Raw genomic sequence first — 180,842 nt, forward strand, 5'->3', positions numbered from 1 at the left:
GTGTTCCAGGTAGAACTGAAGAATCTGCTTAAGACTCAGGATCTTCGGCGCCCCATTGACGATCGCCAGCATATTAAAGTTGAAGGTTGTCTGCATCAGAGTCATCTTGTAAAGGTTGTTCAAGATGACCTCAGCGCTGGCATCCCGGCGAACATCAATCACGATCCGCATCCCATCCCGGTCGGTTTCATCATTGATGTCGGTGATCCCTTCGATCTCCTTGTTCCGGGCCAGCTCAGCGATTCGCTCGATCAGTTTGGCCTTATTGACCATATATGGAATCTCATGAACAATGATTTGCTGTTTGCCATTCTTCTGTTCCTCGATGTCGACTTTGGCCCGCACGATGATCGTACCTCGACCAGTCTCATAAGCCTTCCGAATTCCGGACTTGCCCATGACAACCCCACCGGTTGGGAAGTCTGGTCCTGGTAGCACCTTCATCAGGTCCTCCGTGGTGGCGTCAGGATTATCCATCAGCATATGAATAGCCGAGATGACCTCACCCAGGTTATGGGTTGGAATGTTCGTCGCCATCCCAACGGCAATCCCAGAGGCCCCATTGACCAGCAGGTTCGGGAAACGAGCCGGCAGGACGTCTGGCTCCTTCTCCGTGCCATCGTAGTTCGGGTGGAAGTCCACGGTATCCTTGTTAATGTCGCGTAGCATCTCCACCGCGATCTTGCTCATTTTCGCCTCGGTATAACGCATGGCGGCGGCGCTATCACCGTCGACCGATCCAAAGTTACCATGGCCGTCAACCAGCATATAACGGTAACTAAAATCCTGCGCCATCCGAACCAGTCCTTCATAGATTGAGGAGTCACCATGGGGGTGGAACTTCCCCATGACATCCCCGACAATCCGGGCTGACTTCTTATACGGCTTGTCCGGGGTTACCCCCAGTTCGTTCATCCCATATAGGATCCGCCGCTGAACCGGCTTTAATCCATCACGTACGTCCGGTAAGGCCCGGGAGACGATGACACTCATGGCATAGTCCAAAAATGAATTCTTCATTTGGCTCGTTAGTTTGACGTCCGTAATCCGGTTTGACATATTTTCTTCAGCCAATTCCGCTCCTCCTTTTTAATTTTTGGTGTTATTTACAGGTCCAGGTTTTCAACAAACTTGGCATTTTGCTCAATAAAGTCCCGCCGTGGACCAACCTTGGTTCCCATCAGCATTGGAAAAATCTCATCCGCCTGCTTAGCATCGTCCAGCTGGACTCGAAGCAGGTGCCGATTCTCGGGGTCCATCGTGGTCTCCCACAGCTGTTCAGCATCCATTTCACCAAGCCCCTTGTATCGTTGAATAACCGGCTTCGGACTCGGCTGCAGGGAATTGACAACCCGTTCTAGCTCCTCGTCGGATTCAATGTACTTGACGAACTTGCCTTGGCGAACCTGATACAACGGTGGCTGAGCGATATAGACGTAGCCGTGAGTAATCATCGGTTTCATGAACCGGTAGAACAGAGTCAAAAGCAGTGTCCGAATGTGGGCACCGTCGACATCGGCATCGGTCATGATTATCAGCTTGTGGTAATTGGCCTTGGTAATGTCAAAGTCATCACCGAAACCGGTACCCAGTGCCGTGAAGAGGGAACGAATTTCATCATTGGCCAGAACCCGGTCCAGGGTAGCCTTCTCAACATTTAAAATCTTCCCCCGAATCGGCAGAATCGCCTGGGTCAGTCGTGACCGTCCCTGCTTGGCAGAACCACCGGCAGAATCCCCCTCGACGATGAATAATTCGGAAATATTCGGATCCTTGCTGGTATTATCTGCCAATTTCCCAGGCAGGTTAGAGATTTCTAGGCCGCTCTTCTTCCGGGTAACCTCCCGGGCACGCTTGGCAGCAACTCGAGCCTTAGAGGCTAACTGCCCCTTCTCGATAATCTGCTTAGCCTCATCCGGGTGCTCCATCAAGAAGCGATTGAAAGTTTCAGCGAAGATGTGATCGGTAGCTGTCCGGGCATCGGAGTTCCCCAATTTGGTCTTCGTCTGGCCCTCAAACTGTGGATCGGGGTGCTTAATGGAAACCACCGCAATCAGCCCTTCACGAACATCATCCCCAGACAGGGTTTCGTTGCTTTTAAGAGCCCCGCTCTTGTGACCGTAGTCGTTGATAACCCGGGTCAGGGCCATCTTAAACCCTGTCTCATGGGTCCCACCTTCGTAGGTGTGGATGTTGTTGGTAAAGGTCAACAGCTCGCTGCGGTAGCCGTTAATGTATTGAAGAGAAACCTCTACCGTAATGTTGTTCTCTTTTCCCTCGACGTAGATTGGTGGATCAAAAAGGACTTCCCGACCATGGTTAAGGTATTCAACGTAGTGGCGAATCCCACCCTCATAGTGGAATTCCTGACGCTTGGAGTCTTCGTCCCGCTTATCCTCAATGGTGATCTTCAAGCCCTTGTTTAAGAAGGCCAATTCACGCAAGCGATCGGTCAGTGTCTTGATGTTGTAGGTCGTGGTCTCGCGGAAAATATCCGGGTCCGGCTTAAAGTGAACCGTAGTCCCATGAACTTCCTCGGGCAGCCCCTCGTCGATTACCTTCATCGGCGTCTTTACGTGACCATGATCGAAGTCCATGTAGTAACGTTTGCCTTGCCGAGCAACTTTGACATCCAGCTCGGTAGACAGGGCATTAACGACGGAGGCCCCTACACCGTGCAGACCACCGGAGACCTTGTAGCCGCCACCGCCAAACTTACCACCAGCGTGGAGAACCGTAAAAACCGTTTCCAGGGCGGGCTTGCCAGTTTCCTTCTGAGTATCAACTGGGATCCCCCGTCCGTTATCACGGACAGTGATGCTGTTATCGGGTTCAACTTCGACATTGATCTCAGTACAGAAGCCTGCCAGGGCTTCATCAATCCCGTTATCGACAATTTCCCAAACAAGGTGGTGTAATCCTTGTGCAGATGTCGACCCAATGTACATCCCGGGACGCTTACGAACCGCATCTAGTCCCTTTAGAACCTGAATCTGACTGGCATCGTATTCGCTTGCCAACTCCGCCTTTGTTTCCTTGTGCTCGTCGCTCACTATGCTTCCTCCTTGTTCAAAGTGCCATGCTTAATCTCAAAAATCGTTGGTTCCTTAATCAGCTGCCGTGCTACATCACTCAGGCTGGTGGTGGTCAAAAAGGTCTGAACCTTATCCTGAATCGCCGTCAGCAGGTGGGTCTGGCGGACCGGATCAAGTTCCGATAAGACGTCATCTAAGAGTAGCAGCGGGTACTCGCCCGTTTGCTCCTTCATCAAGTCGATCTCCGCCAGTTTGACTGACAAGGCAGTCGTGCGTTGTTGCCCCTGGGAACCAAAGGCCTGAATATTCTTGCCGTTAACCATGAAACGAATATCGTCGCGCTGGGGGCCATACATTGTAGTCCCCTGATCGATCTCACGGTCTTGGTTGGCTTGATAGAGGCCCAACAGCTCTTGATAGGCCTGGTCAACCGTTGTCTTGTCACCCACCTTTACCTGAGTCACGTAAGCCAGGTGAAGTTTTTCCTGGTTGAGTGAGATCTGGTAGTGCAGATCGGCTGCCCACTTCTCCAAATGCTGCAAAAAATGATGCCGAGCAACGATTACCTCGGCACCATATGCTGCCAGCTGATCTGACAGAACCGTGAGCAGCACCCGATCATGCTGCTGACCGTACTTCAGCTGTTTCAAGTACTTATTGCGTTGACGCAGGAGTGTACGGAACTGGCTTGCGTCGTACAGGTACTTACTGCTCATCTGGCTGAATTCCATATCCATGAAACGGCGCCGAATCGCTGGCGCCCCTTTTACTAACGAGAGATCCTCGGGGGCAAAGAGAATAGTATTCAGCTGACCAATATATTGGCCAAGGCGTGCCTGCTCAAGATGGTTGACCTTGGCCTTCTTACCGTTCTTGGTAAATTGCAACTCCAGTGGAACCTTGCCCGTCGCTTTTTGCACCACCCCGCTGATAGCGGCCGATTGCTGCTGCCAATTGATCAGCTCCCGGTCGTTGCTGGTCCGATGACTTCGCGTCAACGACAGGGCATAAATAGCCTCCAGCATATTGGTCTTTCCCTGAGCGTTACGCCCAATCAAAACGTTAATCCCGGGAGCAAAGTTAACGGTCAGATCCTGATAGTTTCTGAAGTTATGTAACCGTAGTTCCGTCAGAATCATCGCTGACGCCTACTTACCCTTAATAACCAGAGTCGGATAATCCGGTAAGACAACTTGATCGTCAGGATAAAGTTTACGGCCCCGCCGATCATCTGACTCACCATTGACGAGGACCCGATTTTCCTTCAAGTACCACTTAGCAGCGCCACCGGTGGGAATAATTCCTTCTTCTTTCAGTAATTGACCGAGCGTGATGAACGGTCGATCAATCATTATTTGCTTGTCTTCCACACTAATTCACCTACTTTACTTATTTTATTATACCACAATTGGTCATTAAATAGGCGTTAACAGCCAATCTCAGCCCGTTAGTACCCTTTGAGGCATTTTTATCAAAAACACTTTTGAAATGATTAGCGGACCAATCAAGCCACTTTTCGTCACTTTTACCCTCTTAAAAATTACTCGACGTGACAAACAAAAAAGGTGCCGACCACAGATTCGATTGTGGTTGGCACCAAGTAACTTCATGATTTGGATAGATTTAGAACGTCCGTACCGGCGTGATCAGGTGAACAAAGTTTTCGCCATCCTCTGTTGGAACCAGGGTAAACGGCCGCAATGGAGAGGTGAAGGAGATCTTAACGGTAGTCTGACCGAATGACCGTAAGGCATCCTTCATGTAATTCGGGTTGAATGAGATCTCGAGGTCGTTACCATCCAGACTGCTAGTGGCTACTTCTTCCTCCACGGTTCCGATATCAGGGGAGTTGCTACTAATCCGTACAAGGTTCTCATCCGGTTTTAGGGTGAGTTTGACTACATCATTGCGACTCTCATGAGACAAGAGTGAGGCCCGCTCGATGGAGGCCAGGAAGGTACCAGCATCCAGCTCGACCGTGGTGTCAGCTGTGTCTGGAATTAACTGACTAGTCTCTGGGTAATTCCCTTCTAATAGCCGAGAGTAGAAGTGGGTGTTGCCAAAGATAAAGAGGATTTGGTTTTCAGTAACCTGAACTTGGACATCCTGGTCAACGTCGCTAATCATCCCAGACAGTTCATTCATGCTCTTTCCTGGAATAATGACGTCAAAGTCGATCCCATTATCCACATTGGCTAAGGCAACCTTCCGTTGAGCAAGGCGATGACTATCCGTGGCCACCGCTGTCAGCAACCCGTCGTGTAGGGTAATGTGAATTCCTGCAAGAATCGGCCGACTTTCCTGCTTGGAGACAGCAATAACAGTCTGACGGATGACTTCTTTTAAGACATCATTGGGCAGGGTAATCGTCTTGTCGGTTTCAACTTCAGGCAGGTGTGGAAAGTTCTCCGCGTCCTGACCGTTGATTTGGAACTTGGCTGTTCCAGATGTAATATCCGCCTGAAATCCATTTGTAACTTCAATAGTTACCTGCTTATCAGGCAGTTTCTTAACAATCTCACTAAAGAAACGAGCAGGCAACACTATGGCACCTGGATCCTCGACAGTCAGGTCATAATCAGAATTGCTGGCCTCAAGAACACTTTCAATCGTGATATCGGAATTACTACCAGTCAAGACGATTCTTTCCTTATCAACGACCATTTTGAGTCCTGTTAAAATCGGAATAGTGGTTTTAGATGAAATAGCACGTAATACATTGTTAAGTTGACTAATAAATGCAGGTCGATTGATTGTGAACTTCATTAATGATCGCTCCTTAATATAAATATATTTTATAGTTTAAAAAGTCGTAGTAGTAGGGGATGTTAATACTGTGGATAAGTATGTTGATCCCTTGATAGCAGAAGAAATAGGCTGTTGATAACCTGTGGATAAAATTATGGATAACCCGTTATGTTGTTCACAGGCTATGAATGCAAACGCTCCTTCAGACTGCTGATGTCCTTCTGTAGATCGGTGTCCTTCTTGAGGGCGGATTCAATTTTGTCAATGGCATGGAGGACGGTGGTATGGTCCTTGCCACCAAATTCATTACCGATCTTTGGCAGGGAGAAGTCAGTCAGCTCACGAGAGAGGTACATGGCAATCTGACGAGGAACTACGATCTGCTTAACCCGTTTCTTACCAAGAATATCGCTTTGGGTAATATTGTAGAAACTAGCCACCTGCTTTTGGATTGTCGCAATTGAGATAGTAGTCTGCTGCTTCTGTCGCAGCCCTTTTAGCGCCTGAGATGCCAGGTGAGGGGTAATCGGCTCACCGCTGAGGTTGGCGAAGGCCTGAACCTGATTAAGGGCCCCCTCAAGTTCACGAATATTGGTATCAATTTGGCCCGCAATATAGTTGAGGGTGTCATTACCGATCTGGATATGGTCTTCTTCAACCTTGCTGCGCAGAATGGCAATTCGAGTCTCCAGGTCTGGTGGGGTGATCTCAACTGGCAGCCCCCAGCGAAAGCGGGAAACCAGGCGGTCCTGAAGTTCGGGAATCTCGTTAGGAATCCGATCAGAGGTCATCACAATCTGTTTTTTTCGGTCGTGAAGGGCGTTGAAGGTGTAAAAGAACTCCAGCTGGGTTCCCTCTTTGGTAGCGAGAAATTGGATATCGTCGATTAAAAGCAGGTCGAGGTTTCGATACTCTTCACGGAATTTCTCCATTGAGTTACTCTGAATCGAATTAATAAAATCGTTAGTAAATTCTTCGCTGGTGATGTACTTGACCTTGGCTTTCGGATTGGCTTGGAGCATGTGGTTACCGATGGCCTCCATCAGGTGAGTTTTACCCAGACCTACCCCTCCGTAGATGAAGAGCGGGTTGTAGAGGCCGCCGGGACTTTCCGCAACGGCATACGCGGCGGCGTGTGCCATTTTGTTGCCTTCCCCAACGACAAAGGTGCTGAAGTTGTAATGGGGATTTAGCGGGGTATCCATCTCGAAGGTCGGTTTGGTTGCCGGGTTATCATCGGATGTTGGTGTAATCTCGCTCTCTAAAACATAACGTGGCTCAATGTCATGACCCAGTTCGATCCGGGCGTAATCCTTGAGTTTGGCATCCAGGTTTTTACGCCAGAAGTCCCGGTGAATTGGCGTTGGTGTCAGGACGGTTAGTTGGTTTTGGGAGAGAGAAATTGCTTTTGCCGGAGCAATCAAAGTGTCAAAAGTGACCTTAGTGGTATTTTGACGAAATGAATTTTGGATCGCTTCCCACAGAGAATCGAGCTCAGTCAAAATAATTCCTCCTAAATATTAAATTCCAAACGGTATTTTATCATTACATTAAAAAGTTTTCCACAGGGTGGATAAGTAATAAAATTCTTTACACAACACTGTGTGGTATTTTTGGTATGTGTTGTTGATTTTGTTTACTTTAGGTAAAATAATACGGCAATCCACAATCTCTGTGGATAAATAGATGCGGCAATGGCGGGATTTCTAACAGTTATGAACAGGAATTTGCTGCCTTGTGGATAACTCTACTCACAGGGTGTGATTTGTGAATAACTACAAGATATTGTGGTGGATAGTTTTCCACAGCAGAACATCTTGCACATGCCTGTGTATAGTTTTTATCGTTCTGTGGATAAATAAAAAAGTCAAAATAATTTTTAGCCATTTATTAATCACGAAAAGTATGGTATACTTCCAAAGTATGTTTGAAGAGAACGTCTTTTTAGACTAGAAGCAAACCCATTCAATTGAATAGGAGGTGCAATTGTATGAAGCGCACGTTTCAACCAAAGAAGCGTCACCGTGCACGTGTCCATGGCTTCCGTAAGCGCATGAGCACCAGTAACGGCCGTAAGGTATTAGCACGTCGGCGTCAAAAGGGCAGAAAAGTATTATCTGCATAACCACACGGCCACTTTTACAGTGGCTTTTTTTATTGTGTTAGGGCAGGGCAGGCCGCTTTGTTTAGTCAGCGGTCGTTTGCCTGGCCCTTTTTTCATATCTAATGTAAGGCTAGGGATTATACATAATGAGAAAATCATACCGAGTTAAGAAGGAAAATGAGTTTCAACGGGTCTTTGAAACCCATAATTCCGTCGCCAACCGTAAATTCATCATTTACCAGATGGCCAAGCCAGGCCAGAAACATTTTCGCGTAGGGATCTCAGTCGGCAAGAAGATTGGTAACGCCGTGCACCGAAACTGGGTGAAGCGGCGGATTCGGCAGACGCTGTTGGAAGTCAAGCCCCAGATTAAACCGGACGTCGACTTCCTGGTGATTGCCCGACCTGCAGCAGACGGCCTTGAGATGCCAGAAGTGAAGAAGAACCTTGTCCATGCTTTGAAGCGGGCAAACCTATTGAATGAAAAGTGAGGAACACGTTTTGACAAAAAAGCGAAAAAAGATCTTAAGTTTGTCGGCAGTTATGAGTCTGACCCTGTTGCTGGCAGCATGTTCCAACGCGCCAGTTACTAAGCACAGTACCGGCTTGTGGGATCACTACATTATTTACAACTTCTCGCAGTTTATCATCTGGCTCTCTAATCATATCGGCGGTTATGGGATGGGTATTATCGTCTTCACGCTGATTATCCGGGTCTTGCTATTGCCGTTAATGTTCTACCAGACCAAGATGATGTTGAAGACGCAGGAGCTGACGCCAAAGCTGAAGGCCCTGCAAAAAAAGTACTCATCACGGGACCGGGAATCGATGCTGAAGATGCAGGAGGAATCTCGGAAGCTCTATAAGGAGGCTGGAGTGAACCCAATGGCCTCCATGCTGCCGTTGATTATCCAATTGCCAATTATGTGGGCTCTTTATCAGGCGATCTGGCGGACACCAGAGCTGAAGCAGGGAACCTTCCTCTGGATGCAGCTGGGGCATACTGATCCGTACTACGTCATGCCAATCCTGGCCGGCTTGTTTACATTTATCAGTTCCTGGCTGTCAATGGCCTCGATGCCAGAACGAAATGGGATGACGACGGCGATGACCTGGTTCATGCCAGTTATGGTCTTTGTGATGGCCCTGGGCTTCTCCTCTGCCATCACCCTCTACTGGGTGGTTTCCAACGCATTCCAGGTGGTTCAGACCTTGCTGATCCAGAACCCATTTAAGATCCGTCGCGAACGGGAAGAAAAGCAACGAGCGGAACGTCATCGTAAGCGGAAACTGGAAAAGGCCAAGCGTCGTGCCTACCAAAGCCGTCGTAAGTAGTTAAATTGATGTTAAAGCCGGGTACGCCGATCGTGGTACCCGGTTTTTATTTCGCCCATCCTTGAGGAAAAGGGTACAATACTTTATAGAAGAATGTAATTTAAAGGAATGAATAAAATGCCAATCTATACCGGTAAAACAATTACAGATGCCAAACAGGCAGCCGTTGCAGACCTCGGAGTGGGCGCAGATCAACTGACGGTCAAGGTCCTTCAGGAACCCCGTAATGGCTTCTTTGGAATCGGACGACGGGCAGCTAAGATTAGTGCCAACTTGGTAGCCAAGCTACAGCCAGCCGAATCATCAGCACCGGCTTCATCTGCTGCGGCTACTGAGTTGGCCAAACATCCAACTAGTGGCCAGGCAACTGTACCCGTTACGCCTCGGTCGACCACGTCACCAGCTGCCATCACAGCCGAAAATGAGCTGGACCCGGCCGTAATCAAGGCTCGACACGCTGCTAACCTAGCGAAGGTACGAACTGCTGGGGACCAGTTGGTGGAATATCTGCGGGGAATTTTTAAGACATTAGGCGTCGGAACGGTCCCAGCTATCACTCAGGTAGAGGCCCATGCGATCACGATTAACATCAAGACGCCGAAACCAGGCCGGGTCATCGGGCGTCATGGGCAACGGATTAACGCCTTGGAACAGCTGAGCAATGTCTTTATGAACTATCACGGTGCCCCGAAAACGGTGGTTATGCTCGATACCGCTGACTACCGGGAACGCCGCCGTCAGGCTCTCCGTGAGCTGGCCCAGCGTGCAGAGACCGAGGTAGTCGCTAGTGGCCAGGCCGTTTTTCTCGATCCAATGCCAGCCCGGGAGCGCAAGCAGCTGCATAAGGAACTCGAGGGGAACCCTCATGTCAAGACTTATTCGCATGGTCGTGAGCCCTACCGAAGTGTGGTGGTTGCCCCGCAAAACTAGCCTGGCAGTCTTTGGTTGACATTTACCATCGATGATTTTAGAATATTGACGGTTATTCAAATTAAACTCGTTAAAGTAGTGAAAGTGCTTTGACCATGATGACGGCAGGAATGCCCTCAGACGTGGACTGGGCGCTTTTTTTATTAGAAAGGAGCGAATATCATGGCAAACAGTGAGGCAGATACGATTGCGGCCATTTCAACCCCAGTGGGCGAGGGTGGTATCTCGATTATCCGGATCAGTGGGGATGATGCGGTCAAGGTGGCCCAGCAAATTTACAAAGGCAAGGACCTGAGCAAGGTGGCTAGCCATACGATCAACTATGGTCATATCATCGACCCTGAAACCAAAGAGGAAGTCGATGAAGTGATGGTCTCGGTTATGCGGGCGCCGCACACCTATACCAAGGAAGATGTAATTGAGATCAATTGCCACGGGGGCCTGCTTGCCACCAACCGGATCCTCCAGCTGGTATTGAGCTACGGGGCCCGGATGGCCGAACCGGGTGAGTTTACCAAGCGGGCCTTCCTGAATGGCCGGATTGACCTCTCCCAATCCGAGGCGGTGATGGATCTGATTCGCGCTAAAACGGACAAGTCGATGAAGGTGGCCTTGAATCAATTGGACGGGGACCTTTCTCGCCTGATTCGCCACCTGCGTAAGGATATCCTGGATGTGCTGGCCCAGGTTGAGGTCAACATCGACTATCCTGAATACGATGATGTCGAGGAGATGACCACCAAGATGCTTAAGGAGAAGGCTACCGATATCCAGCAACGGATTCAGGCCCTCCTTAAGACGGCCAAGCAGGGAAAAGTCCTGCGTGAGGGGTTAGCAACGGCAATCATTGGTCGGCCCAACGTCGGCAAGTCCAGCCTGTTGAACGCGTTGCTTCATGAGGATAAGGCGATTGTCACCAACGTTGCTGGGACAACCCGAGATGTGATTGAGGAGTACGTCAACGTCAATGGAGTACCACTGAAGCTGATCGACACCGCCGGAATCCGCGATACCGCCGACACGGTTGAGAAAATTGGGGTTGAGCGGAGCCGCAAAGCCTTGGATGCAGCTGACTTGGTTCTGTTGCTGATTGATAATTCAGAACCGTTGACGCTCGAGGATGAAAAGCTGCTGAAGGCGACTAAGGACAAACAGCGGATTGTCATCTTGAACAAGACCGACCTGCCGAGTCAGTTAGACTTGGATCATTTGAAGAAGCTGGTCGGTGACGATGCCTTGATTGAAACCTCAATCGTCAAGCATGAGGGGATGGACCAGCTGGGTACCCAGATCAGTCACATGTTCTTTGACCAGGGGATCGAGAGCAGCCAGAATAATGTCATGGTTACCAACGCCCGTCATATTGGTCTCCTTCACCAGGCTAACGATGCCTTAAGCGATGTCTTAAAGGGGATTGCGGATGGGATGCCGGTCGACTTGGTACAGATTGACATGACCCGTTGTTGGGACCTGCTCGGTGAGATCACCGGGGACAGTTACCAAGACGAACTGCTCGATCAATTGTTTAGTCAATTCTGCCTAGGAAAGTAGGGAATGTTTTATGAAGTCTGCAGAATCATTGAAAACCTCGGACGCCGTTCAGTATGAGGGCGGCGACTATGATGTCATTGTTGTTGGTGCTGGTCATGCCGGGAGTGAGGCAGCCCTGGCCGCTGCCCGGATGGGTAACAAGACCCTGCTGGTGACGATTAGTCTGGAAATGGTGGCATTTATGCCATGCAACCCGTCTGTCGGGGGCCCAGCCAAGGGGATCGTGGTCCGTGAGATCGACGCCCTCGGTGGTGAAATGGGGCATAACATCGATAAGACCTATGTTCAGATGCGAATGCTTAACACCGGAAAGGGCCCAGCTGTTCGCGCACTGCGGGCCCAGGCTGACAAGCATGCCTACCACCGTCAAATGAAGCTGACAATTGAGCGCGAGCCAAATCTGACGTTACGTCAAGCAACGGTTGACCAACTAATCGTCGAGGATGGCGTTTGCAAGGGGGTTATCACCAATACTGGGGCCCGTTACCACGCCAAGACAGTCGTTCTGACCGTTGGTACCGCCGCTCGGGGCAAGATTATCATTGGTGAACTCCAGTACCAGTCTGGTCCGAACAACTCTAAGTCGGCGGTCAAGCTATCAGAGAACTTGGAGGCTCTGGGCTTCGACCTGGAACGGTTCAAGACAGGGACGCCGCCGCGGGTTAACGGGAATACGATTAACTTTGATGAGACCGACATCCAGCCTGGCGACGAGGAGCCGCACCATTTCAGCTTTGACACCCCAGACAGTCAATACATTTCTGTTTCCGATCAGTTAGCTTGTTGGTTGACCTACACTAACCCGACTACCCACGGAATTATCCGGGATAACCTGGATCGCGCCCCAATGTTCTCCGGAATGATTAAGGGGGTTGGTCCCCGCTATTGCCCATCGATTGAGGATAAGATTGTCCGGTTTGCCGATAAGTCTCGCCACCAGGTCTTCCTGGAACCTGAGGGACGTGATACCGACGAGTACTACCTCGACGGGGTTTCAACTTCGATGCCAGAGGAGATCCAAAACAAGATTGTTCACTCGATCAAGGGGTTGGAAAACGCCCAACTGATGCGGCCAGGCTACGCCATTGAGTACGACGTGGTGGCGCCTTACCAGCTTCACCCGACTCTGGAGACCAAGATCGTTAAAAACCTCTATACCGCGGGGCAGACCAACGGTTCCTCCGGTTATGAAGAGGCGGCCGGTCAGGGACTGATTGCCGGGATCAACGCGGGACTCCGGGCTCAGGGGAAGAAGCCGTTTGTCCTCAAGCGGTCTGATGCTTATATTGGTGTGATGATCGATGACCTGGTTACCAAGGGGACCAAGGAACCCTACCGCCTGCTGACTAGCCGTGCTGAATATCGGTTGATCCTCCGCCATGATAACGCCGACTTCCGTTTGATGGAGAAGGGACACGCCGTTGGCTTGGTCAGCGATGAGCGCCTGGCTAAGATGGAGGCGAAGAAGGCTAAGGTAGCCGCCGAGATTAAGCGTCTAAAGTCGATCAAGCTTAAGCCAAGTGATGATAAGATCAATACCTTCATCGAGCAGCATGGTGATAATCGATTAAAGGATGCGGTAGCTGCCGCCGATCTGCTGAAGCGACCGTACTTTGACTACCAGACCCTGCTGAACTTTATTCCGGCTCCACAGGGAACTCTGGATCGGCACGTGATCGAACAAGTAGAGATTCAGCTCAAGTACGCGGGCTATATCAAGAAAGAAGAGGTCAAGGTTGAGCGGATGAAGCGGATGGAGGCCAAGCGGATTCCAGATGATATTGACTATGAGGACATCGACGGTCTGGCAACGGAGGGCCGGCAGAAGCTTGAGAAGATTCGTCCTGAAACCCTGGCCCAGGCTTCTCGGATCTCCGGGGTTAACCCAGCCGATATTGCCATCTTGAGCGTCTATGTTCGTCAGGGGAAGTTTTCTAAGAAGAGCGAACAGTAAATCACGAATAATACAGAAGTGAGGAGCAATTACTCGATGAGCAACTACTCCTCGCTTTTATAAAATTGTGATGGCAAATAAGTGTCCGCTAAAATTAATCATTTTTTGCTGTTTACATATTAAAGATGGTTCATAAAGGGTCGTGGCGAAGAGTTATTTGTTGCCACAGCCTTTTACTTTCTGGACTTTTGAAATTAGGCATTCATATTTACAAACATTATTAGAATAGTTATACTAAAGTTTGATTTAAATTTAGTAAATGAGGCAATTGAGAGATGAAAAAGATGTCAAGCAAAGAAAAGCGGACTGACTTCCAACCAATTCTGTTGGGAACCGACTTTAACTGCTACGGAATGGCGCGTTCCTTTTACTCACAATACGGAATCAAGAGCATTGCCTATGGGGTGATGCACATGGCACCGACGCGTTACACCAAGCTGGTCGATGTCCACGTTATCGAAGGTTTCAATGAGGACCCGGTATTCATTGAAACGATGCGTAAAATTGCTGCTAACCTCGACCCTAACAAAAAGTATCTCTTACTGTCGTGTGGGGATGGTTACACCGAGCTGATTGCCAAGCACCTGGACGAATTGAAGAAGAATTTCATTTGTCCCTATGTCGACGCAGATCTTTTTAATCGGTTGGGCACCAAGGAAACTTTCTATGAAGCTGCTGAAAAGTACGGCCTTCCCTATCCGAAGACGAAGATTATCACGAAAGAGGAGGTCGAATCCGGGAAGGCGATTGACCTGCCATTTGATTTTCCAATCGCCCTAAAGCCATCTGATAGTGTGGAATGGCTGGACGTGCATTTTGAGGGTCGTAAGAAGGCCTATGTTTTGGACAAGCGGGAACAGTTCGACGAGCTAATGCCCAAAATCTATCAGGCGGGTTACACTGGCAAGATGATCGCTCAGGACTTTATTCCTGGTGATGACTCCAACATGCGGACGGTCAACGCCTACGTTGATTCTGACCACCGCGTTCGAATGATCAGTCTGGCCCACCCGCTTTTGGAAGATCCATCACCAGTTGCCGTTGGTAACTACATGGTGATCCTCCCTGAGAAGGACATGGCTATTTACAAGACCATCCAGAAGTTCTTAGAGGAGGTCAAGTATGTCGGCTTTGCAGACTTCGATATGAAGTATGATCGTCGCGATAAGCAGTTTAAGATCTTCGAGATCAACCTGCGGCAGGGCCGGAGCAGCTTTTACTGCACCCTGAATGGTTACAACCTGGCCAAGTATGTGGTTGACGACGTGATCGACCACCAACCTTTCACTGGTACCGACTACGCTGAGGGAGACATGCTCTGGATGAATGGCCCGAAGAAGGTCTTCTACAAGTATGCCAAGGAAAACAAGTACAAGGATAAGGCTAAACAGCTACTTGCTGCTGGCAAGTGGGGAACTACAGCCTTTGACAAGCATGATACGCTCAAGCAACGGTTGTTGATGCACTACTCGTTCTGGATCATTAACAAGAATTACCAGAAGTACTTCGTTCAACGCTAATATAGATAGGAGAAAAATATGTGTGGAATTGTTGCGTTTGTGGATAATGAAAAGCCACAAATCAAGGATAAGCTGATCAAAAAAATGAAGAACCGGATCATCCACCGAGGTCCCGACTCAGAGGGCCAATACGTGGATGAGAACGTGGCACTGGGGTTCCGCCGGTTGAGCTTTATCGACGTGAAGAGCGGTAACCAGCCGATCTTCAACGAAAATAAGTCGATGGCTATTGAGTTCAACGGTGAGATCTACAACTTCCAGGAACTACGCGAGGAACTGATTAAGCGTGGCCACACCTTCTCAACTCATGCGGACACTGAGGTTATCCTGCATGGTTACGAAGAATGGGGCGATGATGTCTTGAAGCGGCTGCGGGGGATGTTTGCCTTCATCATTTGGGATTTCAAGAGCCAGGAGATGTTTGGGGCCCGGGATCACTTCGGTATCAAGCCGCTATACTACGGTAAGATGAACGGGACCTTCTTCGTTGGCTCCGAAATTAAAGCCTTCCTGGATCACCCGAACTTCGACAAGCAGTTAAACAAAGAGGCCCTGAAGCCTTACATGACCTTCCAGTACTCAGGCACCCAGGAAACCTTCTTCAAGGGCATCTACAAGCTGCCAGAGGGCCACTGTTTCCACTATAAGGATGGTCAGTTTAGCATGAAGGAATACTGGGACGCCGATTTTGACCCCCAGGATGAGACCTTCGACCAGGCCGTTGATAACATTGAAAATATCGTTACCAACTCAGTCAAGGCCCATTCCTTCGCTGATAAGGGGATCAAGGTTGGTTCCTTCCTGTCTGCCGGGGTTGATTCCAGCTACGTAACAGCAATGATGCGGCCGGACAACACCTTCTCCATCGGCTTTGACAGTACTTATGACGAGACCAAGCAGGCTCGGGAGCTGGCGGCCAAGTTGAAGTTAAAGAACACTGACGCCAAGCTGACCGATGAGGAGGCCTTCCACACCTTCCCACTGATCCAGTACTACTTGGACGAACCAGATTCCAACCCGTCCGTCATTCCCTTGTACTTTTTGACCCGGTTGGCCAAGGAGAATGGCTACAAAGCGATGCTGTCTGGGGAAGGGGCTGACGAGCTGTTTGCCGGTTACATTGATTACGGATTTAACTCCAACTCCATGCTGATTCGCTGGTTTACCGATAAGTTGCGAGAACTTCCGCAAGCCAAGCGATACAAGATTGCTAAGTGGCTAGATGGTAAACACTTCCATGGTCAGCTGCATATGTTCCGTGCTCTGGCCCCTGTGCGGGAATCCAAGTTCATTGGTCAGGCCTACATCTTTTCACCAGATGAGGCAGCCGACATCCTACAGGACAAGTACAACTGTGGGCCAACCATTGACGACATCATCGATCCGATCCTGAAGAATGTTGAGGACAAGGATATTGATGAGGTGGCTAAGAAGCAGTATCTCGATATCCACAAGTTCATGCCGGGCGACATCTGTCTGAAGGCCGATAAGATGAGTATGGCCAACTCCCTGGAGCTTCGGGTCCCACTGCTGGATAAAGAAGTTATGCGGGTTGCGGGCCACACGCCGACCAAGTACCTCTTCAACCGCCACGGTACCAAGTGGGCCTTTCGGATGGCTGCTAACCGGCACTTGCCAGAGGAATGGGCAACCCGGCCAAAGATGGGCTTCCCAGTTCCGGTGCGGGCATGGTTGCGTGAGAAAAAGTACTATGCGGAGGTCCGTGAGCTCTTTGAACAGGACTTCGTCAAGGAATTCTTCGACCAGGATAAGATTCTTCAGCTGCTGGATGACAATTACAACGACAAGGTTGATGGTCGGCGGAAGATCTGGACGATCTACACCTTCTTGGTATGGTACAAGCAGTACTTTATTGATGACTTTATTCCTGAAGAAGTAAAGAAGTTAGACGAGGTGGCAGAATAGGGATGCTTTCACTAAAGGAAATGACGGACCTTCTGAAGGCAGAGGGTCTGTACAAGGAAACAATTGTTAACGGTCACTGGTCTTATACCCTGCCGTCCGTTGCAGCCAAAGTGGTACCGCAGTCTCTTGCCTACGATTCCCGTAAAGTGGCGGATGGTACCCTCTTCTTCTGCAAGGGAAACAACTTCAATCCGAAGTATCTGGAGAATGCCATTGCAGCTGGGGCCAGTGCTTTTATGTCTGAACTGGTTTACCACGATGAGCTCAGCACTGCGGCTCAGGCGGTTCCTCAGATCATTGTGACTGACATCCAAAAGGCGATGGCCACGGTAGCTCGGTATTTCTATGGTTGTCCGGAGAAGGAACTGCAATTGGTTGGTTTTACTGGAACGAAGGGGAAGACGACTTCGGTTTACTTCACTCGTCATATTCTTCGTCACGTCTACGGACCAATTGTCGGCCAGTTCTCCTCAATCGATGAGTGCCTTGATGGAGAGCATTTTATTGAATCCCACCTGACAACTCCCGAATCCCTGGACCTTTTCCGGATGATGCGCGAGGCGGTCGATAACGGGATGAAATACCTGGTAATGGAGGTTTCCAGCCAGGCTTACAAGAAGTCGCGGGTCTATGGCCTTCATTTCAATATTGGGGTCTTTCTTAACATCTCACCAGACCACATCAGCCCGGTTGAGCACCCAACCTTCGATGATTACCTGTACTGCAAGAGTCAGATCATCGTCAACAGCGACACCGTTATTTTGAACCGGGATATGGACTACTATGACCTGTTGTCACAAAAGGCTCGTGAGCTGGGGAAGAAACTGATCACCTTTGGTAGCGACCAGGGCGATGCCGACTATCGTTACCACGGTGGACAGCACGGCCATTTCAGTGTTTCCACCCATAACGCAGACCTGCCTCAGGTGGATGGCGACTTTCGGATTATGATTCCGGGTCACTTTAACTACAGCAACGCTTTAGCGGCCATCGCGGTCAGTGCCCAGCTAAAGGATGATAGCGATGACTTTGCGGCTGGTTTGAAGGAAACCAAGGTTCCTGGCCGGATGGAGTTCTTGAAGAATAAGCAGGGACTGGTGGCTTGTGTTGATTATGCTCATAACTATCTGAGTCTCAAGGAGAGCTTCAGCTTTATGAAACACGAGTACCCAGATGGCCGCTTGATCGTGGTGATCGGGGCCGCAGGTGGTAAGGCTGAGTCCCGTCGTAAGGACATTGGACGGGCCCTCTCCGAATTTGCGGATGTGGCGATTCTGACAAGTGAGGATAACTTCTTTGAAGATCCCCACCATATTGATGAGGCGATCAAGGAGCACATCACCAACCCGAACGTTCAAGTGATCATCAATGTTGACCGGGTAGCTGCAATCAAGGAGGCCTTTGCCATGGCTAAGCCGGGTGACGCTATGTTTATGGCTGCTAAGGGCAGGGAACAGTTCATGCACGAGCGTGGGCACGATGTTCCTTACGTTGGTGATTATCAGCTGTCCAAACAACTCATGGAAGAGTATGATAAGAAGTAAATAAGTTTGGTATTGTGAGGCAAAGTTAATGAAAACATTTCGGCAAGTGATGAGCTGGGTGATCCCGATTGTGATCGGGCTGTTGATTGCCCTGCTGATTAAACAGTTTCTGTTTCAAGTTGTCCGGGTCGACGGGCCGTCGATGCAGCCAAACCTGCAGAACAACGAGCGGGTCTTCTGCTTGAAGCGGTCACAGATCCACCATGGGAGCGTTGTGATCTTTGATGCCAACGGTGTTGATCCCCAGGTGGCTGTTAAGACCGACTATGTCAAGCGGGTTATTGGTCTGCCGGGGGACACGGTCCGGTCCAAGAATGGTAACATTTATGTCAACGGTAAGAAGATTAACCAGGACTATATCAGCATGAAGCAGCGGGATGAAGGGACTGGTAACTGGACCCTGAAGAGTATTTCCGTACAGAACAGCTGGCTGAAGCACAACGGGGCCACCAAGGTGCCGCAGGGCGAATACTTCGTCTTGGGGGACCACCGGAGTGTTTCCAATGATGGTCGCTACTGGGGCTTTGTACCGAAGGATAAGATTGACGGAGTTGTCAAGGTGCCATCGTGGGCTGGAACGAAGACCACCCGTCAAAATATCAATAAGGAGTGGCAACACTTCTACGATAAGTAAAGAAAAAATCTGGGAGAACATTGTTCTTCCAGATTTTTTAGTTTAGGTACGATTGTTTATCGTGAAACACGCTGACCGGTGCCGCCTTTCATTATGGCGATGACGTCTTCCTTGGTTGAGATGTTGAGGTCACCGAGGATGAGGACATTTGCCGCGATGGTTTCCCAGTTTCTGCTTGGTTATTCAATAATAAGTACAACAAAAGAGCCAACCGAAAGTCGGTTGGCTCTTTGGCTAATTATGTTTAATTACTTAACCTCAAAATAGTGCATGATTCTGTGGGAGAGAAACATCTAGGAGATTAAGCAATTCCCATTAATTTCCAAACGGGAACACAGAGCAGTAGGCCGATAATGTTGATAAACATGTAGCCGAGCGAAGATTTAGCCAACGCGGCTCGCGTCGCCATTTTATCGTTAACAGCAGCCATCCCGGTTAGGAATGGGGCATCCATGTATGACAGCATCCAGATATTGACACTAGTCGTGACAACTAGGGCAATGATGGCCGGACTGAAACTCATCGTGGAGAAGAATGGTAACAGAGCGATGATGATCAACGTCCCAGTGGAAATCAGTGAAACAACGACAAACTTGCACAGGTAGATGATAATTGGCAGTGCAATAACTGTAATGTAGATATTGCCAAGAATAGGACTGATAACTGGCTTAAGGATGATCCGCAACCAGGTGGTCAGCTTAACAACCTGCATTACATTTCCCAGAGCCATAACGGTCCCGATGAAGATGATCGTGTTCCAACTCAGCCGTTTACTAATATCTTGTGGTGTCAGGACTCCGGTAACGACAAGGATACTTACGCCGCACAGGGCGGTGACAGCAGCTGGAATCTGCAGGGTAGTTTCGAGAATCCAGAAGATGATAGCGATTAGAATAACGGCCGCCGTGATCTTCTCGTTCCTGGACATTGGGCCCAATTTGCGCAGTTGCTCAGAGATGAATTCCTTGGAAGCTGGCTTGTCGTTCTTGGGTGCGAAGAGGAACTTCAGCAAGAAGAAGCCAAATACCAAGGTGATTACTGTCCAAGGCAGCATCATTAAGAACCAATTGCCCCAGCTCATCGTTGCCTGGGCCTTTTGGGGCAGCAGTCCCTTGAAGGCATAGTTTTGAGCGGTAGCACTAAGGAAGCTGGCTTCCATTACCAAGAAGCCCCAGATGGCAGCTAGGAAGATCCCGGAGCTTTCCTTTGTCTTATTCTTATAACCTAGTGATTCGCTGATCCCTAGGGCCAATGGGGTACTCATTGCAGTCTTAGGGTGAGCACTCGGGATCATTGGTGAAATGATTGTTCCGGCGGTAAACAGTGCCAGCGTCTGCCCACTAAAGTTAGCAGGGAAGAGTTTCATAATGTTTAGGGCAATCCGGTTGATCAGACCGGACTTAGTGGCAGCAGCCCCTAAGCCCAGGCCGCCAATGATAATCCACATAGTAGTTGAGGAGAAAATATTGAAGGCAGTCGGGAAGTCAACGGCCCGCAGGATGACCCACGAGGAGAGCATTAACAGCCCAGTGACAAAACTCGGGATGACGTTGAAGATCCAGAAGATGTTGGCGGTCACTAACGAAGCCAGTACAACCATCCCAGCGTGGGAAAGACCAGCCGGTGCTGGAATGAAGAATGCAATGATGATCCCGAGAACAATCCCAATAATTCCACTGATTAGTTTAGTGTGTTTCATGGTGATTAGTCCTCCTTGGAAATCCCAACTTCAGGATTAACTGGGAACTGCGGCATCTTGCCGTTAGCGTAGTCGATGATAGCTTGTGCTGCCCCCAGGCCAAGCCGTTTGTTGGCTTCTTTGGTAGTTCCGGCGACGTGGCTCGTTACAATTGTGTTCTTACTGGTGAATAGCGGGTTATCCGGACTTGGTGGCTCAGGATTGAAGGAGTCGATGGCTGCTCCGGCAATGATGCCGCTGTTCAGTGCAACGGCTAAATCAGCTTCGTTGACGATACCGCCTCGAGCTGAGTTAATGAGGAAAGCAGTCTTCTTCATCATCTTGAGTTCCTTGGCCGTGATCGTATCCTTGGTTTCCGGCGTCAATGGCATATTAATGGAAATAAAGTCGGCAACTGGGTAGATATCCGTTAGATTGTCGTACAGCTTGATGTCGGCGTTTTTAGCATATGGGTCGTAGCCGATAACATTCATGTTAAAAGCTTGTGCTAGCTTGGCCAACTGCTGGCCGATCTTACCATAGCCCAGGATGGCGAGGGTTTTACCAGCGAGTTCATTCCCATTTAATTGATACTTGGTTGAGAAGCCTGGTAATGACATGCCGCTCAGCTCATCCTTTTTTTCGTGCAAGAGTTGGTCGGTCTGCATCAACTTGCGGCTGAGTATCAGCATAGTTGTAATAACATATTCGGCAACTGAGAAGGCGTTGGCTCCATTAACCTTGGCAACCAGGATATTCTTCTTGGTTGCGGCGTCAACGTCGACGTTGTTGATTCCCGTACCATTCCGGGAGATAATCTTCAGCTGTTGACCAGCGTTGATTACCTCGGCTGGCAGTTCGGATGACCGCATGATAACTGCGTATGCATCCTTGATGTCATCCTTCATTGATGCAACATCAGTACCAGAAGCGATTGTGACGGAAAAACCATTATCCTTTAATAGTTGAATTCCCGCATCGTCAATTTTTTCGCTTAACAATACTTTCTTCATGGATGTATACCTCCTAAATAAATTGGTATCAAAATGATTGCTATGCTTTTATCGTAGGTTAATTGTGCATTATTTCACAGTGACTAGAAAGTATCTCAGGTGAATATTTAGTTCCTGTTAATGTGTGAATAAAATCACTAAGATAAGGATGTAAGGACAAGAAAACGTTTTCGCCTGATTAACCAATATAGCAAAAGTTGGAGGTTAACTCTTATGAAGATTACTAGTGTTGATGTAATGAAGATTCCATCTCCTGACGTCAGCTTCAGCGGGAATGGTGGCGGATCGACCGAAGAATGGTCACCGATTATTGTCCGTATAAATACGGATGAGGGTATTTCCGGATTTGGTGAAGCTGGTTTGGCCTACGGTAAGGGCTGGCGTGCTGGCTTCGGCATGGTTCAGGACTTTGCCCACACCATTATTGGCGATGACCCGATGAATATTGAAAAGATCTGGGATAAGTTGCAACGAACAACCTACTGGGGAATTGCGGGTGGCGTTGTGCCAAATGCCGCAATCAGTGCCATCGACATTGCCCTTTGGGACATCAAGGGTAAGTATTACCGGTCACCGGTTTACCAACTACTAGGGGGGAAGACCAACCAACACCTGCGTGCCTATGCTAGTCAGCTGCAGTACAACTGGGGGACCGCACCGGATCCGGCCCACCCGAAGCTTTCGACACCGGCCGAGTATGCTGACGTGGCGCGGCGCGTAAAGGCAGCTGGTTTTACCGCATTGAAGTTTGACCCCATCATGTGGGGCGATGATCCGCAAAAGCCGTGGCATACCAAGGGTCCGTTGAACCATCATGAGATCAAGGTTGCCTACGATCGGGTCAAGGCTATTCGGGACGCTGTTGGTCCAGACTTTGACATCATCATCGACATGCATGCCAACACGGATACCACCTCGGCGATTGAATATGCTCACGCCTTTGAACCGCTGAACATCCTTTATTACGAGGAACCAGTTGATCCAATGAATCCAGACTTCTATAAGATTGTCCGTGATAAGATGCCAGCCAAGATGGCAATTGCTGGTGGGGAACGGACCTTTACCCGTTGGGGATTCCGGCAGATGTTGGAGGATCGGTCGATCGACATTGTCCAGCCTGACTTGACGTTGGCTGGTGGAATCACCGAAACCAAGAAGATCTGTGACATGGCTTACACCTATGACATTAATGCTCAGGTCCACGTCTGCGGTTCACCAATTGCCATTGCGGCGGCCCTGCAGGTTGAAGCGGTTATTCCGAACTTCTATATCCACGAGGTTTACCAGCGTGCAATGTATATCAAGGACCGGAATGCGGCCGTTTATGACGATTTGATTCCCCAAAATGGTTACGTTGATGTTCCTGACCGTCCCGGGATTGGTCAAGAGTTGAAGCCGGAGATTATCAAGCAGAGTCTGATTGAAACAATAGATTAGAAAGGAAGGTATCAACATGGAAGACAAATTTTTACTTGGTGGCTATACCGCTGACAGTTACACGAATGGTAAGCACAACAGCTCAGAAGGAATTTACACCGCTACCCTGGACACAGATAAGGGTGCGATAACCGCCATTGAGCCCGTTGTTAAGTTAGAGAACCCGGCATTTTTCAATTATTCAATCAAGGATCACAAAATTGCCGTGGTAATGACCAAGGATGACAAGACCGGTGGGGTTGGTATCATTGATGTTGATCCGCAGACGGGGAAGGGTAAGCTGATTTCTGAATCAATGCTCGACCAGTCCGTCAAGGGCAGCTACGAGGCTTATAACTACTTCGACCACCTCTACTATTGGAACAATCTGAAGTATACCGTGCCTTCTTACGTTTACCTTGATGACAAACGAAAGATGGTCTTCGCCGCTAACTACAACACCAACGCCATCCACACGTGGAAGCTTGATAATAACTACCAGTTTGTCGAATCACACCGTTACCCAATCGAAGGCCGGGGGCCAAAGGCGGTTCAAGATGCTGCCCACATCCACTTTACCCGCTTGTTGCCAGACGGCCGGCTGATCGTTTGCGCCCTAGGGGCAGATCGGTTGTTTGTCTACGACGTCAACGATGATGCCAGCTTGACGAAGGTATTTGAATATGAAGTTGAACCAGGCTTTGGTCCACGGCAACTGGCATTCAATGAGAATACGAATAACTACATTTACGTCTTGAACGAGGTTGGTAGCCGGACTGCGGTTGTTAAGTATGATCCGGCCACTGGTCACCTGAGTCGGATTGCGAGTTATTCCAACATTCCAGAAGGCTATGCTGGGCACAATCAATCAGCTGGAATTCGGGTTTCCGCTGACGGCAAGTTTGTCTACTCGTCTAATCGTGGACACAACTCCCTGGCTGTCTACCGGGTAATTGACGGTGGTAAACATCTGGAAAAGATTCAGACGATCAAGACCAACGGGGTTTCCCCACGTGATTTTGACCTTAGTAAGAATGGTGACTTCTTGCTCTGTGCTAACCAAATGTCACATGAACTGATCCTCTTCAAGCGTGACCCGGAGACTGGTTATTTGACGGTTGCACAAGAAGGAATTAAGCATGATGCCTGTGTTCGGGTGCTGGAAGCAACTGACTTTTTGGCATAATTAATACAAAAACGACTCGCCGTAAATGTAGCGAGTCGTTTTATGCTTGCGGGGCAGAGCTTACTGGCGGTTATTAAATTTATCGACCAGTTTTTTCAATACTGGGTTGGTATTTTGCCGGTTATACCAGAAAGCAGATGAGTAGAAGTCGTTGCAGTCATCGCGGATCGGTAAGAAATTAATCAGCGGGTTCTGCAACTCCTCTTCATCGACGAGGACACTTGGAAAAAGCCCAAAGCCCTTGTTGACAGCGACCATCAGGTTACGCTGTTCCAAGGTGGTGATCAGTTCCACCTGTTCCTCGCGCAGTAAGCCGGCAAACTTCTTAAGGAAGATCTTTTTGAGGTGAATCGAACTGAATGGTGTGTAATAGAGCAGTTTTAGATTCTGTAATTGAGTGAAGCTGATCGAATCCTGCTTGCTTAGCGGGTTAAGCTTACTGATTCCAATATAGAAGGTCCCAATATACAGGTCCACCCGCTGGAGGTTGGGAAAGGTTTTGTCTATTTCATGGGTGCCATAGTAGGGAGAAATACAAAAGTCGAGGGCCATGCTATCAACAAGGGAAAGCAGCCGCTGGCCGGTTTCCTGCTGGATCTCGATGTTAATATCAGGATTCTTGCTTAAGAAGTCCGTTAGGGCAGTCTGCCAAATGGTGGATTGACTTGGAGATGAGATCCCAGACTTCAGGCGCTTCTCTTGGATTGCGTTCCGGGTTTTAATCTTGGTAACCGCGGTTTTGTATGAATTTACGATGTCCTGGGCCGTTACAATGAAGTCGCTCCCGTAGGAAGTCAGTTTTGTTCGATTCTTCTCCCGTTCGAATAGTTTGACGCCAAGTTCAGCTTCAATCTGGTTCATTTGCTTGGAGACCGCTCGTGGTGACAGGAACTGTTTCTGTGCTGCGGCCCGGAAACTGCCAAATTTGGCAACCATTAGGAATGTTTCTAGCTTATCAATATCCATGAGTAACCCCTTATTTAATTCTTCACGAATAACTATTTAACATTACTAATTTTAACCGGGTTTAGTCACAAGAACAACTAGTTCGCCTCCTATATTAACAGTACCTGTTCAATGCTGAACATTTCAATATAATGAAAATTAGAGAGCTTGATAAATTTATCCAAGTTGAAAAAATCAATTGGTTAGGAGATTATAATATGTCAATTCCAAAGATTGCCAAAATGGAAGTTTACCCGGTTGCCGGTTATGATAGTATGCTGCTCAACCTCAGTGGGGCGCACGGACCATTCTTTACCCGGAACATTGTTATCTTAACAACCGATGAAGGTCAAGTCGGAGTAGGTGAAGTCCCTGGTGGTGAAAAGATTACGGACACTCTGGAGAAAGCCAAGGATATCGTGGTTGGCTCCTCCATCGGTGAATACAAGGCTGTGCTACAGAAGATTCAAAAGGAATTTGCCTACCTTGACAAGGGTGGTCGTGGTAAGCAAACATTTGACCTGCGGATCATGGTTCATGCCCTGACAGCAGTTGAAACGGCTTTCCTGGACCTGCTAGGGAAGCACCTGCACGTTCCTGTTGCGGCTCTCTTGGGTGACGGTCAACAACGCGAAAAGGTCGGGGTCCTTGGCTACCTCTTCTGGGTAGGGGATGCCTCTAAGACTGATCTCCCGTACATTCAAGATGATGATGATTCTAGTGAGTGGGGTCGCCTGCGTCGGAAGCCAGCGATGGACATTGACTCTCTGGTAAAACTTGCTCAAGCCGCTTACGACAAGTACGGCTTCAAGACTTTCAAGCTCAAGGGAGGTGTCTTCGATGGTGAAAAGGAAGTTGCCGCAATGAAGGCTCTTCACGAGGCCTTTCCGAATGCCAAACTGGATCTTGATCCTAATGGTGGTTGGAGCCTTAAGCAGGCCCTTCACTATGCTGATGAATTGAAGGACGTGCTTCATTACATCGAAGACCCAGCTGGTGCAGAGAATGGCTTCTCCGGTCGTGAGATCCTGGCACGTTTCCAGAAGTTAACCCACATGCCGGTAGCCACCAACATGGTTGATACCGACTGGCGGCAGATGTCTGCTGCCCTGGCCCTGAATGCTATCTCCATTCCATTGGCAGATCCACACTTCTGGACCATGGAGGGTGCCGTTCGGGTTGCACAACTGTGCGATGAATTTGACCTGAACTGGGGTGTTCACTCCAACAACCACTTCGATATTTCCCTGGCAATGGTTGCTAATGCCGCTGCCGCTGCTCCTGGCCGGCTTTACGATGTTGATACCCACTGGATCTGGCAGGATGGTCAGAACCTGACGAAGAACCCATACAAGATTGAAAATGGACAACTGACGGTTCCACGGACCAACGAAGGCCTTGGCGTTGAAATTGACATGGATGCCGTCAAGAAGGCCCACCAACTCTATGTCGATAACCACCTGGGTGCTCGTGATGATGCTGCGGCAATGCAGTACTTGATTCCAGGTTGGAAGTTCGATCCAAAGCGTCCAGCATTAGTACGCTAATTTAGCATAGTAGGATAATCACCCACCGGTGAACGATACTTGATAGTTGACCACAGCTGTTTAGTATCGCTGCCGGTGGGCTTTTTTATAGTGGGGGATCAGAATGGATATTTGGTACGAATTATTGCGGATCATTGCAAACGCGAAGGTTATTGGAATCATCGCATCGGTTGTCTTGATAACGGGATTAGGCTATGTTTTGACATCCCGGCATGTTTTCTCAGCCCGGTTTGCCGACGAGCTTTCCCAGCTGGTCCTGGTTATTGCGGTGCCCGCCCTGGCTTTTAACTCGTTTATGCAGCCGCTCGCCGCTGGAACGTTGAAACAGGGAGTGGTCCTGGTTGTCTGGGGAATTGTTCTTTATGCTGTCTTATTGGTGATCAGTCCCTTTGCTTACTGGTGGGTGTCCTCGGCCAATCAGCGAGAAATTCTGGGGATTATTACCACCTTTGGCTCAACTACAGTCTTTGGCATCCCAATTGTTGGAGCGCTCGCTGGCGCCCACGGTGTTGTCTATGCGTCCTTATTTAACATTGCCTATCGGGATTCTACTTTATACTTATGTTTACATTCGAATGTCTAAGCAACCGGTGACACTGCGACAAATGGTTAAAATTATTGCCAACCCGATTGTAGTGGCGACCCTTCTTGGCCTATTGTGCTGGCTTTGTCAACCGTTGGCGCCCCACGTGCTTATCGGACATCATGAGGTTGCGTTTTACCGAATTGATCAGACAGCTCCGTGGCTTTATTATCCACTCCAATATCTTGCTAATCTTGCCGCACCACTCTCATGGCTCTTGGTGGGATGCACTCTGGGCAGTTATCTTTCCTTGGGGAAGATCCTTACCGATCGGCTGGCTTGGTACTACGGTCTTATAAAGTCGTTGCTAGTTCCAGCCATTTGCTTGGGGAGTGTCCTGGCCAGTCAGGCAATGGGGGTTAGACCGGTTTCGGTGACTGGAATAATGGCTATCACTCTGTTAATGGCCTCCCCAACCTCAACAATTCCGGTAGTTTATTCGGTAAACTACCATCAATACCCACTTATGACGGCTAAGTGTTCTATAGTTTCAAACATCACCTCAATTATTTTTCTACCGATTTGGTTGATTATTCTAGACTTAATTTAGAGGGGGATTCAATAAATTGTTATGTGATTTACAAATGCTGTTTTGCTTTAAAGAGTCCTTAGTGAAACAACAAAGGCGATTATAACAATTGTTTGGCGTTGGATGGGTTTAATCTGTTCAGCTCAGGAACATTTAGTGACTGCGATATTGCTCATTTATTCACTATAATTAACACAAAGAATAATAGTGAAAGTGGGGAATTAAGATGTCGATCCTGATAATGCTATTGGGTGTGCTATTACTGTTTTTTCTAATCATCAAACTTAAGCTCAATACTTTTGTCTCTCTGTTACTCGTTTCGATATTTGTTGGTCTCCTCCTGGGGATTCCTTGGACTAAGGTGCCGACAGTGGTTGAACAGGGGATTGGAGACCAGGTTGGCCACCTCGCAATCATCTTTGGCTTGGGAGCGATGCTAGGTCAACTTATTTCAGATTCGGGAGCTGGCTTTCAAATTGCCAACACCTTTACGGCCAGGTTTGGTCGTAAATATATTGAATTGGCTGTTGTACTGACCTCGTTTATTATCGGCCTGGCGATGTTCTTTGAGGTGGGCCTGGTCATTTTACTACCGATCATCTACGCAATCGCCGTTGAACTTGATGTCGCCTTTCTATATCTAGCATTGCCAATGGCAGTTGCATTAAACGTGGCACATGCATTTTTGCCACCACATCCATCACCGGTTGCCGTGGCGGGAATCCTGCATGCACCGTTGGGTCAAGTTTTGTTGGTGGGTATCCTCTGCGCAATTCCGGTCGTCCTGATTGCCGGTCCGCTTTACAACCACTTCTTGATGAAGGTTTACCCGCAAGTTTATCGTAAGAATGTTCAAATTGCGGTGCTTGGTGACATTCATCAGCCCCACTCTAACAAAGATCTGCCTAGTTTTGGAATCAGCATCATCACGGCGACACTACCGCTAGTCTTAATCATTATTGCCACTATTGCCAAGTATATTTTGCCAGCGCATAGCCTTTTTTCAGCAATCATTCAATTTATTGGGAATCCAGACTTAGCGATGGTAATTTCATTGATTTTTGCCGTGATTGCTTTAGGTATTTACCGGGGAACGGCGATGAAGAAGATTGGTCAGTCAATGGAGAATGCCATTAAGCAGATTGCAATGATGCTGCTTATTATCGGTGGCGCCGGGGCATTTAAACAGGTGCTGGTTACCGGTGGGGTGGCCAATGACATCTCTGCATTATTCCTACACTCGAGTATCTCACCATTGGTAGCTGCATGGTTGATCCCGGCTCTCCTCCATTTCTGCCTCGGTTCAACAACGGTGGCCGCACTGACAGGTGCTGGTTTGGTCGCGCCGCTAACTGCTGGCACAACGGTTGACCCGGTTTTGATGGTGCTCGCCGTGGGGGCTGGTTCGACATTTGACGATCATGTTAATGGGGCTGGCTTCTGGATGGTCAAGGAGTACTTTGGCTTGAGTCTCAAGGAAGCCCTGGCCACTTGGTCGGTACTGACCTGCGTGACCTCTGTGATCGGACTCGGCGTTGTTCTTCTAGTTTCGCTGTTCGTCTAAACTTTTGTTAAGCTGTTCTATGATAATTAAACTATTAAAAATAAAAATTGGGAGCCATTATAAGAGTGGTTCCCAATTTTTTAGTATAGATCATGATATTCCTGGACGAATTCTGCAAAGTCGGGAAGAATAAAGGTGAGTTTATCCCGAACAGGAGATTTAATGGTTCTGAGAAAATAATAGAAAACAAAGAGCTGGCCCTCCGATGGGGGAGTCAGCTCTTTATTTGCTAATAACCACTGCCGGGAACGTTATAACGTGCTCCATTAGGAAGGGTAAAGTTAATCCGGTTATAGCCGTTCCAGGTAGTCTGCTGGTGATACATCATTGTTTCATTGTTATGGATAGGACCTACTGGTGAGCGGCCAAGCGCGCAATTAATATTGTTAGATACCCGTGTAATTTCTTTAGGTGTTGCAATTTGAAAATCAGTTCCGTCGATTTTGGCATCCTTACCTTGCAGGTGATCTTTGTGAACATGATTCATTGCGGTGTGGTAGTTTAGGTAAAGGGTGGTAACGTTATTAACGGGAAGGTTGGTTCGTACACCATCGGAAATTGCTTCCATGATCTGATTAGCATCGGCAAGGGACCCCTTTTTCTTAAAGGTCGTAATTGCCGATTCAATTACTTGCTGGCCTCGTTTTTGCCGGCCATAGTCATTATTAGGGTCATCATAACGCATTCGTGAGTACTTCAAAGCCTCGTCGCCGTTGAGGTGCTGGCGACCCTTCTTGAAATGGTGCCCCTCGTAGGTAAAGGCGAATGGATTATCGACCGTAACACCGCCTACCGCATTGACAACCTTCTTCAGCGTCCCCATGTTCAGCAGGGCATAGTAGTCGACGGGAACGTCGAGCAGTTCATGGACTTGATGTTGCGCCAGTTTGGCGCCACCGATTGCATAGGCAGCGTTGATCTTAACGTAATCGGCCCCGCGCTTAGTATTGACTTTAACTAAGGTATCACGAGGAATTGCCGTCATGGTGATCGCCTGACGCTTGGGGTTAACGGTTACCAGTTCCATTGTGTCAGTGTTACCAGCGTAACTGGTCCCCCGTCCCAGGGCCCCGACATCAGTTCCCATGATCAGGACGGTGAAGGGGCGTTTATTTTTTAATTGGGTAGGCAGTTTCTTACTACCCACTACCATCTTATTTGATGCCGTTTTTAAGGAGTGATATTCGTGAACTCCTACAATAACGACACCTAAAATAATTATTAATAGTAGCCATAGCCACCCCTTGCGAGAATGGTGACTGACTTGCTCTTCTTCACGCATATTATTGGCTCCTTTGTTAAATCCTAATAATATTTTAACGAGGGAGCGATATTAAATAAAATACTGATTTATGATAGCATGTATTAAAAAATTAGATATCTAGGGGCGATTAAATGAATATCAAACAACTTCGGGCGTTTCTGGTTGTGGCCCAGGAACGTCAAATCACGGCCGCAGCCAAGCGGCTCTATACCTCCCAACCGCCACTATCTTATCAGATGAAGCAATTGGAGAAGGAACTGGGCGTTAAGCTGTTTGTCCGCAGTGCCTACGGGATTCGATTGACTGAAGCCGGGAAGACCTTTCAGCACTATGCCCAGAAGATTGTTAGTCTTGAGCGTCAGGCTCATGATGAACTGAATCAGGAGGAAAACGGTGAGGCTGGACAGATCAACTTGGGATTGATCTCGTCAGCGGGTGAACTGATTCCCAATACCGCCATGCGGGTACTGACAGCGAATTATCCCCGGATTACCTTCAATATCATTGAGGGTAACACTTTTGACCTGCTAGACCAGCTCAACGATGACTTGCTTGACCTGGCAATCGTTCGAACACCGTTAAATATGCGGGGATTAGCTAAGAAGGTTTTGAATACGGACCGGATGGTGGCGGCCTATGATCCAGCTCGGATGAAACTCCCGGCTCAACTAAAGTTAGCTGATTTAGCTGGGCAGCCATTGATTCTCTACCGTCGTTTTGAGGGGATCTTTAACCGTGACTTTGCCCAGCAGGGAATAGCACCCTTTTATGCGGTCAAGTGTGATGATGCGCGAACAGCTATCCGGTGGGCTGATGGCGGGATGGGCGTGGCCCTGGTACCAGAATCGATTGCCCGCTGTGTTGCCCACCACACTATCGTCCCAGTTGACTATCCATCCTGGAATACCCATGTCCAGGTAATATGGAAGAAGAGTGGGACGGTGCGCCCAGTGATCAAGCGCCTGATTGAGCTGCTATAGAAAAATGCCTGCCAACGTGGACAGGCATTATATAAAGAGCACCAAAGATTCGCTTTTTTTAGTTGCTCAAGCCGGTTAGCTTAGTTATTACCGGGTTCAATTAAAGATGGGAACGATTTATTTTTATGACTTGACTATAACGTTAGTGGACAGTTTATTGTAACTATTAACGGTAGTTTTCTTTTAGAAAGCTCCTCATGTCTTGCGGTGCATGGCCAGTGATGTGGCGGAAGTCATCTGTGACCCTATTCATTAATCCCATTGCAGCTGCATGATACATTGAGGCTAGTTCATCCCCATCTCCCTCGGTCCGGTAGATATCAGCAAATTCCTGAAGAGAAATCGGGGCGTAACCGATCTGATGGTTGGTGGTCATAGTCATCAAGTGCGCTAGTTCTACCATGTTGTAGTTTTGCTCCATAGTCAGCAGGTAATTTTGTCCATGATTACGCAGGTAAGGCCTGACGGCGACATTGGCGATTGCCTCGGCACTGTCCTCTCGACTAATAAAGCTCATTGCCTGGTCACCGATTGGATAGATCACATTTTGCCGCTTAATCAGCTCGGGGAGGTAGGGAATCAGAGGATCGGCGTAAAGGGCGTTCTTGAGGACCGCATACTGAAGTCCAGAAGATGCTAGCCGGGCAGGTAAGTAGGCATAGTAGCCAGCCATCTGGAAGGGGTTATTGGCTTGATCAGCAATAAAGCTAACGTCCACCAGGTTTTTAACGCCAGCCCGTTTCATGGCGGTCAGGGAATTCTCAAATTCGTTGATTCGTTCCTGGACGTTGTAAGTCAAACTGGGGATATAGATAAGAACATCAACCCCTGTAAAGGCAGGAACCATCTGATCAACGTTTTGATAGTTAATTGTTGTGATTTCATAGCCCGCTTCCTTAAATCGGGCTGCCTTGGCTGGGGTGTGGACCCCGAGGCGAATGTTCTGCTTAGTAATCAGTTTGTTGAGCTGGGCTACTACCTTTTGGCCGAGATGGCCGGTAGCACCGGTAATCATGTATTTCATATTTATTATTCCTTCCTTTGTCGAGCGGCTTTTTGGGCTTGTTTAACCTGAATGTTATCGATGATGTCTTGGAGACTGGTTCGGGCCAGCTTGGCTTCGGCCGCAACCTCAGCTTGATGATAGACTTCACTTAAAGCTTCCTGAATGTTGCCGCCAACGATACATTGAGGGTTCGTCTTGCGATCAATCGTGAAGAGGTGGGCATCGTCTTCCACGGCGAGGTAGATGTCATACAGTGAGATTTCAACCGGGTCCTTGGTAAGGGTCGGCTCGGCGGCCCCGTGAACAGTATTGAGCAGGCCAGCCTTGCGTAATTGGCTCATCAGTCGCCGAACCACCACCGGAGAAGTTTCGATGCTGGAAGCAATGTTGTTACTGGTCAGAGGAAGTTTTCCTTGGTAGATGTTGATGAAAGCAAGAATATGGATACTGTCGCTGAAACGTGTTGCGGCTTTCATACTGATCACTCCTTTAATTTATATTGTAATTTGTAAAGTTACAAATTACAAGGGAGAAGTTAGTTGACAAATGATTATTTATAAACTACCATATGGCATAAATGAAACTTAAAAAGTTACAAAAAGGAGACGGAAGATGAGAGTTAAAAAGTTAATGGTGACGGCCCTATTTGCTACCGCAACCCTGCTAATTGGTGCAATTATGCCAGCAACAATCAGTGCCGCCAGCAACAAGCCAATTATTGTCGGTTCTAAGAGTGTCCCAGAGAGTAAGACGGTCAGTGAGATCTACGCCATCGCTCTTGAACACGCAGGTTACAAAGTGACTCGGAAGCAGAATATTTCTAATTCAGTTGTCTATAAGGCTGTTAAAACTGGTCAGGTAGACGTCTACCCCGAATACACGGGGACGATCGTGACGGCTTATCTGAAGAAAAATGGTCAGGGTAAGTCTGCGGCTCAGATGGCCAGCCTTGCCCAGAAGGGGGTGGCCAAAGACGGTCTGACAACCTTCAAGTATGCACCCGATGATAATCGACAGGGAATTGGCATTCGGACAAGTGTGGCCAAAAAGTATGGCATTAAGAACTTAAGTGATCTCCAGAAGAAGGCCGACAAGATTCGCTTTGCCTCCCAGGGTGAATTTGAGAAGCGCCCCGATGCCCTGCCACTGATGGATAAGACCTATGGTAAGTTCCACTTCAAGTCAATCAAGGATTACGATGCTAACCTCCTCTACAAAATCATGGAACAGGGGAAGGCCGATGCGGCGCCGGTCTCCACGACGGATGGTCAGCTGGCCACCAATAAGTTTCAATTGGTCAAGGACAACAAGAACATCTGGCCACCGTACAATCTGGTACCGTTAGCTAATAAGCAGGCTGTTAAGCGCTATCCAAAGATGGAGAAAACCTTGAACAAGGTTGACGCTAAGTTAACAACCAAGGCTGTGACCCAGCTGAATAAGCAGGTTGGGGTCGATGGGCAAAACTACCGGACCGTTGCCCAGAACTGGTATAATAAAAATATGAAATAAGCGTTACTGGGCTGTGATAATAATTTAATCACAGCTTTCTTTATATTAGGAGGCAGCCTTTGTTAGCACAGATTATTCATTATTTTCAGACTGACAGTGGCCAATACTGGCAGTATGTCGGTCAACATATCCTACTAAGCGCCAGTACCCTGGCAATTGCGATGGTGATTGCTTTGCCGCTGGGCTATTTGGGGTCGCGGATTAAGGTGGTCGCCAGCTTTTGCACCGCCTTTGCCCAGGTGTTGCGGATTATTCCTAGCTTGGCCCTGCTCTTCTTGTTGATTCCGTTCATCGGGACAGGGGTGGTGCCGGCCCTGATCGCCCTGGTCGTTCTAGCCCTGCCACCGTTAATGATTAATACCATTCTTGGCTTTAACGAGGTCAGCCCCACCTATAAGGAGGTTGGCTTGGCGCTCGGGATGAACCAGCGCCAATTGCGGCGGCAGATCGAAATCCCCTTAGCGATGCCTTATATCTTAAACGGGATCAAACTGGCCTTGGTCGAAATTATCGCTAGTGCGACCCTGGCGACCTATATCGGTGCTGGGGGCCTGGGTACGTTAATCTTTACCGGCTTGGGTTTGTACGATATGTCCTACGTCGTGATTGGTGGAATCAGTGTAGCCTTTCTTTCGCTGTTGTCGATGCTTGGCTTTGACGTTTTGATTAGGAGGATCCAGAAAAATGACCAAGACGAGTATTCAATTTAAACATGTCCAGAAGAGTTTTGGGAATAACCTGGTCATTCCGGACCTCTCTTTTACCGTTAAGACAGGAGAATTCGTTACTATTCTCGGTTCCTCTGGGAGTGGGAAGACGACCGTCCTCAAGATGATCAATGGCCTGCTCAAACCCAGCGCTGGCGAGATTCTGATTGGTGGCGAGCGGTTGGGCGACCAGGACCTGGTGAACCTCCGTCGTCATATCGGCTACGTAGTCCAACAGATTGGCCTTTTTCCTCACATGACGATTGCCGAGAACATCGGAGTAGTACCTAGGATGCTTAATTGGTCTCAAGAGAGGGTTGTTTCACGTGTAACAGAACTGCTTAAACTAGTCCAGCTTGATCCGACTAGCTTTGCGGACCGCTATCCCAGCCAGCTATCAGGTGGTCAGCAGCAACGGGTTGGTGTGGCCCGGGCGCTTGCGACCAACCCGCCATACGTCCTCTTTGATGAGCCGTTTGGTGCCTTGGATGCCTTGACTCGACTGGAACTGCAGCGTGAGGTCAAACGGATCCACGACAGTCTAGGGGACAAGACCTTTCTCTTTGTGACCCACGATATCAATGAGGCCCTCTTTCTTGGCCAGCGGGTAATGGTGATGCATAAAGGGCAGGTTGAACAGTTTGCTACGCCTCAGGAAATCGTTGCTCACCCGGCGACAGCCTTCGTTAGGAAATTGCTGGGTACTGTTCAGCAGAACCAGGAGCTATGGGGGCGAGAACATGATTGAATATTGGCAGATGAATTCTAGCGAGATGTTACAAGAGGCGGTTCAGCACGCTCAGATGGTACTGCTGTCTTTGGTTATCGCCGTGCTGGCGGCGATGGCAATCGTGCTTATTTTCCTGCGTCGGCAGAACTGGCTGAATGGTCTGGTCTACTTTTTCTCCCTCCTGTATTCGATTCCAAGCTTTGCTTTCTTTGCTCTTCTTCTACCGGTTTCGGGCTTGGGCATGCGGACGGCAGTGATCGTCTTGACGGTCTACTGTGAGTATATCCTGTTACGGTCCTTTATCACCGGGATCCGGGGTGTTGATCCCAGCCTGATTGAGGTAGCTCATGGGATGGGTATGACTCAGTGGCAAACTTTTTATAAGGTACAGCTGCCCTTGGCCCTGCCGGCAATCTTCAGCGGGATCCAGGTGGCGTTAGCATCAACAATGGCAATGGCAACGATTGCTGCAACAATCAACGCCGGTGGCCTTGGCCAGCTGCTTTTTGACGGCCTACAAAACCAGCAGGTAATCCCAATTCTCTGGGGGACTCTGCTGACGATGGCATTAACCCTGGGTTGTGCTGGGCTGATTTGGTTGTTTCAGTGGGCAGTGACTCACCGCTGGCTAAAAATGGTGAAAAGCTAAAATTTAGACAAACAAACGCGGTCCCTTTCACGGCACCGCGTTTGTTTTTAGCTAGTTTTGTGCTGTTTGTTGAATCTTAGCGAGCGCTCTGTACTGGTTAGTCATCCACTGGGTATACGTCTTACCCTTGGGCTTGGTTTCAGTAACATTGAGTACTGGGACATTATTCTGGTGGGCCAACTTGACGAGGTTCTTGACAACACTGTCACTGGCCTGGGAGTTATTGACGAAGAAGGCAATCTGATGGTTCTTGATGGCCTGTTGAATTTCGTTGATATCCTTAGGGGAGGGGTCGCTACCGTCCTCGATTGCTTTTTCAAAATGCTTATCCATCACCTGGTAGCCGAGGTTGCTGAGGGCATAATCAAAAACGGGTTCGCTGACTGCTACCTGGTTGTTAGCGGGATTAACCTGCCGTTTTACCTTAGCAATCTCGCGGTCAAGGGGTTTTAGGGAAGCCAGGTAACGGTGGGCATTCTTCTGGTAATCAGCTTTGTGCTGGGGGTCAATCTTACCAAACTGGGTGGCAAGATCCGTTGCCAGTTTCTTGACGGTTGCGGGCTGGTACCAGATATGTTCGTTATCGCCATCCTTTTTACCAACGAGGTGGCTGACATTGACTACCCGGGCTTTACTATTGCCACTTGACTTAATGAGTTTATTCATCCAGCTATCGTAGCCAACGCCATTTTCAATGATAATGTTGGCGCGACCGAGCTCCTGGGCCTGTTTGGTTCCTGGTTGGTAATCATGTGGATCAACAGATGGGTTGTTTATAAATGAGGTCACCTTTCCATGATTGCCAGCAACCTGCTGGGCAACCTCTCCATAGAAATTCATACCAGTAACGACCTGAATGGGTTTCTGCTGGTGATTGAGATTCTTCCACGGGATCATGGCGATTGCTATGATGACGATGAGACCAGCAATAAGACTGGTGATACCGATGGTAAATTTTTTCATGATGGTAAAGCTCCATTATATTAATCGTAATAATTACTATTTAGAAATCGATTAATATATTACCTGCCCAAAGAGGAAAAGGCAAGTCTTAAATTAAAAAAATGGTCGAGCGAGTTAGAAACCTGAGCAATTGAGGTTAATGGTGTGAGCTATTGATAAAGATAGGATGGGGTGCTTGGCTCGTTTCAAGTTAAATAAAACGACTCTCCAACATAGATAAAAATGCAATAACTGTAGTACACAAAGAGACCTTCAGCGTTTGAAAAATACGAACGCTGGAGGTCTTAATCAGATTTAAATTTAGTGCCACCAGAGCTTGATCAGAGCCTGGGTGCCGTCGTTACCAAGTCCTTGATCATCGATAAGTTTTTCATAGAGCTGCTTGGCCTGATTGGTAGCCGGAAGGTTGAGCTTCATTGCATCTGCCTCATCCAAGGCGATACGGAGATCTTTCAGAAAGTGCTTAGCGAAGAAACCAGGGGTATAGTCATCCCTAAGGATCCGCGGGCCATAGGAGCCAAGGCTGAAGTTCTCCGCGGCCCCGCCTTGTAAGGTCGTGATGACCTGCTTCAGGTCAAGGTGGGCGGCCTTGGCGTAGACTAGGGCTTCGGTCAGGCCAGTCATTGTGCCGGCGATCATAATCTGATTGGCCATCTTGGCATGCTGACCGCTACCGGCAGGGCCATAATAGCTGACCGTCTTGCTGAACTGGTCAAAGAGAGGTCGCAGTTGGTCGAGATCGGTAGCGTTCCCGCCAACCATCACTGTCAACTTTCCGTTTTTAGCACCAATGTCACCGCCGGAAACTGGGGCGTCAAGGACGTGAATGCCGCGATTGGTCCCAGTGGCACTGATCCGTTGGGCGAGGGATGGTTTACTGGTAGTCATGTCGACTAGGTATTGGCCGGCTGTGGCGTTGACAAGGATACCGTCATCACCGAAATAGACCTCTTCAACATCTTGGGGGAAACCAACCATTGTGAAGATAACATCGGTCTGCTGAGTAACCGCCGCTGGGGACGCAGCCCATTGGGCACCGTTGTCACAGACTGCCTGAGCATGGGCCCTAGTTCGGTTGTAGACCACGACCGGGTTGCCGTGCTGCAGAAGATTATTGATGATCCCGGTTCCCATGACACCAGTACCGATAAAACCAATTTTAGTCATAACACATCGCTCCTTTGCTTCCATTATAGCGGGAATCCCGTGGTAGCGATAAAGGGTCCTTATGGTATAAGCAACGGTAAATTCGGGAAAGAAAGCAAGATTTGTGAAACGCTTTTTCAAAAACCAACGGCTAGTGGGAGGCGTGGCCTTGCTGGTCTGTGCGGTCGTGTTAACAATCTTGTTGGGTCTGGAAGGGTACAAGAATCATCAATGAGAATAGTGGCTCCTAGCTACCAGGGTGGTAGTTAGGAGCCATTTTTACATTAATCGAGGGTAACTTCACCTGCTATGTCGGTTGCAAAAAACTTGGCAATGGCTTGAACATCCATTCCTTGACCCAGGCCCCACATCAACTTAGTAATTGCGCTCTCTGACGTCATATCGTGGGCACTGATCGCTCCCTCTACCAAAGCCTGGCGTCCAACCTCGTACTTGGTTAGGTCACTACGTTCGTATAGACACTGACTGGTGGCGATAACTGGGATTCCCTGTTTGATCAGCTCACCGACTGCAGCGGCGATGTTGCGGCGAATATAGGTCATACCGCCGAGCCCATAGGCTTCAATGACGATGCCGTGGCAGTTGTGCTTGGCCAGGGCCCTAAGCAGGCGGGGGTCAAACCCGGGAAAGAGCTTGAACAGGAAGACGTTAGTATCGATTTTGGTATTCAACACGCATTGCTCATTAGTCCGCGGGCGCTTTGTCTGAATGGTAAAACCGTCGGAGGTCACTGCGGCCACAGGAGGGACATTGACACTTTCGAAGGCATCAAAGGCGGTCGTCCGTACCTTGACGCATCGGCAGCCACGCATGATCTTGCGGTTGAAGGCCAGATAAACACTGGGCTGGAGACTGGCTGCCGCTGTGAAGGCCAGCTGGAGATTGTCAGGGGCATCACTCAAGAGCACGTTCATTGGTACCTGACTCCCGGTGAAAACAACAGGAATGTTGAGATGCTGGAGCATGAAGGTCATCATTGAGGCGGTGTAGGCCATCGTATCTGTTCCATGTGAAACAACAATACCATCGTAGTCATTTCGGTTGCGGTAGATGGTTTCAGCGATGACCTTCCATTCCTCGGGTTGAATATTTGAGGAGTCCAGCTGGAGGATATCTTTGACGGTGACGTCGTAGGGGAGATTGCCAAGAGATTGGACGAGTTGCTTGCCGCTTTCACCGGGGACAAGGCCCTGCTCAGAAACCACGGAGGCAATCGTTCCCCCGGTGGAGAGCAATAAAATTTTCTTTTGTGCCATATATAATCACCCGTTTTTGATAAATATTTTAAGTGGCGGGCTGGCTAAAGGCAAGCACTGCACCGTAAATTTTGCTTTGGTGTGTTGTCAATGGCTGTGCTAACCCCTTACAATTAATGTAAGCGATTAACCATATATAAAAGGAGTGATTAAGATGCCAATGGGAACGTATCAGCAGGTTAAGGACGAACTAAAGAAACTGGGGATCGATGATTATGACGTAGTCGATCATCCCGCGGCCCACACCACCGAGGAGGCCGACAAATACATTGCCGGTCGTGAGGGGGTTCGAACCAAGACAATGTTTCTAAAGGGAAAGAAAAAGAAGTTCTATATGGTCATCATGGATGACAAAAAGCGGATGGATTTCCACGAGTTTCAGGACCTAACTGGGGCCAAGCGGGTCTCAATGGCTCAACCCGAGGACTTGGCAAAACAACTGGGTCTGGCACCGGGGATCGTCTCTCCGTTTGGTCTAATGAATAACACCGACCATAACGTTCAGGTTTATTTCGATCAGGACATTGTTGATGAGTCAATTCAGACCTTCCATCCAAACGAGAACACTCACACAATCTTCATTAAGACATCAGACCTATTTAAGTTTCTGAAAGCGGAAGGCTATGAACCAGTAATTATTGACCTGTAAGTAAAAAATCACTCCTTCAGCCATCTGGCTGGGGGAGTGATTTTGCTACTTGTTTAGTGATCAACTTCACTGCTGATGATGTCTTGATTGAGGGCGTTGATCTTGACCTCAGTGGTCTGATTGCTGTCGACCACTTCAACCTCCCAGGTCTGCTTGCCTTCGTCGTTCTCCAGGGTCCACTTTTGCCCTTGTCCTTGCTTGGCTTCCTTCTCTGCCAGTTTGGTAGCTGTCTTCCGGCTAATGGTCTTGTTCAGGTCCAAGGCTGAGTTGGCGTCATCCTTGTCGAGTTTGCTGGAGTGACTCCAGGTGATTTTCCCAGTCTTAGCGTTAATTGCGGCGGTGTGTTCCTGGTTTTTATCAAATCCGTCGATCTGGTACTGATAGCGATTGCCCTTTGGCTCTAGAGTGATCTCTGAGATTTTGGCGTTCTTGAACTCTTTTTGGAACTTCTTAACTGCTTGTTTCTGGCTAATCTTGATATCCTGAGTTTTAGCTTGAGCGGCGTTGACGGTTGGACTCGTGGCTAGACTAATCCCACCGAGAGCACTGGTGGTTAAGGTGGCTACAGCCATTAAGTGCACAATGCGGGATTTCAATGAGTGTTGTTTCATTATATGCAAACCTCCTATAGATTGTCTGAACTGCTTTAATGTAATTATACCAGGTTTATAACAGATTTAATGCAGTAGAGTAGTTAACAATAGTATAAGAAAAATAGCACCCATTTAATAAACATATATATTTATTAAATGGGTAAAATGCACGCGACAATCATATTAGAATTGTCTATATAAATAGATACTTCAAACAAATTCTTATCAAAATGATTAAAATATTAAAAATATATGTTTTATGGAAAGAATAAAGTTTACCCCCGTAGAACCTCATTTTCGACGCTTTACGGGGGTAAACATGTTTATTGAAATTTATTGATTATGGGCGCAGACGGTTGAGCATCCGTGGGAACGGGATGTTTTCCCGGATGTGATCCTGTAGGGTAATCCAGGACAGGAACCGTTCCAGTCCCATTCCAAAGCCGGAGTGTGGTACGGAACCGAACTTGCGCAGGTCGTCGTACCAACCATAGTCCTTCTTGGACAGACCATTTTCTTCCAGCTTATTAGTGATGTAATCGTAGTCGTAGGAACGTTCGGAACCACCAATGATCTCACCATAGCCCTCCGGTGCTAGAAGGTCAGCACAGATGACTTCCCGATCATCCTCAGGGTTAGTTGGCATGTAGAAAGCCTTAATTGCCCGTGGGTAGTTCATGATGAAGACCGGCTTATTAAACTGGTCAGCCAGGTAGGTTTCTTCTGGCGAACCAAAGTCGTCACCGTACTTGGAGTCGAAGCCACCTTCTTGGAGCATTTCGATGGCCTTCTTGTAGGTAATCCGTGGATATGGCAGCTCAGTAAATGGTTTCAGGCTTTCCACGGACCGACCGACCATTTCAAGTTCAGTAGCGCAGTGGTCAATCAGGTCCTGAACCAGGTAAGCAACGTATTGTTCCTGAATCTTGAGACTTTCGTCCTGGTGCATCCAGGCCATTTCAGGTTCGATCATCCAGAACTCGGTCATGTGCCGACGAGTCTTGGATTTCTCTGCCCGGAAGGTTGGCCCCATCGTGTAGATCTTGCCGAGGGCCATGCATCCAGCTTCACCGTAGAGCTGACCAGATTGTGACAGGTAGGCGTCCTCATCAAAGTACTTTACGTCGAAGAGTTCCGTCGTCCCTTCTGGAGCACTGGCAGTCAGTTCAGGGGCGTCGAATTGGGTAAAACCGTGCTTGTCAAAGAACTCCATTGTGGCCAGCTTGACCCGACTACGGATCCGCATGAGTGCCCACGGTTTGCGGGACCGTAGCCAGAGGTGACGGTGATCAAGCAGGAAGTCGATCCCATGCTCTTTGTTACCAATCGGGTAGTCTTCGCTGGCGCCGACGATTTCGATTTCCTTAATGTGGATCTCGTAGCCGAACTTGGACCGCTTATCCTCAGCAATTTCACCGGTGACGTAGAAACTGGTCTCCTGGTGCAGGTCGTGCTTAGCCAGGTCGAATGTTGCTTCGTCAACGTCGTTTTTTCGGATGATCCCTTGGAAGAAGCCGGTACCGTCCCGCAGTTGCAGGAAGGCAATCTTACCGCTGGACCGCTTGTCTGTCAGCCACACACCGATCTTGACGGTTTCGCCAACGTGCTTAGGTGATTCACTAATCGTAATTGTTTCCACTGTTGAATACTCTCCCAACCTAATTTATTTTTATAGAATTTGAATATGTGCTGCTTCACACTTCTTCAGCATATCTTCTGGCCAAACACTGGCTTGAACTTCCCCGACGTGGGCCTTGCCCAACAGGAGCATACAGAGCCGAGATTGGCCAATTCCTCCACCAATTGTATATGGTAATTCGCCGTTGAGCAACATTTTATGGAATGGGAGTTTAGCCCGGTCCTCGGCACCAGCCTTTTTCAATTGTTCACGCATCGATTCTTCACTGACCCGGATTCCCATACTGGAGATTTCCAGCTTACACTGGAGTGGTTCGTACCAGAAGATGATGTCCCCGTTGAGCTGCCAGTCATCGTAGTCGGGTGCCCGGCCGTCGTGCGGCTTACCGGAGCGTTTGAGCTTGTCCCCGATCTTCATAATGAAGACGGCGCCCATTTCCTTAGCAATCTTGTCTTCACGCTCCATTGGCGTCAGGTCTGGCCAGCGGTCTTCCAACTCCTGGGTAGTAATAAAGTGGATATCATCCGGCAGCTGGTAAACGGCATCTGGGTAGAGTTCCCAGAGTTCACGTTCGATCCGCTTGATAACCTTGAAGATCTGACGAACGGTAGCCTTCAGCGTGGTTTCAGTCCGTTCCTCCTTGGCGATAATCTTCTCCCAGTCCCATTGATCGACGTAGATGGAATGGAAGTTATCGAGATCCTCATCCTTACGAATAGCGTTCATGTTGGTGTAGAGGCCTTCATGCATGCCGAAGCCGTACTTCTTGAGGGCCATTCGTTTCCACTTGGCGAGGGAGTGGACGACTTCAATTGTCTCACCGGGCATTCCCTGCATGGTGAAGGAGACTGGCTTCTCGACCCCGTTCAGGTTATCGTTGAGTCCAGTACCTTTTTCAACGAACATCGGTGCCGACATCCGTTGGAGATGCAGATCATGCCCGAATTCATCTTGGAAGTTTTCACGGATGAAACGAATTGCCGCTTCGGTATCACGAATTGATAACTTTGGATCGTAGTCCTTTGGAATAATTAAACTCATAAATAACACTCCTTTAGTCAGAATCGATATTTGAGAGCGAATAAAAAAGCCCTTCGTCCCCATCAACTAAGGGACGAAAGGCTTTATTCCGCGGTACCACCCAAGTTGTCCGAGTAAAACTCAGACCACTCTTTTCGAACACGAACATGTTCTACCGGCGAGGTAACGTACCGGGGACGGCTGAGCCTACTTTGGTCGGACCATTTGGGTCAGCGGCATTACGAGAAAGTGTTTTTCAATCGTCCAGGGTCGGTCAGCTTCCCACTACTGCTGACTCACTTAACGAATGCGGCGACTTACTCTTCTTTCTCATCGCTTTTGAAATCTTTAATGATATTCTAACTGGTTTTTAAATAATTGCAAGTACCTTTTAAAAATTTATTTATCTGGTTGTCCGCAAATTAATTTTGGCAACCTGACGTAGGATAATAAAGATGATCAGGGCCTCGATTGGCCAGGTAATAACTTCCTTAGGCAGCCGGATTGCCAGCAGAGCCATAAACGTTCGACCGGTACTTGATGAACTGAGGCTCATCAGGTAGATCCACAGGGTTGTGAATACAACGTTGGTCACGAGGATCTGGAAGAATTCGTAAATCAGGGCTCGCTGCCAGGTGATCTTCTGATTGTAGAGAAACATTCCGGCGATCACTCCGGAGACAAACGCTGACAGGGTGAAACCCGGAAAGAACAGGGTGCCTGAGCTGAGGATAGTGTTGGCGATCAGGTCATTAATGACCATCGCCAGGCCGCCGATCCAGGGCCCCAGAAAGTAGCCGATCAAGGCGGTGGCGATGAAACCGAGGCCAACCTTGACAACGGCCGGATCACCGACTGAGAGCTTACCGAGGACCACCTGTAGGGCGATCAGCATGGATGCCAGGGTCATCTGACGTGTAGTGAAGCGGGGACCAGAAAAAGATAGAATTGACATAGTCAAAACCTCCCTAAGATTATTTTGTTAGGGACGACATTGACGCATGTCCAATGTGGTGAATGCGGAAAAACCCAAGCGGCCAGTCTAGCCTCCTTTCAACGTTCACATTCCGTTCCGTTGAACAATGACTCGGGAGTTCCTACCCCAACAATCGGTAGTATACGATATATCCGGACATCATTCAACCTTTTTGCTTTTACGGCTAAATAAGAACAATAAGGATTGATTTACTTGATAAAGTTCACGTTGCAACAGGGACTTTTGCCTTTTGGGGGTAGGTTTCGTATGATAGGAACAGTAAGTTCTGAAAGGAGGATCCCTACCATGCAAAAGCGACAACTGAGTCTGATTATGGCCTGCGTGGCTACAGGGCTGGCAATTGTCCTGCTGGCAGTTTTGATGATTCCGGGACGTGGTGTTCATTACGTTTCTTCGTCGGTCCTCCAACGTCATTTCTACCTGCATAGCGGCTGGTACTATGATGGCCGTGACTGGGCCTTTGTCCAAGGCGGCCATAAGGTGACCGGAACTCGGCAGATCAACGGGGTTGCATACCACTTTGACCGAGATGGCAAGCAGATTTTACCATACCGGGTTAACTACCAGTACCAGCTCACTACAGGGCAGGGAACTAATCAGCCAGCCACTCCAAAATACATTATCCTGCATGATGTTGGTAGTCGTGCTAATGGGCAGCAGGCGGCCAGTTTCATGCAGCGGACGGCAAATAGTAACCAGGCCTACACGAACTTTGTGGTCGGTAATGGTGGGACGGTCTACCAGATGAAACGACCGGGGACCGTGGCCTGGGGTGCCGGAACGACCGCCAATCAGAATGCTCCCGTTCAGATCGAACTTGGTCACGCCGCCAATACAAATGAGTTTCGGGCCGATTACCAGGCCTACGTTGCCCTGGCTCGTGACATGGCTGGTAAGTACGGGATCCCGCTGACCCTGGATCAGGGAAATTCAGACACAAGCGGGGTTAAGAGCCACCGCTGGGTTAGCCAGCATATCTGGGGTGACCACCAGGACCCCTATGAATACCTTATTCGGTACGGTATTAGCAAGACCGAGTTGGCCAATGATTTGGCAGGCAGGTAAATATATGAAAGGGCCGCTAGCGTTCAAAACCGAACACTAGCGGCTCTTTTTATGCGTGATTACATTTGACTATCGATTAGCACATGTGGTGGCACTTGTGCGTGTGTGCTGCTAGGTAATCCTTGGTGTAGGAATCAACGGCCCTGAATGCCTGGGCAACGTCGTCTGGTTCGACGGCGAATGGTAGCCGGCTAATGGTGTCATTCTCGGAGCAGGCCGCCTTGGCAGCACTCAGCAGTTCCTCATCGGACGCATCGGCTAGGTGGAGATCGTCAAGGGTGGTTGGCAGGCCGAGGGAAAGGATCAGCTTGAAGTACTTGTTATAACGTTCTTCGCTGGCCCCTTCAAGCATCAGCTGGGTCAAGGTCCCGTAAGCAACCTTTTGCCCGTGGGTGAGGTCGTGGGTTTCCTCCAGCGTTGTCAGACCATCGTGAATGGCGTGGGCACCGGACAGGCCACCACTTTCAAAGCCTAGACCACTCATCAGAGTGTTGGCTTCGATGATTTTCTCAAGGGCGCTGGTAACGACGTGCTTCTTGACATCAGCCACGGCCAGGTGAGCGTACTTGAAGAGGGTGTCTTCACACTTCTGGGCAATTGCATTACCGACTAAGGTCTGCTTTTCGTTTAGCATTGTGTCGGCACCAGCCTGGGCAACCGCCTGGGCTTCAACGTTGGTGGCCAGGGCGTCGGCGATCCCGGCGATCAGCAGGTCAGCTGGGGCGCCAGCGATGACTTGGCTGTCAACCAGGACCAAGTCAGGGTTGTGGGAGTAGAAACGGTAGTGGTCGAAACTACCGTCGTCGGTGTAGATAACTGATAGCCGGGAACACGGAGCGTCCGTTGAGGCCAAGGTAGGCATAATGACAACCGGCAGGCCGAGATTGTCGGCTACCGCCTTGGCGGAGTCGCTGGTTTTACCGCCCCCGAGACCGTAGATGACCGTGACGCCGTCCTTCTTGCCAATTTCGCTGACCCGATTGATCTCATTGGTGGAAGATTCACCATTGAACTTGACCAGGTCTACGTCATAACCGTTGTCCTTCAGATAATTTTCAAACCGTTGACCAATAACTTTGTAAACTGTTTCTCCAGTTAGCAGCAGCGGTTTCTTACCGAAGCCCTTCAGATATGGGTCGCTCTTCAGCAGAACACCCTTACCTTGAACGTATGATGATGGCGAAGCAAATTCTTTAATCATAACAACGAACCTCCAATTTATTTATTTTGTAAGCGTTACCCTTACAACCTTGATTGTACTATAAGAGATCGGTTACTGATCAAGAATTTGTGATTAAATTGCCAAATTATATTAAACTTAAACCTTTGCCTTGCTGATTTGTTACATAGGCAGGGTGGGAGAGATGACGATTTGATTGATAAAATTAAATGTACACGTGATGCCGCCTGGCCATGGCACAACTTTATTTGCAGGAAGTTATAAAATAATTTGGGAGTTATAAAAAGTTACAAAAGAGATGGACCGTTATGGGAAATCCGTTTAATCCAAGCTTTGGGATGGTACCCAGCATTTTCCTAGATCGGGACTCACTGTCTAAGAGGGTTGTGAGTGAGTTGAATAATGCAGACTCGCCGTTTCAGACATCACTAATTTACGGGCAGCGTGGGGCTGGGAAGACAACACTGATGACTGCTGTTGCTAATGAACTTAGCGAGAATCCGCACTGGGAGGTAGTCAACCTGGTTCTGGACGATGACCTGCTTGAATCACTACTGGCCCAGCTTCGGGAAAAACTAGAGGAACTAAAACTCTTTAAGGACCTGGACCTCAAGGTTGCCTTCAAGGGGATTCAGGTCGATAAAAAGATGGGCCGACCGACCGTATCGGCCAACTTTCAGACGGCCTTTCATCAGCTACTTGAAAGGTTTACACAGGAGGAAATCAGGATCTTGATCACGATTGACGAGGTCAAGGTCACACCGCAATTGCGAAAGCTGATTTCATGTTACCAGATCATGCTCCGTGACAACCTGAGCGTATCCTTACTGATGGCGGGATTATCAGATAATGTTTCGGAGATCCAAAACGATGATGTACTGACCTTCCTGCTACGGGCTAATCGGATCACCCTTAACCCCCTTGATGCTGAGAGTATCAAGGCCAGTTATGCGCGAATCTTCCGTGACGCTGGTTATGAGATTGCGATTCCGACTCTGCTTTGCATGACCAAGCAGACGATGGGATTTGCCTACGCCTTTCAACTCCTTGGCTATCTAGTCTGGCAGGCAGCCGAAAGCCAGTCTACCAAGCAGGTCACGTTGAAGACGGTTAAGGAGATCCAAGACCAATATATTAGTGCCCTGTTCCGTAACGTCTATCATAAGGTTTACCATGAGATGTCAATGCGGGAGCGCGAATTTGTTCAGGCGATGGTTAAGACGGGTCAATTCCAGGTAAAGGCCCAGCAAATCGGTCAACTCATGGGGAAGCAACCGGGCTATATTTCTGTTTATCGGCGCAAGTTGATCGATGACCAAATTATTACGCCGACCGGCTATGTTACATCCGCTTTATGCTGCCTTACTTTGACCAGTACGTCGAGGAACAAATGTTAATGGACCAGTTTTAAACAAAAAAATCGCTTCCAGATCAGCACAGCTGCTGATTCGGGGCGATTTAATTTACTTATTAGTTAAGATTTTTAGTAACCATCGCATTGACAGCGGCCTGTTCTTTGTTGATCAGGGCTACCTTGCTCTCGATGATCTTGGTATCCATCTTGATCTCCCGGGTTAGGCCAGGCGTGTTGATCTTTGGTTCAAAGAAGGCTTTGAACTCAGCCAGCCGCTCCGGTGTGTGGAAGACTCCGGCCGTAACGGTGATGAAGGTGGCAAACTCCATATCACCACCGACCGTGTCGTTGAGCCACTGCCATTCGTTCCGCAGCCAGTCCCAAGCCGCCTGCTGACCAGCATTGTTAGCGAGGACGCCCCGGTACCAGGCCCGCAGATCCTGTGGCTTGATGACGCTAGCGTCTTCATAAAGGGTAATAAGCTTCTTGATCAGGTTTGGATCGGTGGTGTTTGGCAGTGCACCACGAATGTCCTGCTTAAAGCTAGCGTCAGCGGTGGCTTGGTAAGCTTTGATCAGCTTATCGAACAGGACTGAACTACCGTAGTTTTGGACCTCATTCTTAAGGACCAGGCCCCGGACGTCGGCAGATAGGCTTTCTAGCCGTTCCTGATAATCAATGAAAATCTGGTGGGCCGTTTTGATTGAATTAGCATTACGGGCGTACAGGGCAGCGTTCAGAACGTATGGCCGGGTCAGTTGGTCATCGTTGCTTTCGCCTGGCTTAGGCAACCAGCCAAGCCGGTTTACCTGCTGACTGCTCAGCTGGTCGAAGAATGCTCGTAGTTGCTGTTCTTCAGGACTGTCGGGCTGGACGAACATCTTCAAGCTGTTAGCAATATGGTAGAGTTCGGCGTTGACAATGGCTGATGGGCTAGTGGCAAACCGCTTCAACAACGGGACCAATTCGGCATAAGAGACCTGCTGCCCCTCAGCAAGCAGGCGGAGATCCTGGAGCAGCTGTCGCTGGCTGATTGGGTCTAGCTGGTCAGCGCTGTTAAGAATATCTTTCAACAGGGTATCGCCATACTTAACAATGAAGTGGGAGTTGTTACTGAGGTTAAGCCGGAAGGGCTGTCCGTTCTGCTGACGCAGGGTCTGGTAGTCACCGAGGACGACTTCACGATCAGACATAATCTGTGGTGCTGCATCGTAGTTGCTGTTCAACGGGATCTGCCAAGTCCGACCCTTGTCTTCACCGGCACCAATGAAGAACTGTTGCTGGTTGAGAACCAGCTGTCCTTGATTGTTGACTGTAGCCGAAACGACCGGGTAGCCGGGCTGTTCCAGCCAGGAGTTCATAATCTTACCAATATCAAGTCCGGATGCTTCACCGAGAGCCTGCCAGAGATCGCTCCCCTTGGCGTTGTGGTACTTGTGGGCAGCAAAGTAGTTTTTCAACCCCTTACGCAGGGCATCGTCACCGAGCAGGGCCCGAACCATGACCAGCATCCGCGATCCCTTGGCATAGACGATTGCTCCATCGAAAATCGAGTCAATCTCGGCCGGATCATTTACGTCTACGTGGACTGGCTGGACACCGTCCGTAGCATCTCGCTGCAGGGCCATTGGGGCCTCGGAAGTCTGGAAGAGTTCCCAGATCTTCCATTCGGGATGGATAGCGTCGACAGAGACGTATTCCATCATATTGGCGAAGCTCTCGTTAAGCCAGAGATCGTCCCACCAGTTCATCGTGACCAGGTCACCGAACCACTGGTGTGCCAATTCGTGGGTAATGACGGTAGCAACCAGCTGCTTCATGTCAAGCGAGGTGTTGTCTGGGTCGAGAAGGAGGTAGGCTTCCCGGTAGGTGACTAGCCCCCAGTTCTCCATAGCCCCGGCCGAGAAGTCTGGCAGGGCCAGCTGCCAGGAATGGGGCAGCGGGTAGGGGGTCTGGTAGAAGTCCTCGTAGAACTCGATGGCGCGCTTGGCAATATCAAGGGCGAAGTCGAGCTCCTTTGGCTGGTGGGCCTTGGTAGCAAAGACCCCTACCTTGACGCCGGACTTGGTTTCCGTCATCTTGCTCTGCATTTCTCCGAAGGCAAAGGCAACCAGGTATGTCGACATCCGGACTGTCTCTTGGAAGTAGTGGACCCCATTTTTCACGTGATCCTCTGGCATGTTGGCGATAATGGTTTCGCCAGGATGCTCATCGTACTTGATAGCAAGGCTAAAGGTTGCCTTGGCAGCAGGCTCGTCGACACTCGGGAATGCTTGGCGCGCCGCAGTGGTCTCAAATTGGGTCCCGATCAATTGCTTTCTTTCACCTTTAACTTCGTAGTAGGAGGGGTAGATTCCCATCATTGTATCGGTCAATGGTGCCGTATAGGCAATGGTCAGGGTTACTGCCCCGGCAGCAGGCAGGGTAATATTGATTGTCTCTGCCTGGTCGTCGGTGGTGAATGGGACATCTTGCCCGGCTACTTGGACGCTTTGAATTTGCAGATACTTTTGGTTAACCGCAATCTGGGATTGGCTAGCGTACCCAGTGATGGTCGTCTTCCCAGTGATGGTCTTTTGACCTCGGTCGATATCGAGGTAGAGGTCGTAATGTTGAGGTTGGAACGTATCCAACAAACGTTTTGTTTCTGTCATTAAAAAACTCACTTCTTATTTTTAGGATAGTTTAATTATACGGCGAAACCAGGGCAGGGCAAAGAAATTACTATGCGGTGGTCTGGTGTGTTGTAAAATAGTAGCATTAATAATTTTTCAAAGGGAAGTGGAAATAGATGTCAATCAGTCAGCTTTTCAACCAGGTGATTGTGATCTTCCTGTTAATGCTCTTGGGGGCGGTTATTCGCAAGCTCGGCTTCTTGCACCCGCAGTCGATCAACGATCTGACGAACATTGCCCTCTATTTCCTATCACCGATTGTGATCATCAAGGCATTTGAACAGCCATTCTCACGAGCCCGTTTCTACCAACTTCTGATCCTGGTTGTGGCCATTTTTCTAACCTATTTCGTATCGATCCTGCTCGCCAAGCTGTTATTCCACCGAGTACGTGACCGGAACGTGCGGCAAATTGCCATCTACGGGAGCACCTATTCCAACAACGGCTTTATGGGGATTCCCCTGGCCCAGGGGCTCTTTGGCAGCGTTGGGGTTTTCTATGCTGTAGCCTCAATGATTGGTTTTAATGTGATGTCATGGACCCAGGGGATCGGGATCTTCCGAGATCGGTCCCAGCGACACTTCGGTGAGCAGTTTAAGAAGATTATTCTGAATCCAAATATCATTGCCATTATCCTTGGCCTGGTCCTGTTCGTCAGTTCTTATCATCTACCACGTATTCTGGTCTCCTTCATTGACTACACCAGTCCGGCTTTCACTCCGTTATCGATGATTGTTATTGGCAGTAACCTGGCTAACCTGAACTTCCACGATGTCAAATTGCCAAGGGCTCTTTGGATCAGTCTTCTTGTCCGCAACCTGGTCTTTCCGCTGCTTGGCACCCTTATTCTGCTGGTGATGGGGATCAGCGGGGTACCATTGTTTACCACCGTAATTCTCAGCGCCTGTCCGGTAGCTGGGCTGGTTGTCCTCTTTACCCTGCAAGCGGGTGGAGATGCCAAGCCCGCAACGATTCTGATGAGTGTTTCGACCATTCTGAGCCTGGTGACGATCCCACTTGTCTATTGGGTAGCCAGTCAGTGGTGATTGTCCGGTTGATTCAGTATAATTGGGGGTGAGGTGAATTTATCATGGAAATTACGATCGAACGCGATGGCTTGAAGCTCCACGGCTTGCTAGAAGGTACGACAACCCTGGAGAATGACCGAGTGGCGATTCTGATGCATGGTTTCAAGGGCGACTTGGGCTATAACGAGCATAAGATCCTGCCGGTGGTAGCCCACGCTCTTAATCAGGCTGGGGTACCGACCCTGCGCTTTGATTTTGCCGGTTGTGGAAAGAGCGATGGCAAGTTTGAAGACATGACTGTCCTCAGTGAACTGCTCGACGGGATGAAGGTGATTGACTTTGTCCGGCAGACGGTTAAGGCTAAGCATATTTACTTATTCGGCCACTCCCAGGGTGGGGTGGTTGCTTCGATGCTGGCAGTCTATTACCGTGACGTGATCGAGAAGTTGGTTCTCCTTGCTCCGGCAGCGACGTTAAAGGATGATGCCCTCGTGGGGGAATGCCAGGGTAGTCATTACGATCCAAACCATATTCCCGACTTTGTGATGGTGGACGGCTTCAAGGTCGGCGGCGACTACTTTCGGACGGCCCAGCTGCTACCAATTTATGAGACCGCTCAGCACTTCGGCGGCTCCACCCTGCTGATTCACGGCACGGCTGATCAGGTCGTTTCCCCGGAGGCTAGCCGGAAGTACCACGTCATCATGCCGCAGAGTATTCTTCACCTGATTGACGGTGAGGGTCACATGTTTGACGGACCCTGTCGGCCAGAGGTGGTCAAGCTGGTGACAGACTTTCTGGTTAAGTAATAAAAAAGCTGCTCAAACGAGCAGCTTTTTTAGTTGACGCCCTTGACCCGGAAATTGTGAGTTAGACCGTGCCAGACATGACGATCGAAGAAGCCGATCAGGGGACCATTGGCCAGTAGGGCAAATAGTGTCCCAATATTGATTGCGTACAGGCGACCACTGATCAGGAAGGTGATCACCATGATGATGATTGGCGGGATGAAGTTGATCAGCTGGGCAATGACCACCCGGTTATGGCAATAGAGGAAGCGGAGAATGTTGGTTGTGTCGTCATTGGGATGCATGATCAGGTTGGCCCGCTGGTAGATTGAAATGGCACAACAAAAGGTGGCGACTCCGATAAAGCAGAGAACGGCCCGGAACAAAAATGATAGGTGTGGTACATCTAGCCAGGTGAACAGGGCCACGAAGATGTCGACAAAGTAGCTAAAGCAGGCGATAAAGCCGATCTCGCCGAAAAAACGCAACCGGTCCCATTGTCGGATCAGAAGCTGATTAATAACAGCAACTAGGGCTCCCACACAGAACATTGGCAGACCGACCTTGGTGCCAATCAATTGGGCAATGTTAACCTCAGAAGCGGTCCAAGGGCTAGTTCCGACATTGGTAGCGACGGTCAATCCGTTACCGAAGGCATTCATGACTAGGCCAGTGATCAAGGCCAAGATCCGGATTGACATGGGGTTATTATGCTTTTGAATGATGATTTCCTCTTTTCACAAAGTATTTGCTGATTATAATGCATCTTTTCAGTGCAAAATAAAAGTTATCGGTGCAAATTTTTTGATTTTGCGCCGATAACTTGTTTAAACATTGAGTTACTTAGCCTTGAAGTAGTGGATTTCGGACAGGTAGTCACCCTTATCCGTTGGGTCAGACAGCAGGCCGACGTTCATCAGCTCGTCGCCACCATAGGTCGTCTTGGTGACGTCATCCTGGTAATCTTTAGCGGAGTCGAGGGCCACCATCTTGGTATTGTAGATCTCGAAGCGGTTAGTGTGGTGGGTTCGGAAGGTAAAGAGCAGCGCCTCAGATTTGTCGGGACTGACAAACTCCCAGGCAACCTTGCTACCACCTTCAAACGGACTCTCAAGCCGGTAGAAGTCACCATATTGAATCAGGTGGCGATGAGCCTTGTAGAATTTGATTTGCTGTTTAACCAGCTCCTTCTCATTGGCGGTCAGGTCGGCCAGGTCGAGTTCGTAGCCGAAGACCCCGCTCATCGCTACGGCGCCCCGGGTTGCAAAACTGATATCCCGGCCGGTCTGCTGATTTGGTGACACGGAGACATGGGCGGTCATTGCCGAGGTTGGGTAGACTAGGGAGGTGCCGTATTGGATCTTCATCCGATCGGCCGCGTCTGTATCGTCGGACTGCCAACTTTGCGGCATGTAGTAGAGGATACCAGCGTCGAATCGGCCGCCACCACCAGAGCAGCCCTCAAAGAGAATTTGTGGGTAGCGCTTGGTCAGCCGGTCGAGCAGGTCGTAGAGACCAAGGATGTAACGGTGGCCAATCTCACCCTCGTGTTCCGGTGTGGTAGCCACAGAGAAAACCTCGGTCAGGTTTCGGTTGAAGTCCCACTTGATGTAGTCGATGTCGACCGTGTCCAGAATCTTGCACATCTGGTCGAAGATGTTGTCGACGACTTCCTTACGGCTGAAGTCCAGGACGAGCTGGTTTCGGGAGAGAGTCATTCCCCGGCCCGGTTCGTGGATCGCCCAGTCGGGGTGCTTCTTGTAGAGTTCAGAGTCTACGGAGATCATTTCCGGCTCGAACCAGAGACCAAATTTCATCCCAGCAGCGTGGGTCTGATCAGCTACCTGTTTGAGGTTTACTTTTTTAGTGTTGACGAACCAGTCTCCCAATGAGGAGTTATCGTCATTTCGGTGACCGAACCAGCCGTCATCGAGAACAAACATCTCGATTCCCAACGGCTTGGCTTCCTTGACGACCTCGTCGAGCTTCTTGTCATCGAAGTCGAAGAAGGTGGCCTCCCAGTTGTTGATGACAATTGGCCGGTCGGCGTATTGGTACTTACCACGGGCTACCCGGTTGGTCAGCAGGTGGTGGAAAGCCTGGGACATTCCGTTGAGGCCCTTTGTGGAAAAAACGGTAATCGCCTCAGGTGTTTGGAACTCTTCCCCGGCTTCCAGACGCCAAGAAAAGTTAAACTCATTGATCCCGGCGAGTAGGCGGACCTGATCGATCTGGTCCTTCTCAATCTGGAATTGGTGGTTGCCGGAGTAAACCAGTAGGACGCCAAGCGCATTGCCCTGAAACTCGTCGGTGGACTTGTCGACGATAGCGGCAAACGGGTTCATGTGGTGGGAACTAGAGTTGCGCCGGCTGGACAGCTCAAAGATTCCCTGGTTAAGACTGGTTCGCCGCATCTGCCGCTCGTGGGCGTATTGGCCGGGCAGGTAGACGAGGTCGTAGTCTTGATCGTTTTTCGGCAGGTCGAGCTGGATGGAGGCTACCTTCTCGATGTCGATTGGGTAGTCACTTGTGTTGACGACGCGGACGTTCCGGGTGACGACCGGGTAGTCCCGGTAGATCGTGTAGGACATCACCAGGGCGACATCGAGTACCGTGTCTTTCAAGGTAACCTCCAGCGTTTCAGCTTCGTCGTTATCCTTGACATAGGAGGCTGGTAGGCCGGCCAGAGCTGGTTTGCCGGCGACGACTTTATGGGAGTTGTAGCGGAAGTCGGTTAGTCGAGCACCATCCTTGCCATGGATGGTGATGGCTGGGACCCGGTAGTCACCGGTGTTATTACCGGAATACTCCTGCAGGAGGTCATCCTTGGAATAGGTCCGGTCCATCGACTTAGGCAAATTGCCAGAGAATCCTCGGTCGACGCGCGGGTAGAAACGTTCCCCATGGTATTCCCGGATAGCAGGCCCGTAGTATAGGTGGCTGAGTAGACCGCCTTCCTCAATAGCGAAGAGATAGGAGACATACTTGTTCTTCAAATGGAAGACTTTAGTTTTTTCATCGAAATTTATCATTGCACGAATAGCTCCCTTCTTTGATTCACCACAAATTATAAAGCGGTTTCATACAGGACCGCGGATTTGGTTCCGTAAAAATGATGGGTGAAATCGGTGCTTCGGCTGTAATACCGGGATACTAAACGTTTACTAATTTCTGATATAATTAGGAGGAAGGAGGAGAATAAAAGATGGCAAGTATTCGACAGATCGCCCGGCTGACCGGGTATTCCCCAGCCACGGTTTCTCGAGTTCTCAACCACGATGCCCGCCTGGCGGTGACTGCAGCGACCCGGGAAAAGATCATCCGGACGGCTGCTGCGTTGCATTACAGGACTCCTGGCCACGGTGCTGAACAGACCCGAGTGATGAACCTGCAGCGCAGCCGGATCTTGGTACTCCTGACCCACCAAGATAGCGGCCCCACGTCCTACTTCACTGAGATCAATCGGGGAATTAAGGCAGCCGCCCAGGAACATGGCCTGCCGATCAGTACCTGGCTGATGTTTCCTCAACCAGCCTTTGACTGCCGGCGGGTGGCAGACTACCACGCATTGATCCTCGTCGGGACCTTCAGCCAGCGCTTTCTGGACCACCTTTATCAATATAACCAGAACCTTGTGATCATCGACGACTATCGCTACTCGGATCGTTATGACTTGGTGCGTAACAACTATGAGGTGGTGATGCGGCAGGCGCTGGACCGCCTTTATCGGCAGGGACACCGTCACATCTTTTTCATCGGTGGGGCGATCAAGCCGGTGACGGCGCAGGGGAGTGAGCAAACCAGGATTGCCGACATCCGAACCCGGGTGTATGAGAACTGGATGCGGATCCACCATTTAGCTGCCCATACTTACGAAACGCGGTGGATTGAAGCGGACGGCCACCAGGCGATGACTGCCATCCTCGATCGTCAGCTGCTGATCGACGCTCTGGTGACGGCTAGCGACCGGTTGGCGGTGGGGGCATATCAGGCCTTGCGTGAACGCGGGGTGGCAATACCAAATGACCTGGCCGTGATCAGCTTTGATGATTCCGCCCAGGCGGCCCAACTGACCCCGCCGTTGTCTTCTATTCGTCCGCACAGCTACGAGATGGGACGCGCCGCCGTTCGCTTGGCCATTGAGCGGCTGGTTGACCATCGGACCGTGGCAGAGCAGGTGATCTTACCCTCACGACTGGTGGAACGGGCTAGCAGTGGCCCGAACACCATATAAATAAGCCTTAGAATTACCATCGGACAGTAGTTCTAAGGCTTTTTGCTATATGATTTGACTGTGAATTTTGAAGTCATGATATTTCTCTGAACTTATGCGTAATTGATGTATTTTGGATCAAAAATATCGACTCAACGGGCTTGTTAGATTCGGTTTCCAAAGGAAAAATTGCAATTACACATACCAGAATAGTTGCCATCATTTGTTCTCGACTGCCCTGTTATTATGACAGCAGCTTAGGGTCGATCTTCATCTGGCCATGGTAGTACTTACGGTCGTGGTCGCTGATCGGGCGGAGTACCTTGGCGGGTACTCCCACTGCCACCACGTTAGCTGGCAGGTCCTTGGTAACGACCGCCCCGGCGCCGACCACGGTGTTATCACCGATCGTGACACCTGGCACTACCACCACGCCGGCCCCCAGCCAGCAGTTCTTGCCAATGTGGATTGGTAAGTTATACTGGTAGCCCTTCTGACGCAGCTCCGGCAGGACCGGGTGACCAGCCGAGGCCAAGGTGACGTTGGGTCCGATCATTGTATGGTCACCGATGTAGATGTAGGTGTCATCGACCGCTGTCAGGTTGAAGTTGGCGTAGACATAATCACCGAGTATGACATGCTTGCCGCCAAAGTTAGCACGGAAGGGCGGCTCAAGAAAGCAGCCTTTACCGACCTTACCGAGCATCTCCTTCAGCAGGCGTTGGCGCTTGCTGTCCTCGGTTGGCAGGGTCCGGTTGTATTCATACATCTTCAACTGAGCCTGCTTTTGGGCCTTGAGGATGGCTGGGTCCTCTGGATTGTAAATCTGCTGGTCATGAAGTCCCATGGTAAATACCCCATTTCATTAGTATTTAGGTATCATTGTAACCGATTTCTTTGGAATGGTGTCGAGGAACAGGGATGAAAATAAAAATGGCGGCTAAGGTTTCTTAACCACCATTTTTGAAACTAACTTAGACGTTCTTTACGGCGTCTGCGATCGGTGTAGTACCGCTGTGCATCATAATAACCTTGCCGATGGTGTTATCAGTGTTAAGGACATCGGCAAGTACCTGGGCCACGTCTGGAATTGGATTGGTGCGATCGTCGCCATCCCCGAAGCTGACCTTGCCGGTACCCGTTTTTTCAGTCAAAGGCCCCGGCTGGATGATTGTGTAGTCAAGGTCGGTATCCTTGATTAGGTAGTTATCGGCAAAGAATTTAGCAATGTTATAGTCGGTAATTTCTGCCAGAGCTGGATAATCAGCCCACTTTTCCGGCTGGAGAGCGTACATCGAACTCAGCATGATATAACGTTTGATTCCTGCCCGTTCAGCAGCCTGCATGGTTTTGACTGCTCCCATGGCGTCGGTCTGGAGGAGGTCCTGGCCCCGTGAGCCAGCGACGAAGTAAATTGCATTACAGCCTGCCATCAGACTGGCGAGCTTGTCGACGTCGCTATGCAGGTCGAGAGTGACAGGGTTGACCCCGGACAGCTGGACGATCTTCTCGGGATGGCGGGCTCCAGCGACCACTTCATTACCCCCGGCGACTAGGTCTTTGATCAGTGCGGTGGCCACACGTCCAGAACCACCGGCGATGAATACTTTACTCATGAAAAATGCCTCCTTTGATCTAATCATTCATTTTTATTATAACTTACAAATGGTAAGCAAGAAAGGAAAACACTTTGGCCGACGGAAAACTGTAAAGTGAGTTATGATTAATAGTGTAATAGTCAAACCTACGCATTTTTATCAAAGAAGGGATATTCAATGACGGAAGAACGTCATCTAACAAGTAAAATGGTTGCTGAATACCAGAAAGAGTTTCACGCGCGCCGGGACGCTGATGTGATTGCCCGTGCCGTTCAAAAGAATGGAATCAAAAATGCCAGTGAGGATCCGACGGCTAGTCAGCGTCTCCACCGGGCTTTCTCTTACGAGATCAAGACTGGAAAGCCATCTAATCAACGACACAGTGGTCGTTGCTGGTCATTTGCGACTCTGAACACACTCCGTCACAAGTTTGCCACGAAGTATAACTTCAAGGATTTCGAGCTATCTCAGAACTACTTATTCTTCTGGGACCGGATTGAGCGGGCCAACATGTACTTCCAAAAGATCATCGAAACGGCTAAGAAGCCACTCCACGACCGGACCGTCGACTTTTATCTCAACTTCGCCCTGAATGACGGTGGGCAGTGGGCTAACGCTGCCTCCATCGTCGAGAAATACGGGGTTGTGCCAGAATACGTAATGCCTGATACCCATAACACTAGGGATACCAGTGACGTGGCCGAGGTCATGAACTACCTGATGCGCAAGGATGCCCTTGAGTTGCGGCGGATGGTTAATGACGGTGCCGATAAAGATGAGCTGGCCAAGGCTCAGAAACGGATGATGGCCGATGTCTACAAGGTAGCTGCCTATTCCTTTGGCGAACCACCGACAAAGTTTGACCTGGAATACCGGGACGATGACAAAAAGTTCCACCAGGTACTGGATCTGACACCCCTTAAGTTCTACCGGGAGTATTTCGATACCAACCTGAATGACTATGTCGTGGTTACCAACGCGCCCGATCATGCCTATAACAAGGTTTATGCAATGCCAACCCAGGACAGCGTAGCAGGCGGTATTCCGATCAAGTTCGTCAACGTACCGTTTAAGTACTTGCAGGAGGCTGCGATGAAGCAGCTGAAGGCCGGTGAGACTGTCTGGGTCGGTAACGACGTCCTCCAGCAGATGGATCGTAAGCGGGGATTGATGGATGCTAAACTCTTCCGGCGGGCCGAGCTGCTCGACGTGGACTTTGTGATGGATAAGAAGGACCGTCTAGAATCTAAGCAGGCGATGGTCTCTCACGCCATGACTCTGACTGGCTTTGACCTGGCCAACGGCGAACCAACCCGGTGGAAGATCGAGAATAGCTGGGGCAAGGATAATGGAGCCAACGGTTACTTTGTCATGACCCAGGATTGGTTCCAGGAATATACTTACGAGGCAGTCATCAATAAGAAGTACCTTGATGATGACCTCAAGAAATTAGCAGAGTCACCGGCAGTTGACCTGACAGCTTGGGACTCATTACAATAAGCGTGACGAAGGCGGTGTAGGGGACCTCTCCGGTACCGTCTTTATTTTCTTTATTTATTTAAAGGAGGAGATCGTAATGGCAGAAGAAAAGGTTATCAATAACTACTTCTATGACGAAGCAGCTTACGATTATCACGATGGTGGCTACGTCCCATTGGTGGAACCGCAGACTCCCCAGCAGCCGTTGAACATTCCAGGGCTTTTAAAGCCGGACAAGGAAACGGCAACAGACATGTATTACACGATTGTGGCGCAGACAGGGGAGGTGCAGCTTCTGCCAGGCAAGAAGACGAAGACCTGGGGCTATAACGGTCCCCTGTTGGGTAAAACCGTGGTCTTTAAGCGGGGCAAGACTATTCACGTCCACCTCGTCAACCACTTGCCTGAAGTCACGACTTTCCACTGGCATGGCCTGGCTATCCCCGGCCCAATTGAGGATGGTGGCTGTCACGCCCCGGTTTACCCTGGTAAGAGCCGGGATGTCACCTTCAAGATCGACCAGCCGGCCGCCTTTGTTTGGCTTCATGCTCATCCGTGTCCGTCAACAGCGGAGCAGGTTTGGCACGGCCTGGCTGCTGGCGCGATTGTCCAAGACGACCACGAGGCCAGCCTGCCCCTGCCGCGTAATTACGGGGTCGATGACATCCCGATCATCCTGCAGGACCGGCGTTTCCACGAGGATAACCAGTGGGATTACCGAGCTGATTACGATCCAGACGGGGTTGCAGGGCCGACACCGATGATTAACGGGACGATCAATCCATACTTTGACGTCACTACGCAGAAAGTCCGCCTCCGCTTTCTTGACGGGGCTAACCGGCGTGAGTTCCGCCTCCACTTCAGCGACGATCTTGAATTTACCCAGATTGCTGGTGACCTGAGTCTTTTGCCGCATCCGGTTAAGATGACCAAGCTGCTGATCACCTGTGCCGAGCGGCAGGAGATCGTCGTCGACTTCGGTAAGTACAAACCAGGTGATGTGGTTACCCTGTACTCCGACAATGTACCGCTTGTACGCTTTAGGATCCATGAGTTCAAACCAGACCATACCGAAATCCCCCAGACTCTCTTCAAGACGCCGGACCCGGCGGCCGATCCAGACCTGCCCGTCCACCACGTTACCCTGGACGGGATGGACGAGTCCGTGGCGATGAACGGTAAGAAGTTCAAGATGGACCGGATTGACTACAAGATGCCACTACACAAGGTGCAGATCTGGGACATTGAGAACACTAATCCAGCGCCCGGCATGATTCACCCTTACCATATGCATGGTACCGCATTTGAGGTGATTTCCCGTGATGGCCACGCCCCGTACCCGAACGAACTCGGATTGAAGGATACTGTGGCGGTTAACCCGGGCGAGCACGTTCAGGTCAAGGTCTGGTTTAACGTGGCCGGGGTCTTTATGTACCACTGCCACATCATCGAGCATGAGGACGGCGGGATGATGGCTCAACTACAAGTTATCGATCCGGCTGATCCTGATAAGAAATATCACCTGATGAACCACATGACACTGATGAAGGCCTTTGCTGAGGAGCGGCACGTGCCAATGGACCAGCTTTGGCTTGGCGGCATGGAATCCTATAAGAAGATGGGGATGGAAATGTAGCTTAGTGGCTGAGGGCCTGATAACCACCCATGGTAAACCGGTTGAGAAGTTCAACCTGATGAAGCCACTCCTCATTCTTGTTAAAATGATTGGCGCGATTGACTGCAAAGGAGCCATGAAGAATGTATAGAAAGAGTGTTTCAGCATCCTTGGTGGAAAGACCTGTTTTCTTCTGGATTGAAGGGATCACGCTAGCTCGTTCATGAGCCATGATCCGACCGACGATGTATTCGCTCAGGTCAGGATCCAAGAGTAGTTTACGGTACTTAATAGAATTACCGACCCGTTGGCAAGCAGGAATCAATGATTCGTTCTTTTTCAGATAGTCAACGTTTAAATCTGTTTCCGCATTGGATAAATGGTGCTCGGGCATTGCTAAGAGGGCATCATCAAGAACTGCATTGAGGACGTCGGTGATACTATCAAAATGCAGGTAAAAAGTAGAGCGGCTAAGTTCGGCAAGGTGGCAGAGCTTGGTAACGGTGATTTGGGAATACGCCATTTTCTGAATCAGGTCCAAAAAGCTGTCCTTGATAAGGTTAATGGTGTAAATGGTCCGCCGATCGGTTTTCCGTGGTTGAGAATTATTAGTTGACAAAATATCACGACACTTTCTGAGATTCGTTGAGAAGTAGACAACTTTGTAGTTGTGTACTTCTCTTTTTTTATGGTTTACATTATTCTAATTTTACAAAGTTAACGACACAGTGTCTATAAATAAGCAAAGCGTTTAGGAGGAGAGACAATTGACGGCAATCAAAGCGGCTCAACAATTACTACGAACAGCAGATGCTGTATTGATTAGTGCCAGCAACGGGCTTTCCATCAGTGAAGGCTACAATATTTTTGCCAACGACACAGCTTTTCAGCGTTACTTTGGTAAGTTTGCTCAGCAATATGGGATTACCAGCATCCTTCAGGGAGCCCAGGCACTTTTACCAGCTTCCGCACACTGTGAATTTATCCATCAACTACATAAATACATGATTGATGATTATCAGGGTAGTGAAACGTTTCGGCAGTTGAAACAACTAGTTGCGGGGAAGGACTATTTTGTAATTACGTCTAATGCTGATCAGCACTTTCAGCAGAACGGCTTTGATCCACAACGCATCTGGGAAGTGGAGGGTGACTTTTTTGATGTAAAGATGCATAGCCTCGAATGGGAGACACAGCAGCGAGCTTGCCAAGACTTCATTCAACAGTATGCTGATCGACAACTTGTCCAGCTGGAACTGGGAATTGGGGCTGCTAATCAATTGATTAAGGCGCCACTAATGCGGATGGTGGCGACCCATCCCCAGTGGCGCTACGTTACGTTGAATCTTCCTGATGAAATCAGTATTTTACCGGTAATTCAGCCTCAGGCAATTGGCTTAGCAGGAGATCTCAAGCAGACATTGGCACAGTTAGTAAGGGAGAATTAGGATGAATCAATCACTATATGAACAGTTAGTCATGCAGACACAGATGAATTACTCGCAATATTACGGTGTATATGCAAATGGCGGTACGCCGGTTAAACTAACCGAACACCATCCCTTGGCTTATGATCAGCAGGTTAAAAGCTTTGCTGAAAAGGTAAAAACAGCAGATCACATAATCGTGGGTGGGGCTTCAGGATTATCCGCCGCTGGTGGTGGTGACTTTTACTATACTGCGACGCCGTCCTACCAACGGGCCTTTAAGCGGTTCTATGATAAGTATCACTTTGCGGGGGCCTTTGCCGGAATGCGGCACCACTGGAATAGTCGGGGTGAATTCTGGGGATACTTGGCTACCTTCCTGCATACGACTCTTCACGCTCCAGTTCGGGAGCCATACAAGGATCTACAGGCCATCCTTCAAGGTAAGGACTACTTCATTCTAACCACGAACCAGGACACCCAAGCAATCAAGGCTTTCCCAGAAGAAAAGGTTGCGCAGATTCAGGGGGATCATCGTTTCTTTCAATGCAGCCAGCAGTGTATGGATGACGTATGGGACGCTACAGAGAAAGTTGATGAGATGTATGACTACCTTGAGGAACATGATACAACGATAATTCCGGATGATATGATTCCACGTTGTCCACATTGCGGGGCCGAAGCTTTTCCATGGGTCCGCGGTTACGGGAATTTTCTGGAAGGGAGCCGGTATCAAGAACAGTATCAAAAGATTTCTGATGACATTGAGGAGCATCTTCATGACCAACATCTGCTATTTCTCGAACTAGGGGTTGGTCGAATGACCCCGATGTTTATCCAGGAGCCTTTCTGGGCCCTTACCAATAACCTCGCGGGGGCCTACGACGTGATGATTAACCGGGACTACCAGTTCCTCCCGCAGCAAATTGAGGACAAGGGCATCGCGATCAAGGGGGATATTGCAAAGGTCTTAAAGGATGTCCGTCAACAACTAAATTATTAACTTAAAGTGGAATGGTTGAACTGATCATTCCGCTTTTATTGTTCATCCGTCTCTTGATCGTCTCTTTTGTTCTTAAGATTAAATAATAAGGTTAAGCTAACCATAAGACAGCGTTATTAAGATTGCTATCCCAATGGTAACTGCTAGAATTAGAGACAAGCAATATCACTAGTCAAGAATTAAGGAAGGGAGGATCGTTATCATCGAGCTGTCAGTTACTAAGTATTTAATAATAGAAAGGCTGATGTGCATGGTTAGCGATAAACACGGATTAAAAGATCGCGTGGTCGGAACCTTTAAGGAGTTAAAGGGTAAGGCGACGAACGATAAAACAGAGGAAATGGTCGGTAAACTCCGTAAGGCCAAGGGTAAGATTAAAGACAAGGCTCGGGACTTGAAGGACGACTTAGACAAGAAGAAAAAGGAGGCGTAGTATTATGCATTGGTTATGGGTATTAATTGTTGGTGGAATTATCGGTTTGATTGCTGGTGCCATTACCCATCGGGGTGGCTCCATGGGCGTTATCAGCAACGTGATTGCCGGTTTAGTCGGTTCGTTAGTTGGTGAAGCAATTTTGGGATCCTGGGGTCCACAAGTTGCTGGAATGGCGATTGTTCCATCGGTGATTGGAGCGGTGATTCTAGTATTGATCGTTTCGATGATCTTCGGAATTCGTCGGACCTGAATAATTAGAAAAAATAACACCAAGAGGCACTTCAACTTCGATGCTTCTTGGTGTTATTTTGTATGGTTATACTGTTTGATCTGTTGGACAACATCGGCGAGGGTGATCGCCCGCATTCGTTGGAAGGCGGCTGCCTGAATTTCTTGGTAATAGGTACTGAGAACCGGCTGGATAGCCCTGCCGACCTGACACTGGGGGTTGGTGGCTGGATCGACGTGCAAGAGATCGTGGTCCATCTGGATGGCCCGGTAGATTTCTAGCAGGGTAATTGTTTTGGGCTGCCGAGCCAGGGTTGGTTCGGGTCGGCCTGGCTGGGTGACCAGCAGTCCCGCCTGGCGGAGATCAGCCATCAATTTCCGGATGGCGCTTGGGTTGGCCTCGATACTATTGGCAATCGCTTTACTCGACCGATCCCCGTCGCAATTGATGACTAGGTAGGCCAGCAGGTGAATGGCATCACTGAATTTGTAGGAATATCTCATAATGCCTTTATTTTAGTCAGTTCTTCGGGGCGAAACAAGCACTTTTAACTGATCAAGAGTTAGTTTCACATGAAACACGCGGTATAATAAATAAATAGATGGAAGATGATATTCAATGACCAAATCCAAAAATAGGGAGAGGGTATACTCCAAGGACGTCATCCTGGTCATGGCGGCCTCCTTCTTCTTTATGTTTAGCAATATGTACTGCAACCCGTTGATTAATGGTTACGCCCAGAAGCTCGGGGCCAGTAGCGCCTTTGCTGGGATCATTGTTGGTATGATGAGCATCGTGGCGATGTTCCTTCGGCCGGTTGCTGGCAACCTTACCGATCGGTTTTCAAAGTACCAGCTATCCTTTATCGGTGGGGCGCTCAGCTTCATCGGGGTATTGGGCTACGTGCTCACGCCTAACAGCGGCCTGCTTCTGTTGTTTCGCCTAATTAATGGTACTGGCTACGTGCTATGCACAGTTTGCATGACCACCTGGCTCTCGTACCTGGTGCCATTTTCTCATGTTGGTGAGGCAATGAGCTTTTACGGGATTATGAACGCCCTAGCAATGGCCTTTGCACCAGCGGTCTCAATCAACCTTTACCGAGTGATCGGCTATCGGGAGGCGATTATTCTCTCGGCCTTGTCTGCTCTCATGATGGTGGTGACAATCCAGTTTGTCGGCAATCGGGCAAAACCTGTTGTTCGAAAGCATACCGCGAGTCAGCATCGCTTTAAGATCATCCAGCGAGATTCAATCCCGGTGGCTTGCCTGGTTGCCCTGTTTGCCATCCCGTACTTTGCTACCCAGGCGGACATCGTCACGTACACAGAACAGCGGAACCTACCGATCGCCGTTGGGGCATACTTTTTGATATACGCCGCTGTCCTGTTGTTGATCCGGCTGTTCCTGCGTAATCAGTTTGATACCGTTCGTTTTGGCCCGTGGCTGATCACCAGTACGGTTGCCACGGCCTTCTATTTGGTAATGCTGACGATTATGCGGACCAACTGGGAGATGGCCCTGGCGGCTGCCGGGATGGCGTTTGGCTACGGAATTATCTATTCAGTCTGTCAATCGACGGCGATGATGCTGGCACCGCAGGAAGAACGCGGACTGGCAAGTTCCACCTTTTTCCTTGGGTTGGACGTCGGAATGTCGCTGGGACCGATCATTGGCGGTTTCATCGATAGTACAGTACCGGAGAAGTATTTCTACCCGGTCATGCTAGTGATTATCCCGTTAGTTCTCTTGATCTACCTTGCCAACCGGCAGAAACTGAATCACGCAATTGACCAACACTAAAAATTAAAAATACCACCCGATAAATTTACGGATTTATCGGGTGATATTTTCTTACTTCTTGACGATCTCTTGCCGCCAGTGGTGGAGGTGCTTCTTGGTAATGACGCAGAGCCCATCGTCCCCGGCTTGCTTCATAGCATCGGTACACATAATCGAGATACCGGGAGTTTGAACGGCCCTTTCCTCGCCCCAGTAGTTAAGATAGCGAAGGGCGGCGTAGAGGTTCTCACCCTCGGTCGTCAGCCGGTACTCAACGTGGGGTGGGATGGTGTTGAAGCTCTTTCGGGCGACGATCCCGGCATTGGTCAACTCCCGCAGCTGGTCACTGAGTACCTTGTAAGAAGTACCCAGCTGCTTAACCAGTTCTCCGGTTCGCCGGGGATGACCTGCCAGCAGGTAGAGGATCACGGATTTCCACTTACCGCCGATGATCGTAAGAGCGTAATCGGCGCCAGTATTAAATAGCTTGTCCTGTCGGTTCATTGCAATGCTCCTTTCGCAATTCTTTCTAAAATTAATTATAACGCTAGGGTGAAGTCGAGGCTGGGTTAGTAAAAATTTTAATCGCCAACTAGCGGCGGAGAGTAACTAAATCTTACCTGCTAGTAACTATCTTACTATGAAGTGCTTACTTTTAATAAGCGTAGTTCCTGCCTATACTGGGAAGCGTAAGGATATAGCTAATCAAGAGGGAGGAACCATAATGACAAAGCAAATCTTAATTCTTGGTGCTACCGGCCAGATCGCCGGCCACGCCATTAAGGCCCTGTTGGAGAACAGTAACGATCATCTTTTGCTCTTCACCCGGCACCCGCAGCATCTCACCAATATCAATGAGGACCGGACGACTGTGATCAAGGGCGACACGCTGAAACCGGGCGAACTTGATGCGGCCGTGGCCCAGGCTGATGCAGTTTATGCCAACTTGCGGAACCCAGAGATCGCCCAACAGGCCCGTAATATCGTCCAGGCAATGTATAAGTGCGGGGTCAAGCAGCTGGTCTGGATTTCCTCGATTGGGATTTACGATGAGGTCCCTGGTAAGTTTGGCGAATGGAACAATGCCGAACTCGGGGGTGGTCAGACGGATAGCTACCTGGGAACTTACCGACAGGCAGCTGACGTGGTTACCAATTCTGACCTGGACTACACGATCATTCGGCCGGCCTGGCTGACCAACAAGGACGAGGTTGACTACGAGACGACTGAACGGGGGCAGAGCTTCAAAGGGACCGAAGTTTCGCGGAAGTCGATCGGCAACTTTGTGGCCAAGATACTCGAAAATCCGGTATTGTATGCACGTAAGGACTTTGGAGTCGACAAGCCTGGCACCGATGGTGATAAGCCGGCTTGGTATTAATAAGTGATGATCCAATTAAGTAGGTATGCCATGGCTGGTATACCTACTTTTTTAAAATTGTTGACGTTTTCAAAGTGGGATAAAATTGAAGTGAAGGACCTTACAGACGGGATGGAGACTCAATTTGGGGGTAATAACGATGCTTGATGTTAAAAATATAAACGTATATTACGGCCGCAGGAAGGTTATCAAAGATGCCTCGTTTCAGATTGCTCCGGGTGAAATTGTCGGATTAATTGGGCCAAACGGTGCCGGGAAAACAACAATCATGAAAACCTTATTAGGCTTAACAAAATTTACCGGTACAATTACATTTGACAATCACCAAATTACCGCTAAAGATCATAAGATTCTCCAGCGTGTTGGGGCATTAATTGAAAATCCAGCGATCTATCCTTTCTTATCCGGTAAAGAAAACATGGAGTTATATTCTAAGGATAGGGAAGATATGCAGAAGCTGATAACACGGCTTGAAATGGATTCTTATATTAATCGATTAGCTAGGTCATATTCAATTGGTATGAAGCAAAAATTGGGGATTGCGCTAGCACTTTTAAATGATCCAGAGCTTGTGATCCTTGACGAACCAATGAATGGACTTGATATTGAGGCCACTATTTCGATCCGTAAGATTATTCATGAATACGCCAATCGAGGAACAGCCTTTCTAATTTCTAGTCATGTCTTGAGTGAACTTCAAAAGGTAATGACGTCGGTTCTGATTTTGAATCATCAGGAAATTATTATGGATGTCCCAATTGATAAGTTTAAGAATGCTAAAGTCACGCATGATCAATTGCAAACAACTGATATGGCCGGGACTAGGGAGCTGTTGACGACGCACCAACTCGCTTTTCAGGAGCAAGATGGGGCGCTCGTTATTAATGCTAGTGATGCTGATGAAATCCAACGGCTGCTGTATCAAAACGGAATTACGCTTCAAATGCTTATGCCGATAAGAAAAACTTTTGAGCAGGCAATTATCGAAATCTTGAAGGAGAAACGGGGGGACAAAAAATGAATACAAATCTTGCCCATGAGTTTTATAAGATGACTCACCAACGTTCCTCCTGGTGGGTAGTCCCCGTTTTACTCGGCTTAATGCTCTACTCATCAACGCCCACTGCCTACATTACTAAAGGATTAGTTGCTCAAGGATTCGGGGCTGGGCAATGGACGATTATTATTATGATTGCCCTTAGTGCTAATTTTGTCACGATGGAGTATCGGAATAATACCATGACGACGCTATTGTACAAAAGTCCTAACCGTCAGATAGTTTTTTTCACTAAGTTAATCGTTTTGTTATTGTATGGTTTGTTCCTTTTGCTAATCAGTTTTTTATTTGCACTTGGTCTCAAGCTGCTACTGGTAAATAACCGATTTTCATGGGAAGCAGACTTTCATCAGCATACCTTGATTAATGCCCTAATCATCAATCTGACCGGAGTAGGAATATACTTGCTTTTTACGATTACCCTTTCACTGCTGTTGGTTTCATTGGTTAAATCGAATGCAACAGTGATTATTATCGGACTATTTATTGGCTTCTTAGGGGCTAATATTTCGGGTGTCATGATGCAAGCATTTCCTGGATTAGAATCCGTGATTGCCTGGAACCCACTTAATATGATCAATGTTATTACTCAGCTATCCAACAGAAGTGTTATGAAGCTAACAATGCTTAGTAATGATGAACTGATTATTGGCAACTTGATCTATGCAGTTATTTTTCTTGTGGCAGGGCTATGGGCCTTTAAGAAGCGCAACCAATAGGGGGAATTTGTATGTATACTGAGTTAAGGCAGGAACTATACAAGCTGAGCCATCGGAAGCTGCCATGGCTAATTATTATCTTTATGGTTGCCCTAATGGTTATTATTGGTCTTGCGATGGGGCGGACCTATAGTAATCTCTTAGTAATGACTTGTTATGACTCTAGTATGGTAATCATGCTCTTGTTAGTGATTGTTGGGTCGACCATCTTTTCAATGGAGTTTCAAAACGAAACGATCATTCCACTCATCTATCGTAGTCGCGGTCGGGGGAGTGTTTTCTTTGCTAAATTTGTGACCTTATTTTTATATGATGTAATCTTGCACATTATCGCGATAATGGTCACCTTCTTATTGAACATTGTCCCCATTATCAACAACCCAGTTTCTTGGACAGCAATTTATAAGTACCATCAACCGTTAGTGATTAATATGTTAGCGACCACGGGTGTAGACTTGGTAACATCATCTCTGATTATTAGTTTAATTTGTTTGTCATCGTGTTTAATCAATTCTAATACGGTCGTAATTGCCATTAACGCGCTCATTATCTTCATGGGGAGTGGTCTTTCGTCAAACTTGTTGCTAGCTAATGTCGGTCCAAGCCGGATTATTCGTTGGAACCCATTTAACATGCTCAATCTGACAACCCAATACTATAATTATGCGACCTACCACATCACTTCAATGCTTTCCAATAGTCAGCTCTTACTGGGAACGATCTGTTACGTGATTATTTTCACCCTGTTAGCATATTGGTGTTTTCAACGTAAACATTTTTGAAATATAAACTTGAAGCGGCTAAAAATGAAGGCATCAAAAATGCAAAGATGCTAGTAACTTTATTGATTAAAACGAAACGTGAGCAGGTAACCCTATGGCTACCTCGCTCACGTTACTTTTTGATCTGATATTTAGTCGCTGCTGGCTTGAACTGAATTGTCTGATACTTGGCCGTGTCTGGGAGGATAACAGTGAATTCGCCTGCCGCCCCAGTATGGATTCGCCCGGTGGTTGCCTTGGGGATCAATCGATTCTGGATCCGGACCCGCTGACCGGGCCGGATAACAAAGCCGGTCTTGCTGGCCGCGTGGTTGAGCGCCCGGTGGTTGGTCAGGTAGTGGCGGATACGGCGTGGGGCCTGTCGTTGTATTGTTGTAGCCCGGTCATCGACGATCGGGTTGCCCACCGCATCGATATCTTCGACGTCTACGTAGACAACGTGTCCCCGGTGGTTGAAGATCGCAAACTGGTGCTTGGTCTGGTAAGCTCCGGCATTGATGTAAGTAACCTGGTAGACGCGGTTACGGGGCTGATGGAAACCAGCTGCCTGGATTGGAGTATTCATTGCTACCCCAAAGATCACCACAATAATTAATATGAATTTTCGTAAATACGGCACTGCTTGCCACCTCCGTTCTCATTTATTTTAACAGACCGGCGGAGCAGTAAAAACCGTCGGCTAATCAGGCTGACGGTTTTTGCTTTCATTTATGCCACAGGAAGTTGATCAGTTCCCGGTTAACCTGTGAATTGTTATGAAGCTTGCTGTGCTGAGCGTTAGCACCCTTAATTTCTACTTCTTGGTAGGACTTGGCTCGGCCATTGATGATGTATTTCAGCGTTTTGGCAGAATTAACGGGGACATCACCATCGGAGTGAGAGCCATCTTTCTTATCGCCGTAAATATTCAGGACCCGGGTATTGGTCGGGAATGTCTTTCGCAAGGTCATTAGCGGCTTGATGGTTGCGTCCTTGCGCTGCGGCTCCCCAGTCTGCTGGTTGATTGGACTTTCCGCTGTTTTCTGTCCAATTAGGCCATTATAATGACCAGCGATGGCGACAAGGTGGGCAATTCGAGGCAGGTTAGGGTCACCGTTGTTGTCGTTGATGTAGTTGATGATCTCCAAGTTCCCCATTGAATGACCGACCAGGTTGATCGCCCGGTAGTGATGTTGACGTTCAAGGGCCAGAACAACGTTTTTGACGTAAGTAGCGCCGTGCTTATAACCGGCCGGATAATTGCTCGTATAACCCCTGAGCTTGTTATCGGCAAGGTTGACTTCGACGATTGGGTTGATCGCGTGGGCGGGAATGGCTTCGTTAAAAGTAACCTTCCCCTGACGATCGACATTGGCGCGGACGATAGTGTTGGTGACCCCAGCGTGCTTGGCGGCGTTAGCCATCTTCTCCTCGGCATGGGCACTGCTGCCCCAGCCGTGGACGAAGATGGTTGGGGTATCGGACTGGACAAACTGCTTAGCGGCCTGAGCCCGGTGCCAGACATTGTAAGTGATGATCGCAATGATACCGATGATGATAACACCCACGATCGAAATGGTACGACGGTGCATGCTGACACTCCTTTTTATTTAGCATTTTAGCCCAATTTATAGATTTTGCTTAAAAAAGTCTTCCAGTTTATCAAATGGGATCTTATCAACCCGGTCGTAGAGGTCAATATGCTCACAATCTTTGACAATGTACTTTTCCTTTGGTTCTTGAGCCAGATTATAGGCTCGTTCAGAGAAAGCGCGGGAGTGGGCACGGTCACCAAAAATAAAGAGGATTGGCCGCGGGGTAATCTCATCGATGTAATCTAGGGCAGAGAACTGCATCATGGCCATGTTTGAAGTGGTTGTAAAGTTGCCGCGAGCGTTGGGGTGGAAGCCGCGTGGGACAGCGTAGAAACGTAACCATTCTTTACTGATTGGGTCAGTATCCGGCAGGACATCAACGTTTGGATACGGTTTGGTTGGAAAAGATGGCTTATATTCTGGCTGGCCGTTGGCGTAGTCATTCCACCGCTGTTCGGCCAGGTTCTTCTTCATTTTATCGAGCTGATCCTTAGATAGGTTCATCATCCCACGGATATCAGTAATGTCATACATTGATGTTGTTGCTACCGCCTTAATTCGCGGGTCCACGGCTGCGGCGGCCAAGGAAAAGCCGCCAGAGCCGCAAATGCCGATGACACCGATCATTTCTCGGTCGACGAATGGAACTTGGGTGCCGAGGTAGTCGACCGCGGCGCTAAACGATTCTGCAAAGAGGCCTGGTGAAGAAACGTGGCGGGGTTCACCAGTGGATTCGCCCATGTTGGTTTGATCAAAGGTGAGAACCACGAAGCCGCGCTGAGCAAGCTCGTTGGCATAGACAGCTGGCCCTTGTTCTTTTACACCGCCGTACGGGGCACCAACAATCAAGGCTGGGCGTTGCTGGTGCTGATCAATATTTTTGGTGTAATAAAGATCACCAGCGAGGGTGGTATTATAGCGATTATGGAACTTGATATGGTCGCGTTGAATATGGTTGTTTAATTCTGTGATGTATCCGTATGCCATAGTTGATTCCTCCTAAGTTAATGGTTATTGTGCTTGATAGTTTTGACGACTCGAGCGGGAATTCCTGCCACGACGGTATTAGCAGGAACGTTTCTGGTAACTACCGCGCCAGCCGCCACGACGGCATTTTCGCCGACCGTGACTCCCGGTAGAATAGTGGCATTAGTGCCAATCCAGGCATTGCGGTGAATGTAAACCGGCTTGAGTTCGACTCCGCGCCGTTGATCAGGATCAAGGGGATGGTTAACCGAGATCAAGTTTGCATTGGGGCCGATCAGAACATCGTCGGCTAGGTAGATACCGCCAAGGTCGGTGAAAGTTACGCCGCTATTGATGAAGATACGTTTGCCGAGGTGAATGTTTCTGCCGTAATCGGTGTAGAAAGGCAGACGAATCTCCACAGATGGATCCACAACCTGCTGGGTCAGCTGAGCGACCATCTTCCGGATGTTGTTTGGTGAATGGACGCCGGTGTTGAGCTCCTGCACCAACTTTTGATTATGCACGATAATTTCTTCTAGATCGGCGAGATGCTGGGGATCTAACGATTTGGTTGCTGTCATGCGATACCTCCTGACTGATTTGTTGATTTTATTGTAATGGGTTAGAATTATAATGTTAAATACTTATATTAAATGCATAACTATAACTAAATATTATATTAGGAGATAGTAACATGAATATTCGAATACTGCGTTATTTTATTGAGATCGTTCGCGAAGGAAATATCTCGAGTGCGGCTCATCGCCTTCACATATCTCAGCCGGCTTTGTCGCGGCAGATCATGGATCTTGAGACGACTCTCGGCGTGACCTTGTTTGAGCGAGGACATCGCCAGATCAAGTTGACCCAGGAGGGCTATTACCTCTTTGAACGGGCCCAGGAGATCACCGCCCTGGTTGATAAGACCGCTTACCACCTCCAAGCCAACGAGGTAGTCAGCGGTACTTTGGATATTGGTGCTGGGGAGAGCGGGGCTTTGATGCCCCTAATGGATGTTGTCGCGCAGGTCCTTCGTGACTATCCAGAGGTAAAAGTTAACCTAGTGAGTGGGGACGCGACGATGATTCGTCGTCAGGTTGACCAAGGGAGCCTCGAGTTCGGGGTAGTGATGGGCCACGAGAACCTGGTGAACTATGACTCGCTGACCCTTCCGGCTGTTAACCGGTGGGGGATCCTGTTACGCAAAGATGCGCCCCTAGCAGTCAAGGATGCGATCACACCGCGTGACCTGCTAGGCCACCCTTTGTTAGCGTCGGCCCAGTCCAAGCTTCAAGATACCTTCCGCGATTGGGCCGGTGATTTGATTAACCAATATAATTTTGTCGGCAATTACAACCTTCTCTATAACGCTGAACTCCTGGTCAAGACCGATGCCTGCCTGGCCCTGGCCTATGACGGCATTGCCAACCTCTATGACCAGGGGCTGGTCTTTCGGCCCCTTACTCCCGCAGTCACGGACGCCAATACCTTGATCTGGAATAGGGATCACCAACTACCCAACGTCGGCAGGCTTTTTCTTGAGTTACTCCGGAAACGGCTTGGTGCAGTCGACTGAGGAGCAGATAGCCCTGATGGTCATACGGTTGCTCGTCACTATAATCTTAGCCCGGGCGATCTCGCGGACTGCTGGGTAGTTAGCCTGGCTCAAGACGGTTACGGATAATTTAAAATAAGAAAATCGACTCACCCTGCGTTGAGGAAGGTGAGTCGATTTTACGTTTTAAATTACTTTTTGAGGATACCCGCTACCTTGTCGGCGAGAGCCGGATAGATTGGCAGGACGTTATTTTCCCAATCGGTTTGACTGATCTTTAAGCCAATGACGGGGACGAGATTGTTGATGTCATCAGCGGCGGTAGCGCCGATTTCACTAGCACCAACCAGGCGGTCAGTAGAATCGTAAACTAGGGTCAGCTTAGCCTCCTGTTCATTCAATCCGGCGTAGAGGCTACCCCCGCTGAGGTCACGTTCTTCAATGTGATAATCGGTACCAGCTTGGTCGGGGTTAACACCAACTTGGGCAATTTCTGGAAAGGCAAAGGCGGCGGTCCCAATTGTTGGGTAATGAATCGGTACGGTCTGGCCTTCCTCAAAATGACGGTAGAGGTAGGTGGCCTCCAATTCCGCTACCGGGGTCAGCTTTGGCAAAGCTTGGCTAGTGATATCACCGATTGCATATACTCCAGAAATGTTAGTCTGGAGGTGGTCGTCGACGTCAATACCATGTTTGGAGAAGGCAATGCCCGCAGCTGACAGGTTGAGTTTCTCGACGTTTGGCACCCGTCCGCTAGCGTCAACCACATAATCAGTGGTCAACTTGGTGCCCTGGTTAGTAGTGATTAAGTAGGCACCCTGGTGTGATTCAATTTTAGTAGCACTTGTCTGGAAGTGAAACTTGATCCCTTGCTTTTCCATGGCATCAACCATTGCTTGGGCATACTTGGAGTAAAAACCGCGAAGAATCCGGTCGGAACGGATCAATATTTCAACTTTAGTCCCAGCTGCGGCGAGGAAAGAGGCCAGCTCGATCCCAACGTAGCCACCGCCGATAAAGACGGCCCGATCTGGTCGGTGGGCGAGGGAGAGGACGTCGGTACTGTCGTGGCTGTACTGGTTGCCGGGGATAGCAAGGCGGTGTGGCCGGTGCCCGGTGGCAATGATAATCTTATCACCGCGGTAGCGTTGACCAGCGACCTCAATCGTATGGGCGTCGACAAACTGACCGTAGCCTACTGCGACGTCACACATCTTTTCGTAGATTGCCTTGGTCTCAGCTGGCCATGAATCGAACCGGGCCTTCTTAGCGGCCATCAGCTGGTCCCAGTCGAGTTGAGCGGACTGAGCAATACCACGGCCAACTAATTGCTGGCTGGCCCGAGCGGTGTGAATAGCACCGGAAAGAAAGATCTTGGGCTCGCAGCCAACATTTGGGCAAGTACCACCGAAAAGCCCGCCCTCGACTGCTAGTAGTGACTTATCAGTTTTGGCGAGTAATTGTGCAAGCTTGTACCCGGCGGGACCAGTTCCGAGGATGATATAATCGTACTTCTTCATTTTGCAACCTCCATTTCACGAGCAACGCTTACTGATAACCCTATCATAACGTGATTGGGGTAGTGAGGAAACAAAAGTGCCTGTATTGAAAAAGTATAAAAAAAGTATAAAATCAAAAGTGAAAGTATAAAAAAAGTATAAAAGAAAGGCGGCGATGATATAGTGAAAAAGAATCCATTCTTACCTAGCTTTGGTCGGGTTCCATCAATGGTCCTCGATCAAAAGCAGACACTTAGTGACTACTTAACCGGCTTGGTAAATCATGATGGTAAATACCAGACCTCGCTGGTATACGGTGTTCGGGGATCTGGGAAGACAGTTTTCTTAATTAACGTTGAACATCAATTAGTACGAGTCCCCAATTGGGCCTTCCTTCGCCTGACCCTCAGTCAGGGGAATTTATTACTGCAGTTGATTAACGGGCTCCAGCAGATTCGGGGAATTGATTGGACAGATGTTTTGAAGGCCTTTTCCGCCGAGATTAACTTTAGTGTTTTTGGTATTACCCTGAAGAGCAGCAGTTCTACCCAGACGATCAACTACAAAAGCGTTCTGGAAAGGATGTTAACCCAGCTTAAACAGCGTGGCATTTCGGTTCTAATCGGAATTGATGAAATTGAGATCAGTGATGATGTACGGGCATTTGCTTCAATGTATCAGATGCTGATTGGCGAGGAATTCGACATTGCCCTCATCATGACCGGATTGCCAAGTCGTATCTCTGATTTGCAAAACGACAATGTGCTGACCTTTTTGCTACGGAGTAACCGAATTTATCTAGCTAAACTAGATCAGCAATCGATTATGAATAGCTACCAAAAAGCTTTTCAAAACGGTTCAAAGACGATTGACGCAATCGCCGTGAATACACTAGCCAATGCTGCAGGTGGGTATCCATATGCCTTTCAGACGGTTGGTTACTATGCATGGCGGCTCAGTGAGGATGATGTGATTGATGAGCAGGTGGTTGCACAGACAATTAAGAAGAGCAAGGTTGATCTTTACCGTAATGCATATGAAAAACTGTATACTGAGACATCGGCCAATGACCGCCAGGTGTTAAACGCGATTGCTGCGTATTCACAGGACGATGTGCCAATTAGCTTTGTTCAGGAGAAGTTGGCAAAACCGAAGAACTATATTTCTGTTTATCGGGCTCGACTTAAGGATGCTCAGCTAATCGAGTCCAGTGGTTGGGGCAAGGTTCGGTTTAGTTTACCGTTCTTTGGTGATTTCATTCACTGGTATCACAACAGTCATCTCGTCTGAGCAGATCAATTGGTTTTTCTATGAAAACGTGTAGACTGAAAATACCAATAGTTAACGAGGGGGTATGACCATGAAACACCTAACCTTTACTGATGATGCCAAAAAACGGATCGCCAAGTACCTGAGTCCAGATAAGACAATTGTATTGGACTTTGATGATGGTGTCGGGCCGTTCTCGGCAGTTGGAAATTGCAGCTTGGATGCCAATTATCGGCTGATTTTTGTCAAAAAAGGTATGGACCTGCACGATTTCGACGAGCGGGTCGAATCAAATATTGGAGACATCTATATCAAGAGTGAAATGTACGCCAACATTCAATTTGAGAACCAGATGGAAGTGCGCTTCAATCCCAAGTACTTCACCTTGCCACTGGTTAGCCCGACTAAGGGGGTTCTGACGGAAAATCTGGAAGTGGTGGACCTCACCGACCCCGTCTCAGCCGAATACACCGGCACCCACGACTGCTAAGAACTGTGGCTTATTTCCCGTAACCGCATTAAATATGCAGCTACAAATGGCTGGAAGAAAACGGAGCTTTCTCCCAGCCATTTGGTTTAAAATAGGGGAAAGGGGTGATTCAAATAATGGAACGTGCAAAGGTTATTGTCCATATGTATGAATCCATTGATGGCAAGATTGACGGCGACTGGGATGGCCTGCCGGGGGACAAGGACTCTGGAGATTACTATGACGACATTCTTTTTAAGATTAGTAATACCAACGCTAATGGCAGCAACACAATTGTTATGTATGCAGCTCCAGGCAGCCTTGATCTTAAAAAGTATGATCCGGCGGGGATCGACTACCAGGACTGGGTTCCGGTTGGTATTTCTTCAGATACTTGGGATGTTAGTTTTGATCGCCGTGGTCGAGCTGGCTGGGAGAAGAACTACTTTGACTATGCCGGCAAGCAGAGTCGGGCGATCGAGGTAGTCACCAAGCTGGCTAGCCGGCGTTACCTAGCCTTCCTGCGGTCGATGATCCCGTACCTGGTTTGTGGGGATGATCAAATTGACTTTGCTAGCGCTCTGGTCAAGCTTCGCCAATATTTTGGCATCAAGAAAGTTGCCCTGGGGGGTGGGGCCCTAATCAACGGGGCCTTCTTGAAGGCTGGCCTGGTTGACGAGATTTCCCTGGTGATGGCTCCTTACATTAGCGGTGACACTACTAAGAAGGGAACATTTGACACTCGCCAGGTCTTCGTTAATCAACGCTTCAAGGTTGTTCAGACTAAGTTATTAGGCGATGGCGGAATCCACCTGCTCTTTGCAAAGGATGATTAGCAGGTTTAACGAAATAGAGTTAACTAGAAAATTTTAGGAGGTTATTATGATGGCTGAAAAGGTATTTACGAAGGATAATTTAGCTAAGTATAACGGTCAAAACGGTCAGCCAGCCTACGTGGCAATCAAAGGTGTGGTTTATGATGTTTCCGGCAAGGCGGCCTGGCAGGGTGGCAAGCACCACGGCAACTTGGCTGGTCATGACTTGACCGATGTTTTGTATAACAAATCGCCCCATGGTGATCGCGTCTTGAAGGGCCTGCCGGTAGTCGGCAAACTCGCCGATTAGGGTATTTTATATTTTTGTTAAATGGTTGGTCACATCAGTGTAAGCGAATTCATATATTTGTTATACTGTTCTTATAAGAAAGGAGTATTCATATGAAATATCAGGCAACGAAAGAAACACTTAATCAACTAGTCGCTGACCTAAGTCAGATGTCGATGATTATCCACCAAACTCACTGGTATATGCGTGGTCCTAATTTCTTGAAACTGCACCCGTTAATGGATGAATTTATGGACGAAATTAACGACCAGCTTGATGTTATTTCTGAACGTTTATTAGCCCTTGATGGCAATCCATACTCTACTCTTAAAGAAATGGCCGACAAAACAAAGATCAAAGATTGGCCCGGTAATTTTGATAAAACAACTCCAGAACGGCTTGCACACTTAGTTGAAGGTTATCGCTATTTAGCAGACCTTTACCAACATGGGATTGAAGTAAGCGATGATGAAAAAGATTACTCTACTCAAGATATCTTTATCGGTTTCAAAACAGCGATCGAAAAGAAAATTTGGATGATTCAGGCAGAGTTAGACCAAGCACCTGAAATAGATAAATAAAATTAGGATAGGGTCGGGAATAAGCAATTAAATTTTCGGCCTTAGACATAGAAAACCGGACAATGAATTGAGATTTCATTGTCCGGTTTTTTTAATTGGGCTGGAAGATTTCTCCAGTCTCTTTTTATATTTAGTCCCTACTCAGCGGTTGACCGTTGACGTCTACGTCATCCTTCTTCAGGATGAAGGTAGCGTAGATTCCGGCAACCAGCGTGATCCCAGAGATGACCAGGAAGGTATGACTGTAACCGATGTGGTCCCGCAGTTCACCAAGTGGTGTGGAGAAGATGATTTGCCCGACCTGGGCAGCAATCTGGTAGCCGACCATGTAGAGGGTAGCGGAAACCTTGGTATCAAAGTGCAGGGTGAAGTAACGGAAGAGACCCAGGGCGAAGCAGGCTGTTTCTGGAGCGTGCAGCAGTTTGATGAAGGAAACGCCGACTGGGTTGGTGACCAGACCACAGCCACCGATCCGGATAACCATGATGGTAATTCCGACCAAGAGGGTCTTGCGGACCCCGATCTTCTTCATCATCCATGGGACACAGGCCATCATGATAGCTTCCAGGAAGACTTCCACGGAGTTCAAGACCCCGTACATTTGTTGGCCAAGGGCCTTGGTGGCAAAGAACTGGGTGAAGAACTGTGGGAACATTTGCTGGTCGAAGACGGTGTAGAAGGTCCAGGAGAAGATGATGTAGATGATAATCTGCCAGAGGGCTTTCATCTTGAAGACCCCAAAGATTTCCTTGAGTGAGGCGGTTGAGCTTTCCTTAGCAGTTTCAACCTTATTCTCATAGAGGTCGATCATCTTCGGGTTCTTCTCGGGGTGGACAAATACCAGCAGTAAGAAGAGCAGGAGGGCGATGGCTGAAGATAGCCAGAAGACCAGGTTTGGACTAATTGTGAAGAGAAAACCAGCAAGCAGGGCGGAAACCGCGTACCCGAAGGAACCCCATGACCGGGCCTCGCCGTATTCAAAACGGTAACGCCGACTGATCCGCTCCGTGACCGCTTCAAAGGTTGGTGAGGCGGCCAGAAAGGCAAAGGACAGGTAGAGGGAACCAAGGAAGGTCCCGAGGTAGAAGTTACTGTGGAGTAGCGGAGCATAAAGCCAGGTGAAGAATGGGCCGAGCAGCATTTCCATGATGGCACAGAAGATCAACAGGTGCCGCTTGAGACCGAGCCGGTCCTGAATGGCACCGTAGACAAACATCAGAACCAAAGTGATAGCGGAGTTAAAGGAGTAGATTGTCCCGACTTGTTCACCGGAGAAGTGCAGGGTATTGGTTAGCCAGATCTGGAAGAAGGACCACCAGATTCCCCAGGCAGTGAAGAAGAGGAGGATGTTTAACGAATCAAATCGGTAGAAGGGGTTTTTGAATAAGCTTTTCTTTTTCATGTCGATTATCCTTTCATGTCAAGAGTATAAGCTTTGATTGCTGTGGCGGTTGGCTGGCTGGCAGCCAGAGCGGTCGTGACCGGCTGATTGTCATTGTAGTAGCGCTCGGTGAAAGCGGCGGCCCCGTCGTTGATGAAGATCTCGACCGAGCTGGTGTCGACGAAGATCTGAGCCCGTAGCTGGCGGACGTGACCGATGGCGGCGTAGCGATCGCTAGCCTGACCGTGCTGGTGAACCGTGATTTCACCGGTAGACTGGTCATAGCTGAGGTTAATCAGGACCTGATCAGTATTGGCCAGCTGCCAGCTAACCTGATCCTCGTAGCCAGTCAGGTTGAATGTCAGGTTCCACTCGGTGTGCTGAGGATCGGCTACGGTGAGCTGGTGCGGAGAATGAATAATTGCTGAGGTATTAAGGGCCTCACCAGTTCGTAGTCGGGTTGTTTCCTGTGCGGGAATAGCTCCTAGCCGGTTATCATGCATAACGAGTTCGCGTGGCAGGGTCAATGCTCCGGCCCAACCATCTGATTGCTCTGGCATTGGGTTGTCAAAGGAGCTGAACCAGCCGAATTGGATCCGACGGCCATCTGGAGTCAAGAATGACTGGGGCGCGTAGAAATTGTGTCCATAATCCAGCAGGTGGAGGTCATGGTGATTAAACCGAGCCTGATCGTAGTCGAGGTGGCCGATAAAGTATGCCGCCTGGCTCAGATTGAGAAAACGGTGTCGCTGTGGCTTGATCCCCATCGGCGAGCAGGCAATGATATCCTGACCGTTGAGCCGGAAGAGGTCGGGACATTCCCACATTGAACCTTCAAGCTCAATACTTCGTGATTCGGTGATTGGTCCCCGGTACTGCCAGTTCAGTAGGTCACTGGATTGGTAGAGGAGGATCCGGGCACGGTTGTTGTCCTGTTCCCGGCTGCCGAGAACCAGATAGTATTGACCATCGTGCTCCCAGACCTTGGGATCCCGAAAGTCCTGACTGTTATCTGCAGGAGCCTCAATCACGGGGTTGCCCGTATATTTGGTGAAGTGGATTCCGTCATCGCTGTAGGCCACGTTTTGGTTCTCCCAGAAGTGGTCCTGGTTATCATCGTCGTAGTAGTGGTGACCCGTGTAAATCAAATAGAGTCGGTTTCCTTTGACAATGGCCGATCCGGAAAAGCAGCCGCCGGAGTCTTCAGGATCACCGGGAACCAGGGCGACTGGTAAATTTTCCCAGTGGACTAAATCTTTACTACGGACGTGTCCCCAGTGCATTGGTCCCCACTCGGCAGAGTAAGGGTGAAACTGGTAAAAAACATGGTAGTAGCCCTTAAAGAAGCACAAGCCGTTAGGATCGTTTAACCAGCCGGCTGGTGTTTGAATATGGTAGTGTTCACGATAACGGGTATTGGTGATTTTTACTACCCGTGATTTATCGATTTGATGCAATACAACCGACTCCCTTCTGTTACTCTGAAAACGTTTACGAAGAAAATTGTAAGCGTATTTAGTAAAATTGTCAATCGTTTATCAAAATAAATGTTAAACGATTATCAAAAATGCTGATTTAACGGGGCTGGTAGGTCACAAAAAAGACCGTAACGGGGATTACATCCGGTCACGGTCCAATTGTTTAATGTTTTTTATTTTGTAAAATGACGCACAGCCTAGCCCCATACCTCATGCGCGATTTCTTTCACTAATGCAACTTTAGCCCACTGTTGATCCGCGGTCAGGATGTTTCCCTCCTCGGTGGAAGCAAAACCACATTGCGGGCTCAAGCAGAGGTGGTTAAGAGGGTGGTACTTAGCCGCTTCATGGATCCGGTCGATGATGGACTGCTTATCCTCCAGGTCACCGGTCTTGGAGGTTACCAGACCAAGGACTACGTATTTTTCGTTTGGAACCTTGGCTAGCGGCTCAAAGCCCCCAGCACGTTCGGAATCGTATTCCAGGTAGAAGGCCTTGACGTTTTCCTGAGCGAAAAGGGTGTCGGCAACAGGACTGTAGCCCCCGGCGGCTGCCCAGGTAGAATGGTAGTTTCCTCGACAAACGTGGGTATTGATGGTGAGGTCTGCTGGCAGGTTTGCGATGGCAGCGTTATTGACTTTGAGGAAGCGCTCCTGCAGGGCTACCAGCTGAGAAGTATCGGCGTTGGGGTCCTTCTTCTTAAGGTTAGCAAAGTTATTCACCGAGATTCCCCAGGTACAGTCATCAAGCTGCAGGGTTCGACAGCCAGCAGCATAGAGGTCTTCGATAACCTGATGGTAGGCTGCCGCAACGTCGTGGTCAAACTCAGTAAGGTTCGGATAGAACTCCTTAAGGTTGGCTTGGTTTTCGGGTCGGAGAAACTCCTCCAGAAACTGGGCCGGGGCCGGAATCGTCTGTTTGACCTGGGTGCCAGCACTGACGTGGTCCTGAACAAACTTGAAGGCCTCCACAAAGGGATGGCGTTCGCCGCTAAGCTTACCAGTCAGTTGGACGGAATCATTACGGGTCTCCTCGTCATGAAAGAAATAGCCGTGTTTGAGGTTAACGTGTTTGGTTCCCTGCAGGCCCCAGAAAAAGTCGAGGTGCCAGTAACTACGGCGGAATTCACCGTCGGTCACCGCCTTGAGTCCCGCGGCCTCTTCTTTGTGGATTAAGTCCACAATTAAGCGATCTTCAATGGCAGTGAGGTCGTCTCGGCTGATCTGCCCCGTTACAAATTGCTTGCGGGCATCCTTTAGCTCTTGGGGTCGGAGAAACGAGCCAACAACGTCGTAACGAAATGGGGAAACGGTCCGTGGTGTGAATGTGGTCATAAAACATCGATCCTTTCTTTTGTGGTGAGTATAGGTTTCGGCGGCAAATAAAAAAGTCCCGAAAAGAAACATCATGCTTCTTTTCGGGACGTCATTTCAAAGACTGAAAGTTAACGTGTTACCACCCTAATTCAACCAGGCCTCACAGCCCAGTCCTCAATGGGTACACCCGCAGGTAGACCCAGGCGTTTTAGCGGTCGCCACTCGTGACCGGCTTACCAGCGGCTCGCCGATCTGTTTCGCTCCAAGACCATCTTTACAGGTTTAGGAGACACCGGCTCTCAGCTACCCGGCTCTCTGTGGAGCCCGCCACCTGCTACTCATCTTTTCTTAGCAATTTATAATTTATTGTTGGTATTATATTAGAACTTTCTAATTGTGAAGTCAATCCCTTAATTCAATTCTTCGTAAATTCTGTTAAGGGGTTGACGAACCTTGGGCTTGATCGGCTGGTCACGGTAGCCGAAACTGACCATGACTGAGGCTCGCCAGTGATTTGGATTGATAATGCTGTGCTGGGCGAGGTAATCGTTCATCTTCCGGTAGTTAAAACCTTCCAGAGGACAGGAGTCGATGTCGAGCTCCGCAGCGGCGGTCATCATGTTGGCCATGGCAATGTAGGTCTGTTTGCTAGCCCAGTCAAAAAGCTCACGGTCGTTGGTGATAGCTAGGTCGCGTTCCTGGAAGTGTTTGAAACTCTGGGAAGGCTTAGAATTTGGTGAGAACTGGTGATGGTGCAAACCCTCGACAAGGTTGCGAACATAGTCACTGTCGTAAGTCACGTCGGTCCGGGCTAGAATTAAGAGGAGTTTGTCAGCGCCGTCTAGGCTGTTAGTTACTCCCCAGGCAAACGGCCGGATATCTTCCTTGATCTTGGGCGAGTTGATTAGGACAAATTTCCAAGGTTCGTAACCAAATGAACTTGGTGACAAGCGTCCAGCCTCCAGGATCGTATGTCAGTCGTCGGGAGCGATGTGTTTGTTAGGGTCGTATTTTTTTGTGGCGTAGCGTCGGTTGGCAGTATGCAGGATTTGCTGGCGAATTTCTTCTTTATTCATATCAATCCCTCGCTTTCAGTTTCGAATATTATAAGGCTGTTACGGGCTGGCTTCGTATGCTAGCCATCATATAGAAGCTGAGAAGCTTATTTTCCAGTCTCGTGAATAGTTTAGAGGTTTGGATCCATCTTGAATGTTAGCTTGGAGAGTTCCGTACCTTGAGTCATTAGGTCAAAGAGGAGTCGTTTGGCCTTCTTATTATAGTGCTTAGCGATCTTATGGTTCTGACCCGTCAGGTAGGTGGTCAGCTGGGCCCCGCTTAGTTGATTGGCCTTGGCGTCGACCGCCGCGAGTTTACGCCGAGCCCACTCATTAAGATCCTTCTGGAAGGCTTCGTCCTGGTCGTAGAACACGCTGTAATGACTCTCCACCACCATAGCGAGGGCTTCGTTCAGCCAGTATGCATTTTTGAGCTTCATCTTGTTTGGAAAGTTACGATAGGAGACATCGGTATCGTCGGCGTTAGCGAAGAATGGTGTGTAGGCACAGAAAGTCGGCAGGCCGAACGCGATCCACTGAATGGCCGCCTGCTGTGGCTTAACGTTGTTGCGCATCTGCAGGATGTGGGACTGAGCCGTCCGCGATAGGGAGATTGGCCGATAAACTTTCTTGTCGTGCTCACTGCCATCGCCTAGCGGGTCGTACCTCGTTTCATTGAAGTGGGATTTGAGCAGATACTGGATATCCTCGACCGCAATCTTGCGTTCTGGCTTGCGGATAAAAGGCATGTCGGGACACTCTGGAGTCTGGTCAGCAGCTGCCATTGGACTCAGATAGCGCTGGGCGAACCAGACTCGGGGAGTGTTGTAGTGGTGGTCGAGCTTGGTGTTGGTACCGAAGATGTGGCGGAAGTTCCACTGGTCGTTATCCGGGTTGAGCTGGTGGTCATCAACAAACTCACGGATACCAGCGGACCACATGTAGTTGGCCGGGTCGTTGAAGTTAATCTGCTCAATGGCAATCTGGTTAGCGGCCACGGCGTAGCAGTCGTCGGGAATCCGTACTGCGACCCAGTGATGACCAGTAGCGATTTCCATATACCAGACCTCGTTCTGGTCGTTAAACTGGACTCCATTGCCTTCAGCGGAACCGTACTTGGCAACCAACCGGCCCAGGCGTTCAACCCCTTCCCGTGCGGAGTGGATGTATGGCAGAACCAGGGTGGTCATCGAGTCCTCGGCCAGGCCGTTTTTGACGAATGGATCGTAGGCAAGAACGCGGTCGTTGGCGTAGACGCTTTCAGTGGCACTTTCACCAACATTAGCTGCATTGAAGCCGTCCTCTTCGTTTGGGCCGGCGCTCTGGTCAACTGACGGGGTCGCGGTGTAACGCATTCCGCTTTCCGGCAGTGGCACAGTTAGCTTGTTGTAGGCTGAGACGTAGGTTTCGTGACGGTCGTGAACAGCGGGCTGAACTAGGAAGCGCTTGGGCTCGATGGCGCTGACCCGGTCTTCGTTCCGAGAAATGAAGGTTGATCCGTCTAATGAAGCCTTCTTTCCGACCATGATTGACGTACATGCAGAGTTCCTGAATCGTGACATTTAACCAGTTCCTTTCAAAATATAGATTAGTGTACCAATTTCATTTTACACCCGCTGGCAATATAAAGAGGCTGGCGAGAAAGTAAAGCTTTCTCCCAGCCTCAGGTGAAACTTATTCTTTTGTGAAGTTGAATTCGTCGGCGTGGCGTAGGGAGTAGGTGAAGTAAATAACCAGTCCCAGTGCGATCCAGGCCAGGTAGGTCAGCCAGGCCGTCAGGGAGATACTGATGAGGAGGACAATGCAGATGATGATCGAAAGGATCGGAATTGTATTCCCAAACGGTACCTTAAATGGCCGCTTCAGTTCTGGATAACGGTAGCGCAGGATGATCACGATCAGTGAGATTAGAGCAAAAACCATCAGTGAACCGATGTTGGCGATCAGGGCCAGGTAGTGGAGGTCAAACTCACCGGCGAGGATGGCAGCGAGAATCCCAACCAGCCAGATCGCCTGGTTGGGACTGTGGGTCTTGTTATTGACACGGGCGAGCTTTTGAGGCAGAAAGGCGCTTCGGCTCATTGACTTAAGGATATTGGACCCCGCGTAGATAAAGGCAAAGACCACTGCCATGATTCCGAGGACGGCGCCTAGAGAGACAACCTCTGCGACATAGGGGTGGCCCTTGACGATCAGGACGTAGGACATCGCTTCGGAGACGTTCAGTTTGGTGTAAGAAACGACCCCGGTCATCACCAGGCTGACCAGGATATAGAGGGTGGTTGAGATTACCAGACATAAAATTATTGCCCGGGGAATATTTTTGTCGACGTCTTTGGCATCCTCGGCAGAGGTGGCCAGGGCATCGAAACCGAGGAAGGAGAAGAAGACGGCCGAAGCCCCAGTGAAGATCCCTTTGAAGCCATAAGGGAGGAAGGGGTGCCAGTTACTAGGCTGAACGTGCTGAATATTGACGACGATGAAGAGGAGGATGATGAAGATCTTAACTCCAACCAGGAAGTTGTTAATCAGCTTACTCTCACTGGTTCCCCGGGTGAGAATGATGGTCATCAACAGGATCATTAGAACGGCCGGCAGGTTGATGATCCCGCCTGCAGATGGGTTCACCAGGAATTGATGGGGAAGTTTGACGCCCAATACTTCCAGAAAGGACTGGACGTAGCCAGTCCACCCATTGGCAACTGTTGCTGTGGTGGTGATATAAACCCCAATCAGTGTCCAGCCGGCCAGGAAGGCAACAAACTTACCGATGGAAACCCAGGCGTAGAAGAAAGCACTGCCGGAGTTAGGGAGGCTGGTGGTCAGCTCGGAGTAGCAGAGTCCGATCAAGCCACTGGCCAAGGCGGCAATGAGAAATGAGAAGACGATTGCCGGTCCGGAGTCCTCGGCGGCGACGATCCCAGTCAGGACCAGAATTCCGGTTCCAATAATCGCCCCGATCCCAAGAATGGCCAGGTCGAAGAGGCCGAGGGTCTTCTCGTGTTCAGTTTTTTTAAGCTGCGGATTATTATTCATAAGTGAAAAGGCTCCTTTCAGTTTGATCTGGTTCCGGTCTCATTGGTAATAGTAGAGGGGATTCCCACGCGGATCGAGCGGGCCGTGAAGAAACCGAACGACCGGGTGGGCTGTGTTTCTGCCAATATTTTCACACTCCTGGCGTATTCTTTCGTTAATATGGAATAAATTGCATAAAGTAACCCTTTTATTATAGTAATTCTTTTGACAAAATAATAGTAAATTTGAAAAAAGCCGGTAGTGGTAGGTGTTAAAATTGTTAATAGTTGTTAGCTGAAAATAAATGAAAGTAGATGAAATAATGCCTAGAAATAAATTAGTCGTTATCTCTTTGGATTCCCTCGGCTTCCGGGATCTTAATGAGCTTGGCTATCTGGTGCCTCATATCCAACAGATAATGAAACAGGGAACCTGGGTTAAACGAGTTCGCGGGATCTTCCCGACATTGACCTACCCGTCCCATACTTCGATTATTACGGGACAGTACCCGGCGGTCCATGGAGTGGTCAACAATACTAAGCTCCAGCCACGCCGCCTTTCGCCTGACTGGTACTGGTACCGCAAGGATGTTAAGGCAACTCCTTTATATGATGTTGCCCACAATGCGGGGCTGACAACGGCTGCCTTCCTCTGGCCGGTTACTGCGGGCAGTCAGATTGATTACAACCTGGCTGAGATCTTTCCAAACCGGATTTGGACTAATCAGGTGCTGGTCTCCTTAAAGGCCAGCTCGCCCCGTTTCCTTCTGCAGATGAATCATCGCTACGGACATCTGCGCCACGGAATTAAGCAGCCCTGGTTAGACGACTTTATCACGGCCTGTGCGGTTGACACCCTGAAAAACAAGCAGCCCGACTTGACCTTAATACACCTGGTCGATATGGATAGTATGCGGCACCGTTACGGGGTCCGGTCCGCTCAGGCTCAGCACGCCTTGCAGCGCCTTGATCGGCGGGTTGATCAGCTCGTTCAGGCTACTAAGGACGCCGGAACCTATGACCATACTAACTTCGTCTTACTTGGTGACCACTATCAAATCAATGTTCACAAGATGATCCACCTTAACATGCTCTTCGCCCAACACGGCTGGTTGACACCCCTGGCTGGCAAAACGACCTACCGTAATAATTGGCGGGTGACGGCTAAAACCTGTGATGGGGAGACCTATGTTTACACCCGGGGTAACGTGGATACTGGTCGGCTCAAGCAGTTAATCGCTGGTGTTGCGGGGGTCGAGCATATCTATGACGGTGCAGAAGCTGTTAAACGAGGTGCCGATCCGCGATGCACATTCCTGGTTGAGGCTCAGCCAGGCTATTACTTTACTGACGAGGTCAACCGGCCGGCGGTGGTCGAGGACGTCGACCCAGATTCACTGGGGACCCATGATCGTTACCAGGGGGTACATGGCTACGGACCAAATCAACCGGGCTACTTTACCACGGCGGTATTTGCCGGTCCGGACGTCAATCGAGGAGCGACGGTTGCGGGTGCCCACCTAGTTGATGAAGGGCCAACCTTTGCTCAGCTGCTGGGCGTGCACTATCCGGCACCCACGGCTGGGCAGCCGATTCCGGGCGTTATTAGAAAGTGAGGCGGATTCGTGCGAATTAACAAACAACAATGGCAATGGATCTTCTATGATTGGGCCAACTCTGGCTATGGGATCCTAGTCGTAACCGCTGTCCTGCCCGTTTATTTTAAGGCCGTCGCACAGCAGGCGGGAGTCAGTGCGGCCGACTCGACGGCTTACTGGGGCTATGCTAATAGCTTTGGTACCCTGGTGGTCTCGTTGCTGGCCCCACTGTTGGGTGCCCTGGCCGACTATCCTAATGCTAAACGCCGATGGCTAAATATCTTTACCTGGCCAGCCATCATCTTGACGCTGGGCCTGGCCCTCCTGCCGGCTAAGCAGTGGCAATGGCTGCTCTTCATGTACGTTTTGACGATCATCGGTTACTCAGGTGGGAACCTCTTTTACGATAGTTTCCTGACTGATGTAGCTCCAGACGGGCAGATGGACCTGGTCTCTTCAACTGGCTACGGAATGGGCTACCTCGGTGGGGTAATTGCCTTTATTGTCTTTCTGGCGGCTCAACTGACCCATGGCTTTAACGGCCTTTTGTCAGTCTATGGAATTGCCAAGTTTAGCTTCGTCATTGCCGCCGTCTGGTGGGGGATCTTTGGCTGGCCACTATTGGTGCACGGCCGCCAGCGGTATAGCGTTAGCGATGTTGCTAATCCGTTGCAGGACAGTTTTCGTCGGCTCGCTCAGACCTTTCATCATATTCGTCGCTACCGGCAGATCACCTGGTTCCTGATTGCCTATTTCTTCTACATCGACGGGGTCGACACGATCTTTACGATGGCTACTGCAATCGGCAAGGATATGGGGGTGCCGACCACGATGTTGATGATGGTCCTGCTGGTCGTCCAACTGATTGCTTTTCCGTTTTCCCTATTTTATGGTTGGCTTGCGAAGAAAACTTCCAACAGGACTGCCATCCTGGTTGGAATCACTGTTTACGTCATTATCTGTCTCGACGCTCTGCACCTAACTGACCTGACCGACTTCTGGATTCTGGCGATCCTGGTGGGAACTAGTCAAGGGGGACTTCAGGCGCTGAGTCGATCCTACTTTGGCCAATTGATTCCCAAGGATTCCAGCAGTGAGTTTTTTGGGTTTTACAACATTCTGGGGAAGTTTTCCGCAATTCTGGGACCGGTAATTGTAGGCCTAGTAACCCAGTGGACGGGGCGGTCGACGATGGGGGCGGCTTCGCTTAGTATTCTCTTCGTGATCGGCCTGGTAATCTTCTTACTGCTGCCTCAATTGGGAGGAGCTGCCGATGACCAAGATTGATGCAGACTTCATGACCGACGTGTTAAATATTGTTGATATCATTCCTTTGGGCCGGGTGGCCACCTATGGGCAGATTGCTCGGTTAATTGGCCGTCCGCGCAATGCTCGTTTGGTAGGGAAAGCCCTCAGTAAGGCCGGCGAGTATGGGAAGCATCCTTGTCATCGGGTCGTAACCGCCACTGGTCGTTTGGCACCTGGTTGGATCGATCAGGGACCGATGCTGGCGGCTGAGGGAATCCCGTTTAAAGATGCCAATCACGTTGATATCAAACGCTGCCAGTGGCCGGGAATTTAAATTGCAAAAAGGATCTGGATTGCGCTGATGCGCGCATCCAGGTCCTTTCCCTTTGCTAGTCGTGAGTATTGTTAAGGATTCCCTGGCCGATACCACCAGGTTGCTCCTTCTTTTGGTGGCTAGTGGCTTTTAGGACACTGCCACCGATCCCGGTGGCCCCGTTATCAGGTCCCGCCAGGGCGGACAGCAGCTTGTTCAACCGGGTAACTACCTCGGGGTTGCCTGCCCGGTATTGACGGGCAACCTCGTCTACATCACGTGTTCCCTTGATTTCAAACGGAATCCGTCTGTCCTGTTGGACCCGCTTGAGGTAAACCTTGATCCCGCTAGTGAGGTCCAGCCCCATCTCGGCGAAGATTTTGTTAACATCATCCTTCAATTGGTCGTCGATCTTAATGTTAATTTGTGCCATAAAAGTCACTCCTTTCATCTCCTATATTATCACGATACAAAATTAGTGTATATAAATTAAGTATAGTGTATAGCGTTAGTATACATAGTAACGTTCTGCGTATAAAAAGCCCCTGACAGGGATGATAACCGTCAGGGACTTTACTAAAGGGTTACTATTACTTTTCACGTGAGTAGGATGCGATGTCGGCAAGAATTTCGTCCATGAAGGCATCTTGGCTCATTTCGTTTTGTTCCTTCTCACCATACTTCCGGACGGAAACGCCGTTGCTCTTCAGCTCGTCGTCACCAACAACTAAGGTGTACGGAACTTTTTGGGTTTGGGCTTCACGAATCTTGTAGCCCATCTTTTCATTCCGGTGGTCAACAACGACCCGGATGTTAGCAGCCTTCATCTTCTTGGCAAGTTCATCGGCATATTCACCGTGGGCATCATCGCTAACTGGGATGATGTGGACTTGTTCAGGGGCTAGCCAGGTTGGGAAGGCACCTTTGTAGATTTCAGTCAGGTAGGCCACAAACCGTTCCATGGTCCCGACAACCCCACGGTGGATCATGACTGGCATGTGTTCCTTACCGTCCTTACCAACATAGGTCAGACCGAAACGATCTGGCAGCATGAAGTCCAGTTGGATGGTGGACATGGTTTCATCGTTGCCCAGTGCCGTCTTGGTTTGGATGTCCAGCTTTGGACCGTAGAATGCAGCTTCACCTTCAGCCTCGTAGTAGTCAAGGTTCAGGTCATCCATGGCGGCCTTCAGCAGGGTTTGGGACTTCTCCCACATTTCATCATTGGCGTAGTACTTCTTAGTGTTCTTCGGGTCACGCAGAGAAAGGCGGAAGCTGTAATCAGTAATATCGAAGTCCTTGTAGACGGACATGATCAACTTCAAGATCTTGGCGAATTCGGACCGGATTTGGTCGAGGGCTACAAAGGTGTGGCCGTCGTTCAGAGTCATTTCACGAACCCGTTGTAGACCGGAGAGGGCACCAGACTTCTCGTAACGGTGCATCATCCCAAGTTCGGCAATCCGCAGTGGCAGGTCACGGTAGGACCGGATGTGGTGCTTGTAGACCTGAATATGGCTTGGGCAGTTCATTGGCCGCAATTCAAGCATTTCGCCGTCACCCATGTCCATCGGTGGGAACATGTCATCACGATAGTGTTCCCAGTGACCAGAAGTCTTGTAGGCATCCAAGTTCATCAGAACCGGGGTGTAGACGTGCTTGTAGTCATCAGCAACTTCCCGGTCGATGATGTAGCGTTCGATCGTCCGCCGAATCGTAGCCCCCTTTGGCATCCAGTATGGCAGACCAGCACCAACCTTCGGATCAACAAAGAAGAGGTCGAGCTGGTTACCGATTACCCGGTGGTCACGTTCACGTGCTTCCTGACGCTTCTTCAGATCTTCAGCCAAGGCATCCTTCTTGTAGAAGACAGTCCCGTAGATCCGCTGAAGCATTGGGTTGGATGACATACCCTTCCAGTAGGCACCAGCAACGGACAGGAGCTTGAGGTTCTTGACCACATCACCGTAAACCAGGACGTCCTGGTCGGCGATAGCCATAGCGTCACCAAGCTTATACATGGCAACTTTACCATCCTTGGCATTTTCGTTGATCAGTTCTGCAGAGAACTGGTCGTCCTTGACAGCGGCCAGGGCGTCGTCAACGGCAACTTCAGAAAATTCAACCTTGACGTCGTCCTTGGCCATACCCTTGATGACGTCTTCTAAGGCTGGTAATTCGTCGGCGGAAACTTGTTGATCGTCCTTGTCGGAATCAACATGGAAACCGTCCTCATCTGCCACGGCTTCACCAAGGCGAATACCCTTAAATTCTTGGAGCAGGGCAGCCTTGAGCATCAAGGCGGACAACTTGCGGAGTGCTTGTAAACCTTCTTTTGAGTCCCGGTCGATCTTCTTAACGGATCCATCGGGTGACATAACTGCGACTTGAGCCATAATGATCTCTCCCTTATAAAAATTAAAAACGTCCCTAATGCTACTGATTGGTAAGCATTAGGGACGTTAATTATCATGAATTAGCGTGGTTCCACCCATATTTAGGAATACGAAAATTCCTCTCAACGGTGTGGTAACGGACACGACCCGACCGGCCTTATTTCGGCCAGTGATGCTAGAAGGTGGTATCAAGGTGATGAGTCACTCCAACGATGCTTCCAGCCATGGCACCGACTCCCTGGTAGGAGGTTATCACTTGACGTATCCTTCAGTTGCCTATGATTATAGCACGGCTACTCGGCTTGGCAACCCCCTTTTTAAATTAATTTGACTTCTGCGGGGTTGGAGCAGCGTGTTGGGCACTGCCTTGCCCAGCAGGCTGAGCACTATTATTTTGGCTTTGATTCGTAGTAGGATGCTGCTGATTATTATTGCTTGATTGGCTGTTGGCATTGGGTTGTTGACTGCTGCTTTGAGCTGGCTGACTAGAGGCAGAGTTTTGATGGCTGTTGGTCGATGGCGTTGATTCCCGATGGGCCGGTTGGGTACTGTGGTTGCTGCTTGGCACCGTGTAGGAGTAAGTATCGCTGGTATCGGTATTGTTGCTGTTGGAATGGGATCGTTTGTGGTGTTTATGACTAGAACTGTGCCGCTTCTTTTTAGAACTAGTAGAGACGGTGGTGGTGTCATCATCACTCGTGTTAACCGGATTCTGCTGCTTAACCATAAAGACAATGATCATTACCAAGAGAACTGCCAAGAGGATCCCCAGCAGAACCTTGAATGTCTTGTGGTTACGGTTCTTCTGGCCGGGATGGTATGACGGCTTGCCCTTCTTCGGACGCGGACGATTGTTGTTACGCTCTTGACGTTTGAGATTATCGAAGATGGAAGACTTGCGCTTCTTCTTTTTGTCGCCTGGCTTCGGGGTGTCGTATAGTTCGACTCGGGTCAGGGGCTTTTTATCCTTGTCTTGGTTGTTATTCAACGTGTTCACCTCATTAAAAACGATACTGGATTAGTCCCTATTATAGCATGATCTAACTGTTTTAAACGGCGGAAAGGGAATTGACTGAGGCCAATTCCCTTTCGAAGTTAGGTAGTAAATATGTTAGTTCTTAGCGGAGTCGTTCATTTCTTCTTCTTGTTGACCGAAACCCTTGCCTTCAGCGGCGAAACGCTTGTCACCGCGGTAAAGTTCAACACAGGTCCAGACCAGCAGGATCAGGATAATGACGATCGTCAGGTAAGCCAGCGTATCGGACATGCTCTTTGACCAGATACCAAAACCTTCGTAGGTTGATGGCAGATTGTAGAGGTTCAGGAAGGTCAGTACGACGACGGAAAGCCAGCCGCAGACCTTGACCCACATCCGGTTCTTAAATTCACCCATCTCAATTTCACTGTTGGTCATCATCAGCAGTGGGAGCATCGAGAATGGCAAGGCAAAGGCCAGGAAGACTTGTGAGTTTTCCATTAGAAGGTTCAGGGCGGTGTGCTGTTGGATGGTGGATTCACCAGAGGTCATGGCAACACAGGCCAGAACTGGGATAACGGAGATAATCCGGGTAACCAGCCGGCGGGCCCAGAGTGGCATCTTCATGTGGACGAACCCTTCCATGATTACCTGACCAGTCAGAGTACCGGTAATGGTTGAGTTTTGACCAGAGGCCAGCAGGGCAACAGCAAACAGGGTTGATAGGATACCAGACTTGGCAACGGCAATCAGGATCGGGTTGCTAAGCATGGAAGTGTTGTTCAAGGCATCGTAAAGGCCAAAGAAGGAACTATCCTTAACGGCACCGTACTTGAATACGGCAACCCCCATGATCAGCAGGAGGGCGTTAACAACGAAGGCCAGGGACAATTGAATGTTGGAGTCCCAGGTCGTGAACCGCACGGTCTGACGAATACTATCAAGGTCGTTATGGTCGATCTTCCGCGTCTGGGAGATAGCGGAGTGCAGGTACAGGTTGTGCGGCATAACTGTGGCCCCGATAATCCCCAGAGAACCACTCAATGGGGTGATTCCACCGATTTCAGGGTGCTGGGCAATGGCCTTAGTGGAAGGCAGTAGGCCCATAAATGCGGCGCCCCAGTCTGGCTTTGAGAGGGCAACCTGGTAGGCAAAGACAAATAAAATAACCAGGATCAGGCAGGCAACGATAACTTCGATTTTCCGGAACCCAATCTTCGTTAATAATAGCAGAACTAAAACATCCAAAACAGTAATGAAAACTGATGGGATCAACGGAATATGGAACAATAAGTTCAGGGCAATCGCCGCACCAATAACTTCGGCAATATCAGTTGCCATGATCGCTAATTCGGTCATGATCCATAGAATAACTCCTAACGCTTTACCGGTCCGCGCCCGTGTTGCCTGAGCGAGGTCCATTTGACTCACGATCCCGAGTTTAGCCGCCATGTATTGTAGTAACATCGCAATCAAACTTGAGATCAAGATGGTAGTCATTAGGGTGTATTGGAAGCTTTGACCACCGGTAATTGAAGTAGCCCAGTTACCAGGATCCATGTAACCCACGGCAACTAATGCACCAGGGCCGGAGTAGGCGAATAGTGTTCGCCAGAAACCTTTACCATGAGGAACTTCAACGGTACCGTTGATTTCTTCTAGAGACTTACCGTTAGCATACTCAATCAAGTGATGCTTACGGTGTTGATTTTTTGTGTTATCCACGCCAAATCCACCTTTCATCTTATTTGTTAACATGATTGATAACCAAAATTAACTTAATTCGAATACTTTGTTAGGCTACCATAAAAATTTATACAATGCAACTGAAGATTGCCGTTGTGGCGGCGTTTTGCGGGGGTGAATTTGGCGTGACCTTTGCTGACTAATCCGGTGGTTGACAATAGTTAAGCGATTCCAAAGATGCCTTTATAAATTCTTAAAAATATTTTATAAACCTTGAAGAATTGTTTAGGGTGAACAAAAAATCCCTGCAACGGGTGACCGATGCGGGGATTAAGTAATTATTTCATCATATTGGTTTTTAGCAGGTAGTGATGGCCGGCAGTAATGTCATACTGGACGAGTTGGTAGTCGTGCCATAGTTTCTTCTGCTGCTTGGTAAGAGAGCTGTAGGAAACGACCTTGCCCTGCTGGTTAATGTATTCGGGTGCCGAGTTGAAACTGTTGGTCCCATTTTGCTGGGTGCTTAGTGCGTATGCGGGCAACTGATGGTAGAGCTGGGTTAGCATCGCCTGGTAGGGAGTAACCCGAGAATTAGTCTGCTCGGCTGCCATTGCGATGAAGTCGTTTGGACCAACGTAATGGGTTGACCGGGTCAGCTTCTTGGCCCCCTGCCGTTGTGCAGCAGTGTTGGAGTAAATAAAGTAGTCGGTCTCATGTAGTTTCAGTCCGTCCTTTTTCATACTATTGCGGTAGATTCCCGGCAGGTGGTCACCATAGAAGACCAGGGTAATCGGTCGGTTAAGCTTGTCGATCTCCTTGATAAACTGGGTGACTGCTGTGTCGGTGTAGTGAATTCCCATCGCATAGTTTTCGACCTGGGCAGGATCAGTTCCATCGCCAACTGTGGCGCGGTAACGGTTGATCCCGTTGTAGAGGTTATTGTAAGGCAGGTGATTCTGCATGGTAACGAGGTTGATGAATTGGGCGCCATGGTGGGACTTGAGCTGGTCCAAAGTATTGGCGTAGGCCGTCTGGTCAGACAGGTAGGTGTTGCGGTCAATCTTCTGCTGGTGCTTGATCGGATGCTTTTTGCTACCAAGGTAGAAGAAGCTCTTGAAGCCAAATTTCGGATAATCAGTGCCCCGGTCATAGAACTTCTTGGAGTAAGGGTGAATAGCTGTCGCATACTTGAAGCTTTGGACGATCGTTGGATTGTGCTTGAGGTATGGGACTAGCTGGGTATACGGTGTCGACAAGGTCTGAGCAAAATTGCACATTGCAAACCCGGTCAGTGTCATGTACTCCATGTCAGCCGTCCCCCCACCGTAGCCGGAACTGATCATTATTCCGGAAGTCGTCTCCTTTTTGATATGGTCAATCTTCGGAATTGGGTTAGCCTTTAGGGAGACGCCCGGGACCCGGTTTGGGTTGGCAAAACTCTCACTTAGGTTGAAAATAATGGTCTGATCTTGCAACCGATTGGTTCGGCCGGTATTGATCTTTTTGGCTACTTGATTATATTCTCGGCTGATGCGGTCCATCGTGGCCTTAGAGTAGCCATGAGGCCGGCTCATGACCGTGATATCGACGTTGTTAAGAAATTGAACGGTTGGGCCGTTCTGTTTGGCCCCCACGGCCTGGTGGATGAAGTGAGGCTGGTCATCCAGCCCGGTCATCAGAGTCTGCATTCGGGAGCCATGGTGGTTCCAAAAGGCAGCACTGCCAAAGGCACAGATAGCAAGGAGCAGCCAGCAAAGCCGCCATGGCCAAGTGAGTCGTTGAACCCGCCGCCAGCGTTCCAAGACAATGATGGCAAGGATGATCACCACGATAGCGATCCCGCTGTAAATCAAGAGGTGGTAGTCGATCATCTTGAGTAGGCTATCAAGGTCATTGATCATTGCTAGTTCAGACGGTAGGATTGGCTCATTACGTAGGTCCATTTTTTGAATGTTGGCAATGATCCAGATGGCGTTGCCCATTCCAGTAACCAGCAACGATAGCCAGTAGCGGTTGGTCAGTGCCTGGAGGGCCTTGAAGGTCAAGAAGATCAGGAGAGTTGTCAGCCAGAGCATCGGCTGCTTGACGAAATGGGTATGGTTACCCATGTAGTAAATAGAAAGGTCAGCCAAGACATAGGCAACAAGGAGGGCCAGCAGGGTTGGCCACTGGCGCAGGATCGCGGTACCAACCCGGTGGGTGATTGTTAGCAGCTGCTGGTCGACCGACTGATCGGGGGTGGTTGTAAGGCAGCAATCAATCCGCTGACTGAGTCCCCAGTGACGTTGGAGCTGGTTCACCAATTGTGGCAGCCAGATGGTAATCATTAGGGTGAGGACCGTCAGCCCTAGGATAATTAGAAGCTGGCCGGCCAGACTATTAGTGGATTTAGTCAAGACAGTGGCTCGATTAATGACAACAGCGTCACTAAGTAGAACTGTTAGTCCAGTCAAAAAGTAACTTGGATGCTTGATTGTTGTGGTGAAGCGAATCAAAGACTTCTTTAATAGGATAAAGGCAGATGTCGCCACAACCACAGATGGCAGGAAGGTCGGCGTGGTAAATCGCCCGGCCGTGAGCATACTGCCGTGAGTTTGAAAGGCAGCGTTGGGCATGATTGCTACCAGTAGGATATTGGTCGCTAAGGCCGCTCCTAGCCACTTGGCGACCGTTTGTCGGTTGACCGTCAATTGGTCGCTTAAGGCACCAATCGTCAAAATCAGCAGGCCAAAGGTGACCGAGTTTCCTTTGAGCAGGCCGAACATATCCCGGTTAAAGATTGTCGTTGCTGCCAACGGCAGCATTGTGAGAACAATCCCAGTCAGGCTACCACGGTTATTGATTTTACTTCGCAACCATGGTAACAAGGCACTGGCAATAATCACCACCGTGGCCAGTGGAGCCACATTACGGCTAACAGGTAACAATGCGTTGTAGAGACGGTGGTAGTTAAATTGATTAAAGGTTAACCAGTCAACGACAACTACCCCGGTAGCCACCAGAATAGTGTAGAGCAACATTTTACCGGTTCGCGCTAGACGAAGAGGTCGGTGGCTTAGGACTGCCCCGACCGTGAGTAGGGCGATCAGGTATAGGATGATGGTCCCGCTGTGGAGGAGTTGGAGTCCTACCATGGTGAGGTTGTTATGCGCATATTTAATGTAGGTCAGTTGAGGTGACCAGATGATGGTGTTGATGCCCCAGGCAAAGACGAGGAGTACAAATGACCACCAGGCCCGAACATATTTCATGAAGATGTCTCTCCCATTCCAATTAAGTATAACCAGTATACCGCAGAATTAGGTTAAGGCGTGGTTAAGAATTATTTTCACTGAGCTCCAAATGTTGACAGTTTGGTGGTGACAACGCTAGACTCAATAGTGACACGATGTCACTTTAAAATAATCATACAGAAAGTTCGTGGTAAAAATGTTTTTGGCACTAAAGGAAATTAAGCACGCCAAGTTTCGCTACACCCTGATCACGGTCATGATTATGATGATCAGCTACCTGGTCTTTATCTTGATGGGAATGATGCTGGGGCTGGCCAATGAGAATAAGGCGGCAATCAATGCCTGGGGAACCCAGACAGTCTTTTTAAACAAAAATGCTAACGGGAGTCTGAGTGCGTCGATGGTAACCAAGAATCAGCTCCCCAATAAATTGAACAAACATGAGGCCTTGGTCGGGCAGACTCCAGTAGTTATTACCCGAGCTGATGGTCAGCATAAGCTGAAAGAGAATGCCCAAGTGATCGGGTTAGATCGCCAGCAGTTTATCGCCAAGCATAAGATCACACTGATAGCGGGCCACCAGGCAAAAGGTGCTCATCAGGTCGTGGCGGATGCAGGGCTGAAGGAAAAGGGTTACCGTCTTGGTGACCAGATTCATCTGAATTCCAGTCGGCAGAAGTATCGAATCGTTGGTTTTGCTAAGGACGCTACGCTCAATGTTGCTCCGGTAGTCTACACCACCCTGAATACCTGGCAGCAGCTGAAAGGGGTCAGTGACCAAACAGTTGCCAGCGGGGTAGTGGCTGACCAGAAAGAATCAGCTAAGCGTTTCAATCAGTTGAGCCACTATCCGGTCAATACCTTTATTCAAAAGCTACCTGGCTATACTGCCCAGAACAACACTTTTACTTTTATGATCGCCTTTCTGATGGTAATCTCCCTGATTATCATCGCCGTTTTCTTATACATCTTGACGATGCAGAAGATGAATAATTATGCCGTTCTGCGGGCGCAGGGGATTCCAGCCAGGCACCTAGTTGGCGCTACTCTGTCTCAGGCTATAATTTTGATGATGGCAGGAGTGCTTGGTGGGGTCATCTTCACCTGGATCACCCAGCTGGTTCTGCCGACGACAGTACCGATTTTGATGAATTGGCCAATTATTACCGGTGTCAGTTTTGTTCTGATTATTCTTGGGATGCTGGGCGCCCTGCTGCCAGTTCGGATGATTCTTAAGATTGATCCAGTAAAGGCATTGAACAATTAAGGGAGGTATGAAAAATGGCCGCAATTGAATTAACTAATATTGATAAGTCATTTGGCACAGGGATAAGCCGGGTCGCGGTGCTCAAAGACATTAGCTTCACCGCCGATCTGGGTGAATTGAGCCTGATCCTCGGGCCATCTGGTTCGGGGAAGAGCACTCTTTTGACGATCATGGGTGGCCTGCAGACGCCGGACAAGGGGACAGTCCTGATTGATCAGCAAGATCTGGGTGAACTGTCATCGAAACAACGTGATCAGCTTCGTCTCAATAAGATCGGTTTTGTCCTTCAGTCCTACAACCTGCTTCCCTATCTGAATATTCGTGATCAATTCAAGCTGGTTGACCGGATCAAGAGACAGGGGAATCTAACCGCAGCTGCACTGGATCATCTTTTGGAAGAATTAGGAATTGACCAGTTATTAAATCAGTACCCGGGTGAACTTTCGGGTGGGCAGAACCAGCGAGTAGCGATTGCCCGGGCTCTCTATACCGACCCGCAGATTATCCTGGCGGATGAGCCCACGGCTGCGCTAGACAGCAATCGGGTGCGGGTCGTTGGCAAGATCTTGAGACAGATGGCCCAAGATCACCGCAAGGCCGTTATTGTGGTGACTCATGATATGCGGTTACGGGAGTTTGCCGACCACATATATCAGCTGATGGATGGTCGATTGACCAAGGAAGAATGATATTTCCCGGGAAATATCTAATTAATTCATAAAAAGCTTCCTTTACTTGGCGTGATTGGGGTACTGATTGGTATAATTTTAGTAAGTAGCCTACAAAAATTAAGTAAAGGAGAAGCATATGGCTTTTTTAGAATTGCATGACATCCATAAGTCATACTATCTCGACAAAGAAGAGTTCCCGGTCCTCAAGGGAATCAGTCTGGATTTTGACCGTGGCGAGTTTGTATCAATCCTTGGTGAGTCTGGAGGTGGGAAATCGACCCTGATGAATATTATTGGGGGACTGGACCGAAACTTCACGGGTCAGGTCTTGGTCAACGGGCAGCTCCTTGATCATCGCGATCAGAAGCAGCTGGATAATTACCGGCGGTCTACCGTTGGTTATATCTACCAGTCTTACAACTTGATTTCCCACTTGACGGTTCTTGATAACGTCTTAATTGCCCTGGATATGACCACCATGACCCGGGAACAACAGCGGCAGCGGGCACTTCAGCTGTTAGAAAAGGTGGGATTGGGTGATCAGGTCAATAAGCACCCGAATCACTTGTCTGGTGGCCAAAAGCAACGTGTAGCAATTGCCCGGGCCCTAGCCAGCGATCCCCAAATAATCATTGCTGACGAGCCGACAGGGGCCTTGGACGCCCAGAATACCCAGGAGGTTCTGGCCCTTCTGGATGATATTGCCAAGGATGGCAAGCTGGTCATTGCGGTTACCCACTCCCAGGAGGTTGCCGATCACGGAACCCGAATTGTCCATCTTGCCAATGGACTGATTGACGGTGATGAGCGCTTGCGTCCAACCTATACTCTGCCTACTCATCCGACTCACATTACTGCACGGCCGTTGCCAGCAATGGCGAGCTACCGCACAGCCTTCAAGCACCTGATGTATAATTTCTGGCGTAACTCCCTGATCATGTTGGGGACGGCGATTGGGATATTTGCGGTAATTCTTTTTACCGGGTTGGGTAACGGGATTAATGGTTATATTCAGAACCAGATTAACTCGTTAGCTAACCCACGTGCGGTTACGGTCCATAAGAACCCAACCGGAAAGAAGATGACTCAGGATCAGCTTCAGGTCTCGATGCAGAACATGGCAGCCGATCCACAGTCAATGCTGATCAGCCAGCACAATGTTGACCGCCTACGCAAACTTAAGGGAATCTCGGCAGTTGAACCAGGTGTAACGGTGGCGGGGTTCCGACTGTCCTACCAGAAGATGCAACAGAGCGGTACCAATTTAGCAACCTGGAATCGTTCTGTCACCACCCGGGCAATCAAGCATGGACACAAGCCGGGCGATAACGAGATCCTCCTGACCAAGCAACAGGCGATGCAGTTGACTGGCCCGACTAAGTATCGCCAGCTGATTGGTAAAAAGGTTCACTTGACCTTCAATTGGATTGACCACAACGGCAACCCGGTACCGGTAACTGGTGATTTACGGGTCAGTGGGATTGCGGATGGTGTTAGTGCCGTGACCGCTTTGAATTATAAGACGATGCACCGATTGATCAAGGATAGTGGGGGTACGACGGCGGCTAATTCCGTGGCCGTAATCGTTAATGACCTCAGTCAGGTCCAGAAGGTCGCCAACCGGATCGATAACATGCGTGATGGTAATAACAAGCGGATCTTCGGTGCAATTACCGTTGGTTCAATTCTGAAGACCGTTAACACATATGTCAGTCTGGCTTCTACCGTTTTGGCTGCGATTGCCGGAATTTCCCTGTTAGTTTCAGCCTTGATGATCATCGTGACGATGTACATGTCAGTGTCAGAGCGGACCAAGGAAATCGGGATTTTGCGGGCGCTGGGCGAGCGAAAGAAAGATATCCGTCGTCTCTTCACTGCTGAGTCGATTCTGATCGGTCTCTTTTCTGCAATCCTGGCAATAGTCCTGGCTCTGGTTGCGACGGTTATTCTTAATCATGCCCTATATGGGATGATCAAGTACAACATTGTCCAAATCACTGTGGGCAACCTCGTCTTTGCTCTTGTGGTAGCGATCGTGATTTCCTTCATTGCGGCCCTCTTACCAGCACGTCGAGCAGCTAATTTGAATCCGATCGATGCCCTAGCTGCGGATTAAGTATCATAAATGCAAAAAGCCGACCAATTAAGTTGGCTTTTTGTATTTATTAGACATATAAAACAATATGGCACGATAAATTAAAATAGACCATAAAAAATAATTAGGCTGTCCAAAACAGGCGTATAATGGATAATGGAGGTGTTAAAAGTGACGACAGTTTTTGTTCATGATGATGATAAGACGCAAACGGTTCATTGCTCTGACGGTACACAAGGGGTCATGCAGATCAGTAATGCTGACTCAGCACCAAAGTATGATTTTAGATTTTATGGCCATACCCACCCCAGCTTCTTCCTGAATGCGGACCAATACCACAGTGGGATAGAGCTGACAGTTGCAGATGTCCTAGATACGGAAAAATTTCAACTCAAGTTTGTTTAAACTAAAATGAGGACGATGGTACCGGGGAGGCAACCATCATCCTCATTTTTATTTTTTGACAATTTGTTCGGCGTGGTTCAGGACGTCGGCGATTAGGACTACCACCTGAGGATCATCCAGGTGATAGATAACGACCTTGCCCTGACGATGTTGCTGGACCAGGTTATACTTACGTAGCAGTTGAAGTTGGTGGGAGACTCCCGACTGTTCCCAATTCAGTCGCTCGCTAATCTCAGAAACACTCATTGAGTGTTGGATTAGGAGGTAGAGAAGCTGTAGTCGTTTAGGGTTACCAAGAATCTTGAAGAAATGGCTAATGCTCTCAAGGTTAGGATTTTCATTCACTGGCACGGCCGGTCACCACTTTCCGTCCAAAAGCATGTTAATTGACATGCAATTGACTATTATTATGTTTATTTTAAGGTTTTAAACGAAAAAAAGCAAAAGCAGGAAAATTGCCTTTGCTTTTTTTCTATAACCTAAATTAGAGAGCCAGGTGCTGGCCAACGTAGATTACATATGGACTCTGCAGGTTGTTCTTGCTTGCTAGAGTCCGCCAGTTTAAACCGTACTGTGCGGCGATCTTAGATAAGGAGTCACCGCTTTGAACGACGTAACCAGTACTGCTAGTGGAAACGTGACTGCTCGTAGTGACGTGGTAGCTTGTCTGACTATTGCCCCGGACCTGAAGACGCTGACCAACATAGATGTGGTTTGGGTTGCTCAGGTGGTTGACTTGAGCCAGTTGTGAATAGTTGGTGTTAAACTTAGCGGCGATGCCAGATAGGGTGTCACCACGCTGCACTGTGTATGTTGACGTAGTGTTTGAATTCGTGGCATAACTCGTATGGTGTGTCGTGGTTGTTGACGTCGTAGTATGCTGACTGGCTGCTTGCAGCTGGAGACGCTGACCAACATAGATGTGGTTCGGGTTGCTCAGGTGGTTGATCTGGGCCAGGTTGGTGTAGGTGGTGTTGAACTTGTTGGCAATGCCGGATAGGGTGTCGCCACGCTGAACAGTATATGAGCTAACTCCTGAATTCTGCTGCGTGGTATTGTTAGCTGACTGGGAAGCATGGTTGCTCGTTTGCGTTTGTACCTGGGCCCGCAATTGAAGACGCTGACCGACGTAGATACGGTTCGGATTGCTTAAGTGGTTGATCTGGGCCAGGCTAGTGTAGGTGGTGTTGAACTTGTTGGCAATGCCAGACAGGGTGTCACCACGCTGCACTGTGTATGAACTAGCGCTGCTCGTGTTGGTTGTGGTCGTGTGATTTGTATTTGTGGTAGATTGGGTTTTGTGTTGATCCACTGCAGGTGTATTCTGCCGGACCAGCAGACGTTGACCGGGATAGATACGGTTGACGTTATGAATATCGTTCAGGTGGGCCAGGGTGTTGACCGAAGTAGCAAACTTGTTGGCGATACCGGACAGGGTATCACCGCTGTGGACGGTGTAGTAGTTGGTGTTACCGTTAGCCGCAAAGTTGGTGTTGGACGTTGAAGCGTTCGTGTAGCGGTTGGTGACCACCCGGCCAGAGAAAGCCACGGAATCAAGCTGGGTTAGGTTGTAGGTCTGGACCAGATTGATCAGTGAACGGGCATAACTAGGATCTGTTGCGTAGCCATCTTGACGAAGCTTGTTAGCGACGGAAACATAGTTAGTGTCGCCAAGCAGGTTATGGTAGCGTCGGTTACTGTATAAGAAATTACCATGGTCTTCAACTGATTCGGAATTGTTAGCATAGGCCCGGAAATTGTCGTTGATGTAAACACTCCGACCGTTGTAAACTTCCCGGGTTCGCATAGTGACGGAATGGCCATTGTAGGAGCCCTTAATTCCAAAAAGGTTGTGAGCATTGGTGGACAGGGATGAACGACCCCAGCCGCTTTCTAAGATAGCCTGAGCCACGGTGATGGAAGGCAGAACTTGATACTTGTTCCAGCCAGCGATCGCACCGGGAGCCACGCTCTGAATAAAGTTTTGGCTGTGAGCGTTATTACTGAAATGTAGGGAAGCAACATCCACCCCGTTACCCTGTTGAGGAGCGGTGGTTGCTGCCATTGCCATAGTGGTTGCTGCGCTGACACTAGTAGAGGCGGCACTAACGGCAGTGGAGGCCGATTGAGCGGGTGCAACACTGGCAGTTGCTACCGTTGTACTGGCGCTTGATACCGTAGCATCAGCAGCTGCCGAGTGATCTGCAGTGGCGGAACTAACCACCGCACTACTGGAGTTCGTGGAACTGTCTGAGTTTACGGCAGCAGAGCTGTTAGCCGTTGAGGTGCTGTTCGGTACTGCACTGGTGACTTGCGTTTCTGCCTTTACTGGTTGATCATCAGCGTGTGCAACTGCACCGGTAGCAGTAAGCATTGTGAGGGCCGTGATACCAGCAAACACCCATTTTCGGCCGCTTTTGTACATCTTGTAATGTGTGGTCGCATTAGTAGATTCCTGACGATTCATTAGCATTGACTCCCTTGACTTAAGATAATTGATAAATAGAATTGCTAAGGTTTGACAAAAATATTTAAGAACTTATTAAGATTTAGCTAGTACCAAGTTACCATTAATTTACCTGATCGTCAATGTTAAAAGGAACTGGTTTAATTAGTAAATTTATATCTGACAAAGGTGTAGTTATGGGCAAACCAGGCTTATATAAATAAATCGTCGTGATAAATTAATTTAATACAGATGAAAAAAACAACATATTATCTTAGAGAAAGTTAAATTAGTGAAATATGTTACCCAGCCGCGGCCGGGTAAGCTATAATAAAAAAGTTACTGACAATGTACCAGCCAATTATTTGGAAGAAAGTAGGGATTTGTGAAATGGTTGCGAAGTTAAAGGATGTTGCCGAGCTTGCGGGGATCTCGGTAACCACAGTATCCCGGGTGATTAATAACTACGGGTCCTTAAGTGAGAAAACCATCAAGAAGGTCCATGCAGCGATGCGGGAACTAAACTATCAGCCCAACGCCCTGGCCCGGGCAATGCAGGGGAAGCCATCTAAGTTCATTGGTCTGATCTTCCCTAACCTGATCAACCCCTTCTTTGCGGAGCTGGTTAACGAACTGGAACGGCAGCTCTTCACCAAGGGTTACAAGACGATTATTGCCTCTTCGGCTGAAAACCCGGAGATTGAGCATGACTACCTGAGTATGCTGATGGCCAACCAGGTCGATGGGATTATTTCCGGGTCCCACAACCTTGATATCAAGGAGTATCACCAGGTCACGGCGCCAATTGTGTCGTTTGACCGCTACCTGGCTGACAACATTCCGATTGTCTCAGCAGATAGCTACCAAGGCGGGCAGCTGGCCACTCAGTACCTGATTGAACATCAGGTACGACGGATCGCAGTGATGGTCGATGAGGATCAGTCGGTTTCACCAACGGTCAACCGGCTTCAGGGGGTGGTTGACTACCTTGGTCAGCACCACCGGAGCTTTGACCCGCTAGATGTCCACCATGTTGACTTGGCAACTGTTTTTCCAGGTATTTATGACGGGGTGATTGCCTCCAACGATGTTCAGGCTCTGAGGATTGTTAATATCTATCATCGGGCTGGCCTCCGGCTTAATCAGGATTATTTCTTGACTGGTTACAACGGTTCAACGCTAATCCGCCAGACAAATCCCGAACTGCCAACGGTGATTCAGCCAATTGCAGAACTGAGTACCAAGCTGATCGCTACCCTGATGACGCGTATCAAGCGCCCCCAGGACACGGTGCCATCCGTGGTAGTTCCGGTACATTTTTATACGCCGCAAAATTAAAAAAGGACTGGAAGAAAGTATTGTTTTCTTCCAGTCCCTTTGATTTTCATTATAGTGTAGCTACGAAAAATTTAGTAGGTTAGCTTAGCATCACAAGTCTATCTGATTATGGACTAAGGCTGGCACGTTCAGCGCCAGCCTTAGTTAATATTGTCAATTATTTGCTTTGCATAAACCGTTGGAGCAATTCGGTTTCTTCAGAAGTCGCCACTGAATTTGATGATTTAATATCGTGAATCCGTTCAACTGATAGATGGCTTCCAAAGGCAACTTCATTATCGTTTAAGTCGTTTTCGCGCTCAAAATTGATAAGCTTTTGAGCTAACTCACTCAAATTGTCCATGAAATCAATTCCTCCTTAAGATAATTACGTCACGAGGACTTATTAATCTATATTTATTGTAAAACATGTTTAAAATTTATGTCAAAATTTAGTTTAGCACAGTTCTCCCGGTTTGCGAGAATTAAATTCGCAATGATCTAGTGGGAAAGCCGGGACATGGGTGGAATTTTGTGTGATAATCTATATAATTACCTTTTTAGATTGGAGAATGATTATGAGTTGGAATTGGCTTGGCTGGCTCCTCTGGATTTTGGCAATTGTCTTTCTCTGCTATGTCATCCACTACATTCGGGTGCAGCAGTTGATGCTGATTGCTAAGACCAAGCGTGCCTTTGACAAGAAGCTCTTTGGCCGTTATGTGGCCCTCGTACTAGTATCCCTGGTGTGGATTGGTGGTATGTCCTACATGACTTTCTTCCGCCAGGTGGATCTAGCAAATAACCAGCAGACCCGGATTAGCACGAAATACTACCCGTTGCAGATTAGCAACAAGAAGGATGACTATTATTATGTTCTGGCGACTCGGAGCAAGAGCGGTAACCATCCAGTTGTTTCTTATACTTACTGGTCTGGTAATAACAAGTACACGACAACGTCACGTTTTGGTTCGGTAGCTGATGGCGATCGAATTATTCCCCTAAGCATTAGTGCACTGCCGTGGGATCAGGCTCAGCTGAAAAAGCAGGATTCCCGGACTGGACATGCTTTTGCGGCAGTCATGTCTGTTCATTACCGAAACACTCCGCTGAATGGTATCGGACTGCGCGCTAACCGCGAATCTGCAGCCTATACCTTATTGCGAGTGCCATCTGCCGAAATGGTTATTGAGCGATAGTGATCGAGGCGTTCTATGACGGTAAAAAAGAACACTGTTAAGTTAAAATGGGTGGCTCTGGCAAGCTTGTTGAACAACACCGGGGCCGCTTTTTTGTGGCCGTTGACCACGATGTATATGCACAACTATCTCCACCAGTCCCTGACGACAGCGGGAGTGGTCATGCTCTTCATGTCACTTGCCATGATGGTTGGTAATTATATCGGCGGCTGGCTGTTTGATCACTGGAGTCAGTACAAGACCGCACTGATCGGAGTCAGTTTGTCGACTTTAGCCATCTTTTTGTTGATTTTTATCCATGGCTGGCCCTGGTTTGCCTTGCTGATGATGCTGAATAGCTTCGGAGATGGGATCAATGCGACGATTGTCAATTCCTATGGTTCTATGATTACCGCACACACATCCCGTTACGTCTTCAATTACATCTATATGGCCTTTAACATCGGGGTTGTCATCGGGACTCTGCTGGTCGGGATTCTACTGCCGATTAACGTCGTTCTGGTCTTTGCAGTTGCTACTATTTTCTATACTTTACTAACGCTTCTGGTGATCTTGAATTTCAACGTTAATATTGTCATACCAAAGAAAAAAGCAGCACGAGCCCGGCATCAGGTGTACTCGCCAAAGCACCGCCAGATGATCATCTTGATCTGGCTGATTCTGTTGAACCTGGTGACGATCCACCTCAGTTATTCTCTTTGGGAGAGTGTGATGGCTGTTCACATGACTAACATGGGAATCCCCTTCTACGCTTATAGCATGTTGTGGACCCTGAACGGGGTGCTGATCATTATTGGGCAGCCCCTGGTCAATAAGCTGAGTCCATATATTAGATTATCAAGCCAGATTATTATCGGGATCTTTATTTTTGCCTCGTCGTTTCTATTACTGATCTTTGCCAAGAGTCTACTAGCCTTCACCTTCGATTTTGTGGTGCTGACCATTGGTGAAATGACCAGCTTTGCGGGGTTGCCCGCTTGGATCGCTCAGCTGACTGCAGTTGACGAGGCTGGTCACTATCAGGGACTGTTGAATATCACTATTTCGGTAGGACGAGCGATTGGTCCGCTGTACGGTGGTTATGTTATCGAGGCTGGCAATTATCAGTTGCTCTTTATCTCGGTATTTTTGATGATGTTTGTTACTCTATTGATTGTCGTCGGTGATCTGGTCAGAATTCGGCACCACCAGGCCCGTTCTTAATCGGGTGGACCACGGCTAAGAGCTATGGTAAAATCACTAGTGTGTAAAAGCGTTGAGTAGAAAATAAAGTGGTCACGCAATTGACAGGGAGCCAGTGCGGTTGAGAGCTGGCGGTGACCATGAAGACACCTCTACTAGCTGGGCGGGGGAAGTGAGTAGTCCGTCCCGGGTATGATCCGTTAACGTCATGAAGTTGAGAGACTTCCTGAGGTAGTGGCTGTGAAGTCACTATGAATAGAGGTGGCACCGTGGATTTAATTCGCCCTCTAAGGCTGATGGCCTTGGAGGGCGTTTGCTATTATGCTTGACGCTGGAATTGAAAGGAGAGAATAACATGGATTATCAAAAGCCGAAGGGAACAGCCGACCTACTTCCAGGTGTGACTGGTCTATGGGAAAAGGTCGAAGCAAATGCTCGCGAGGTCTTTCGTGAGTTTGGTTACCGTGGAATTCGGACGCCGATGTTTGAGGACTACAATGTCTTTTCCCGAAACGTTGGGGACACATCCGACATCGTGGAGAAGGAGATGTACGATTTTCACGACAAGGGTAATCGACACATCGCTCTTCGTCCCGAGGGAACAGCCGGGGTTGTTCGGGCCTATGTTGAAAACAAGCTGTACGGTCCTGAATACCCGAAGCCGTATAAGGTTTACTACATGGGGCCAATGTTTCGCTATGAACGGCCACAATCCGGCCGCCAGCGTGAGTTCCACCAAATTGGGGTCGAGGCCTTAAACAATGAATCGCCACAGATTGATGTGGAGGTTATTGCTATGGCAATGACCCTCTTCAAGCGTTTTGGGGTACCAAACGTCAAGCTGACGATCAATACGCTAGGTGATAAGAAGGTGCGTGAGGACTATCGGCAGGCTTTGATTGACTACCTAAAGCCCCACTACGACGAGCTAAGTAAGGACTCTCAGGAGCGCCTCTATCGGAACCCATTACGTGTCTTGGACAGTAAGGATGCTGGTGACCGGAAGATCGTGGCCAATGCCCCATCGATTCTTGACTACCTTGATGATGAGTCCCAGGCTTACTTCGATCAGGTCCAAAACCTGCTGAAGCAGCTTGGTATCGACTACGAGATTGATACCAACATGGTGCGGGGGCTGGATTACTACAACCACACTATCTTCGAGATCATGTCTGATTCGCCGGTCTTCGGCGGTGGCTACACCACGGTATGTGCCGGGGGACGTTACAATGGTCTGATTGAACAGCTCGGTGGTCCTGCAGAAGGGGGTATCGGCTTTGGAATGGGTGTTGAGCGGCTGATGCTCCTTCTCCAACAGGAGAATCCTAAGTTTACCCCGCAGGATACCTTGGATGTCTTTTTCGCTAGTGCTGACGGCCAAGGGGATGCATTAGCATTTGACCTCCTGAACAAGATCCGTCAGCAGGGAGTCGTGGCCGACAAGGATTACAGTGGTGTTAAGGTTGGTAAGCAGATTAAGGAGGCCTTTCGGCGCAACGCCAAGTACTTTGCCGTATTTGGCAGCCGGGAAGTTGACGAGGGCAAGTTCCAGCTGAAGAACGCCGCTACTAAGGATAGCGTTGAGGTTGCAGTGGATGACTTCGCCGCCGACCCAGCTAAGTACTTGAAGTAAAGATTTAAATGGGCACGGGATTGAGACAGAACTAGCTTACAAGTTCGTTGTTGAGTCCCTGTAAGTACAAAGAACCCCCAGCATTTCATTCGAATACTGGGGGTTCTTTGTGTATTACGTTGGTGCATACCACAGTTTCCTTTATGTTAATTAAAAACTAGTCATCGACGGCGTAGGTCCCCATGTCATCAGCAATCACGATCCGACCTGCGTACTTGGCACCATCCGCCTTGGTCAGACCAACCTTATTGAAGGCGAAAGTTACTGTGGCGTCAGCTTTAACTGCCGTCCCCATGATCTCACCGGTATCGGTATTAATCCCAGATGGCATGTCGACAGCAACCACCAGAGCTTCACTTTGATTGATGGCATCAATGGCGTCAGCATAGGCGCCAGTTACTTGCCGGTCGATGCCAATACCGAACATGGCATCGATAATCAGGGTGGCCTGCTTGAGAACAGTTAAATCCGTGGTTTCAGGAATCCGGTAGTAATGGCAGATTTTTTCCTGGACTTGGTGTTCTTCGGAGGCATGGGCCGGGTTGCCGACATTGAGGATTGTTACCTTAATCCCAGCAATGTGGAGGAGACGGGCGACGTCGAGGCCATCTCCGCCGTTATTGCCACTCCCGGCGACCACGACGACATGGTCAAGATAGAGCGGGAAGGCGTTCAGGATCTCGTCACGTACCGCCAGAGCAGCCCGTTCCATAAGGACCAGCGAGGGGATGCCAATCTGGTTGATTGTGTAAGAGTCATAGTGCCGCATCTGTTCAGCCGTAATTGGTGTTTTTTCCATTAGTAATTCCTCCTAACCTTTTGTTAACTTTACTGTACCACTTAATCTGAACAGCGAGTTGAATTTACCAGGGGCGAAAAGCTAGAATAAGTGATAGTAGTACAAGAGAGGAAATGGCTTATGAGTAAGAAAGGCAAGTATGAAGTCCTAAAGTTTACCTGCATTCCAGTTGAAACGGACGCGGATGGCAAGTACCAACTGAAAGTTGATCCGGCTGGCAACGCCAAGCTGCACGTCTGGCGGATTGGCAAGCATACCAAGGGCAAGTACCAAGGTCCGGGACAGTTACTGATGACTGAGAATAATTTGACAGCGGTGATTCTGGCGTCTGAACCACTAGCTTTCAAGGACCGTCACAGTGAGACGCCGATGCAGCGTTTCCTGACCACCAGGGTAGATGACGACGTTCTGCAACAGGGCTTGGCTCAACTGCTGGCTAACCGTCGTTGAAGCCAAGCAAATTACCAACGCCGCTAGTTTTTATTGTTGGTAATGGATCTATTGGCGGCAGTAGACATTTGAAATGTAGCTTAATATTATAATATTTCAGAAAATTAAAGGCAGCTGATGAGAAAGGTAGTGCTTTCTATCAGCTGCCTTGTTTTAAATATTGGTATTGTGAGCCGTCACGTGATGTGTTCTGATAATCATCAGCCCGGTTTATTCTAGTGATTTACTTTAATTTATTATTGAAAGGCAAGGTCATCAAATACGATATAGATGAAAACGGCAAAAATTAGGATTACGTACCAGTAACGAGCTAAAAATTCCCAACCGTTGGTGATTCGTTGGTGCCGCCAAGACAATTCCTGCTTATTTTGCTGGGTATATGCTTCAATGATTTTAGCAACCGTTGACTGGTTAATGGTTGGCTTCTTAGCTAGAACAAGCTCATCCAGGGAAACGTTAAGGATCGTAGCGAGTTGAACAATTTTTTCAATATCCGGCAGTGTGGTTCCATTTTCCCATTTGGAGATTGCTTGACGAGATACGTGTAGTTGGCTGGCAACTTGTTCTTGTGAAAGGTGTGCTTGCTGACGAAGAGCTATTAGCTGCTGGCTAAGCTGAATATTTACCATAATGGCCTCTATATCGTAGAGCCTGGTAGCAGACAAGCAATACTCCATACTAATTGGCACTTAACGAAGGCACTATGTTAACCAGGGGTTGCGTTTAGGCCAGATCAGCAAGCAGCTGTTGCTTGAGAATAACAGCCTGGTTATGTTCAGTGTCTTTGGCACCGTACAGAAGAATAACGTTGCCCACTGCCAGCTTAGCTTGGACTAGTTCTCGTAATTTATCGTAGACTGGATTATCAGCCAGTTCGGCAAGGTAACGCGTCTTAAATTCTGCAAACTTAGCCGGATCATGGCCAAACCACTTTCGCAGTTCGTTGCTTGGCCCAACCTCTTTAAGCCAGTCATTCAGATGAGCATTGACCTTTGAGATCCCCCGAGGCCATAGCCGATCGACCAGAATTCGGTAGCCGTCGAGATCAGCGGGCTTGGTATAGATTCTTTCTGTTTTGAGTTCCATGAGTGTCTTCCTCCTTTGATTCGTGGTAACTTTAGGATAGTTCTTTTAAGGAGGAAGTTAAACAATGCTGTCTGCATATCAACAATTTTTTACCGACCGGCCCACGGTGGAAATTGCTCGGGATCTCCTGGGCAAGCTTGTTCGTTACGATGGGCCAGATGGTATGACTAGTGGCTATATCGTCGAAACGGAGGCCTATTTGGGAGAAAACGATTCGGCCTCCCATGCCTTCAACGGACGACGGACCGGCTACTCGGAATCTCTCTACGGGCAGCCTGGTGATATCTATCTTTACCAGATTCGTGGGCATTACTGCTTTGACATTGTTGTCCAGGATCAGGACGAGCCCCAGGGGATTTTACTTCGGGCAATCGAACCAGCAACGGGAGTCGGCTTGATGACGGCCCACCGAAAGATGACCGGGGTTAATATCACCAACGGACCTGGTAAGCTTGTTCAGGCGTTGGGAATCCACTCCCGCGTCCTTGACGGTCAGCCAATGGAGTCTAGTCCACTCAAGGTTGAACTTGACCGTTTTAAAATTCCCCGGGAAATAATCACGACTGCACGCATTGGGGTAAACATGGAGGGAAAAGATGGTGCCAAGCCCCAACGCTTTATCGTCGCCGGTAACCCTTACGTCTCGGGAATGTGCAAACGCGAGATGGATCTCAATAAACATGGTTGGAAGGACTGATTAGATGGCTTTGACGTATCAACAACTGTTAATGGCGGTTCCCTTGGTTCTGAAGGCGGGCAACGTGCCCAATATCGTCGGTGATGCTGGAATCGGTAAGTCGGCCCTGGTTAGTGATGTGGCCGACCGGATGGGGGCGCATCTCTTTACAACGGTAGTCAGCCTGAGTGAGAAGGGGGACCTGGCTATCCCGGTTCCGCCGCTGACTAGCGATTCCTTCGTTGAAACTCAGCATTATGGCCGTCTGGCAAATGTTCAGTTTGGCTACTCGGAAACCCTGATCCAGATTATCAAGGATGCTGAAGCGCACCCGACGACGCCGATCATCTGGTTCCTCGATGAATTTAATCGAGGAACGGTGGCCGTTCAGAGTGAGTTGATGAACTTGGTCTTACAGCGACGGATTAACGCTCTTCGTCTCCCCGCCACCGTTATGATTATTATTGCTGAAAACCCCGATAGTACGATGGCTGGCTTTGATGACCGCGAGTATGCGGTAGCCACTGCCGATGCGGCGATCAAGGATCGGACGGTTCGGTTAGTGATGACAACTTCAATTACGGAATGGTTAAAGTGGGCCGGTAAAGCGGAAATCAATCGACTGGTGATCAACTACCTGACGACCTATCCAGAGCGGCTATCAGTTCTTGATCCTGATAATCCAGACCTACATCCAACACCGCGGGCCTGGGAGCGGGTTTCCCGCAATCTGGACCAACTCCTGCAACTTCCAACGGCCGACCAACAGGCTCTTGCTGCTGATCTCTTCAGCGGTGACCTGGGTACGGAGGTTGGAGTCTCCTTTGCCCAGTTTGTCATGGCTCAGGGGAATCAGCTGAATTTGGAGGCCATTCAGACCAAGGCCGATAGCCGACAGAACTTCGCGGGGGCTGACGAGGCGACAAAGATCCGCCTCCTTTGCGAATGGGTGGCCGATGACCAGCGAGCACCTTTGGCTTCAGCGGCTGGGGCAACTTCCTTTATTGACTTACTTGACCAGGTAAGTCCGGATGGTCAATTTGCAATTGCCCAAGCAGCCGGTGGCCAGTTGAATCGGGTTATTCAACCGATGTACACGGCAGCTAAGGCGGAGTCGACCGGTCCGGTGGCCAAACTTTATCGGCGACTGGCTGAGATTGCCACTTACGGGGACCGGAACTAATGGCCTTCTGGAATAAGCTTTCTCATCACCGCCATCCTGTGACGTCTGCTTCAGAAATGGCCAGTCAGGCGGTTGTCGGTATCCTGCAGAAATACCGTTTGCTGGGCGAGATTCTCCTTCAGCTTCCTCGTCAGTTTGTCGATCAGCAGCCTGCCGTGGCTGGCCTTCGTTGGGTAAGAGATCAATTGACCCTGGTGATCAACCCAACTACCTTTATCCAACTGAGAATGGATGACGCTCAGTTGCTTTTGGCCCACGAGGCCTTGCATGCTCTCTGGCAGCACCCTCTCCGCTACGCCGATCATCCTCATCCCAAGCTGGTTAAGGTGGCCACCGACATAGCGGTTAACCAGTACCTGCCGGCAGCACCCCCAGGTACGGCTACCCTGGAACAGGTCCGGCAATTGCTGCATCGCAAGGTTCCAGCTCATTTGGATTCCCAGGACTATCTTCGCCTTTTGGCAAAAACTAGTGTGGCGGAACGAGAACATCTGAAGCGGGGCGGGATCAGCCTGGAGGGTGGACAGCAGGGAGCCCTGCCAGCCGTCGACGCTCAGGATGATCATCGCGGCTGGACTCAACAGGCAAAACGCCAGATTGGCAACCAGCAGATTCGGGTTGCTAACTTACGACAGATTATTCAACACGCCTGGAACCAGACTCCGCAGCGTGATCGGGGACTATTACCAGGTGACGTGCGCCAGGCGTTTAGTAATGTTGATAGTTGTCATGCCCGCTTTAATTGGCAGAATGTCCTCGCCCGGCAGGTTGGCCAGATTGTCCAGGGGAAGGAACCGTCCCATGCCCGCTTTAACCGTCGTCAGCCCCTTCGGATGGACCTGCCGGGTCAAATTGCCCACCTGACTGCTGATCTCCGTATTTTTGTCGACAATTCGGGCTCAATGACTGACCAGGAGATTAGCCGGGCTTTGACAGAAATAAGTTGGCTGGTGCGCCGTGAACGGGTGCGGATGACGGTCTATTCGTTTGATGCTAAAGTCTACGCGCCGGGACAACATCTGCATCCGGGCCGGACGACTAATTGGCAACGGCGGGGTGGTGGTGGTACCAGTTTTCAGGCGGTCTTCGATTACCTGGCTGTCCACCATGTGTCCCGGGCCGGAACAATCGTGGTAATCATTACCGATGGCTGGGGTGAACGTCGCCTTCGCTATCACCGCTACCGCAATGTGGACTGGCTACTAACAACGACAGCCGCTCAGCTGTCTGTTACCAATTATTCGGGCCATGTATTTGAACTAAGAAAGGAATAAAAAATGACAACACTCTTGAATCCCCAGGCCATGCAGCGGGTTTTAACTCACAGTGAAGAATATCGGCGGGCCGTAGGGTTGCTGAACGAGAACTGGGATCCGGATGACCAGCCAATCTACCGCAATGTTCTGGAGGCGGCTGATGTTCATTTTGCCCGTCAGCTCCAGGTGGCTGGTCTGGTAAATGGAACTACCGACCTTAGCGACTATCGGGCTGTCAATCAGCTGATAATGCGTCACGACCAGTGGTTCTCGGCTGGGGCCCGCCAGGCTCTGCTCACACCATTTCAGGACTAACGTTACCGCCATTTACCAAAAAAATAGTATAATAGAGCCATTAACACGCTAAGGAGGATGCATTGTGGCAGTAGACAAAAAGATGATCAAAGATGACCTGTATGCAGCCGTTAACGGCGATTGGATCAAGGACGCTAAAATTCCAGATGATAAACCGGCCACGGGAGGCTTTAACGACCTCGTGGATGAGATCGATAAGCAGATGATGGATGACTTCGATGCTTACGCTGACGATAAAAAAAAGTCGGATGATCCGCGCTTCAACGAGATGATCAAGCTGTACAAGGTCGCTAAGAAGTTTGATTTCCGGAAGAAAGTCGGTCCCAAGGCTTTGCAGCGGGTGCTTAGCAGTGTCGCGGAACTCCAGTCTTACGCTGACTATCAGGCCCAGTGGCGTAACTGGGTCATGTTTGGACTGCCGTCACCGGTGAGCTTCGACATCGATGCCGATATGAAGAATGCAACGGTTTACGCCCTCTTTGTCTCGTCCCCATCACTGATTCTGCCTGACAAGAGCTACTACACACCTGAAAAGCAGCAGGAACATGACCAGCTGCTTAAACTGTGGACTGCCATGGTAGCAGCCTTGATGGATAAATTGGGCTATGACAAGGATGAGGCTACTCAGATCATTCAGCACGCTAAGGACTTCGATGCTCTCCTGGCGCCAAATGTCAAGAGTGCTGAGGAAGCTGCGGACTATAGCAAGATGTACAATCCACGGACGGTAGATGAGCTGGCGGCTTCGACCGACCAACTAGACTTGGCTGGGGTGATCAAGCGTCTGATAGGCACGACACCAGAAAAGGTGATCGTGATGGAACCTGACTACTTCAAGGCACTCGACGGCATCTTAAAGGACCACTTTGACCTGTTTAAGGACTGGGCGGTAGTCAACGTCATTCGTGACTATGCTAGTTACTTGGATGATGAGATGCGTGAGATCAATGGCCGTTACAGCCGGGCCCTGTCCGGCAGCAAGAAGCCGATTAGCCAGCGTAAATTTGCTTACTACCTGGCCCGTGACGTCTTTAGTCAGGTAGCCGGGGACTATTACGGTAAAAAGTACTTCGGTCCCACAGCCAAGGCTGATGTTCATCAGATGGTTGAACGAATGGTGGGGGTCTATAAGAAGCGGCTGGCTGAAAACGATTGGCTCAGCAAGGCAACTCGAGAGAAAGCCATTCTCAAGTTGGATAAACTCGGTATCCAGGTTGGCTACCCGGATAAGATTCCGGCGGTTTATGACCAACTCAAGATTGATGAGGGTGAATCCTTGATTGCTAACCTCAACCAGGTCAGCTACGTTAAGAATCAAGAGATGTTTGGGCGCTGGAACAAGCCGGTTGACCGGATGCGGTGGGAGATGAGTGCCGCCACGGTCAACGCCTATTACCACCCCTTCAAGAACATCATTGTCTTCCCGGCTGCCATCCTGCAGGCTCCGTTCTACTCCTTGAAACAGACCAGCAGTCAGAACTATGGCGGTATTGGGGCCGTCATTGCCCATGAGATTTCCCATGCCTTTGACAATAATGGAGCTCTCTTTGATGAATATGGGAACCTTAACAACTGGTGGACCAGTGAAGACTCTGCTCACTTCAAGCAACTGGCCCAACAGATGATCAAGGAATTTGACGGCCTGTCATATGCTGGCGGGAAGGTTAACGGGAAGCTGACCGTTTCTGAGAACATCGCCGATGGTGGCGGTCTGTCTTGTGCCCTTGAGGCGGCCAAGGAAGAGGACGACTTCAGCGCTACGGAATTCTTCATCAACTGGGCTACGATCTGGCGGATGAAGGCTACCACACAGTATGAACAGCTCCTTCTATCGATCGATGTTCACGCTCCGCAAAAGCTTCGGGCTAACGTCCAGGCAGAGAATTTGGCCGACTTCTACAAGGCGTTTGATATTCAGCCAGGCGACAAGATGTATAAGGCACCGGAGGACCGGGTAAACATTTGGTAGAATTAGAAAAACACTGAGTCTCAGATTATAAGCGCTCAGTGTTTTTTTGATGGTCTGAAAAGGATAGCGTGACAATTTCACTTGCTCCCGGTATCGTAATAGTCAAGAATTATTTCCCGGGAAAACAATTTGCTTTCAGGAGGGCACGTGATGGAATTTGCAACGAAAATAAAAAACTATCGTCGGCAGAATGGCTGGACTCAGCAAGTCGTGGCGGAGAAGCTTAGTGTTTCGCGTAAAACGATCTCAAGCTGGGAAAACGGTCGCTCCTATCCCGATATTTTCATGCTAGTCCAGCTCAGTGACCTCTATCATGTTAGTTTAGACAACCTATTGAGGGAGGATCACGAGATGATTGATAATTACAAACATGATCACGTTATCAATGCTAAACAAGACCGTACCTTTGTTATTTCGTATATAATTAATGTCGTAGCGAGTCTGTATTTCCTATGCCATTCAATGATCGGAACGGGATGGATTAACCAGTTGCATCCAGGATGGCGGATGTTGGCCGGTATCCTGATTGGTTTGATGTCGGTTAATATCTACTTCTTATTGAGTAGGGTTGAGTGGAAGTCGATGAGCCGATCCACCAAGGTGGGAGCAATAATGACATTTATTGTTGTGCTGACTTTCTTGCTTAAGTTGGACACGGTGGAACTTCCCAAGAGTTCCTATCAATTCGGCGTAGGGGTTGGCCATGGCTTTGTCGGGGCGTTATCAGCTCTGTCAATCGTGGAGACAATCTGGTTGTACCACCAATTTAAAAAACGAAAGGATCATTAGCAATGGCAGAAATTAAACTAGTTCAGGGTGACATTACCAAGGCCAAGGTCGATGCCATCGTTAACGCGGCCAATACGACCTTGATGGGTGGCGGTGGTGTCGATGGGGCTATCCACCGGGCAGCTGGGCCAGGATTGTATCTGGCCTGTCGGAAGTTTAACGGTTGCCCGACAGGGGAGGCGCGGATTACCGGTGGCTTCAACCTACCTGCCAAGTATATTATTCATACGCCGGGCCCTATCTGGCATGGTGGTAATGGGAAGGAACGTCAGCTGCTGGCGAACTCCTACCGCAACAGTCTTCTGTTGGCTGAGGAGAACAACTGCCAGACAGTGGCTTTTCCATCGATCAGTACCGGGGTCTACGCTTTTCCACTGGAGATTGCAGCCCCAATCGCCTTGAGTACAATTCGTAACTTTCTGGAAAATGCCAAGGTAGTCAGGGAAGTTACGATGGTCTGCTTTGATCCACAGACGCTGGCGGCTTACCGTCGGGCACGATAGTAAAAAGGACTTGCTTGAAAAACAAGTCCTTTTTACTAGTGAATGAATGCCGTAATGAAGGTAATCGCACCAAAAATAATACCAGGGAAGTTAGCGATGACAACTGGCCAGTCCTTGTCCGGCTTGAGCCAGCCATAAGCAACCCAGAGGGAGGCATTGATGGCGGCGCAGATTGGCTGGAGGGGCGATACCGGGTGACCAGTAAAGTTAAGTACAATTTGATCGATATAGGAAGCGTACATGATTAGACAGGCAATTGTGGCGATGTTACCAATCAGCTTTGCTTCGCGCCAACGTTTTACAACTTCTTTATTATCCATAGATGATACCTCGCTGTGTCTTACAAAATGTTATAATAAAAGCAATTCTTTAAAATCGGGTGAAAAATATGGCCAAAAAGCCAGTCAAAATAGACGATGTTGCGCGTGAGGCCGGAGTCTCCAAGACAACGGTATCTCGGGTACTTAACCAGCGCGGTTATCTGAGCGACGAAACGATTGCCAAGGTCCAACAGGCAATGGAAAAGCTTAACTACCGTCCCAACGCTATCGCACGTCAACTATACAAGCAGGAGACCAAGCTGGTCGGGCTAATCTTTCCAACCATTGATGACCCCTTCTTCGGTCAGCTAGAGGCTGCCTTGGAGAACGAGCTGTACCGGCGTGGGTACAAGGTCCTGATGGGTAATAGCCAGAACAATCCAGAGAAGGAACGCAGCTTTTTACGTCAGCTTCTTAATCGGCAGGTCGATGGGTTGATCGTGGGAGCCCACAACCAGGCTATCAATGAATACCAACGGACTAGTCTGCCAATTGTATCAATTGAACAGATTGTCAGTCGAAACGTACCAGTGGTGGCCTCCGACAATTATAACGGGGGGCTGCTCGCCACGCAACGGTTACTGGATGATGGTTGCCAACATATCATCCACACCAACTATCCTGAGGACATTCCAACACCTAACCACGAGCGGCGCTTAGCCTATGAGGATCTGTTACGCCAGCACGGGCAAACGCCGATTACCTATCACATCAGCTTTGATGATCCGGTCGCCAAGAAGCGGGCGATCATTCGACAGATCTTCAGAGATCATCCTGAAGTAGACGGAATCTTCGCGGATAACGATACCAATGCTGGACTGATCATGAATATCGCTGGCGAGTTCAAACGTCTGATTCCAGAGGACCTGCGGGTGGTCGGCTACGATGGGGCTAACGCGACGCGGGTCTTATTACCACAGTTGACCACGATCCAGCAGCCCATTGATCAGATGGCTAAGCGGGCAGTGGCTATGCTCCAAGCCCGGATCAACGGTGAGCAAGTAAGCTCAACAATGTTGCCGGTAAAGATTATCGATGGAGGGACAGCCTAGCGCTGTTCTTTTTTATTGTATAAAATAAATTCTTTATGTCAACCGGTTGACATAAAATGTGGAAAGCGCTACCATAATAACTGTTGAAACAAGGAAACGTTTTCTGGAAACCTTAGAATAATTTTTAAAAAAGAGGGACTTTATCATGACGCACGTTTCATTAGATAAGCAAGGACTAAAGCAGTTTATTAACGATAACGAACTAGGTGAGATGCAGGCGATGGTCAACGCCGCTGACGATGAGCTCCGTAATGGGACTGGAGCCGGGGCCGACTTCCGTGACTGGCTCCATCTGCCAAGTGATTATAACAAGGATGAGTTCGAGCGAATCAAGGCAGCCGCTAAGAAAATCCAGGCCGACTCCGATATTCTCGTGGTGATTGGGATCGGTGGTTCCTACCTGGGAGCTCAGATGGCGATTGACTTTCTCCATAATACCTTCTACCAGGCCCAGAATGCCAAGGACCGGAAGTACCCATTGGTTATCTTTGCCGGCAATTCCCTGAGTTCCACCTACGTTCACGACCTGATTCAACTGATTGGTGATAAGGACTTCTCTATTAATATCGTTTCCAAGTCTGGGACAACTACGGAACCATCAATCGCTTTCCGGATCTTCAAGCAGAAGTTAATTGAAAAGTATGGTGAGGCAGCAGCCAACAAGCGGATCTATGCGACGACCGATAAGGCCAAAGGAGCATTGAAGACTGAGGCTGATGCTAACGGCTATGAATCCTTCGTTATTCCAGATGGTGTCGGTGGTCGTTACTCGGTCCTCTGCCCAGTTGGTTTGCTACCAATCGCCGTCTCTGGCGGTGACATTGATAAGCTGATGGAAGGGGCTGCCCAGGCCGAGAAAGACTTTGTCAACCCGGACCTGACCAAGAACGAAGCTTACCAATATGCTGCCTACCGGAATATCCTTTACCGGAAGGGCTATACGACCGAACTTTTGGAGAACTACGAGCCAAACATGCGGATGTTTGCCGAATGGTGGAAGCAGCTGGCCGGTGAGTCCGAAGGAAAGGACCACAAGGGAATCTATCCGTCCAGTGCCAACTTCACCACTGATCTTCACTCCTTGGGGCAGTACATCCAAGAGGGACGGCGTTTCCTGATGGAGACGGTGGTCAAGCTCGATAAGCCAAACTACGACGTCGAGATTCCAAGCGAGGATGATAACCTCGACGGTCTGCAATACCTGGAAGGTAAGACGATGGACTTCGCCAATACCAAGGCCTATGAGGCGGTAGTGGCTGCCCACACTGCCGGAGGGGTACCGGTTATGACCGTTCATATCCCAGAAGAGAACGAGTATACTCTCGGTTACCTAATTTACTTCTTTGAGGTAGCAATGGGGATTTCTGGTTACCTCAACGGGATTAATCCGTTCAATCAACCAGGAGTTGAGGCCTACAAGGTCAACATGTTCGGCCTGTTGGGCAAGCCCGGGTACGAAGAGATCGGCAAAAAATTGCGTGCCGAGATGGATGAGAACAAGTAAGTTGAGGAGGAAAAGCCAATGTTGTTAGGAAGTATTGAAGCCGGCGGGACCAAGTTTGTCTGTGCGGTCGGCAATATTAATTATCAGGTTCAAGATTCAATTCACATTCCGACCACGACCCCAGAAGAGACGATTCAGAAGTGTATTGATTGGTTTGACCAGTACAAGGACAAACTGTCTGCCATTGGGATCGCCTCATTCGGGCCAATTGAGATCCGAAAGAGTTCGCCTAAGTACGGCTACATTACCAATACCCCGAAGAAGGGCTGGGCGGACACTGACTTTGTGGGCCCGATCAAGAAGCACTTCAACATTCCCATCGCCTGGACTACGGATGTCAACGGGTCAGCCTATGGTGAATATGTCCTCTCAACCCTGTTTAACAAGCGGATCAACTCCCTGGTCTACTACACGATCGGGACTGGCTGCGGGGCTGGTGCTGTCATTGACGGGAAGTTCGTCGGTGAACTCGGCCACCCTGAGATGGGCCATATCCGCTTGAAGCGCCACCCCGACGACTTGGACTTTAAGGGTATCTGCCCGTTCCACGGCGATTGCTTGGAAGGCCTGGTTTCCGGCCCAACCTTTGAAGCACGTACTGGCAAAAAGGGGCAGGATGTACCGCTGACTGACCATGTTTGGGACATCATGGCCTACTATGTTGCCCAAGCGGCCCTTGATACCACCTTGATGTTCCGACCTGGTCAGATCGTTTTCGGTGGTGGCGTCGTCAGTGAAGACTTCCTGAAGAAGGTTCGGCGCGAATTCAAGAAATTACTGAACAACTATGTCGATGTGGGCAACGTCGACGAATACATTACAATGCCACTGGCCCAGCACAATGGTTCTGCCACAATCGGGGACTTTGCATTGGCCTTGAAGGCTGCAACAAATTGATTTAGAAAGAGAGGGAACAATTTATGAAGGAAACTAAATTTATCCGGGTTTTGAGCGTAATTGCGAGTGTCATTGCTGTCTGCATGTATGTTTCGTATATTCCACAGATCATCAACAACCTTCATGGCGCCTATTGTGCACCACTACAACCGTTTGTTGCAGGTCTGAATTGTACCCTCTGGTCAATCTATGCCTGGTTTAAGAGCGAACGGGATTGGGCTGTATTTGTGGCTAATTTTCCTGGGATCTTCTTCGGGTTCATCACGTTTTTTACTGCCTTACACTAAAAAAGATATTTACTAAAACACCCATACATAAGTGCTTGCTTTTTAAGCAACAGTAGGGAAAGCGAGACAGAACTAGTTTACTAGTTCGTTTTCGAATCCCCGTAAGCATGAAGGGGCCTCCAGCGTTTAGACGCTGGAGGCCCTTTTGTGTGTTACTCCATGTTTCTGCTTAAAAAATTACCTTGGTAACATCCCCGCTTGCCAGGTGGTGAAGCCGGTGCTGGTCGTCTTCGATCACTAGCCTAGCGTGGTCATCAATAGTTATGACTGTGCCGAGAATGACAGTGTGGTTTATGACTACCCGGACACAGTGACCAATCAATAGGGAATGCGCACGGTAATCCGTCAATAATTGTCCATCCTGATAGTGAAAAATGGTGTAAGTGAGCTGGTCGAGAAGGGCGGCCGCCAGCCGGTTGCGATCGACCGACCTGGTGGGATCGATGGCCCGGGCTATGGATTGTAACTTGTTAGGAAAGGTTGTGGTGGTCAGGTTAATGCCAATGCCGAGCACGCAGCAGGACTGATCAAGTGCTGGGCAATAAATTAGTTCGTTCAAGATTCCAGCAACCTTTTGCTGTTCGATGTATAGGTCATTGACCCACTTTAGCCGAAAGTCATGGTACGGGTAGAAGGTATGGAGGGCCCGGCGGATTGCTACGGCAACGCCGGTAGTAAAAAGGCCGATGTTAGCCAGTTGTGGGCTAAGTCGTGGTGGTAGGACCAGACTGAAGTAGAGCCCAGTGTTCTTGGGGGCGTAAAAAGGCCGGTCTCCCTTGCCGTAGGCCGCGGTCTGCTGGTCAGCAAAGAAGGCGATTGATTTGTTTGGCCGTTGGTTTTTGACGTAGTGGCGGGCTAGTAATTGGGTTGAGGGGGTAGTTGCTTTCACGACCACCTGACCGTTAAAACGTGAACAAAAAAGACTTATCGCGCGTGTTGATAAGTCCTTGCTTTTAGGTATATTCATCAAATAAGGTGCACTCCCTTATCAACATAAATGACGTCACCGACGACACCGGTTGATAGGTCGCTCATTAAGAATGCGCAGGTGTTACCGATCTGCTCCAAGGTTACACTATTACCATCGGCTGTCCGGTCCTCTGACATCTTCAACAGCTCACCGTGCCCCTTAATTCCCGTGACGGCCAGGGTCTTGATGGCCCCCGCCGAAATGGCATTGACGCGTACACCGGCTGGTCCCAGATCACGGGCTAGGTAACGAACACTGGCTTCCAGGGCGGCCTTGGCAATTCCCATCACGTTATAGTTTGGAATGGCCCGTTCTGATCCAAAGTAGGTCAGGGTCACGATACTAGCGGGATTCGTCAGCAGCTTAAACTGACTGGCTGCCTTTGCCACGGCGATCAGTGAATATGATGAAATGTCCTGAGCCAGGGCATAGCCGTCCCGACTGGCGTCAAGAATGGAACCGCCCAGCTCATCCTTCTTGGCATAAGCAACGGCGTGAACAATTCCATCAACGGTGCCGAACCGTTGCTTAATGGTTGAAAATGCGTCCTGGATACTGTTATCGTTGGCAACATCACACTCGACCAGGTTGTCCGTTGCCTTGACAAGACGGCTAACGCTGCGCTTGAGCCGCTCGTTTTGGTAAGTGTAGATAATTGTTGCTCCCTGGGCCGCCATTGCTTGGGCACATCCCCAGGCAATGGAGTGTTTATTTGCCACACCCATTACAATAATCTTTTTGTCTGTTAAAATTCCTGCCAATTTAAAACTAACCTCCATTAAAATTGTCGATAATGATCATGTCGCTGCCGTAGTAAGTCAGTGGTGCTTAATTTTTGCAGGTGCGAAATTTCCTGTTGGAGAACCTGGTCAATGTTGCTAAGCACCGCGGCATGGTCGGTGGGTTCTTCAATGATGCCGTCAATGACCTTCTTGCGGAGCAGATCTTCGGGAATCAGCTGCATAATTGCTGCAGCCTCATCGGCACGACTGCTGTCCTTCCAGAGGATTGAAGCAAAGCCCTCCGGCGAGAGGATGGAATAGGTACTATTTTCCAACATCCAAACCTGGTCACCGCAGGCCAGGGCAAGAGCTCCTCCGCTGCCTCCTTCACCAAGAATAATCGTGATGATTGGAGTCGGGACCTGACTGATTTCCAACAGGTTTTGTGCGATTGCCGCCCCCTGACCATGTTCCTCCGCTGATTGTCCCGGATAGGCGCCGGGAGTATTAACGAGGCAGATGACGGGGCGGTGGAACTTGGCCGCCTGTTTGATCAGCCGTAAAGACTTGCGATAGCCTGCCGGAGTGGGGCAGCCGAAATGTTTGGCAATCCGCTCGGCAGCTGATTGTCCCCGGTCAGTCGCGACCACGGTCACAGGCAGATCATGAAACAGGCCGATGCCGCCGATGATGGCGGGATCGTCTTCACCGAGGCGGTCACCATGCAGCTCCGTAAAGTCTTTGATCAATGAGTGGATAATCTCGGGTCCTGTGACCTTATGCAGATCGCGGGCCGCTGCCACAACTTGTCCAGCTTGTCTTTTCACTTTGCTACCCTCCATACTTTAATAACCATTGCAGGGCTGCTTTCTCTTCCTGCCGTTCCACGATCCGATCAATGAAACCATTTTTCAGCAGCGTTTCTGCATCCTGCAGGTCCTTGGGTATCCGCTGATGCATGGTTTGTTCAATCACCCGGCGTCCCGCAAAGCCGACTAAGGAGTGAGGTTCGGCCAGGATGATATCTCCTTGCATGGCAAAGCTGGCCGTGACACCACCGGTGGTGGGATCGGTCAAGACGGTAATGTAAAGCAGCCCTGCCGTAGAATGTTCCTTGATGGCCGTACTGATCTTGGCCATTTGCATTAAGGACAAGATGCCTTCCTGCATTCGAGCACCGCCAGAAGCCGTAAACAATACGACAGGGAGCCGGTCTTGGGTAGCCCGTTCAAATAGGCGGGTGATCTTTTCCCCAGTAACCGTTCCGAGGGACCCCATGATGAAGTAGGGATCCATAATTCCTAGTCCAAAGTGCTGGTCGCCAATCTGGGCAGTTCCGGTAAGTACGGAGTCATTTAATGTCGTTTTCTGCCGGCAGGTCGTAAGCTTTTGCTGGTAGTCGGGGAAGTTCAGCGGATCCTGACTCAACAGGTCCTGATCAGTTTCGGTAAAGTCGTCGACTAACCAAGCAAGCCGTTGCCGGGCACCAATTCGAAAGCCAAAGTGGCAATGAGGACAAGTGTTGTACTGGTCAAGGTGCTTAGTGACGATTGCTGTTCCGCACTTTGGGCACTTTCGCCAAAGTCCATCTGGCACCTTAGCATCTGCCTGCTGGTCGGCCTTTATGTGGTGGGCACTGAGCGTATTATTTTGATCGTACAGGTTCATCTTGACTTATCCTTTCTTTCCAAAGAGGTAGGAACTGTTTTTCAAGATAAGCAGTTGAAAACTGGCCGCTAATAAAAGTCGGATCGGTGAGCAGGGCCTGTTGAAAGGTCTGATTGGTATTGATACCGACAATGACCATTTCGTTCAATAACCGCTTAATCTTTTCGATTGCTTCTTCCCGGTTATGGCCGAGGGCGATGACCTTCGCAATCATGGAATCATAGAAGGGGGTGACGGTTGCGCCCTGGTAAAGGGCGGTATCGATCCGCATCCCAAGGTTGCCGACGGGCAGATAAAGGTACTTAACCTGGCCGGTCGAAGGAATAAAACCATGTTCCGCATCCTCAGCGTTGAGCCGACACTCGATTGCCGCACCCTGCAATTGGATATCTGATTGGTCAAAGGGGAGGGGAGCACCAGCCGCTACCCTGACTTGAGCCTTGACGATATCGATACCAGTGACCATCTCGGTGACTGTGTGCTCAACTTGAATCCGAGTATTCATCTCCATGAAGTAGAAATGATGGTCCTGATCCATCAGAAATTCTAGAGTCCCAGTATTGAGATAGTCAATCCCATTGACTGCCCGGAGCGCGATCTGCCCCAGCTCTTTCCGCTCTGTGGGAGTGATTAGCTTGCAGGGGCTCTCTTCCAGGACCTTTTGCTTGTTAATCTGGAGTGAGCAGTCCCGTTCAGGGAAATAGACACTGTGGCCAAATCGGTCCCGGAAAATCTGCACCTCGATGTGCTTAACATTTTCCATGATCTTTTCGATATACATTTGGTCGTTATCGAAAGAAAGGCGGGCCTCACTCTGTGCTTCGTGAAAGGCCGCCTTCATTTCCTGAGCATCCGTAACTCGGCGGATTCCCTTACCACCGCCACCGGCAGCTGCCTTGATTAGAACTGGATAACCAATTTGATCGGCAACCTCGATGGCCTCGTTCACATTATTAATATAGCTATCACTACCTGGGATGACTGGAACACCGATCTTTTTCATCTGTTGACGAGCATGTTCCTTATTGCCCATCAGGTCGATCGTGTGGGCTTGAGGACCGATGAAGGTGATGCCACACTCCTGGCACATTTCGGCAAATTGACTATTTTCCGAAAGAAAGCCAAAGCCGGGGTGAATTGCTTGGACCCCCGTACCAACCGCGGCCGCCAGGATATTCTGCATGTTGAGATAGGAATCCTGGGGACGGGGACCGCCAACACAGACGGCCTCGTCCGCAAGCTGGACGTGGAGACTTTCGCGATCAACCGTGGAGTAGATAGCAACCGACTTGATCCCAAGTTCACGCAGTGAACGGATAATACGAACGGCGATTTCACCACGATTAGCAACTAAGACTTTTGTGAACATATGCGTCTCACATCCTAACCAATAAAGAATGTTAATTCGGCCGAACAAGCCCGTTCACCATCAACGGTGGCCTCGGCCTTGCCAATTCCAATGTTGTGACGAATCTTGGTCAAATGAACCGACAGCTTCATCGTGTCGCCGGGCCGAACAACTCGGCGAAATTCGGCAGACTGGATTCCGCCGAAGTAGGCGGTCTTTCCCTTAAACTGTGGGGCGGATAGCAAAGCCACCGCGCCAGTCTGGGCCAGTGATTCGACGATCAGCGCGCCCGGTAGAACCGGATTGTGCGGGAAGTGACCGTTGAAGACTTCTTCGTGAACAGTTACGTTACGCTTGGCAATGGCCATCTCCCCCGGGACCACTTCTTCGACCCGGTCAATCAATAGCATTGGGTAGCGGTGTGGGATAATTTGTTGGATCTTTTCAGACCCCCAATTAACTTTTGTCATACTACTTTGCCTCCGTTATTGTGAAAAGAGACTGGTCACATTCAACCAGTTCGCCGTTATCAACGTCGATTGATGCGACGACCCCGTCGACATCGCTCTTAATCTCGGTCATCATTTTCATTGCTTCAACTACGCAGACGATATCTCCTTTATGGATGTGCTGGCCGACCGTGACGTACGGTGGCTGCTTAGGCTTAGCCTGGAGATAGACCGTCCCGACAAGGGGGGCCTTGATCTGATGACGGTTGTCAGAAGCTGTGTCAGCCGCTGCGGGAGTCGTCGATCCAGTTTGATTGTTGACTGTCGGCGCGCCGGCAGTTGGCTGCTGGATCGATTGCTGATTTTTGCTTAGATATAAATGAAAATCATGATCGTCAATCTTTAATTCACGGGCCGAGGATTGCTCAAACTCATGTATTAATTTTTGCAGTTCATCAAATTGCAATTAATTGTTACCCCCATTTCCGGAAAGCGAGGACGGCGTTATGACCACCAAAGCCGAAGGAATTGCTTAGGGCATACTGGGCCTCTGGGGCCGTCTGATTATCCTCACTAACCAAATTAATATTGCATTCGGGATCCTGGTGGAAACAGCCCACGTTTTGAGGCAGTTGTCCCCGCTTTAAGGCGGCAACGGTAATCACAGCTTCAATGGCTCCTGCCGCACCGAGCAGGTGACCGGTCATCCCCTTGGTGGAACTGACCAGGACCCGGTTATCCGGTCCAAAAACCTTGTTGATAGCCAGGGACTCACCGCTGTCGTTGGCGTGGGTGGCTGTCCCGTGCGCGTTAATGTAGTCAACTGCCTGGGGCTGGATACCAGCCTCAGCAATGGCCTGTTGCATGGCCCGGGCAGCACCCTTTCCTTCAGGATCTGGTGCAGTAATGTGATATGCGTCCCCAGTTGCGCCGTAGCCGACCACTTCACCGAGAATATGGGCGCCGCGTTGTTGGGCGTGTTCTAGGCTTTCAAGAACTAGAGTTCCAGCACCTTCGCCGAGTACAAAACCGTTCCGGTCGCGGTCGAAAGGCAGGGAGGCGGCTTGGGGATCAGTGCTCGTGGAGAGGGCACTGAGAGCGGCAAAGCCAGAAATCCCAATTTCGTTGACTGATGCCTCGGCCCCGCCAGCGATCATCACTGTAGCCCGGCCATCTTGAATTTGCCGGTAGGCTTCGCCAATGGCGTTCGTTCCAGTCGCACAAGCGGTGGTAACGGAACTACAGATGTTCTGAGCATCAAAGCGGATGGCAATGTTACCGGCAGCCATGTTTGATATGGCCATCGGGACGAAGAGCGGTGATACCCGCCGAGGACCCTTGTCATGCATCTTGATAACTTGTTCCTGAATGGTGGTTAAACCACCAATCCCTGAGCCATAAATGACCCCCATTTCTTCGGGATTGGTGTTGTCGGCGTTGATGCCAGCCATCTCGACTGCTTCAGCCGCAGTTTGAACGGCGTACTGGGAATAAAGGTCCATCCGGCGAGCGGCTTTTTTACCAACCACGGCCCGTGGATCGAAATCGTCGATCTCCCCAGCCACCGTAATTCCGGTGTCATGGGCATCAAACTTACTAATTTTCTTAATTCCGACCTTACCTGCTAATGTGTTGGCAACAAAAGCGTCGAGGCCATTCCCATTGGGGGCGATTACGCCCATTCCAGTAATTACTACCCGATTCATTTTTTCACCTCTAAATGGTCATTCCGCCATCAACTACAATTGTCTGACCCGTAATGTAATCGTTCTGTGCCAGGAAAACGGCGGTTTGGGCGACCTCATTAACGGTACCGAAACGGTTGGCGGGAATTTGGCTGAGAATCTGTTGCTGAGCGCGGGATGAGAGTGCTGCGGTCATGTCGCTTTGAATCATTCCCGGAGCGATAGCGTTGCACCGGATTCCGCGAAGCGCCCCTTCCCGCGCGGTGGTCTTTGTCAGGCCGATGATCCCCGCTTTGCTAGCGGCGTAATTGGCTTGGCCGATATTACCATGAAGCCCGACTACGCTGGCGAGGTTGATGATGCAACCGTGCTGTTGTTTGTACATCTTTTTAAGCAGGGCCTGAGTTAGCAAGAAAGGACTCCGAAGGTTGACGTTGATTACGGAATCAAAGTCGGCTTGATTCATGCTGACCAGCAACTTATCATTATTAATTCCGGCATTGTTAACTACGACATCGATTTGGCCGTATTGGTCCCAGACGTCCTTGGCAAACTGCTTGAGGGCTGTCGGGTTTGCCAGGTCAGCCGTAAGAAAGGTGTACCTGGCATTGACTGCTGTCAGCCGGTCCTTGATGTCTTCGCCAAGGGGGTGTCGACCATGCAGAATGACCCGACTACCCGCTTTTGCAAAGGCTAGGGCTGTGGCTGCTCCGATGCCGCGTGTGCTCCCGGTAACGAGCACGACTTTATCTTTTAAATCCATTCCTGATGCTCCTTAACGTAATTTTCGTAATCCGTCATGGTAGCAATATTTGCCCGCTGAAGATTGCGGTCAACCTGCCGGGCAAAGTGCGAAAGGGCCTTCCCCGGACCAATTTCGAGCGTCTGATCGATCTTTTCGTGGTCGATCAAGTATTGCAGATCCTCTCCAAAGTGGGTCGGGACGGCTAACTGTCGTTCCAAAATTTCGGAAAGGTTATCAGCGGTGAACGGGTGAACCGTCGTATTACTGATGACAGGAACCTGTGGTGTGGCAAAAGAGACCGTTGCTAGGCGATCATGCATCTTTTGCCGTGCATTATTAAATAGTGGGGTATGAAAAGCCCCACTAACTCGCAGAATAACAATTTTCTTTGCTGCCTTGGCCGTCTTGAGCTGCGAAACAGCCGTTTTTAGTTCAGCAACAGGCCCCCCGATTACTAGTTGGCGGGGGGAGTTGTAATTGGCAACCTGTACTGCTGACGTGGCCAACACCTGGTCAACCACCTTTTCCTGGGGTTCAACCAGAGCGGCTAACCCACTAGCTTGGGCATCAGCGTCGGTCTGCATATAACGGCCACGGTCAGCCAGCAGCTTAAAACCGTCTGCGGCCGAGACTGCCTTAGCAGCTAACAGGGCGGCATATTCACCGAGCGAAAGGCCAACCATTCCAGCAACTGGCAGCTTCGGCAGGTCCCGGCGCAGCATTCGGTAAAGACCGTAGCTGACGGTTACCAGTGCTGGCTGTACGTTTGCTGTCTGGTCGAGTTCGCCATGTTCACTGCGAAGGATCGTGGTGATATTTAAACCAGTGGCGGCACTTGCTTCAGCGACCGTCTGGGCAAAGAGGGGATCAACCAGCAGGTCAAGTCCCATCCCTGGTTTCTGGGCACCCTGGCCGCTAAAAAGAATCCCGATTTTCATTAGTTATCCTTTGCGGCCAGTTGCTTGGCAACCAGGTCCACTACGTCGCTGATTGTTTCCGCCTTGGCGTTGTCGTCATCTAGTTCGATATCAAACTTGTCTTCCAGTTCGTTCATGATTTCGAAAACGTCCAGGCTGTCCGCGTTCAGATCGTTTTGAATACTAGTATCCATGCTAATTTTGTCTGCGTCAGTGTCCAATTCATCAGCAGCAATTGATTGAACAGTTTCAAAAATTTCTTCTTTAGTCATAATAAAAACCTCTCTTATATTTATTAATGTAATTTAGTATTTAATAATCATTGTTCCAACGGTCAGGCCACCACCAAAGCCACTAAGGACTACCAAGTCACCGCGACGAATTAGTCCTTGTCGGACACACTCGTCTAGAAGAATTGGTTCGCTAGCGGCTGAGGTGTTGCCGTATTGATCAATGTTGGTGGGAAACTTAGTCATCGGTTGAACCAGACGCCGGGCAACCTGTTGGATGATGCGTATATTGGCCTGGTGAAGGATGAAACGATCCACTTGATCAGCGGTCAATCCAGCATGCTGTAAGGCCGTCTGAATTGAGATTGGGACCGCATGGGTTGCAAACCGATATACGGCTCGTCCATTCATCTGAAAGGGACTCACGTCGGTAATGGTAGGGGGAAACTGGTGGTTAACCCGGGTCTGCCCAGCAACAAGCTGGTTACCGCGGTCCCCAAACGTAGCGAGGTGTTGGCCCAACAGGTGGGGTTCTGGAGCAGTCTCGATTAAGACACCTCCTGCCCCATCACCAAAAAGCACTGCGGTGGTCCGGTCCTGCCAGTTGGTGATCTTTGAGAGCACCTCACTACCGATTACCATGACACGATGACATCCCGGACCGATGAAGCGACTGGCAATATCGAGAGCGTAGACGAAACCAGAACAGGCAGCTGAAACATCGAACGCTCGGGCGGCAGTTGCGCCTAAGCGTCCTTGAACAATTGCCGCAGTCGATGGGGTATAGGAATCTGGTGACATGGTCGCAATAATGATCAGGTCAAGACTGGTTGGTGCCCAGTGAGCCTTGGCTAATAGCCGTTGGCCAACCTGGGTGGCGAGGTCAGCTGTATTTTCCCCTTGACTGATGTGGCGTTGTCTAATGCCGGTCCGTGTTCTAATCCACTCGTCGGAAGTATCCATTATGGTACTTAACCGGTCGTTGGATACTGTCATTTGCGGTACATAGCTTGCCGTTGTAACGATTTGCCAATTATTCATGTGTTTCTTCCTTAAATTTTAAGAATTTTCTTCCAAGAAATCTTCCAGGTTGCGGAGAGCCTTGCGGATTGTCCGCTGCTCATCATCATTCATTCCCTTCAAGAAACGCTTGACCATCATGTTATGAAAGGCACGGTGAGCACGGTAAAGGACCCGGCCCTTGTGAGTGAGACCCAAACGAATTATCCGCCGGTCTTCCTGGTCGCGGAAACGTTCAGCGTAACCCTTAGCAATCAACCGGTTAGCAGTTGCAGTCATCGTGCCAGGGGACAGGTGCAGTTTTTTTGCGACCTGACTGGCAGTCTGGTGGTCATACATGGAGATTGCGTCAATTGCGTGCATCTCCTTGATGGTCAGATCACTGAAGGTACTCTCCCGAAGCTTTTTCTCTTCGATCCATAAAATACCGTTGTAAATCTTGATTAGGGCATGGTTAATTCTTTGATATTCATCCGCCATAATGTATTTCTCCTTTGGTTATTTTGCTGCATCAAATATTTTCACTTTCAAAATACATTATAGCCGAAATCATTCATCATAGCTTAGCGTCACGGTTAGCAACGATAAAAACTAATTCTGCGCTGCAAACGCGTTTGCCCGCTACCGTTGCTACCGCATCGACAATTCCCATCTGTCGGCGTTTCTTAACCATCTTGATGTGTAGTTTAAGAACGTCTCCAGGGCGGACCATTTGTCGGAACTTTCCGTTGTGGATGGCGCCTAGGTAAGCCGTCTTTTTGAAGAATTCTGGCGATTTAAGAATTAAGATTGATGCTGCTTGGGCCAGTGTTTCAATAATCAGTACACCAGGCATCACTGGATTGCCGGGGAAGTGGCCTCGAAAGAAGGGCTCGTTGATGGTCACGTTCTTTGTCGCTACAATCTCTTCGCCAGGAGTCAGTTCATCGACATAATCAATGTAACAAATCGGGTAACGATTCGGGATTAGGTCCATGATTTCTTGGGTGTCCATTATTGCCAATTACGTCACCTGCCTTGCAAAAAAAGTATTTCGAATATCAAAATATTCGATAGTCAAATTATAATGAATTCATTTTGATTGTCAAACTATTTTTAAAAGATCGTGTTATTGCAATAGCGCGGTTAAATATTATAAGTGAGTTATGAATGCTGATCTGATGGCATTCTTGAAGGAATTCCTGATTAGAAAAAATCTCTTAATTTTATTTTGATTAACAAAATAAATCTTGCAAAATTACTTCTGCAAAGCTGATCTACTGTATGAATTAAACCTTGCACTTGGTGACGCTGGTATGATACATTCAAAAAAATATTTTTGTGCTAATTGGGAGGGAAAGACGTGGCAAGCAAGAAAAAGCGTCAACAAAGTTCACGTGCGCAGCAATCACTTTTTAAACGACGGCGTTGGCTAATTTGGGGGAGCGTGATCATCGTAGCAATGGTCGGCATTGGTGTGGTCCACATGATGAATAAGGACAATCACCAGGCTCCTAAGTACCGTACGATGACGGTTAGTCACCAGGCAGATTTTGCCCTTACCGGGAAGGTTACGCCGGTCCAAACACAAGTCCTGACACTACCGGCGGGTAAGTTGCAAAATCTGAACGTGAAGAACGGGGATCACGTTACCCAGGGGGAAGCACTGCTTACCATGTATGATGATGAGAGTCAGGATAACGCGGTTGAATTACGGGGAGATCTGACCAAGAGTCAACAGCAGTTGCAATCGCAGCAGCAAACTATTAATAGTCTGCGACAGCAACTGGCTAGTGCAGATGGTGAGGAGCAAGCGGAATTGCAGAGTCAGTTGACCGAGGCCCGGGGAGCATATGCGGATGCCCAGGCCAGTGTGAACACTGCCCAGTCACGATTGAATAATGCTGATGGTAAGATCAACCAGACGGTGACCGCACCATATGCCGGTTATGTAACAGTTGACCAAAGCAAGCAGGGGGCTCCAGTAGTGACCCTTTACTCTGACCGCTTGCAGTTTAGTGGTCAGGTCTCGGAGTATGATTATGGGAAGCTGCATCAAGGGACTAACCTGCATGTCAAGGCTTTGACCACAAACCGGACCGAAACAACACCCGTTTCCTACCTTGCCAAGATACCGCTAAAGGGAAGCGGTAATAATAGTAAGTATGAGGTAACAGCCAACCTGAATGCTGATAAGTTCATGGCTGGACAAACGACCAAAGCCTACATCAACCAGGATGGGGTTCGAATTCCAAAGACGGCTGTTCGCCAAGGCAAGGTCTTTGTGGTTGAAAACGGCCGGGCACGGGCCGTCAACGTCAGTGGTCGTGCGGTAAATAACTATTATGTTGTTACAGACGGGATTGATGAGGGTGACCGGATCATTACCAATCCCAATCGGCAGCTGAAGAATAATACAAGGGTTGACTCAAATGATTAAACTGACCAAAGTTAATAAGTACTATCGTCAGGGTGACCACCGCTTTCATGTCCTGCATGATATTAACCTAACTGTTAATCAGGGAGAATTGGTGGCGATTATTGGTGAATCCGGTTCAGGAAAATCGACGCTGATCAATATTATTGGGTTTCTGGATGATGATTTTACGGGGACCTACTTTTATGCGGGACAGCCGATCCATGATTACACCCGGCGACAGTTTTCACGGCTTCGCAATCAAAACGTTGGTTTCGTGTTTCAAAACTTCAAGTTAATTCGAGATACAACAGTGGCGGAAAACGTGGCACTGCCGTTGTTGTATGCAGGCCAACGCCGCCGGGATGTTCGCCAGCGGGTATCGGCGGTCCTTGATCAGGTAGGCCTTCATGGTTATGGCAATCAACTACCGCAGAACCTATCTGGCGGTCAGCAACAGCGAGTTTCGATCGCCCGGGCAATCATCGGCCACCCGCAATTCCTGATTGCGGATGAGCCGACCGGGGCGTTGGATACGGCGACTAGTCAGGAGATTATGAACCTTTTTAAGCGCCTCAATCGTGAGGAAGGCACCACAATTATTATGGTTACACATGACCCGCACGTGGCAGATCAGTGTGAGCGGGTAGTTAAGATTATCGACGGTCGAGTGGTTAGCGATAGTCGGGAGGTTGTGCACCATGCGGATAAGTGAACTATTGCGGACGGCCTTGCGTTCGCTACGGGTCAATAAGAAGCGCAGTTTCCTAACAATTATCGGCATCATGATCGGTATTGCTGCGGTGATCACGATCCTCGGCATTGGGGACGGAATTACCCAGACAATGTATGACAAGTATGGCAACAATACCAAGCAGGGTCAGCAGACAACTGAAATTTACTATATACCCGATAACGAGAATTCGACGGTTAATGGGTTCCACCAGCAGGACCTGGCCAACATTGATAATCAGTTTGGTGGTGAAATCAAGCGTGTCCGGATCGAACATGAGACAGCCAACATCAACAGCCAGGCCGAACTGGGGGATGTTGCTAAGAATGTCTCCGTTAGCCTCCTTAAAGGGTCCCCAACTGCTGTGAAAATGGTGGCGGGGCACCGGTTGACCGCTAATGAATTGGCGACAGGACAGGCGGTGGCGATGATGAAGTATTCGCTGGCCCGTCACCAGTACGGGACAGCCCAGAACGCTCTAGGTACTACTGTGACCGTAGGAGCGACCACTTACCAGATCGTTGGTGTATATCGAGATCAAGCCGAGTATTCGGTGGACGGTGGACAGAATAAGTTTGGTGCTGGACTCCTCCTGCCCCAGAACCTCTACTACCAAGGAGATACCGCCAACTCGGGGAACACGATCAAGCTAACCTTTGATCAAGGGAGTAATGCTGGTCGAATCTCCAAACAAGTTGCCAAGTACCTGAAGAAGGATGGTTCAGCGGCCAGCCAGGGGAGCTATCAGTATGAGGATATGGAAAAGGAACTGAAGCAGTTCTCTTCGCAAATGAGTATTATTACTAAGTTCATCAGTTTTATTGCCGCCATTTCGCTCTTTATCGCTGGAATTGGTGTAATGAATATGATGTACATCTCGGTATCGGAACGGACCCAGGAGATTGGAATCCGGCTGGCGGTCGGCGCCACCCCAGCCAATATTATGATGCAGTTTCTGGCTGAAGCGGTGGTCCTGACGGTGACTGGTGGTCTGCTTGGCTTCCTCGGCGGGGCCGGTCTGGCGCACTTGCTTGCCCCGCTGCTTTCCAATTCGATCGGTAGCGGGATTCACATCCACGCTCATATCACAATGACCGCCTTCTTGATGGCTTTCGGGACCTCTGCCGCGGTTGGCTTGATCTTTGGGATCCTGCCAGCGCGTCAGGCAGCTAACAAGAACTTAATCGATATCCTGCGCTAGAGGTTGACTAAGTGGGCTGAATAGCCGGCTTGGCTCAGAAAGTTCAACAGATCGTTAGTGGCAAGAATGGTCGTCTTGGTGTTGTCGTTGGGGTGGCAGCCGATCGTTTGTGCGGCGGCCACGTTCTGGTCAACGAAGAGGGTGACGTCATGGTCGTGGTTGTTCAAAAGGCCAAACGGTGAGACACTGCCTGGTGTGAGGCCGAGCTTGGTCATTAGTTCTTCTGGGGAAGCAAAGGTAATCCGTGGAGAATGGGCCTGCTGACGGAAGCAGCGGGTATTTAAGCGCTTGTGCTCCTCAATCAACAGCAGGTAATAATGGTTGTGCTTATTGGTGGTCAGAAAAAGGTTTTTGGTACGGATAAACGACTCGCCTTGAACATAGCGGTCGGCTTCTTCAGCAGTAAAGACGGCCGGGTGGTTAACAGTCTTAAAGGGAATGTTGGCTGCTTGTAGTTGAACGGCAATTTGGTGAGCATTGATCATGGTGGGTTCCTCCTCTAAAAAATATTACGAACATTATAGCATTCCTGCGATCCTAGTAGATTGTTGACCACTGGCTGATATATAATAGAATGCAGTTTGATTGAGGAGGATCATCATGAATATCGTTTGGACGTGGGACATCATTCGCCGCATTATCGAAGTCCTGTGGTTAATTAATATTGGCTTTGCAATTTGGACCGTCTTCCGGACCCGGCGCGATATCGCCTCGACCTGGGCTTGGCTCTTGGTCTTGTCTGTCTTTCCAGTAGTCGGGTTTATTGTCTACCTGTTCGTGGGCCGAAAACTGTCAAACGATGACATTTTCAGCATCCGGACAGAACAGAAGGCATTTGGCAAAAAATTGGTTGATAAGCAGCAGACAATGGTGCGGGGCCACCAGCTCCTACTTCCTCAGGGCAAACTTGCCCGGGCTCGTCAGCTGGTTAGCCTATCCCTAAGCCTGGATCGGGCGGTGGTCACCTTCAATAACAAGGTCCACGTCTTCACGGACGGCCACCAGCTCTTTGATAAGATGATTGATGATATTAATCACGCCCAGCAGCAGGTTTACATAGAGTTCTATACTTTCTATGCCGATGATCTGGGAAAACGGGTGCTGAAAGCTCTAGAGGCAGCTGCCCAGCGAGGTGTTACGGTCAAGGTTCTTTATGACATGAGCGGGTCTCGAGGGACAACCTATCGTTTCTTTGCTCATTTGGAGGAACTGGGTGGTGAGGCTCAAGCATTTAACTCTGAGGCTAATAAACGGATCACGACCCCGCGACTGAACTACCATCTCCACCGTAAGATTGTGGTAATTGATAGAAAAATCGGCTACATAGGCGGCTTTAATATCGGGGACCAGTACCTGGGAATTGCCCCGAAGTTTGGCTACTGGCGCGATACCCACCTACGGATCGTCGGGCAGGCGGCCATGATGCTGATGGTCCGTTTTGCCATGGATTGGAACACGACTTGTCGGAAGACCGATAAGCCGCGGATTGATCTGACGGCAGCTTTCAAGGACTTTAAGGTTGAGAAGCCGACTAACGAAGACGACGACGTGGCCATGCAGATTGTCTCCTCGGGTCCCGACAATGATAATTTTGCGATCCGGCGGGGATATGAATCAATCATCAGTTCAGCTCGCAAGTACGTCTATATTCAAACCCCGTACCTGATTCCCGGCGAGCCGATCCTTGAATCCTTGGTGATTGCTGCCCGGAGCGGGATCGACGTGCGGATTATGATTCCATGCATGCCCGACCACCCCTTCGTTTACCGGGCTACGGAGTACTACGCCAAGTACCTGGTTAACAATGGAGTGAAGGTCTACAAGTATAATAACGGCTTCATCCACGCCAAGACGATGGTTAGCGGCAGTAACCTGGCTTCAGTCGGCTCGGCTAATCAGGACTATCGGAGTTACCGCCTCAACTTCGAGGCGAATGCCTTTGCCTATAACGAGGAGCTGACGGCGCAACTGAAGAAGATCTTCGAGAAGGACATGAAGAAGAGTACCCTGCTGACACCGGAATACTTCGATCAGCAATCTAACTGGCGGAAGTTCAAACAATACTTTTCACGTCTCCTATCACCAATCTTATAGAAAATATGACTAAGCGGCTGCCGAAGTGGAATCTTCGACAGCCGCTTAACTTATTCTTATTACGAAAATTGATAGGAAAGTAATTCGTGAATCGGGATGGCAACACTTAGGCATTGACACTGGTGCGGTATTCCTCGATGCAGTAATTTTTTTGCTGGCAGAATGGACAGGTTAAGTAACGGGTATGAGGAGTATGTTTTGACCAAACCCATTCCTTAACCGTTGGAACAAAGTGTTGCTGACAGTGTGGACAGATGTATTGGACATGTTGGTAGTAGCTAACCATGGCTTCTCCAATTAAGGCTAGGGATATAACTACGCCAGCGATGAGCCACCAGATTGCTGCTCCTTGCCAAACAACGTAAACTAAACTCCCCCAAAGAAATAGGTCGATGAGCAGCCCAATCGTGAAAATTTTTAAGCGTAGGCGGGTGAGTCGGTGGGCATTGTAAATTTGAATGTGTTCTCCAATATTTCCCGGGAAATTACCAGAGTGATTGAACTGCTTCTGAAGGTACTTAAGCCCGGTCAGCTGGTTTTGAATGGCCTGCAGTTCTTGCTGAACGCGTTGTTTCTGGAGGGTGATTGCGGTTAGCAGGGCTTGGTCATTTTGCTGGTCAAGGAGCGCACGAATGTCCTTGAGTGTGAAGCCCAGCTGACGGTAGGCTAAGATTTTCTGTAAACGTTGAAAATCATGTTCTTGGTAGCAACGCTGGTTACTGGCGGTTCGCTGAGCGTGCAGAAGCCCCTGCCGGTCATAGTACTGGACCGTGCGCACGGAGACATGGCAACGCTTTGCTAGTTGACCACTTGTGTACATACTGATCGTCTCCTTTCACTATTGAGGGTACGTCATGACGTTGGGTAATCGTCAAGATGTTGTCAGATTAAATCTTTTCTAAAACCAAGATTGTGGTCTTGCAACCCTTTTCATAATCAGGCAAGATAGTTATAGAAAGGGAATTAGGAAAGGATGAGCAAAATGGCAAAGAAGATTATCTTAGACTGTGACCCAGGCCACGATGACGCCTTGGCAATGACAATGGCGGTAGCGTCTCCGCAGATTGACCTGTTGGCGGTTACTACCTCAGCGGGGAACCAGACACCAGACAAGACCCTGAACAATGCAATGCGAATGTTGACTCTCCTGCATCGCGAGGACATCCCGGTGGCCCAGGGGAACCAGACACCGCTGGTGAACCCCCTGGAGACGGCTCCCGAGGTCCACGGTAAAACCGGCCTGGATGGGGCTAACCTGCCGGATCCCGACTTTGCAGTTCAAGACGTGCCAGCAATTGAACTGATTGCTGAGACACTGCGGGCCAGCGACGAGCAGGTAACCCTGGTGGTGACGGGACCAATGACCAATGCCGCGCTCTTCCTTCGCGTCTATCCTGACTTGGCCCGAGAAAAGATTGACCAGATTGTCTTCATGGGTGGGGCCATGGGCCTGGGTAATTGGCGGCCGTCCGTCGAGTTCAACATTTTTGTAGATCCCGAAGCTGCTAAAATCGTGTTGAACTTCGGTATTCCCTTGGTAATGGCGCCGTTAAACGTCACCCACAAGGCTCAAATTATGAAGGATGAGATTGCTTCTATCAAGAAGATTGATAATCCAGTTGGTCAGGCCTTTTACGGACTACTGAGCTTCTTCGAGCAGTATCATGAAAACCCAAAATGGGGGTTCAAGGGTGCCCCGCTGCATGATCCGTGCACGATTGCCTGGCTGATTGACCCAACGATGTTTAAGACTGACCGAATGAACGTCGATGTTGAGACCCAGGGTGATTTGACCCGGGGTGAAACAGTCTGTGACTACTACTTACTGACTGGGAAGCCCCAGAATACTGAGGTAATGCTGGATATTGATCGGGAACGGTTCATTAAACTGGTGATGGATTCACTAAAGAGTTTTGACTAACATAGAAAAAAGAGCAACGCGGTATAGCGTTGCTCTTTTTTCGTTTTTAGTAGTTGAATAAGTCGGTAGACAGGTAACGGTCGCCACCGTCTGGAGAGACGGTAATGACCTTCTTGCCCTTGCCTAGCTTCTTAGCTAGTTCAATGGCTCCTTTGATATTGGCCCCAGCAGAGATCCCTACTAGAATCCCTTCCTGGTGGGCAACTTCACGGGCCATGTCAATGGCGTCGTCACTGCTGATCTCAAGGATACCATCGTAAACATCTTTGTCGAGGACGGCTGGAACAAAACCGGCACTGATTCCCTGAATCTTATGCTTGCCGCCGTGACCTTCCTTGAGGACTGGTGATTCGGCCGGCTCCAGAGCGTAGACCTTGGTGTTTGGGTTGGCCTTCTTGAGGGCGTGACCGATCCCGGTCAGGGTACCCCCAGTACCGACTCCGGCAACGAAGGCATCTGGCAGGTTATCCTTACCAAAAGCATCGATGATTTCGGTCCCGGTTGTCTGTTCGTGAATAGCTGGGTTAGCCGGGTTTTCAAACTGCATTGGCATGAAGTAGCCCTTCTCACGGACGAGTTCCTCAGCCTTGGCGATGGCTCCCTTCATCCCGTCAGCACCCGGGGTAAGAACAAGTTTGGCGCCATAGCCCTGCATTAGCTTTCGCCGTTCCACACTCATGGTCTCGGGCATGGTGATAACTAGCTGGTAGCCCTTAGCCGCAGCGACCATGGCCAGACCAACTCCGGTATTCCCGGAAGTTGGTTCCACGATGGTACCACCAGCAGTTAGCTTGCCATCTTTTTCTGCCTGTTCGATCATGGCCAGAGCGATCCTATCCTTGATTGAGCCAGCCGGGTTGAAGAATTCCAGCTTGACGTAAACGTCGGCGGCATCTTCTGGAACGACCCGATTCAGTTTGACGATAGGGGTGTTGCCGATCAGGTCGGTAATTGAGTTAACAATATTAGTCATAAATGGTTACTCCTTTACTAATTTCTTATTCTGGATGTCATGAACAACTGTCTGGAGCCAGTTATCAAAGTAGATATGCTGGGCTGGTTGCCATTTGAACTGGGGGCTGCGCATGTGTACCGGATCGAGGAAGTAATTCTGTGGCTTGGCGTATTCCCGGTCAGGATAAGCGTTCTTCTCGCGCCGGTATTCCTTTAGCAGGGCTGCACGTCCATATTCCAAATGGGCAAATAGGAAAGACTGTGGGTGTTTGCGAGCTCGGAAGGAAAAGAGGTTATTGTCGACAGTAGTAGCCTCCAGGATCAGGTCAGGATGACTGTTGACCTGCTGGTGGTCTAACTCCGCGTAACGGGCGTGCGGAGCTAGAAAACCGTCTGGTAATCCGGCAAGTAGTGGCCCTTGGTTGACGATGTGGTTTGGAAAAACTCCAAATAACTTTTCTGCTAAGCGGTGCTTTTCAATGCCATATAAGTAGTTTGCAGCAGCCATTGCTCCCCAGCAGATATAGAGCTGGGGGATATCCAGCTGCACTAAGCGATCAATCAACTGGTGGATTTCATCAATGTAGGTAACTGCACTAAAGTCGAGCTGCTCGATCGGCGCACCAGTGATGATGAAAGCATCGAGTTCGCTGAGCCGGGCGAGGTTCAAAGGTTGCGAGATTCGTTGAACTAGGTCCGGTACTGCCTGACCGCGGTAGTGGGTCCGTGGGTAGAAGAAGGTCAGCTTCACCTGGTATCTGGTATTAGCAAAGACCCGTTCAAATCTTTTCTGCGTGTCGAGCTTGTCGTGCATCAGGTTGAGGATCCCAATCCTGATCTGGGGAGTGGCCATTAGTTATCACCTCAATTCATTGTTACGTGGGCACTAAAAAACTGTTGCTAATCAAAAATGTGGGCAAGCCAAAGGGCCCCAGTAAAACTGGGGATGGCAAGTATTGATTAGCAACAGCAGCTAGTGGACCACAGACGAGATGAGATTGACATTTTTGACATTGGGACCACTCCTTTTAATTTACGCTTATTTATTGTTAGTGATATTCTAACCTGGCTGTCAGTAGAAGTCAATTGATATACATGCCCGACATAAAAACGCCTGCCAACCAGCAGAACTGGTCAGCAGACGTTGTGAGTATTAATGAATGTTATCAACGATCTGGTGGTAGACCCGGGTTGTCAGTCCATAGATCAGTAGGTAAACAATCAAGAGGGCGGCTGTGATAGTTATGGCCACTGTGATCATTAGCTGGAGGTTATAGAAACTCAGCTGGGTCATGATCTGTTTGATGGCTGGGATCGCAAAGAGTAGGTTGACAACGGCTCCAGCAATCGGCAGCATGAAGACCATCAGGACCTGACTGTGGATGCTCTTGGTGGTTTCACGCTTGCTAAGGCCAACCTGCTGCATCGTTTTGAACCGGTACTGGTCTGCATACCCTTCGGAGATCTGCTTGAAGTAAATGACAATTGTGGTCGTGATCCCCAGCGCCAGACTGATCAAGATTCCAACGAAGACCATGCCTCCGTACAGGCTGTTGAACAGGTAGCGAATGTTGTAACGGCCGGTTAGCTGCATGTTAGCGAGCTGGAGATGGGCTTGGAGATCATTTTCAAAGCGCATGTGCTGACGATCCGACCCCTTCAGCCGGTAGTTAAAACCGGTGACATTCATCGTCGGCATCCCTGCTGGCAGGTGGTTGACAATCACGAAGGCCGGAGCGTAGATCGAGTGCTCAGGATTGAAGGCAAAGCTGAGCTGAGATAGGTTCTTTGCCTGGTAATGGTGCCCCGCAATGATGACTTTTCCGGTATGCTGCTTGGCCGGTGAATAGATTAGGGCCTGATTGTCTCGAATCCGCGCCGTCTTGCCAGTCATTTTTCGGTAGTCATGACTGGTGACGAAGATGACCGAGTTGGTCGTCTTGGTGGTCATGTTCTTTAAGGAACCCTGGTTGATGAAGTGTTGGCCACGCCAATAGCCGTTCTGGGTTGTGGTAGCCTGATAGCTGGTCTGATTGTCAATCTTGGCATGGTGATCCTTGGCAACAGTTTTGATTACCGTCTGCTGCTGACGGGTAATCGGCTGGGTAGTGACCATGACCACGTCTTTTGGTGCGTAGAGTTTAACCGTGTCATTAATCCCAGCATAGAGTGTGATCGAACTGAAAAGAGCAACGAGGACTGCCGAGCACAGCAGGCAGATGGTGGCTAGACTGGCTCCGTTTTGTTCCATCCGCTGAAGCATTCCCGAAATGGCGATGAAGTGCCGCGGCCGGTAGTAGAACTTTTTCCGCCGTTGCAGGAACTGGAGGATGATGACGCTCCCGGCAATGAAAAGCAGGTAGGTACCAGCGACGACGAGCAGCACGGCGGTCATGAAATTGCTGAAGGCCGAAATCCGCGGCTTGGTGGTCAATGTGATGTAGTAGGCCCCGGCTAGCAAGGCGACACCAAGCAGCCCCAACAGCGTGAACAACCAGCCGTGACGGCGGTGCGTGCTTGTAGTGGCGTGCCAAAGTTGGTTCGGGTTGAGCCGGTGCAGCTTGATCAGGTCGACCATCATCAGGATAAGGAAGAAACCGGTCATATAGAGGACCGTTTTACCCAAGGCGACTGGTTCGACCCAAGGCTGCTTGAGACTATGGACCTTAAGCAGACGACCTAAGCCGAGAAAGGCGAGCCGTTCAAAGATGACCCCGGTAATGAGTCCACAGATGATACTGCCAATAAGGAGGTAGCATTTCTCAATGACCGTCAGGAGTGCCAGGTTACGGCTGGTCATTCCCAACATACTGTAAAGCCCGAGTTCACCGCTGCGTTGCTGCCAGAGAAAGCGATTGACATAGAGGAGAAAGGCAAATGTGACCAGGATGATGAAATTGGCGCTGATATCGATCATTGACGTGATGGCTGAACTGCTAGATAGGTAGTGGAGACTGTGGTTGGCACTGATTGCAGCGAAAATGTAGTTGATTGCCACCAGCATACTAGTCGCCAACAGATAGGGCCCATAGACCTTGCCATTACGGTGAAAGCTAGAATTGATAAGCTTGAAGAACAGCATTGTTATTCACCACCATTCGTGAGGGTCATCATTGTGTCACTGATTTCTTCCTGGTACTTCTTCATCGTCAGATCGCCGCGGAAGAGTTCATGGTAGATCCGCCCGTCTTTGATAAAGAGAGTCCGCTTGGCGTGACTGGCAGCTGCGGCACTGTGGGTTACCATCAGGATGGTCTGACCGTTCTCGTTGACATCATCGAACAGGTCGAGGATCTCGGTACTGGTATTGGAGTCCAAGGCCCCAGTTGGTTCATCGGCCAACAAGAGATCCGGTTGGGCGATCAAGGCACGGGCGATGGCTACCCGTTGCTGCTGTCCACCGGAGGTTTCACTGGGGAAGCGGTCAATAATCTGCGCAATTCGCAGCCGCTTCATTAAGGGCTGGAGACGCTGCTCCATGACAGCAGAATCAGCTTTGGCCAGTACGAGCGGTAGGTAGATATTGTCCCGGTTAGAGAGGCTGTCTAGCAGGTTGAAGTGCTGGAAGATAAAGCCGAGATGCTCGCGCCGGTAGCGGGCAGCGTCATCCTTAGCCAGGGCGCCGAGGTCTTGACCGTTAAGAATTGCTTGTCCGCCGGTGGCCCGCTCAAGAGTGGCGATAATGTTGAGCAGGGTACTCTTACCGGCTCCTGATTCCCCCATGATTGCCACATATTCACCGCGGTCGACGGTGAAACTGATGTCCTTCAGGGCGGTGACCGGGTGACTTGAGTTGGCATTGTAGGTTCGTTGAACATGGTTGAGCTGTAATAGTGTCATGATGATTGCTCCTTTCAATTTATTTGATAACTTAATTATAAAAAGGTCCTGCCCGCATTCCTACTTACGGAAGCGTGCAGAACCTTACAGTCTTGTAATATTGGCGAGTCAGCGGGTGTTGGCGGCGGGGAAAACCAGGTAACAGCTGGTTCCAACCCCTACCTTGGAGCGAATCTGGACGGTGAAGTTGAGCTTATCAGCGACTTTCTTAACCAAGTAGAGCCCCATCCCGGTCGACTGGGTCGTCTGGTGACCGTTGTGCCCGGTAAAGCCGTTCTCAAAGATCCGGCGCTGGTCTGTTGGGGTAATTCCGACGCCTTCGTCTCTGATAATCAGGGCATGATCGTGCCAGGTGATGGTGATCTGCCCGCCAGGGTGAGAATACTTGATGGCGTTAGAGAGCAGCTGGTTGATACAGAACCGCAGCCACTTCGGGTCGGTTAGGACGGCGTGATTGAGGTTGACTAGCTTGGGTACCAGCTGGCGGAGGATGAAGACGGCTGAGTTTTGGCGAATTATCGTGTTGACTAGGTCTTGAAGGTTGACCCAGGAGAACTCGTAGTCAGTGTTAGCCATCGCCAAGCGTTCGTCATTTAAAAGGAGATCCAGGTAATAGTTGGCGGCCCGGACCCCGTCCTGGACGGTAGCACTGGCAACAGTTGGGTCGTTCTCCGCGGCCGCTTGGAGGCTGGTTAGGGAATTCTTGATCTCGTGGGCAAAGAGGTCCAGGTTATCGAGCTGGTGTTGCTGATGAAGGCGGAGATCACGAACTTGGCGGTCATTGGCAGTTTTGACCTGGTTAAGTTGGCCCAGTAGCTGCCCTTCAACCGGATTGTGGGGTTGTATTACGGCATCCTGGTGTTGGAGGTGACGAACGCGTTGCCGGTTGCGGAGCCCCATTCCTCCCAACCAGACCAGGAGCAGGGGCAGACTGAAGCGGATCAGGTCCCAGCAGTAGTGGCGAGGGAGCTGGTAAAGAATAGCCAGGAGCCAGGCCAGGCCGATCATCAGGAGGTAGGCAACGACAATAGGGAGGGTAGCCCGCAGGAACAGGCGCGTGAAGTGGTTATTCATCGGTGGTCACCAGGCGGTAGCCGACTCCCCGCTCTGTACGAATTGCCCGGTCCAGCTGAAGTGGCACTAATTTGGTTCGTAGCCGACTGATGTTGACGTTGAGAGTATTTTCATTGAGGTACTTGCCGCCCTGCCAAAGCCACTCAAGCAGGGTTGTTTTGCTGACAGTTTGGTTACGGTGGGTGAGCAGGATCTGGAGCAAGGCCCCTTCGGTAGGTGTCAGCTGAGCTTGGCCGTTTTCGTTGTGAACTTCGTTAGTAAGGGTATTGAAGTGATTGTCGCCCCAGCCGACCTGGGTGGCGTTCCCACTTTGGCGATTGCGCCGCAACAGGGCTTCAATCTTAGCAAGCAGGACAGTCATCGAGAAGGGCTTCATGAGGTAGTCATCAGCCCCTGCCGCGACGGCGTGCATCACATTACTGTCAATGTCGGCCGCGGAGATCACAATGATTGGTACTTGACTATTCTTGCGCAAGTCCTGAATCCAGTAGAAGCCGTCGAAACTCGGAAGGGTGATGTCAAAGAGAACCAGGTCGGGCTGGATCGCCATGATTTCACCAGTGACGTTCTGCCAGTCATTGACCGTGGCCACGCTGTGTTGCCACTTGGCCAGTTCGTCGGTGACGGTCTGAATGATCTGCGGATTGTCCTCAACAATAAATATTTTTGCCATAATGCTCCCTCCTTTTCGCCATGATTATACTAGAAAACGCCGCATGGTGACACGGTGCGGCGTTAAAAATTTAACTATTCTAATCCCATCTTGCGGGCGTAAGCGGACTCTTCGCGGATCAGACGCTGCCGTTCCTTCTGGTTGTACCAAGGGGAAACGGTGAAGGCAAGGATATCGTTGATCACGTAGATTGAGGAGTTGACGGCCATCGCCAGGGTTGCGGATCCTTGCCGGTAGGAGACAAACCAGAGGACTAACTGGGCGATTCCAGACGCCAACCACCAGAAGAACTGGTTATTGAAACGCAGGAAGCAGATAACTCCGGCGGTCAGGCTAATTGAGAAGCTGATCGCGTCAATCCACGGTCGCGGGTCGTCGGTGAGGTGGCCGATCAGGTAGCCTGAAACCAGGTAAACCAGGATGGTAGCGATGATGGCCACTGTCCAGCTCCGGGCAGTGAAATGACGAATCTTGGCAGCCATGTTGACGTTCCAGTTGGCGGACAAGAGAACGGGGACATCCAGGGTGATGACGTAGGCCAGTTGTTCACCAATACTGAGGTAATTTTTGGCGTTCAACCCAGCAATGATGAAACAGATTGCCGAGAGGATCCCCAACCAGCCGTTGACTGATTTGGCGGCATTAATAGCCAGAACACAGAGCACACCTAGGGTTGTTCCGATGAAGGTAATGACCGTTACCCAGGTAATCGGGGCACTGACGAGGGTCATCACCTGGCACCCCAGACTGAAGAAGAATAGGTAGTAATTTTGCTGCGGCCAGCCCTGCAGCTGATGGCCAAGAAACTTGAGATAATTATTAAACATGATAAAACCCCTATACTAAATATTGCGGTTTACATGTAATAATCACGGTGCCGACACAATATGTAGTGATTAAAAATGCAACGCGTATTAGTATACCGGGACCATCCAGTCGACGCAAGCAATCGTAGCAGCGATTAATTGCTCGATTATTAAAGCCGGCGTCAATATACCAGGTGGGTAACCGGTTACGAGACCGGTGAGAAAATATTTTTTAATTGGTCAGCTGGATTTTGATAATTTCAACTTGATAGGCGGACTGAGGAGCCTGGACAGTGACTGTTTCCCCGGTTCGGTGATGGAGGAGTGCCCGCCCCAAAGGAGAGTCGAAGGAGATCTTCTGTTTGGCCAGGTCGGCCTCCATCTTGCCAACGATCTGGTAGTCAACAACTTCATTATCGTCTGTAAAGCGCAGGGTTACCCTGGTGCCGAGGTCGACAGACTGCTCGTCGGTCGGTGTGACTACCTGAGAGTATTGGAGCTGCTTGTTGAGGTAGCGCAGACGGCTCTCCAGGTGGCGGAGCTCTCGTTTGGCTGTACTATACTCGGTGTTCTCCGAGAGGTCGCCCAAAGCCCGGGCCGCTTTTAGTTGAGCGATCTTGGCCGGCCGCTTTGTCTGCAGGGCGGCAATTTCCTGTTCAATCTCGTGGTAGCCGGTGGGCGTCATCTTTTGAAAATAGACGTGTTTCATTGCTTCGGTAATCTTCTTGCGTTGCATGATATCAGTCCTTTGTTTTCTTGCTCTTACGCAATTATGGTATCATAGTAAGGAAAATTCAATTTCGAGACGGAGGATAATTGAAAGAATGAACGAGCAAGAAGAACACATCAATCAGTTCCTCACTTCGTCCACGTATCATCAGCTATCTGCTAACCAGCAGAAGCATGCTCAAGATATTTTAGTCCGGTTTACCCAACAGATGAAAAATGAGCAGCATTTGGCCGACACCGCGTGGACACCCCAGGCGGTTAAGGAGGTCATGGTAGGCGACTTCATTGCAGACCCAGCACTGACCAACCAATTTGGAATTGCAGTCGCTCCGGTGTTGAAGGCCTATCAGAAGTTCCTTGGCGTTGACCAACTAAAGGCGATTACCCAGGCTATCGATGATCAGCGTGCTAACATGAATGCCTGCCGAAAGGCCCATCAGACTTGGTCCCAACTGCATGGAGAGCAGCAGCCAAACACGGTCAAGACGTCAACATCATCCAAGCGGTCGGTTCCGGCTAAGCAAACCTGGAATACAGAGAAGCTGGCTGCGCTAATCGCTCGGGTTAAGGGTGATATGCCAGCGGCAGCGGAGTTCCAGCACCAGGCGCTTAGTCTGGGCGAGCAACAGTATGTCGCGGTTGAGTTTCTGAACCTGATGCACCAGGAGTTCAACGAGTATCCTGGTGAGTGGACCTTTGCGGATCTGCAAAGGGTTCTGGGAATGATGATGCCCCTTGACCCGGACATTACGCCCAAGCAGATTCGAAATATCGTACCGACTGCTCAGGCCGTGTTTGACTACTTGAAACGAACCGGCGTGATCACGATGGACCAGTACAAGGTTGGTATGAAGGCGATTGCCAACATGCAGAATTCCGAAGAGATGTTGGCGTCCCTTTCCCGTAAGGAGCGGGAAACTCAGCTAATGCTGTCCTTTATCAACAGTAACGGGATTAACACGGATGATGTACAGGCGGCGGAGGCCTGGATGGACGACCATCGGGATGAGGTAGCTGCCTTTATGCGGACCCTGCTCAACCCGTGGCGCGATTACGAACATCAACAATTGGTCAAGCGGCAGGCGGAGGCTCGGCGTCGGGCACAGCTGACTGCACCCAATAGTGACGGGATTACTCATCATCGGGCACCACAGGGAATTAAGTTCAGTAAGAAGGCTCGGAAGAAGCGGCATCGCAAGTAGAAAGGAAGCAGCTGATAATGAGTATTCAGATTCCACAGAGCATGACCGAGGTAGAAGTTCAGCTCCTGGATCGTCAGAAGCACGGTGAACACGTGACCAAGGATGAGATCATTCGCAATGCCGTCAGGGACACTCTACAGGCGTTGATGGATGAGGCCTTAGATGGCCATTACGATGACGTTAAGTGGGACGACCAGGGACACGACCTGATCATCTATGACATCATGGGCAAACAAGTCGGCCGAGTGGCACCAATGAAGGATACCTTCATTGATGAGTTTACCGCTAGCCCGGATAATATGATGCTGCATTTTGACGATGCTGTCACCAAAGTGGTCGGTGGCCGTTAATTAAAAAATATGCGTTGGCTGAGTGTCAACGCATATTTTTTAGTTTAGATGGGGTTGGTCTTTAATTGAACCGTAATGACAGACAAGTCAAGCCACCGTCAATCTTGCTGAACTCGGACATGTTGACTTCGTGGGTGGTGAAGCCGTTGTCGCTCAGCAGCTGCTTAACACCGGGGAAACCGGCTGGCATAATCACGCCGTTGCCAGTGTTGATACAGTTGACGGCGTAATCCTCGCCCGCTGGGACCTTGAGCTGGGTGAAGTCTTTGAAGTAGGGACTGTCAATGTACTCGCCGGAAACCAGGAGCTTGTTGTTGCCCATGTAGGTAGTCCCGGTCTTGAGGTGGAGCACCTGCTTGACAGGTACCGCCTTGACCGTCTTGCCGAACCTAGCTGCGATCTTGGCAAACTGGTCAATCCCAGCCTGGTTTGTCCGAGCGGAACGGCCCACGTAGATGATGTCGTTGTCGACCGGCATCACGTCACCCCCTTCTAATGTTCCAGGGCTGGTAATCTCTAAGATTTGTTTGTCATTGTAGAAATGCTTGATTGCCGGTTTGATGAGCTCTCGTTCCTTCTGGCGAGTACTCCGAGCTGGATTGGTAATCACAGCAAAGTCATCGAAGACCAAGGCCGGATCTTCGACAAAGCAGGAATCTGGGTAATCTTCCAGGGGTTCCAGGACGGTGACGTCAACACCTAGTTGGGTGAGGGTATTGATGTAGTCATGGTGTTCCTTGAGGGCTAGCTGGTAGTTAGGCTTACCTTCATCTGCATAGTCATCAATTCCATTAATAACGCTCTTTGCGGGTGTCCGTACGAGTGCTTTTGTAAACAACATATCGAAGCCTCCCTTTGATAGAAAACGTTTTCATTCGCTGGTTATAGTATACAATTGATGCCGGCCTAGTTCAATAAGGTGTGACACTACTCACAGTTAGGGCGGGGGACGATTGTTGGCACGGAACAGTCCAGTAATTGTCGGTAGTCAAACCAGCCTTGCTTTGCTACTCTGTATTTCTCATTTATAATATTTGAAACTAAAACAAGGGACTGCGGCAATATCGATTTGCCGCAGTCTCTTAGTTTGGTTTGAAATGCTATAAAGCTATCGTGTGACGTCAATTAGGTAGACTCCATTTTCTAAATAGGAATCACATTTTAAAGTTTGTGCTTAATCTGGTAAGGCTTCTGCCCAGCCACCGGCTTTTGAGCAGCGTCTTTAGCGTAGAAGATCGCGTACTCCTCATCGCCGGGGCCCTTGGCAATGACTAGGTCATCATTGCGGCGCTCCCGCTTGAAGATCTGACCTTTTCGAACAGCCTCGTTGTAGTCATGGATGTTGGCGATAGAGTCACCAGGGTTGAAGAAAATTCTTGTTTCCATTCTGATTCACTTCCTTATGCACGACTTGGTATGTCTATTTTACCATGATCGAGGATGTGACCGTGAGCCGCATGGATAAATTCATTCAACCAGTAGCCATTTTCCAGCGGCAGCATGGTATCAAGAGCATAAACCTGGAGTGTGTAGTTGTGGGTCTGGTCTGGTGGCTGCGGCCCCACGTAGCCGGTGATGATTTGAGGATCACCATTGACCAGACTACCAGCATTGCTGTTGCGACCTTGAATGAAGCGATCAGCCAAGTCGCGGCTGGCGTTGGCCGGAAGCTTAGCCAAATCGACGGGAATGTTGGCGGCTAGCCAGTGGATCCAGGTGAAGCCACAAACCGGGGTTGAGTCGTAGTCGACTAGGGTCAAAGCCAAAGACTTAGTATCAGCAGGTAGTCCGGTGATGGTAATGGGGAATGATTTAATTGGATGGTCGGCTTGCATTGCCGATGCCGGAGCGTACTTGCCATATTCGTCGGCGAGCAGGCCGTCTTTAAGCGGTACAGAAATTTGCATGGTTTGTTCCTCCTTATTCAAGATAATGATCGCGCAGTTCGTGAAGTTCTTCGTTACTGAGTTCCAGGTAGTCGCTCAAGTAGTGCTGGACGTTGCCGTATTGGTCGTTGATGGCACCAATTGCCGTCTTTAGGTAATCAATGTTGACCGAGGCCAGCGCGCGGCGGTTGTTGATTAGGATATCGGTGGCCGGAGTGGCTGGCATCTGTGCCTTCATCTGAGTTAACCAGCTTTTACGGAAGTCTGCGGTTACCTCGTTGGTCAGCAGGTAGTCCTTGAGGATCGTTTCACGTGGAACACCGAGGGCACTGAGAATCAGGAAGGTCGCCATCCCAGTCCGGTCCTTGCCGGCAGTGCAGTGGAAAATAGTGGCACCGTTCGGATTAGAGAGCAGGTGGTTAAACATCTGGCGAAAGGCCTTTCTGGCACTCGGAATAGTGACCATCCGTGAATAGACCGTCAGCATGTGGCGGTAGCCATTACCAGGTTCCTGCATTTGTTTGGCGATCTCTTCGTTGCTGTGTGAGGCGTCTGTCTCGTCTTCAGCAAACACGGGTAGGTGGTAATAGGTCGCGGTCTGCGGTACTTGGTCTGGCACTTGCTGAACCTCAGCCTGGCCACGCAGGTCGATATCCTGGGTAACCGGGATCCGGGCCAGGGTAGTCAGGTCAGTATTACCGAGGTTGGCCAGGGACCCGGTCCGCAACAACTGGCGCCACTTGACAGTTCGACCATCAGTAGTTTGATAACCGCCAAGGTCCCGGAAGTTGTGACCGTCCTTGATGTTGAGTAATCGATTTGGCATGAGGATCCTCCTTCATATTTTAATAGTTTACCCTTATTTTATACCTTTTTTGCCCAAGTCGGGAGCAATTGCCTGAGCCAGGCGCCGGCCTGCAATGATAGTACCAGTCTGATCCGGGTGCAGGCCGTCGATATAGGAGGGGCACCAGCCAGCCGTATCAATCACCCGAAGCTGATGGCGGCGACCAATAGTGGTGATTTGGTCCCTAAAGTGCTGACTGAATGGCACCATCAGATCAATTGATGCAGTGGGAAATGTCGTGACAACCTGGTGGATGAACCGGTCATAGGCATCCACAAACTTGGCCTGTGGGTAACGCCGGTCATTGACGCCAAGGTTGATTACCACAAGTTGGGGGTGGTTGGGCGTCCAGCAGGTGTCTTGGTCGATCTGTGAAAGAAAGGAGCTAGCAACGGGGACGCCCCCGGTAGCTGGTCGGAGAACTCCTCCAGCCGAGTAGGCGATTCGGACACTATCGGCGCCTAGCAGGTCAGCACAGGTGGCGGCATAGTTGCTCTCCGGCCGGTAGTCCAGTGCAGCGTGGCGTCCGGCCACCCAGCAGCCAGCCGTGATTGAGTCACCGATAAAGTCGATTACCGGTCGAGCGGGAGCAGCCATTAACGTGCCACCGTTGTCTACGGCTAACGAGCGAATTGCAAAGCCCTGGCTACCAGACCAGACTGCATCTAAGTCAGTGTTGCCAGCGGTCATAATTTCAATGGTGTGAGTTGCCGGACTGAGGACCAGGCTAAACTTTCCTGGCTGGGCCGCAAAACGTTGCCAGGGTTGCCCGTCGACCCGGGCAGCGTAAACCTGGCTGGGACCGAGGGGTGAGTGATGGTTAGTGACGTTAATGGTAAGCTGGTTGGTACCGATGACTCGGCAACGCAGGTAGCTTCCAAGGTTGGTGGTGTAGAGGACTGGACTATCCCTGTCTTCCTTAAGCATCCAACGACCGGTCCGTTGGGCAAACGGTAACAGTTGTATTGGTAGGTAGGTGCGCATGATACTCCCTCCTTAGTTAGTCTTAGTTTAGCATGGTTCTGGTGAAAATTGATATATCTCGCCCCAATGGTGTTTTTCGGAAGCGTTTGCAAAGTTTATCTGGCAAATATGAAAGCGCTTATTGACAAAACGAGTAAATAAGACTAAATTAGATTTAGTAAAAGTTTACTACGATTTTTTATGATTTTGATGGATTGAAGTATGGAGGTTATTGTGATGGATAAGCAACAATTCTTAGACGAATACAAAAAGGTCTTCAACGAAAATGGGAAGGACGTCTTTTTCTCCCCAGGCCGAATCAATGTGATCGGTGAACACACCGACTACAACGGCGGTCACGTTTTCCCATGTGCCATTAGTATTGGTACCTATGGTGTCTATGGGCCACGAGAGGATACGAAGGTCGCCATTTACTCGGCCAACTCGGCTAAGGAAGAGAATAGTAAGATCATTACCTTTGACATCAATGATGACCAACCACAGACCGCTAAGGATGAGAAGTGGGTCAACTACTTCAAGGGGATGCTGGTTTACTTGAAGCAGCGAGGCTACAAGATTGATCACGGCTTTAACTTCTATATTCACGGTTACCTGCCATACGGTTCAGGCCTGTCTTCATCAGCATCAATCGAAATGCTGATGGGGAACATCCTCAAAGAAGAGTTCAACCTCGACATTGACGAGATTGAACTGGTCAAGCTTGGCCAGAAGACGGAAAACGACTTTGTGGGTCTGAACTCTGGAATCATGGATCAGTTTGCTGTCGGCATGGGCAAGAAGGACAATGCCATCTACCTCGACTGCAACACTTTGGAATACAAGTATCTGCCATTGGAACTTGGTGATTACGAAATTGTTATCATGAGTACCAACAAGACGCACTCCCTGGCTGGCTCCAAGTACAATGAGCGGGTTCAAGAGTGTGAAGAGGCCGTTAAGCGTCTGAGTAAGAAGCTCAACATCAACAAGTTGGGTGAGATTGATCTTGACACCTTTGATCAATATACTTACCTGATCAATGACGACACCTTGATCCGGCGGGCACGTCACGCGGTCAGTGAAAATGAACGGACAAAGAAGGCTATTGATGCTATGGAGAAGGGTGACTTGGAAGAACTTGGCCGCCTGATCAATGCTTCCCACGTTTCACTGAAGTATGACTACGAGGTTACTGGTAAGGAACTGGATACCCTGGCTGAAAACGCCTGGGAGCAACCAGGCTGCCTTGGTGCCCGGATGGTCGGCGGTGGTTTTGCCGGCTCTGCAATTGCAATTGTTAAGAAGGCTGAGGCCGATAACTTCAAGAAGAACATCGGCAAAATTTACCGTGATAAGATCGGTTACGACGCCAGCTTCTACGACGCCGAAGTTGTTGATGGACCACACAAGCTCTAATCTGACGCTTGAAGAATGCTTTTTAGTGGGGGAACGAGATAATGAAGTTAATGGAAGAATATGCTGACAAGGTAATTGCCAGCGGTGCCTACGAGCCGCTTGACCGGATCTACGTTTTGAACAAGATCCGCGGTTTTGTTGGTGATGAAGACGTTGAAGCACAGGATGGCCAGTCGTTGGTCAGCCAACTGGTTGAGTTGGCGGTTAAGCGGGGTAAGATCGAAGATGGCCAGACCGCGCGGGAAATCTTAAACGATCAGCTCTATGACCTGATGACACCGCGGCCTTCCGTTGTTAACCACGAGTTTTGGGAAAAGTACCAGCAGTCACCAGATGCGGCAACTAACTGGTTCTATAACCTGTGCACGAGCAATGATTATGTCAAGGTAGCCGCTATTAAAAAGAACGTGGTTTTTGACAAACCAACTAAGTACGGCAATTTGGAAATCACCATTAACCTTTCAAAACCGGAAAAAGATCCAAAGGCGATCGCGGCCGCTGCTCACGACACCAAGAAAAAGTATCCACAGTGTGCCCTCTGCATGGAGAATGAGGGTTACAAGGGACGGCTTGGCCAGGCAGCGCGGAGTAACCACCGAATTATTCGGATGATGATCGGCGGTCAGAAGTGGGGCTTTCAGTACTCACCATATGCCTACTTCAACGAACACTGCATCTTCCTTGATAGCAAGCATGAGCCGATGAAGATCAACCGCCAGACCCTGATCAACCTGGTCGAAATTGAAAAACAACTGCCGGCTTATTTCGTCGGTAGTAACGCTGATCTGCCAATCGTCGGTGGTTCCATGCTGGCACATGAACACTACCAGGGTGGTCGGCACAGTTTTCCAATGATGAAGGCGGCCATCAAGAAGCCGCTGGAGTTCAAAGAGTACCCAGACGTTACGGCCGGGATCGTTAACTGGCCGATGAGTGATATCCGCCTGATCAGTGCCAATACGGCCCAGCTGATCGATTTGGGGACCCATATCATTAAGGTTTGGGACCACTATAGCGACGAGAGCCTGGACATCAAGGCATTTGATGGTGATACCCGCCACCACACTGTTACGCCGATCATGCACCGTGATGGCGAGCAATTTGTCCTTGACTTGGTATTACGTGACAACAATACTTCCGATCAGTACCCACTGGGTATCTTCCACCCTCACGAAAAGTTGTGGCACATCAAGAAGGAAAACATCGGTCTGATTGAAGTCATGGGGCGGGCGATTTTGCCGGCCCGGCTGAAGAGCGAATTAGCGGAAGTTAAGAAGTTCTGGCTCGGGCTCGACAACAAGATTGCCGACAGTCACCTCCCATGGGCCAAGGAGGTTCAGTCCAAGATGACCATTACCAAAGATAATGTTGATGAGGTCATGGAACAGGAGCTGGCCAACATATTCGCCAACGTGCTAGAAAACGCTGGGGTCTTCAAAGACGATGAGGCCGGTCAGGCTGGCTGGTCCAGATTCATTGAAAAATTATAGTAAAAACTGGTAAAATAATTTTATTAATTTCCGGAAAGGGGTGGAATGTTAAGAATGGCAGTTACACTGCGCGACATTGCAAATAAGGCGGGGGTTTCGATTGCCACCGTTTCGCGGATTCTTAATAACGATACGACCCTTTCCGTGAACGAAAAGACACGTCAACGGGTTTTAGATACGGCGGAGCGTTTTAATTACACCAAACATAAACGTTCCCAGAACAGCCGTACCCAAAAGATCGCGGTCGTTCAATGGTACTCTCTGACCCAGGAGCTAGATGACCTTTACTATATGGCAATCCGAATGGAGATTGAGCGCTCCGCTCAGCAACGGGGCCTGCAGACCGTACCCGTTTACCAGAACAACATGGAAGAGATTCCCCAAGACGTCACGGGAATCATTGCCATTGGTAAGTTTAGTAACAGCCAAGTTGAGAAGTTTCGTCTAGTGACCCCTAACATTGTGTTTGTTGATTATGATAGCCTAGCCGTGGGATATGATTGTCTGGTGCCGGACTTTGAAAATGCGGTTCGGTCGGTAATCAGTGAGTTCTGCAACGAAGGAATTACTGATATTGGTATGCTGGCGGGAACCGAAACAACGACCGATAATGAAACAGTACCCGACCTGCGGCGCTTTTACTTTGAAAGCGACCTGCGTCAGCGGGGCCTGTACCATCCTGAATTCATCTTTGCCGGCAACTACACGTCGATGTCCGGCTATAAGGTGATGAAGAAGGCCATCGCCGATCTGGGTGACCGGTTGCCCCACGGGATCTTTATTGCAAATGATCCGATGGCGGTGGGAGCTCTTAAGGCGGTTCAGGAAGCCAAAATCAAGATTCCAAGCCGCTTAGCGTTGGTCAGCTTCAACGACACTGCCCTGGTCAAGTATGTCTACCCAAGCATGTCTGCGGTGCACGTTGCAACCGATGAGATGGCGCACTCGGCGGTCGATATGATGATCAAACGACTACAAAATCCTGATAACGATCCATGCAAGACTGTCGTCGGTACCCACCTGATTAAGCGACAAACGACGCGTTAGATAGAAAAGGCTCGTCTGCACGAGAATGTGCAGGCGGGCCTTTTTGTGTCCGACTAATTTTTACCCTTGATCCGAGCTAGATACCAGCGGTAAGCCAGATAGCAGCCGACTAGGGCCATGATGATGATGGCGACGGTGGTGTAATCGTCAAAAATTTGGACGATCGTTTCCCAGGAGTCGCCAACCCAGGCGCCCAGGCCGACCAGGATGGTATTCCAAAGAGTACTCCCGATGGTAGTCAGCAGGCAGAATTTACCTAGTGGAGTCTTGGCGATTCCGGCTGGGATCGAAATTAGGCTCCGGACTACCGGGATACAACGACCGTAGAGGATGCCGTTGGTACCGTGACGATTGAACCATCGCACCGCTCGGTAGGCGTCGTCAGCCTTGAAGCCGAGCAGCTGGAAGGGCCGATGTTTGAGCAGGGCACCGAGTCGTTGGACGGTCAACTGGCGGCCGATGGCGTAAAGGATCAAGGCGCCAACCAGTGAGCCGAGGGTGGCACTAATGATGGTGCCAGTAATGGTCAGTGAGGTCTTCGTCGCCATAAAGCCGCTCATCGTCAGGATAATTTCCGAGGGCAGGGGCGGGAAGACATTTTCCAAAGCGATTAGCATAGCAATTGCCAGATAACCGAACTGATCAATTAGTGAGGTGATCCAAGCGTCCATTTAAAACTCCTGTTGTCGTTAATTTTGGTAGACACGGTGTCCACCAATCCATGTCTCACTTACTTTAACATTTTGTAAGTCCGCAGGCGAGACTGTGAAGATATCTTTATTCAAAATTACAAAATCGGCATCCTTACCAGCCTCTAAGGTTCCGTTGTTGGTGAACCCCCCTATGCGGGCAGCGTCCCGGGTATAACCAAGAACGGCCTGAGGAACCGTGATCGCCTCGTCAGCATTTACTACATCGCCGTTAGCGGCCTTTCGGGTGACGGCAGCATAGATACTGTAGAAAGGACTGTCCGGCTCAGCCCAAGGCGTACATGGGGCATCAGAGCTCAGGCCGAGAATAGCAGAGGAAGTGCGCATCGCCTTGATACGGTAAGCCGTCTTGAACTGGGCCGGGGAGAGGTAGTTACGGTAGGATTCGTCCTCGGCAAAGTAGAAAATCGGCTGAGTAACCAGGGCGTAATTCATTGGGCTGGCGTCGATCTCTTTGAACATCTCGTCAGTCATCAGTGAGGCGTGCTCAATTCGCACGGATGGCATTTTATCGAGCCATGGTTGAAGCCCCTTAGTGACATCAATGACCCGTTGGATAGCGGCGTTGCCCATCGCGTGGATAGCGATCTGCAACTTATTCTTACGGGCAAAGTCAACTGCCTGTTTGAGCTTGGCGACACTGGTCAGGCTGACGCCCATCTTTCCAGAGGGGTAGGGTTCCTTGTTAAAGGCGGTCTCGCCAGAGATGCTACCGTCCATGAAGACCTTGATCCCAGCTACTCGGAGATGCTGGTTGCCGCTCGGCTGAAGGGGCTGGGTTGGATCAAGCTCATCAAAGACGTAGTAGATAGAGGCCTTCGGGGCAAAGCCCTCCTTGACGCTATCTTGGTACAATTTGAGAGTTGTGTAAGGCTTCATCCGACCCATCATCTCACCGATGGCGACTAAACCGTTTGCCAGGTAATGATTAGAACTATTGACCATGTTGGTCAAGTCGGTCTGATAACTCTGGGCGGATTTGGCGCGGATCAAGAGTTGGGTGGCTGCTACCTCCCGCATAAAGCCGGTGGGCCGACCATCCGCGAATCGTTCGATTTTACCACCAACTGGATCGGGGGTATTTTCATTGATTCCAGCTAACTCCAGAGCCTTGGAGTTACCAACGGAGGAGTGGCAGTCAGACCGGTAGATGAAGATTGGCTGGTCGGTAGAAACGGCATCGAGGTCGTCCCGGTTCGGACTACGGTGTTCTGCGAGCTTGGTCTCGTCAAATCCCCAGCCCTCGATCCAGGTATCTGGCCCTTGACCATAGCTTGGCGATTGTCGCAGGGCCGCCTGCATTTCCTTAATGCTGTTGACGTTTGGCGGTGTGCAGGCGGTGCCGTGGAGGGCGTCGGCGATGTACTTCGGGTGGGTGTGGCAGTCGATCAAACCTGGCATGGTTTGGCCGCCAAGGTCTACCACCTTACCAACGGGGGCTAGGTCGTTACCGATCTGCTTGATCTTGTCATCTTCAATAATTATTGTGTTGACAAAGGTCTGTTCGTCAGTCCCAACAAAAATTTTGCCATTGATATAAGTAGTTAGCATAGTAGAACCCCATTTCTTAATAAATAGTCTCTAAATATTATCCTACCTGACTTTATCGCCTTGTAAACCGCTTTCACCTGTTTAAATTAAAAAGTGAATGGGATACAAATATGTGAGCTAACTGTTCGTCTTTTGATGCCAATTTCTTAAAATTTTGCCAAATTAAGCGTAAAATATGCTAAAGTAGAACAAGACTATCTGAGAGGTTGGATGAAAAAGTGAAACGCTATCGCTTTAGTCGGCTCAGCATGGGCTGGCAAATTATGATTGGGCTGGTACTGGGGATTATCTGCGGGGTAATCTTCTATCATGATCAAGGGGCTATCGTTGTGATGCAGAGCCTCGGGACCATCTTTATTCGCCTGATTCAAATGATCGTAATGCCGATCGTGGTCTCTTGCTTGACAGTAGGGATCGCAAATATTGGTGATGTTAGGAAGTTGGGCCGGATTGGGGGGAAGACCTTGATCTATTTCGAGGTTCTAACTACCATCGCCCTGATTCTAGGAATTACCATGGCTAACATTACTCATCCGGGGACGTTTATCAACATTCATGACCTGCACGGGACGGACATCTCCAAGTACATGGCGACGGCCAAGACAGCAGAGCACAACAGTGGTTTCTGGCCGCTGGTCCTGTCGATCATTCCGACGAACATCTTCAAGTCAATGGCCGACGGTGACATGATGCCGGTAATTCTGTTCTCTGTTCTCTTTGGGCTTGGAATTGCCGCAGTTGGTGAGAAGGCCAAGATCTTGATTGATGTTCTAAACGGTGTGGCTGAGGTCATGTTTAAGGTGACCAACTGGGTAATGAAGTTTGCTCCAATCGGGGTCTTTGGCCTGATCGGAATGACGATCGCCGAGATGGGACTGAGCGCGTTGCTACCGCTGGGTTACTTCATTCTGATTGCCTACGTAACAATGCTGATCTTCATCATCGTTATCCTTGGAATCACCGCCCATATCTTCCACTTGCGTTACTGGAAGACGATGCATGTGATCCTGGATGAGATCGTCCTGGCCTTTACCACGGCGAGCTCCGAGGTTACCTTGCCACGGCTGATGCGTAAGACTCATGAGATGGGGGTTAACAAGGGGATTACATCCTTTGTTATTCCAACCGGATACACCTTCAACCTGGATGGCTCAGCGATCTACCAGTCATTGGCTGCCATCTTCCTTGCCCAGGCATACGGCCTGCACCTCTCTTTGGCTCACCAGGTAACTTTATTGATCGTATTGATGATTACCAGTAAGGGGATGGCCGGGGTGCCCGGTGCCTCCTTTGTGGTCCTGTTGGCCAGTGTCTCGACGATTGGGGTACCGATGGCTGGCTTGACCTTTATTGCTGGGATTGACCGGTTCGTTGATATGGGCCGGACTGCTGTCAACGTGGTTGGGAATTCGATTGCTACTTTAGTTATCGGTGAATCCGAGGGCGAATTAGACCGCAAGCAGTATAACCAGTACCTTGATAACTACGGTAAAAAATAGAAGTTATAATCAAAAAGGGCCTATGCCATGGGCCCCTGAAAAGTTAATGGGGTTAGATAAAATCTTTGGATTTTATCTAACCCCAATTTCTCTTTAAAATATAGAAGAATGATTATGCGTTCTGCTTATCATTTTCTGCCTTCTCCATAATGTCCCTTCCCCACTCGAACAGGTCACCCATTGTATATATGAGGTTTTTACCGGTATCTGTCAGGTGGTAGGTAACGGATGGTGGCACTGTTCCCTTAGAAATACGTTTAAGGAGACCATCAGCTTCTAACTCACGGAGACTTTTGGTCAGCATTGTATTCGTAATGGAACCAATACTGCGCTTTAGTTCGTTATAATGTTGACCATCATTGAGCATTAAATACCACATAACGGGAATTTTCCATTTTGAACCAATAATTTTCATTGAGTAGAGAATTGGACATTGATTAGGCATGTTTTCGTGAAAGTATTTGACCTTCTTATCAAATTCTGTTTGATCCATGTGAAGCCCTCCTTATAAATTTAAAGGCAGAAAAAAGTATGTACTTGTTTTTACTTCTCTTAAACCATACAATTACTTTAATTTCTCGTCAAGTGAAGATAGATAAATGAAACGGAAGAGGGGGAGAAGAATCTTGAATAAGTCACGTGTTGAAGCATTTACGGATGCCATTGTCGCAATTGTCATGACCATTATGGTATTAGAAATTAAAGTCCCTCACGGTGCCGGGTGGGATAGACTTTGGGCAGAAAAAGCCTATTTTGTTGCCTACCTGATTAGTTTCTTCCGGATTGCGACGACATGGTATAACCACCACTACTTATTTACAAATGCACACTGGATTTCCAGACGAGCATTTTGGTTGAACATTGCTTGGCTGTTCTTTATGTCATTATTTCCGGTCGCAACCGGGTGGATTAGCGAAGAACCACATTCAAGGATTGCCGCTTACTTCTACTTTTTGATCTTTGCCGTCTGGGGAATCACATTTTATGTTATGGTGGCAGTTCTTGCTCATGATAACCCAAAATATTCTAAAAGAATTTTGCAGATGCTTCGGCCGAAGCGGTCATTATTTGAACTGGCATCCTTAATTATCGGGATAGGAGTCATTTATTGGCTACCGATTATGGCTCTAATTATTCTAGGGATAAATATAATTTTCTGGTTGGTATTTCCGCCGAAGGGTTCAGATAGACTGCTATGAGGCTTGTCAATATGATTTCTTGACAGGTAATCATAAACCTTCTATCCTATTCAATATAATGATTGAATAGTGAGGAGGGGAAGAAATGTTTGAAAAAGCGGTTGAATATAAGAACCAACTATATAAAGAACTAGCTAGGGTTGGCAAAGGAATCGGTAACGATAAACGCTTAGAGATTCTGGAATTACTCTCTCAATCACCTAAAAGTGTTGAAAAGATTTCCCAAGAAACGGGAAGTAGTGTTGCTAATACTTCTCGCCACTTGCAGATTTTAAAGGACAGTCGACTGGTCAAAACTAAAAAAGACGGTAACCACGTGATTTATAGTCTCCGCTCACCAAAGATTAATGACCTAATCCACCTATTAATTACAGTGGGGGAAGAAGAACTTTCTGAGATGCGTTCGATTGAAGAAAGGGCTGATCGAGGCATTAAGACGGTATCCTTGGAAAAAGCACAACAATACCGTGATAGTTTATGGTTGGACGTGCGGCCAGAAGATGAATATGAAGCTGGCCATATTAAGTCGGCAATTAATATTCCGCTGACTGAATTGCAAAGCCATTTAACAGATTTGCCAAAGAAAAAGCCGATAATTGTTTATTGTCGTGGTCGACTATGTGCTAATTCAAACCTCGCGACTAGGTTTCTTAACCAAAATGGCTATGATGCGTTTAGTTTGAATTGCAGCTACTACGAGTGGCAACAAGAAATGGAATAACGAAGTTGGGAAAATAATTTTCCAGCCTCGTTTTTTTATTTTAAACTTGACTTATAAAAAGTAAGTGGTACTATTAAAACATTCAATGAATTAGTTGAATAGATTTGAGGAGGAAGAGACATGGCAAATGAACCTGTTAATTCAGACTCCAATTCCAAACTTGAACTGTTAGTGTTTGAAAATAATTGGTGCGCCCAATGTTATACGCAACGGCCAATTATTAATGCGCTCCGTACGGAATATTTGGAACAAATAGACGTGAAAACCTTTAATGTGGAGGAAGAGCCAAAGGTTAGTGCAGATTATAATATAAAATCTGCGCCCAGCATTATTGTGAAGAAGAACGAAAAAGTGGTGGAACGGATTCCGCGCTTTATTGATAAAGAACAATTAGAAACAATTATTCGTTACTACTTATAGTGTCGAGGTGAAAGAGAATGAAAAATTATGATGTCGTTGTAATTGGTGCAGGACCTGGTGGAATGACCGCAGCTCTCTATGCGGCGCGGGCTAACCTAAAGGTCGCAATGCTCGATCGTGGTGTTTACGGTGGTCAAATGAATAACACCGATGATATTGAAAATTATCCGGGATTTACTTCGATTAAGGGCCCGGAGCTTGGCGAAAAGATGTACCAGAGTGCCACTAACTCTGGGGTGGAATTTGTCTATGGGGATGTTCAAAAGGTAACGGTCGACGATGAGCACTTGAAGCATGTTCAAACGGATAGTGATGAATTAGTTTCAAAGGCGGTGATCATCGCGACGGGTTCGACTAACCGGAAGCTTGGTGTTCCTGGTGAGGAAGAATTTTCTGGCAAGGGTGTTTCCTACTGTGCGGTCTGCGACGGGGCATTTTTCAAGAACCGGGACGTTTCCGTAATTGGTGGCGGTGATTCTGCCATTTCTGAAGGATTGTACTTAGCAAACTTGGCAGATAAGGTTAATGTTGTTCACCACCGGGATAAGCTTCGTGCACAACGGGTCCTTCAAGACCGTGCCTTTGATAACAAAAAAATGGATTTTACCTGGGACTCGGATGTTAGGGAGATTATCGGGGATGAAAATCAGGTAACCGGAATCAAAGTTCACAATAAAAAGACCGACCAAGATGAAGTCGTACCAACTTCTGGAGTGTTCATCTACGTTGGCAATATTCCAAACAGTCAAGCATTTACAAACCTGAGGATTACAGATGAGGCTGGTTGGATTAAGACGAACGATGAGATGGAAACAATAATTCCGGGAATTTATGCGGTTGGTGATGTTCGGCAAAAGAAGTTACGACAAATCACGACGGCGGTTGGTGATGGTGGCATTGCAGGTCAAAATGCCTTTGAATACGTAGAACAATTTAATTAAAACTGGAGGGATTAAGATGGAAATCAAGTACTGGTCAGATATTGCTTGTCCGTTCTGTTACATCGGTTCAAATCGAATGAAACGGGCGATGAAAGAAATTGGGATCTATGATGAAACCCCATTGGAATTTAAGTCCTTTGAACTGGATTCCAACGCACCACAGGAAACAACGGAAAGTTATGTCAACCACTTTACCCGTGGCAACAAGGCGTTAGAGCCACAAGCTAAGCAGCAAATGGCCTACATTGAATCGATGGCTAAGGGTGATGGCTTACCAATGGATATTAATAGTGTTATTCCTACTAACACCGGGGATGCCCACCGGTTAATCAAGCTTGCGGAGAGCAAGGGAAATCCTGAACTAACGGAAAAAGTGATCAAGCGTTTTTACCAGGTCTACTTTAATGATGGGAAGTCGATTGCAGATCATGACGTGCTAACTAATGCTGCGGTAGAAGCAGGATTAGATGAGGCTGATGTGGAAAAAGTTTTGAATTCCGATGCATATCATCAAGATGTGGTCAGTGATGAAAATGAAGCTCACCAATCCGGAATTCAGGCAGCACCGTTCTTTGTGATTAACAATAAGTACGCTATCAGCGGGGCCCAGCCTTACGAAGTCTTTCTTAAGGCACTAAAACAGGTACAAGCAGAAGAAAGCAAGGAGAATGCGTAATGGATCAAGAAAAGAACAACTTTAGTTCACTTGAAGTTGTTGGTAATCAAACAGATGCGGGAATTTGTGGCCCGGATGGCTGCAGTATCGAAGATCACCGCAAGCAGGTCGCAAAGAATAAGAAGAAAGATGAGGACGATAAATAATGGTTCAACAATTAACTGATAAGGATTTTCAAAAAGAAACAAGCACTGGAGTAACGGTTACTGATTTCTGGGCAACTTGGTGTCCACCATGTCGGATGCAAGCACCAATTATTGAAGAAACCGCCAAGGCCCTTGACGGTAAGGTTAAGTTTACCAAGATGGACGTGGATGCAAATCCAGAAACGCCAGCTCAGTTTGGCATTATGTCGATCCCAACATTGATCATCAAGAAGGATGGCCAAGTGGTTAATAAGCTAGTTGGCCTTCACAGTAAGGATCAGCTTGAACACGTCCTGGCACAGTACACTGATTAATAATTAAACTCCGATTGAGGTGAAGAAGATGGAAAAATTACCGGTAATGAGTAAAGAGGAATTTGAAAACCGCCTTAGTAATGGTAAGTATGTAGTTGAATTTAAGGCTGATTGGTGCCCAGATTGCAGTTTCATCAAGCCCCATCTTCCGGCAATTGAGGCAGATTTCCCTAAATACCAGTTCTTACAGGTTGATCGGGAAGAAAATCTGGATCTTTTTAGAGAACTAAATGTTTTTGGTATTCCGAGCTTTATCGTTTACGAAGATGGTCAAGAAGTTGATCGTTTAGTAAACAAGGCACGGAAGACGAAGGAAGAAGTAGAAAACTTCATCAGGAATGCTGATAAGTAAAATTATGAGGATAGTATTATGATACAAGTAGTGGGAGTTATTTCTTTACTGGCAATTCTCTTTTCGGCAATTGCCAATGTTGAGGAGTAAGCTTGGACCTTAGTGACTAGCTAGTGTGATAAGAAGAAAAGAGGATGTTTCATGCGAAACATTCTCTTTTAATTTGGCCAACTTTTTATGATTGTTTTTGCTAGTGATGAAATTTGCTGGCGATTTTGTTTAAGATAACTGATATAAAAAGGCATTGCAGCAGTTTGATCTGTGATCGGCAGGGCAACTCGGTCATTTTCTTCAGGATGTTCTTGGTGACTTAAACTCGTGATATTAGTAGTGAAATAGGGGAAGTTAGAATAATGGGTAATTTCAGTGAGTGCTTCAACCTGAGTCTGGTAGAGAAACTTTGCATTAGGAATATTGTGTTGAATGATTTCTTTCCAAGGGCCAATGTCGTGCAAGACAATAAAGCTCATTCCATGAAGTTCTTTAAAAGTAACGCTAGCTTGGTTAGCAATATACATGAATTGATCGACGTTAACATTGAGCCGTTCCGTACCGATATAAAGTGACTCAATGTTATTGGTTTGAATTTCTCGATTAGAAAAGATAAGGGAGTATTGGTGGCTAGTTAAAGACGGAATAATTTGCTGAGTGGCGATAAAATCTGGAGTAATTTTTAAATTAAAGTTGCCAGCAAGTGAATGCGTCAAGATTAATGGTCCCGGAGCAACTGATGCGACCTTAATTACCTGTTGATTTTGATCAAAGTTGCGTACCCGAGTAATAAATTGTTGGTGCATTTGAATAACTCTAGCAGCTTCACGAGCAGCTAATTCTCCTGTTTTTGTTAAAGTAATCCGGTTTGGCTGCCGGTCAAATAATTGAACCCCAAGCTTATTTTCTAGCTTTTGCATTCCTCTAGTTACTGTTGGCTGGGTGATATTTAATTGCTTAGCTGTCCTAGCAAGTGTCTTTTCTTTGGCAAAGGTCACCAGTTCTTCTAGTAGATAATTATCGATCATGGCTCTTTCACCTCATTAATTTTAGTATGCATTACTCGTATACTACCATGAGGAAGTAGTAATTTTCAAAAAGTCAAAGTGAAATTAGGATATAGATAGTGAATGTTGAAAAAGTAAGGAGGAATTAGTAATGAGTAATGTACCAACAGTAAAGTTAAATAATGGTGTTGAAATGCCAACCCTTGGCTTTGGTGTTTTTCAAGTGCCAGATTTAATTGAAGCCGAACAAGCAGTAGTGGAGGCACTTGAGACGGGATACCGTCTGATTGATACGGCAGCAGCTTATCAAAATGAAGAAGCGGTTGGTAAAGCAATTAAGAATAGCAGTGTAAACCGTGATAATATCTTTGTCACTTCAAAACTATGGGTATCAGACTTTAACTACCGTCGTGCAAAGGCAGGAATTGATAATTCACTACAAAAGCTCGACCTCGACTATATTGATCTTTACCTGTTACATCAACCTTATGGAGATACTATGGGGGCCTGGCGAGCATTAGAAGAAGCCCAAAAGGAGGGGAAGATTCGCGCAATTGGTGTTTCTAACTTCTATGCAGATCAAATTAAAGATCTGAAATTAACAATGCCAGTAAAACCAGCAGTCAACCAGATTGAGGTCAATCCCTGGTACCAACAGGATCGTGAAGTGAAATTTAATCAAGGTGAAGATATTCGGGTAGAGGCTTGGGCACCATTTGCAGAAGGTAAGCATGGAATCTTTACTAATAAGGTAATTACACAAATCGGTGAGAAATATGGCAAGAGTAACGGACAGGTAATTCTTCGGTGGCTTTTGCAACGGGGGATTACGGTTATTCCTAAGTCAGTGCACCAAAAACGGATGGCAGAAAACATTGATGTCTTTGACTTTAAATTGAGTGATGAAGATATGGTAAAAATTACTAATTTGGATAAGGGTGAGAGTCAATTCTTTGATCACCGTGATCCTGTAACGATTGGACAGATTTTTGGCTCAAGTTTAAAGATAGTTCAAAATGATGAAAAAGAGAAAGGAAAGATAAATTAATGACAGTCCCAACATTTAAATTAAACGATGGCAACGAAATTCCTGCATTTGGTTTTGGAACCTTCCAAATTCCAGCTGATGGATCAACTTATCAAGCTGTTAGACAAGCTTTAGCAGCCGGCTATCGCCACATCGATACTGCTGCTGCCTATTTTAATGAACAAGAAGTCGGTAAAGCAATTAAGGATAGCGGGATTCCGCGCGATAAGATTTGGGTAACTAGTAAGATGTGGTTACAGGATTATGCCTATGAAGACGCCAAAAGGGCAATTAATACTACGCTAAATAAACTTGGCCTTAATTATATTGACCTTTATCTTCTTCACCAGCCATATGGAAAGGTTAGTGAAGCCTGGCAAGCACTTGAGAAAGCTCAAGCAGCCGGTAAGATTCGTTCGATTGGTGTTTCTAATATGACACCAAAAATTTGGCAAAAGTGGGTTCCGGGTTTCCAAATCATGCCAGCCGTCAACCAAGTCGAGTTTAATCCTTATTTCCAGCAACGTAAGCTCCGTCAGATTTTAGCAAAGACTCATACTACTTTGGAAGCCTGGGCACCTCTAGGAGAAGGTAATAGAGAATTATTTGCGGAATCGCTTCTTAAAAAGTTAGCTGAAAAATATGGAAAAGATGTTGGTCAAATCATCTTACGCTTTGAACATCAAGAAGGGGTGATCATCTTTCCTAAGTCGATCCATGAAGCACGGATTAAGTCCAATCAAGAGATCTTTGATTTTGAATTAACTTCTGATGAAATGGATGCAATTCGGGGATTAGATCGGGGTAAGGGACAACACGATCCTGATGCACCAGGTGTTGGGGAAATGTTATTGAATGCCTTTGATGTGCATGCAAACGACTAGGTTGATTAAATAGTAAATAAGATCTCGTTGCTTTCTTTGCGGCGAGATCTTATTATTTTAAATAACAGCCGAAAGAAATTAACGAAATGAAATTAAAGGCTCTTCATGATACGGTAAAAGATAACTACGAAAATGGAAAATATGACCAACGGATCGAGTCGGGGATGCACTATGAGAAACCAAGTAAACGAAAAGAAGCAGAACGGGTCTTTTATGGTTTAGCCCCCGTAAGCTTGATCCTATTAATAGTAACGATTGATCGTCAGTTACAAATTGGCAATTGGTTGCGGTGGATCATTTTAGTTCTTTTTATCATTAGCGCGATTGGCGTAATCTATACTTCGGTTCGTTTAACGTGCTTGAAGAATGAGGAGCGTAAGTGATGGAAAAATTAAAGATGTCCTTTATTGGACGTTCGACTTTGTATTTGAAGCAGTAATGGGCTGATTTTGTTAAAATTGGTTTGAAAATAGGAATACGGAAAGAGCATTAATCAACTTCCCGAAAATAGGGAGGCTGGTTAATGCTTTTTGCTTTAAAAATAAAAAATTTAAGGGCAGAAAAAAGTGCGTACTTGTTTTAAATTTTCCATAAAATATAATTATTATAGTTTCTCAGCAAGAGATTAAATCAAAAACTAAGGAGTGATAAAAATGCCCTTTATTATGTCACGAGTAAACATCAAGATTCCAAAGAATAAGGAATTAACGTTAAAGAAACGGTTGGGATTGGCGATTGCCAATGTCCCTGGTAAGAGTGAAGACGTATTGATGGTTGGCTTTCAAGATCAGTACCCACTATATTTACGTGGCGATGGCAATGAGCCATTAGCCTACATTGAAGTTAGTATCTTTGGAACAGAAAATCACGTCGGATATGAAGGACTAAATGCTGACATTACGAAGGCATTTTATGACGTCCTCGGGATTCGGCCTGATCACCTTTATATTAAATACGATGATATTAGTAGTTGGGGTGTTCAGGGACAATATATTGATCGTTGCGATTACCTTTAGAGGTTAATTTTTTTACCCGTTAAGAAAGAAAAAATGATGTACATAAAAATATATTAGTTTAGGATGAGGAGTTTAATAAAATGCAAAAGAAATATGAACCATTGTTTGAACCATACACACTGAATAATGGCGTCGAAATTAAGAACCGGATGGTAGTTGCTCCGTTGACCGTATACGATGCCGGCCCTGATGGTGAACTAACCCCCGCTTCCCGGAAGTTTTGGCATGACCGTTTTAACGGTTTTGGAATGTGGATTATTCCATTTACTAATGTTCATCCAAGCGGGATCGGTTTTGAATCACCAAATGCTTTCAGTGAAAAGCACTTGCCAAACCTCGAAGAGTACGCGCGAATTTCGCATGAACAAGGGGCTAAGGCGGTAATCCAGCTTGCTCATGCTGGTGTTCATGCGGATGCTTCCATGACTCGTGATAACGGAGTGTGGGGACCAAGTGAGATGTCTTACTTTGGTGCACGGGCAATGACTGACGCAGAAGTTCGCGATATTATCCACTCCTTTGCTTATGCAGCCGAATTAGCGATTAAGGCCGGTTTAGACGGGGTTGAAATTCACGGTGCTAACGGGTGGCTAATCCAACAATTTGTTTCGGCCAACTACAATCAACGAACTGATCACTGGGGCGGAACAATGGAGAAACGATTCAATTTCCCACTTGCCATCATTGATGCCATCGATGAAGTTCGGAAGAAGTATCACCGTCCTGACTTTATTGTTGGTTACCGTTTTTCCCCTGAAGAACCTGGTGCATACGGCCTAACGATGAAGGAAACGTTGGCCCTAATTGATCATTTGGTTGAAAAGCCACTTCAATATATCCACATTTCACTTTGGAACTTCTATAAGAAGGTTCGTCGGGGTGGTGATACAAACATGACCCGGATGGAAGCTGTGCATAACCGAATCAACGGTCGGATTCCATTTATTGGCGTCGGCGATTTGTTCGCTGAAGAAAAGGGACTCAAGGCATTCAATACTGGCTGGGCTGACTTCTTGGCTGTCGGTGGTGCCGTTGAGCTAAACCCACACCTGATTCAAATGATCAAAGATGGTAAAGAAGACGAAATCCAGAGTGAATTTGACTGGGAGAAGATGGATTCATACCGTTTCACACCAGCAATGCTGTATGGAACGCTTGCCGGTAACGCAATGTTTCCAAAAGTAAAGCAAAAGTAGGAACGGAGGTAAATGAGCGTGGAAAAACTAACAATTACGGTTGTCGCTGATCCAATGATGGGAATGCTATGGGAAACCTGGCCGACGATGCGAAAGTTGGAGACACATTTTGGAAACCAAATCGAATTTAAATTTATGATGGGCCAACTAGTAAAGGATGTTTACGATCTCGTTGATAATAACGTCGTTCGGATGTACAGCAAAAAGGTTGCCTTAAACCAATACTGGACGCGGTTGATGCAGGTTTACTTACAGGAAGAACGGATTGCTGGAATGCCAATCTATATGGGTGGCAATGAACGCCTATTTGATGAGAATCATACGTCGTCGGTGCCGCTGAATAAAGGTTTTCGTGCGATTGCTGGGCATGATACCAAGCTGGAAGATCGAGTCATTTATGAAATGCAATACGATACAGTTGTTGAAAATCGACAGACCACGGATCTGAAGTATTTGGTAGAGCTTGCTGAAAAGTTCGGCATTGCCCCGGCACAATTTAAGGAGCGTTTTAACTCTACGGGGATTGATAACGAGTTAGAACAGGAACAACAAGTTATGCAGCAAACTCAGATTGATCAATTACCAGCTTACCTCTTGACCTACAACGACAAGACATACGTTGTTAAGGGCCTGCCAAAGTATTCTGAATGGCTAAAGTTAGTTGATCAGGTGAGCCAAGGCAAGTTAAAGCAACAAGATGTTGAATTTAGCCTCGACGCGGTTAATGCCGTACTTGATCGTCACCCACACATCTCAAGTTTGGAGCTAAAAGAGGCATTTGATTTGGATGATGAACAAGAAGTGATCGACCTTTTGAAGGACCAAGAGCTAAACCGAGCTAAAGTCAAAGAGACAATTTTCTATCGAAAAAATTAGTGATAAGGGAGGTAGAGCAGTGGAAAAATTAGCATTACCAACGAAACGGGGCAGTGTCTTGACTGGTGTATTGTTTGATTCACCAACAAAGAAGGCGTCAACTGTGGTGATTGCGATTACGGGGATTCACGGTAATTTCTACTCCAACCCCTTCTATGTCAATATTGGTAATACTCTCTCAAAGGCTGGAATTGATTTTATCTATGCCCAAACGGCCGATGCATTTGGTGAAATGCTAACCGTAAATGTTAAGACAGGCCAGGAGGAGCTAATTGGTTCTTGGAACGAAGACTTTAATAATACGGACGAAGACATTGAAGCCTACTTAGGCTACGCGTATCAAAAGGGGTACCAGAATATTATCCTAGCTGGTCATTCACTGGGGGCTAATAAGGTAATCTACTACCTATCTCGACACCATGATCCTCGGATCAAACACTTTATTTTCCTCAGTCCAGCCAACCTTGAGCATTTAACCAGTGTTGTGACTGAAGAAGAAAAGCAAGCGATCCTAGAACAGCGGCATCAGGGAAATGGCAACAAAAGAATGTCATTTAATCTCCTTGGGTGGATCCCCGGAACAGCAAACACAGATTACCAATGGGTCTTTGATAATATTTTGAATAATGTTCACGTTGAACCAGATAAGGATTTTTCACAGATTGCAGCCATTGATCAAACGGGGGCAATGATTATTGGGACGTATGATCGTTTTACCTACGGCGACCCAACTAATTTTCTTCAAAATATAAACAATCATATGAAGACTGCTAAGCAAAATAAGCTCATTTATATCCCTAAGACCGGTCATACCTACCAACAAAAAGAGCAGCAGCTAGCTAATCAGCTATTAAAGCTGCTCAAGGAATGGGGATATTAACTGCTAACGGAATAGAATAATTTTTGCTAGAGGGAAAAAGAGCAAGAAAGGAGCAAAAGATGAAAGAAAAATATCAACCATTATTTGAACCATACACGCTTAATAATGGGGTTGAGTTAAAGAATCGGCTTGTTGTGGCGCCAATTACAGTTTATGATTCTGGAAAAAATGGTGAATTAACACCAACTGCACGTGATTTCTGGCGAGATCGGTTTCGTGGTTTTGGAACATACATCATGCCATTTACAAATGTTGCACCAAGCGGGATTGGCTTTGAGTCACCGAATGCATTTACTGATTCGAATTTGACGACATTGCAAGAGTATGTTCGTCTTGCTCATGCTCAGGGAGCAAAAATTATTATGCAGATTGCCCACTCCGGTTATAAGGCCAAGAAATGGATGACTCATGGTCAGCGAGTGGTGGCTCCCACAGGTGATCGTCGGGGCCGGGCACGTACAATGACGAGTGCTGAAGTTGAACAAATGGTAGCTAACTTCGCTAATGCAGCAGAGCTAGGCCTTAGAGCAGGGATGGACGGTGTAGAAATCCAAGGATCAAATGGTTGGTTAATTGAACAGTTCTTTGCGGGAAATATTAACCACCGGACTGATAAGTGGGGTGGCCAACTTGAAGACCGGATGAGGTTCCCACTGGCAATTATTGATGCGGTCGATGCCGTTCGGCAAAAGTATCACCGGCCTGATTTTATTATTGGTTATCGCTTCTCACCAGAACGGCCGCGGCAAGGCTTTACAATGAAAGATACTTTGGCCTTGGTTGATGAATTAGTGAAGAAGCCATTGCAATACCTGCATATTTCGTTGCTGGGCTTTTATTCTCACCCTCGTCGTGGTGCCGACCGGAATTTGACGCGGATGCAGGTTTACCATGATCGGCTTCAAGGGAAATTACCACTGATTGGTGTTGGTTCTTTGAAGACGCCTGATCAGATGCTGGAGGCATACCAGACTGGTTGGGCGGACTTAATTGCTGTTGGTCGGGCAGTAATGCTAAACCCCGACTTGATTGATTTAATCAAAAACGATCAGGTAGACCAGGTGGAAACGAGCTTTGACTGGCACCATGCTGCCCATTATCGTTATACGCCGTCGATGCTACAAGCTGAACGTGATCACTTAGACTTAGCCATTCATAATCCGAAGCCACTCCACCGTTGGTAAAAAAGGGGGGAGATCATGCTTCGTTCATTGATAGTTTCCACAGCAACCGGAACTCGGTTAAAGGGAAATATTTTTAAGGCGCCGGCTGCGAAAACAGTCGTAATTCTAATCACTGGTGTGGAAGGGAATATTCAAAACAACCCATTCTATACCGTAATTGGTAAGAAGTTAGCGCCGCTAGGGATTGACTTAGTTGTCGGCCATACACGGGATGCTTTTAACCGGGTAACAATGGTTAACCAGCTGACGCGAAAACAGGAAGTATACGGATCTTTTAATGAAGATTTTCGTGATAGTGACGGGGATGTTGACGCTTATCTCGAATTCGCTAAGAATGCTGGTTACCAACGGATTATCCTCGGTGGGCAATCATTAGGGGCGAATAAGGTAATTCACTACTTGGCTAATCATCCGCAGGCACCGGTGGACAAGTTTCTCCTGCTCAGTCCGGTAAATGTCGAAATATTAAGAAGGCGCATCTCCAAATCCCAACGTCAGGTTATTAAGCAATGGTTTACTAGTGGTAAATATAATAAGATATTGCCGTTTAGACTCTTTCGGTGGTTATCCAGTACTACAGTGACTGCAAAAAGATGGCTTGCTGACGATATGCTTAATAACGTTCACTTTGGTCAAGATAAAGACTACACACAGCTTGAAAAGATTAAGTTTACAGGCGCCTGGATGATTGGAACTTATGACCGCTTTACGGGTGGAAACCCAGTAAAGTACCTGCAAAATAATAACCAGCACCTTCCCACAGCAGAGTTGAACCAAATCATTAGCATCAAAAATGCCAGTCATATTTACCGGCATAAAGAAGATGAACTGGCGATGAAGATTAGTGAGCTGGTGGAAAAATGGCAATGATTGTAAAAAGAGATTAGGGGAATCCTAGTCTCTTTTTTACTAGTTCAATATTGTCCGATTACGGACTATATGTTAAGATAAAACCATCCTAAAACAATCGGGTGAGAAGTAATGAAAAATTATATTCAACGATACCTTCATGATTGGTTGGCGTTTAACCGGATTTATGAACAGTTAGCGACACGAAATGATTTATCCTTTGCGGAACTATCGGTTTTATTGGCGCTTGAAGATCATAATTATTGCGCTACTAACCGGCAGCTGGTCCAAGATACTGGTTTATCGAAGCAAACAATTAGCTCGCTTGTTCAAAAAATGGTACGAAATGACTTGATGAGTTTAACACTCAATCCAAATGACAAGCGGAGTAAGTTAGTTAGGCTGACGACCCGCGGGCAAGAGTGGGCTAACCAGATTTTGGGTGATGTTCACCGATTTGAAACGAAGACAATGAGTAGTCTGGGTGCCGAGAAGACCCGCCAGTTGAATGGCTTGAATGAAGAACTGCTTAAGAGAATGGAAGAAGAGGTGCAAAAATGAGCTATGTTTACTTAGCGATTGCAATTGTTGGTGAAATTACAGGGACGAGTTTGCTAAAGGCGTCGGATGGTTTTGAGCGACTAGGAATCGGGATCATGAGTTTATTATGCTTTGGGGTGTGCTTTTACGCCATGTCTTTATCGCTGAAACTGGGGATGAATTTAAGTGTTGCTTACGCTGTTTGGTCTGGAGTGGGGATTGTGATTACTTCACTCATTAGTGTCCTTATATGGCATGAGGCGACGAGTGGCCTTCAAATATTAGGGATTGGTTTGATCCTGGTCGGGGTGGTAATTGTAAATGTATTTGGGAATGCGCATTAAAAGCCCTGTAAAAAAGTAACAGCCGAACGGTGAATCAGTCATCGTTCGGCTGTTACTTTATTATGACTAGGGATTAAGTGATTTCCCGGTCGCTTACTTTAGTTTTAAATTTTATAGTATTTCATAAGACAAGCTTTTTCCATTTGCGAATCTTGGTCCTAAAGTTTGTAAATGGGGCTACGCTATTAATGTGAATCCATTTATATAAAGGCCACTTTGCTTTTGTGGTTGCCCACTTTCGTTGTTCAGGTTCAAACAGTTCTTTGTCACTTAACGTTTCGATCCAATCACATAGTTCAATCACTTTTTCATTTAATTGTTGAGTTTGTTCTGCCAATGTTCCTGTCCCATAAGTTTCGTAAAATGATTGGTAGAGTTTACCCAGGTCATTCCATTTATACCCTTCTACTGGCGTATGCACTTCAACTCCTGCACTCTCTTTTTCTTCCCAGGAGAGTAGTAAGTTCACCCACCCTAATTGGTAGGATAAATTTTCAGAAGGCGTTTTATCAACTTCTTCAATCCGCTTGTTTTTTAACTCTTCTGGGATGTCATCAAATTCGGTAATGTATTTTTGATAACGTTGCTTGATTTCCGTGATTAATTCTTCTTTGCTTGCGTAAGTTCGCATTCAGGACCTCCCACTTCACCTTGCACCCTTAAGATGGTTGAGCTAGCGGTAAATCTTATTACTCGTTATCCTGTAGAGCGATGCCGCGGTGGTCGACACTGGTACTGAAGACAATCTGGGTACTAGTTTTGCCAAAACGCTGCTGAATGATATTGATGAAGTCATCAAGGTTAGTTGTCGAAGGAAAGACAACTTCCATGATCTCAGAATAATCACCGGTAACGCAGTTGCATTCGATAACGTTAGGAATGCTCTGAATATAGGGATAGAACTCCTCTTTCTGGCGGGGTTCTAGTTGAACTTGAATAAAGGCCTTGACATGGAAACCAATTTTTTCCATATCAATATTGGCATGATAGCCGGTAATGATACCAGCCTTTTCCAGTTTGGTGATCCGAGCCGCAATCGCTGGTGATGAGATAAAGCAAGCTTTAGAGAGCTCCTTTAGCGAGGCGCGGGCATTGGTTTGCAACAGGTTAACAATTTTCCGATCAATTTTATCCATGAGAAGCCTCGCTTCCTAAAATTATAAAGTATTCATTTTTCTAATTATTGTTTAAAATATGTCAAATTGTAGATTATTTTGGACAAAAAGTCAATTCTCTCACATACAAGCAGCTAGGAAGTGCCAAGCCAGGTTTGAACGGGGATTGGGGAAGCTGTTGAAGTTGGTAATTATATGGGAATTAGGTGAGTGGTCGCTAATTATCTTTTCATCTAGGCTGTGTCGCATCAGTGATCAAATTATCAGCCAGTAGAAGTGTCCTGCTAGGCTGGGACAGTTCCTAGTTAGGCAGGATATCGGTGAATAGTGTGGAGCAGTACAGCAACGTGACCATTAGGATAGGGAAGGTGAATTACGGACCTCAGTGAAATTGGCCACCCGCAGTGTAATGTGTGGACTCACATCCTCCCCTCTTAATTGTATAATAAAAACAAGAAAAATTGGTGGAACTGGCAAGCAATATTACGTCGGAGTCATAAATAATGTTACAATATATACAAAAGCTGTTTGAAGTGGAGGCATAAAATTATGGATCAAGAATACCAAAACATTTTAGTACCAGTTGATGGCTCAAAGGAATCAGAGCTAGCCTTACATCGGGCAATTTTTGTTGCCAAGCGTAACGGTGCTCACATTGACATCCTGAACGTTATCGATACCCGGGCGATGGCTTATAACTTTGCCGGGATGTCTGATGGCAGCATTGCTTATCAATTGGTTGACAAGTCCAAGGAATATCTGGATGGCTTGCTGAAGACTGCTAAGACCAAGGATGACTTCGATAATCTCGACATCCACATTCGTTTGGGGAACCCGAAGACGATTATCTCCTTTGACTTCCCACACGATCACCACAATGACATGATCATTATGGGAGCAAGTGGTCTTTCGCGGATGCAGCGGGCGGTAATGGGATCCGTTACCTCCTACGTAAAGCGGAACGCTCCAGTCGACGTCTTGGTTGTTCGGACCGACGTGGACCAAACTAAGTAATCAAGAATCAATGAAGGCCGCCTGGCAAAGTTGTCAGACGGCCTTTTCTATACGCAAAAAGCTACCCGCGAGCATAATGGGCACTAGCGCCTGTCAAGTATACAGTTCAAATAGAAAAATAGTTTATGCGGCTTGAGCGCGGAATTTTTCCGCGCTCAAGCCGTTTTTGGATGTATAAGCTCGTTGAGTGTTGAAATATTTGATAGCTTCCTTTACTGATTGTTCTAATTCCGTCAATGTTTTAGGCCGCGAGCGTTTGGCTAACCAAATGAGCTTAAAATCATTCCACCAGCGTTCCATCGGCGAGTTCTCCCA

At 48.7% G+C, this 180,842-nt stretch carries 185 protein-coding genes, 1 riboswitch and 1 other annotated feature (1 of these 187 only partly in view); of the genes, 98 read left to right on the forward strand and 87 right to left on the reverse strand.

Going from position 1 to position 180,842, the window contains the following annotated elements; genetic code table 11:
• The 6 genes from gyrA to dnaA all read right to left on the reverse strand — a co-directional run.
• A protein-coding gene (gene gyrA / locus CK797_RS02005; RefSeq protein ID WP_104688143.1) for a DNA gyrase subunit A crosses the window boundary here: on the reverse strand, nucleotides 1–1,074 show its 5' end (the start). Its footprint begins 1,431 nt before the window's first position; only the first 1,074 of its 2,505 coding nucleotides appear in the window; its start codon is at nucleotides 1,072–1,074; its stop codon lies off the left edge, out of view.
• Between the two features lie 32 nt (nucleotides 1,075–1,106).
• Nucleotides 1,107–3,053, reverse strand: a complete 1,947-nt coding sequence (gyrB, locus tag CK797_RS02010) for a DNA topoisomerase (ATP-hydrolyzing) subunit B (protein WP_104688144.1) — start codon at nucleotides 3,051–3,053, stop codon at nucleotides 1,107–1,109.
• A complete protein-coding gene (gene recF / locus CK797_RS02015) occupies nucleotides 3,053–4,174 on the reverse strand; it encodes a DNA replication/repair protein RecF (protein WP_104688145.1) in 1,122 nt (373 codons plus the stop codon). Before recF ends, gyrB begins: the two co-directional genes overlap by 1 nt.
• A gap of 9 nt (nucleotides 4,175–4,183) precedes the next feature.
• Complete coding sequence (gene yaaA / locus CK797_RS02020) at nucleotides 4,184–4,387, reverse strand: S4 domain-containing protein YaaA (RefSeq protein ID WP_181049502.1); 204 nt, start codon at nucleotides 4,385–4,387, stop codon at nucleotides 4,184–4,186.
• A 271-nt stretch (nucleotides 4,388–4,658) separates the two neighbouring features.
• Nucleotides 4,659–5,801 carry a DNA polymerase III subunit beta gene (gene dnaN / locus CK797_RS02025; protein WP_104688147.1) on the reverse strand — a complete coding sequence of 381 codons (1,143 nt, stop codon included), beginning with the start codon at nucleotides 5,799–5,801 and terminating at the stop codon, nucleotides 4,659–4,661.
• 164 nt (nucleotides 5,802–5,965) lie between these two features.
• A complete protein-coding gene (gene dnaA, locus CK797_RS02030; protein WP_104688148.1) occupies nucleotides 5,966–7,285 on the reverse strand; it encodes a chromosomal replication initiator protein DnaA in 1,320 nt (439 codons plus the stop codon).
• Between the two features lie 488 nt (nucleotides 7,286–7,773).
• Here dnaA and rpmH point away from each other — a divergent pair, with 488 nt between their 5' ends.
• The 10 genes from rpmH (at nucleotide 7,774) to lepB (ending at nucleotide 19,281) form a co-directional block, all read left to right on the forward strand.
• Nucleotides 7,774–7,908, forward strand: coding sequence for a 50S ribosomal protein L34 (gene rpmH / locus CK797_RS02035; protein WP_003665227.1), 135 nt, complete (start codon nucleotides 7,774–7,776; stop codon nucleotides 7,906–7,908).
• A gap of 125 nt (nucleotides 7,909–8,033) precedes the next feature.
• On the forward strand, nucleotides 8,034–8,378 hold the full coding sequence (rnpA, locus tag CK797_RS02040; protein ID WP_104688149.1) for a ribonuclease P protein component: 345 nt from the start codon (nucleotides 8,034–8,036) through the stop codon (nucleotides 8,376–8,378).
• A 10-nt stretch (nucleotides 8,379–8,388) separates the two neighbouring features.
• Nucleotides 8,389–9,222 carry a membrane protein insertase YidC gene (yidC, locus tag CK797_RS02045; protein ID WP_225365006.1) on the forward strand — a complete coding sequence of 278 codons (834 nt, stop codon included), beginning with the start codon at nucleotides 8,389–8,391 and terminating at the stop codon, nucleotides 9,220–9,222.
• Between the two features lie 117 nt (nucleotides 9,223–9,339).
• Entirely contained in the window at nucleotides 9,340–10,152 is an 813-nt protein-coding gene (jag, locus tag CK797_RS02050) for an RNA-binding cell elongation regulator Jag/EloR (RefSeq protein ID WP_104688150.1), read from the forward strand.
• Between the two features lie 162 nt (nucleotides 10,153–10,314).
• On the forward strand, nucleotides 10,315–11,703 hold the full coding sequence (gene mnmE, locus CK797_RS02055; RefSeq protein ID WP_104688151.1) for a tRNA uridine-5-carboxymethylaminomethyl(34) synthesis GTPase MnmE: 1,389 nt from the start codon (nucleotides 10,315–10,317) through the stop codon (nucleotides 11,701–11,703).
• Nucleotides 11,704–11,713: 10 nt separating this feature from the next.
• Complete coding sequence (gene mnmG / locus CK797_RS02060) at nucleotides 11,714–13,657, forward strand: tRNA uridine-5-carboxymethylaminomethyl(34) synthesis enzyme MnmG (RefSeq protein ID WP_104688152.1); 1,944 nt, start codon at nucleotides 11,714–11,716, stop codon at nucleotides 13,655–13,657.
• A 284-nt stretch (nucleotides 13,658–13,941) separates the two neighbouring features.
• On the forward strand, nucleotides 13,942–15,177 hold the full coding sequence (locus CK797_RS02065; RefSeq protein ID WP_104688314.1) for a carboxylate--amine ligase: 1,236 nt from the start codon (nucleotides 13,942–13,944) through the stop codon (nucleotides 15,175–15,177).
• An 18-nt stretch (nucleotides 15,178–15,195) separates the two neighbouring features.
• Nucleotides 15,196–17,103 carry an asparagine synthase (glutamine-hydrolyzing) gene (gene asnB / locus CK797_RS02070; protein WP_104688153.1) on the forward strand — a complete coding sequence of 636 codons (1,908 nt, stop codon included), beginning with the start codon at nucleotides 15,196–15,198 and terminating at the stop codon, nucleotides 17,101–17,103.
• Nucleotides 17,104–17,105: 2 nt separating this feature from the next.
• Nucleotides 17,106–18,647 (forward strand): UDP-N-acetylmuramyl-tripeptide synthetase, encoded by a 1,542-nt coding sequence (murE, locus tag CK797_RS02075; protein ID WP_104688154.1) that lies wholly within the window; start codon nucleotides 17,106–17,108, stop codon nucleotides 18,645–18,647.
• A gap of 28 nt (nucleotides 18,648–18,675) precedes the next feature.
• Nucleotides 18,676–19,281 carry a signal peptidase I gene (lepB, locus tag CK797_RS02080; protein WP_104688155.1) on the forward strand — a complete coding sequence of 202 codons (606 nt, stop codon included), beginning with the start codon at nucleotides 18,676–18,678 and terminating at the stop codon, nucleotides 19,279–19,281.
• A gap of 301 nt (nucleotides 19,282–19,582) precedes the next feature.
• On the opposite strand, the gene CK797_RS02085 is transcribed toward lepB, so the two are convergent.
• Together CK797_RS02085 and CK797_RS02090 are read right to left on the reverse strand one after the other, a co-directional pair.
• Entirely contained in the window at nucleotides 19,583–20,980 is a 1,398-nt protein-coding gene (locus tag CK797_RS02085; protein ID WP_104688156.1) for an SLC13 family permease, read from the reverse strand.
• 5 nt (nucleotides 20,981–20,985) lie between these two features.
• Nucleotides 20,986–21,972 carry a hydroxyacid dehydrogenase gene (locus CK797_RS02090; protein ID WP_104688157.1) on the reverse strand — a complete coding sequence of 329 codons (987 nt, stop codon included), beginning with the start codon at nucleotides 21,970–21,972 and terminating at the stop codon, nucleotides 20,986–20,988.
• Between the two features lie 213 nt (nucleotides 21,973–22,185).
• On the opposite strand from CK797_RS02090, the gene CK797_RS02095 reads away from it, so the two are divergent.
• Both CK797_RS02095 and CK797_RS02100 read left to right on the forward strand, forming a co-directional pair.
• Entirely contained in the window at nucleotides 22,186–23,409 is a 1,224-nt protein-coding gene (locus tag CK797_RS02095) for a mandelate racemase/muconate lactonizing enzyme family protein (protein ID WP_104688158.1), read from the forward strand.
• Nucleotides 23,410–23,425: 16 nt separating this feature from the next.
• Nucleotides 23,426–24,574 (forward strand): lactonase family protein, encoded by a 1,149-nt coding sequence (locus tag CK797_RS02100; RefSeq protein WP_104688159.1) that lies wholly within the window; start codon nucleotides 23,426–23,428, stop codon nucleotides 24,572–24,574.
• A gap of 60 nt (nucleotides 24,575–24,634) precedes the next feature.
• On the opposite strand, the gene CK797_RS02105 is transcribed toward CK797_RS02100, so the two are convergent.
• Nucleotides 24,635–25,540 carry a LysR family transcriptional regulator gene (locus tag CK797_RS02105; protein ID WP_104688160.1) on the reverse strand — a complete coding sequence of 302 codons (906 nt, stop codon included), beginning with the start codon at nucleotides 25,538–25,540 and terminating at the stop codon, nucleotides 24,635–24,637.
• 197 nt (nucleotides 25,541–25,737) lie between these two features.
• Between CK797_RS02105 and CK797_RS02110 the strand changes: the two genes are divergently transcribed.
• From CK797_RS02110 to CK797_RS02125, 4 genes are all read left to right on the forward strand, one after another.
• On the forward strand, nucleotides 25,738–27,066 hold the full coding sequence (locus CK797_RS02110) for an enolase C-terminal domain-like protein (RefSeq protein WP_104688161.1): 1,329 nt from the start codon (nucleotides 25,738–25,740) through the stop codon (nucleotides 27,064–27,066).
• Between the two features lie 103 nt (nucleotides 27,067–27,169).
• Nucleotides 27,170–27,649 (forward strand): AEC family transporter, encoded by a 480-nt coding sequence (locus CK797_RS02115; RefSeq protein ID WP_104688162.1) that lies wholly within the window; start codon nucleotides 27,170–27,172, stop codon nucleotides 27,647–27,649.
• A 22-nt stretch (nucleotides 27,650–27,671) separates the two neighbouring features.
• A complete protein-coding gene (locus CK797_RS02120; RefSeq protein WP_146085274.1) occupies nucleotides 27,672–28,199 on the forward strand; it encodes a hypothetical protein in 528 nt (175 codons plus the stop codon).
• Nucleotides 28,200–28,404: 205 nt separating this feature from the next.
• Nucleotides 28,405–29,742, forward strand: a complete 1,338-nt coding sequence (locus tag CK797_RS02125) for a gluconate:H+ symporter (RefSeq protein WP_104688164.1) — start codon at nucleotides 28,405–28,407, stop codon at nucleotides 29,740–29,742.
• A 229-nt stretch (nucleotides 29,743–29,971) separates the two neighbouring features.
• Here the strand turns inward: CK797_RS02125 and CK797_RS02130 are convergent, their stop codons facing one another.
• Complete coding sequence (locus tag CK797_RS02130) at nucleotides 29,972–31,024, reverse strand: LCP family protein (protein WP_104688165.1); 1,053 nt, start codon at nucleotides 31,022–31,024, stop codon at nucleotides 29,972–29,974.
• 113 nt (nucleotides 31,025–31,137) lie between these two features.
• On the opposite strand from CK797_RS02130, the gene CK797_RS02135 reads away from it, so the two are divergent.
• The gene (locus CK797_RS02135) at nucleotides 31,138–31,986 is read left to right on the forward strand and encodes a LysR family transcriptional regulator (RefSeq protein ID WP_104688166.1); all 849 of its coding nucleotides are present in this window, start codon (nucleotides 31,138–31,140) and stop codon (nucleotides 31,984–31,986) included.
• A 166-nt stretch (nucleotides 31,987–32,152) separates the two neighbouring features.
• Here CK797_RS02135 and CK797_RS02140 read toward each other — a convergent pair whose 3' ends face one another.
• Together CK797_RS02140 and CK797_RS02145 are read right to left on the reverse strand one after the other, a co-directional pair.
• Nucleotides 32,153–33,010: an NAD(P)H-binding protein gene (locus CK797_RS02140; protein ID WP_104688167.1), complete on the reverse strand. Its 858-nt coding sequence runs from the start codon at nucleotides 33,008–33,010 to the stop codon at nucleotides 32,153–32,155.
• Nucleotides 33,011–33,015: 5 nt separating this feature from the next.
• Nucleotides 33,016–33,468, reverse strand: coding sequence for an Rrf2 family transcriptional regulator (locus CK797_RS02145; RefSeq protein WP_104688168.1), 453 nt, complete (start codon nucleotides 33,466–33,468; stop codon nucleotides 33,016–33,018).
• Nucleotides 33,469–33,604: 136 nt separating this feature from the next.
• Between CK797_RS02145 and CK797_RS02150 the strand changes: the two genes are divergently transcribed.
• The 4 genes from CK797_RS02150 to CK797_RS02165 are packed head-to-tail and all read left to right on the forward strand — an operon-like array spanning nucleotide 33,605 to nucleotide 36,590.
• On the forward strand, nucleotides 33,605–34,504 hold the full coding sequence (locus CK797_RS02150) for a glycine betaine ABC transporter substrate-binding protein (protein ID WP_104688169.1): 900 nt from the start codon (nucleotides 33,605–33,607) through the stop codon (nucleotides 34,502–34,504).
• A gap of 59 nt (nucleotides 34,505–34,563) precedes the next feature.
• Nucleotides 34,564–35,214 (forward strand): ABC transporter permease, encoded by a 651-nt coding sequence (locus tag CK797_RS02155; RefSeq protein WP_104688170.1) that lies wholly within the window; start codon nucleotides 34,564–34,566, stop codon nucleotides 35,212–35,214.
• On the forward strand, nucleotides 35,189–35,959 hold the full coding sequence (locus CK797_RS02160; protein WP_104688171.1) for an ABC transporter ATP-binding protein: 771 nt from the start codon (nucleotides 35,189–35,191) through the stop codon (nucleotides 35,957–35,959). The genes CK797_RS02155 and CK797_RS02160 overlap by 26 nt, the downstream gene beginning before the upstream one ends.
• Nucleotides 35,952–36,590: an ABC transporter permease gene (locus tag CK797_RS02165; RefSeq protein ID WP_104688172.1), complete on the forward strand. Its 639-nt coding sequence runs from the start codon at nucleotides 35,952–35,954 to the stop codon at nucleotides 36,588–36,590. The genes CK797_RS02160 and CK797_RS02165 overlap by 8 nt, the downstream gene beginning before the upstream one ends.
• Before the next feature lie 51 nt (nucleotides 36,591–36,641).
• Here the strand turns inward: CK797_RS02165 and CK797_RS02170 are convergent, their stop codons facing one another.
• The 3 genes from CK797_RS02170 to CK797_RS02180 all read right to left on the reverse strand — a co-directional run bounded on the left by CK797_RS02170 (nucleotide 36,642) and on the right by CK797_RS02180 (nucleotide 39,976).
• Entirely contained in the window at nucleotides 36,642–37,553 is a 912-nt protein-coding gene (locus tag CK797_RS02170) for a metal ABC transporter solute-binding protein (RefSeq protein ID WP_104688173.1), read from the reverse strand.
• Nucleotides 37,554–37,853: 300 nt separating this feature from the next.
• Nucleotides 37,854–38,720, reverse strand: coding sequence for an NAD(P)-dependent oxidoreductase (locus CK797_RS02175; RefSeq protein ID WP_104688174.1), 867 nt, complete (start codon nucleotides 38,718–38,720; stop codon nucleotides 37,854–37,856).
• 263 nt (nucleotides 38,721–38,983) lie between these two features.
• Entirely contained in the window at nucleotides 38,984–39,976 is a 993-nt protein-coding gene (locus CK797_RS02180) for an asparaginase (protein WP_104688175.1), read from the reverse strand.
• 154 nt (nucleotides 39,977–40,130) lie between these two features.
• On the opposite strand from CK797_RS02180, the gene CK797_RS02185 reads away from it, so the two are divergent.
• The gene (locus tag CK797_RS02185; RefSeq protein WP_104688176.1) at nucleotides 40,131–40,625 is read left to right on the forward strand and encodes a prolyl-tRNA synthetase associated domain-containing protein; all 495 of its coding nucleotides are present in this window, start codon (nucleotides 40,131–40,133) and stop codon (nucleotides 40,623–40,625) included.
• Between the two features lie 53 nt (nucleotides 40,626–40,678).
• On the opposite strand, the gene CK797_RS02190 is transcribed toward CK797_RS02185, so the two are convergent.
• The 4 genes from CK797_RS02190 to CK797_RS02205 form a co-directional block, all read right to left on the reverse strand.
• Complete coding sequence (locus CK797_RS02190) at nucleotides 40,679–41,236, reverse strand: PepSY domain-containing protein (protein ID WP_104688177.1); 558 nt, start codon at nucleotides 41,234–41,236, stop codon at nucleotides 40,679–40,681.
• A gap of 322 nt (nucleotides 41,237–41,558) precedes the next feature.
• Complete coding sequence (gene asnS / locus CK797_RS02195) at nucleotides 41,559–42,857, reverse strand: asparagine--tRNA ligase (protein ID WP_104688178.1); 1,299 nt, start codon at nucleotides 42,855–42,857, stop codon at nucleotides 41,559–41,561.
• 30 nt (nucleotides 42,858–42,887) lie between these two features.
• Complete coding sequence (asnA, locus tag CK797_RS02200) at nucleotides 42,888–43,898, reverse strand: aspartate--ammonia ligase (protein ID WP_104688179.1); 1,011 nt, start codon at nucleotides 43,896–43,898, stop codon at nucleotides 42,888–42,890.
• 66 nt (nucleotides 43,899–43,964) lie between these two features.
• Nucleotides 43,965–44,220: a binding site (T-box leader), on the reverse strand.
• Nucleotides 44,221–44,280: 60 nt separating this feature from the next.
• Nucleotides 44,281–44,832 carry a folate family ECF transporter S component gene (locus tag CK797_RS02205; protein WP_104688180.1) on the reverse strand — a complete coding sequence of 184 codons (552 nt, stop codon included), beginning with the start codon at nucleotides 44,830–44,832 and terminating at the stop codon, nucleotides 44,281–44,283.
• A gap of 54 nt (nucleotides 44,833–44,886) precedes the next feature.
• A riboswitch (THF riboswitch) is annotated at nucleotides 44,887–44,984 on the reverse strand.
• Between the two features lie 175 nt (nucleotides 44,985–45,159).
• Between CK797_RS02205 and CK797_RS02210 the strand changes: the two genes are divergently transcribed.
• The gene (locus CK797_RS02210; protein ID WP_104688181.1) at nucleotides 45,160–45,939 is read left to right on the forward strand and encodes an N-acetylmuramoyl-L-alanine amidase; all 780 of its coding nucleotides are present in this window, start codon (nucleotides 45,160–45,162) and stop codon (nucleotides 45,937–45,939) included.
• A gap of 76 nt (nucleotides 45,940–46,015) precedes the next feature.
• Here the strand turns inward: CK797_RS02210 and CK797_RS02215 are convergent, their stop codons facing one another.
• Nucleotides 46,016–47,140, reverse strand: a complete 1,125-nt coding sequence (locus CK797_RS02215) for a glycerol dehydrogenase (RefSeq protein ID WP_104688182.1) — start codon at nucleotides 47,138–47,140, stop codon at nucleotides 46,016–46,018.
• 374 nt (nucleotides 47,141–47,514) lie between these two features.
• On the opposite strand from CK797_RS02215, the gene CK797_RS02220 reads away from it, so the two are divergent.
• On the forward strand, nucleotides 47,515–48,516 hold the full coding sequence (locus tag CK797_RS02220) for an ATP-binding protein (protein ID WP_225365007.1): 1,002 nt from the start codon (nucleotides 47,515–47,517) through the stop codon (nucleotides 48,514–48,516).
• A 73-nt stretch (nucleotides 48,517–48,589) separates the two neighbouring features.
• Here CK797_RS02220 and CK797_RS02225 read toward each other — a convergent pair whose 3' ends face one another.
• A complete protein-coding gene (locus CK797_RS02225) occupies nucleotides 48,590–51,127 on the reverse strand; it encodes a M1 family metallopeptidase (protein WP_104688183.1) in 2,538 nt (845 codons plus the stop codon).
• A 137-nt stretch (nucleotides 51,128–51,264) separates the two neighbouring features.
• On the opposite strand from CK797_RS02225, the gene CK797_RS02230 reads away from it, so the two are divergent.
• Both CK797_RS02230 and CK797_RS02235 read left to right on the forward strand, forming a co-directional pair.
• Entirely contained in the window at nucleotides 51,265–52,194 is a 930-nt protein-coding gene (locus CK797_RS02230; RefSeq protein WP_104688184.1) for an AEC family transporter, read from the forward strand.
• 44 nt (nucleotides 52,195–52,238) lie between these two features.
• Nucleotides 52,239–52,985: an alpha/beta hydrolase gene (locus CK797_RS02235; RefSeq protein ID WP_104688185.1), complete on the forward strand. Its 747-nt coding sequence runs from the start codon at nucleotides 52,239–52,241 to the stop codon at nucleotides 52,983–52,985.
• Between the two features lie 29 nt (nucleotides 52,986–53,014).
• Here the strand turns inward: CK797_RS02235 and CK797_RS02240 are convergent, their stop codons facing one another.
• Nucleotides 53,015–53,665: a YczE/YyaS/YitT family protein gene (locus tag CK797_RS02240; protein WP_104688186.1), complete on the reverse strand. Its 651-nt coding sequence runs from the start codon at nucleotides 53,663–53,665 to the stop codon at nucleotides 53,015–53,017.
• 138 nt (nucleotides 53,666–53,803) lie between these two features.
• Nucleotides 53,804–55,996, reverse strand: a complete 2,193-nt coding sequence (locus CK797_RS02245) for an alpha-galactosidase (protein WP_104688187.1) — start codon at nucleotides 55,994–55,996, stop codon at nucleotides 53,804–53,806.
• A 173-nt stretch (nucleotides 55,997–56,169) separates the two neighbouring features.
• Between CK797_RS02245 and CK797_RS02250 the strand changes: the two genes are divergently transcribed.
• Nucleotides 56,170–57,198 carry a LacI family DNA-binding transcriptional regulator gene (locus tag CK797_RS02250; RefSeq protein ID WP_104688188.1) on the forward strand — a complete coding sequence of 343 codons (1,029 nt, stop codon included), beginning with the start codon at nucleotides 56,170–56,172 and terminating at the stop codon, nucleotides 57,196–57,198.
• 223 nt (nucleotides 57,199–57,421) lie between these two features.
• On the opposite strand, the gene CK797_RS02255 is transcribed toward CK797_RS02250, so the two are convergent.
• Nucleotides 57,422–58,024 carry a sugar O-acetyltransferase gene (locus tag CK797_RS02255; protein ID WP_104688189.1) on the reverse strand — a complete coding sequence of 201 codons (603 nt, stop codon included), beginning with the start codon at nucleotides 58,022–58,024 and terminating at the stop codon, nucleotides 57,422–57,424.
• Nucleotides 58,025–58,151: 127 nt separating this feature from the next.
• Entirely contained in the window at nucleotides 58,152–58,793 is a 642-nt protein-coding gene (locus CK797_RS02260) for an SDR family oxidoreductase (protein ID WP_104688190.1), read from the reverse strand.
• Nucleotides 58,794–58,952: 159 nt separating this feature from the next.
• Here CK797_RS02260 and CK797_RS02265 point away from each other — a divergent pair, with 159 nt between their 5' ends.
• Together CK797_RS02265 and CK797_RS02270 are read left to right on the forward strand one after the other, a co-directional pair.
• Nucleotides 58,953–60,275, forward strand: coding sequence for an aminopeptidase C (locus CK797_RS02265; protein WP_104688191.1), 1,323 nt, complete (start codon nucleotides 58,953–58,955; stop codon nucleotides 60,273–60,275).
• A gap of 76 nt (nucleotides 60,276–60,351) precedes the next feature.
• Nucleotides 60,352–61,890, forward strand: coding sequence for a multicopper oxidase family protein (locus tag CK797_RS02270; protein ID WP_104688192.1), 1,539 nt, complete (start codon nucleotides 60,352–60,354; stop codon nucleotides 61,888–61,890).
• A 1-nt stretch (nucleotide 61,891) separates the two neighbouring features.
• Here CK797_RS02270 and CK797_RS02275 read toward each other — a convergent pair whose 3' ends face one another.
• The gene (locus tag CK797_RS02275) at nucleotides 61,892–62,488 is read right to left on the reverse strand and encodes a TetR/AcrR family transcriptional regulator (RefSeq protein WP_104688193.1); all 597 of its coding nucleotides are present in this window, start codon (nucleotides 62,486–62,488) and stop codon (nucleotides 61,892–61,894) included.
• Between the two features lie 148 nt (nucleotides 62,489–62,636).
• Between CK797_RS02275 and CK797_RS02280 the strand changes: the two genes are divergently transcribed.
• The 4 genes from CK797_RS02280 (at nucleotide 62,637) to CK797_RS02295 (ending at nucleotide 64,985) form a co-directional block, all read left to right on the forward strand.
• Entirely contained in the window at nucleotides 62,637–63,317 is a 681-nt protein-coding gene (locus CK797_RS02280; RefSeq protein WP_104688194.1) for a hypothetical protein, read from the forward strand.
• A gap of 1 nt (nucleotide 63,318) precedes the next feature.
• Entirely contained in the window at nucleotides 63,319–64,299 is a 981-nt protein-coding gene (locus CK797_RS02285; protein ID WP_104688195.1) for an NAD-dependent protein deacetylase, read from the forward strand.
• Nucleotides 64,300–64,549: 250 nt separating this feature from the next.
• Nucleotides 64,550–64,732, forward strand: coding sequence for a CsbD family protein (locus CK797_RS02290; RefSeq protein ID WP_181049503.1), 183 nt, complete (start codon nucleotides 64,550–64,552; stop codon nucleotides 64,730–64,732).
• 4 nt (nucleotides 64,733–64,736) lie between these two features.
• Complete coding sequence (locus CK797_RS02295; RefSeq protein WP_104688197.1) at nucleotides 64,737–64,985, forward strand: GlsB/YeaQ/YmgE family stress response membrane protein; 249 nt, start codon at nucleotides 64,737–64,739, stop codon at nucleotides 64,983–64,985.
• A gap of 53 nt (nucleotides 64,986–65,038) precedes the next feature.
• Here the strand turns inward: CK797_RS02295 and CK797_RS02300 are convergent, their stop codons facing one another.
• Nucleotides 65,039–65,467 carry an Rrf2 family transcriptional regulator gene (locus CK797_RS02300; RefSeq protein WP_104688198.1) on the reverse strand — a complete coding sequence of 143 codons (429 nt, stop codon included), beginning with the start codon at nucleotides 65,465–65,467 and terminating at the stop codon, nucleotides 65,039–65,041.
• Nucleotides 65,468–65,582: 115 nt separating this feature from the next.
• Between CK797_RS02300 and CK797_RS02305 the strand changes: the two genes are divergently transcribed.
• Nucleotides 65,583–66,767 (forward strand): MFS transporter, encoded by a 1,185-nt coding sequence (locus tag CK797_RS02305; protein ID WP_104688199.1) that lies wholly within the window; start codon nucleotides 65,583–65,585, stop codon nucleotides 66,765–66,767.
• Between the two features lie 51 nt (nucleotides 66,768–66,818).
• Here the strand turns inward: CK797_RS02305 and CK797_RS02310 are convergent, their stop codons facing one another.
• On the reverse strand, nucleotides 66,819–67,250 hold the full coding sequence (locus tag CK797_RS02310; protein ID WP_104688200.1) for a winged helix-turn-helix transcriptional regulator: 432 nt from the start codon (nucleotides 67,248–67,250) through the stop codon (nucleotides 66,819–66,821).
• A gap of 220 nt (nucleotides 67,251–67,470) precedes the next feature.
• Here CK797_RS02310 and CK797_RS02315 point away from each other — a divergent pair, with 220 nt between their 5' ends.
• The 4 genes from CK797_RS02315 to CK797_RS02330 all read left to right on the forward strand — a co-directional run bounded on the left by CK797_RS02315 (nucleotide 67,471) and on the right by CK797_RS02330 (nucleotide 70,685).
• Entirely contained in the window at nucleotides 67,471–68,127 is a 657-nt protein-coding gene (locus CK797_RS02315) for an NAD(P)H-binding protein (RefSeq protein WP_104688201.1), read from the forward strand.
• A gap of 139 nt (nucleotides 68,128–68,266) precedes the next feature.
• Nucleotides 68,267–69,148 carry an ABC transporter ATP-binding protein gene (locus CK797_RS02320; protein ID WP_104688202.1) on the forward strand — a complete coding sequence of 294 codons (882 nt, stop codon included), beginning with the start codon at nucleotides 68,267–68,269 and terminating at the stop codon, nucleotides 69,146–69,148.
• Nucleotides 69,145–69,903, forward strand: coding sequence for an ABC transporter permease (locus CK797_RS02325; RefSeq protein ID WP_104688203.1), 759 nt, complete (start codon nucleotides 69,145–69,147; stop codon nucleotides 69,901–69,903). Before CK797_RS02320 ends, CK797_RS02325 begins: the two co-directional genes overlap by 4 nt.
• 11 nt (nucleotides 69,904–69,914) lie before the next feature.
• Complete coding sequence (locus tag CK797_RS02330; protein ID WP_104688204.1) at nucleotides 69,915–70,685, forward strand: ABC transporter permease; 771 nt, start codon at nucleotides 69,915–69,917, stop codon at nucleotides 70,683–70,685.
• A 112-nt stretch (nucleotides 70,686–70,797) separates the two neighbouring features.
• Here the strand turns inward: CK797_RS02330 and CK797_RS02335 are convergent, their stop codons facing one another.
• From CK797_RS02335 to CK797_RS02350, 4 genes are all read right to left on the reverse strand, one after another.
• Complete coding sequence (locus CK797_RS02335) at nucleotides 70,798–71,250, reverse strand: hypothetical protein (protein ID WP_146085275.1); 453 nt, start codon at nucleotides 71,248–71,250, stop codon at nucleotides 70,798–70,800.
• A 139-nt stretch (nucleotides 71,251–71,389) separates the two neighbouring features.
• Nucleotides 71,390–72,256, reverse strand: coding sequence for an alpha/beta hydrolase (locus CK797_RS02340; RefSeq protein ID WP_104688206.1), 867 nt, complete (start codon nucleotides 72,254–72,256; stop codon nucleotides 71,390–71,392).
• 36 nt (nucleotides 72,257–72,292) lie between these two features.
• Nucleotides 72,293–73,246: an alpha/beta hydrolase gene (locus tag CK797_RS02345; protein WP_104688207.1), complete on the reverse strand. Its 954-nt coding sequence runs from the start codon at nucleotides 73,244–73,246 to the stop codon at nucleotides 72,293–72,295.
• 17 nt (nucleotides 73,247–73,263) lie between these two features.
• A complete protein-coding gene (locus CK797_RS02350) occupies nucleotides 73,264–73,809 on the reverse strand; it encodes a DapH/DapD/GlmU-related protein (protein WP_104688208.1) in 546 nt (181 codons plus the stop codon).
• A 113-nt stretch (nucleotides 73,810–73,922) separates the two neighbouring features.
• On the opposite strand from CK797_RS02350, the gene CK797_RS02355 reads away from it, so the two are divergent.
• Nucleotides 73,923–74,804 carry a LysR family transcriptional regulator gene (locus CK797_RS02355; protein ID WP_104688209.1) on the forward strand — a complete coding sequence of 294 codons (882 nt, stop codon included), beginning with the start codon at nucleotides 73,923–73,925 and terminating at the stop codon, nucleotides 74,802–74,804.
• Nucleotides 74,805–74,974: 170 nt separating this feature from the next.
• Here CK797_RS02355 and CK797_RS02360 read toward each other — a convergent pair whose 3' ends face one another.
• Complete coding sequence (locus CK797_RS02360; protein WP_104688210.1) at nucleotides 74,975–76,303, reverse strand: dihydrolipoyl dehydrogenase family protein; 1,329 nt, start codon at nucleotides 76,301–76,303, stop codon at nucleotides 74,975–74,977.
• Nucleotides 76,304–76,465: 162 nt separating this feature from the next.
• Here CK797_RS02360 and CK797_RS02365 point away from each other — a divergent pair, with 162 nt between their 5' ends.
• The 5 genes from CK797_RS02365 to CK797_RS02385 all read left to right on the forward strand — a co-directional run bounded on the left by CK797_RS02365 (nucleotide 76,466) and on the right by CK797_RS02385 (nucleotide 79,705).
• Nucleotides 76,466–77,572, forward strand: a complete 1,107-nt coding sequence (locus CK797_RS02365) for a hypothetical protein (RefSeq protein ID WP_225365008.1) — start codon at nucleotides 76,466–76,468, stop codon at nucleotides 77,570–77,572.
• Nucleotides 77,573–77,642: 70 nt separating this feature from the next.
• Complete coding sequence (locus CK797_RS02370; RefSeq protein WP_104688211.1) at nucleotides 77,643–78,041, forward strand: iron-sulfur cluster biosynthesis family protein; 399 nt, start codon at nucleotides 77,643–77,645, stop codon at nucleotides 78,039–78,041.
• 116 nt (nucleotides 78,042–78,157) lie between these two features.
• Nucleotides 78,158–78,856, forward strand: coding sequence for a dihydrofolate reductase family protein (locus tag CK797_RS02375; protein ID WP_104688212.1), 699 nt, complete (start codon nucleotides 78,158–78,160; stop codon nucleotides 78,854–78,856).
• Between the two features lie 46 nt (nucleotides 78,857–78,902).
• Nucleotides 78,903–79,145: a cytochrome b5 domain-containing protein gene (locus CK797_RS02380; RefSeq protein WP_104688213.1), complete on the forward strand. Its 243-nt coding sequence runs from the start codon at nucleotides 78,903–78,905 to the stop codon at nucleotides 79,143–79,145.
• Nucleotides 79,146–79,237: 92 nt separating this feature from the next.
• A complete protein-coding gene (locus tag CK797_RS02385; protein WP_104688214.1) occupies nucleotides 79,238–79,705 on the forward strand; it encodes a Dps family protein in 468 nt (155 codons plus the stop codon).
• Between the two features lie 130 nt (nucleotides 79,706–79,835).
• On the opposite strand, the gene CK797_RS02390 is transcribed toward CK797_RS02385, so the two are convergent.
• From CK797_RS02390 to CK797_RS02415, 6 genes are all read right to left on the reverse strand, one after another.
• Nucleotides 79,836–81,107, reverse strand: coding sequence for an MFS transporter (locus CK797_RS02390; protein WP_104688215.1), 1,272 nt, complete (start codon nucleotides 81,105–81,107; stop codon nucleotides 79,836–79,838).
• A 5-nt stretch (nucleotides 81,108–81,112) separates the two neighbouring features.
• The gene (locus CK797_RS02395; RefSeq protein ID WP_104688216.1) at nucleotides 81,113–82,543 is read right to left on the reverse strand and encodes a glycoside hydrolase family 32 protein; all 1,431 of its coding nucleotides are present in this window, start codon (nucleotides 82,541–82,543) and stop codon (nucleotides 81,113–81,115) included.
• A 218-nt stretch (nucleotides 82,544–82,761) separates the two neighbouring features.
• Nucleotides 82,762–83,898 (reverse strand): 5-methyltetrahydropteroyltriglutamate--homocysteine S-methyltransferase, encoded by a 1,137-nt coding sequence (locus CK797_RS02400; protein ID WP_104688217.1) that lies wholly within the window; start codon nucleotides 83,896–83,898, stop codon nucleotides 82,762–82,764.
• Between the two features lie 392 nt (nucleotides 83,899–84,290).
• Complete coding sequence (locus tag CK797_RS02405; protein WP_318531293.1) at nucleotides 84,291–84,848, reverse strand: nitroreductase family protein; 558 nt, start codon at nucleotides 84,846–84,848, stop codon at nucleotides 84,291–84,293.
• A 218-nt stretch (nucleotides 84,849–85,066) separates the two neighbouring features.
• Nucleotides 85,067–86,497: a C69 family dipeptidase gene (locus CK797_RS02410; RefSeq protein ID WP_146085276.1), complete on the reverse strand. Its 1,431-nt coding sequence runs from the start codon at nucleotides 86,495–86,497 to the stop codon at nucleotides 85,067–85,069.
• 112 nt (nucleotides 86,498–86,609) lie between these two features.
• Entirely contained in the window at nucleotides 86,610–87,971 is a 1,362-nt protein-coding gene (locus tag CK797_RS02415) for an APC family permease (protein WP_104688219.1), read from the reverse strand.
• Nucleotides 87,972–88,272: 301 nt separating this feature from the next.
• Here CK797_RS02415 and CK797_RS02420 point away from each other — a divergent pair, with 301 nt between their 5' ends.
• Genes CK797_RS02420 through CK797_RS02430 form a run of 3 tightly spaced genes read left to right on the forward strand, consistent with a single transcriptional unit; the run spans nucleotide 88,273 to nucleotide 91,129 of the window.
• Nucleotides 88,273–89,565, forward strand: coding sequence for an ectonucleotide pyrophosphatase/phosphodiesterase (locus CK797_RS02420; RefSeq protein WP_104688220.1), 1,293 nt, complete (start codon nucleotides 88,273–88,275; stop codon nucleotides 89,563–89,565).
• A 9-nt stretch (nucleotides 89,566–89,574) separates the two neighbouring features.
• Entirely contained in the window at nucleotides 89,575–90,834 is a 1,260-nt protein-coding gene (locus CK797_RS02425; RefSeq protein WP_104688221.1) for an MFS transporter, read from the forward strand.
• Nucleotides 90,821–91,129, forward strand: coding sequence for an MGMT family protein (locus tag CK797_RS02430; RefSeq protein WP_104688222.1), 309 nt, complete (start codon nucleotides 90,821–90,823; stop codon nucleotides 91,127–91,129). Before CK797_RS02425 ends, CK797_RS02430 begins: the two co-directional genes overlap by 14 nt.
• 55 nt (nucleotides 91,130–91,184) lie before the next feature.
• Here the strand turns inward: CK797_RS02430 and CK797_RS02435 are convergent, their stop codons facing one another.
• The 5 genes from CK797_RS02435 to CK797_RS02455 form a co-directional block, all read right to left on the reverse strand.
• Nucleotides 91,185–91,541: a type II toxin-antitoxin system RelB/DinJ family antitoxin gene (locus CK797_RS02435; RefSeq protein ID WP_104688223.1), complete on the reverse strand. Its 357-nt coding sequence runs from the start codon at nucleotides 91,539–91,541 to the stop codon at nucleotides 91,185–91,187.
• 157 nt (nucleotides 91,542–91,698) lie between these two features.
• On the reverse strand, nucleotides 91,699–93,504 hold the full coding sequence (gene thrS, locus CK797_RS02440; protein ID WP_104688224.1) for a threonine--tRNA ligase: 1,806 nt from the start codon (nucleotides 93,502–93,504) through the stop codon (nucleotides 91,699–91,701).
• Nucleotides 93,505–93,826: 322 nt separating this feature from the next.
• Nucleotides 93,827–94,492, reverse strand: a complete 666-nt coding sequence (locus CK797_RS02445; protein WP_104688225.1) for a hypothetical protein — start codon at nucleotides 94,490–94,492, stop codon at nucleotides 93,827–93,829.
• A 123-nt stretch (nucleotides 94,493–94,615) separates the two neighbouring features.
• Nucleotides 94,616–96,223 carry an Nramp family divalent metal transporter gene (locus CK797_RS02450; RefSeq protein ID WP_412458017.1) on the reverse strand — a complete coding sequence of 536 codons (1,608 nt, stop codon included), beginning with the start codon at nucleotides 96,221–96,223 and terminating at the stop codon, nucleotides 94,616–94,618.
• A 281-nt stretch (nucleotides 96,224–96,504) separates the two neighbouring features.
• On the reverse strand, nucleotides 96,505–99,417 hold the full coding sequence (locus tag CK797_RS02455) for an LTA synthase family protein (protein ID WP_104688227.1): 2,913 nt from the start codon (nucleotides 99,415–99,417) through the stop codon (nucleotides 96,505–96,507).
• A gap of 178 nt (nucleotides 99,418–99,595) precedes the next feature.
• Between CK797_RS02455 and CK797_RS02460 the strand changes: the two genes are divergently transcribed.
• From CK797_RS02460 to CK797_RS02475, 4 genes are all read left to right on the forward strand, one after another.
• Complete coding sequence (locus tag CK797_RS02460) at nucleotides 99,596–100,666, forward strand: ABC transporter permease (RefSeq protein WP_104688228.1); 1,071 nt, start codon at nucleotides 99,596–99,598, stop codon at nucleotides 100,664–100,666.
• Nucleotides 100,667–100,680: 14 nt separating this feature from the next.
• Entirely contained in the window at nucleotides 100,681–101,355 is a 675-nt protein-coding gene (locus CK797_RS02465) for an ABC transporter ATP-binding protein (RefSeq protein WP_104688229.1), read from the forward strand.
• A 118-nt stretch (nucleotides 101,356–101,473) separates the two neighbouring features.
• Entirely contained in the window at nucleotides 101,474–103,453 is a 1,980-nt protein-coding gene (locus tag CK797_RS02470) for an ABC transporter ATP-binding protein/permease (RefSeq protein WP_104688230.1), read from the forward strand.
• A 150-nt stretch (nucleotides 103,454–103,603) separates the two neighbouring features.
• Complete coding sequence (locus CK797_RS02475) at nucleotides 103,604–103,837, forward strand: hypothetical protein (RefSeq protein WP_104688231.1); 234 nt, start codon at nucleotides 103,604–103,606, stop codon at nucleotides 103,835–103,837.
• 48 nt (nucleotides 103,838–103,885) lie between these two features.
• On the opposite strand, the gene CK797_RS02480 is transcribed toward CK797_RS02475, so the two are convergent.
• Both CK797_RS02480 and CK797_RS02485 read right to left on the reverse strand, forming a co-directional pair.
• Nucleotides 103,886–104,188, reverse strand: coding sequence for an ArsR/SmtB family transcription factor (locus tag CK797_RS02480; RefSeq protein ID WP_104688232.1), 303 nt, complete (start codon nucleotides 104,186–104,188; stop codon nucleotides 103,886–103,888).
• Nucleotides 104,189–104,321: 133 nt separating this feature from the next.
• On the reverse strand, nucleotides 104,322–106,304 hold the full coding sequence (locus CK797_RS02485; RefSeq protein ID WP_104688233.1) for a LysM peptidoglycan-binding domain-containing protein: 1,983 nt from the start codon (nucleotides 106,302–106,304) through the stop codon (nucleotides 104,322–104,324).
• A gap of 369 nt (nucleotides 106,305–106,673) precedes the next feature.
• Here CK797_RS02485 and CK797_RS02490 point away from each other — a divergent pair, with 369 nt between their 5' ends.
• The gene (locus CK797_RS02490; protein WP_104688316.1) at nucleotides 106,674–107,621 is read left to right on the forward strand and encodes a LacI family DNA-binding transcriptional regulator; all 948 of its coding nucleotides are present in this window, start codon (nucleotides 106,674–106,676) and stop codon (nucleotides 107,619–107,621) included.
• A gap of 157 nt (nucleotides 107,622–107,778) precedes the next feature.
• Here the strand turns inward: CK797_RS02490 and CK797_RS02495 are convergent, their stop codons facing one another.
• Nucleotides 107,779–107,964 carry an LBP_cg2779 family protein gene (locus CK797_RS02495; RefSeq protein WP_057806627.1) on the reverse strand — a complete coding sequence of 62 codons (186 nt, stop codon included), beginning with the start codon at nucleotides 107,962–107,964 and terminating at the stop codon, nucleotides 107,779–107,781.
• Between the two features lie 214 nt (nucleotides 107,965–108,178).
• On the opposite strand from CK797_RS02495, the gene CK797_RS02500 reads away from it, so the two are divergent.
• The 3 genes from CK797_RS02500 (at nucleotide 108,179) to hisS (ending at nucleotide 111,614) form a co-directional block, all read left to right on the forward strand.
• Nucleotides 108,179–108,799, forward strand: coding sequence for an LVIS_2131 family protein (locus tag CK797_RS02500; RefSeq protein ID WP_104688234.1), 621 nt, complete (start codon nucleotides 108,179–108,181; stop codon nucleotides 108,797–108,799).
• Nucleotides 108,800–108,814: 15 nt separating this feature from the next.
• Nucleotides 108,815–110,002 carry an MDR family MFS transporter gene (locus tag CK797_RS02505; protein WP_104688235.1) on the forward strand — a complete coding sequence of 396 codons (1,188 nt, stop codon included), beginning with the start codon at nucleotides 108,815–108,817 and terminating at the stop codon, nucleotides 110,000–110,002.
• 334 nt (nucleotides 110,003–110,336) lie between these two features.
• Nucleotides 110,337–111,614 (forward strand): histidine--tRNA ligase, encoded by a 1,278-nt coding sequence (hisS, locus tag CK797_RS02510; protein ID WP_104688236.1) that lies wholly within the window; start codon nucleotides 110,337–110,339, stop codon nucleotides 111,612–111,614.
• A gap of 157 nt (nucleotides 111,615–111,771) precedes the next feature.
• Here the strand turns inward: hisS and CK797_RS02515 are convergent, their stop codons facing one another.
• Entirely contained in the window at nucleotides 111,772–112,413 is a 642-nt protein-coding gene (locus tag CK797_RS02515; RefSeq protein WP_104688237.1) for an NAD(P)H-hydrate epimerase, read from the reverse strand.
• Between the two features lie 120 nt (nucleotides 112,414–112,533).
• On the opposite strand from CK797_RS02515, the gene CK797_RS02520 reads away from it, so the two are divergent.
• Nucleotides 112,534–112,863: a hypothetical protein gene (locus tag CK797_RS02520; RefSeq protein ID WP_104688238.1), complete on the forward strand. Its 330-nt coding sequence runs from the start codon at nucleotides 112,534–112,536 to the stop codon at nucleotides 112,861–112,863.
• A 236-nt stretch (nucleotides 112,864–113,099) separates the two neighbouring features.
• On the opposite strand, the gene CK797_RS02525 is transcribed toward CK797_RS02520, so the two are convergent.
• Nucleotides 113,100–113,492, reverse strand: a complete 393-nt coding sequence (locus CK797_RS02525) for a helix-turn-helix domain-containing protein (RefSeq protein ID WP_104688239.1) — start codon at nucleotides 113,490–113,492, stop codon at nucleotides 113,100–113,102.
• 94 nt (nucleotides 113,493–113,586) lie between these two features.
• A complete protein-coding gene (locus CK797_RS02530; protein WP_104688240.1) occupies nucleotides 113,587–113,949 on the reverse strand; it encodes a DUF488 domain-containing protein in 363 nt (120 codons plus the stop codon).
• A 64-nt stretch (nucleotides 113,950–114,013) separates the two neighbouring features.
• On the opposite strand from CK797_RS02530, the gene CK797_RS02535 reads away from it, so the two are divergent.
• The 7 genes from CK797_RS02535 (at nucleotide 114,014) to CK797_RS02565 (ending at nucleotide 120,640) form a co-directional block, all read left to right on the forward strand.
• A complete protein-coding gene (locus CK797_RS02535; RefSeq protein ID WP_104688241.1) occupies nucleotides 114,014–114,646 on the forward strand; it encodes a DNA-3-methyladenine glycosylase in 633 nt (210 codons plus the stop codon).
• A 4-nt stretch (nucleotides 114,647–114,650) separates the two neighbouring features.
• Complete coding sequence (locus CK797_RS02540; RefSeq protein ID WP_104688242.1) at nucleotides 114,651–115,808, forward strand: ATPase; 1,158 nt, start codon at nucleotides 114,651–114,653, stop codon at nucleotides 115,806–115,808.
• Nucleotides 115,808–117,082 (forward strand): DUF2201 family putative metallopeptidase, encoded by a 1,275-nt coding sequence (locus tag CK797_RS02545; protein WP_104688243.1) that lies wholly within the window; start codon nucleotides 115,808–115,810, stop codon nucleotides 117,080–117,082. The genes CK797_RS02540 and CK797_RS02545 overlap by 1 nt, the downstream gene beginning before the upstream one ends.
• A gap of 3 nt (nucleotides 117,083–117,085) precedes the next feature.
• Complete coding sequence (locus CK797_RS02550; protein WP_104688244.1) at nucleotides 117,086–117,379, forward strand: hypothetical protein; 294 nt, start codon at nucleotides 117,086–117,088, stop codon at nucleotides 117,377–117,379.
• A gap of 82 nt (nucleotides 117,380–117,461) precedes the next feature.
• A complete protein-coding gene (locus CK797_RS02555; protein ID WP_412458018.1) occupies nucleotides 117,462–119,348 on the forward strand; it encodes a M13 family metallopeptidase in 1,887 nt (628 codons plus the stop codon).
• Nucleotides 119,349–119,498: 150 nt separating this feature from the next.
• Nucleotides 119,499–120,137, forward strand: coding sequence for a helix-turn-helix domain-containing protein (locus CK797_RS02560; protein ID WP_104688246.1), 639 nt, complete (start codon nucleotides 119,499–119,501; stop codon nucleotides 120,135–120,137).
• 2 nt (nucleotides 120,138–120,139) lie between these two features.
• On the forward strand, nucleotides 120,140–120,640 hold the full coding sequence (locus CK797_RS02565; RefSeq protein ID WP_104688247.1) for an O-acetyl-ADP-ribose deacetylase: 501 nt from the start codon (nucleotides 120,140–120,142) through the stop codon (nucleotides 120,638–120,640).
• 35 nt (nucleotides 120,641–120,675) lie between these two features.
• Here the strand turns inward: CK797_RS02565 and CK797_RS02570 are convergent, their stop codons facing one another.
• Nucleotides 120,676–120,960: a SemiSWEET family transporter gene (locus tag CK797_RS02570; RefSeq protein WP_104688248.1), complete on the reverse strand. Its 285-nt coding sequence runs from the start codon at nucleotides 120,958–120,960 to the stop codon at nucleotides 120,676–120,678.
• A 68-nt stretch (nucleotides 120,961–121,028) separates the two neighbouring features.
• Between CK797_RS02570 and CK797_RS02575 the strand changes: the two genes are divergently transcribed.
• From CK797_RS02575 to CK797_RS02590, 4 genes are all read left to right on the forward strand, one after another.
• Nucleotides 121,029–122,012 carry a LacI family DNA-binding transcriptional regulator gene (locus tag CK797_RS02575; protein WP_104688249.1) on the forward strand — a complete coding sequence of 328 codons (984 nt, stop codon included), beginning with the start codon at nucleotides 121,029–121,031 and terminating at the stop codon, nucleotides 122,010–122,012.
• 145 nt (nucleotides 122,013–122,157) lie between these two features.
• Nucleotides 122,158–123,516: a glucose-6-phosphate isomerase gene (locus CK797_RS02580; protein ID WP_104688250.1), complete on the forward strand. Its 1,359-nt coding sequence runs from the start codon at nucleotides 122,158–122,160 to the stop codon at nucleotides 123,514–123,516.
• A gap of 18 nt (nucleotides 123,517–123,534) precedes the next feature.
• On the forward strand, nucleotides 123,535–124,413 hold the full coding sequence (gene scrK, locus CK797_RS02585; protein WP_104688251.1) for a fructokinase ScrK: 879 nt from the start codon (nucleotides 123,535–123,537) through the stop codon (nucleotides 124,411–124,413).
• A gap of 23 nt (nucleotides 124,414–124,436) precedes the next feature.
• Nucleotides 124,437–124,700, forward strand: a complete 264-nt coding sequence (locus CK797_RS02590; RefSeq protein WP_007124610.1) for a SemiSWEET family transporter — start codon at nucleotides 124,437–124,439, stop codon at nucleotides 124,698–124,700.
• Nucleotides 124,701–124,869: 169 nt separating this feature from the next.
• Here CK797_RS02590 and CK797_RS02595 read toward each other — a convergent pair whose 3' ends face one another.
• The 14 genes from CK797_RS02595 to fabZ (CK797_RS02660) form a co-directional block, all read right to left on the reverse strand.
• The gene (locus CK797_RS02595) at nucleotides 124,870–125,589 is read right to left on the reverse strand and encodes a biotin--[acetyl-CoA-carboxylase] ligase (RefSeq protein WP_263851299.1); all 720 of its coding nucleotides are present in this window, start codon (nucleotides 125,587–125,589) and stop codon (nucleotides 124,870–124,872) included.
• A 77-nt stretch (nucleotides 125,590–125,666) separates the two neighbouring features.
• Nucleotides 125,667–126,431 carry an enoyl-ACP reductase FabI gene (gene fabI, locus CK797_RS02600; RefSeq protein ID WP_104688253.1) on the reverse strand — a complete coding sequence of 255 codons (765 nt, stop codon included), beginning with the start codon at nucleotides 126,429–126,431 and terminating at the stop codon, nucleotides 125,667–125,669.
• 17 nt (nucleotides 126,432–126,448) lie between these two features.
• Nucleotides 126,449–127,234 carry an acetyl-CoA carboxylase carboxyltransferase subunit alpha gene (accA, locus tag CK797_RS02605; RefSeq protein WP_181049505.1) on the reverse strand — a complete coding sequence of 262 codons (786 nt, stop codon included), beginning with the start codon at nucleotides 127,232–127,234 and terminating at the stop codon, nucleotides 126,449–126,451.
• The gene (gene accD / locus CK797_RS02610) at nucleotides 127,224–128,060 is read right to left on the reverse strand and encodes an acetyl-CoA carboxylase, carboxyltransferase subunit beta (RefSeq protein WP_104688255.1); all 837 of its coding nucleotides are present in this window, start codon (nucleotides 128,058–128,060) and stop codon (nucleotides 127,224–127,226) included. Before accD ends, accA begins: the two co-directional genes overlap by 11 nt.
• A complete protein-coding gene (gene accC, locus CK797_RS02615; RefSeq protein ID WP_104688256.1) occupies nucleotides 128,038–129,429 on the reverse strand; it encodes an acetyl-CoA carboxylase biotin carboxylase subunit in 1,392 nt (463 codons plus the stop codon). Before accC ends, accD begins: the two co-directional genes overlap by 23 nt.
• Before the next feature lie 14 nt (nucleotides 129,430–129,443).
• On the reverse strand, nucleotides 129,444–129,878 hold the full coding sequence (gene fabZ / locus CK797_RS02620; protein WP_003714193.1) for a 3-hydroxyacyl-ACP dehydratase FabZ: 435 nt from the start codon (nucleotides 129,876–129,878) through the stop codon (nucleotides 129,444–129,446).
• 1 nt (nucleotide 129,879) lies between these two features.
• On the reverse strand, nucleotides 129,880–130,323 hold the full coding sequence (gene accB, locus CK797_RS02625) for an acetyl-CoA carboxylase biotin carboxyl carrier protein (RefSeq protein WP_104688257.1): 444 nt from the start codon (nucleotides 130,321–130,323) through the stop codon (nucleotides 129,880–129,882).
• Nucleotides 130,324–130,330: 7 nt separating this feature from the next.
• Nucleotides 130,331–131,563, reverse strand: coding sequence for a beta-ketoacyl-ACP synthase II (gene fabF, locus CK797_RS02630; RefSeq protein WP_104688258.1), 1,233 nt, complete (start codon nucleotides 131,561–131,563; stop codon nucleotides 130,331–130,333).
• Nucleotides 131,564–131,573: 10 nt separating this feature from the next.
• Nucleotides 131,574–132,305, reverse strand: a complete 732-nt coding sequence (locus CK797_RS02635) for a 3-oxoacyl-ACP reductase family protein (protein WP_104688259.1) — start codon at nucleotides 132,303–132,305, stop codon at nucleotides 131,574–131,576.
• Nucleotides 132,296–133,225, reverse strand: a complete 930-nt coding sequence (locus CK797_RS02640) for an ACP S-malonyltransferase (RefSeq protein WP_104688260.1) — start codon at nucleotides 133,223–133,225, stop codon at nucleotides 132,296–132,298. Before CK797_RS02640 ends, CK797_RS02635 begins: the two co-directional genes overlap by 10 nt.
• The gene (locus tag CK797_RS02645; RefSeq protein WP_003714208.1) at nucleotides 133,225–133,476 is read right to left on the reverse strand and encodes an acyl carrier protein; all 252 of its coding nucleotides are present in this window, start codon (nucleotides 133,474–133,476) and stop codon (nucleotides 133,225–133,227) included. Before CK797_RS02645 ends, CK797_RS02640 begins: the two co-directional genes overlap by 1 nt.
• Before the next feature lie 33 nt (nucleotides 133,477–133,509).
• Entirely contained in the window at nucleotides 133,510–134,475 is a 966-nt protein-coding gene (locus CK797_RS02650) for a beta-ketoacyl-ACP synthase III (RefSeq protein ID WP_104688261.1), read from the reverse strand.
• A gap of 18 nt (nucleotides 134,476–134,493) precedes the next feature.
• The gene (locus tag CK797_RS02655; protein WP_003714199.1) at nucleotides 134,494–134,934 is read right to left on the reverse strand and encodes a MarR family winged helix-turn-helix transcriptional regulator; all 441 of its coding nucleotides are present in this window, start codon (nucleotides 134,932–134,934) and stop codon (nucleotides 134,494–134,496) included.
• Nucleotides 134,935–135,010: 76 nt separating this feature from the next.
• Nucleotides 135,011–135,457 carry a 3-hydroxyacyl-ACP dehydratase FabZ gene (gene fabZ, locus CK797_RS02660; protein ID WP_104688262.1) on the reverse strand — a complete coding sequence of 149 codons (447 nt, stop codon included), beginning with the start codon at nucleotides 135,455–135,457 and terminating at the stop codon, nucleotides 135,011–135,013.
• Nucleotides 135,458–135,796: 339 nt separating this feature from the next.
• Between fabZ (CK797_RS02660) and CK797_RS02665 the strand changes: the two genes are divergently transcribed.
• The 3 genes from CK797_RS02665 to CK797_RS02675 are packed head-to-tail and all read left to right on the forward strand — an operon-like array spanning nucleotide 135,797 to nucleotide 138,783.
• Nucleotides 135,797–136,873 carry an efflux RND transporter periplasmic adaptor subunit gene (locus CK797_RS02665; protein ID WP_225365010.1) on the forward strand — a complete coding sequence of 359 codons (1,077 nt, stop codon included), beginning with the start codon at nucleotides 135,797–135,799 and terminating at the stop codon, nucleotides 136,871–136,873.
• The gene (locus CK797_RS02670; RefSeq protein WP_104688263.1) at nucleotides 136,866–137,564 is read left to right on the forward strand and encodes an ABC transporter ATP-binding protein; all 699 of its coding nucleotides are present in this window, start codon (nucleotides 136,866–136,868) and stop codon (nucleotides 137,562–137,564) included. Before CK797_RS02665 ends, CK797_RS02670 begins: the two co-directional genes overlap by 8 nt.
• Entirely contained in the window at nucleotides 137,551–138,783 is a 1,233-nt protein-coding gene (locus CK797_RS02675; protein WP_104688264.1) for an ABC transporter permease, read from the forward strand. Before CK797_RS02670 ends, CK797_RS02675 begins: the two co-directional genes overlap by 14 nt.
• Here CK797_RS02675 and CK797_RS02680 read toward each other — a convergent pair.
• The gene (locus tag CK797_RS02680; protein WP_104688265.1) at nucleotides 138,780–139,268 is read right to left on the reverse strand and encodes a prolyl-tRNA synthetase associated domain-containing protein; all 489 of its coding nucleotides are present in this window, start codon (nucleotides 139,266–139,268) and stop codon (nucleotides 138,780–138,782) included. The two genes, CK797_RS02675 and CK797_RS02680, sit on opposite strands and share 4 nt — an antisense overlap.
• Nucleotides 139,269–139,383: 115 nt before the next feature.
• On the opposite strand from CK797_RS02680, the gene cls reads away from it, so the two are divergent.
• On the forward strand, nucleotides 139,384–140,877 hold the full coding sequence (cls, locus tag CK797_RS02685; protein ID WP_104688266.1) for a cardiolipin synthase: 1,494 nt from the start codon (nucleotides 139,384–139,386) through the stop codon (nucleotides 140,875–140,877).
• Nucleotides 140,878–140,983: 106 nt separating this feature from the next.
• On the opposite strand, the gene CK797_RS02690 is transcribed toward cls, so the two are convergent.
• Nucleotides 140,984–141,697: a MerR family transcriptional regulator gene (locus CK797_RS02690; RefSeq protein WP_104688267.1), complete on the reverse strand. Its 714-nt coding sequence runs from the start codon at nucleotides 141,695–141,697 to the stop codon at nucleotides 140,984–140,986.
• A 162-nt stretch (nucleotides 141,698–141,859) separates the two neighbouring features.
• On the opposite strand from CK797_RS02690, the gene rihA reads away from it, so the two are divergent.
• Nucleotides 141,860–142,798 carry a pyrimidine-specific ribonucleoside hydrolase RihA gene (rihA, locus tag CK797_RS02695; RefSeq protein ID WP_104688268.1) on the forward strand — a complete coding sequence of 313 codons (939 nt, stop codon included), beginning with the start codon at nucleotides 141,860–141,862 and terminating at the stop codon, nucleotides 142,796–142,798.
• A gap of 46 nt (nucleotides 142,799–142,844) precedes the next feature.
• Here the strand turns inward: rihA and cysK are convergent, their stop codons facing one another.
• The 8 genes from cysK to greA form a co-directional block, all read right to left on the reverse strand.
• Nucleotides 142,845–143,771, reverse strand: a complete 927-nt coding sequence (gene cysK / locus CK797_RS02700; protein WP_104688269.1) for a cysteine synthase A — start codon at nucleotides 143,769–143,771, stop codon at nucleotides 142,845–142,847.
• 6 nt (nucleotides 143,772–143,777) lie between these two features.
• The gene (locus tag CK797_RS02705) at nucleotides 143,778–144,605 is read right to left on the reverse strand and encodes a homoserine O-acetyltransferase/O-succinyltransferase family protein (RefSeq protein WP_104688270.1); all 828 of its coding nucleotides are present in this window, start codon (nucleotides 144,603–144,605) and stop codon (nucleotides 143,778–143,780) included.
• 300 nt (nucleotides 144,606–144,905) lie between these two features.
• Nucleotides 144,906–146,834: an FtsX-like permease family protein gene (locus tag CK797_RS02710; protein ID WP_104688271.1), complete on the reverse strand. Its 1,929-nt coding sequence runs from the start codon at nucleotides 146,832–146,834 to the stop codon at nucleotides 144,906–144,908.
• 2 nt (nucleotides 146,835–146,836) lie between these two features.
• On the reverse strand, nucleotides 146,837–147,592 hold the full coding sequence (locus CK797_RS02715) for an ABC transporter ATP-binding protein (RefSeq protein ID WP_104688272.1): 756 nt from the start codon (nucleotides 147,590–147,592) through the stop codon (nucleotides 146,837–146,839).
• Nucleotides 147,593–147,700: 108 nt separating this feature from the next.
• The gene (locus CK797_RS02720) at nucleotides 147,701–148,666 is read right to left on the reverse strand and encodes a sensor histidine kinase (RefSeq protein WP_104688273.1); all 966 of its coding nucleotides are present in this window, start codon (nucleotides 148,664–148,666) and stop codon (nucleotides 147,701–147,703) included.
• The gene (locus CK797_RS02725; RefSeq protein WP_104688274.1) at nucleotides 148,659–149,339 is read right to left on the reverse strand and encodes a response regulator transcription factor; all 681 of its coding nucleotides are present in this window, start codon (nucleotides 149,337–149,339) and stop codon (nucleotides 148,659–148,661) included. Before CK797_RS02725 ends, CK797_RS02720 begins: the two co-directional genes overlap by 8 nt.
• 74 nt (nucleotides 149,340–149,413) lie before the next feature.
• Nucleotides 149,414–150,166: a nicotinamide riboside transporter PnuC gene (gene pnuC, locus CK797_RS02730; protein ID WP_104688275.1), complete on the reverse strand. Its 753-nt coding sequence runs from the start codon at nucleotides 150,164–150,166 to the stop codon at nucleotides 149,414–149,416.
• Nucleotides 150,167–150,377: 211 nt separating this feature from the next.
• Nucleotides 150,378–150,881: a transcription elongation factor GreA gene (gene greA, locus CK797_RS02735; protein WP_104688276.1), complete on the reverse strand. Its 504-nt coding sequence runs from the start codon at nucleotides 150,879–150,881 to the stop codon at nucleotides 150,378–150,380.
• A gap of 88 nt (nucleotides 150,882–150,969) precedes the next feature.
• Here greA and CK797_RS02740 point away from each other — a divergent pair, with 88 nt between their 5' ends.
• Together CK797_RS02740 and CK797_RS02745 are read left to right on the forward strand one after the other, a co-directional pair.
• Nucleotides 150,970–152,076, forward strand: coding sequence for a hypothetical protein (locus tag CK797_RS02740; RefSeq protein ID WP_104688277.1), 1,107 nt, complete (start codon nucleotides 150,970–150,972; stop codon nucleotides 152,074–152,076).
• A gap of 17 nt (nucleotides 152,077–152,093) precedes the next feature.
• Entirely contained in the window at nucleotides 152,094–152,426 is a 333-nt protein-coding gene (locus CK797_RS02745; protein WP_104688278.1) for a hypothetical protein, read from the forward strand.
• A 61-nt stretch (nucleotides 152,427–152,487) separates the two neighbouring features.
• On the opposite strand, the gene CK797_RS02750 is transcribed toward CK797_RS02745, so the two are convergent.
• The 5 genes from CK797_RS02750 to CK797_RS02770 all read right to left on the reverse strand — a co-directional run bounded on the left by CK797_RS02750 (nucleotide 152,488) and on the right by CK797_RS02770 (nucleotide 156,143).
• Nucleotides 152,488–153,267: a dimethylarginine dimethylaminohydrolase family protein gene (locus CK797_RS02750; RefSeq protein WP_104688279.1), complete on the reverse strand. Its 780-nt coding sequence runs from the start codon at nucleotides 153,265–153,267 to the stop codon at nucleotides 152,488–152,490.
• A 320-nt stretch (nucleotides 153,268–153,587) separates the two neighbouring features.
• The gene (locus CK797_RS02755) at nucleotides 153,588–153,812 is read right to left on the reverse strand and encodes a hypothetical protein (protein ID WP_104688280.1); all 225 of its coding nucleotides are present in this window, start codon (nucleotides 153,810–153,812) and stop codon (nucleotides 153,588–153,590) included.
• A 14-nt stretch (nucleotides 153,813–153,826) separates the two neighbouring features.
• Nucleotides 153,827–154,333, reverse strand: a complete 507-nt coding sequence (locus tag CK797_RS02760; protein WP_104688281.1) for a YbhB/YbcL family Raf kinase inhibitor-like protein — start codon at nucleotides 154,331–154,333, stop codon at nucleotides 153,827–153,829.
• A gap of 13 nt (nucleotides 154,334–154,346) precedes the next feature.
• Nucleotides 154,347–155,138: a tyrosine-protein phosphatase gene (locus tag CK797_RS02765; protein WP_104688282.1), complete on the reverse strand. Its 792-nt coding sequence runs from the start codon at nucleotides 155,136–155,138 to the stop codon at nucleotides 154,347–154,349.
• Between the two features lie 33 nt (nucleotides 155,139–155,171).
• Entirely contained in the window at nucleotides 155,172–156,143 is a 972-nt protein-coding gene (locus CK797_RS02770; protein WP_104688283.1) for an SGNH/GDSL hydrolase family protein, read from the reverse strand.
• A gap of 216 nt (nucleotides 156,144–156,359) precedes the next feature.
• Between CK797_RS02770 and CK797_RS02775 the strand changes: the two genes are divergently transcribed.
• Genes CK797_RS02775 through CK797_RS02785 form a run of 3 tightly spaced genes read left to right on the forward strand, consistent with a single transcriptional unit; the run spans nucleotide 156,360 to nucleotide 160,075 of the window.
• Nucleotides 156,360–157,538, forward strand: coding sequence for a galactokinase (locus tag CK797_RS02775; protein WP_104688284.1), 1,179 nt, complete (start codon nucleotides 156,360–156,362; stop codon nucleotides 157,536–157,538).
• Between the two features lie 41 nt (nucleotides 157,539–157,579).
• Nucleotides 157,580–159,028 carry a UDP-glucose--hexose-1-phosphate uridylyltransferase gene (locus CK797_RS02780; RefSeq protein WP_104688285.1) on the forward strand — a complete coding sequence of 483 codons (1,449 nt, stop codon included), beginning with the start codon at nucleotides 157,580–157,582 and terminating at the stop codon, nucleotides 159,026–159,028.
• A 54-nt stretch (nucleotides 159,029–159,082) separates the two neighbouring features.
• Nucleotides 159,083–160,075, forward strand: a complete 993-nt coding sequence (locus CK797_RS02785; RefSeq protein WP_104688286.1) for a LacI family DNA-binding transcriptional regulator — start codon at nucleotides 159,083–159,085, stop codon at nucleotides 160,073–160,075.
• A 53-nt stretch (nucleotides 160,076–160,128) separates the two neighbouring features.
• Here CK797_RS02785 and CK797_RS02790 read toward each other — a convergent pair whose 3' ends face one another.
• Together CK797_RS02790 and CK797_RS02795 are read right to left on the reverse strand one after the other, a co-directional pair.
• Nucleotides 160,129–160,746: a DedA family protein gene (locus CK797_RS02790; RefSeq protein WP_104688287.1), complete on the reverse strand. Its 618-nt coding sequence runs from the start codon at nucleotides 160,744–160,746 to the stop codon at nucleotides 160,129–160,131.
• Nucleotides 160,747–160,764: 18 nt separating this feature from the next.
• On the reverse strand, nucleotides 160,765–162,336 hold the full coding sequence (locus tag CK797_RS02795; protein ID WP_104688288.1) for an amidohydrolase: 1,572 nt from the start codon (nucleotides 162,334–162,336) through the stop codon (nucleotides 160,765–160,767).
• Nucleotides 162,337–162,554: 218 nt separating this feature from the next.
• Between CK797_RS02795 and CK797_RS02800 the strand changes: the two genes are divergently transcribed.
• The gene (locus tag CK797_RS02800; protein WP_104688289.1) at nucleotides 162,555–163,835 is read left to right on the forward strand and encodes a cation:dicarboxylate symporter family transporter; all 1,281 of its coding nucleotides are present in this window, start codon (nucleotides 162,555–162,557) and stop codon (nucleotides 163,833–163,835) included.
• Nucleotides 163,836–163,947: 112 nt separating this feature from the next.
• Here the strand turns inward: CK797_RS02800 and CK797_RS02805 are convergent, their stop codons facing one another.
• Entirely contained in the window at nucleotides 163,948–164,328 is a 381-nt protein-coding gene (locus CK797_RS02805; RefSeq protein WP_104688290.1) for a winged helix-turn-helix transcriptional regulator, read from the reverse strand.
• Between the two features lie 133 nt (nucleotides 164,329–164,461).
• Between CK797_RS02805 and CK797_RS02810 the strand changes: the two genes are divergently transcribed.
• The 8 genes from CK797_RS02810 (at nucleotide 164,462) to CK797_RS02840 (ending at nucleotide 168,604) form a co-directional block, all read left to right on the forward strand.
• Nucleotides 164,462–165,034, forward strand: a complete 573-nt coding sequence (locus CK797_RS02810; RefSeq protein WP_181049506.1) for a TMEM175 family protein — start codon at nucleotides 164,462–164,464, stop codon at nucleotides 165,032–165,034.
• 85 nt (nucleotides 165,035–165,119) lie between these two features.
• A complete protein-coding gene (locus tag CK797_RS02815; RefSeq protein WP_104688292.1) occupies nucleotides 165,120–165,755 on the forward strand; it encodes an ArsR/SmtB family transcription factor in 636 nt (211 codons plus the stop codon).
• A gap of 120 nt (nucleotides 165,756–165,875) precedes the next feature.
• Nucleotides 165,876–166,175 carry a thioredoxin family protein gene (locus CK797_RS02820; RefSeq protein WP_104688293.1) on the forward strand — a complete coding sequence of 100 codons (300 nt, stop codon included), beginning with the start codon at nucleotides 165,876–165,878 and terminating at the stop codon, nucleotides 166,173–166,175.
• A gap of 17 nt (nucleotides 166,176–166,192) precedes the next feature.
• Nucleotides 166,193–167,116: a thioredoxin-disulfide reductase gene (gene trxB / locus CK797_RS02825; RefSeq protein WP_104688294.1), complete on the forward strand. Its 924-nt coding sequence runs from the start codon at nucleotides 166,193–166,195 to the stop codon at nucleotides 167,114–167,116.
• A gap of 16 nt (nucleotides 167,117–167,132) precedes the next feature.
• Nucleotides 167,133–167,792, forward strand: a complete 660-nt coding sequence (locus CK797_RS02830; protein ID WP_104688295.1) for a DsbA family protein — start codon at nucleotides 167,133–167,135, stop codon at nucleotides 167,790–167,792.
• Nucleotides 167,792–167,938 (forward strand): hypothetical protein, encoded by a 147-nt coding sequence (locus CK797_RS09070; RefSeq protein WP_181049508.1) that lies wholly within the window; start codon nucleotides 167,792–167,794, stop codon nucleotides 167,936–167,938. The genes CK797_RS02830 and CK797_RS09070 overlap by 1 nt, the downstream gene beginning before the upstream one ends.
• Complete coding sequence (gene trxA, locus CK797_RS02835; RefSeq protein ID WP_104688296.1) at nucleotides 167,938–168,252, forward strand: thioredoxin; 315 nt, start codon at nucleotides 167,938–167,940, stop codon at nucleotides 168,250–168,252. Before CK797_RS09070 ends, trxA begins: the two co-directional genes overlap by 1 nt.
• Nucleotides 168,253–168,280: 28 nt before the next feature.
• The gene (locus tag CK797_RS02840) at nucleotides 168,281–168,604 is read left to right on the forward strand and encodes a thioredoxin family protein (protein WP_104688297.1); all 324 of its coding nucleotides are present in this window, start codon (nucleotides 168,281–168,283) and stop codon (nucleotides 168,602–168,604) included.
• Between the two features lie 158 nt (nucleotides 168,605–168,762).
• Here the strand turns inward: CK797_RS02840 and CK797_RS02845 are convergent, their stop codons facing one another.
• Entirely contained in the window at nucleotides 168,763–169,623 is an 861-nt protein-coding gene (locus tag CK797_RS02845; RefSeq protein WP_104688298.1) for a LysR family transcriptional regulator, read from the reverse strand.
• Nucleotides 169,624–169,753: 130 nt separating this feature from the next.
• Here CK797_RS02845 and CK797_RS02850 point away from each other — a divergent pair, with 130 nt between their 5' ends.
• The 11 genes from CK797_RS02850 (at nucleotide 169,754) to CK797_RS02900 (ending at nucleotide 178,398) form a co-directional block, all read left to right on the forward strand.
• Nucleotides 169,754–170,650 (forward strand): aldo/keto reductase, encoded by an 897-nt coding sequence (locus tag CK797_RS02850; RefSeq protein ID WP_104688299.1) that lies wholly within the window; start codon nucleotides 169,754–169,756, stop codon nucleotides 170,648–170,650.
• Entirely contained in the window at nucleotides 170,650–171,513 is an 864-nt protein-coding gene (locus CK797_RS02855; RefSeq protein ID WP_104688300.1) for an aldo/keto reductase, read from the forward strand. The genes CK797_RS02850 and CK797_RS02855 overlap by 1 nt, the downstream gene beginning before the upstream one ends.
• 86 nt (nucleotides 171,514–171,599) lie before the next feature.
• Nucleotides 171,600–171,896 carry a hypothetical protein gene (locus CK797_RS02860; protein WP_104688301.1) on the forward strand — a complete coding sequence of 99 codons (297 nt, stop codon included), beginning with the start codon at nucleotides 171,600–171,602 and terminating at the stop codon, nucleotides 171,894–171,896.
• A gap of 270 nt (nucleotides 171,897–172,166) precedes the next feature.
• Complete coding sequence (locus tag CK797_RS02865) at nucleotides 172,167–172,529, forward strand: phenylpyruvate tautomerase MIF-related protein (RefSeq protein WP_104688302.1); 363 nt, start codon at nucleotides 172,167–172,169, stop codon at nucleotides 172,527–172,529.
• 80 nt (nucleotides 172,530–172,609) lie between these two features.
• Nucleotides 172,610–173,725, forward strand: coding sequence for an NADH-dependent flavin oxidoreductase (locus tag CK797_RS02870; RefSeq protein ID WP_104688303.1), 1,116 nt, complete (start codon nucleotides 172,610–172,612; stop codon nucleotides 173,723–173,725).
• 18 nt (nucleotides 173,726–173,743) lie between these two features.
• Nucleotides 173,744–174,601, forward strand: coding sequence for a DsbA family protein (locus CK797_RS02875; protein ID WP_104688318.1), 858 nt, complete (start codon nucleotides 173,744–173,746; stop codon nucleotides 174,599–174,601).
• Nucleotides 174,602–174,620: 19 nt separating this feature from the next.
• A complete protein-coding gene (locus CK797_RS02880) occupies nucleotides 174,621–175,481 on the forward strand; it encodes an alpha/beta hydrolase (RefSeq protein ID WP_104688304.1) in 861 nt (286 codons plus the stop codon).
• A gap of 59 nt (nucleotides 175,482–175,540) precedes the next feature.
• Complete coding sequence (locus tag CK797_RS02885) at nucleotides 175,541–176,665, forward strand: NADH-dependent flavin oxidoreductase (protein WP_104688305.1); 1,125 nt, start codon at nucleotides 175,541–175,543, stop codon at nucleotides 176,663–176,665.
• 15 nt (nucleotides 176,666–176,680) lie between these two features.
• Nucleotides 176,681–177,535, forward strand: coding sequence for an alpha/beta hydrolase (locus CK797_RS02890; RefSeq protein ID WP_104688306.1), 855 nt, complete (start codon nucleotides 176,681–176,683; stop codon nucleotides 177,533–177,535).
• A gap of 111 nt (nucleotides 177,536–177,646) precedes the next feature.
• A complete protein-coding gene (locus tag CK797_RS02895; RefSeq protein ID WP_104688307.1) occupies nucleotides 177,647–178,075 on the forward strand; it encodes a MarR family winged helix-turn-helix transcriptional regulator in 429 nt (142 codons plus the stop codon).
• The gene (locus tag CK797_RS02900; RefSeq protein ID WP_104688308.1) at nucleotides 178,072–178,398 is read left to right on the forward strand and encodes a DMT family transporter; all 327 of its coding nucleotides are present in this window, start codon (nucleotides 178,072–178,074) and stop codon (nucleotides 178,396–178,398) included. The genes CK797_RS02895 and CK797_RS02900 overlap by 4 nt, the downstream gene beginning before the upstream one ends.
• A gap of 121 nt (nucleotides 178,399–178,519) precedes the next feature.
• Here the strand turns inward: CK797_RS02900 and CK797_RS02905 are convergent, their stop codons facing one another.
• Both CK797_RS02905 and CK797_RS02910 read right to left on the reverse strand, forming a co-directional pair.
• Entirely contained in the window at nucleotides 178,520–179,029 is a 510-nt protein-coding gene (locus tag CK797_RS02905) for a ClbS/DfsB family four-helix bundle protein (RefSeq protein ID WP_104688309.1), read from the reverse strand.
• A gap of 58 nt (nucleotides 179,030–179,087) precedes the next feature.
• A complete protein-coding gene (locus CK797_RS02910) occupies nucleotides 179,088–179,534 on the reverse strand; it encodes an Lrp/AsnC family transcriptional regulator (RefSeq protein ID WP_104688310.1) in 447 nt (148 codons plus the stop codon).
• Between the two features lie 528 nt (nucleotides 179,535–180,062).
• Between CK797_RS02910 and CK797_RS02915 the strand changes: the two genes are divergently transcribed.
• Nucleotides 180,063–180,527 (forward strand): universal stress protein, encoded by a 465-nt coding sequence (locus tag CK797_RS02915; RefSeq protein WP_104688311.1) that lies wholly within the window; start codon nucleotides 180,063–180,065, stop codon nucleotides 180,525–180,527.
• A 123-nt stretch (nucleotides 180,528–180,650) separates the two neighbouring features.
• Here the strand turns inward: CK797_RS02915 and CK797_RS02920 are convergent.
• A partial coding sequence (locus tag CK797_RS02920; protein ID WP_146085277.1) for an IS3 family transposase occupies nucleotides 180,651–180,842 on the reverse strand: 192 nt, incomplete at its 5' end.

It is taken from the genome of Limosilactobacillus pontis (assembly GCF_002940945.1).
GTDB lineage: Bacteria > Bacillota > Bacilli > Lactobacillales > Lactobacillaceae > Limosilactobacillus > Limosilactobacillus pontis_A.

Bases quoted from the DNA above. Each gene is read 5' to 3' on its own strand.
- recF (WP_104688145.1), bottom strand. From the start codon at position 4,174: ATGATTCTGACGGAACTACGGTTACATAACTTCAGAAACTATCAGGAT.
- yaaA (WP_181049502.1), bottom strand. From the start codon at position 4,387: ATGATTGATCGACCGTTCATCACGCTCGGTCAATTACTGAAAGAAGAA.
- dnaN (WP_104688147.1), bottom strand. From the start codon at position 5,801: ATGAAGTTCACAATCAATCGACCTGCATTTATTAGTCAACTTAACAAT.
- rpmH (WP_003665227.1), top strand. From the start codon at position 7,774: ATGAAGCGCACGTTTCAACCAAAGAAGCGTCACCGTGCACGTGTCCAT.
- rnpA (WP_104688149.1), top strand. From the start codon at position 8,034: ATGAGAAAATCATACCGAGTTAAGAAGGAAAATGAGTTTCAACGGGTC.
- jag (WP_104688150.1), top strand. From the start codon at position 9,340: ATGCCAATCTATACCGGTAAAACAATTACAGATGCCAAACAGGCAGCC.
- mnmE (WP_104688151.1), top strand. From the start codon at position 10,315: ATGGCAAACAGTGAGGCAGATACGATTGCGGCCATTTCAACCCCAGTG.
- mnmG (WP_104688152.1), top strand. From the start codon at position 11,714: ATGAAGTCTGCAGAATCATTGAAAACCTCGGACGCCGTTCAGTATGAG.
- CK797_RS02065 (WP_104688314.1), top strand. From the start codon at position 13,942: ATGTCAAGCAAAGAAAAGCGGACTGACTTCCAACCAATTCTGTTGGGA.
- asnB (WP_104688153.1), top strand. From the start codon at position 15,196: ATGTGTGGAATTGTTGCGTTTGTGGATAATGAAAAGCCACAAATCAAG.
- murE (WP_104688154.1), top strand. From the start codon at position 17,106: ATGCTTTCACTAAAGGAAATGACGGACCTTCTGAAGGCAGAGGGTCTG.
- lepB (WP_104688155.1), top strand. From the start codon at position 18,676: ATGAAAACATTTCGGCAAGTGATGAGCTGGGTGATCCCGATTGTGATC.
- CK797_RS02085 (WP_104688156.1), bottom strand. From the start codon at position 20,980: ATGAAACACACTAAACTAATCAGTGGAATTATTGGGATTGTTCTCGGG.
- CK797_RS02090 (WP_104688157.1), bottom strand. From the start codon at position 21,972: ATGAAGAAAGTATTGTTAAGCGAAAAAATTGACGATGCGGGAATTCAA.
- CK797_RS02095 (WP_104688158.1), top strand. From the start codon at position 22,186: ATGAAGATTACTAGTGTTGATGTAATGAAGATTCCATCTCCTGACGTC.
- CK797_RS02100 (WP_104688159.1), top strand. From the start codon at position 23,426: ATGGAAGACAAATTTTTACTTGGTGGCTATACCGCTGACAGTTACACG.
- CK797_RS02105 (WP_104688160.1), bottom strand. From the start codon at position 25,540: ATGGATATTGATAAGCTAGAAACATTCCTAATGGTTGCCAAATTTGGC.
- CK797_RS02110 (WP_104688161.1), top strand. From the start codon at position 25,738: ATGTCAATTCCAAAGATTGCCAAAATGGAAGTTTACCCGGTTGCCGGT.
- CK797_RS02115 (WP_104688162.1), top strand. From the start codon at position 27,170: ATGGATATTTGGTACGAATTATTGCGGATCATTGCAAACGCGAAGGTT.
- CK797_RS02120 (WP_146085274.1), top strand. From the start codon at position 27,672: ATGGTTAAAATTATTGCCAACCCGATTGTAGTGGCGACCCTTCTTGGC.
- CK797_RS02125 (WP_104688164.1), top strand. From the start codon at position 28,405: ATGTCGATCCTGATAATGCTATTGGGTGTGCTATTACTGTTTTTTCTA.
- CK797_RS02130 (WP_104688165.1), bottom strand. From the start codon at position 31,024: ATGCGTGAAGAAGAGCAAGTCAGTCACCATTCTCGCAAGGGGTGGCTA.
- CK797_RS02135 (WP_104688166.1), top strand. From the start codon at position 31,138: ATGAATATCAAACAACTTCGGGCGTTTCTGGTTGTGGCCCAGGAACGT.
- CK797_RS02140 (WP_104688167.1), bottom strand. From the start codon at position 33,010: ATGAAATACATGATTACCGGTGCTACCGGCCATCTCGGCCAAAAGGTA.
- CK797_RS02145 (WP_104688168.1), bottom strand. From the start codon at position 33,468: ATGAAAGCCGCAACACGTTTCAGCGACAGTATCCATATTCTTGCTTTC.
- CK797_RS02150 (WP_104688169.1), top strand. From the start codon at position 33,605: ATGAGAGTTAAAAAGTTAATGGTGACGGCCCTATTTGCTACCGCAACC.
- CK797_RS02160 (WP_104688171.1), top strand. From the start codon at position 35,189: ATGACCAAGACGAGTATTCAATTTAAACATGTCCAGAAGAGTTTTGGG.
- CK797_RS02165 (WP_104688172.1), top strand. From the start codon at position 35,952: ATGATTGAATATTGGCAGATGAATTCTAGCGAGATGTTACAAGAGGCG.
- CK797_RS02170 (WP_104688173.1), bottom strand. From the start codon at position 37,553: ATGAAAAAATTTACCATCGGTATCACCAGTCTTATTGCTGGTCTCATC.
- CK797_RS02175 (WP_104688174.1), bottom strand. From the start codon at position 38,720: ATGACTAAAATTGGTTTTATCGGTACTGGTGTCATGGGAACCGGGATC.
- CK797_RS02180 (WP_104688175.1), bottom strand. From the start codon at position 39,976: ATGGCACAAAAGAAAATTTTATTGCTCTCCACCGGGGGAACGATTGCC.
- CK797_RS02185 (WP_104688176.1), top strand. From the start codon at position 40,131: ATGCCAATGGGAACGTATCAGCAGGTTAAGGACGAACTAAAGAAACTG.
- CK797_RS02190 (WP_104688177.1), bottom strand. From the start codon at position 41,236: ATGAAACAACACTCATTGAAATCCCGCATTGTGCACTTAATGGCTGTA.
- asnA (WP_104688179.1), bottom strand. From the start codon at position 43,898: ATGAGTTTAATTATTCCAAAGGACTACGATCCAAAGTTATCAATTCGT.
- CK797_RS02205 (WP_104688180.1), bottom strand. From the start codon at position 44,832: ATGTCAATTCTATCTTTTTCTGGTCCCCGCTTCACTACACGTCAGATG.
- CK797_RS02210 (WP_104688181.1), top strand. From the start codon at position 45,160: ATGCAAAAGCGACAACTGAGTCTGATTATGGCCTGCGTGGCTACAGGG.
- CK797_RS02215 (WP_104688182.1), bottom strand. From the start codon at position 47,140: ATGATTAAAGAATTTGCTTCGCCATCATCATACGTTCAAGGTAAGGGT.
- CK797_RS02225 (WP_104688183.1), bottom strand. From the start codon at position 51,127: ATGACAGAAACAAAACGTTTGTTGGATACGTTCCAACCTCAACATTAC.
- CK797_RS02230 (WP_104688184.1), top strand. From the start codon at position 51,265: ATGTCAATCAGTCAGCTTTTCAACCAGGTGATTGTGATCTTCCTGTTA.
- CK797_RS02235 (WP_104688185.1), top strand. From the start codon at position 52,239: ATGGAAATTACGATCGAACGCGATGGCTTGAAGCTCCACGGCTTGCTA.
- CK797_RS02240 (WP_104688186.1), bottom strand. From the start codon at position 53,665: ATGTCAATCCGGATCTTGGCCTTGATCACTGGCCTAGTCATGAATGCC.
- CK797_RS02245 (WP_104688187.1), bottom strand. From the start codon at position 55,996: ATGATAAATTTCGATGAAAAAACTAAAGTCTTCCATTTGAAGAACAAG.
- CK797_RS02250 (WP_104688188.1), top strand. From the start codon at position 56,170: ATGGCAAGTATTCGACAGATCGCCCGGCTGACCGGGTATTCCCCAGCC.
- CK797_RS02255 (WP_104688189.1), bottom strand. From the start codon at position 58,024: ATGGGACTTCATGACCAGCAGATTTACAATCCAGAGGACCCAGCCATC.
- CK797_RS02260 (WP_104688190.1), bottom strand. From the start codon at position 58,793: ATGAGTAAAGTATTCATCGCCGGTGGTTCTGGACGTGTGGCCACCGCA.
- CK797_RS02265 (WP_104688191.1), top strand. From the start codon at position 58,953: ATGACGGAAGAACGTCATCTAACAAGTAAAATGGTTGCTGAATACCAG.
- CK797_RS02270 (WP_104688192.1), top strand. From the start codon at position 60,352: ATGGCAGAAGAAAAGGTTATCAATAACTACTTCTATGACGAAGCAGCT.
- CK797_RS02285 (WP_104688195.1), top strand. From the start codon at position 63,319: ATGAATCAATCACTATATGAACAGTTAGTCATGCAGACACAGATGAAT.
- CK797_RS02290 (WP_181049503.1), top strand. From the start codon at position 64,550: ATGGTTAGCGATAAACACGGATTAAAAGATCGCGTGGTCGGAACCTTT.
- CK797_RS02295 (WP_104688197.1), top strand. From the start codon at position 64,737: ATGCATTGGTTATGGGTATTAATTGTTGGTGGAATTATCGGTTTGATT.
- CK797_RS02300 (WP_104688198.1), bottom strand. From the start codon at position 65,467: ATGAGATATTCCTACAAATTCAGTGATGCCATTCACCTGCTGGCCTAC.
- CK797_RS02305 (WP_104688199.1), top strand. From the start codon at position 65,583: ATGACCAAATCCAAAAATAGGGAGAGGGTATACTCCAAGGACGTCATC.
- CK797_RS02310 (WP_104688200.1), bottom strand. From the start codon at position 67,250: ATGAACCGACAGGACAAGCTATTTAATACTGGCGCCGATTACGCTCTT.
- CK797_RS02315 (WP_104688201.1), top strand. From the start codon at position 67,471: ATGACAAAGCAAATCTTAATTCTTGGTGCTACCGGCCAGATCGCCGGC.
- CK797_RS02320 (WP_104688202.1), top strand. From the start codon at position 68,267: ATGCTTGATGTTAAAAATATAAACGTATATTACGGCCGCAGGAAGGTT.
- CK797_RS02325 (WP_104688203.1), top strand. From the start codon at position 69,145: ATGAATACAAATCTTGCCCATGAGTTTTATAAGATGACTCACCAACGT.
- CK797_RS02330 (WP_104688204.1), top strand. From the start codon at position 69,915: ATGTATACTGAGTTAAGGCAGGAACTATACAAGCTGAGCCATCGGAAG.
- CK797_RS02335 (WP_146085275.1), bottom strand. From the start codon at position 71,250: ATGAATACTCCAATCCAGGCAGCTGGTTTCCATCAGCCCCGTAACCGC.
- CK797_RS02340 (WP_104688206.1), bottom strand. From the start codon at position 72,256: ATGCACCGTCGTACCATTTCGATCGTGGGTGTTATCATCATCGGTATC.
- CK797_RS02345 (WP_104688207.1), bottom strand. From the start codon at position 73,246: ATGGCATACGGATACATCACAGAATTAAACAACCATATTCAACGCGAC.
- CK797_RS02350 (WP_104688208.1), bottom strand. From the start codon at position 73,809: ATGACAGCAACCAAATCGTTAGATCCCCAGCATCTCGCCGATCTAGAA.
- CK797_RS02355 (WP_104688209.1), top strand. From the start codon at position 73,923: ATGAATATTCGAATACTGCGTTATTTTATTGAGATCGTTCGCGAAGGA.
- CK797_RS02360 (WP_104688210.1), bottom strand. From the start codon at position 76,303: ATGAAGAAGTACGATTATATCATCCTCGGAACTGGTCCCGCCGGGTAC.
- CK797_RS02370 (WP_104688211.1), top strand. From the start codon at position 77,643: ATGAAACACCTAACCTTTACTGATGATGCCAAAAAACGGATCGCCAAG.
- CK797_RS02375 (WP_104688212.1), top strand. From the start codon at position 78,158: ATGGAACGTGCAAAGGTTATTGTCCATATGTATGAATCCATTGATGGC.
- CK797_RS02380 (WP_104688213.1), top strand. From the start codon at position 78,903: ATGATGGCTGAAAAGGTATTTACGAAGGATAATTTAGCTAAGTATAAC.
- CK797_RS02385 (WP_104688214.1), top strand. From the start codon at position 79,238: ATGAAATATCAGGCAACGAAAGAAACACTTAATCAACTAGTCGCTGAC.
- CK797_RS02390 (WP_104688215.1), bottom strand. From the start codon at position 81,107: ATGAAAAAGAAAAGCTTATTCAAAAACCCCTTCTACCGATTTGATTCG.
- CK797_RS02400 (WP_104688217.1), bottom strand. From the start codon at position 83,898: ATGACCACATTCACACCACGGACCGTTTCCCCATTTCGTTACGACGTT.
- CK797_RS02410 (WP_146085276.1), bottom strand. From the start codon at position 86,497: ATGTCACGATTCAGGAACTCTGCATGTACGTCAATCATGGTCGGAAAG.
- CK797_RS02415 (WP_104688219.1), bottom strand. From the start codon at position 87,971: ATGAATAATAATCCGCAGCTTAAAAAAACTGAACACGAGAAGACCCTC.
- CK797_RS02420 (WP_104688220.1), top strand. From the start codon at position 88,273: ATGCCTAGAAATAAATTAGTCGTTATCTCTTTGGATTCCCTCGGCTTC.
- CK797_RS02430 (WP_104688222.1), top strand. From the start codon at position 90,821: ATGACCAAGATTGATGCAGACTTCATGACCGACGTGTTAAATATTGTT.
- CK797_RS02435 (WP_104688223.1), bottom strand. From the start codon at position 91,541: ATGGCACAAATTAACATTAAGATCGACGACCAATTGAAGGATGATGTT.
- thrS (WP_104688224.1), bottom strand. From the start codon at position 93,504: ATGGCTCAAGTCGCAGTTATGTCACCCGATGGATCCGTTAAGAAGATC.
- CK797_RS02450 (WP_412458017.1), bottom strand. From the start codon at position 96,223: ATGAAAGGTGGATTTGGCGTGGATAACACAAAAAATCAACACCGTAAG.
- CK797_RS02455 (WP_104688227.1), bottom strand. From the start codon at position 99,417: ATGAAATATGTTCGGGCCTGGTGGTCATTTGTACTCCTCGTCTTTGCC.
- CK797_RS02460 (WP_104688228.1), top strand. From the start codon at position 99,596: ATGTTTTTGGCACTAAAGGAAATTAAGCACGCCAAGTTTCGCTACACC.
- CK797_RS02465 (WP_104688229.1), top strand. From the start codon at position 100,681: ATGGCCGCAATTGAATTAACTAATATTGATAAGTCATTTGGCACAGGG.
- CK797_RS02470 (WP_104688230.1), top strand. From the start codon at position 101,474: ATGGCTTTTTTAGAATTGCATGACATCCATAAGTCATACTATCTCGAC.
- CK797_RS02485 (WP_104688233.1), bottom strand. From the start codon at position 106,304: ATGAATCGTCAGGAATCTACTAATGCGACCACACATTACAAGATGTAC.
- CK797_RS02490 (WP_104688316.1), top strand. From the start codon at position 106,674: ATGGTTGCGAAGTTAAAGGATGTTGCCGAGCTTGCGGGGATCTCGGTA.
- CK797_RS02495 (WP_057806627.1), bottom strand. From the start codon at position 107,964: ATGGACAATTTGAGTGAGTTAGCTCAAAAGCTTATCAATTTTGAGCGC.
- CK797_RS02500 (WP_104688234.1), top strand. From the start codon at position 108,179: ATGAGTTGGAATTGGCTTGGCTGGCTCCTCTGGATTTTGGCAATTGTC.
- CK797_RS02505 (WP_104688235.1), top strand. From the start codon at position 108,815: ATGACGGTAAAAAAGAACACTGTTAAGTTAAAATGGGTGGCTCTGGCA.
- hisS (WP_104688236.1), top strand. From the start codon at position 110,337: ATGGATTATCAAAAGCCGAAGGGAACAGCCGACCTACTTCCAGGTGTG.
- CK797_RS02515 (WP_104688237.1), bottom strand. From the start codon at position 112,413: ATGGAAAAAACACCAATTACGGCTGAACAGATGCGGCACTATGACTCT.
- CK797_RS02520 (WP_104688238.1), top strand. From the start codon at position 112,534: ATGAGTAAGAAAGGCAAGTATGAAGTCCTAAAGTTTACCTGCATTCCA.
- CK797_RS02525 (WP_104688239.1), bottom strand. From the start codon at position 113,492: ATGGTAAATATTCAGCTTAGCCAGCAGCTAATAGCTCTTCGTCAGCAA.
- CK797_RS02530 (WP_104688240.1), bottom strand. From the start codon at position 113,949: ATGGAACTCAAAACAGAAAGAATCTATACCAAGCCCGCTGATCTCGAC.
- CK797_RS02535 (WP_104688241.1), top strand. From the start codon at position 114,014: ATGCTGTCTGCATATCAACAATTTTTTACCGACCGGCCCACGGTGGAA.
- CK797_RS02540 (WP_104688242.1), top strand. From the start codon at position 114,651: ATGGCTTTGACGTATCAACAACTGTTAATGGCGGTTCCCTTGGTTCTG.
- CK797_RS02545 (WP_104688243.1), top strand. From the start codon at position 115,808: ATGGCCTTCTGGAATAAGCTTTCTCATCACCGCCATCCTGTGACGTCT.
- CK797_RS02550 (WP_104688244.1), top strand. From the start codon at position 117,086: ATGACAACACTCTTGAATCCCCAGGCCATGCAGCGGGTTTTAACTCAC.
- CK797_RS02555 (WP_412458018.1), top strand. From the start codon at position 117,462: ATGATCAAAGATGACCTGTATGCAGCCGTTAACGGCGATTGGATCAAG.
- CK797_RS02560 (WP_104688246.1), top strand. From the start codon at position 119,499: ATGGAATTTGCAACGAAAATAAAAAACTATCGTCGGCAGAATGGCTGG.
- CK797_RS02565 (WP_104688247.1), top strand. From the start codon at position 120,140: ATGGCAGAAATTAAACTAGTTCAGGGTGACATTACCAAGGCCAAGGTC.
- CK797_RS02570 (WP_104688248.1), bottom strand. From the start codon at position 120,960: ATGGATAATAAAGAAGTTGTAAAACGTTGGCGCGAAGCAAAGCTGATT.
- CK797_RS02575 (WP_104688249.1), top strand. From the start codon at position 121,029: ATGGCCAAAAAGCCAGTCAAAATAGACGATGTTGCGCGTGAGGCCGGA.
- CK797_RS02580 (WP_104688250.1), top strand. From the start codon at position 122,158: ATGACGCACGTTTCATTAGATAAGCAAGGACTAAAGCAGTTTATTAAC.
- scrK (WP_104688251.1), top strand. From the start codon at position 123,535: ATGTTGTTAGGAAGTATTGAAGCCGGCGGGACCAAGTTTGTCTGTGCG.
- CK797_RS02590 (WP_007124610.1), top strand. From the start codon at position 124,437: ATGAAGGAAACTAAATTTATCCGGGTTTTGAGCGTAATTGCGAGTGTC.
- accA (WP_181049505.1), bottom strand. From the start codon at position 127,234: ATGGAGGGTAGCAAAGTGAAAAGACAAGCTGGACAAGTTGTGGCAGCG.
- accD (WP_104688255.1), bottom strand. From the start codon at position 128,060: ATGAACCTGTACGATCAAAATAATACGCTCAGTGCCCACCACATAAAG.
- accC (WP_104688256.1), bottom strand. From the start codon at position 129,429: ATGTTCACAAAAGTCTTAGTTGCTAATCGTGGTGAAATCGCCGTTCGT.
- fabZ (WP_003714193.1), bottom strand. From the start codon at position 129,878: ATGACAAAAGTTAATTGGGGGTCTGAAAAGATCCAACAAATTATCCCA.
- fabF (WP_104688258.1), bottom strand. From the start codon at position 131,563: ATGAATCGGGTAGTAATTACTGGAATGGGCGTAATCGCCCCCAATGGG.
- CK797_RS02635 (WP_104688259.1), bottom strand. From the start codon at position 132,305: ATGGATTTAAAAGATAAAGTCGTGCTCGTTACCGGGAGCACACGCGGC.
- CK797_RS02640 (WP_104688260.1), bottom strand. From the start codon at position 133,225: ATGAAAATCGGGATTCTTTTTAGCGGCCAGGGTGCCCAGAAACCAGGG.
- CK797_RS02645 (WP_003714208.1), bottom strand. From the start codon at position 133,476: ATGACTAAAGAAGAAATTTTTGAAACTGTTCAATCAATTGCTGCTGAT.
- CK797_RS02650 (WP_104688261.1), bottom strand. From the start codon at position 134,475: ATGAATAATTGGCAAATCGTTACAACGGCAAGCTATGTACCGCAAATG.
- CK797_RS02655 (WP_003714199.1), bottom strand. From the start codon at position 134,934: ATGGCGGATGAATATCAAAGAATTAACCATGCCCTAATCAAGATTTAC.
- CK797_RS02670 (WP_104688263.1), top strand. From the start codon at position 136,866: ATGATTAAACTGACCAAAGTTAATAAGTACTATCGTCAGGGTGACCAC.
- CK797_RS02675 (WP_104688264.1), top strand. From the start codon at position 137,551: ATGCGGATAAGTGAACTATTGCGGACGGCCTTGCGTTCGCTACGGGTC.
- CK797_RS02680 (WP_104688265.1), bottom strand. From the start codon at position 139,268: ATGATCAATGCTCACCAAATTGCCGTTCAACTACAAGCAGCCAACATT.
- cls (WP_104688266.1), top strand. From the start codon at position 139,384: ATGAATATCGTTTGGACGTGGGACATCATTCGCCGCATTATCGAAGTC.
- CK797_RS02690 (WP_104688267.1), bottom strand. From the start codon at position 141,697: ATGTACACAAGTGGTCAACTAGCAAAGCGTTGCCATGTCTCCGTGCGC.
- rihA (WP_104688268.1), top strand. From the start codon at position 141,860: ATGGCAAAGAAGATTATCTTAGACTGTGACCCAGGCCACGATGACGCC.
- cysK (WP_104688269.1), bottom strand. From the start codon at position 143,771: ATGACTAATATTGTTAACTCAATTACCGACCTGATCGGCAACACCCCT.
- CK797_RS02705 (WP_104688270.1), bottom strand. From the start codon at position 144,605: ATGGCCACTCCCCAGATCAGGATTGGGATCCTCAACCTGATGCACGAC.
- CK797_RS02710 (WP_104688271.1), bottom strand. From the start codon at position 146,834: ATGCTGTTCTTCAAGCTTATCAATTCTAGCTTTCACCGTAATGGCAAG.
- CK797_RS02715 (WP_104688272.1), bottom strand. From the start codon at position 147,592: ATGACACTATTACAGCTCAACCATGTTCAACGAACCTACAATGCCAAC.
- CK797_RS02720 (WP_104688273.1), bottom strand. From the start codon at position 148,666: ATGAATAACCACTTCACGCGCCTGTTCCTGCGGGCTACCCTCCCTATT.
- CK797_RS02725 (WP_104688274.1), bottom strand. From the start codon at position 149,339: ATGGCAAAAATATTTATTGTTGAGGACAATCCGCAGATCATTCAGACC.
- pnuC (WP_104688275.1), bottom strand. From the start codon at position 150,166: ATGTTTAATAATTATCTCAAGTTTCTTGGCCATCAGCTGCAGGGCTGG.
- greA (WP_104688276.1), bottom strand. From the start codon at position 150,881: ATGCAACGCAAGAAGATTACCGAAGCAATGAAACACGTCTATTTTCAA.
- CK797_RS02740 (WP_104688277.1), top strand. From the start codon at position 150,970: ATGAACGAGCAAGAAGAACACATCAATCAGTTCCTCACTTCGTCCACG.
- CK797_RS02745 (WP_104688278.1), top strand. From the start codon at position 152,094: ATGAGTATTCAGATTCCACAGAGCATGACCGAGGTAGAAGTTCAGCTC.
- CK797_RS02750 (WP_104688279.1), bottom strand. From the start codon at position 153,267: ATGTTGTTTACAAAAGCACTCGTACGGACACCCGCAAAGAGCGTTATT.
- CK797_RS02755 (WP_104688280.1), bottom strand. From the start codon at position 153,812: ATGGAAACAAGAATTTTCTTCAACCCTGGTGACTCTATCGCCAACATC.
- CK797_RS02760 (WP_104688281.1), bottom strand. From the start codon at position 154,333: ATGCAAATTTCTGTACCGCTTAAAGACGGCCTGCTCGCCGACGAATAT.
- CK797_RS02765 (WP_104688282.1), bottom strand. From the start codon at position 155,138: ATGCCAAATCGATTACTCAACATCAAGGACGGTCACAACTTCCGGGAC.
- CK797_RS02770 (WP_104688283.1), bottom strand. From the start codon at position 156,143: ATGCGCACCTACCTACCAATACAACTGTTACCGTTTGCCCAACGGACC.
- CK797_RS02775 (WP_104688284.1), top strand. From the start codon at position 156,360: ATGGATAAGCAACAATTCTTAGACGAATACAAAAAGGTCTTCAACGAA.
- CK797_RS02780 (WP_104688285.1), top strand. From the start codon at position 157,580: ATGAAGTTAATGGAAGAATATGCTGACAAGGTAATTGCCAGCGGTGCC.
- CK797_RS02785 (WP_104688286.1), top strand. From the start codon at position 159,083: ATGGCAGTTACACTGCGCGACATTGCAAATAAGGCGGGGGTTTCGATT.
- CK797_RS02790 (WP_104688287.1), bottom strand. From the start codon at position 160,746: ATGGACGCTTGGATCACCTCACTAATTGATCAGTTCGGTTATCTGGCA.
- CK797_RS02795 (WP_104688288.1), bottom strand. From the start codon at position 162,336: ATGCTAACTACTTATATCAATGGCAAAATTTTTGTTGGGACTGACGAA.
- CK797_RS02805 (WP_104688290.1), bottom strand. From the start codon at position 164,328: ATGGATCAAACAGAATTTGATAAGAAGGTCAAATACTTTCACGAAAAC.
- CK797_RS02815 (WP_104688292.1), top strand. From the start codon at position 165,120: ATGTTTGAAAAAGCGGTTGAATATAAGAACCAACTATATAAAGAACTA.
- CK797_RS02820 (WP_104688293.1), top strand. From the start codon at position 165,876: ATGGCAAATGAACCTGTTAATTCAGACTCCAATTCCAAACTTGAACTG.
- trxB (WP_104688294.1), top strand. From the start codon at position 166,193: ATGAAAAATTATGATGTCGTTGTAATTGGTGCAGGACCTGGTGGAATG.
- CK797_RS02830 (WP_104688295.1), top strand. From the start codon at position 167,133: ATGGAAATCAAGTACTGGTCAGATATTGCTTGTCCGTTCTGTTACATC.
- CK797_RS09070 (WP_181049508.1), top strand. From the start codon at position 167,792: ATGGATCAAGAAAAGAACAACTTTAGTTCACTTGAAGTTGTTGGTAAT.
- trxA (WP_104688296.1), top strand. From the start codon at position 167,938: ATGGTTCAACAATTAACTGATAAGGATTTTCAAAAAGAAACAAGCACT.
- CK797_RS02840 (WP_104688297.1), top strand. From the start codon at position 168,281: ATGGAAAAATTACCGGTAATGAGTAAAGAGGAATTTGAAAACCGCCTT.
- CK797_RS02845 (WP_104688298.1), bottom strand. From the start codon at position 169,623: ATGATCGATAATTATCTACTAGAAGAACTGGTGACCTTTGCCAAAGAA.
- CK797_RS02850 (WP_104688299.1), top strand. From the start codon at position 169,754: ATGAGTAATGTACCAACAGTAAAGTTAAATAATGGTGTTGAAATGCCA.
- CK797_RS02855 (WP_104688300.1), top strand. From the start codon at position 170,650: ATGACAGTCCCAACATTTAAATTAAACGATGGCAACGAAATTCCTGCA.
- CK797_RS02860 (WP_104688301.1), top strand. From the start codon at position 171,600: ATGAAATTAAAGGCTCTTCATGATACGGTAAAAGATAACTACGAAAAT.
- CK797_RS02865 (WP_104688302.1), top strand. From the start codon at position 172,167: ATGCCCTTTATTATGTCACGAGTAAACATCAAGATTCCAAAGAATAAG.
- CK797_RS02870 (WP_104688303.1), top strand. From the start codon at position 172,610: ATGCAAAAGAAATATGAACCATTGTTTGAACCATACACACTGAATAAT.
- CK797_RS02885 (WP_104688305.1), top strand. From the start codon at position 175,541: ATGAAAGAAAAATATCAACCATTATTTGAACCATACACGCTTAATAAT.
- CK797_RS02890 (WP_104688306.1), top strand. From the start codon at position 176,681: ATGCTTCGTTCATTGATAGTTTCCACAGCAACCGGAACTCGGTTAAAG.
- CK797_RS02895 (WP_104688307.1), top strand. From the start codon at position 177,647: ATGAAAAATTATATTCAACGATACCTTCATGATTGGTTGGCGTTTAAC.
- CK797_RS02900 (WP_104688308.1), top strand. From the start codon at position 178,072: ATGAGCTATGTTTACTTAGCGATTGCAATTGTTGGTGAAATTACAGGG.
- CK797_RS02905 (WP_104688309.1), bottom strand. From the start codon at position 179,029: ATGCGAACTTACGCAAGCAAAGAAGAATTAATCACGGAAATCAAGCAA.
- CK797_RS02910 (WP_104688310.1), bottom strand. From the start codon at position 179,534: ATGGATAAAATTGATCGGAAAATTGTTAACCTGTTGCAAACCAATGCC.
- CK797_RS02915 (WP_104688311.1), top strand. From the start codon at position 180,063: ATGGATCAAGAATACCAAAACATTTTAGTACCAGTTGATGGCTCAAAG.